203 protein-coding genes and 3 pseudogenes (1 of these 206 cut by a window edge) are annotated in these 230,686 nt (G+C 62.7%); 101 read left to right on the top strand and 105 right to left on the bottom strand.

Annotated features, from left to right (window positions below; genetic code table 11):
- On the bottom strand, window positions 1-246 hold the beginning of the coding sequence (locus E2H86_RS15545; RefSeq protein ID WP_133329334.1) for an Ldh family oxidoreductase. It extends 780 nt beyond the left edge of the window; only the first 246 of its 1,026 coding nucleotides appear in the window; it begins with the start codon at window positions 244-246; its stop codon lies beyond the left edge, outside the window.
- A gap of 140 nt (window positions 247-386) precedes the next feature.
- Here E2H86_RS15545 and E2H86_RS15540 point away from each other — a divergent pair, with 140 nt between their 5' ends.
- From E2H86_RS15540 to E2H86_RS15490, 11 genes are all read left to right on the top strand, one after another.
- Entirely contained in the window at window positions 387-1,259 is an 873-nt protein-coding gene (locus E2H86_RS15540; RefSeq protein WP_133329332.1) for a MurR/RpiR family transcriptional regulator, read from the top strand.
- 24 nt (window positions 1,260-1,283) lie between these two features.
- Window positions 1,284-2,036 (top strand): transporter substrate-binding domain-containing protein, encoded by a 753-nt coding sequence (locus tag E2H86_RS15535; RefSeq protein ID WP_133329330.1) that lies wholly within the window; start codon window positions 1,284-1,286, stop codon window positions 2,034-2,036.
- Between the two features lie 85 nt (window positions 2,037-2,121).
- Window positions 2,122-2,841 carry an ABC transporter permease gene (locus E2H86_RS15530; RefSeq protein WP_133329328.1) on the top strand — a complete coding sequence of 240 codons (720 nt, stop codon included), beginning with the start codon at window positions 2,122-2,124 and terminating at the stop codon, window positions 2,839-2,841.
- On the top strand, window positions 2,838-3,548 hold the full coding sequence (locus E2H86_RS15525; protein WP_133329326.1) for an ABC transporter permease: 711 nt from the start codon (window positions 2,838-2,840) through the stop codon (window positions 3,546-3,548). Before E2H86_RS15530 ends, E2H86_RS15525 begins: the two co-directional genes overlap by 4 nt.
- A gap of 15 nt (window positions 3,549-3,563) precedes the next feature.
- Window positions 3,564-4,805, top strand: a complete 1,242-nt coding sequence (locus tag E2H86_RS15520; protein ID WP_133329324.1) for an NAD(P)/FAD-dependent oxidoreductase — start codon at window positions 3,564-3,566, stop codon at window positions 4,803-4,805.
- An 18-nt stretch (window positions 4,806-4,823) separates the two neighbouring features.
- Window positions 4,824-5,606: an amino acid ABC transporter ATP-binding protein gene (locus E2H86_RS15515; protein WP_133329322.1), complete on the top strand. Its 783-nt coding sequence runs from the start codon at window positions 4,824-4,826 to the stop codon at window positions 5,604-5,606.
- 303 nt (window positions 5,607-5,909) lie between these two features.
- Window positions 5,910-6,719, top strand: coding sequence for a gamma-glutamyl-gamma-aminobutyrate hydrolase family protein (locus tag E2H86_RS15510; protein WP_133329320.1), 810 nt, complete (start codon window positions 5,910-5,912; stop codon window positions 6,717-6,719).
- A 432-nt stretch (window positions 6,720-7,151) separates the two neighbouring features.
- Window positions 7,152-8,063: a 5-dehydro-4-deoxyglucarate dehydratase gene (gene kdgD / locus E2H86_RS15505; protein ID WP_133329318.1), complete on the top strand. Its 912-nt coding sequence runs from the start codon at window positions 7,152-7,154 to the stop codon at window positions 8,061-8,063.
- A gap of 102 nt (window positions 8,064-8,165) precedes the next feature.
- Window positions 8,166-9,527, top strand: coding sequence for an MFS transporter (locus E2H86_RS15500; RefSeq protein ID WP_133329316.1), 1,362 nt, complete (start codon window positions 8,166-8,168; stop codon window positions 9,525-9,527).
- A 76-nt stretch (window positions 9,528-9,603) separates the two neighbouring features.
- On the top strand, window positions 9,604-11,157 hold the full coding sequence (gene garD / locus E2H86_RS15495) for a galactarate dehydratase (protein ID WP_133329314.1): 1,554 nt from the start codon (window positions 9,604-9,606) through the stop codon (window positions 11,155-11,157).
- A 168-nt stretch (window positions 11,158-11,325) separates the two neighbouring features.
- A complete protein-coding gene (locus tag E2H86_RS15490) occupies window positions 11,326-12,906 on the top strand; it encodes an aldehyde dehydrogenase (NADP(+)) (protein WP_133329312.1) in 1,581 nt (526 codons plus the stop codon).
- A 727-nt stretch (window positions 12,907-13,633) separates the two neighbouring features.
- Here the strand turns inward: E2H86_RS15490 and E2H86_RS15485 are convergent.
- On the bottom strand, window positions 13,634-14,383 hold the full coding sequence (locus E2H86_RS15485) for a FadR/GntR family transcriptional regulator (RefSeq protein WP_133329310.1): 750 nt from the start codon (window positions 14,381-14,383) through the stop codon (window positions 13,634-13,636).
- A 184-nt stretch (window positions 14,384-14,567) separates the two neighbouring features.
- Here E2H86_RS15485 and E2H86_RS15480 point away from each other — a divergent pair, with 184 nt between their 5' ends.
- Window positions 14,568-14,897, top strand: coding sequence for a hypothetical protein (locus E2H86_RS15480; RefSeq protein WP_133329308.1), 330 nt, complete (start codon window positions 14,568-14,570; stop codon window positions 14,895-14,897).
- Between the two features lie 70 nt (window positions 14,898-14,967).
- On the opposite strand, the gene E2H86_RS15475 is transcribed toward E2H86_RS15480, so the two are convergent.
- The 4 genes from E2H86_RS15475 to E2H86_RS15460 form a co-directional block, all read right to left on the bottom strand.
- Window positions 14,968-16,182 (bottom strand): YeeE/YedE family protein, encoded by a 1,215-nt coding sequence (locus tag E2H86_RS15475; protein WP_133329306.1) that lies wholly within the window; start codon window positions 16,180-16,182, stop codon window positions 14,968-14,970.
- A gap of 137 nt (window positions 16,183-16,319) precedes the next feature.
- Window positions 16,320-16,898: a hypothetical protein gene (locus E2H86_RS15470; protein ID WP_133329304.1), complete on the bottom strand. Its 579-nt coding sequence runs from the start codon at window positions 16,896-16,898 to the stop codon at window positions 16,320-16,322.
- A gap of 74 nt (window positions 16,899-16,972) precedes the next feature.
- Window positions 16,973-18,265 carry a PQQ-dependent sugar dehydrogenase gene (locus E2H86_RS15465; protein ID WP_133329302.1) on the bottom strand — a complete coding sequence of 431 codons (1,293 nt, stop codon included), beginning with the start codon at window positions 18,263-18,265 and terminating at the stop codon, window positions 16,973-16,975.
- Entirely contained in the window at window positions 18,262-18,690 is a 429-nt protein-coding gene (locus E2H86_RS15460) for a DUF2231 domain-containing protein (protein WP_133329300.1), read from the bottom strand. Before E2H86_RS15460 ends, E2H86_RS15465 begins: the two co-directional genes overlap by 4 nt.
- A 187-nt stretch (window positions 18,691-18,877) precedes the next feature.
- Between E2H86_RS15460 and E2H86_RS15455 the strand changes: the two genes are divergently transcribed.
- Complete coding sequence (locus tag E2H86_RS15455; RefSeq protein WP_133329298.1) at window positions 18,878-19,171, top strand: hypothetical protein; 294 nt, start codon at window positions 18,878-18,880, stop codon at window positions 19,169-19,171.
- Between the two features lie 57 nt (window positions 19,172-19,228).
- On the opposite strand, the gene E2H86_RS15450 is transcribed toward E2H86_RS15455, so the two are convergent.
- Window positions 19,229-21,418: an OsmC domain/YcaO domain-containing protein gene (locus E2H86_RS15450; protein WP_133329296.1), complete on the bottom strand. Its 2,190-nt coding sequence runs from the start codon at window positions 21,416-21,418 to the stop codon at window positions 19,229-19,231.
- A 257-nt stretch (window positions 21,419-21,675) separates the two neighbouring features.
- On the opposite strand from E2H86_RS15450, the gene E2H86_RS15445 reads away from it, so the two are divergent.
- From E2H86_RS15445 to E2H86_RS15430, 4 genes are read left to right on the top strand one after another with little or no spacing between them, the layout of a single operon-like run.
- Entirely contained in the window at window positions 21,676-22,131 is a 456-nt protein-coding gene (locus E2H86_RS15445) for a (2Fe-2S)-binding protein (protein ID WP_133329294.1), read from the top strand.
- Window positions 22,131-24,377 (top strand): xanthine dehydrogenase family protein molybdopterin-binding subunit, encoded by a 2,247-nt coding sequence (locus E2H86_RS15440; protein ID WP_133329292.1) that lies wholly within the window; start codon window positions 22,131-22,133, stop codon window positions 24,375-24,377. Before E2H86_RS15445 ends, E2H86_RS15440 begins: the two co-directional genes overlap by 1 nt.
- Window positions 24,378-24,395: 18 nt before the next feature.
- Entirely contained in the window at window positions 24,396-25,736 is a 1,341-nt protein-coding gene (locus tag E2H86_RS15435) for a c-type cytochrome (protein WP_133329290.1), read from the top strand.
- Window positions 25,737-25,791: 55 nt separating this feature from the next.
- Window positions 25,792-26,814, top strand: coding sequence for an XdhC family protein (locus E2H86_RS15430; RefSeq protein WP_133329288.1), 1,023 nt, complete (start codon window positions 25,792-25,794; stop codon window positions 26,812-26,814).
- On the opposite strand, the gene E2H86_RS15425 is transcribed toward E2H86_RS15430, so the two are convergent.
- The 3 genes from E2H86_RS15425 to E2H86_RS15415 are packed head-to-tail and all read right to left on the bottom strand — an operon-like array spanning window position 26,811 to window position 30,507.
- Window positions 26,811-29,018, bottom strand: coding sequence for a xanthine dehydrogenase family protein molybdopterin-binding subunit (locus E2H86_RS15425; RefSeq protein ID WP_133329286.1), 2,208 nt, complete (start codon window positions 29,016-29,018; stop codon window positions 26,811-26,813). The two genes, E2H86_RS15430 and E2H86_RS15425, sit on opposite strands and share 4 nt — an antisense overlap.
- Window positions 29,015-30,004 carry an FAD binding domain-containing protein gene (locus E2H86_RS15420; protein ID WP_133329284.1) on the bottom strand — a complete coding sequence of 330 codons (990 nt, stop codon included), beginning with the start codon at window positions 30,002-30,004 and terminating at the stop codon, window positions 29,015-29,017. The genes E2H86_RS15425 and E2H86_RS15420 overlap by 4 nt, the downstream gene beginning before the upstream one ends.
- Window positions 30,001-30,507, bottom strand: coding sequence for a (2Fe-2S)-binding protein (locus E2H86_RS15415; RefSeq protein ID WP_133329462.1), 507 nt, complete (start codon window positions 30,505-30,507; stop codon window positions 30,001-30,003). Before E2H86_RS15415 ends, E2H86_RS15420 begins: the two co-directional genes overlap by 4 nt.
- A gap of 83 nt (window positions 30,508-30,590) precedes the next feature.
- On the opposite strand from E2H86_RS15415, the gene E2H86_RS15410 reads away from it, so the two are divergent.
- Window positions 30,591-31,205, top strand: a complete 615-nt coding sequence (locus E2H86_RS15410) for a nucleotidyltransferase family protein (protein ID WP_133329282.1) — start codon at window positions 30,591-30,593, stop codon at window positions 31,203-31,205.
- On the opposite strand, the gene E2H86_RS15405 is transcribed toward E2H86_RS15410, so the two are convergent.
- Both E2H86_RS15405 and E2H86_RS15400 read right to left on the bottom strand, forming a co-directional pair.
- Entirely contained in the window at window positions 31,189-31,788 is a 600-nt protein-coding gene (locus tag E2H86_RS15405; protein WP_165976079.1) for a dimethylsulfonioproprionate lyase family protein, read from the bottom strand. The genes E2H86_RS15410 and E2H86_RS15405 overlap by 17 nt on opposite strands.
- On the bottom strand, window positions 31,785-32,600 hold the full coding sequence (locus tag E2H86_RS15400) for a substrate-binding periplasmic protein (protein ID WP_133329278.1): 816 nt from the start codon (window positions 32,598-32,600) through the stop codon (window positions 31,785-31,787). Before E2H86_RS15400 ends, E2H86_RS15405 begins: the two co-directional genes overlap by 4 nt.
- Before the next feature lie 265 nt (window positions 32,601-32,865).
- Here E2H86_RS15400 and E2H86_RS15395 point away from each other — a divergent pair, with 265 nt between their 5' ends.
- Complete coding sequence (locus E2H86_RS15395; protein WP_133329276.1) at window positions 32,866-33,561, top strand: type 1 glutamine amidotransferase domain-containing protein; 696 nt, start codon at window positions 32,866-32,868, stop codon at window positions 33,559-33,561.
- Between the two features lie 59 nt (window positions 33,562-33,620).
- Here the strand turns inward: E2H86_RS15395 and E2H86_RS15390 are convergent, their stop codons facing one another.
- The 6 genes and pseudogenes from E2H86_RS15390 to E2H86_RS15370 all read right to left on the bottom strand — a co-directional run bounded on the left by E2H86_RS15390 (window position 33,621) and on the right by E2H86_RS15370 (window position 40,212).
- On the bottom strand, window positions 33,621-34,943 hold the full coding sequence (locus tag E2H86_RS15390) for a cytochrome c (RefSeq protein WP_133329274.1): 1,323 nt from the start codon (window positions 34,941-34,943) through the stop codon (window positions 33,621-33,623).
- Window positions 34,944-34,955: 12 nt separating this feature from the next.
- Entirely contained in the window at window positions 34,956-36,731 is a 1,776-nt protein-coding gene (locus E2H86_RS15385) for a GMC family oxidoreductase (protein WP_133329272.1), read from the bottom strand.
- 2 nt (window positions 36,732-36,733) lie between these two features.
- A complete protein-coding gene (locus E2H86_RS15380; protein WP_133329270.1) occupies window positions 36,734-37,483 on the bottom strand; it encodes a gluconate 2-dehydrogenase subunit 3 family protein in 750 nt (249 codons plus the stop codon).
- A gap of 190 nt (window positions 37,484-37,673) precedes the next feature.
- A pseudogene (locus E2H86_RS26825) lies at window positions 37,674-38,168 on the bottom strand (methyl-accepting chemotaxis protein); the annotation flags it as partial.
- Between the two features lie 363 nt (window positions 38,169-38,531).
- Window positions 38,532-39,239: pseudogene (locus E2H86_RS26820) on the bottom strand (cache domain-containing protein); the annotation flags it as partial.
- A gap of 307 nt (window positions 39,240-39,546) precedes the next feature.
- A complete protein-coding gene (locus tag E2H86_RS15370; protein ID WP_133329266.1) occupies window positions 39,547-40,212 on the bottom strand; it encodes a GntR family transcriptional regulator in 666 nt (221 codons plus the stop codon).
- A gap of 252 nt (window positions 40,213-40,464) precedes the next feature.
- On the opposite strand from E2H86_RS15370, the gene E2H86_RS15365 reads away from it, so the two are divergent.
- Genes E2H86_RS15365 through E2H86_RS15345 form a run of 5 tightly spaced genes read left to right on the top strand, consistent with a single transcriptional unit; the run spans window position 40,465 to window position 46,619 of the window.
- Window positions 40,465-41,697, top strand: a complete 1,233-nt coding sequence (locus E2H86_RS15365) for an NRAMP family divalent metal transporter (protein WP_133329264.1) — start codon at window positions 40,465-40,467, stop codon at window positions 41,695-41,697.
- A gap of 22 nt (window positions 41,698-41,719) precedes the next feature.
- Window positions 41,720-42,478, top strand: a complete 759-nt coding sequence (locus tag E2H86_RS15360; protein WP_133329262.1) for a LamB/YcsF family protein — start codon at window positions 41,720-41,722, stop codon at window positions 42,476-42,478.
- Between the two features lie 8 nt (window positions 42,479-42,486).
- Window positions 42,487-43,281, top strand: coding sequence for a putative hydro-lyase (locus E2H86_RS15355; protein WP_133329260.1), 795 nt, complete (start codon window positions 42,487-42,489; stop codon window positions 43,279-43,281).
- 9 nt (window positions 43,282-43,290) lie between these two features.
- Complete coding sequence (locus tag E2H86_RS15350) at window positions 43,291-44,892, top strand: carboxyltransferase domain-containing protein (protein WP_133329258.1); 1,602 nt, start codon at window positions 43,291-43,293, stop codon at window positions 44,890-44,892.
- Window positions 44,889-46,619: an acetyl/propionyl/methylcrotonyl-CoA carboxylase subunit alpha gene (locus E2H86_RS15345; protein WP_133329256.1), complete on the top strand. Its 1,731-nt coding sequence runs from the start codon at window positions 44,889-44,891 to the stop codon at window positions 46,617-46,619. The genes E2H86_RS15350 and E2H86_RS15345 overlap by 4 nt, the downstream gene beginning before the upstream one ends.
- A 77-nt stretch (window positions 46,620-46,696) precedes the next feature.
- Here the strand turns inward: E2H86_RS15345 and E2H86_RS15340 are convergent, their stop codons facing one another.
- Window positions 46,697-47,623, bottom strand: a complete 927-nt coding sequence (locus E2H86_RS15340; protein ID WP_133329254.1) for an alpha/beta fold hydrolase — start codon at window positions 47,621-47,623, stop codon at window positions 46,697-46,699.
- A gap of 199 nt (window positions 47,624-47,822) precedes the next feature.
- Here E2H86_RS15340 and E2H86_RS15335 point away from each other — a divergent pair, with 199 nt between their 5' ends.
- Complete coding sequence (locus E2H86_RS15335; protein WP_133329252.1) at window positions 47,823-52,742, top strand: NEL-type E3 ubiquitin ligase domain-containing protein; 4,920 nt, start codon at window positions 47,823-47,825, stop codon at window positions 52,740-52,742.
- A 5-nt stretch (window positions 52,743-52,747) separates the two neighbouring features.
- Here the strand turns inward: E2H86_RS15335 and E2H86_RS15330 are convergent, their stop codons facing one another.
- Window positions 52,748-55,252, bottom strand: coding sequence for a UvrD-helicase domain-containing protein (locus E2H86_RS15330; protein ID WP_133329250.1), 2,505 nt, complete (start codon window positions 55,250-55,252; stop codon window positions 52,748-52,750).
- Window positions 55,253-55,436: 184 nt separating this feature from the next.
- On the opposite strand from E2H86_RS15330, the gene E2H86_RS15325 reads away from it, so the two are divergent.
- Window positions 55,437-56,135: a pirin family protein gene (locus E2H86_RS15325; protein WP_133329248.1), complete on the top strand. Its 699-nt coding sequence runs from the start codon at window positions 55,437-55,439 to the stop codon at window positions 56,133-56,135.
- A gap of 146 nt (window positions 56,136-56,281) precedes the next feature.
- On the opposite strand, the gene pgm is transcribed toward E2H86_RS15325, so the two are convergent.
- The 6 genes from pgm to E2H86_RS15295 form a co-directional block, all read right to left on the bottom strand.
- A complete protein-coding gene (pgm, locus tag E2H86_RS15320) occupies window positions 56,282-57,919 on the bottom strand; it encodes a phosphoglucomutase (alpha-D-glucose-1,6-bisphosphate-dependent) (protein WP_133329246.1) in 1,638 nt (545 codons plus the stop codon).
- Between the two features lie 109 nt (window positions 57,920-58,028).
- Window positions 58,029-60,290 carry an ATP-dependent DNA helicase gene (locus tag E2H86_RS15315; protein ID WP_133329244.1) on the bottom strand — a complete coding sequence of 754 codons (2,262 nt, stop codon included), beginning with the start codon at window positions 60,288-60,290 and terminating at the stop codon, window positions 58,029-58,031.
- Window positions 60,287-61,936 (bottom strand): VRR-NUC domain-containing protein, encoded by a 1,650-nt coding sequence (locus tag E2H86_RS15310; protein WP_133329242.1) that lies wholly within the window; start codon window positions 61,934-61,936, stop codon window positions 60,287-60,289. The genes E2H86_RS15315 and E2H86_RS15310 overlap by 4 nt, the downstream gene beginning before the upstream one ends.
- An 84-nt stretch (window positions 61,937-62,020) precedes the next feature.
- Window positions 62,021-63,379, bottom strand: a complete 1,359-nt coding sequence (locus tag E2H86_RS15305) for a GntR family transcriptional regulator (protein WP_133329240.1) — start codon at window positions 63,377-63,379, stop codon at window positions 62,021-62,023.
- Window positions 63,379-64,734, bottom strand: coding sequence for a hypothetical protein (locus E2H86_RS15300; RefSeq protein WP_133329238.1), 1,356 nt, complete (start codon window positions 64,732-64,734; stop codon window positions 63,379-63,381). The genes E2H86_RS15305 and E2H86_RS15300 overlap by 1 nt, the downstream gene beginning before the upstream one ends.
- Window positions 64,735-65,185: 451 nt before the next feature.
- Complete coding sequence (locus tag E2H86_RS15295; RefSeq protein WP_133329236.1) at window positions 65,186-66,208, bottom strand: zinc-dependent alcohol dehydrogenase family protein; 1,023 nt, start codon at window positions 66,206-66,208, stop codon at window positions 65,186-65,188.
- A gap of 199 nt (window positions 66,209-66,407) precedes the next feature.
- Between E2H86_RS15295 and E2H86_RS15290 the strand changes: the two genes are divergently transcribed.
- Entirely contained in the window at window positions 66,408-67,322 is a 915-nt protein-coding gene (locus tag E2H86_RS15290; RefSeq protein WP_133329234.1) for a LysR family transcriptional regulator, read from the top strand.
- On the opposite strand, the gene E2H86_RS15285 is transcribed toward E2H86_RS15290, so the two are convergent.
- Complete coding sequence (locus tag E2H86_RS15285; protein ID WP_243744063.1) at window positions 67,319-67,531, bottom strand: hypothetical protein; 213 nt, start codon at window positions 67,529-67,531, stop codon at window positions 67,319-67,321. The two genes, E2H86_RS15290 and E2H86_RS15285, sit on opposite strands and share 4 nt — an antisense overlap.
- Here E2H86_RS15285 and E2H86_RS26450 point away from each other — a divergent pair.
- Window positions 67,499-68,200, top strand: a pseudogene (locus tag E2H86_RS26450) (methyl-accepting chemotaxis protein); the annotation flags it as partial. The gene E2H86_RS15285 and the pseudogene E2H86_RS26450 overlap by 33 nt on opposite strands.
- 51 nt (window positions 68,201-68,251) lie before the next feature.
- On the opposite strand, the gene E2H86_RS15275 reads toward E2H86_RS26450, so the two are convergent.
- The 16 genes from E2H86_RS15275 to E2H86_RS15200 all read right to left on the bottom strand — a co-directional run bounded on the left by E2H86_RS15275 (window position 68,252) and on the right by E2H86_RS15200 (window position 84,920).
- Window positions 68,252-68,950, bottom strand: coding sequence for an anti-sigma factor (locus E2H86_RS15275; protein WP_133329232.1), 699 nt, complete (start codon window positions 68,948-68,950; stop codon window positions 68,252-68,254).
- Window positions 68,947-69,495 (bottom strand): sigma-70 family RNA polymerase sigma factor, encoded by a 549-nt coding sequence (locus E2H86_RS15270; RefSeq protein WP_133329230.1) that lies wholly within the window; start codon window positions 69,493-69,495, stop codon window positions 68,947-68,949. The genes E2H86_RS15275 and E2H86_RS15270 overlap by 4 nt, the downstream gene beginning before the upstream one ends.
- A gap of 102 nt (window positions 69,496-69,597) precedes the next feature.
- Window positions 69,598-70,125, bottom strand: a complete 528-nt coding sequence (locus E2H86_RS15265; protein ID WP_133329228.1) for a DUF3455 domain-containing protein — start codon at window positions 70,123-70,125, stop codon at window positions 69,598-69,600.
- Between the two features lie 173 nt (window positions 70,126-70,298).
- Window positions 70,299-71,096 (bottom strand): cyclase family protein, encoded by a 798-nt coding sequence (locus tag E2H86_RS15260; protein WP_133329226.1) that lies wholly within the window; start codon window positions 71,094-71,096, stop codon window positions 70,299-70,301.
- Complete coding sequence (locus E2H86_RS15255; protein WP_133329224.1) at window positions 71,093-72,079, bottom strand: NAD-dependent epimerase/dehydratase family protein; 987 nt, start codon at window positions 72,077-72,079, stop codon at window positions 71,093-71,095. Before E2H86_RS15255 ends, E2H86_RS15260 begins: the two co-directional genes overlap by 4 nt.
- Window positions 72,070-73,062: a fumarylacetoacetate hydrolase family protein gene (locus tag E2H86_RS15250; RefSeq protein WP_133329222.1), complete on the bottom strand. Its 993-nt coding sequence runs from the start codon at window positions 73,060-73,062 to the stop codon at window positions 72,070-72,072. Before E2H86_RS15250 ends, E2H86_RS15255 begins: the two co-directional genes overlap by 10 nt.
- Window positions 73,059-73,631: a cupin domain-containing protein gene (locus tag E2H86_RS15245; protein WP_133329220.1), complete on the bottom strand. Its 573-nt coding sequence runs from the start codon at window positions 73,629-73,631 to the stop codon at window positions 73,059-73,061. The genes E2H86_RS15250 and E2H86_RS15245 overlap by 4 nt, the downstream gene beginning before the upstream one ends.
- An 11-nt stretch (window positions 73,632-73,642) precedes the next feature.
- Entirely contained in the window at window positions 73,643-74,416 is a 774-nt protein-coding gene (locus E2H86_RS15240) for an SDR family NAD(P)-dependent oxidoreductase (protein ID WP_133329218.1), read from the bottom strand.
- A complete protein-coding gene (locus tag E2H86_RS15235) occupies window positions 74,413-75,603 on the bottom strand; it encodes an MFS transporter (RefSeq protein WP_133329216.1) in 1,191 nt (396 codons plus the stop codon). The genes E2H86_RS15240 and E2H86_RS15235 overlap by 4 nt, the downstream gene beginning before the upstream one ends.
- Entirely contained in the window at window positions 75,593-78,091 is a 2,499-nt protein-coding gene (locus E2H86_RS15230; RefSeq protein ID WP_133329214.1) for an efflux RND transporter permease subunit, read from the bottom strand. Before E2H86_RS15230 ends, E2H86_RS15235 begins: the two co-directional genes overlap by 11 nt.
- Before the next feature lie 3 nt (window positions 78,092-78,094).
- Complete coding sequence (locus E2H86_RS15225; RefSeq protein ID WP_133329212.1) at window positions 78,095-79,156, bottom strand: WD40/YVTN/BNR-like repeat-containing protein; 1,062 nt, start codon at window positions 79,154-79,156, stop codon at window positions 78,095-78,097.
- A gap of 54 nt (window positions 79,157-79,210) precedes the next feature.
- Window positions 79,211-80,578: a DUF1329 domain-containing protein gene (locus tag E2H86_RS15220; protein WP_133329210.1), complete on the bottom strand. Its 1,368-nt coding sequence runs from the start codon at window positions 80,576-80,578 to the stop codon at window positions 79,211-79,213.
- 14 nt (window positions 80,579-80,592) lie between these two features.
- A complete protein-coding gene (locus E2H86_RS15215; RefSeq protein WP_133329208.1) occupies window positions 80,593-82,263 on the bottom strand; it encodes a DUF1302 domain-containing protein in 1,671 nt (556 codons plus the stop codon).
- A 100-nt stretch (window positions 82,264-82,363) separates the two neighbouring features.
- Window positions 82,364-83,488, bottom strand: a complete 1,125-nt coding sequence (locus E2H86_RS15210; protein WP_133329206.1) for an FAD-dependent oxidoreductase — start codon at window positions 83,486-83,488, stop codon at window positions 82,364-82,366.
- Between the two features lie 139 nt (window positions 83,489-83,627).
- On the bottom strand, window positions 83,628-83,975 hold the full coding sequence (locus E2H86_RS15205; RefSeq protein ID WP_133329204.1) for a Rieske (2Fe-2S) protein: 348 nt from the start codon (window positions 83,973-83,975) through the stop codon (window positions 83,628-83,630).
- Window positions 83,976-83,978: 3 nt separating this feature from the next.
- Window positions 83,979-84,920 (bottom strand): VOC family protein, encoded by a 942-nt coding sequence (locus tag E2H86_RS15200; RefSeq protein WP_133329202.1) that lies wholly within the window; start codon window positions 84,918-84,920, stop codon window positions 83,979-83,981.
- 272 nt (window positions 84,921-85,192) lie between these two features.
- Between E2H86_RS15200 and E2H86_RS15195 the strand changes: the two genes are divergently transcribed.
- The 5 genes from E2H86_RS15195 to E2H86_RS15175 all read left to right on the top strand — a co-directional run bounded on the left by E2H86_RS15195 (window position 85,193) and on the right by E2H86_RS15175 (window position 90,279).
- Window positions 85,193-86,131 (top strand): LysR family transcriptional regulator, encoded by a 939-nt coding sequence (locus E2H86_RS15195; protein WP_133329200.1) that lies wholly within the window; start codon window positions 85,193-85,195, stop codon window positions 86,129-86,131.
- A gap of 181 nt (window positions 86,132-86,312) precedes the next feature.
- Window positions 86,313-87,470, top strand: a complete 1,158-nt coding sequence (locus E2H86_RS15190) for an alpha/beta hydrolase family protein (RefSeq protein WP_133329198.1) — start codon at window positions 86,313-86,315, stop codon at window positions 87,468-87,470.
- Between the two features lie 172 nt (window positions 87,471-87,642).
- The gene (locus E2H86_RS15185) at window positions 87,643-88,986 is read left to right on the top strand and encodes a metal-dependent hydrolase family protein (RefSeq protein WP_133329460.1); all 1,344 of its coding nucleotides are present in this window, start codon (window positions 87,643-87,645) and stop codon (window positions 88,984-88,986) included.
- Between the two features lie 2 nt (window positions 88,987-88,988).
- Complete coding sequence (locus E2H86_RS15180) at window positions 88,989-89,432, top strand: GlcG/HbpS family heme-binding protein (RefSeq protein ID WP_133329196.1); 444 nt, start codon at window positions 88,989-88,991, stop codon at window positions 89,430-89,432.
- A 241-nt stretch (window positions 89,433-89,673) separates the two neighbouring features.
- Window positions 89,674-90,279, top strand: a complete 606-nt coding sequence (locus tag E2H86_RS15175; RefSeq protein WP_133329194.1) for a GNAT family N-acetyltransferase — start codon at window positions 89,674-89,676, stop codon at window positions 90,277-90,279.
- Between the two features lie 52 nt (window positions 90,280-90,331).
- Here E2H86_RS15175 and E2H86_RS15170 read toward each other — a convergent pair whose 3' ends face one another.
- Window positions 90,332-91,231, bottom strand: coding sequence for a LysR substrate-binding domain-containing protein (locus E2H86_RS15170; RefSeq protein ID WP_133329192.1), 900 nt, complete (start codon window positions 91,229-91,231; stop codon window positions 90,332-90,334).
- 93 nt (window positions 91,232-91,324) lie between these two features.
- On the opposite strand from E2H86_RS15170, the gene E2H86_RS15165 reads away from it, so the two are divergent.
- From E2H86_RS15165 to E2H86_RS15125, 9 genes are all read left to right on the top strand, one after another.
- A complete protein-coding gene (locus tag E2H86_RS15165) occupies window positions 91,325-92,419 on the top strand; it encodes a tartrate dehydrogenase (protein ID WP_133329190.1) in 1,095 nt (364 codons plus the stop codon).
- A 221-nt stretch (window positions 92,420-92,640) separates the two neighbouring features.
- A complete protein-coding gene (locus E2H86_RS15160) occupies window positions 92,641-93,696 on the top strand; it encodes an ABC transporter substrate-binding protein (RefSeq protein ID WP_243744062.1) in 1,056 nt (351 codons plus the stop codon).
- 12 nt (window positions 93,697-93,708) lie between these two features.
- Entirely contained in the window at window positions 93,709-94,626 is a 918-nt protein-coding gene (locus E2H86_RS15155; protein WP_133329188.1) for an ABC transporter permease, read from the top strand.
- Between the two features lies 1 nt (window position 94,627).
- Window positions 94,628-95,419, top strand: a complete 792-nt coding sequence (locus E2H86_RS15150; protein ID WP_133329186.1) for an ABC transporter permease — start codon at window positions 94,628-94,630, stop codon at window positions 95,417-95,419.
- A 158-nt stretch (window positions 95,420-95,577) separates the two neighbouring features.
- Window positions 95,578-97,038, top strand: coding sequence for an NAD-dependent succinate-semialdehyde dehydrogenase (locus tag E2H86_RS15145; RefSeq protein ID WP_133329184.1), 1,461 nt, complete (start codon window positions 95,578-95,580; stop codon window positions 97,036-97,038).
- Between the two features lie 112 nt (window positions 97,039-97,150).
- Entirely contained in the window at window positions 97,151-98,233 is a 1,083-nt protein-coding gene (locus tag E2H86_RS15140) for an ABC transporter ATP-binding protein (RefSeq protein WP_133329182.1), read from the top strand.
- A gap of 178 nt (window positions 98,234-98,411) precedes the next feature.
- Entirely contained in the window at window positions 98,412-99,704 is a 1,293-nt protein-coding gene (gene gabT, locus E2H86_RS15135; RefSeq protein WP_133329180.1) for a 4-aminobutyrate--2-oxoglutarate transaminase, read from the top strand.
- Window positions 99,705-99,783: 79 nt separating this feature from the next.
- Entirely contained in the window at window positions 99,784-100,464 is a 681-nt protein-coding gene (locus E2H86_RS15130; RefSeq protein WP_133329178.1) for a haloacid dehalogenase, read from the top strand.
- A gap of 39 nt (window positions 100,465-100,503) precedes the next feature.
- Window positions 100,504-100,995, top strand: coding sequence for an Lrp/AsnC family transcriptional regulator (locus E2H86_RS15125; RefSeq protein WP_110744305.1), 492 nt, complete (start codon window positions 100,504-100,506; stop codon window positions 100,993-100,995).
- A gap of 22 nt (window positions 100,996-101,017) precedes the next feature.
- On the opposite strand, the gene E2H86_RS15120 is transcribed toward E2H86_RS15125, so the two are convergent.
- Window positions 101,018-101,944, bottom strand: a complete 927-nt coding sequence (locus E2H86_RS15120; RefSeq protein ID WP_133329176.1) for a 2-hydroxyacid dehydrogenase — start codon at window positions 101,942-101,944, stop codon at window positions 101,018-101,020.
- A 183-nt stretch (window positions 101,945-102,127) separates the two neighbouring features.
- On the opposite strand from E2H86_RS15120, the gene E2H86_RS15115 reads away from it, so the two are divergent.
- The 3 genes from E2H86_RS15115 to E2H86_RS15105 are packed head-to-tail and all read left to right on the top strand — an operon-like array spanning window position 102,128 to window position 104,823.
- On the top strand, window positions 102,128-102,832 hold the full coding sequence (locus E2H86_RS15115) for an HAD-IA family hydrolase (protein ID WP_133329174.1): 705 nt from the start codon (window positions 102,128-102,130) through the stop codon (window positions 102,830-102,832).
- A gap of 56 nt (window positions 102,833-102,888) precedes the next feature.
- Window positions 102,889-104,172, top strand: a complete 1,284-nt coding sequence (locus E2H86_RS15110; protein ID WP_165976077.1) for an NAD(P)/FAD-dependent oxidoreductase — start codon at window positions 102,889-102,891, stop codon at window positions 104,170-104,172.
- A 12-nt stretch (window positions 104,173-104,184) separates the two neighbouring features.
- A complete protein-coding gene (locus E2H86_RS15105) occupies window positions 104,185-104,823 on the top strand; it encodes a cupin domain-containing protein (RefSeq protein WP_133329172.1) in 639 nt (212 codons plus the stop codon).
- A 5-nt stretch (window positions 104,824-104,828) separates the two neighbouring features.
- Here the strand turns inward: E2H86_RS15105 and E2H86_RS15100 are convergent, their stop codons facing one another.
- The gene (locus E2H86_RS15100) at window positions 104,829-105,476 is read right to left on the bottom strand and encodes a TetR/AcrR family transcriptional regulator (protein WP_133329170.1); all 648 of its coding nucleotides are present in this window, start codon (window positions 105,474-105,476) and stop codon (window positions 104,829-104,831) included.
- A gap of 125 nt (window positions 105,477-105,601) precedes the next feature.
- On the opposite strand from E2H86_RS15100, the gene E2H86_RS15095 reads away from it, so the two are divergent.
- Window positions 105,602-107,638, top strand: a complete 2,037-nt coding sequence (locus tag E2H86_RS15095; protein ID WP_133329168.1) for an NADH:flavin oxidoreductase — start codon at window positions 105,602-105,604, stop codon at window positions 107,636-107,638.
- A gap of 401 nt (window positions 107,639-108,039) precedes the next feature.
- Here E2H86_RS15095 and E2H86_RS15090 read toward each other — a convergent pair whose 3' ends face one another.
- The 5 genes from E2H86_RS15090 to gcvA all read right to left on the bottom strand — a co-directional run bounded on the left by E2H86_RS15090 (window position 108,040) and on the right by gcvA (window position 116,440).
- The gene (locus E2H86_RS15090) at window positions 108,040-109,674 is read right to left on the bottom strand and encodes a BCCT family transporter (RefSeq protein ID WP_133329166.1); all 1,635 of its coding nucleotides are present in this window, start codon (window positions 109,672-109,674) and stop codon (window positions 108,040-108,042) included.
- A gap of 311 nt (window positions 109,675-109,985) precedes the next feature.
- Window positions 109,986-111,482: a CoA-acylating methylmalonate-semialdehyde dehydrogenase gene (locus tag E2H86_RS15085; protein ID WP_133329164.1), complete on the bottom strand. Its 1,497-nt coding sequence runs from the start codon at window positions 111,480-111,482 to the stop codon at window positions 109,986-109,988.
- A 44-nt stretch (window positions 111,483-111,526) separates the two neighbouring features.
- A complete protein-coding gene (locus E2H86_RS15080; RefSeq protein WP_133329162.1) occupies window positions 111,527-112,684 on the bottom strand; it encodes an iron-containing alcohol dehydrogenase in 1,158 nt (385 codons plus the stop codon).
- A gap of 121 nt (window positions 112,685-112,805) precedes the next feature.
- A complete protein-coding gene (locus tag E2H86_RS15075) occupies window positions 112,806-115,304 on the bottom strand; it encodes a CoA transferase (protein WP_133329160.1) in 2,499 nt (832 codons plus the stop codon).
- A gap of 227 nt (window positions 115,305-115,531) precedes the next feature.
- On the bottom strand, window positions 115,532-116,440 hold the full coding sequence (gene gcvA, locus E2H86_RS15070) for a transcriptional regulator GcvA (protein WP_133329158.1): 909 nt from the start codon (window positions 116,438-116,440) through the stop codon (window positions 115,532-115,534).
- 80 nt (window positions 116,441-116,520) lie between these two features.
- Between gcvA and acuR the strand changes: the two genes are divergently transcribed.
- Window positions 116,521-117,153, top strand: coding sequence for an acrylate utilization transcriptional regulator AcuR (gene acuR / locus E2H86_RS15065; protein WP_207955637.1), 633 nt, complete (start codon window positions 116,521-116,523; stop codon window positions 117,151-117,153).
- 47 nt (window positions 117,154-117,200) lie between these two features.
- A complete protein-coding gene (gene acuI, locus E2H86_RS15060; RefSeq protein WP_133329156.1) occupies window positions 117,201-118,184 on the top strand; it encodes an acrylyl-CoA reductase (NADPH) in 984 nt (327 codons plus the stop codon).
- Between the two features lie 49 nt (window positions 118,185-118,233).
- Here the strand turns inward: acuI and E2H86_RS15055 are convergent, their stop codons facing one another.
- The 6 genes from E2H86_RS15055 to E2H86_RS15030 form a co-directional block, all read right to left on the bottom strand.
- Window positions 118,234-118,875: a hypothetical protein gene (locus tag E2H86_RS15055; protein WP_133329154.1), complete on the bottom strand. Its 642-nt coding sequence runs from the start codon at window positions 118,873-118,875 to the stop codon at window positions 118,234-118,236.
- Entirely contained in the window at window positions 118,872-119,678 is an 807-nt protein-coding gene (locus tag E2H86_RS15050) for an SDR family oxidoreductase (protein ID WP_133329152.1), read from the bottom strand. The genes E2H86_RS15055 and E2H86_RS15050 overlap by 4 nt, the downstream gene beginning before the upstream one ends.
- Window positions 119,665-120,345, bottom strand: a complete 681-nt coding sequence (locus tag E2H86_RS15045; RefSeq protein ID WP_133329150.1) for a TenA family transcriptional regulator — start codon at window positions 120,343-120,345, stop codon at window positions 119,665-119,667. Before E2H86_RS15045 ends, E2H86_RS15050 begins: the two co-directional genes overlap by 14 nt.
- An 8-nt stretch (window positions 120,346-120,353) precedes the next feature.
- Complete coding sequence (locus E2H86_RS15040; protein ID WP_133329147.1) at window positions 120,354-121,817, bottom strand: AMP-binding protein; 1,464 nt, start codon at window positions 121,815-121,817, stop codon at window positions 120,354-120,356.
- Between the two features lie 206 nt (window positions 121,818-122,023).
- Window positions 122,024-122,446 (bottom strand): DUF6691 family protein, encoded by a 423-nt coding sequence (locus tag E2H86_RS15035; protein ID WP_133329145.1) that lies wholly within the window; start codon window positions 122,444-122,446, stop codon window positions 122,024-122,026.
- A gap of 1 nt (window position 122,447) precedes the next feature.
- The gene (locus tag E2H86_RS15030) at window positions 122,448-122,885 is read right to left on the bottom strand and encodes a YeeE/YedE family protein (RefSeq protein WP_133329143.1); all 438 of its coding nucleotides are present in this window, start codon (window positions 122,883-122,885) and stop codon (window positions 122,448-122,450) included.
- Window positions 122,886-123,203: 318 nt separating this feature from the next.
- Between E2H86_RS15030 and E2H86_RS15025 the strand changes: the two genes are divergently transcribed.
- Both E2H86_RS15025 and E2H86_RS15020 read left to right on the top strand, forming a co-directional pair.
- Window positions 123,204-123,899 carry a 3-oxoacid CoA-transferase subunit A gene (locus tag E2H86_RS15025; protein WP_133329141.1) on the top strand — a complete coding sequence of 232 codons (696 nt, stop codon included), beginning with the start codon at window positions 123,204-123,206 and terminating at the stop codon, window positions 123,897-123,899.
- A gap of 8 nt (window positions 123,900-123,907) precedes the next feature.
- Entirely contained in the window at window positions 123,908-124,549 is a 642-nt protein-coding gene (locus tag E2H86_RS15020) for a 3-oxoacid CoA-transferase subunit B (RefSeq protein WP_133329139.1), read from the top strand.
- 52 nt (window positions 124,550-124,601) lie between these two features.
- Here the strand turns inward: E2H86_RS15020 and E2H86_RS15015 are convergent, their stop codons facing one another.
- Window positions 124,602-125,714 (bottom strand): mechanosensitive ion channel family protein, encoded by a 1,113-nt coding sequence (locus E2H86_RS15015; RefSeq protein WP_133329137.1) that lies wholly within the window; start codon window positions 125,712-125,714, stop codon window positions 124,602-124,604.
- A 184-nt stretch (window positions 125,715-125,898) separates the two neighbouring features.
- On the opposite strand from E2H86_RS15015, the gene E2H86_RS15010 reads away from it, so the two are divergent.
- On the top strand, window positions 125,899-127,353 hold the full coding sequence (locus E2H86_RS15010) for a TrkH family potassium uptake protein (RefSeq protein WP_133329135.1): 1,455 nt from the start codon (window positions 125,899-125,901) through the stop codon (window positions 127,351-127,353).
- Between the two features lie 16 nt (window positions 127,354-127,369).
- On the opposite strand, the gene E2H86_RS15005 is transcribed toward E2H86_RS15010, so the two are convergent.
- The gene (locus E2H86_RS15005) at window positions 127,370-128,107 is read right to left on the bottom strand and encodes a MauE/DoxX family redox-associated membrane protein (RefSeq protein ID WP_133329133.1); all 738 of its coding nucleotides are present in this window, start codon (window positions 128,105-128,107) and stop codon (window positions 127,370-127,372) included.
- Between the two features lie 217 nt (window positions 128,108-128,324).
- Here E2H86_RS15005 and E2H86_RS15000 point away from each other — a divergent pair, with 217 nt between their 5' ends.
- From E2H86_RS15000 to E2H86_RS14975, 6 genes are read left to right on the top strand one after another with little or no spacing between them, the layout of a single operon-like run.
- On the top strand, window positions 128,325-128,747 hold the full coding sequence (locus E2H86_RS15000) for a nuclear transport factor 2 family protein (RefSeq protein WP_133329131.1): 423 nt from the start codon (window positions 128,325-128,327) through the stop codon (window positions 128,745-128,747).
- A complete protein-coding gene (locus E2H86_RS14995; protein WP_133329129.1) occupies window positions 128,744-129,496 on the top strand; it encodes an SDR family NAD(P)-dependent oxidoreductase in 753 nt (250 codons plus the stop codon). Before E2H86_RS15000 ends, E2H86_RS14995 begins: the two co-directional genes overlap by 4 nt.
- A gap of 6 nt (window positions 129,497-129,502) precedes the next feature.
- Window positions 129,503-130,750 carry an NAD(P)/FAD-dependent oxidoreductase gene (locus E2H86_RS14990; protein ID WP_133329127.1) on the top strand — a complete coding sequence of 416 codons (1,248 nt, stop codon included), beginning with the start codon at window positions 129,503-129,505 and terminating at the stop codon, window positions 130,748-130,750.
- The gene (locus tag E2H86_RS14985) at window positions 130,747-131,556 is read left to right on the top strand and encodes a DUF1365 domain-containing protein (RefSeq protein ID WP_133329125.1); all 810 of its coding nucleotides are present in this window, start codon (window positions 130,747-130,749) and stop codon (window positions 131,554-131,556) included. Before E2H86_RS14990 ends, E2H86_RS14985 begins: the two co-directional genes overlap by 4 nt.
- The gene (locus E2H86_RS14980; RefSeq protein WP_133329123.1) at window positions 131,531-132,793 is read left to right on the top strand and encodes an SAM-dependent methyltransferase; all 1,263 of its coding nucleotides are present in this window, start codon (window positions 131,531-131,533) and stop codon (window positions 132,791-132,793) included. Before E2H86_RS14985 ends, E2H86_RS14980 begins: the two co-directional genes overlap by 26 nt.
- On the top strand, window positions 132,790-133,287 hold the full coding sequence (locus tag E2H86_RS14975; RefSeq protein ID WP_133329121.1) for a DUF2878 domain-containing protein: 498 nt from the start codon (window positions 132,790-132,792) through the stop codon (window positions 133,285-133,287). The genes E2H86_RS14980 and E2H86_RS14975 overlap by 4 nt, the downstream gene beginning before the upstream one ends.
- A gap of 17 nt (window positions 133,288-133,304) precedes the next feature.
- Here E2H86_RS14975 and E2H86_RS14970 read toward each other — a convergent pair whose 3' ends face one another.
- From E2H86_RS14970 to E2H86_RS14950, 5 genes are all read right to left on the bottom strand, one after another.
- Window positions 133,305-133,847 (bottom strand): DUF3833 domain-containing protein, encoded by a 543-nt coding sequence (locus tag E2H86_RS14970; protein WP_133329119.1) that lies wholly within the window; start codon window positions 133,845-133,847, stop codon window positions 133,305-133,307.
- An 11-nt stretch (window positions 133,848-133,858) separates the two neighbouring features.
- Complete coding sequence (locus E2H86_RS14965; protein ID WP_133329118.1) at window positions 133,859-134,389, bottom strand: chalcone isomerase family protein; 531 nt, start codon at window positions 134,387-134,389, stop codon at window positions 133,859-133,861.
- A 191-nt stretch (window positions 134,390-134,580) separates the two neighbouring features.
- Window positions 134,581-135,225, bottom strand: coding sequence for a hypothetical protein (locus E2H86_RS14960; protein WP_230385412.1), 645 nt, complete (start codon window positions 135,223-135,225; stop codon window positions 134,581-134,583).
- Between the two features lie 19 nt (window positions 135,226-135,244).
- Entirely contained in the window at window positions 135,245-136,612 is a 1,368-nt protein-coding gene (locus E2H86_RS14955) for an MBL fold metallo-hydrolase RNA specificity domain-containing protein (protein ID WP_133329115.1), read from the bottom strand.
- Window positions 136,613-136,614: 2 nt separating this feature from the next.
- Window positions 136,615-137,529, bottom strand: coding sequence for a universal stress protein (locus E2H86_RS14950; protein WP_133329113.1), 915 nt, complete (start codon window positions 137,527-137,529; stop codon window positions 136,615-136,617).
- Window positions 137,530-137,713: 184 nt separating this feature from the next.
- On the opposite strand from E2H86_RS14950, the gene E2H86_RS14945 reads away from it, so the two are divergent.
- Window positions 137,714-138,286 (top strand): GNAT family N-acetyltransferase, encoded by a 573-nt coding sequence (locus tag E2H86_RS14945; protein WP_133329111.1) that lies wholly within the window; start codon window positions 137,714-137,716, stop codon window positions 138,284-138,286.
- A gap of 2 nt (window positions 138,287-138,288) precedes the next feature.
- On the opposite strand, the gene E2H86_RS14940 is transcribed toward E2H86_RS14945, so the two are convergent.
- A complete protein-coding gene (locus E2H86_RS14940; protein ID WP_133329109.1) occupies window positions 138,289-139,215 on the bottom strand; it encodes a universal stress protein in 927 nt (308 codons plus the stop codon).
- 292 nt (window positions 139,216-139,507) lie between these two features.
- Here E2H86_RS14940 and E2H86_RS14935 point away from each other — a divergent pair, with 292 nt between their 5' ends.
- Together E2H86_RS14935 and E2H86_RS14930 are read left to right on the top strand one after the other, a co-directional pair.
- Window positions 139,508-139,717, top strand: a complete 210-nt coding sequence (locus E2H86_RS14935; protein WP_133329107.1) for a hypothetical protein — start codon at window positions 139,508-139,510, stop codon at window positions 139,715-139,717.
- A 2-nt stretch (window positions 139,718-139,719) separates the two neighbouring features.
- Window positions 139,720-140,541 carry a helix-turn-helix domain-containing protein gene (locus tag E2H86_RS14930; RefSeq protein ID WP_133329105.1) on the top strand — a complete coding sequence of 274 codons (822 nt, stop codon included), beginning with the start codon at window positions 139,720-139,722 and terminating at the stop codon, window positions 140,539-140,541.
- A 115-nt stretch (window positions 140,542-140,656) separates the two neighbouring features.
- Here E2H86_RS14930 and E2H86_RS14925 read toward each other — a convergent pair whose 3' ends face one another.
- Both E2H86_RS14925 and E2H86_RS14920 read right to left on the bottom strand, forming a co-directional pair.
- The gene (locus E2H86_RS14925) at window positions 140,657-141,439 is read right to left on the bottom strand and encodes an SDR family NAD(P)-dependent oxidoreductase (RefSeq protein WP_133329103.1); all 783 of its coding nucleotides are present in this window, start codon (window positions 141,437-141,439) and stop codon (window positions 140,657-140,659) included.
- An 82-nt stretch (window positions 141,440-141,521) separates the two neighbouring features.
- On the bottom strand, window positions 141,522-142,568 hold the full coding sequence (locus E2H86_RS14920) for a sigma-54-dependent Fis family transcriptional regulator (protein WP_133329101.1): 1,047 nt from the start codon (window positions 142,566-142,568) through the stop codon (window positions 141,522-141,524).
- Window positions 142,569-142,727: 159 nt separating this feature from the next.
- Between E2H86_RS14920 and E2H86_RS14915 the strand changes: the two genes are divergently transcribed.
- Entirely contained in the window at window positions 142,728-143,651 is a 924-nt protein-coding gene (locus E2H86_RS14915) for a LysR family transcriptional regulator (RefSeq protein WP_133329099.1), read from the top strand.
- 87 nt (window positions 143,652-143,738) lie between these two features.
- Here E2H86_RS14915 and E2H86_RS14910 read toward each other — a convergent pair whose 3' ends face one another.
- Genes E2H86_RS14910 through E2H86_RS14900 form a run of 3 tightly spaced genes read right to left on the bottom strand, consistent with a single transcriptional unit; the run spans window position 143,739 to window position 147,454 of the window.
- On the bottom strand, window positions 143,739-144,530 hold the full coding sequence (locus E2H86_RS14910; RefSeq protein ID WP_133329097.1) for an SDR family NAD(P)-dependent oxidoreductase: 792 nt from the start codon (window positions 144,528-144,530) through the stop codon (window positions 143,739-143,741).
- Between the two features lie 12 nt (window positions 144,531-144,542).
- On the bottom strand, window positions 144,543-146,426 hold the full coding sequence (locus E2H86_RS14905) for a TRAP transporter large permease (protein ID WP_133329095.1): 1,884 nt from the start codon (window positions 146,424-146,426) through the stop codon (window positions 144,543-144,545).
- Entirely contained in the window at window positions 146,423-147,454 is a 1,032-nt protein-coding gene (locus E2H86_RS14900; RefSeq protein WP_133329093.1) for a TRAP transporter substrate-binding protein, read from the bottom strand. The genes E2H86_RS14905 and E2H86_RS14900 overlap by 4 nt, the downstream gene beginning before the upstream one ends.
- Before the next feature lie 391 nt (window positions 147,455-147,845).
- On the opposite strand from E2H86_RS14900, the gene E2H86_RS14895 reads away from it, so the two are divergent.
- The 7 genes from E2H86_RS14895 to E2H86_RS14865 all read left to right on the top strand — a co-directional run bounded on the left by E2H86_RS14895 (window position 147,846) and on the right by E2H86_RS14865 (window position 156,794).
- Window positions 147,846-149,015, top strand: coding sequence for an acetyl-CoA acetyltransferase (locus E2H86_RS14895; protein ID WP_133329091.1), 1,170 nt, complete (start codon window positions 147,846-147,848; stop codon window positions 149,013-149,015).
- Window positions 149,012-150,592, top strand: a complete 1,581-nt coding sequence (locus E2H86_RS14890; RefSeq protein WP_133329089.1) for an acyl-CoA synthetase — start codon at window positions 149,012-149,014, stop codon at window positions 150,590-150,592. Before E2H86_RS14895 ends, E2H86_RS14890 begins: the two co-directional genes overlap by 4 nt.
- Window positions 150,589-151,140, top strand: a complete 552-nt coding sequence (locus tag E2H86_RS14885; RefSeq protein ID WP_133329087.1) for a hypothetical protein — start codon at window positions 150,589-150,591, stop codon at window positions 151,138-151,140. The genes E2H86_RS14890 and E2H86_RS14885 overlap by 4 nt, the downstream gene beginning before the upstream one ends.
- A complete protein-coding gene (locus E2H86_RS14880; protein ID WP_133329085.1) occupies window positions 151,137-151,535 on the top strand; it encodes a PPC domain-containing DNA-binding protein in 399 nt (132 codons plus the stop codon). The genes E2H86_RS14885 and E2H86_RS14880 overlap by 4 nt, the downstream gene beginning before the upstream one ends.
- A gap of 69 nt (window positions 151,536-151,604) precedes the next feature.
- Entirely contained in the window at window positions 151,605-152,930 is a 1,326-nt protein-coding gene (locus tag E2H86_RS14875) for an OprD family porin (RefSeq protein ID WP_133329083.1), read from the top strand.
- 131 nt (window positions 152,931-153,061) lie between these two features.
- A complete protein-coding gene (locus E2H86_RS14870; RefSeq protein ID WP_133329081.1) occupies window positions 153,062-154,534 on the top strand; it encodes an MFS transporter in 1,473 nt (490 codons plus the stop codon).
- A gap of 175 nt (window positions 154,535-154,709) precedes the next feature.
- Entirely contained in the window at window positions 154,710-156,794 is a 2,085-nt protein-coding gene (locus E2H86_RS14865; RefSeq protein WP_133329450.1) for a TonB-dependent siderophore receptor, read from the top strand.
- Window positions 156,795-156,865: 71 nt separating this feature from the next.
- Here the strand turns inward: E2H86_RS14865 and E2H86_RS14860 are convergent, their stop codons facing one another.
- Window positions 156,866-158,050: a M20 aminoacylase family protein gene (locus E2H86_RS14860; protein WP_133329079.1), complete on the bottom strand. Its 1,185-nt coding sequence runs from the start codon at window positions 158,048-158,050 to the stop codon at window positions 156,866-156,868.
- Between the two features lies 1 nt (window position 158,051).
- Window positions 158,052-159,353: an MFS transporter gene (locus tag E2H86_RS14855; RefSeq protein ID WP_207955636.1), complete on the bottom strand. Its 1,302-nt coding sequence runs from the start codon at window positions 159,351-159,353 to the stop codon at window positions 158,052-158,054.
- Window positions 159,354-159,726: 373 nt separating this feature from the next.
- On the opposite strand from E2H86_RS14855, the gene E2H86_RS14850 reads away from it, so the two are divergent.
- Window positions 159,727-160,857, top strand: a complete 1,131-nt coding sequence (locus E2H86_RS14850; protein WP_133329077.1) for a porin — start codon at window positions 159,727-159,729, stop codon at window positions 160,855-160,857.
- On the opposite strand, the gene E2H86_RS14845 is transcribed toward E2H86_RS14850, so the two are convergent.
- The 14 genes from E2H86_RS14845 to E2H86_RS14785 all read right to left on the bottom strand — a co-directional run bounded on the left by E2H86_RS14845 (window position 160,834) and on the right by E2H86_RS14785 (window position 173,078).
- Entirely contained in the window at window positions 160,834-161,772 is a 939-nt protein-coding gene (locus tag E2H86_RS14845) for a LysR family transcriptional regulator (protein ID WP_133329075.1), read from the bottom strand. The two genes, E2H86_RS14850 and E2H86_RS14845, sit on opposite strands and share 24 nt — an antisense overlap.
- A gap of 96 nt (window positions 161,773-161,868) precedes the next feature.
- Window positions 161,869-162,396 (bottom strand): hypothetical protein, encoded by a 528-nt coding sequence (locus E2H86_RS14840; protein ID WP_243744068.1) that lies wholly within the window; start codon window positions 162,394-162,396, stop codon window positions 161,869-161,871.
- An 86-nt stretch (window positions 162,397-162,482) separates the two neighbouring features.
- Entirely contained in the window at window positions 162,483-163,181 is a 699-nt protein-coding gene (locus E2H86_RS14835; RefSeq protein WP_133329071.1) for a hypothetical protein, read from the bottom strand.
- A gap of 51 nt (window positions 163,182-163,232) precedes the next feature.
- The gene (pstB, locus tag E2H86_RS14830) at window positions 163,233-164,018 is read right to left on the bottom strand and encodes a phosphate ABC transporter ATP-binding protein PstB (protein WP_409977294.1); all 786 of its coding nucleotides are present in this window, start codon (window positions 164,016-164,018) and stop codon (window positions 163,233-163,235) included.
- Between the two features lie 51 nt (window positions 164,019-164,069).
- Window positions 164,070-164,963, bottom strand: coding sequence for a phosphate ABC transporter permease PstA (gene pstA / locus E2H86_RS14825; RefSeq protein ID WP_133329067.1), 894 nt, complete (start codon window positions 164,961-164,963; stop codon window positions 164,070-164,072).
- Window positions 164,963-165,928 carry a phosphate ABC transporter permease subunit PstC gene (gene pstC, locus E2H86_RS14820; protein WP_133329065.1) on the bottom strand — a complete coding sequence of 322 codons (966 nt, stop codon included), beginning with the start codon at window positions 165,926-165,928 and terminating at the stop codon, window positions 164,963-164,965. Before pstC ends, pstA begins: the two co-directional genes overlap by 1 nt.
- 73 nt (window positions 165,929-166,001) lie before the next feature.
- Complete coding sequence (gene pstS, locus E2H86_RS14815) at window positions 166,002-167,030, bottom strand: phosphate ABC transporter substrate-binding protein PstS (protein ID WP_133329063.1); 1,029 nt, start codon at window positions 167,028-167,030, stop codon at window positions 166,002-166,004.
- Window positions 167,031-167,166: 136 nt separating this feature from the next.
- Window positions 167,167-167,295 carry a hypothetical protein gene (locus E2H86_RS26445; protein WP_268868244.1) on the bottom strand — a complete coding sequence of 43 codons (129 nt, stop codon included), beginning with the start codon at window positions 167,293-167,295 and terminating at the stop codon, window positions 167,167-167,169.
- A 12-nt stretch (window positions 167,296-167,307) separates the two neighbouring features.
- Window positions 167,308-169,695 (bottom strand): TonB-dependent receptor, encoded by a 2,388-nt coding sequence (locus E2H86_RS14810; RefSeq protein ID WP_133329061.1) that lies wholly within the window; start codon window positions 169,693-169,695, stop codon window positions 167,308-167,310.
- Between the two features lie 65 nt (window positions 169,696-169,760).
- Window positions 169,761-170,705, bottom strand: coding sequence for a FecR domain-containing protein (locus E2H86_RS14805; RefSeq protein ID WP_133329059.1), 945 nt, complete (start codon window positions 170,703-170,705; stop codon window positions 169,761-169,763).
- Window positions 170,705-171,214, bottom strand: a complete 510-nt coding sequence (locus E2H86_RS14800; RefSeq protein WP_133329057.1) for a sigma-70 family RNA polymerase sigma factor — start codon at window positions 171,212-171,214, stop codon at window positions 170,705-170,707. Before E2H86_RS14800 ends, E2H86_RS14805 begins: the two co-directional genes overlap by 1 nt.
- An 83-nt stretch (window positions 171,215-171,297) precedes the next feature.
- Window positions 171,298-171,699: a DUF6508 domain-containing protein gene (locus E2H86_RS14795; protein WP_133329055.1), complete on the bottom strand. Its 402-nt coding sequence runs from the start codon at window positions 171,697-171,699 to the stop codon at window positions 171,298-171,300.
- 26 nt (window positions 171,700-171,725) lie between these two features.
- On the bottom strand, window positions 171,726-172,217 hold the full coding sequence (locus E2H86_RS14790) for a GNAT family N-acetyltransferase (protein WP_133329053.1): 492 nt from the start codon (window positions 172,215-172,217) through the stop codon (window positions 171,726-171,728).
- A gap of 78 nt (window positions 172,218-172,295) precedes the next feature.
- Window positions 172,296-173,078, bottom strand: a complete 783-nt coding sequence (locus E2H86_RS14785) for a helix-turn-helix domain-containing protein (RefSeq protein ID WP_133329051.1) — start codon at window positions 173,076-173,078, stop codon at window positions 172,296-172,298.
- A gap of 78 nt (window positions 173,079-173,156) precedes the next feature.
- Between E2H86_RS14785 and E2H86_RS14780 the strand changes: the two genes are divergently transcribed.
- From E2H86_RS14780 to E2H86_RS14745, 8 genes are all read left to right on the top strand, one after another.
- Entirely contained in the window at window positions 173,157-173,849 is a 693-nt protein-coding gene (locus E2H86_RS14780; protein ID WP_133329049.1) for an aspartate/glutamate racemase family protein, read from the top strand.
- Window positions 173,850-174,069: 220 nt separating this feature from the next.
- Entirely contained in the window at window positions 174,070-175,611 is a 1,542-nt protein-coding gene (locus tag E2H86_RS14775) for an ABC transporter ATP-binding protein (protein WP_133329047.1), read from the top strand.
- 12 nt (window positions 175,612-175,623) lie between these two features.
- Window positions 175,624-176,724, top strand: a complete 1,101-nt coding sequence (locus E2H86_RS14770) for an ABC transporter permease (protein ID WP_133329045.1) — start codon at window positions 175,624-175,626, stop codon at window positions 176,722-176,724.
- Between the two features lie 57 nt (window positions 176,725-176,781).
- On the top strand, window positions 176,782-177,708 hold the full coding sequence (locus E2H86_RS14765) for an ABC transporter permease (protein ID WP_133329043.1): 927 nt from the start codon (window positions 176,782-176,784) through the stop codon (window positions 177,706-177,708).
- A gap of 200 nt (window positions 177,709-177,908) precedes the next feature.
- Window positions 177,909-178,991: a BMP family ABC transporter substrate-binding protein gene (locus tag E2H86_RS14760; protein ID WP_133329041.1), complete on the top strand. Its 1,083-nt coding sequence runs from the start codon at window positions 177,909-177,911 to the stop codon at window positions 178,989-178,991.
- A 13-nt stretch (window positions 178,992-179,004) separates the two neighbouring features.
- Complete coding sequence (locus tag E2H86_RS14755; RefSeq protein ID WP_133329039.1) at window positions 179,005-179,970, top strand: 2-oxoglutarate and iron-dependent oxygenase domain-containing protein; 966 nt, start codon at window positions 179,005-179,007, stop codon at window positions 179,968-179,970.
- A 123-nt stretch (window positions 179,971-180,093) separates the two neighbouring features.
- The gene (locus E2H86_RS14750; protein ID WP_133329037.1) at window positions 180,094-180,480 is read left to right on the top strand and encodes a YidH family protein; all 387 of its coding nucleotides are present in this window, start codon (window positions 180,094-180,096) and stop codon (window positions 180,478-180,480) included.
- Window positions 180,473-180,790: a DUF202 domain-containing protein gene (locus tag E2H86_RS14745; protein ID WP_207955635.1), complete on the top strand. Its 318-nt coding sequence runs from the start codon at window positions 180,473-180,475 to the stop codon at window positions 180,788-180,790. Before E2H86_RS14750 ends, E2H86_RS14745 begins: the two co-directional genes overlap by 8 nt.
- Before the next feature lie 12 nt (window positions 180,791-180,802).
- Here the strand turns inward: E2H86_RS14745 and E2H86_RS14740 are convergent, their stop codons facing one another.
- Window positions 180,803-181,750 (bottom strand): AraC family transcriptional regulator, encoded by a 948-nt coding sequence (locus E2H86_RS14740; protein ID WP_133329033.1) that lies wholly within the window; start codon window positions 181,748-181,750, stop codon window positions 180,803-180,805.
- Window positions 181,751-181,921: 171 nt separating this feature from the next.
- Here E2H86_RS14740 and E2H86_RS14735 point away from each other — a divergent pair, with 171 nt between their 5' ends.
- Window positions 181,922-182,350, top strand: a complete 429-nt coding sequence (locus tag E2H86_RS14735) for a hypothetical protein (protein ID WP_133329031.1) — start codon at window positions 181,922-181,924, stop codon at window positions 182,348-182,350.
- A gap of 3 nt (window positions 182,351-182,353) precedes the next feature.
- On the top strand, window positions 182,354-183,805 hold the full coding sequence (locus E2H86_RS14730) for a M48 family metallopeptidase (protein WP_133329029.1): 1,452 nt from the start codon (window positions 182,354-182,356) through the stop codon (window positions 183,803-183,805).
- 76 nt (window positions 183,806-183,881) lie between these two features.
- Here the strand turns inward: E2H86_RS14730 and E2H86_RS14725 are convergent, their stop codons facing one another.
- The gene (locus E2H86_RS14725; protein WP_133329027.1) at window positions 183,882-184,826 is read right to left on the bottom strand and encodes a GlxA family transcriptional regulator; all 945 of its coding nucleotides are present in this window, start codon (window positions 184,824-184,826) and stop codon (window positions 183,882-183,884) included.
- Window positions 184,827-184,933: 107 nt separating this feature from the next.
- On the opposite strand from E2H86_RS14725, the gene E2H86_RS14720 reads away from it, so the two are divergent.
- Window positions 184,934-185,728, top strand: coding sequence for an SDR family NAD(P)-dependent oxidoreductase (locus E2H86_RS14720; RefSeq protein WP_133329025.1), 795 nt, complete (start codon window positions 184,934-184,936; stop codon window positions 185,726-185,728).
- A 116-nt stretch (window positions 185,729-185,844) separates the two neighbouring features.
- Window positions 185,845-186,852: a zinc-binding alcohol dehydrogenase family protein gene (locus E2H86_RS14715; RefSeq protein WP_133329023.1), complete on the top strand. Its 1,008-nt coding sequence runs from the start codon at window positions 185,845-185,847 to the stop codon at window positions 186,850-186,852.
- A gap of 33 nt (window positions 186,853-186,885) precedes the next feature.
- Here E2H86_RS14715 and E2H86_RS14710 read toward each other — a convergent pair whose 3' ends face one another.
- A complete protein-coding gene (locus E2H86_RS14710) occupies window positions 186,886-187,257 on the bottom strand; it encodes a hypothetical protein (RefSeq protein WP_133329021.1) in 372 nt (123 codons plus the stop codon).
- Between the two features lie 546 nt (window positions 187,258-187,803).
- Between E2H86_RS14710 and E2H86_RS14705 the strand changes: the two genes are divergently transcribed.
- Window positions 187,804-189,180, top strand: a complete 1,377-nt coding sequence (locus E2H86_RS14705; RefSeq protein ID WP_133329019.1) for an APC family permease — start codon at window positions 187,804-187,806, stop codon at window positions 189,178-189,180.
- A 94-nt stretch (window positions 189,181-189,274) separates the two neighbouring features.
- Here the strand turns inward: E2H86_RS14705 and E2H86_RS14700 are convergent, their stop codons facing one another.
- The 5 genes from E2H86_RS14700 to E2H86_RS14680 form a co-directional block, all read right to left on the bottom strand.
- On the bottom strand, window positions 189,275-190,768 hold the full coding sequence (locus tag E2H86_RS14700; protein WP_133329017.1) for an aldehyde dehydrogenase: 1,494 nt from the start codon (window positions 190,766-190,768) through the stop codon (window positions 189,275-189,277).
- Between the two features lie 382 nt (window positions 190,769-191,150).
- Entirely contained in the window at window positions 191,151-192,530 is a 1,380-nt protein-coding gene (locus E2H86_RS14695; RefSeq protein WP_133329015.1) for an aspartate aminotransferase family protein, read from the bottom strand.
- A gap of 45 nt (window positions 192,531-192,575) precedes the next feature.
- Window positions 192,576-193,397 (bottom strand): helix-turn-helix domain-containing protein, encoded by an 822-nt coding sequence (locus E2H86_RS14690; RefSeq protein ID WP_243744067.1) that lies wholly within the window; start codon window positions 193,395-193,397, stop codon window positions 192,576-192,578.
- A 180-nt stretch (window positions 193,398-193,577) separates the two neighbouring features.
- Window positions 193,578-194,738: an acetylornithine deacetylase gene (argE, locus tag E2H86_RS14685; RefSeq protein ID WP_133329011.1), complete on the bottom strand. Its 1,161-nt coding sequence runs from the start codon at window positions 194,736-194,738 to the stop codon at window positions 193,578-193,580.
- Window positions 194,731-195,408 carry a DUF1028 domain-containing protein gene (locus E2H86_RS14680; protein ID WP_133329009.1) on the bottom strand — a complete coding sequence of 226 codons (678 nt, stop codon included), beginning with the start codon at window positions 195,406-195,408 and terminating at the stop codon, window positions 194,731-194,733. Before E2H86_RS14680 ends, argE begins: the two co-directional genes overlap by 8 nt.
- A gap of 276 nt (window positions 195,409-195,684) precedes the next feature.
- Here E2H86_RS14680 and E2H86_RS14675 point away from each other — a divergent pair, with 276 nt between their 5' ends.
- On the top strand, window positions 195,685-197,001 hold the full coding sequence (locus tag E2H86_RS14675) for a flavin-containing monooxygenase (RefSeq protein WP_133329007.1): 1,317 nt from the start codon (window positions 195,685-195,687) through the stop codon (window positions 196,999-197,001).
- Entirely contained in the window at window positions 197,001-197,417 is a 417-nt protein-coding gene (locus tag E2H86_RS14670) for a RidA family protein (RefSeq protein ID WP_133329005.1), read from the top strand. The genes E2H86_RS14675 and E2H86_RS14670 overlap by 1 nt, the downstream gene beginning before the upstream one ends.
- A 58-nt stretch (window positions 197,418-197,475) precedes the next feature.
- Here E2H86_RS14670 and E2H86_RS14665 read toward each other — a convergent pair whose 3' ends face one another.
- The 5 genes from E2H86_RS14665 to E2H86_RS14645 form a co-directional block, all read right to left on the bottom strand.
- Complete coding sequence (locus E2H86_RS14665; RefSeq protein WP_133329003.1) at window positions 197,476-198,381, bottom strand: LysR family transcriptional regulator; 906 nt, start codon at window positions 198,379-198,381, stop codon at window positions 197,476-197,478.
- Between the two features lie 154 nt (window positions 198,382-198,535).
- Window positions 198,536-199,900, bottom strand: coding sequence for a sensor histidine kinase (locus E2H86_RS14660; RefSeq protein WP_133329001.1), 1,365 nt, complete (start codon window positions 199,898-199,900; stop codon window positions 198,536-198,538).
- The gene (locus E2H86_RS14655) at window positions 199,897-200,559 is read right to left on the bottom strand and encodes a response regulator (RefSeq protein ID WP_133328999.1); all 663 of its coding nucleotides are present in this window, start codon (window positions 200,557-200,559) and stop codon (window positions 199,897-199,899) included. Before E2H86_RS14655 ends, E2H86_RS14660 begins: the two co-directional genes overlap by 4 nt.
- 71 nt (window positions 200,560-200,630) lie before the next feature.
- Window positions 200,631-201,308 carry a thermostable hemolysin gene (locus tag E2H86_RS14650; RefSeq protein ID WP_133328997.1) on the bottom strand — a complete coding sequence of 226 codons (678 nt, stop codon included), beginning with the start codon at window positions 201,306-201,308 and terminating at the stop codon, window positions 200,631-200,633.
- 89 nt (window positions 201,309-201,397) lie between these two features.
- Window positions 201,398-202,228, bottom strand: a complete 831-nt coding sequence (locus E2H86_RS14645; protein WP_133328995.1) for an AraC family transcriptional regulator — start codon at window positions 202,226-202,228, stop codon at window positions 201,398-201,400.
- A 129-nt stretch (window positions 202,229-202,357) separates the two neighbouring features.
- Here E2H86_RS14645 and E2H86_RS14640 point away from each other — a divergent pair, with 129 nt between their 5' ends.
- A complete protein-coding gene (locus tag E2H86_RS14640) occupies window positions 202,358-202,876 on the top strand; it encodes a carboxymuconolactone decarboxylase family protein (protein WP_133328993.1) in 519 nt (172 codons plus the stop codon).
- Between the two features lie 28 nt (window positions 202,877-202,904).
- On the opposite strand, the gene E2H86_RS14635 is transcribed toward E2H86_RS14640, so the two are convergent.
- On the bottom strand, window positions 202,905-207,998 hold the full coding sequence (locus E2H86_RS14635; protein ID WP_133328991.1) for a trifunctional serine/threonine-protein kinase/ATP-binding protein/sensor histidine kinase: 5,094 nt from the start codon (window positions 207,996-207,998) through the stop codon (window positions 202,905-202,907).
- Window positions 207,999-208,040: 42 nt separating this feature from the next.
- A complete protein-coding gene (locus E2H86_RS14630; protein ID WP_133328989.1) occupies window positions 208,041-208,691 on the bottom strand; it encodes a response regulator transcription factor in 651 nt (216 codons plus the stop codon).
- A gap of 202 nt (window positions 208,692-208,893) precedes the next feature.
- On the opposite strand from E2H86_RS14630, the gene E2H86_RS14625 reads away from it, so the two are divergent.
- The 3 genes from E2H86_RS14625 (at window position 208,894) to E2H86_RS14615 (ending at window position 211,597) form a co-directional block, all read left to right on the top strand.
- On the top strand, window positions 208,894-209,268 hold the full coding sequence (locus tag E2H86_RS14625) for a response regulator transcription factor (RefSeq protein WP_133328987.1): 375 nt from the start codon (window positions 208,894-208,896) through the stop codon (window positions 209,266-209,268).
- Window positions 209,269-209,450: 182 nt separating this feature from the next.
- On the top strand, window positions 209,451-210,653 hold the full coding sequence (locus E2H86_RS14620) for an NAD(P)/FAD-dependent oxidoreductase (protein WP_133328985.1): 1,203 nt from the start codon (window positions 209,451-209,453) through the stop codon (window positions 210,651-210,653).
- A 32-nt stretch (window positions 210,654-210,685) separates the two neighbouring features.
- Window positions 210,686-211,597, top strand: a complete 912-nt coding sequence (locus E2H86_RS14615; RefSeq protein ID WP_133328983.1) for an MBL fold metallo-hydrolase — start codon at window positions 210,686-210,688, stop codon at window positions 211,595-211,597.
- A gap of 95 nt (window positions 211,598-211,692) precedes the next feature.
- On the opposite strand, the gene E2H86_RS14610 is transcribed toward E2H86_RS14615, so the two are convergent.
- Complete coding sequence (locus E2H86_RS14610) at window positions 211,693-213,255, bottom strand: winged helix-turn-helix domain-containing tetratricopeptide repeat protein (RefSeq protein ID WP_133328981.1); 1,563 nt, start codon at window positions 213,253-213,255, stop codon at window positions 211,693-211,695.
- Window positions 213,256-213,499: 244 nt separating this feature from the next.
- Here E2H86_RS14610 and E2H86_RS14605 point away from each other — a divergent pair, with 244 nt between their 5' ends.
- From E2H86_RS14605 to E2H86_RS14595, 3 genes are all read left to right on the top strand, one after another.
- Entirely contained in the window at window positions 213,500-214,243 is a 744-nt protein-coding gene (locus E2H86_RS14605) for an SDR family oxidoreductase (RefSeq protein WP_133328979.1), read from the top strand.
- Between the two features lie 40 nt (window positions 214,244-214,283).
- Window positions 214,284-214,697, top strand: a complete 414-nt coding sequence (locus E2H86_RS14600) for a cupin domain-containing protein (protein WP_133328977.1) — start codon at window positions 214,284-214,286, stop codon at window positions 214,695-214,697.
- A gap of 65 nt (window positions 214,698-214,762) precedes the next feature.
- Complete coding sequence (locus tag E2H86_RS14595; RefSeq protein WP_133328975.1) at window positions 214,763-215,212, top strand: carboxymuconolactone decarboxylase family protein; 450 nt, start codon at window positions 214,763-214,765, stop codon at window positions 215,210-215,212.
- 18 nt (window positions 215,213-215,230) lie between these two features.
- Here E2H86_RS14595 and tssM read toward each other — a convergent pair whose 3' ends face one another.
- The 3 genes from tssM to vasI are packed head-to-tail and all read right to left on the bottom strand — an operon-like array spanning window position 215,231 to window position 220,874.
- Window positions 215,231-218,782 (bottom strand): type VI secretion system membrane subunit TssM, encoded by a 3,552-nt coding sequence (gene tssM, locus E2H86_RS14590; RefSeq protein WP_133328973.1) that lies wholly within the window; start codon window positions 218,780-218,782, stop codon window positions 215,231-215,233.
- An 8-nt stretch (window positions 218,783-218,790) separates the two neighbouring features.
- The gene (gene tssA / locus E2H86_RS14585; RefSeq protein ID WP_133328971.1) at window positions 218,791-220,239 is read right to left on the bottom strand and encodes a type VI secretion system protein TssA; all 1,449 of its coding nucleotides are present in this window, start codon (window positions 220,237-220,239) and stop codon (window positions 218,791-218,793) included.
- Window positions 220,227-220,874: a type VI secretion system-associated protein VasI gene (gene vasI, locus E2H86_RS14580; RefSeq protein WP_133328969.1), complete on the bottom strand. Its 648-nt coding sequence runs from the start codon at window positions 220,872-220,874 to the stop codon at window positions 220,227-220,229. The genes tssA and vasI overlap by 13 nt, the downstream gene beginning before the upstream one ends.
- A gap of 324 nt (window positions 220,875-221,198) precedes the next feature.
- Between vasI and tssB the strand changes: the two genes are divergently transcribed.
- The 10 genes from tssB to E2H86_RS14530 all read left to right on the top strand — a co-directional run bounded on the left by tssB (window position 221,199) and on the right by E2H86_RS14530 (window position 230,486).
- Entirely contained in the window at window positions 221,199-221,702 is a 504-nt protein-coding gene (tssB, locus tag E2H86_RS14575; protein WP_133328966.1) for a type VI secretion system contractile sheath small subunit, read from the top strand.
- A 17-nt stretch (window positions 221,703-221,719) separates the two neighbouring features.
- Window positions 221,720-223,210, top strand: coding sequence for a type VI secretion system contractile sheath large subunit (gene tssC, locus E2H86_RS14570; RefSeq protein WP_133328964.1), 1,491 nt, complete (start codon window positions 221,720-221,722; stop codon window positions 223,208-223,210).
- Window positions 223,207-223,617 (top strand): type VI secretion system baseplate subunit TssE, encoded by a 411-nt coding sequence (tssE, locus tag E2H86_RS14565; protein ID WP_133328962.1) that lies wholly within the window; start codon window positions 223,207-223,209, stop codon window positions 223,615-223,617. Before tssC ends, tssE begins: the two co-directional genes overlap by 4 nt.
- A gap of 2 nt (window positions 223,618-223,619) precedes the next feature.
- Window positions 223,620-225,386, top strand: coding sequence for a type VI secretion system baseplate subunit TssF (tssF, locus tag E2H86_RS14560; RefSeq protein WP_133328960.1), 1,767 nt, complete (start codon window positions 223,620-223,622; stop codon window positions 225,384-225,386).
- Entirely contained in the window at window positions 225,350-226,366 is a 1,017-nt protein-coding gene (tssG, locus tag E2H86_RS14555; RefSeq protein ID WP_133328958.1) for a type VI secretion system baseplate subunit TssG, read from the top strand. The genes tssF and tssG overlap by 37 nt, the downstream gene beginning before the upstream one ends.
- Window positions 226,363-226,926, top strand: a complete 564-nt coding sequence (locus tag E2H86_RS14550) for an FHA domain-containing protein (RefSeq protein WP_133328956.1) — start codon at window positions 226,363-226,365, stop codon at window positions 226,924-226,926. The genes tssG and E2H86_RS14550 overlap by 4 nt, the downstream gene beginning before the upstream one ends.
- Entirely contained in the window at window positions 226,923-227,609 is a 687-nt protein-coding gene (tssJ, locus tag E2H86_RS14545) for a type VI secretion system lipoprotein TssJ (protein ID WP_133328954.1), read from the top strand. The genes E2H86_RS14550 and tssJ overlap by 4 nt, the downstream gene beginning before the upstream one ends.
- Before the next feature lie 46 nt (window positions 227,610-227,655).
- Window positions 227,656-228,993, top strand: a complete 1,338-nt coding sequence (gene tssK, locus E2H86_RS14540; protein ID WP_133328952.1) for a type VI secretion system baseplate subunit TssK — start codon at window positions 227,656-227,658, stop codon at window positions 228,991-228,993.
- Window position 228,994: 1 nt separating this feature from the next.
- Window positions 228,995-229,837: a type IVB secretion system protein IcmH/DotU gene (gene icmH / locus E2H86_RS14535; protein WP_207955634.1), complete on the top strand. Its 843-nt coding sequence runs from the start codon at window positions 228,995-228,997 to the stop codon at window positions 229,835-229,837.
- A 133-nt stretch (window positions 229,838-229,970) separates the two neighbouring features.
- Window positions 229,971-230,486, top strand: a complete 516-nt coding sequence (locus E2H86_RS14530; RefSeq protein ID WP_133328950.1) for an Hcp family type VI secretion system effector — start codon at window positions 229,971-229,973, stop codon at window positions 230,484-230,486.
- Window positions 230,487-230,686 lie beyond the last annotated feature (200 nt).

Below are 230,686 nucleotides of genomic sequence, written 5' to 3'. Positions count from 1 at the left end.
CGCCACATCGGTGACCTCGGGCGTTGCCCGGCCATCGACCCAACCACTGGCCAGGGTCGAGACATAACCTGGAATACGGAACACCCCATGGCTGTGGGCGCCGTCCCGCTGGGCACTGGCACAGTTATGCGCGAGTACGCCGGCCACTGCCTCGCTGCAGCCGTGCTGCTTGAAAATCGTCTGCAACAAGCCCTGCAGTTCGGCAAACGGCATGCGCACGAGGGCTGACGGAGTGGGTGCGGACATCTGGAGCTCCTTTGTTGGAATTGGCAAAGCAACAGCGCTGACGAAAGACGACACTCTCGATCAATGACAGCTATCTGTCAAAGATTGACTTCGTGACAGAAAACATTCAATTTCTACTGCACGTCACCCGGAGCAGCAGCATGAGCCAACCGATCAAGCAACGCCTGGAGAACAGCCTGCAAGGGGCCGCCGCCTCTGGCCGCAAGATCGCCAGCTACATGCTCGCCAACTTGCACGAGTTGCCGTTCCAGACCTCGGCCAGCATCGCAGCCAAGCTCGGGGTCAGCGAATCCAGCGTCGGCCGTTTTTGCCGATCGCTCGGCTATGCCCACCTCAAGGCACTCAAGCACGACCTGCAGAGCGACCTGGGCGATGGCCCATGGCTGGTGGGTGACCGCCTCGAAGAATACCGCCAGAACCCCGATGCACGCGACAACGCCGGGAGCCTGGAGCGGGAAATCGCCGCCTTGGTACGGGTCCACGAATACCGCCAGACCGAGTCTTGGTTGACCGTGGCCCGTCGCCTGGCACAAACGCCGCGGGTGTTCATCGCCGGCTTCCAGACCGAGCGTGGCATCGCCATGTGCATGAGCCATCTGCTGCAGTATCTGCGCGATGGCGTGCAACTGGTCGATGGCAGCGCCGGACATTTCGGCGATGTGCTGCTGGGCCGCGCCAGCGAAACCACCCTGGTGGTGTTCGAAGCCCGCCGCTACTCGCGCCACGCCCTGCAGCTGTGCCAGAAGGCACGCGCCGCCGGCATCCCGGTCACCCTGGTGACCGACACCTTCTGCGAATGGGCCGACGCCCATGCCGACGAGGTGTTTCGTGTCCCCACCGAATTCGATCTGTTTTGGGAGTCGACCGCGACCATGCTGTCGTGGGTGCACCTGATGGTCAACGAGGTCTGCAAGAAACTCGGACCCGATGTTGAAAAACGCTTGGAAGCAACTGCCGCTCTACACAACGAGTTCGTCGGCTACACCTCGTGGTCGCCGAGCAAACAACAATAGCAAGAGTGCAAGAGGTGCGACGAGATGAACAAGACCATGGCTATGGCAGGTGCGTGTGCCCTTCTGCTGGCAGGTAATGCCAGTGCCGAAACCCTGCGCTTCGCCACTGAAGGCGCCTACCCCCCCTTCAACTATGTGGACGCCGATAACCAGCTACACGGTTTCGACATCGACATCACCCACGCCCTGTGCGCGCAGATGAAGGTCGAATGCACGCTGGTGGCGCAGGATTGGGAAGGCATCATACCGGCGTTGATGGCGCGCAAGTACGACGCCGTCGTGGCCTCGATGATCGACACCGAGGAACGACGCAAGAAAATCGCCTTCACCGATCATTATTATCGGACCCCATTGACCGTCGCGGTGGCCAAGGACAGCGACATCACCGACGCCCAGACCACATTCAATGGCTACACCGTAGGTGCACAGTCATCCTCGACCCAAGCCATCTACGCCGAGGATGTGTATGCCAAGGCCGGCGCCGAGGTGAAGCTGTACCCGACCATGGACGAGGCCAACGCCGACCTGGCCGCAGGTCGCCTGGATGGGGTCATCGCCGACAAGTTCCCGCTGCAGGAATGGATGACCAAGAACGGTCAGGCGTGCTGCAAGGTGCTGGGCGATGTGAACGGCACCAAGGCCGACGCAGCGATCGCCGTGCGCAAGGATGACGATGCCTTGCGCCAGCGCTTGAACACCGCCCTCGCCGAAATCGTCGCCAACGGCACCTACCAGAAGATCGCCAGCAAGTATTTCGACTTCGACATCTACAACTGATCTGCAAAGGGATTCCCACGCTCCCTGTGGGGTGGTCTCGCGTCACTGCCGGGCCGCCCCCGCACATCCGTCCATGGGGTTTGTCATGCTCGATCAATTGTCCCTGTTGTCCCTTGCCGATGGTGGCTGGGGTCAGGCGCTGCTGGCCGGCGCGCTGGTCACCCTTACCCTGGCCCTAGCTTGCCTGCCCATCGGGCTGCCCCTGGGGCTGCTGGTGGCCCTCGCGGCGCGCTCGCGGGCACGCCTGCCTCGCGCCTGGGCCACCATCTTCTCCACGGTGTTCCGCGGGCTGCCTGAATTGCTGACACTGTTGATCATTTACTACGGTTGCCAAATCGCCGCCCAAAAAGTGCTGGCAACCTTGGGTTACTCTGGCGAGTTCCTGATCAACACCTTCCTCGCTGCGATGGTCGCCTTCAGTCTGGTGTTCGCTGCATTCTCCAGCGAAATCTGGCTGGCAGCCTTCAAGACCCTGCCAAAGGGACAATTGGAGGCCTGCGCGGCACTAGGCCTGAGCAAACGCAGCGGCTTCTTCAAGGTGGTGCTGCCACAGCTGACGCGCATTGCCCTGCCAGGCCTCTCCAACAACTGGCTGTCGTTGCTCAAGGACACTTCGCTGGTGTCGACGATTTCCCTGGTCGACCTGATGCGCCAGACCAACCTGGCCGTCAGTGTGACCAAGGAGCCGATGTTCTTCTATGGTGTCGCTTGCCTAGGCTACCTGCTGTTCTCTGCAGTTTCCGGGCGGATATTCGCTTGGATAGAACGACGTAGCAGCCGCCACTTGCAAGGAGCACGGGCATGACTATCGACCACCTGCTGACCCTGGTACTCGACCCCGATCTGCTGGAGCGCTACGGCCCACGCTTCATCGATGGCCTGTGGGTCACTACCAAGCTGGTCGCCATCTCCTTCAGCCTGGGCGCCGTGCTGGGTCTGTTACTGGCGTTGGCGCGCATGTCACACCACCTGCTGCTGCGCCGCCTGGCAGCTGGCTATATCTATTTCTTCCGTGGTTCGCCCCTGCTCGCGCAGCTGTTCCTGCTGTATTACGGGCTTGGCTCGCTCAGAACCTTCTGGCAGGACATCGGGCTGTGGTGGTTCTTCCGTGAAGCGTGGTTATGCACCTTGCTTGCCTTCACCTTGAACACCGCCGCCTACCAGGCCGAAATCTTCCGCGGCAGCTTGATGGCCGTAGCGCCGGGGCAGTACGAAGCAGCCCAGGCGTTGAACCTGAGGCGTTCCACCACCTTCTTCAAGGTCATCCTGCCGCAATCACTGCTGGTGGCGATCGGCCCACTGGGCAACGAGCTGATCCTGATGATCAAGGCCAGCGCCATCGCCTCGTTGGTGACCCTTTACGACCTGATGGGCGTGACCAAGCTGGCGTTCTCGCGCAGTTTCGATTTCCAGATCTACCTGTGGGCCGCCGTGCTGTACCTCGTGATCGTCGAGCTGGTGCGCCGCCTTTTGAAACGTTTGGAGGCCCGCCTGGGTCGCCATCTGAACTGACCGAAGGATGTTTTCATGCATTGCCAGACCCTCGTACTTGGCGCCGGCATCGTCGGCGTCAGCACCGCGCTGCACCTGCAGGCGCGCGGACATCAGGTGATAATGATCGACCGCGACGAACCGGGCAGCGGCACCAGCCACGGTAACGCCGGACTGATCGAGCGCTCCAGCGTGATCCCCTATGCTTTTCCACGCCAGTTCGGCGCATTGCTGCGTTACGGTCTGAACCGTCAGCCGGACGTGCGTTACAGCCTGAAGTACCTGCCCAAGGCTGCGCCATGGCTGTTGCGCTACTGGCAGCAGTCGGCACCCGCGCGCCTGGCCGGCGCGGCCGCCGACATGCTGCCGCTGGTGCAGCGCTGCGTCGAGGAGCACGATGCCCTGATTGCCGCAGCAGGGCTGCAGGCCCTGGTGCAGTCCAAAGGCTGGATCGAGGTGTACCGCGACCCGGCGTTATTCGAGCAGGCCAAACGCGACGCCCTTTCCCTGGGCCGCTATGGGCTGCGCTACGAATTCCTCGAGCACGCCCAGCTGCAGGCCCGTGAGGGCGCACTCGATGGAGCTGTGGGAGGCATTCACTGGCTGGACCCCAAGACCGTCAACGACCCCGGCGCCCTGACCCGCGGCTACGCCGCCCTGTTCATCAAGCGTGGCGGACAGTTCCTCCAGGGTGACGCGCGCAGCCTACGCCAGGACGGTGAGCGCTGGCAGATAGACAGCCGTCGCGGGCCGCTAAGCGCCAACGAGGTCGTGGTCTGCCTGGGTCCGCAGTCGGCCGACGTCTTTGAGCGTTTGGGCTATCAGATCCCGTTGGGTATCAAGCGGGGGTATCACATGCATTACGACACCCGTGATGGCGTGCAGCTAAAGCACTCGATTTGCGATACCCAGGGCGGCTACGTGCTCGCACCGATGGCCCGAGGCGTACGCCTGACCACCGGCATCGAGTTCGCCGATAGCGCGGCGCCGGGCAACGAAATCCAACTGCAGCGCTGCGAGAACCTCGCCCGCAGGTTGTTCCCCAACCTGGGCAATCGCCTTGATCGGCAGCCCTGGCTGGGTCGCCGCCCCTGCCTGCCGGATATGCGCCCGGTGATCGGCCCGGCGCCTCGGCACAAAGGCCTCTGGTTCAACTTCGGCCACGCCCACCATGGCTTGACCCTGGGTCCCGTCACCGGTCGCCTGATCGCCGAAGTGATCTGCGGCGAACGCCCCTTCACCGACCCTGCGCCTTACAGCGCCGCACGTTTCGACTGATCGATGCCGGAGAATGACATGACCGCCCCCGAGAGCATTGCCAGCCTTGCCCCTGAAAACGACCCACGCCCGGAGCTGATCCGCATTACCGGCCTGAACAAGCACTATGGTGCCTTTCACGTACTGCGCGACATCGATCTAAAGGTGCGCGAAGGTGAACGCATCGTCCTTTGCGGCCCCTCCGGCTCGGGCAAATCCACCCTCATCCGTTGCATCAATCGCCTTGAAGTCGCCGAGCAAGGCAGTATCGAGGTCGCCGGTATCGACCTGGCCAACAAAACCCGCCAAGCCGCGCAGGCTCGCAGCGAAATCGGCATGGTGTTTCAACACTTCAATCTGTTTCCGCACATGACCGTGCTCGACAACTGCCTGCTGGCACCGACCAGCGTGCGCGGTCTGTCGCGCAAGGATGCCGAGGAATGTGCGCGGATGTACCTGGCCAAGGTGGGTATCGAAGGTCAGGCGCTCAAATATCCAAGTCAGCTATCGGGCGGCCAGCAGCAACGGGTGGCGATCGCCCGCGCACTGTGCATGAAGCCGCGGATCATGCTGTTCGACGAGCCGACCTCGGCGTTGGATCCCGAGATGGTCGCCGAGGTCCTGGACGTGCTGGTGCAGTTGGCGGGCACCGGCATGACCATGCTCTGCGTCACCCATGAAATGGGCTTCGCTCGCCAAGTGGCAGAGCGGGTGCTGTTCCTGGAAGGCGGGCAGATCATCGAGGACAGCGCTCCGCAGGTATTCTTCAATCAGCCCCAGACGGCGCGGGCCGAAGCCTTCCTCGCACAGATCCTGCATTGATCCGTACAGGCCTGGTTCATTGCGCCGGTGCAATGAACCAACTGCGTCGTTAAATATTATTGACCACCAATGGCGGCAAACCCTTGCCGCCACGGGCTTGCACGGGATAAAAAGCCCTGTAATCGGCGCCGAAACCGCCGATACGTCCCCTCTGCTCGTTTGACATATTAAACGGCTCTGGCAAGCTATCGATAAGCCCCGACCGGAACCCTCTCCGGCAGTGCTCGGAGCTTCAGGCAGCACAAAGGCCTAAGCCGTGCGCCTGCACGACAACGGCAGGTAGGACCTGCCCCAAGGTGACATATGTCCAACAGCAACATTGGCAACAAGCAACCTTCCCTGCGCAAACCCGTCGTCCTGATGACCATGGGTACCCAAGAGCGCAAAGGCCATGACTACCAGGTCATGACCCACAAATACATTACCCCACTGGTCGACTTCGCCGATTGCATCCCAGTGCTGGTGCCGACCTGCTGTGGCACCGAGGCCCTCGACGCCTACCTGGACATGGCCGATGGCGTGTACCTGACCGGTGCCGGGAGCAACATCGATCCGGCCCTGTACGGCCAGGACAACCAGACGCCGGGCAAGGCCCAGGACAAGGACCGCGACCTGTTCGACATTCCGCTGGTCAAGGCGGCGATCAAGCGCGGCCTGCCGATCTTCGGCATCTGCCGCGGCATGCAGGAAATCAACGTGGCGCTGGGTGGCGACATCTACCAGAAGGTCTACGCCGAGCCTGGTTTCAACGACCACCGGGAAAATCCGGAAGACCCGGTCGATGTGCAATATGCCCAGGTCCATGCGGTGAAGATCGAGCCTGGCAGCTGGCTGCAGCACACCCTTGGCACCGACGAGATCCGCGTCAACTCGCTGCATGGCCAAGGCCTGCACAAGCTGGGCGCCGGCATCGAGCCCATCGCTCGCGCCGAAGACGGCCTGGTCGAGGCGATCCACGCCCCGAGCATTTCGCCATTCCTGTTCGCCGTGCAATGGCACCCGGAATGGCAGGCGGCGAACAATCCTGATTCGATCAAGATCTTCCAGGCCTTTGGCGACGCCTGCCGCGCCCAGGTGCGCAAAGCCCAGATCAAGCGCCAACAGGCCGCCTGAGCCCAAGCTTCGTTAGCTTTGATCGCGGGGCGGCGCAAGGCCGCCCCCGCTTTCCCGGTCGCCCTCTGCTGGTCCCAGAACATCTCCCGTGGAAGCGGGCGGCGGGCTTGTGCCTGTCTCCGCGATCGTTTTTTCTTCCTACTCCATAGATATACGACGACTGATCGTGGTGATTCGATTCACCGGATTTTCCTGTGGCCTGGTTGTCGTCTGTCCCGGCCCTTTCGCGGGCAAGCCCGCTCCTACAGAGGGTGGCGGTGATTCTGTGGGAGCGGGCTTGCCCGCGAAAGGGCCGGCAAAGGCATACACTTCTCTCGTCCTTTCTCTCCCCACAAAAAATCTGCACGAAGGGACTAGTCATCGCCGCAGTTGTACGATAACTTACCTCTCACCTTAGCTCTCACCCCAAAGCGCCACAGGATGCCCATAACAATGAACCCACAAGAACTTAAATCCATCCTCTCCCACGGCCTGCTGTCGTTCCCGGTCACCGACTTCAATGCCCAGGGCGACTTCAACCAGGCTGGCTACATCAAACGCCTGGAATGGCTCGCCCCTTACGGCGCCAGCGCGTTGTTCGCTGCCGGTGGCACCGGTGAGTTCTTCTCCCTCGCTGCCAGCGAGTACAGCCAGGTGATCAAGACCGCCGTCGACACCTGCGCCAAGTCGGTCCCGATTCTTGCCGGCGTCGGTGGCTCCACCCGCCAGGCCATCGAATATGCTCAGGAAGCCGAGCGCCTGGGCGCCAAAGGCCTGCTGCTGCTGCCGCACTACCTGACCGAAGCCAGCCAGGACGGCGTTGCCGCCCACGTCGAGGCCGTGTGCAAATCGGTGAACATCGGCGTCGTGGTCTACAACCGCAATGTCTGCCGGCTCAATGCCGAGCTGCTGGAAAAGCTCGCAGAGCGCTGCCCGAACCTGATCGGCTACAAGGACGGCCTGGGCGACATCGAGCTGATGGTCTCGATCCGTCGTCGCCTGGGTGATCGTTTCAGCTACCTGGGTGGCCTGCCGACCGCCGAAGTGTATGCGGCAGCCTACAAAGCCCTGGGTGTACCGGTGTACTCCTCGGCCGTGTTCAACTTCGTGCCGAAGACCGCGATGGACTTCTACAACGCCATCGCCCGCGACGATCACGCCACCGTGGCCAAGCTGATCGACGATTTCTTCCTGCCTTACCTGGACATCCGCAACCGCAAGGCCGGTTACGCCGTGAGCATCGTCAAGGCTGGCGCCAAGATCGCCGGCTACGACGCAGGCCCGGTCCGTACCCCGCTGACCGACCTGACCGCCGAAGAGTACGAAATGCTCGCAGCGCTGATGGATAAGATGGGTCCGCAATAAGCGCCCCTGCGGCCTGCCATCGCCGCGACCGGAGTGGGCTGCCCCCACTCCGGTTACAATTCGTGAGCCCGCACAAAAATAACTAGTGGGAGTATTATCAGCATGCAAGCGACGAAAAAGACGCATGTGCGCTACCTGATCCTGTTCATGCTGTTCCTGGTGACCACGATCAACTACGCAGACCGAGCCACCATCGCCATCGCCGGCTCCAGCCTGCAGAAAGACCTCGGCATCGATGCGGTGACTCTCGGATACATCTTCTCCGCCTTCGGCTGGGCCTATGTCGCCGGCCAGATCCCTGGCGGCTGGTTACTCGACCGTTTCGGCTCCAAGAAGGTCTATGCCTTCAGCATCTTCACCTGGTCGCTGTTCACCCTGCTGCAGGGCTTCGTCGGCGGCCTTCCGGTGGCCTGGGCAGTTGTGACCCTATTCACCTTGCGCTTTCTGGTCGGCTTCGCCGAAGCCCCATCGTTCCCGGGCAACGCCCGTATCGTCGCGGCCTGGTTCCCAACCCAGGAGCGCGGCACGGCCTCGGCAATCTTCAACTCGGCACAGTACTTCGCCACCGCACTGTTCGCTCCGATCATGGGCTGGATCGTGTTCAGCTTCGGCTGGGAGCATGTATTCGTGGTCATGGGCGCACTGGGCATCGTGTTCTCGATGGTCTGGCTCAGGACCATCTACAACCCGCGCCAACATCCACGCATCAGTCCGTCAGAGCTCGAGCACATCGAGCAGAACGGTGGCCTGGTCGACATGGACCAGAAACGCGGCAACGACGGTCCTAAATGGGGCTATATCAAGCAATTGCTGACCAGCCGCATGCTCCTGGGCGTGTACCTGGGCCAGTACTGCATCAATGCAATCACCTACTTCTTCCTGACCTGGTTTCCGGTGTACCTGGTACAGGAGCGCGGCATGACCATCCTCAAGGCAGGCTTCATCGCCTCGTTGCCGGCGATTTGCGGCTTCATCGGCGGTGTGCTGGGTGGCGTGATCTCGGACTGGCTGTTGCGTCGCGGCAACTCGCTGACCTTCTCGCGCAAACTGCCGATCGTCTGCGGTCTGTTGCTGTCGACCACCATGGTCTTCTGCAACTACGTCGATGCCGAGTGGATGGTGGTTGGATTCATGACCCTGGCCTTCTTCGGCAAAGGCATCGGCGCCCTGGGCTGGGCGGTGGTGGCGGATACCTCGCCCAAGCAGATCGCCGGGCTGTCCGGGGGGCTTTTCAATACCTTCGGCAATATGGCCTCGATCACCACACCCATCGTCATCGGCTACATCATCAGTGCCACCGGCTCGTTCAAGTGGGCCCTGGTGTACGTGGGTGCCAATGCCTTGGTGGCGGTGTTCAGCTACCTGGTGATCGTCGGCCCGATCAAGCGTATCGAGTTGCACGATGACCCAAAGCCTGAGGTCCAGAGCACCGGCAACGGCAAACTGGCCACCTCGCAACACTGAGTGAACACGCCCACCCTCGGCCCAGCCGGGAGTGGGCGGACGTATAAAGCCTGAGCAATCGAAGAAGGGCACGACCATGCAGTTGATCGAACATTCCGACTCGCCCCGCTACGTCCGCCTGCACGACGACGACAATGTCGTGGTCGTGGTCAACGATGGCGGCCTGGGGGAAGGCGCCTGCTTTCCCGACGGCCTGACCCTCGTCGAGGCCGTTCCACAGAGCCACAAGGTGGCCACCGTCGCCATTGCCAAGGGTGAGCCCGTTCGCCGCTACGGGCAGATCATCGGCTATGCCTTGGAGGATCTGCGCCAGGGTAGCTGGGTACAGGAAAGCCAACTGGCCATGCCCTCGGCACCCGAGCTGGACAGCCTGCCCCGCTGCGACGCGGTTCCTGCCCCGCTGCCGCCGCTCGAAGGGTTCACCTTCGAAGGTTACCGCAATGCCGACGGTACCGTCGGCACGCGCAACATCCTCGGCATCACCACCACCGTGCAATGCGTCACCGGCGTGCTGGAACATGCGGTCAAGCGCATCCGTGATGAACTGCTGCCCAAATACCCCAATGTCGACGACGTGGTGGCCATCACTCACAGCTATGGCTGCGGCGTGGCGATCAACGCCCGCGATGCCTATATCCCGATCCGCACCGTACGCAACCTGGCGCGCAACCCCAACCTGGGCGGCGAAGCCCTGGTCATCAGCCTGGGCTGCGAGAAACTCCAGGCTGGCCAAGTGATGCACGACAACGACCCCTCGGTCGACCTGAGCGAGCCTTGGCTGTACCGCCTGCAGGACGCCAGCCTGGGCTTTGGCGAGATGATCGAGCAGATCATGGCGCTGGCCGAGACACGCCTGAAGAAACTCGACCAACGCCGCCGCGAAACCGTCCCGGCCAGCGAGCTGATCCTCGGCATGCAGTGCGGTGGCAGCGATGCGTTTTCCGGCATCACCGCCAACCCGGCGTTGGGCTATGCCGCCGACCTGCTGGTACGTGCCGGCGCCACCGTGCTGTTCTCGGAGGTAACCGAGGTCCGCGATGCCATCTACATGCTCACCTCACGGGCCGAGAACCAGGAGGTCGCAGAGGCCCTGGTGCGCGAGATGGACTGGTATGACCGTTACCTGCAACAAGGGGCGGCGGATCGCAGCGCCAATACCACGCCCGGCAACAAGAAAGGTGGGTTGTCCAATATCGTCGAGAAATCCCTCGGCTCCATCGTCAAGTCAGGCAGTGGCGCCATCCAGGGTGTGGTCGGACCGGGCGAGCGGGTCCAACGCAAGGGCCTGATCTTCTGCGCCACCCCGGCCAGCGATTTCGTCTGCGGCACCCTGCAGCTGGCAGCCGGCATGAACCTCCACGTGTTCACCACCGGCCGCGGCACCCCCTACGGCCTGGCCATGGCCCCCGTGGTCAAGGTCTGCACCCGAACCGAACTGGCGCAGCGCTGGCCGGATCTGATCGACATCGACGCCGGGCGTATCGCCAGTGGCCGCTCGAGTATCGAGGAATTGGGTTGGGAGCTGTTCCACTACTACCTGGACGTGGCCAGTGGCCGCAAGCAGACCTGGGCCGAGCAGCACCGTTTGCACAACGACATCACCTTGTTCAACCCAGCACCGATCACCTGATGCACCGGGCTTGGGCTGTTTGGCTGTACATCTTCCCCCCTGTGGCAGCGGGCTTGGCCCGCGAAGCAGACCACACGGTGCCTGGCACCGGCTGCGCCGGTGTTCGCGGGGCAAGCCCGCTCCCACAGAGCTTCGTCAATTTCTTTCTTAAAGCAATAGGAGCATCCCATGCCTGAGATCCTCGGCCACAACTTCATCGCCGGTCAACGCAGCGCCGTTGGTCCAAAGCGTTTGCAAAGCCTGGACGCCACCACTGGCGAGGCCCTGCCCTACAGCTTCGCCCAGGCCTTGGAAAGCGAAGTGGACCAGGCAGCCAAGGCCGCTGCTGCTGCCTTCGCCGAGTTCCGCCAGCTGTCGCCGGCGCGCCGCGCCGAATTCCTCGAGGCCATTGCCGCCGAACTGGACGAGCTCGATGATGCCTTCGTCGCCGTCGTCTGCCGCGAAACCGCCTTGCCTGCAGCCCGTATCCAGGGCGAACGTGGTCGTACCAGCGGGCAGATGCGCCTGTTCGCCCAAGTGCTGCGCCGCGGCGACTTCCTCGGTGCTCGCATCGACCTGGCACTGCCCGAGCGCCAGCCATTGCCACGGGTCGACCTGCGTCAGATGCGCATCGGTGTCGGCCCGGTCGCCGTGTTCGGCGCCAGCAACTTCCCGCTGGCCTTCTCCACCGCAGGCGGTGACACCGCCGCCGCATTGGCTGCCGGCTGCCCGGTGGTGTTCAAAGCGCACAGTGGTCACATGGCCACCGCCGACATGGTCGGCTGCGCCATTGAGCGCGCCGCCGAGCGCACCGGCATGCCCAAAGGTGTGTTCAACATGGTCTTCGGCGGCGGCGTCGGCGAATGGCTGGTCAAGCATCCGGCCATCCAGGCGGTCGGTTTCACCGGTTCGCTCAAAGGCGGCGACGCCCTCTGCCGCATGGCGGCCGAGCGCCCACAGCCGATCCCGGTGTTCGCCGAGATGTCCAGCATCAACCCAGTGATCATCCTGCCCGGTGCCCTGGCCAAACGTGGCGAAGCCATCGCCCGCGAGCTGGCCGGTTCGGTGTGCATGGGTGCCGGGCAGTTCTGCACCAACCCCGGACTGGTCATTGGACTGAAGTCGCCGCAATACAGTCAACTGCTCGCCGACCTCGGCCAGCATCTCGACCAACAAGCCGGCCAGACCATGCTCAACGCCGGTGGCCTGCGTAGTTATGTCGGCGGCCTGGAGCACCTGCACGCCCACACTGGCATTCAACATCTGGCCGGGCAGGTCCAGGAAGGCAGCCAAGCCCGCGCCCAGCTGTTCAAGGCCGACGCGCGCCTGCTGGTGGAATCCGACCCGCTGCTGCAAGAAGAAGTGTTCGGCCCAACCACCGTGGCGGTCGAGGCCGAGGACAACGCACAACTGCGCGCGGCCCTGCTTGGCCTGCGCGGCCAGTTGACCGCCACGCTGATCGGCGAAGCGGAAGACTTCGAAGCCTTCGCCTGGCTGGTACCGTTGCTGGAGGAGAAAGTCGGCCGCATCCTGGTCAATGGCTACCCCACCGGCGTCGAAGTGTGCGATGCCATGGTCCACGGCGGACCGTACCCAGCCACTTCCGATGCCCGAGGCACCTCGGTGGGCACCCTGGCCATCGATCGCTTCCTGCGCCCAGTGTGCTACCAGAACTACCCACAGGCATTGCTGCCAGAAGCGCTGCGTGACGGCAACCCGCTTGGGCTGCGTCGCCTGGTCAATGGCCAGTGGAGCGAAGGGGCGATCTGATCCCCCTACCACGAAGAAGCCCCGCATCCGCGGGGCTTTCTTTTGATTCTTCACGGATTGTCGGGGAGCTTGGCTTGGCTTGGCTTGGCTTGGCATCTAGATCGTGAGCTGATCCATTGTGTGTAGCGGCGCTACTGGCCCCTTCCGCCTTTACGGCGGGTCCCTTTTGTCTTGGCAAAAGGGAAGCAAAACCGCTTGCTCCTGCATCCGGCCCTCCGCTGCGCTACGGGTCCCCTCGCTACGGCGCCTGCACGGGCGTTATCTTCGAAAGACAGATCGCGAGATCCGCAACAACCCAAAACGAAGGTAAAGGGAAAAGCGAGAGCGCAGCGATTCGCCTGCCGTTGCTCTGGCTTTTGATCTTGCTCTTGCTCTTGATCTTGCTTTTGATCTACCCGCGACCTCAGGAGGCCGAGTGGAGGTGGCTGGAGGGCCAGGTGCGTAGCACCCTCCGGCGTTAGCCGGAGGCGCGAGATGTAGACTTGCGCAGCAAGTCGTAGGCCGCGCGGGCCCGCAAGCCGCCGGAGCGAGGGGACCCCGAAGCGCAGCGTAGGGGCCGTATGTGGGAGCAAGCGGTTTTGTGCAACTTTTTCCAAGAAAAAAGTTGCCCGCCGTAAAGGCGGAAGGGGCCAGGAGCGCCGCTACATAGAATGGACCGTTCCCAGTCTAAATGCCAAGCCAAGCCCCCCCCCCCGACAATCCGTGAAGAACCTTTCTTTTCCTAACGTCAGACGCCCTGCGCCTCGGCTGCTTCATGGGCCTGGCGCAGTCGTTCACGGCTGTTGCTCAGGTGCATGCGCATGGCCATTTTCGCCCCCTCGCTGTCACGTCGGGCAATGGCCTCGTAGATGGCTTCGTGTTCGTGCATCAGACGCCCCATGTAGTGCGCCTGATCGTCATGGGCCAGGCGCGCGGAATTCAGCCGTGTGCGCGGGATGATGCTGGTCCCCAGGTGGTTGATGATGTCGGCGAAGTAATGGTTGCCGCTGGCCTGGGCGATGCGCAGGTGGAACTGGAAGTCTGCAGACACCGCATCGTTGGCATGGGCGGCACCCTCGTTGAGCTCATCCAGCGCGGCGCGCATGCCGACCAGTTGCTCGTCGCTGCGCCGCTGTGCGGCAAGGCCGGCCGACTCGATCTCCAGGGCAATGCGCAGTTCCAGCACAGCCAACACTTCTCGCAGCGTCACCACCGTGGCCGGATCGATACGGAAACCTCCCGTGCTCGGCGCGTCGAGGACGAAGGTGCCGATACCATGGCGAGTCTCCACCTGGCCGGCGGCCTGCAGCCGCGAGATGGCCTCACGCACCACGGTGCGGCTGACGCCCTCCTCGGCCATGATCTGCGACTCGGTCGGCAGCTTGTCGCCGCGTTTGAGCTGGCCACTGCGAATACGCTCGGTCAGCACCGTGACCAGTTCCTGGGCAAGGCTGCGCGGCTTGCGCCGGGCCCGTGCCTGTACCTGCTGCTCTGTCATGCCCTGATGTTCACCTTGAAAGACAACCGACATCATAGCGCAAGCAGTTGTACGATCACATACACCCAGCGCGGTATTTCCTGCCCGCCATCCAACCCGCGCTCGCATAACGGCAAATTGCTGGCCCCCGGCAACGCAAACTGAGGGCAAACTCCCTTCTCCGTCAGCCGCTTAGGACAGCAACATGCGAGTATTTCTAGCAACCATGGCCGGTGCGCTTCTCGCCGCTTCTGCGTGTGCAGTGCAGGCCAAGGCACTCAGCCAGAATGACCGCCAAGTGTGTGGATGGGGCTCGCAGATCGCTGCCGACGCTCAGAAGGCCAAGCTGTCAGGGGTCACGCTGTACGCCACGCGGAAAAAGCTGCAGGTGCGCAGGTTTCCCAAACCCTGGATGCGCATGACAGCTTTCGGCATTACCGAGCAGACCTACAACAGCCGTTCCCGACTCAAGCCTGCGGCCATCAAGCAGACCTACTACGAACAATGCGTCCAACATGCGATTGCCAAGAGATAGTCTTTAAAAACAAGTATTTATGAGCCTTATCTAAAGCATTATCACGGATTAGTGGGGCTTCAGGAGCCGCTCAGCAGCCGCTCAGGGTCGCGGGCCGCCGCTCGCCGGCGAAGAACAGCGGACGCAGACGCACACCGATGACATTGCCGGTATAAGCCGCCAGCAGCCACAGCCATCCGTGCAGGCTGCCAGAGGCGATGCCGCTGAAATAAGCGCCGATATTGCAACCATAGGCCAGACGCGAACCATAACCGAGCAACAGCCCGCCGAGCACTGCAGCGATCAGCGACGGCAGCGGAATCTTCAGGCTCGGCGCAAAGCGCCCGGCCAACCCGGCGGCGAGCAAGGCGCCCAGGACGATGCCCAGGTCCATGACCGTGGTCACGTCCTGCCACAGCGGCGATGCCAGGGCCTTGGCGTTGGCCGGAGCCTGCCAGAACACCCAGCTGCCGACGTCGATACCCAGGCCTTGAAGCGACTTGGCGCCCCACAGTGCGAACGCCGAGGTGATGCCCCAGGGGCGACCTGCAAGCGCCAGGGTCGCGTAGTTCAACAACGCCAGGGCAATTGCCCCCCACAGCAGCGGCCAAGGTCCACGCATGAAGCGCTGCAGGCCCTGGTGATCGCTACCGACCGGAGCCGCCAGGGCGCCGTGACGGCGTTTCTCGAGCACCAGGGTGGCCCAACCGATCAGCCCGAATACCGCCAGACTCACCAGCAACGCTGGCCCGACACCCCAGGACTTGACGATCGACGTCGGCGGCAGCGACGGCAGCGCGAACCACCAGTCGGCATGGTGGGTCGCGGTGACCGAACCGACGATGAAGAACAGCAAGGTGACCAGCATCCTTGCATTACCACCGCCCACGGTGAACAGCGTGCCCGATGCACAGCCGCCCCCCAGCTGCATGCCGATACCGAAGATGAATGCACCGAATACCACCGAAACCCCTGCCGGGGCCACCAGACCGTTGACCGGGTTACCGAACAGGCTGCCAGCCGCCAACGCCGGGAAGAACAGCAGCACGGCCAGGCTCAGCATGACCATCTGCGCCCGTAGGCCAGCGCCTCGGCGCTCGGTGATGAACACCCGCCAGGCCGAGGTGAAGCCAAACGCCGCATGGTAGAGGGTCAGCCCCAGCGCGGCGCCAACGGCCAAAAGCAACACCTGCTTGAAGCCGGCATTGAGGTTGAGGAACCAGGCGCCTGCCAGCAGCAGGGCCAAGGCGATCAGTGGCGCGCCCAGACGGCGCGGTTCAGGTGTGGCGGTTGCACAAAGACCCATCGGAATACTCGGATAACTATCAAACGGAGCGCGAGTATAACGCTACCCTCGGATCCATGCTCGTTCGCGACGGGCATTCGGGCCTCATCGCCGGCAACTTGGCGGCAAGGCCCCTGCCCCACAGTGCGTCGGTCACCTCAGCGGGAAGTCTCGACGCGCAGCACTTCGGTGTAGATCGCATCGACGGTCTGACCGACCTTGAGGTCTTTCATCTTGGCCTGCAGGTCTGGGTTCTCGACCTTGACCACTTGCACCTTGCCTTGCGGCGGCAGCAGGGTCACTTCGTGGGTCGCAAGGTCGACCTTCTCGACCTTGGAGGTCACTCGCACCTGGCGGAAGGCTTCGCCGCCGGGGTTCGGGTTATCGGCGGTAGCGCGGATGGTACCTTGTTCGGCACTGGCCTTTGGCGCTCCCCCGACGTTGCTGTTGAGTACGTAGGCCACTGCACGAGTGACATAGATGTCGACGTTGTCACCGACCTTGAGGTTAGGCAGCGACTTGGCGTTTTCCGAGAGCTGGAAGGTCACGTCCTTGTCGTGCGGCCCTTTGACCGTCACCAGGCGGTTCGGCAGATCGATCGCCGTGACTTGGGTTTGCACATGGCTTTCCAGCGCTTCTGCACCTATCGGGACTTCGTTGGCCTGGACGGTGTAACTGGCAGCGCCGACCAAAGTGGCCAGCGCAACGGCACGAGCGAGTGAGCGAATCGGGTTCATAGGCCTGCTTCCCTGTGATCGAGACCGAAGCGGCGCGTGACCATTCACCCGCCGCTTCTTCACCATAGCCGGACTTACCGATTTCGGGTGACGCGCCAGACCGTGTTCGCCAGGTCGTCGGCGATGATCAGCGCCCCCCGGGGATCGACCGTCACGCCCACCGGGCGACCGCGGGTCTTGCCATCCCCACCGCGAAAGCCTGTGGCGAAGTCCACCGGCTCACCGGCGGGTTTCCCCGCACTGAACGGCACGAAGATCACTTTGTAACCCGCCGGATTGGGGCGGTTCCAGCTGCCGTGTTCGCCGACGAACGCGCCCTCGGCGAACTGCGTGCCCATGGCCGGGATGGAGAAACTCACCCCCAGCGCAGCGACATGCGAGCCGAGGCTATAGTCGGGCTTGATGGCGGCCGCCACCTTGTCCGGGTTTTGCGGCTTGACCCGCTCGTCGACGTTCTGCCCCCAATAGCTGTAGGGCCAGCCATAGAACTCGCCTTCACGCACCGAGGTCAGGTAGTCCGGCACCAGGTCGGGGCCCAGTTCGTCGCGCTCGTTCACCACCGCCCACAACTGCCCGGTGCCCGGCTGTATGGCCAGCGCCGTCGGGTTGCGCAGACCGGTCGCGTAAGGCCGGTGGGCACCGGTCTGAGCATCGATTTGCCAGACCATGGCACGGTCGGCTTCGACTTCCATGCCGCGCTCGGTGATGTTGCTGTTGGAGCCAATGCCCACGTACAGGTAACGACCATCAGGGCTGACCGCCAGTGATTTGGTCCAATGGTGGTTGATTTCTGCGGGCAACTGGGTGAGCACGGTCGGTGGCCCGCCAGCCTTGGTCTGGCCTTCCTGGTAGTCGAAACTCACCAAGGCGTCCTGGTTGGCCACATACAGCTTGCCGTTTGCGAATGCCAGGCCGTAGGGCGCGTTCAGGTTGTCGGCGAACACACCCTGGGTTTCATAGGCGCCGTCGCCATCGGCGTCGCGCAGCAAGGTCAGGCGGTTACCGCCTTTGACCTGGGTATTGCCCTTGGCCTTGATCTGGCTGGCGATCACGTCCTTGGGCTTGAGCTTGGCGGCGTTACCGCCCCGGCCCTCGGCCACGAGGATGTCGCCATTGGGCAGCACCAGTGTCTGGCGTGGGATCTTCAAGTCGGTGGCGATCGCCGTGATGCTGAAGCCTTCCGGCACACGGGGTTTCTCATCTCCCCAAGGGGTTGGTTCGGCGATCTTCATGTTCGGCAGCAAGCCGCGCTCGGGGGCCGGCAGCTTCGGGTCAGGCCCCCGCGCCTGGGTCGCTTCACCCTCGCCGCCACAGGCACTGAGCAATACCGCAAGGCTCAGCAAACTCAGTACAGGTAAGTGCCTCATGCTGCACCTCCGGAACGCAAGTTGCTCATGCCCAGCCAGGCAGCGACGAAGACGAGTGCACTGACGATCACCGACAGCACCAGGCCCGCGGGCATCACCGCCCAAGCGTCCTTGGCGTGCTCGAACGCATTGATCAAACCCAGGATCCAGGCCGCCACCAACAGCAGTAGGTACACCGTCGGACGCCCTCCCTTGCGTGCGGCCCGCAGCAGGTTGGCAAGCGCAAAGAGGATCGCCAGGCCGCAGAACAACAGGCCTCCGGCGATGAGCCAAGAGGCGAAGTTGGCCCACTGGATCTGGTAGCTCTGGTAATAGGCGATGTCGCTCAGCAATGCGCCGAGGAACAGCGGTACCGAGCCGCCCAGCAGGATCGCATGTAGCGGGCTGGGTGTGCATCGGTAGAGGGGTTGGTCTGATACGGTCACGGCGCCTCCTTATCATTCAGTGACCCGGTGCCGATGAGCGAGCGCGATGCCCAGTCCATCAGGCTTGCGCGGGGTGCGCCTAGGAGAAGATAGCCTGTGGTACCGATAGTTCCGATTTATCGAGCTGCCGCGGTGTGCTAACCGCCAAGCCAAGCGTATTATCGGTTGGCCCGGACAGGAGAACCCTATGAATAGACTTGCATCGCAGCCCTGTGCCCGCTGGACGTTGGGCGCCCTGCTCGGCCTGAGCCTGGTGATGACCACAGGCTGTTCGAGCAAGGCCAAGCAGGCCCGCTACGCGACGATGGGTTCGAACTGCTATGCCAAGGCCGTGCCGCAACGCGGCGAAGGCGGCCTGGCCTGGGGCAACACCATGAGCATCGCCCGGCAGAAGTCACTGAACAACTGCATTCGCTACGCCAGCCGATCGGGTGGCACGCCGGACACCTGCCAAGTGGTGCTGGCCAAGTGCAAGAACTGATTTGAAGCGCGCAAGCACCTTGGGGTACGGCACCGGCTTTGCCGGTGCTCGCCAGGTTTATCGCACGGCCTTGGCCCGTGCCGCGTGCAGTTTCTTGTAGCTCTCGATCAGGCGCAGGTGGCGGTCGAGGCCTTCGAGCTTCATGCTGGTCGGGGTCAAGCCGTAGAAACGGACACTGCCGTCCACCGAGCCCAGCGCCGCATCCATGCGCACATCGCCGAACATGCGCCGGAAATTGGTCTCGTAGTCGTCCATCTCCAGCTCGTCGTCCAGCACCACTTCCAGCACCACGTTCAAGGCCTGATAGAACAGCCCGCGCTCGACGGTATTGTCATTGAACTGCAGGAACGCCTCGACCAGTTCCTTGGCTTCCTCCAGGCGCTGCACAGCCAGGCAGATCAGTAGCTTGAGCTCCAGCAGGGTGAGTTGCCCCCACACCGTGTTTTCGTCGAACTCGACCCCGATCAGCGTGGTGATGGTGGTGTAGTCATCCACATCGCAGTTGTCCAGTCGCTTGAGCAGCAGCTTCAGGCTGCGGCTGTCGAGGCTGTGCAGGTTGAGGATGTCCGCTCGGAAATCCAGGGCGCGGTTGGTGTTGTCCCAGATCAGGTCCTCGACCGGGTAGATTTCCGAGTAGCCCGGCACCAGGATACGGCAGGCGTTGGCTCCGAGGTCGTCGTACACCGCCATGTACACTTCCTTGCCCATGTCCTCGAGAATGCCGAACAAGGTTGCCGCTTCCTGGACGTTGGAGTCCTCGCCATGGCCCGAGAAGTCCCACTCGACGAACTCGAAATCGGCCTTGGCACTGAAGAATCGCCACGACACCACGCCGCTGGAATCGATGAAGTGTTCGACGAAGTTGTTTGGCTCGGTCAGCGCGTGACTCTCGAAGGTCGGCTGCGGCAAATCGTTCAAGCCCTCGAAGCTGCGACCCTGGAGCAACTCGGTGAGGCTGCGTTCAAGCGCGACTTCGAAGCTTGGGTGGGCGCCGAACGATGCGAAAACGCCCCCGGTGCGGGGGTTCATCAGGGTCACGCACATCACCGGGAACTCGCCGCCCAGCGATGCGTCCTTGACCAGCACTGGGAAGCCCTGCTCCTCCAGCCCCTGGATGCCAGCCAGAATGCCGGGGTACTTGGCCAGCACCTCCTGGGGTACATCCGGCAAGGCCAGTTCACCTTCGAGGATTTCGCGCTTGACGGCCCGTTCGAAGATTTCCGACAGGCACTGCACCTGCGCCTCAGCCAAGGTATTGCCGGCGCTCATGCCGTTGCTCAGGAACAGGTTCTCGATCAGGTTGGACGGGAAGTACACCACCTCGCCGTCCGACTGGCGCACGAACGGCAACGAACAGATGCCGCGGGCCGTGTTGCCCGAGTTGGTATCGTACAGGTGCGAGCCACGCAACTCGCCGTCCGGGTTGTAGATCTCGAGAGTGTAGGGGTCGAGGATCTCCACCGGCAGCGCGTTCCTGGCACCCGGTTTGAACCAGCGCTCGTTGGGATAGTGGACGAAATCGGCGTTGGCGATGTCCTCGCCCCAGAACTGGTCGTTGTAGAAGAAATTGCAGTTCAGCCGCTCGATGAACTCGCCCAATGCCGAAGCCAGCGCGGCCTCCTTGGTGCTGCCCTTGCCATTGGTGAAGCACATCGGCGACTGCGCATCGCGCACGTGCAATGACCAGACGTTGGGCACGATATTGCGCCACGAGGCGATCTCGATCTTCATCCCAAGCCCCGCAAGCAGGCCCGACATGTTGGCGATGGTCTGCTCCAGCGGCAGGTCCTTGCCCGGAATGTAGGTGGTGCTGTCAGCTACCGGCATCAGCAAGCCCTGGGCGTCGGCATCGAGGTTGTCGACCTGCTCGATGACGAACTCTGGGCCTGTCTGCACGACCTTTTTCACCGTGCAGCGATCGATCGAACGCAGAATGCCCTGGCGATCCTTCTCGGAGATGTCCTCGGGCAACTCGACCTGGATCTTGAAGATCTGGTTGTAGCGGTTTTCCGGGTCGACGATGTTGTTCTGCGAGAGCCGGATGTTCTCGGTGGGGATGCCCCGGGTCTGGCAGTACAGCTTGACGAAGTAGGCCGCGCACAGAGCCGAGGAAGCCAGGAAGTAGTCGAACGGACCCGGGGCCGAGCCGTCGCCCTTGTAGCGAATGGGCTGATCGGCGATCACCGTGAAATCGTCGAACTTGGCTTCGAGCCGGAGGTTGTCGAGAAAATTGACCTTGATTTCCATGCGGGGATTACCGTGAGTTAAGCGTGCAAAACGAAATTGGCCGGCATTATCCGGGTTTTTGCCTGGGAAGTCCTGTTTACCCGCCAAGCCCCCGGTGATGGGCTTGCGCATTCCGCCGGATTGCTTGCCCGATCCTCCGAACCTGTCGCGCTGACCGGACAGCCGGTCGTATCGCTGTGCTAATTTTTCCAGATTGGGGAACGACGTATTCCCCTGCCGATTGCAAACGCCATCAACCGATGATCAGCAGGTGAGCCATGGAACTACGTATCAACCAGAAGACCTATCAGGTCGAGGCCGAGGCCGACACTCCGCTGTTGTGGGTGATCCGTGACGACCTCGGGCTGACCGGCACCAAATACGGCTGCGGACTGGCTCAGTGCGGCGCCTGTTCGGTGCTGGTGGACGGCAATGTGGTACGCGCCTGCGTGACCCCGGTAGCCGGCGTGGTCGGCCGTGAAGTGACCACCATCGAAGCGATCGAGGACGACGCGGTCGGTAAGCGGGTGGTCGCTGCGTGGGTCGAGCATCAGGTGGCGCAATGCGGCTATTGCCAGTCGGGCCAGGTGATGGCAGCCACTGCACTGCTCAAGCACAACGCCAAGCCCAGCGCCGAGCAGATCGATGCGGCGATGGTCAACCTGTGCCGCTGCGGCACCTACAACGCCATTCATGCCGCCATGCATGATTTGGCTGAAGGGGAGAAGGCCTGATGAACTCGCCCCTCGATACTCCCGCAGACCTGCTCAAGCTGCAATTGGGCGAAACCGTCAACCTGTCGCGCCGGCGCTTCCTGGCCGGGACTGCAGTCGGTGCCCTGGTGCTGGGCTTCGGCCTGCCACTGGGCTCGGCCAGGGTCCAGGCGGCAACGGCCAGCGCCGAGCGCGGCACCCAGGTGCCGGCCTTCCTGGAGATTCGCCCGGAAGGCACGGTACGCCTGCTCAGCCCCTTCATGGAAGGCGGTCAGGGGCCGTTTACGGCCATGGCGCAGATCGTCGGCGAGGAACTGGACGTCGACCCGGCCAACTTCGTTGTGGACAGTGCGCCGCCAGGGGAAGCCTACGTGGTGATGGAAAATGGCATGCGCATCACCGGTGGCAGCATGTCCGTGCGCATGAGCTACCCGACCATGCGCCGCCTCGGCGCCTTGGCCCGGGCCATGCTCCTGCAGGCTGCGGCCGAGCAGTGGGGCGTACCGGTCGGCGAGTTGTCCAGCGAACCTGGCAAGGTGCTGCACGTTGCTTCGGGCCGTTCCCTTAGCTATGGCGAACTGGCCGGACGGGCCATGGATCTGCCGGTACCGGACCCTGCAAGCGTAAAGCTGCGCGACCCCAGCCAGTTCCGCTGGATCGGCAAGCCGGTGCGCCGCCTGGACGCCTACGACAAGTCCACCGGCAAGGCCGTGTACTGCATCGACATCACCCTGCCAGACATGCTGCATGCCGCCGTGCAGCATGCTCCGCGCCTGGGCATGACGGTCGGTAAACTGCGCAACGAGGACCAGGTCAAGGCCATGCCGGGAGTGCACTCGGTGCATCGTCTGCCGGGTGCGGTGGCGGTGGTCGCCCCGCGCTGGTGGCACGCCAAACGTGCGGTCGAGGCCTTGCAAGTCGACTGGCAGGAACCGGGTAGCGACAGCCAACTGCGCGCGATGCCCGCGGACTTTTCCAGCGATGGTTGGCTAGAGCACCTGGCCGCCGCCCAAGGACCGGCTCGCGACGACGAGACCGAAGGCGACGTCGCCAAGGCCCTGGCCGGCGCCAAGACCACGCTCGAAGCCACCTATCACAATCAGTACCTCAACCACGCACAGCTTGAGCCACCTTCCGCGCTGGCCCGCTTCAACCCGGACGGCTCGCTGGAGGTGTGGCTGCCCAACCAGGCGCCGGACATGTTCCGTGACGATATCGCCAAGCGCACCGGGCTCGACCCGGCCCGTATCCACTTGCACTCACCCTTGCTCGGCGGCTTCTTCGGGCGCCATTTCCTCTACGATTCAGCCAACCCGTATCCTCAGGCCATCGCCCTGGCCAAGGCCGTCGGGCGCCCGGTGAAACTGATCTGGAGCCGCGAGGAGGAATTCCTGCGCGATGCATTGCGTCCGGTGGCCGTGGTCAAGTTCCGCGCTGCCCTGGATGGCGAAGGTCTGCCCCTGGCCATCGAAGCGGTGAGTGCGACCGAAGGCCCTACCGAGGCCTTGGCCGGCAAGCAGGGCGACAAGATCGACCCGACCGCGATCGAAGGGCTATCGGGCAAGTCCTACGCCATCGCCAACAAACGCATCGCCCAGATCTATGTGAAAGGCCCGGTCATGCTTGGCTACTGGCGTTCGGTGGGCAACTCGTTGAACGACTTCTTCTACGAGTCGTTCCTCGATGAACTGGCGGACAAAGGCGGCAAGGATCCGTTGGAGCTGCGCCGGCATCTGCTGCGCGACAATCAGCGCCTGACCAATCTGCTCAACGCGGTGGTCGAATTGTCCGGTGGCTGGAAGCGCGGCCCCTTCACGGCAGAAGATGGCTCCAAACGCGCCCGCGGCATCGCAATGGCCTCGCCGTTCGGCTCGGAAGCGGCGGTGATCGCCGAAGTGTCGATCGAAAACGGCCAGGTCAAGGTGCACGATATCTGGCAGGCCATCGACCCCGGCAGTATCGTCAACCCGGCGATCATCGAGCACCAGGTCAACGGTGCGGTAGCCCTGGGCCTGTCGCAGACGCTGGTCGAAGAAGCGGTGTATGTCGACGGCAAGCCACGCGCACGCAACTACGACCTGTACCCGATCCTGCCGCCTTCGCGCATGGCACGGGTGCATGTGCGCATCGTCGAGAGCGGCGCGAAGATGGGCGGCATCGGCGAGCCGCCGCTGCCAGCGGTGGCCCCGGCGGTAGCCAATGCCGTGGCGCAGCTGACTGGCCAGCGCGTACGCAGCCTGCCACTGAGCCGCCATACCTTCAGCTGACCGGACAAGGAACGCCCCATGCCCAAGAGTCGATTGGCAACAACCGCTGCCTGGCTGGCCTTGCCCTGCCTGGTCGCTGCCGGCCTGCTGGCCTGGTATGTCACCCGTGAGCCAGCCTCGCCGTTCGCCGGCCAGTCCGCCGCAGGCGCCGACCCGGCGCTGGTCAGCCGTGGCGAGTACGTGGCGCGCCTGAGCGATTGCGTGGCCTGCCACAGCCTGCCCGATGGCAAGCCGTTCGCCGGCGGCCTGGAGATGGCGACGCCTTTGGGCGCCATCCATGCCACCAACATCACGCCGGACAAGGCCACCGGCATCGGTGCCTACAGCCTGGCCGACTTCGACCGGGCCGTGCGCCAAGGCGTGGCACCCGGAGGCCGACGGCTGTACCCGGCCATGCCCTACCCCTCTTATGCCAAGCTCAGCGATGACGATGTGCGGGCGCTATATGCGTTCTTCATGCAAAGCGTGCAACCGGCCGAACAGGCGAACCTTCCCAGCGGCATTCCCTGGCCACTGAACCTGCGTTGGCCGATCGCGCTGTGGAATGGCCTGTTCGCCGCCGACACGCCCTACGCGCAGAAGTCCGACCAGGACCCACAGTGGAACCGTGGCGCCTATATCGTCCAGGGTCCCGGTCACTGCGGCAGTTGCCATACCCCGCGCGGCCTGGCATTCAACGAGAAAGCCCTGGATGAAGGTGGCGATGCCTTCCTGGCCGGCGCCCTGCTCGACGGCTGGTATGCGCCGAGCCTGCGCAACGATCACAACACCGGGCTGGGTCGCTGGAGCGAGGATGAAATCGCCCAGTTCCTCAAAACCGGGCGCAACCGCCACGCGGTGGTGTTCGGTTCGATGACCGAGGCCTTCAACAACTCCACCCAGTTCATGAACGATCAGGACCTGGCCGCCATCGCCCACTACCTCAAGTCGCTGCCTGGCGACCCCGGGCGCGACGGTACACCCTGGCAGTACCAGGCTTCCGCGGCAAGCCTGCAAGCGCCTGGCGCCCACACCTACGCCACCCGCTGCGCCTCATGCCACGGCATGGACGGCAAGGGCCAGGCGCCGTGGATGCCGCCGCTGGCTGGGGCGACCTCGGCCCTGGCCAAGGAAGATGCCTCGGCAATCAACATCACCCTCAATGGTTCGCAACGGGTGGTCGCTGCGGGCAGGCCCGACGCCTACCGCATGCCGGCATTCCGCGAGCAGTTGTCCGATCAGGACATCGCCCAGGTATTGAGCTACGTGCGCAGCGCCTGGGGCAACCATGGCGCTGCGGTCGATGCCCAGGCGGTCGGCAAGCTACGCGGGCATACCGACCCGGCCAGCAGCAGCCCGATCATTCTGCACATGCGATGAATTGAGCCCAGGCCAACCTGCAGATGACCTGATCGACAGAGGTATACACGCGACCATGGAAAGTATCGACCTGCTGGTATTGCGCACCGCCCGTGATTGGCGCCAGGCCGGGGAACGTGTGCTGCTCGCCACCGTCGCCCGCACCTGGGGCTCCTCGCCCCGACCGGTGGGCTCGATGATGGCCCTGCGCGGCGATGGCCGGGTGGTTGGCAGTGTTTCCGGCGGCTGCATCGAGGACGACCTGATTCACCGTTACACCAGCGCCTATGCGGGCCCTGGCATGCAAAGCGGTTTGCCCCAGGTGGTGCGCTACGGCGTCAGCGCCGACGAAGCGCACCGCTTCGGCCTGCCCTGCGGAGGTACCCTGGCCCTGGTGCTGGAATTCGATCCCTGCTGGCAAAGCCTCGACCAACTGCTGCAATGCCTGGACGCCGGGCACCTGGTGCAGCGCCGACTCGATCTGGAGACCGGCGTCGCCAGCCTCGCCAGCAGCGATGCCCCTGCCCAGTTCGACTTCGATGGCCAGCGGATGGTCAACACCCTGGGCCCGGGATATCGCATGTTGCTGATCGGCGCCGGCGCGTTGGCCGAGTACCTGGCGACCATGGCACTGTTCAATGGCTTCAGGGTATCGGTGTGCGACCCCCGCCCCGAATACATGAGCGGCTGGAGCGTGGCTGGGGTGGAAACCATCGTTGGCATGCCGGACGATGTCGTGCGCGACTTCGCCCCGGACCTGCGCACCTGCATCGTCGGCCTCAGTCACGATCCCAAGCTCGATGACCTGGCATTGCTCGAAGCACTGCACAGCCCGGCGTTCTACATCGGCGCCATTGGTTCGCGGCGCAACAGCCAGTTGCGCCGCGAACGGTTGATCGAACATTTCGGCGAAACCGAGGCCTCGCTGGCACGCCTGCATGGCCCCATCGGCATCTACATCGGCAGCAAGACGCCGCCGGAAATCGCCGTCAGCGTCATGGCGCAGATCCTGGCGGCGAAGAACCACATCGCCCTGCCCGGTGAGATCAGTGTGTCAGCGGCCAAACGAGCGCGGGAGGCACAGGTGCCGGCCGCCTAGCCGGCCAGCACCTTGTCCAGGGTGATCGGGAAGTCGCGCAAGCGCTTGCCGGTGGCGTTGAAGACGGCATTGGCCACGGCCGCAGCCACGCCCAGAATGCCGATTTCTCCCACCCCTTTGGAGCCCAGTTCATTGACGATGTCGTCGGGCTCGTCGACGAACAAGACCTCGATGTCGCCGATATCCGCATTCACCGGAATGTGGTACTCGGCCAGGTTGTGATTCATCGGACGTCCCAGCTGATGATCGACCTCGCTCTGCTCCTGCAGGGCCATGCTCAAGCCCCAGACCACCCCGCCAAGGATCTGGCTGCGTGCGGTCTTGGGGTTGATCACCCGGCCTGCGGCGATGGCACTGACCACTCGGCTGACGCGCACCGTGCCCAGCGCTTCATCCACCCGCACTTCGACGAACACTGCCGAATGGGTCGCCGTTGAGAACCCTTGCCGGCGGGCACCAGGTTCGGCCTGCAATTGGACTTCGAGCGCGCCACCGGGCAAGCCCTGCAGCACCTCGCCGAGATCATACCGACGCTCGCCCACCTGCAATTGTCCTGCGCTGACGCGGAACTGCTGCGCAGGCTCGTCGGCCAGCTCAGCGAATCGCGCCTTGGCCGCTTCGATCAATTTGCCACGAAGCGCCTCGCACGCTTGGCGCACCGCAGAACCGACCGAGGACACGGTGAAGGACCCTCCCTGTAGCGGCGCGGTCGGCAACGAACTGTCCCCGAGCAGGAAAGTGACATCGTCGAGCGCCATCAGGGCCGCATCGGCAGCGATTTGGGTCATGACGGTATAGGTGCCGGTGCCGATATCGGTGGTAGCGCTGCTGACCCACAGGTGGCCGTCGGCATCCAGCCGCGCCTTAGCACTGGCTTTCATCTGCATCGCTTCCCAGACCCCGCCGGCCATGCCCCAGCCTACCCGTTCGTGGCCTTCGCGCCTGCTGCCTGGAAGCGCATCGCGACTGGACCAGCCAAAGCGCTCGGCGCCCTGCCGGTAGCAGTCGAGCAGTGCTTTGCTGGAATACGGCTTGCCCTCGTTGCCGTTGCTGTCGGCGAAGTTGGCCTGGCGCAGTGCGACCGGGTCCATGCCCAGCGCCTCGGCCAGCTCATCCATTGCGCATTCCAGGCCGATCAGTCCCAGCGCCGCACCAGGGGCACGCATGTCCAGTGGCGTGTAGACATCCAGCGGCACCAGCTGATAGTCCATCGCCACGTTTTCGCAGCGGTACAGCATACCGCTCCATTGCACCACATTCTCGGTGAAGTCCTCGAAACGCGAGGTCTGCGCGGTGGCCTGATGACGCACGGCTTGCAACCGCCCCTGGGCGTCGGCGGCCAGTTGCAGGCGCTGCACCGTGCGGGGCCGATAGCCGAAGGTGAACATCTGTTGCCGGGTCAAGGTCACCCGCACCGAGCGTTGCAGTTTCAGTGCCGCCATGGTCGCCAGCGCCAACTGATACTGTGGCCTCAGCCCGGAGCCGAAGGCACCGCCGACATAGGCCGCACACACCCGCACCCGATCCTTGGGCAAAGCGAACACCTGATGCAGGTAGTCTTGGCTGTTCTGGGTGCCCTGGGTCTTGTCGTGCACGTGGAGACTACCGTCGGCCTGGTAGATCACCGTCGAGGCATGCGGCTCCATCGGGTTGTGGTATTCGCTGGGGGTGTTGTACGTAGCGTCTACCTTGAACGTGGCAGCATCGAATGCCCGTTGAAAGTCGCCTCGGGGCTTGGGCAGCTCGGTCGGCGCGGGATGAGCGTCGGCCAGGGCCGCCAGCAGATCGGTCTGGAATGGCTCAGGGTCGATTTCCACACGCACCAGTGCAGCGGCATGACGAGCCAGCTCCAGGCTCTGCGCGACGACCAGGGCAACCGGCTGACCGCTGTACAACACCCGATCGTTGAACAGTGGCCGGAACGGTTTGCCTTCGGCGGCATCGGCATCCTGATAGGGCGCATCGTCACCCGCCATCGGTGGGCGATCAAGGTGATGCAGCACGGCGACCACGCCGGGTACGGCCAGGGCAGCGCTGCAATCGATCCGTCGGATCTGGCCGCGAGGAACGCTGCTGCATACCACGCTGCCATGCAACAACCCTTCGGCCGGGTACTCTGCCGCGTAACGGGCCTGCCCGGTGACCTTGGCGGGGCCGTCGATGCGGTTCAGCGGCAGACCGCTGCTGGGTTCGAAATGGGTCATTGATCGTCTCCCTGGGTCTGTGCCTCGGTCAGTGCGCGGATGATCGCCTGGGTCGCCAAGGCGACCTTGAAGGCATTGCCCGGCAGTGTTTCGGCACCTTGGAGCAATGCGCCTGCCAGCTGCGCATAGGTTTGCTCGGTGGCCGGCTGGCCAGCGAAGCGCCGCTCCACGGCAGGATCGCGCCACGGCTTGTGCGCCACACCGCCCAGCGCCAAGCGCACAGTGCCTATGCGTGGTCCCTCGAGCACGAGCGCGGCGGCCACCGAAACCAGGGCGAAGGCATACGAAGCGCGATCACGGATTTTCAGGTAGTGGCTGCCAGCATCGACGAGCGGCGCCGGCAACTCGATGGCCAGGATCAGTTCGTCATCGCTCAGGCAGTTGTCGCGCTCGGGATGCTCTGCGGGCAAGCGATGGAAGTCGCTGAACGGCACGCGCCGCTCGCCACCGAGCCCACGCACATGCACCACGGCCTCCAGCGCCGCCAGGGCTACGCAGAGGTCAGAAGGGTGGACTGCGACGCAGTGGGCACTGGCACCGAGGATCGCATGGTTACGATTGAGCCCGACGCGTGCCGGACAACCGCTGCCGGGCAGGCGCTTGTTGCAGGGGCTGGCCACATCGTAGAAATACTGGCAGCGGGTGCGCTGCAACAGGTTGCCTCCGGTGCTGGCCATGTTGCGCAACTGCGGCGAGGCCCCCGCCAGAATTGCCTGAGCCAGGAGCGGGTAGCGACTTTCGATCAGCGGATGCCAGGCCAGCTCGGCATTGCTGACCAAGGCGCCGATGCGCACGCCGCCCTCAGCAGTCTCGCTCACCTCCCGTAGCGGCAGACCGGTGATGTCGATGAGGGTCTGCGGGTTGGCGATGTTCTCTTTCATCAGGTCGAGCAGGTTGGTGCCACCGGCGATATAGCGCGACTGTGGTCCGGCCTGGCGCACGGCCTGCTCGATGCTGGCGGGTTTGCAGTAGGCGAAGGGGGTCATGGGCGCGACCCTCCGTTGTCACGGTGGATCAGCGGCAGCGCCTGCTCCACGGCAGCCAGGATGTTGCCATAGGCACCACAACGGCACAGGTTGCCGCTCATGGCCTCGCGCAATTGCTCAGGCGAATGTGCCCTGCCCTCGTGGGCCAGCCCCAGAGCCGAGCAGATCTGACCCGGCGTGCAGTATCCGCACTGGAAGGCATCATGATCGATGAACGCCTGCTGCAAGGGATGCAGCCCCTCGTCCGTGGCCAGCCCCTCGATGGTGGTCACCTGGTCGCCGTCGCACATCACGGCCAAGGTCAGGCAGGCGTTGATTCGCGTGCCATTGCGCAACACCGTGCAGGCGCCACACTGGCCATGGTCGCAGCCTTTCTTGGTACCCACCAGGTCCAGTTGCTCGCGGAGCAGGTCGAGCAGGGTCGTCCAGGGCGCCACGGTCAACTGCCTGGGCTGACCGTTGATCGTCAGGCCAATCGGCAGGCCTGCGCGGGAATCTGTCATTTCGCTCATCACGTTTGCCTCACGGTCGGTATGCTGGTGTGCAGCTGATGCTGCTTTTTCAGGTCCGACCCAAAGGCTCCCAGATGCGTTCAAAGCAATTGACCACTCACGCCTGCCTCTGCCAAGCACTGGTGCTGGCCGCAGGCCAAGGCAAGCGTTTCGGCAGCGACAAGCGCCAGGCGCACCTACCTGGCGGCCAGACCGTCCTCAGTGCGACGCTGGCGCTCGCGCTGGAGCATTTCGACGTCGTCACCTTGGTATTGCGCCCCGACGATGACCATCAGGCGATGAACATCGATCCACGCGTGAGAGTGATTCGCGCGCGGCAGGCCAATGTCGGACTTTCCGCCAGTCTGGCTGCGGGGATCGCGGCGTTGCAGGATTCATCGGCCCAGGCGGCAGCCGTGCTGCTGGGCGATATGCCGTGGATCGCCCAAGCGACCTTGCGCTCGCTCTGCGCCAGAGCCCATGCCGAGCGCATTGTGATGCCGGTTTACCAGGGTCAACGCGGGCACCCGGTCATATTTGGCCGGGCATTCTGGGCAGCCCTGGAGCAGGTGAAAGGCGATGAGGGGGGGCGTCAGGTGATTCAGGCCAATGCGCCGGCCTGCATCCGTGTCGAGGTGGACGATCCCGGGGTGCTGCTGGATATCGACACGCCAGCGGACCTGAGCGCCGGTATCAGCTTCCCGGGCTGAAACCGGCTGCGCCCTGCCCCTGTAGCACCCACACCGACAGATGGGATTCGGCACCGGCGCGCATGGCGTGCAGCTGGTTGCCGGCGTTGTACACCAGATTGCCGATACCCGGTGTCCACCAGCCGTCATCCTCACGCCACCACTCTCCGGGAGACAGCACCAGGTAACACTCGTCCGGTGGATGCCGATGCACGGGGTAGCTGACACCCCGTGCCATCAGCGAGACGCCGATCAAAACCTGTCCCATGGACGCCAGCCCTGCATCGCCGACGACGATGGCATTGAAGTGGCCGTCGTCGAAGACAGCGTCCGAGCCATCGCTGGGCCGCTTGTACCAGTCGAGACTGGGCACCAGATCGGCCAGCGCCGCCACCACACCCGCCAATGCCGGCAGGGTAGCCAAAGCGCGTACCGAGGTCTCGGCAAACCACGCCTGGACCGACGCTGGCACCTCGGCGCCAGATGTACCTGGGGCCGCCTCTAGGTGCTCAGCGTCCAATCCGCTGGCGCCTCGCGCCCTCAGCCAGCGGTCGAGTTCAGCGACGAAGTGCGTCACTGCGCAGAACGGGTCTACCAAGCTCACTTTGCCTCTCCTGTCATCTGCTGTTGCCAGCGTTGCAGATTCAGCTCCAACAGTTGCTGTGGCAATGGCCCGGCAACGACCTCTTTCATCTGCTCTGCAAGCTGCTGGCGCAACTGCGCCTGGTTACACGGTGATGCACGGGACAACGCGAGGTAAAGCCCTTCGCTCGACACCGCTGGCTCAAGCACCTTGAGGCGCTGGTCGATGCCAAGCATGCGCGCCAAGGCCATGCCCGGGTACTGCTCGTAGACTACGTACTCACTGCGCCTGAGCAGCAGTTTCTCGAATGCCTGACGGGCGGTGGGCACCGCCTCGAGGGTCAGGTTGGCCTTGGCGTAATCGTCGAATTGCTGGCCATGGCTGTTGTTGACCAGGGTTCCGCCTTTGTGGCCTTTGAGGTCATCCCATCCTTGAAAACGCAAGGACGAATCCTGGCGTACCCATACCACGCTTGGGGTCGACAGAAACGGCGGGCGGATGAAGTTCATCGTCTGCTCACGGGCCTGAGTGATGAAGTAGCCGGCCAACAGATCGATATGGCCAGTGCGCACTTCCTCCTGGGCGCGTGACCAAGGACCTGCGTAGATCACCTTCACTTCCAGGCCGAGTGATGCACCCACCTGCCTGAGCAGATCGGCATTGGCACCGATCAGACGCTGCGGGTCCTCTGGGTCACGCCACAGATAAGGGGGATATTCGGGGTTGCCGGTGGCGGTCAGTTGTCGGCAGGTATCCTGGGCCCACACCGCTGCAGGCGCCAGGCACAGGGCCAGGAGCAGGCCAAACCTGCGAAGATTACCGCGTCCTGACATGTGCAGACTCCGTACTGACAACCGGTTCAGATCAGCGACGGGGCTTGCCTGGTGAGCGTGGAGGCGGCATGGGCGTAGAGAGTGGAACGAATCGAATTCATGTTGTCTCCTTCAACCTGTCCGCGAACCGCTGGTATTAGACTCTAGCAGCTATCTGGCGTATGACCTGCTGGTACGCCACTGAACCTCTCGATCCGTTACACCCTCTCACCCCTTACGCAGTGCGAGCGGCGCGCTGCGTCAACCTTGCTGGAGGATGGCGTACATGAAGAAGATCCTGATGGTCCTGACATCCCACGATCAACTAGGCGACACCGGTAAGACGACCGGTTTCTGGCTGGAAGAATTCGCCGCCCCCTACTACGTGTTTCTCGACGCCCGGGCCGATGTCACCCTCGCCTCGCCCAAGGGCGGCCAGCCACCGCTGGATCCCAAGAGCGACGAGCCGGATGCGCAAACCGATGACACGCGCCGATTTGCCAGCGACACCGAGGGCCAGATGGCACTGGCCGATACCGTGCCGTTGGGTGCAATCGATCCGTACGACTTCGACGCGGTGTTCTATCCAGGCGGTCACGGACCGCTTTGGGACCTGGCCGAGGACAAGGACTCGCGAATCCTCATCGAAGCCTTCTACGCCGCCAACAAACCGGTTGCCACGGTGTGCCACGCCCCCGGGGTGTTGAAGCACGTCAAGGCACCCGACGGCCATCCTGTGGTCAAGGGCAAACGAGTCACCGGCTTCAGCAACACCGAGGAAGACGCGGTCGGGTTGACCCAGGTCGTGCCCTTCTTGGTCGAGGACATGTTGGTGAGCAACGGCGGCGAGTATTCCAAAGCAGCGGACTGGCAGAGCTACGTGGTCGTGGATGAGCACCTGATCACCGGTCAGAACCCGGCATCCTCGAAAGCCGTGGCCGAGGCGCTTCTCAAGCGCCTCGAAGGTAAGCACGGCGCCTGAGCGCCCCGTGCGCCGGCACCTGCATTGCACAGGCGCCGGCCACGGGCTGACCGGGAAAATTACTCGCTTGCCAGGGTCGCACGGACGCCGGCGACGTCGGCCGCAGTCACCTGTGGGGCCTGGTTGCCCCAGCTGCTACGGACGAAGGTGAGCAACTGCGCCACCTCCTCGTCGCTCATGCGCCAGGCGAAGCCGGGCATGCCCAGCTGCGACGGCGCGCTGGCGGTAGCCGGTAGCTTGCTGCCGTGCAGGACCAAGCGGATCATCGACACCGGGTCGGCAGACAGCACCGAGGAATTGCCGGCGATCTTCGGGAACACCCGCGCATAGCCCAGGCCATCGGTACGGTGGCAGGCGGCGCAGTTATCGACGTACAACTGCGCGCCACGCCCGCTTTCCTGACCGGACTGCAAGGCCTTGGCAGTTGCCGGATCGGCCTTGAACGACGACACCGGATTGGCGCTAGCCGGCAGGGTCTTGAGGTAGGCAGCGATGGCCTGCAGGTCATCGTCAGCCAGATGCTGGGTGCTGTGCACCACTACATCGCCCATGGCCCCGCCGAGTACCGCATGGGTGGGGCTGCGTGCGCTGCGCAAGGTCGCGACGATATCCTCGGCGCTCCATGCCCCCAGGCCATCGGCCGGATTGCCACGCAGGTTCACCGCCAGCCAGCCGTCGATCACCGGGCCACCGGCAAGGAACGTCTCACCCGATTCGTCCAAGGCCTTTTCCTGCAGGGTAGCCGCCCTTGGGGTATGGCAACTGCCGCAGTGACCCAGGCCTTGTACCAGATAGGCACCGCGGGCGACCTGGGCATTCGGGTAGCGACCGGCGTCGAAGGCCACGGCTTCTGGTGCCGGGGCGAACAGCTTGCGCCAGATCGCCAACGGCCAGCGCATCGACAGCGGCCAGGCTACGTCGTTGCCACGGTTGTCCGCCTTGACCGGTGCCACTCCTTGCATGAAGTAGGCATACAACGCCCGCACGTCGTCATCGCTGATCCGGGCATAGGCCGGATACGGCATGGCCGGATACAGGCTGTCGCCGTTGGCGGCGATACCGTGGCGCAAGGCCCGGTCGAACGCGTCCAGCGAGTAGTTGCCGATACCGGTGTCCTTGTCCGGTGTGATGTTGGTGCTGTACAGGGTGCCGATCGGCGAGGCGATCGCCAGGCCACCGGCGAACGGCTTGCCGTCCTTGCTGGTATGGCAGGCGGTGCAGTCCCCGGCATCGGCCAAGTAACGGCCCTTGTCGATCAGTGCCTGGTCGACGCTGGCGATCGGCGCGAGCGGCGCGGTCTTGGTCGGCCACAAGGCATAGGCCAGAACAGCGACGAACAGCAGCAGCGCCGGGCCAAGCAAGCGCAGGAGAAACTTCTTCATGGTCATCTCTCCTCAGGCCTGGACCAGCGGGCCAGGGTTTTTCAGGTACTGTTCGCGAATCGCCTTGGCCGACCAGTAGGCCAGCGCACCGACCATGCCGGTCGGGTTGTAGCCATTGTTCTGCGGGAAGGCGTTGGCACCGATGGCGAACACGTTATGCACATCCCAGGACTGCAGGTAACGGTTCAACGCCGAGGTCTTCGGATCGCTGCCCATGATCGCCCCGCCGCAGGTGTGCGTGCTCTGGTACTTGGTGATGTTGTAGTGCTCGCCGGGCTTCTTCGCGTCGCCGGAAAGCGCTGTCGGGTTGAGTATCCTGGACATCTCCTGTGCTTTGCCGACCAGGAACTGCGAGGCTTTGACCTCGTTGTCGTGCCAGTCGAAGGTCATGCGCAGCAGAGGCCGGCCGAAGGCGTCCTTGTAGGTCGGGTCGAGGCTGAGGTAGTGCTGCTTGTACGACATGCAGGCACCCTGTACTTCGAAGTAGAACGAGTGACGGAACGCATCGCTGGCCGCCTGCTTCCAGGCCGTGCCCCAGTTCGGCGTGCCCGGCGGCACGTTGATCCCGCGCACGGGTCCGGCCCCCGGCTGACGGGCCCAGATGATGCCGCCACCGACAAAGCCGGCGCGAGCATTGTCGAGCTGGTTGCCGTTGAGATTGTCCATGGTCGTCCCGGCACCACCGATGCCCATGAACTGGTTGGCCTGGACGTCCTTGTCGAAGAACAGCACCACCCGGTTGAGGTTCTGGTAGGAGTAGTTGCGTCCGACCGTGCCTTCGCCGGTCTGCGGATCGTAGGGCTTACCGATGCCGGACAACAGCATCAGGTGCACGTTGTACAGCGAGAATGCGCACAGCAGCACCAAGTCGGCCTGCTGTTCGACTTCGCGGCCCTGAGCATCGAGGTAGGTCACGCCGGTGGCCTTCTTGCCATCGCTGTCGAGGTTCACCTTGAGCACTTGGGCGTGGGTGCGCAGCTCGAAGTTCTTGCGCTGACGCAGCACCGGCAGGATGCTGATGTTGGGGCTGGCCTTGGAGTAGTTCAGGCAGCCGTAGTCGCTGCAGAAACCGCAGGCATTGCACGGCCCCATCTGGCAGCCATAGGGGTTGACGTAAGGGCCCGACGCATTGGATGCCGGGATCGGGTATGGATCCCAGCCCATCTCGCGGGCGCCCTTGTAGAACATCTCGGCGCCCAGATAATTGGGGTTGGGACCCAGTGGAAACTCGCGTGAACGCGAGCCCTCGAACGGGTTGCCGCCTGGCTGGCGGACGCCCTTGATGATACCGGCCTTGCCGGATGTCCCACAGACGTGCTCGAAGTGATCGAAATGCGGCTCGAGGTCTTCGTAGGTGATCGGGAAGTCCTGGATGCTCATGTCCGAGGGAATGAACTTGGCGCCGTAGCGCTGCTCGACGTTGCTGCGCAGTTTGAAGTCTTCGGGTAGCGCGCGGAAGTGGCAGCCCGACCAGTGACTGCCCGCGCCCCCGACCCCCGTACCCGGTTTGAACGAACCGATCTGCCGGTACGGCACGGCCGTGGCACCGGGGTTGTGGCGTGCGGTGACGGTTTCCTGGGAGAGGCTTTGCAGGTAGCGGCGGTGGACCGACCCTTCCAGCTCATCGACCACCTTGGGATAGGCGAAATCCGGCTGGGTGTCGCGGTCGGCACCGCGCTCGAGCACCACCACGTGCAGTCCAGCGTCGGTCAGTTCCTTGGCCAGGATCGCCCCGGTCCAGCCCATGCCGACGATGACGGCGTCCACTTTCGGTTTTGCATTCGCCATGTTCAGCCCCTCCGTCCGGCCAGGTCCACGGGTGGTAACGGATACGGCTTGTCACGCACCGTGACCCAATCCATGTAGTCGGCACGCATGCCGGGGTAGCCGATCATCTTCCAGGCCCCCATGTTCTTGTTGCCGCCATGGGAAGGGTCGGCGAAGTAACCGTTGCGCACTTCAGCCAGCAAGCTGCCGAAGAACAGCTTCGAGGAGATGTCTTCCAGCGCCAGCTTGCCGCCCTCGGCGGCTTTGAGCAGGTCTTCCTGCTGGGCATGGGACAGTTCGGCGAACACCTTGCCGGCAAATGCCTGACGGCAGTGGCCGTCGAATGCCTTGATGCCGATCCGCAGGATCTCGCGCAGGTTCAACCGGCCCTGGTAACCGAACTCAGGGGCTGCTTCGAGGAAGGGGCCTTGCATGTACCAGATCGCGCCGTTGGCATAGGGGGTTTGCATATGCCGATCGAGGAATTCGGGGACGCCCAGTTCCACGGCACCCGGCCCGACATGATCGGATGGGATCAACCGATCGCACGCGGCGATCAGAAAGGCCCATTCCTCAGCTGTGAAAAAGGTCGGCTGGTAGCCTCCGGCCGCTGCTACGGGAGCCGCTTGCGGCTTGGCCGCAGCGTCGCTGGCCGGGGTCTGGGCGAAGGTGCTGGCAGGAACGCCGGCACTGGCCAGGGTGACCACGGGGATCAGCGTCAACGACTTACGCAGGAAGTCACGCCGTGCGGGCGATGTATCGTCATCAAGCATCTTGCTTTACTCCTTGGGCTGAACACGGGAGTGCGATTTTTCTTATGTTTCTCTTCATGAGTCGGGCAGCGCCCTCCTCGGCACCGCGCGATTTGATCGGCAGCTAATCATTACCTAGCTAAGCAATCAGTCGTCACTAAACCAGCTATCGCTGCCGGCGACCACTGCCGCGGGCCGCTTAAACGTTTCTTCAGATCTTGAACTGCCGCACCAAGGCGCTGAGGTTGCCACCGAGGGTCGAAACATCGCGCATGGTGCTGGCGCTCTGTTCGGTTTCTTCGGCAAGATTTTCCACGGCACCGGCGATCTGGTGCACGCTGCGGTTGATCTCCTCGGCCACCGAGGTCTGTTCTTCGGCGGCGCTGGCGATCTGTGCGTTCATCGCATTGATGGTGGCGATCAGGCCGGAAATCGAATCCAGTGAAGCGCCGACCGCGTTGGTCTGCTCATTGGCCCCCTGCCCGGCTTCGGTGGAGCGGCGCATGGCTTCGACCGAGGCATGGGTGCCGGTTTCCAGGCGAGTGATCATGCCCTGGATTTCCTGAGTGCTCTGCTGGGTTCGGCTGGCCAGGGCGCGCACCTCGTCGGCGACCACGGCGAAACCTCGGCCGGCCTCGCCGGCACGGGCGGCTTCGATGGCAGCGTTGAGGGCCAGCAGGTTGGTCTGCTCGGCAATCGAGCGAATCACGTCCAGTACCGACACGATCGAACGCACGTCCTGCTGCAGGCTATCGAGGCTGGTACCGCTGAGCTGGATGTCCTCGACCAGCGAGCTCATGCCGCTGATGCTCGACCCCACCACCTTGCGTGCTGCCTGACCTTGCTGGTCGGTTTCCGAAGCGGCCTCGGCGGCACGTTGGGCGCTGCGCGCGACCTCCTGGGCGGCGGCGGACATCTCGTGGATAGCCGTGGCGACCTGGTCGGTTTCCTCGCGCTGACGCTGCATGGCTTGTTCGGAACGCATCGTCTGCTGGGTCGCCTGCTCCACCAGGCCGGCAAGGTCGGTGGTCATCTGTGCAATCTGACGCACCATGCCATGGATCTTTTCGACGAAGCGGTTGAACGAGGCGGCCAGGTCACCCAGTTCGTCGCGGCTGGTGATAGCCAGACGGTGGGTCAGGTCGCCGTCGCCGGCCGCGATATCGTCGAGGTTGCTCTTGAGCACGCGCAGGGGGCGCACGATGCTGTTGGCGAGCCAGGCCCCCACTGCGGCGGTGGCCAGCAGCAGCACCAGGGTCACCACGAAAACGCTGATCAGAATGCTGCGGGTGCGCTTGTCGACCGCCGCCTGCTCCAGGGCCATGGCCGCATCGATGTCGTCCATGTTGATCGCACTGCCCAGTACCAGGTCCCATTTCGGCAGGTACACGGTATAACCGAGCTTAGGCACGAGCACCGTCTCATCGCCCGGCTTTGGCGCCTGGTAGTCGATGTAGTGGGTGCCGTTCTTGGCTACCTCGACGAAGGTCTGGTAGTGGTAGGAGCCATCGGGATCGCGCTTGTTCCAGAAGCTCGTGCCGATGCCCGCCGGGCTATCGCCGCGGAAGACCCGCACACCCTTGGTGTCGTAGCCGAAGAAGTAGCCCTCTTCACCGAACTTGACCGGTTTGAGCAGCGCCAGCGCCTTGTCGCGGGCCTGCAGATCGCCTGGGGCGGAAGCCTCGTGCAGCGGCTGGATGGTGGTCAGAGCCACGTCCACGTAGTTCTTCAATACCTGGCGGTTGCGCTCCACCAGTTTTTCGCGTCCTTCCCGCATTTCTGTCGTCGCACTGCGCTGCAACATCCACGAAGCGACGCCGCTTAGAATCAGGGCGAAGAGCAATGCGGGGACGATGGCTAGACAGAGCAACTTGCTCTTGACTGTAAGCTTCATGGACAGATCACCTCCAGGCTGTGTGGATATGTCCTATCGGCCGGAGGTGACACATCTTGAAAGCTTTTGATGGCATTTTGACGTCAATTTTTTGGAAAATCGATTCAGCATGGGTGTGTGAGCGGTTCACCGGAGATGTGCGTTGGGGCGCTCGGTTCCACCGACATCGCACCTCTCCAGGCATGCGCCATCAGCGCAACATCCGCCGCTCATATGCCGCCAGGACGATGCGCTCAGACTGCACCAGATAGTTTTCCAACATGCGCATGGCCTCCTCCGCCCGCCCTTCCTCGACACAGCGCAAGATCGCTGCATTCATGTCCAGATAAGGCAGGTGCAGGAATTCAGGGTCGTTGAGCACCCCGAACGCCAGCCGCAGCTCTGCCGATATCTGGCCATAGAACACCAGCAACCGCGGGCTGTCGGCCAGTTCGACGACCGCCCGATGGAACAGCATGTTGGCTGTGCCCACCCCGACCCAGTCCTTGGCTTCACGCGCTTGCATGCCGGCTTCGACCGCCTCGCGCATGTGCACTGTACCGGGGTGCAGCGGAAACCCCTGGGCGATGGCCTTGCATTCGATGAAACGCCGCACACGGTAGATGTCGATGATCGAGGCCATGTCCGGTTCGGCCACGGTCACGCCTCGGTTGGGTTCGTGCTTGAGCAAGCCCTCCCGAGTCAACACGCGAAACGCCTCGCGCAATGTGTTACGGGAAATCTGCAAGGTTTCGGCCAGCGCCGCTTCGGACAGCCGTTGCCCCGGAGCCAGTTCGCCCTCGACCAGCATGCGGCGGATTTCCTGAGTGATCGACTCCCCCAGCGTACGAGGGAGTGAGGAAGAAGCGTCGTTCATGGGCAGTCCAGAATAAGGAGATCAGACGGATATTCCCCGAGAGCTCGTTACCTGGCAAGGCACAAAGCCTGGACGTGCTTCATCCGGTAGCAGGTCTGAGTCGAAGTGTAACAATCTGGTGCACAATGATCACTCACCTTAACAGGATTGTTGAACAATGTAGCCGATATAGATCAGCAAATTGAGCACTATAAAAGGCATATGGCATGGAGATTGCTCGGCCAGGTTATCCCTCATTATAGGAATGCCGCCGTGACACAGACCGCTCTAGCGTTCAGCAAGGCCCGTCGATCGTCCCTGATAGCCGCGATATTCATGATGGCGACCTCCGCTATCGGCCCGGGTTTCCTCACCCAGACCGCCACCTTCACCGCCACGCTCGGCGCTGCGTTCGCCTTCGGTATCCTGGCCTCGATCTTGATCGACTTCGTTGTGCAGTTGAACGTCTGGCGCATTGTCAGCCTCACCCGCATGCGCGCCTCGGACCTGGCCAACGCCGCCATTCCCGGCAGCGGCTACGTGCTGGCGGTCCTGGTGATTTTCGGTGGCCTGGTGTTCGGTCTGGGCAACATCGCCGGCGCAGGGCTGGGTCTCAACGCCCTGACCGGGCTCGACCCCAGATGGGGAGGCGCGCTGAGTGCCATGGTGGCCATCGCGATCTTCTCGTCGCACCGCGCCGGCATTGCCATGGACCGCATCATGATCGCGCTGGGCACACTGAAGGTCGGCCTGATCGTGTTCGCCGCCTGCTCTACCCACCCGCCGTTGGGCGAGGCACTGCGGCAGGCGGTCTGGCCTGATTTCGTCGACTTCGCTGCTATCACCACCATCGTCGGCGGCACCGTCGGCGGCTACATCACCTATGCCGGCGCGCATCGGCTGCTGGACAAGGGCACCGTGGGCATCGAAAACATCGATGTGGTCTCCAAGGCCGCCCTTACCGGAATCCTGGTGACCGGCGTGGCGCGCTACGTGTTGTTCCTGGCGATCCTCGGCGTGGTCGCCAGCGGTGTGGTGATCGACGTATCCGGCCAGGCCGCCAACCCGGCAGCCCAGGCGTTCGGCGCAGCGGCGGGCAACGCTGGCCTGATCGCCTTCGGCCTAGTGCTCTGGGCAGCGGGAATCAGCAGCGTGATCGGCGCATCCTATACCTCGATGTCGTTCATCACCGTATTCTCCAAGCAGATCAACGAACGCATCCGCCACCGCGCCACGGTCTGTTTCATTCTGGTCGCGCTCGCCGTATACCTGACAGCAGGCAAACCGCCGGCGGCACTGCTGGTGTTCGCCGGGGGCTTCAACGGGCTGATCCTGCCGCTGGGCCTGAGCATCTTCATGTACGTCGGCTGGCGCCGCTCCGACCTGATGGGTGGCTATCACTACCCGCGCTGGTTACTGGTGCTGGGCGCGCTGACTTGCCTGCTGTCGTGGTACATGGCATTCAAGTCGGCCGGTGCCATTTTCGCCTTCATCAACGCAGCCTGAGACTGCTTAGGAGACCCTGTTCATGCCTGCCATCGACCTTAACAGCGACCTCGGCGAAAGCTTCGGCGCCTGGAGCATGGGCGACGATGCCGCGATGCTCGAAATCGTCACCAGCGCCAATGTCGCCTGCGGTTTCCATGCCGGTGATCCCGCCGGAATCCTGCGTACCCTGCAAGCTGCAGCCGCCCGTGGCGTGGCCGTGGGCGCCCATGTGTCGTATCCCGATCTGGTCGGCTTTGGCCGGCGCAACATGAGCGTGCCCGCCGAGCAGCTGAGCGCCGACGTCATCTACCAGATCGGTGCCCTGCAAGGCCTGGCCCGCAGCGTCGGCACCCAGGTCAGCTACGTCAAACCCCACGGTGCGCTGTACAACACCATCGCCGCCGACCCGGTTCAGGCGGCGGCAGTGATCCAGGCGGTGCTGCGCCTGGATCCGCAGCTCAAGCTGGTATGCCTGGCCAACTCGCCGTTGATCGGCTGGGCCACCGAAGCGGGCCTGGCGTGCGTCGCCGAGGCTTTCGCCGACCGCGCCTACACCGCCCAGGGCACCCTGGTTGCGAGGGGGCGCCCCGGCGCCGTGCTGCACGATGCCGAGCTGATCGCCCAGCGCATGTTGCGCCTGGTGCGCGATGGCGAGATCGAGGCCGAGGACGGCCAGGTCATCCGCCTGCAAGCCGACTCGATCTGCGTGCACGGGGACAGCCCTGACGCCGTCGATATCGCCCGCTGCGTCAAGCAATGCCTGCTCAAAGCCGGTACCACCCTCCGCGCGTTTTCCTGAGGCCGTCCATGAATCCATTCGAGCAAGCCCGCAAGGCCGCCGTAGCCGCACGCGCCCGTTACCGTGACGGCCTGGTCTCGCCCACCGCCGGCCATGCGCCCGGCCTGACCCAGTGCAACATGATCTGCCTGCCACGTGAGTGGGCCTACGACTTCCTGCTCTTCGCCCAACGCAACCCGCAAGCCTGCCCGGTGCTCGATGTCACCGAACCCGGCGATCATTCGACCTTCCTCGCCGCTGACGCCGACCTGCGCACCGACCTGCCGTTGTATCGCGTCTGGCGTGACGGCGCACTGGTCGGAGAAGTCAGCGATGCTCGCCAGTTGTGGGCCGAGCATGACGACCTGGTCAGTTTCCTGATCGGTTGCAGCTTCACTTTCGAGCATGACTTGCTCGAAGCCGGCATCGATGTGCGCCACATCAGCGAGGGCTGCAACGTGCCGATGTACCGCACCAACCGCGCCTGCCGCCCGGCCGGCCGCCTGCAAGGCGACATGGTGGTATCGATGCGCCCGATAGCGGCCGACCGGGTAGCCGACGCGGCAAAGATTACCGGTCGCTACCCCGGCGTACACGGCGCGCCGGTGCATGTCGGTGAGCCCGGCCTGCTCGGTATCGCCGACATCGCCCGACCCGACTTCGGCGACGCGGTGACCATCAAACCGGGGGAGATCCCGGTGTTCTGGGCGTGCGGCGTCACTCCCCAGGCGGTGGTCATGGCATCGAAGGTGCCGTTCGCGATCTCTCACGCGCCAGGCCACATGTTCATCACCGACGTCCCCGACAGCCATTACCACGTATAGGAGTGGACCATGCGTTTCTATCCGGTCAGCCTGAATGCGTTGCTGGTCGAGCTGGCGAATCTGGACGAGACCCTCGCCCTGTTCGACGCCTTGCAGCAAGCGCCGATCGCTGGCGTAGAAGAGATCGTGCCCGCCGCCCGGACCTTGCTGGTGTACTTTCGCCCAGGCGCGATCAGCCGCGAGGCACTTGCTGCACAGATCGCCGAGCGTGATCTGAGCAGCAAAACGCGCGGGGCCGGCAAGCTCATCGAGATCCCGGTGCATTACAACGGCGAAGACCTCGACGACGTGGCACGCGAACTGGGCATCAGCCGCGATGAAGTGATCCGCCGTCATACCGGCAGCGACTACAGCGTTGCCTTCTGCGGGTTTGCTCCAGGCTTTGCCTACCTCAGTGGCGGTGCCGGCTTCGTGGTGCCCCGGCGCAGCACCCCGCGCACCCGCATTCCGGCTGGCGCAGTGGCATTGGCCGGCGGTTTCAGCGGCATCTACCCACAGGCCAGCCCTGGCGGCTGGCAGATCATTGGCGTCACCGCCACGCGCATGTGGGACCTGGAGCGCGATGAGCCTGCCCTGCTGCAACCAGGTCATCGTGTTCGCTTCGTCGATGCCGGGCCGCAGGCTGCCCCCCAGGTGCAAGTACCTGAGCCAGTGCAGTCGGTCGAGTCTGCCACCGGACCCCATCTGGAAATCGTCTCGTCGGGCTTGCAGACCCTGTTCCAGGACCTCGGCCGCCCGGGTCGCGCCGGCCAGGGCGTGTCTGCCTCCGGCGCCCTCGACCGAGGAGCACTGCGGGCGGCCAACCGAGCGGTGGGCAACGACCCGGCCAGTGCCTGCCTGGAAGTACTGATGGGCGGCTTGAGCTTCGTATGCCATGGTCAGACCGTGGCGGCGGTGACCGGTGCCAACAGCGTAATCGAAGTCCGGACCCTCAGTGGCCAGCGGCTACGCCCTGCCCTGTATGCGCCATTCATCCTGCAGGCCGGCGACCAGGTCAGTTTGCAGGCGCCGAGTGCCGGCTTGCGCAACTACCTGGCCATCCGTGGTGGCTTCAGCGCGACTCCCGTACTCGGCAGCCTGGCTACCGACACCCTGGCCCAGGTCGGTCCCAAAGCGGTGGCTGCCGGTGATCGCCTGGGGTTCAACACCCGTGTCGGTGGCACTGCGGTCTCACTCGATGAACAACCCGCCTTCGCCATGCCGCGCCCAGGAGAAGTCGTCAGCCTGGATGTAGTGATGGGCCCACGCAGCGACTGGTTCACCTCCCAGGCCCAGGCGTTGCTGGCCGAACAGCAATGGCAGGTGACCCCACAGTCCAATCGCATCGGCATTCGCCTTGCCGGCGAACAGCCGCTACAGCGCGCCATCGACGGTGAATTGCCCAGCGAAGGCACCAGCGTCGGCGCCATCCAGGTACCGCCCAGCGGTCAGCCCGTGCTGTTCCTGGCCGACCATCCGCTGACTGGCGGCTACCCGGTGATCGCCGTGGTCGCCCCGCATCACTTGGACTTGGCCGGGCAGATCCCGGTCAACGCACAAATTCGCTTCAACCCGCTGGGCACTTTCGAGCCCGTGCAGCCTGCCCCTTCCAACGAGATCCAAGCCCGATGAAAAAGGTCCTGATTGCCAACCGTGGCGAAATCGCCGTGCGTATCGCCCGCGCCTGTCGTGACTATGGCGTCGCCAGCGTGGCGGTATACGCCGACGCCGACATCGATGCCCTGCACGTGCGCCAGGCCGACGAAGCCTACGCACTCGATGGCCAACGCCCAGCCGACAGCTACCTGAACATCGACAAACTGCTGGCCGTGGCGGCCCGAGCCGGTGCCGATGCGGTACACCCCGGCTACGGCTTCCTCTCCGAGCGTGCCGACTTCGCCCGCGCGGTGCTCGCCGCCGGGCTGACCTGGATCGGCCCTAACCCCGACACCATCGATGCCCTCGGCGACAAGGTGCAGGCCCGGCGCATCGCCCTCAAGGTCGGCGCACCGCTGGTGGCCGGTACCGAAGACCCGGTCAAGGATGCCGCCGAGGTCCTGGCCTTCGCCGAGCGCCATGGCCTGCCGATCGCCATCAAAGCCGCCTTCGGTGGTGGCGGTCGTGGTCTCAAGGTGGCCTGGAACCTCGACGAAGTCAGCGACCTGTATGCGTCTGCGGTACGAGAGGCGGTCACTGCCTTTGGCCGTGGCGAGTGTTTCGTAGAGCGGTTCCTGGACCGCCCACGCCACATCGAGGCGCAGATCATTGCCGACCGCCATGGCCGGGTCGAAGTGGTCGGCACCCGCGACTGCTCGCTGCAGCGGCGTAACCAGAAACTCATCGAGGAAGCTCCTGCGCCCTATCTGGACGACAGCCTGCGTCAACGTATCCATGACTCGGCCCGCAAAATCTGCGCCGAAGCAGGTTATGTCGGCGCCGGCACAGTCGAATTCCTGCTGAGCAGCGATGGCACCCTGTCGTTCCTGGAGGTCAATACCCGACTGCAGGTCGAGCACCCGGTCACCGAGGAAACCAGCGGCATCGATCTGGTGATCGAACAGTTGCGCATCGCCGATGGCCTACCGCTGTCGTTCCAGGGTACCCCTGCGCCACGTGGTCACAGTTTCGAGTTCCGCATCAATGCCGAGGATGCGGCCAACGGCTTCCTGCCCACACCAGGCGCCATCGAGCGCTTCCTGGCACCGAGCGGACCGGGTGTGCGCCTTGACAGCGGCGTGGTCGAGGGGTCGAGGGTATCGGCCAATTTCGACTCGATGATCGCCAAGCTGATCGTGACCGGCGCCACCCGTGAGCAGGCCATCCGCCGCGCTCGCCGCGCTCTGGCAGAATTCACCATCGAAGGCGTGGCCTCGGTGTTGCCGTTCCACCGGGCCGTGATGGACCACCCGGACTTTACCGACGATGGCACCTTCGCCGTGCACACCCGCTGGATCGAGACCGACTTCGCCGAACGCATCGACATCGCCCCACGTGCCGCCATCAGCGCTGATGACGCGGTGCTGCGCACGTTCGTCGAAATCGATGGCAAGCGCCATGCGCTGGGCCTGCCGGCGGGATTGCTGGCGGGTATCAACCTCGCTGGCGCGGCCCCCTTGGCAGACGCCCCTGCCGCCGCTGGGGCGCTGGACGAGCGCGCCGTGCTCACACCCGTGGCCGGCAACCTGCACGCCTGGGTAGCAGAGCACGGCGCCCGAGTAGAGGCTGGCCAGGTCATCGCGGTCATGGAAGCGATGAAGATGGAAACCTCGATCCTCGCGCCTTGCGCCGGCATCCTGACCATTGCCGCGCAGCCCGGCCACTATTGCGACGCCCGTGCCTGCATCGGCCGAATCGACTGACAGTCGCCTCCCACAGGATCCGCGCAACGGCTCAAGTGGACGCGTGACACGTGGGCGTTGCGGCTCGGCTTGGGGTTCTATTCATTGACCCGACGTAACAACCCGCTCCCTTCATGCCGAGCCAGGATGCGCAGGAGCTGATCGACCAACGTACGGTCCGGCGCTTCGAGGTGAAAGTGATGCCCGCCAGGATGCCAGGAGACCTTGGCCTGGCTCGGCAAGGCATCCTTGCGCTGGGCGAAACCGTTGTCGGCGAATGCCCCCTGGCGGCCGAGCATCAAGTAGAGCGGGCAGCGGATCTGGCGCAGCAGGTCGCAGGCTTCGCGCTCGGTCAGGGGCATGGGCTCAGGCAGCACCAGACGTGGGTCGTGACGCCAGCAGTAGCCATCGCTCAGTTGCAGTAGATCGCGCAGAGCCAGCAAACGCGTCGCATCGTCCGACAGTTCGCCATCCAAGCGCTTGCGCCGTTGTTCAAGGGCAGCTTCGAGGTCGTCGAAACGGCTGCCGTGGGGCTCGCTGAAGCCCTGCGCCTGGCTGCGCTGGACCATGCGCTTGAGCCGGTAGGCTCGCGCCAGATGCTGCACGCGATCATCGTCAGCCACGGTGAACGGCGCGCCCATGCCGTCGAGGAAAATCATACTGGCGATCCCGCTGGTCATGGCCGCCAGCAGCGATGCGACACCGCTGCCCATACCATGGGCGAGCACATGAAATTGCGCCAACCCCAGACTGTCGGTGACTGCCAGCATGTCTTCGGCATGTTCCCACAGGTAGTAGCCGCTGTCGTGGCGACGGTGGTCCGAACGGCCATGCCCGACGAGGTCGGGGGCGACCACGAAACAACCCTCGAGCATCGGCGCCAAGCGCTCGAACGACGCAGCGTTATCCAGCCAACCGTGCAAGGCCAACAGCGGAATGCCGTCTTCCGGGCCCCAGGTGCGTACAGCCACCTCGATGCCATTTAAGTCCAGCAGATGGTCCCTTGGACCGAACCGCGAATGCATACGCTTTCTCCCTGGCTTGCGCCTGGCGCCCGCGCGTCAGGCCGGCACCCTACAGTGCCCCAGGTCGCCCGCGCGCGCTGGCCCCTCGCCGACCGTCGCATGTGCGTGACCGACCCGGGTGCAAGGCACTAGCCCGATACCGCTCAAGGCCAAAGGCGTTGGGTTCTGATGGGCATTCCTCGACTATTGGAATGCCTCCATGACCCCGCCGCTGCACCACGCACAGATCGTGCGCACCCTCCCCGCCTGGAGCAAGACGCTCCATCCTGACCATGTTCAGCCGATCCTGAGCCGCCTGCGCAAGGAATACCTGGACAAGCAGGGGCAACCTTATGCCTGGTTTAGCCAGGCCAGTCCTGTCGCTCAGCAGGCCATTCGTGACGCCATCACCTTGCGCGACCAGCGGCGTCAGGCCTTGCATGCCGCGCTGGCGCCGCTCAAGGGTATCGTCGAATTCTGCGAGCCGTTGCTAAGCGCAGGCCTGGGCGATGAGGTGTCGGTGACCGAAGCATGCTTCGTCCATCAACCCTTCGAGCTGAAAAAGCCCACCACAGGTCCGTCTCCACTGGGCCAGACCCCGCCTCGGGAACGATCCCCCGTGATACCCAAGGGCGCAGCGCAGACACGCACCCTGCTGGAAGCCGCACTGCACAACTTCACCGCTGACACTGAAGTCCAACCGCTGGATCGTCTGCAACGCAGTGCCATGGACATCCAGCCAATACCAGGTCTGACGCTGGCCAGTTTCATCAGACATTGTCGCCAACTCGACCTGGGTCAGTCCTATCAGCGCCATCTGGCCACCGTGCTCGACCACGCCAAGGACTCGCTACCGACCCTATGGCGCCAGGCAAACCAAGCGGAACTGCGCGTCCAGGCGCGCATCGCTCATGTGCGCGGCAGACTCAGCGACGCCGGTCTGACGGCCATCGAGCAGCTGTGTGCAGGTGTCAGGACGCCGCGCTACGGTACACGGGCCGTGCGCTGTTGGCGGATGAACCTGGAAACCGTCGATCTGCACGAACTGCTGCTGATCGGCCCAGACGCCGGCAGCGGGTCGAGCCCGATCATCGTCTATCTGCCCAGCGAAGCCGGCGGCAGCGTACACGAGTACGCCTCGCGCGCGCATGCCACCCGCGTACTGCGCCAAGCGCTGGCCGATAGCGCATGGCGTCGGCGCCTCATCACGCTGGCACCTCTGACGCTGCAGCCTGTACTGGAACGGGCTTTACGCAAAAAGCTGTTCGCCAAGCCAGACGAAGCCAAGAATCCTAGGCCCAAGGTGCACCTGACGATCGACATCAGCCAACTGCCCGAGCAACCTTGGTCGCAGCTGTATACGTTGCATGTACTACGACTCAAGGGCGACGCCAGGACGATTGCCGTGCCGACCGCCGACGTCGATGCCAAACAGCGCTTGGCAAGCTTGACCCACTGGCTGGAGGCCGGCCTGACCGTACTCAACGTTGCGGCGATGTTCGTGCCTGCCTTGAACCCTCTGATGATGGCCCTGGGTGCCGCGCAGATCATGGGCAGTGTTTTCCACGGTATCGAGGCCTGGGAAGAAGGCGACAATGCCCAGGCCCTGGCCCAGGTCGAGTCGATTCTGCTCAATGTGGTGAGCGTTGCTGCCGTAGCTGGCGCGGGCGTCACACTGCAGCGGGCAGGCTTCGTCGACGCTCTGCGCAGCGTCGTGGATGAGGGCCGGGAACGGCTGTGGTCGGCGTCGCTCGAAGGCTATCGCAGCGACACGCCCTTGGCCGAGCACGCGGTTCCCGACTCGCGGGGCGTTTACCTGCAAGATGAACGCCGCTTCATCCGTATCGAAGGTGAGGTGTTCGAGGCGCTGCAAGGCGCCAATGGCCAATTGCGCGTGCGCCATCCGCGCGGCGGCTACGCCCCGCGCCTATGCAGCAATGGCCACGGCGCCTGGCGCTTGACGGCGCAAAGCCCGCTGGACTGGAGCGATGGGCAGTTGCTGCGCCGTTTCGGACCGGTGGCCGATGGCCTGGACGACGATGCCCTGTCCTTCGCCATGCACAGCACCGAAACCACAGCGGACAGCCTGCGCTATACCCACATCGATCAGCAACCTCCACCCGCGCGGCTGGCCGATAGCCTGACGCGCCTCGATTGCGATGGTGAAACCGGTGCGCTCATCGAAGCCGTGCGCCACGGTCGCCCCCTGGCGGCCTACAAGCACTATGCCGTCGCTGAGCTACCCCACTTGCCCGGCTGGCCGCAAGACCATGGGCTCAAGGTCTTCGCTGGTCCAGAGCCCTGGGGACTGGCAAACCACTATTCGCCGCCAGGCCCACGCCCCCGGGTAGAAATAGTCCTCACCCAGGGCGATCTGGAAAGCGGCCAGCTCAGCGCGACGGTACTGGCACAGCTCGACGAATCGGCACGGGCCTCGCTGCGCGGCAATGCCGCAACGCTGGCCGCCAGCGACCTGGACGAACGCCTCGCCCTGCGTCTGCAGAACCGCCGTCACAGCCTGTTCACCAGTCTCTACCAACAACGACAGCCGCAGCTGGACGACACCCATGTCCCCATCGCCCGGCAGTTTCCGAGCTTGCCGGGCCAGGCAGTACTTGAACTCGAAGCCCATGCCACAGTCGCCGAGCGCTCGCGCCTGGCGGCAGGCCGGGTGCCGCTGCGCCTTGCCGAGGAGGCCCGTTTGCTGCAACGCCAGGTGCGCCTGGATCGAGCACTGGCCGGGTTGTTCCGCCCTGGGCTGGCCAACGCCGACAGCCGCATGCTGAACCAATCCCTGCTGGCCGAACACCCTGGTGCCACGCCTGAGCGGATCCTGCAACTGGCACTGGCCGACCGCGAGCATTGCGCCGCGCTGCTCGGTCAGCGCGTGCCACGCCCGGGATTCAGATCACCCATGCGTCTGAGCGATGGTCGGATCGGCTACCCGCTGAGTGGCCGTCCGCGGTTGTTCGAGCGCTTGCGAAACCTGAGTCGCAATATTCCCGACGAGCGCTTGCAGGAGCTGTTTCCTGGCCTGACCGCAGGTGAGCGACGCGAGTTGCTACAGCGCCTGCGCGAACGCGGCGATGTCGGCCAGCAGATCACAGCCCTGCAACGCGAGCAGGAAGCCCTGGATGCAACCTTGCAGGCTTGGGAGAACGCCGCCGAGGCGCCGTATCGACGGGCACACGCCCGGGTACGCCAGCAGTTGAACCGAGCCTGGCGCGCCGATCCTCCGGCAATCTCCCGGCAACACCGAGCAGCCGGCGGCACGGCACTGGAGCTCAGCCTGGAAGGGGTACAGTCGCTGCCGCCGCTGCTGCCTGCACGCTTCGACCACGTCGCTTCGTTGTCGCTGTACGGCCCGATGCAACACCTTCCTGCAGGGATCCTGCAGAGTTTCCCGTACTTGCAGACGCTGCGTATTGCCTTCGCAGGGCCAGGCCTCGACTCAGCGTCCGTATTCCAGGCCCTGCGCAACACGCCTCGACTACGGGTACTGGCGCTTCCCTCCAACGGCCTGACGATGCTCACCGACGAGGCCCGTCGAGCGCTGCAACAACTGACTGAACTGCGCCAGCTCGACCTGAGCAGCAATGCGCTGAACCTGGCGACAGAAGACATCGACCTGCTCAACCGCCTACCGCTGGAACATCTGCGCCTGCGCCACAACCAGATCAGCCTGGACGCGGCGCAGGCCGAGCGTTTTGGGCAGATGACCAGGCTGCAAACCCTGGACCTCTCGGCCAACCCGCAAATCGGCGAAGTGCCGAACCTGGCCAGGCTGTTGCGGCTGCGCTCACTGAACATGAGCCAGTGCGGCCTGACGTCCTGGCCAGCGAGCCTGATGGAGCTGATGGCCAACCCCAACAGTCAGTTGCGCAGCGTGATCCTCGGCGACAATCGGATCACCGACATTCCCAACCTCGATCATCTGCTGGACACGCCTTACTTTCGCACCCTCGGCCCCGGGCAGAGGGCGTTGCTGTGGCGCCTGGACCTGAGCTTCAATGGCCTGCGCCCTCGGGCTGCGCAACGCTTGCGCGCCGCTGGCGCCAGAATCGACGAGGTGGACGGGTTCCTGCCCGCAGACCAGGCAGTGAACTGGCTGGATCACGCCGACATGGCTCAGCAACGCACTTGGCGCGACCTGTTCGACAATGGCGAAAACGCTTCGCTACGTGAAGTGATCGAACGCCTCGGCCGTTCCGCGCAGGCGCGGGGCAATCCCGAAACCTTGAGCGATCAAGTCTGGCGGATGCTCACCCGGGCCAGCGAAAACACCCAACTGCGCAACCGCCTCGAAGAAGTCGCCGCGCAGTTCCCGGCCACCTGCGGCGATGCCGGAGCGGACGGTTTCAGCACGTTGGAAGTGGAACTGCTCGCCTTCGATGAAAGCGCTGACGGTGAGATCCGCGGCCCGCACTTGTTCAACTTTTACCGTCGGCTCTTTCGCCGCGAGCAGGTCAACGTGCTCACCAGCCGCATCTACACCGCTCGTGCGGCTCGCCAGGCAGCGCACCGGGCGTGGTTGGAAATGCAGACCGACCGTCAACCCAACATGCCAGACCTTCCGCCTCTGGATGACCTGGATGATCTGAGCCTGGAGCAACTGGAACAGAGCATGGTCGACGAGATCGAGATCCGCCTGGCGCTTCGCCAGGCGCTGGCCCAGGAGCTGGAGTTCCCGGAGCCCAGCCAGGACATGCTTTACCGGCAAACCGCCCAAATATCGGCGCAAGTCGAAGACAACGTCGGCGAAGCCGTGCGCCTGATCGATGAAGGCGCACGGGCTCGGCGTCGCTGGATTGCCCGTCAGCCCAGCTGGATGCGCTTCCTGGAGCAACGCTTCGCAGACAGCTTCGAAACCGTCAAGGGGGAATGGAGCGACGCCCAGGAATACCTCGACCATTGCGCCGACCCCAGCAGCGAGCCGCCTGCCGGGCTTGCGCCGGCCGTCGTGGGCGAGCTCACGACCGCTCTATCGGCTTCGCCGCTGGACGACCAAGGGCGATTGCGGCGCATTGCACTCAACTCCGAGCGCTACGATCAGGCGTCACGTGCCGTCGCCGGCGCGCGGGAAGCGGCACTCGATGCCCTGTACCTGCGCCTGACCGCCGAGCAGGATCCCAACGGTTGAGCGCCCTACTGGCCGCGCAGGTCCTCGAAGAAGGCCTGCCGGCCATCCACTTGGCTCGACGCGCGTGGCGCTGCCTGCGCCTCGCCGTTGGCCGCTTCCACATGCCAGTAGCAATGCCTGACCGCGCGCGTCACTGCCACGTAGGCCAGGCGCTGCACCTCCTCTTTCTGTGCCGTGTCGAACGGCTGGGCATCGCCGGCGCGCCCCAGCCCAGCCAAGCGGTAGACCTGGTTCTTGTAAGGCGAGCTGGTCAGGTACTGGCAATCGCCGAGCATGAACACGGCATGGGCCTGCAGGCCTTTGGCGCTGTGATAGGTCAGCTGACGCAGGCGTCGCTGCTCGGCTGGCAGCAGCGCTTCGGCGTGCAGCACCTGCTGCAAGTGGTCGCTCATCAAGGCTTTGTCACTGCCCTTGCGGTACAGCATCATCACCGACTCGCCGCGCTGGTAGTGTTCGAGCAGTGTCTCGCCCAAGGCCGCCTCATCACGATCGAACACCCGTACCGGCGCGCCCGGCAATTGCGCGGCAGGCCCGCTGGCCCGGGCTTTTTTCCCGGCGATCGCCGGGGTGCCCTTGACCAGGTGTTCGGCGGCATCGATCACCTGCTGTTGGCAGCGATAGTTGTCGACCAGCATCACCCGGGTATTGGCCGGCGATGGGAAGGCTTTGCTGAACTCCATGAAGTACTTGGGCGAGCTGCCCCGCCAACCGTAGATCGACTGCCAATCGTCTCCGACGCACATCAGCGAGCTGTGCTGGGCATTGCGACCGGTATGCATGGCCGGGCCACGGCGGCGGATCTCGGCAAGGCAGGCGCGCAGCCAACTGACGATCTGCGGCGAGACATCCTGGAACTCATCGATCATCAAGTGCGCCAGCGGCCGCAGCAGAGGATCGGGAAGCAGACGCAGGTTCTCCGGATTGTTCTCGCCGAACAGGGCGAACATGCGGTTGTAGCTCATCACCGGCGGCGACAGATCCAGCAGGTGCGCCTCCAGTGCCTTCCAATACAACGCCAGGGCCTCGAAGAACAGCGCATCGCTATCCCCGCTCGGAAAGCGCATGGCGGCAACGGCGCTGTTGACGTCCAGGCCCAGGTTCTCGATGAAATTGGCCGCGCCGACGAAAGCGTCCAGCAACGGCGCGGGGGCCAACTCCCCCTTGACCTTGTACTCGAAGCCCGGCCCGGCCACCGCGTCGCCGGCCAGGGAAGCCGCCAGGCGGCGGGCCATGGCGTAGTTGTCGAGCCAGATCAGCGGTTTGTCGCAGAATGCCTGCAGCAGCGTGCGCTTGACCGCCCACTCGGCACGTACCGCCAACTTGGCACCGGGACGTTGGTACTGCGCGCTTTCGCCAGGGTCGAAGCCCAACACCACCCAGGCATCGGTGCCAGCCAAACGGCCATGGACGTGAAACCGGCTGCCGCGGATCTCGACGGTTTCCCGGCACGGCTCGATGCCCTTGATCGGCCAGGCGCCGGCAGCGAACCAGAGGTCCTCGATCACGTCGCACAGTTCTTCGTCGCGCTGGGCCGCCAACTGGGTCACCTGCACGCGTTTCTGCACATCGGGGTGATCCGGGTCCAGAGGTTTGAGTTGCAGGGCTTCGCGGCGCAGGGTGGCGATGATCTCGGCAAACCGCGGATTACCCTGCAACAGGTCTCGGTAACAGAGGTTGAGCTGCTGGCGCTGGGCGTCGTTCAGACGCAGATCGAAGGGGTTGCTCTCGCCTTCCGCTTCGCGCCCGGCCGGCAGCTCGTTGCCCAGGGTCTCGAACGCGCGGACCTGGCCGAAGCCGGGCAGGCTGCGCACCAGCGGCAGGATGCGGGAATGGAAAGTCCGCACCAGCTCGCGGGCCTGGGCCGGCTGCAGATCGAGCTGCCAGAGGGCGAAGACCTGGATCAGGCGCTTGATGAAGTCTTTGCGTGACTCGCGGGTGAAGGTCACCACGGTCATGGCGTCGAGTTCGTAGCCCAGATAATGACGCAGCAGCAGGATGCGCAGCACCAGCGACGTCGACTTGCCTGCCCCGGCCCCCGCCACCACGCAGCTGGACGGCGTGTCGCTGAAAATCAGCTTCCATTGCGCCGCGCTGGGCTGGGCTTCGGCTGGCAGGCGCTGGGCCACGTCGGCCTTGAAGCGCTTTTTCAATTCGGCAGAAAGCGGCAGGCGCCAGTCGTCGAACAGGTTGTCATCACAGCCTGGTACGGCGGCGGTCTCCGGGCGCGAGTCGCGGATCACCAGGACCTGGCGTCCGGCTTCGTAACCTTCGACCCGCCCCTGCTCCAGGCCTTCGCGCATGCCGTCAGCATGGCCGCTGCGCTGGCCGATGACATGGCCAAGGAACCACGAATCCCGGTGTTGTGCCTGCAGGCGGGTCAGCCCACGGCCCAGCAGGCGTGCCACCAAGCGGCGCAACCAAGGTAATTGTGCAGGTGGGGTCAGTTCGGCGGGGGGCTGAGGATGCTCGGACGCCACGGTCACTCCGGTGAATTGCAAGACAGCGGGCATGTTCGCCTCATCGGCAGAAAATCGCCAGCTAATGCTTGAATATCAGTGCATTAGGTGACGAACCGAAAGCAAGCGAACAATATAATCTATCTACAAATACGATTATATATAGCCGAAATTTACGCTTATTTTCGATCTTTCTTTGGCGCATCATATCGGCATTCACTGCTTGAGGAGCACGATCATGCTGCAACTGCGACCGTTCGAAAAACTGGGCCATGCCAATCACGGCTGGCTCGATGCCCACCATCACTTCTCGTTTGCCGAGTATTACGACCCGGCCCGCATGCACTGGGGCAACCTGCGCGTGTGGAACGATGACCAGATCGCCGCCGGCAGCGGTTTCCCGCCGCACCCGCACCGCGACATGGAAATCATCACCTATGTGCGCGAAGGAGCGATCACCCACGAGGACAGCCTTGGCAACAAAGGTCGGACCGAGGCCGGGGATGTGCAGGTGATGAGCGCCGGTAGCGGCATCGTGCACAGCGAGTACAACCTGGAGCAGGTCGACACGCGGATCTTCCAGATCTGGATCGTGCCTGAGCGGGTCGGTGAAGCGCCGAGCTGGGGCACCCGGCCATTTCCCAAAGGCGAGCGTGGCGAAGGTTTCGTGACGCTGGCCAGTGGCCGTGCCGGTGACGACCAGAGCCTGCAGATCCGTACCGATGCGCGCTTGGTGGCCGCGACCCTGCGTGCGGGCGAAAGCGCCGAATACCGTTTCGATGCTGGACGTCGCGGTTACCTGGTGCCAGCCAAGGGGCTGGTTGAGGTTAACGGCTTGCAGGCCAAGGCACGCGACGGTGTGGCGATCGAGCAAGAGGAGGTATTGCGGGTGACCGCAGTCGAAGATAGCGAGATCGTGCTGGTCGACGTGGCCTGATGGATTGGCCTAGGACAGCTAAACTCGCGAACAGCGCCGCCCGCGCGGCGCATCGCGGGCGGCGCTCGATCTACGCCGCCCCCTAAAACCCAACCCAAGCCCCTAAAGCTCCTAACGCTCAAGTAACCACTAGCGCGAGACTTGCTTCAGGCGATCGCTGCGTCCACCAATACCTGGGCCTCTTCGACCAAGCGCTGCAAGTGCGCCTCGTCGATGAAGCTCTCGGCGTAGATCTTGTAGATGTCCTCGGTTCCCGAAGGCCGTGCGGCGAACCAGCCGTTGGCGGTCATCACCTTCAACCCGCCAATCGCCTGGCCGTTGCCCGGGGCGTGGCTGAGGATCTGCTCGATCGGCTCGCCGGCCAGTTCCGTCGACTTGACCTGCTCGGGCGACAGCTTGCTCAGCATCGCTTTCTGTCTTGCATCGGCCTTGGCTTCGACGCGGGTGGCGTAGGGTTTGCCCAGTGCCGCGGTGAGATCGGCATACGCCTGGCTCGGGTTGCGTCCGGTGCGCGCGGTCATCTCCGCAGCCAACAGCGCCGGAATCAGGCCGTCCTTGTCGGTGGCCCATACCGAGCCGTCCAGACGCAGGAACGATGCACCTGCACTTTCCTCTCCGCCAAAGCCCAACGTGCCCTCGAACAGCCCCTGGGCGAAGAACTTGAAGCCTACCGGCACTTCGTAGAGTTCACGCCCCAAACGCGCGGTCACGCGATCGATCAGGCCACTGGATACCACAGTCTTGCCCACTGCCGCGTCACTGCGCCATTGCGGACGGTGACGGAACAGGTAGTCGATGGCCACGGCCAGGTAATTGTTCGGTTGCAGCAGGCCTTCGGCGGTGACGATGCCGTGACGGTCATGGTCCGGGTCGCAGGCGAAGGCCACGTCGAAGCGCTCGCGCAGGCCGATCAGACCTTGCATGGCATGCGGCGAGGAAGGGTCCATGCGGATCTGCCCATCCCAGTCGACGGTCATGAAGCGGAACGTTGGATCGACCTCGGTGTTCACCACTTCCAGGTCAAGCCCATAGCGCTCGGCGATCGCCGACCAATAGCGCACACCAGCACCGCCCAGCGGGTCGACGCCCAAGCGCAGATTGGCCGAACGGATCACGTCGAAGTCGATGACATGCTGCAGGTCCTCGACATAGTGGCTGACGTAGTCGTGACGCTCGGTGGTGGGAGCCAGCAACGCCTGGGCATGGTCCATGCGCTTGACCCCCTCGAGGTTGGCGGCCAGCAGCTCGTTGGCCTTGGCCTCGATCCACTTGGTCACGTCACTGTCGGCCGGGCCGCCATTGGGCGGGTTGTACTTGAAACCACCGCTTTGCGGCGGGTTGTGCGAGGGCGTGATGACGATGCCGTCGGCCAGGCCCTGATCACGCCCGCGGTTGTAGCAGAGAATGGCGTGGGACACCGCGGGGGTCGGCGTGTACTCATCGTCCTTGGAGAGCATCACCCGCACACCATTGGCAGCCAGCACTTCCAGCGCGCTGGCGGCAGCCGGCGCCGACAGGGCGTGGGTATCGGCGCCGATGAAGATCGGGCCATCGATGCCCTTCTCCCGGCGGTACAGACAAATGGCCTGGGTGATGGCCAGCACGTGATGTTCGTTGAAGCTCAGCTCCAGCGAGGTGCCTCGGTGCCCCGAGGTGCCGAAGGCCACGCGCTGGGCCGCCACGGCGGCATCTGGGCGGCCGGTGTAGTAAGCGGTGAGCAGGCGGGGAATATCGACCAGCACGCTGGCCGGTGCCGGCTTGCCTGCCAAAGGACTGAGCGTCATGCAAGAACCTCGAGTTCAACGGATGTGGGTGTTGGAACGCGCAGTGTACTGGGAGTTTCAGCGGCGTGCGATGGGGCGCCCATGGCATTTTGCCAATGCCCCGCCCGGTCTATTGCGCCGCGATCTGCCACCAGCTCGGAAACATCTGTTGCACCCGCGCCTCGGCGAAACGTTGATCGATCAGTACCAGTACGCCATGGTCCAGATCCCCGCGGATGACGCGGCCTGCAGCCTGGATCACCTTGCGTACGCCAGGGTACAGGTAAGCGTAGTCGAACCCCGCGCCGAACTGCCGCCCCAGCCGCTGCTTGAACTGCTCGTTGACAGGGTTTACCTGGGGCAGTCCCAAGGTGGCCACGAAGGCGCCGATCAGGCGCGTGCCAGGCAGGTCCACGCCTTCGCCGAACGCTCCGCCGAGTACAGCGAACCCGACGCCCTGCCCTCCTTCCACGAAACGATCGAGAAACGCCTGGCGCGCCGCCTCGTCCATGCCGGGCGCCTGGGTCCAGATCGGCATGCTGGGATGGCGCTCGGCCAACAGCGTGGCCACCTGTTGCAGGTATTCGAAACTGCTGAAGAACGCCAGGTAGTTACCCGGGCGGCGCTGATACTGGGTGGCGATCAATTCGACGATCGGCGCCAGCGACGCCTGGCGCTGGTGATACCGGGTCGAGACCTGGCTGGCAATGCGCACCTCCAGTTGCTCGCTCCGAAACGGCGCGGCCACCTCGAGCCAGGCGGTGTCGGCGGGCATGCCCAGCAAGTCGGCGTAGAAGCGTCGCGGGCTGAGAGTCGCTGAGAACAGTGTCACGCTGCGCGCGGCCTGCATGCGAGGAGCCAACAGACGCGCCGGATTGACGTTGCGCAGGCACAAGGTGGCCAGGCGCCGTTTGCGAGCGCCCTCCCGCTGGCTGATATCGAACAGAAAATGCTCGTCGAAACATTCCGCCACCCGGCTGAACTGCAGTGCCTGATAGAAAAACTGCAGCACTTGCCCATCCACCTCGGCAGGGGTTTCGTTCAGTTTCGCCTGGATCAGGCCAATGCACTGCTGCAGAGCCCGCAGGAACACCTCGGGCAACTGCTCGCTGGCCTGGTACGGGGCGCGTTGCTCCTTGTACAGGGCGTTCCACTGCCGGTTCAAGCGGTCCAGGGCGCTGACCAAGCCCGGGGGCTTGCTCTGGCGCAAGGCAAGCAGTTGGCCCTGATCGAGGCTGGCGCTGTACATGCCACGGCCGCGCTCGACCAGGTTATGCGCCTCGTCCACCAGCACCGCCACCCGCCACTGGTTGCTCTGGGACAGGCCAAACAGCAAGGCGTGGGCGTCGAAATAATAGTTGTAGTCGGCCACCAGCACGTCGACCCAACGGGCCATCTCCTGGCCCAGGTAATACGGACAGACCTGATGCGCCAAGGCCACCTCGCGCAGGCTGGCGCGATCGAGCATGGGCAGGTGCATGGCCGCCTCGCGTGCAGACGGCAGGCGGTCGTAGAAGCCCTGGGCCAGTGGGCAGGACTCGCCATGGCAGGCTTTGTCAGGGTATTCGCACGCCTTGTCCCGGGCGATCAGCTCTAGCGTGCGCAACGCCGGTTGTGGCGTGACATCGGTGATCTGGCGCAGGGCATCCAGGGCCAAGGCCCGGCCCGGCGTCTTGGCGGTCAGGAAATACACCTTGTCCAGCTGCTGGGGAACCATGGCCTTGAGCAATGGAAACAAGGTGCCCAAGGTCTTGCCGATACCGGTGCTGGCCTGTGCCATCAGACACCGGCCGGTACTCACCGCCTTGTACAGGGTCTCAGCCAGTTGCCGCTGGCCCTGACGAAATTGCGCATAGGGGAAGCCCAAGGCCTGCAAGGCGAGGTTGCGTGCAGCCAGACGCTGTTCCTGGGCCTGCGCCCAGCCGAGAAAGCGTTGGCACTGAACGAGGAAGAAGCGCTCCAGTTCGGCTGCCTCGTAGGGTTCGCTGATCAGGGTCTGGGCATCGCTGTCGACATCCAGATACACCAGCGCCACCTCGATGCGCGACAAGCCCCGCGCCTGGCACATCAGCCAGGCATAGACCTTGGCCTGGGCCCAATGCAACTGCCGGTGGTTGTGCGGCTGACGGGCCAGATCGCCGCGGTAGGTCTTGATCTCCTCCAGGCGATTGGCCACCGGATCATAACCATCGGCTCTTCCCCGGACGTGCAGGCCTTGGTGCTCGCCTTCCAGGGTGATTTCCGACTGGTAGTGCGCGTTTCGTTTGGCCACCACCCGGCGGTGCCCCTCCATGCCTTCCTGGGCAGTGGGCGACGGCGTGAAGCGCAGGTCAAGATCGCCGACCTTGGCACTGAACTCACACAACGCGCGCACCGCCACTCGATAGCTCATGCCGCCTCGCTCCAGCGCACGTGGCAGACGGCGACCGCCAGACCCTGCTCGCGGCAGAACTCAAGCCAGCGCAACTGGTTGTCCTGCAGACGATCACCCGGCCCCTTGACCTCGACCATGCGGTAGGTGCCCTGATCGGGCCAGAACTGGATCAGGTCGGGCATGCCGGCGCGGTTGTTGCGGATGTCCTGCAACAGGCGCAGGAAGCATTGCTTCAGCTGTGCGGCCGGCAGACAGGTCAATGCCTGTTCGAGCAGGGCTTCGCTGAGCATGGACCAGAACACGAACGGCGACTGCAGGCCGTGCTTGGCTGCATAGCAATCGCGCATGGCCTGGCGATAGCTGCCATCGTCCAGGCGCGCGAAGCAGGCTTCGAACAACGCAGCACGGCGCAGTTGGAAGTCACTGTCGTGAAGGTCCTGGGGGGCAGCCTGGAACGGGTGGAAGAACGCACCCGGCACCGGGGCGAAGATCGCCTCCCAGCACAGCAGGCCGAACAGGCTGTTGAACAGTGTGTTCTCCACGTAGTGCGCCTGACCACCCGCCTCGGCCAGATGCTGGCGCACCGCTTCCTCCACGCCCAGCGCAGCCTTCTCCCGTGGCAGCTTGAGTTCGATCAAATCCAACGGTGCCTGCCGATGACGGCGTTGCGGTGGCCCGCCAAGCTTGCGCGCCAGGCGTGGCAGCATACGCTCCAGCGCCTGGACTTCCAGAGCGTTGGCTGGCGCGGCGGCCAGGTGCCGGGCCAGGGCGTGAGCCTGCGCCCAGCGCTCGCTGCGCTCGAGCACCCGGACCTGACGGATACGCGCCTGGGCATGGCTGCAGTCGGCATACACCGCCAGCGCCTGGTCCCATTCGCCGAGACGCTCGCACTGCTGACCGAGGGCGAACAGCAAGCGTGCATGACGCCGGGCCAACCAAGGGTTGTCACTGCGCAGGCCCTGCAAGGTAGCGAGAATCTGCTGGGGAGCCTCACCGTGCTCGAGCCGCTCGGCACACTGGTGCAGAGCCATGGCCAAATCGACTTCGTCACGCCGGCGCAAGGCCCGGGAATCGGCACTGAACGTCACTTGCTCATAGCGCAGCAGGCCCAGATCGGCGAGCACGAAGTCCGACCAGTCTTGGTACAGATTGCCGAAGAACAGCAGGCGCATGCGATCGCACAGGCCTTGCTGACGCCATTGCACGATGGTCACAGGCGGTGTCGCGAACCAGGCTTCCAGCGGCCGGGCTTCCAGCGCCAGGGCTTGCAGCTGGGCCAGCAGCTCGCGTTTGCTGGCACGAGGACGAGGCAACCGGTCGGCGAAGCCGCTGACCAATTCGTCCTTGCGCAGCAGGCCGAACAGCTCGGCCAGGCTGAGCTGCTGCGGCTCGGCCACCCACCCCAGCGCCAGCAACGGTTGCAACGCCTGTTCGGTGGCGCCGATCTCGGCATAGGCCAGACGGTCGAGACGAAACAGCTCTCCCTTGCGCATGACCATGCGCACCATCAACGCCTGCGCGGGTTGATCGAGCTGAGCGAAGTGGTGCAGGAACGCCAGCTCTTGCTCATCGAGCAGGTCGGCATAGCGCTGTTCGACCCATGTCAGCACCTGACGAAAATTGTGCAGGTAATACAATGGGTCATCGACGGAATGGGCGATCACGGGCGAAGTCAGTTTGCCAAGTTTGGCACTGGTTATACATACAGACCCAGATCCAGGCAAGCGCGACGGATCAACGGTAAAACGCTAGCACTCGCCTGCCTGACCCAGCACCTCGGTCATCCGCTGCAGGGCCGCTTGCAAGGGGTCGGTCTGTCCATCCAGCCAGATCAGTGCCAGGTACTGCGAATGCTGACCCTGGACGCTGAACCAGTCACCGGGTATGGCCTTGAGCGTCGAGCCCGCCAGGGCGGTGATCACCCGGCGGACAGCCCCGGCGTCATGTAGACGCAGCCAGACGATATCCCCTCCCGCGGGCTGTTCGAACGCCAGTTGCTGGCCGCACTGAGCCATGAGCTGCTGGCACAGATAGCCCATGCACCAGCGCATCGCCTCTCGCCAGCGCCGCAGGTGAGCGTCGACTTCCCCCTTGTCCAATAGACAGGCAAGCGCTTGCTGTCGCACCGGAGAGAGCTCGAAGCAGCGACGCGCGAACGCCCGCAGGACCTCGTTATGGCTGCTCAATACATAGGCATAGGGAGCCTCGGCCCCCGCCGAGGCTGCCAGCGACCCCAGTACCAGCAGCCAGCGTGGGTCGATCAGATCGCGCAGGCGCAGGCTGGACGGGGTGCTGTAACAGCGTTCGCTGTCCAGGTCGTTCTCCACCACCCAGACAGGGTACTGAGCCAACAAACCGGCTATCGACCGCTGCTCGTGCTCACCCAGCAAACGCCCCTGCGGCATGCCCAGGCAGGAGGGCATCACCACGGCTCGCACCGGTTCGGTCTTGAGCAGGTGGTCCATGGCCACCAGATCCAGTTCCCCCGACACCAGGCACGGCACTTCGAGCACCCGCATGTCCACGTCCTGCATCGCGCTGAACAGCCGCCAGCAGCACGGCGACGCCACCAACGCGGTGGCACCACGCAGCCCGAGGGCCGGTAGCAGCGTCTGCAGCACCGCCCTCACGTCCGGCCCCAGATGCACATGCTCGGCACGCCAGGAGTGCGAGGGCGATCGGGTGTAACGCTGGGCCAGGACTAGGCGCAAGCGTTCACCGGCCAGTCCGTGAGCCTGGCTCAGACAACGATCGCTCTGGCGCAGCAGGCGACGTTCATGGCGGTGCAATGCGCGCTCCAACTGCGAACTTGCGGGCATGGCCGCCCCCTGCCCCCACAGCCAGGGCAAGTCGGCGCCTGGCGAGCCTGCAACCTCGTCATCGGCACGGACGAAATAGCCACGCTTGGCAATGGAAACCACTCGCCCCTCGTTCTCCAGCAGCGCATAGGCACTTTGCACCGTGGCCAAGGACACCCGCAGCCGGCGCGCCAGCGCGCGCAGCGAAGGCAGACGCAACTGACCGCTGCGCGGGGCGTTGTCGATCAACCCCTGCAGATAGCGATACACAGCCTGATAGGCAAATTCGCCCGGTGTCGAACGCCCCATCAGCGACTGGCCCCGCCTCGCGGCAGCAGCCGCAGACAGACGTCACGTCGCGCCAGCCGCGCCAGCAACTGCATTGGGGCCTCGGGCAGCTTACCCTCGAAGATGGCCCGCAACTCAGTCAGTGCCAAGCCGCTGGTGTTGACCAGCCAGTCCTTCACCGCATCTGGGCAGTCCTTGCCTTGCAGCGCGCGCAACAAATACGGCAAGGCCACGAGCATGTCGGGATGTCGGCACCTGAGAAAGGTCTCGAGGTTACGCCCGTGATCGGCGAATGGCCTGAACAGCAAGCAACTGCACTGTGCCGGTTCGACACCGTAGGCATTGGGATCTGGCCCCAGGGCGGCCTGCTCATCCCCATTCCGGCCGGCCGAGGCTGGTGGTTGCTGCAGGTCGATCGTTTGGGCACAGCGGGCTTGCAGGTCGGCCAGCCGCTCGAGGCTGGTGGGGTCGAGGAACGCGCCCAGCGACGGGCTGTCCAGGGCCGTCTCGCCTGCGCACTGGAGCATTTCGTCGAGCTGGCTCTCATCATGCAGGTGCAGCAGCAGGTCATCGAGCTTGACGCCGAGCAACGGCATTCGGTCCTCGACAACGACCGCGACCGAGGTGGACGGCGTTTCCAGTGGCGATCCGGCAACGGCGTTCAACTGGCTCAGACCACTCATCAGCGTAGCCAGACATTGCTGCACGGCCTGCGCTGCGCGTGGGTCCGCCTGACGCAGTGTTCGTCGTGCCCAGGCCAGGTAACGCCGACGTTGCCGTTCGGGCAAGGCAGTGACGATCGCATCGGCAGACGCAGCGTTATCGTCGATGGCCCGACACACGGCATCGGCCAGTTCCAAGTGCAGGCGACAGCCCAACAGCGCCTCGCCACCGACATCCTGCAGGTGGCCGAACAACAGCAGTGACCGGCGATGCATCGACCAGTGGTCGCGGTGAAAGGTGGACCGCCCCTCGAAGGGCACCGCCTCGGTACCTTCGATGATCTGCAGGCTCACCCGCGGATCGTCGGCCATGAACAGCGCGTTGAAACAACGCTCGTGCCGCTGCACTACCGCGCTGCCCGGCCCCGGCAGGCAAGCGACGAGCACCCGTAGCTGGAATGTGGCCGGCGCGCGCAGGGCGATGCACAACTGCGCTGCACGCAGCATGGCCAGCAAGCGCGCACTACGTCGGTCGTTGCCATGCACCACCAGCAGGCGGAACGTGCCGATGTAATCAGGGCCGCCCGCCGCCACCAACAGGCGCTGCACGAGCAACTGCATCGAGGCGCGCTGCGCCGCAGACATGTGCCTCATCAAGCGCTCCAGCACCTGCTCGTAGATATAGTTCATGGCTTGATTATGAGTCATTGTCACTGGGTCACCTCGCCAACTTGGTTAGTTCATCCCCGTACTTGCGCGACAAGACCTGCTCAGAGCATTCAAAAAAGAAAACTCCTACAGATACTTCGGAAGTATGTAGGAAATGAAAAATCATCATATCGATAGCCATCATGCCGAGGCGGTCGAACAGGCCAGACCTTGCCTGGCGCTGCTCCGCAGCAAACTATCATTGAGCCATTATCAAGCGTTGCGCTCGGAATAAAAGATACAGATCCCGGTAAAAAAACCATGCAGCAGGCAAGAAAAGCCACCTTGTATTGAAGGCGCAATTAAACCCACGCAGAAAAGCGTACCAATAGATGACAGAGATCAACTATCGATCAAATTTAGTGTAGGATTTTGCGATTACGTAATGTAGGAATCGCATATAAAAAAGCCCAGGACATCCGCCTGGGCTTGTTGAAAAGCGGCCCGCTGTCGTCGACTAGCCCGCGCCGAGATCCAGGATCACCCGTCCGCCGCACGGGCATGCGTCCATGTATCGATGGGCCTCGACCACCTCGCTGAAAGGATAGACCTTGGCGATCTGCGGCTTGAGCAGTTGGTCAGCGGTGAACTGATTGATATCGCGCAGGGCCCGGTGCAACGCCACCTGATCCTGGTGGATACCCAGCTCGGGCTTGCCGGTGAAGTTGCTCACGCAGTGCACGTAAAACTGGATGTTCTTCTGGAATGCCGCGCAGGCCGGGAATGGCGTCTGGTTGCCACCCTGCAGGCCGTATAGCACCAAGCTGCCACGCGGCGCCAGGACATCGCCGAGCAATGACATCTGTGGGCCGCCCAGGCCATCGAGGACCATGTCCACGCCACGTCCGCCGGTGTATTTGCCGATTTGCAGCAACAGGTCCTGCTCTTCGGTGACGATCACCTTGTCGGCGCCCAGGCCCAACAGGTATTCGCGCTGCTCGGTTTCCTTGGTGGCGGCGAACACGGTCAGACCCAGCGCCTTGCCCAGTTGCACGAAGGCCGGCCCGGCACAGTGACTGGCGTCGGTCACCAGCGCAGTCTGCCCGGCCTTGGCCCGGGCCAGGTCGACGTAAGCGAAATAGGCGATCAGCAAGGGCGTGTAATGCACACTGGCCTCGATGGGCGTGAGCAACGCGGGATAGCGGGTGATGGCCGTGCGGGGCAGCACGATGACATCGCCATACACCGGATGCTCGTTGGGGCTGGTGGCCGGGAAGCTGGCCACCCGGTCACCCACGGCGATATCCTCGACGCCCTCGCCAACCGCAGTGACCACGCCGGCCATCTCGTGCCCGATCCCCGCCGGCAGGCGCGCCTGGGAGGGTGCCAGGTTCTGCCGCCAGAGCACGTCGTACCAGCTGATGCCGATGGCCTCGACGCGAATTTGCACCTCGCCGGCAGCAGGCGTCGGCTCGGCCTGCTCTTCCAAGCGGAGCACGTCGGCCGCGCCGAACTTGTGGAATCGGATGATGCGGGACATCGCATACCTCGCCTATGTGAATCTCGTATTACCACGCACTTTATCCGGGCTTACCCCGTTAGACCATCAGCGGCCGTTAATAGTCGACATGCTTCTGATCGATTGGGCACCTGATCGCATCGATGCCCAGAAACCGGTGCAGGGTAGCAGCCTTTGGCCTTAAGATTCACCCCTGCCCCACTTTAGGCGAAGCGCACCGATGAATCGAAACGACCTGCGTCGCGTAGACCTCAACCTGCTGATCGTGTTCGAAACCCTGATGCATGAGCGCAGCGTGACCCGCGCCGCGGAAAAGCTGTTCCTCGGCCAACCGGCGATCAGCGCGGCCTTGTCGCGCCTGCGCAACCTGTTCGACGACCCGCTGTTCGTGCGCACCGGCCGCAGCATGGAGCCGTCGGCCCGGGCTCACGAGATCTTCGCCCTGCTGTCGCCGGCGCTGGACTCGATTTCCACCGCAGTCAGCCGTGCCGCCGAGTTCGACCCGGCTACCAGCAACGCGGTATTTCGCATTGGCCTGTCGGACGACACCGAATTCGCCCTGCTGCCGCAACTGCTCAAGCGCATCCGCGCCGAGGCGCCGGGGATCGTGCTGGTGGTGCGTCGGGTCAACTATCTGCTGATGCCGACCCTGCTGGCCTCGGGCGAGATCTCGGTCGGCGTCAGCTACACCAACGACCTGCCGGCCAATGCCAAGCGCAAGATATTGCGGCGCAGTCGGCCCAAGTTGCTGCGCGCCGACAGCATGCCGGGCAGCATCAGCCTCGACGACTTCTGCGCCCGCCCCCATGCGCTGGTGTCGTTCGCCGGGGACTTGTCCGGGTTCATCGACGAAGCGCTCGAAGAAATCGGCCGCAAGCGCCACGTGGTGCTTGCGGTGCCGCAATTCAACGGGTTGGGGAGCTTGTTGGCGGGGACGGACATCGTCGCCACGGTACCCGACTACACCGCGGACGTCCTGACCGCGGCAGGAGGCTTGCGGGCCGAGGACCTACCGATCGAGGTGCGCAGTTTCGAACTGCACATGGCGTGGCGGGGGGCGCAGGATAATGATCCGGCGGAACGGTGGTTGCGGTCGAGGATTCAGATGTTCTTCGGCGACCCTGAGAGTCTTTAGGCGTCGTCGGGCATTCTGAAAGCGGAGATGATGGTGCTGGAGTAGCGCTGGGAAATCCGCTCACCTTCCAGCAGAGCCACTGAACTGGCCGCCTGGCCAATCATCTGCCGCAGAGGGATAACACCGGGCCGTGCTTCGTCCAGCACCAGCGCGGTGATGTCGCCGATGCGGGGCAGGCGCTGCGAGACATCCATGAGCAGCAGTTGCATATCCAGGAGCTGCAACTGACCGCTGAACGTTTCGACATTTCCCGCGAGATGCTCCACGACGGCCTGTGGGATATCGAGGTGGTGGCCGGCGACCCGGCCAACCCGAGCAACACCATCTGGTGGTCGTCGCAGATGCGCAGGCTGCTTGGTTGCAACACCGTCGAGGAATTCCCCAACACCTTGGAAAGCTGGACCTCACGCCTGCACCCCGACGACAGCGCCGGTGCCATTGCTGCGTTTATCGCCCATGTCGACGATCGCAGCGGCAACACCCCGTTCGATGTGGAGTACCGGCTTCGGCACCAGAGCGGCGCCTATCGCTGGTTCCGCGGCCGTGGGCAAACACGCCGTGGTCAGGATGGCGCGCCGTTGCGGGTAGTAGGGGCTATAACTGACATCCATGCCCGCCATGAAGAAAGCACCATCCGCGAGGCACAGGCGCAACAGCATCAGGTAATGCAGGATACCCTTGGCAAACTCACCCACATCGTCGCCACCATCCAAGGTATCGCCAGCCAGACCAACCTGCTGGCGTTGAACGCCGCCATCGAAGCAGCACGCGCAGGTGAAGCCGGCCGTGGTTTTGCCGTGGTCGCAGACGAAGTGCGCAAGCTAGCCACACGTACCAGCAAGGCGACCCAGCAAGCGGCACAGATGATCGACAGCTAGGGGTGATCGCGTCCGCTTGAAAATACGCGGACACCATCGCCCCTAAAGCAGTCAGATCACTTTTACCGCGCGGCCAATGAACTTCACCGGCCCCGTAGGCAGGCCGGTAGGCGAACCGCCAGATTTCTCCAGTGTCAGTTCGAACAATTGATTGGCCTCTAGCGGTGGCAGGCTCTCTAGCGGAACACGATAGAGCTCCCCAGGTTTGACCAGGCCCAATGAAACCGGTGCTTGCCACTGTTCGCCCTTGGTCCAGAACTGAAGGGCCATGCCTTCGGGGACAGCATCCCGGCCAAGCGGGATCAGCTCAATCATGCGGCTATCGCTGGTCTGCACCACCCAGCCGGCGGTTTGGCTGTTCGGCGCCACCAATACCACCACGAATTGGGTGGGCGGCGGAGGCGCAGTAAGCAATGTGAACGCCAGGACCGCGCTTGCAGCCAGCCCCGCTGCACTCAGCCCTTGCCACAGGCCGAGGCGTCGCCACCATCTAACTCGCTGTTGCGCGGCAGGTGCGGCCAGTTCATTCAGGCTGCGCTGGATGCGGCCCCACAGGCGGGCGCTTGGTGGTTGTGGCGCAGCCAGCGCGGTCAGCTCCAGCAAACGTGCTTCCCAGGCATTCACTGCGGCGCGCAAAGCCGAGTCGCTGACCAGGCGCTCGGTCACTGTGGCGTGTTGCTGTGGCGACAGGGTTCCCAGCACGAACTCGCCGGCGAGGCTGTCCAGTTCCTCGGCAGTATCCGGCTTCATTCCAGGCACTCCCGCAATGCCTTGAGGCTGCGCTTGATCCAAGCTTTGACGGTGCCCAATGGCGCCCCCAGCAGCCCGGCGATTTCGGCGTGGCTGCAGCCGTCCACATAGGCGTGCAGGATGCAACGCTGTGGTGCAGGCTGCAGCTTTTCAAGGCAACGGTAGATCTTCGCCGACCCTGACCAGAGGTCAACGTCATCGAATCCCCCGTGCAATGTGGGCGTCGTATCCATATCGGCTTCGTCCAGTACGGTTTCACGGCGTGAATCGCGGACCGAATTCAGTGCCAGGTGTCGGGTGATGCTGTAGATCCAGCCGCGCGCAGAGCCGCGTGCGGGGTCGAAGCTGGCGGAGCGGGTCCAGATACGGATAAAGGCATCGTGGACGATGTCTTCTGCGCTGGCGTCGTCACGCGCGATGCGCCGGGCAACGCCCAACAGGCGCGCGCCTTCGTGGTCGTAAAGCGCCTGCAGGGCACGCCGGTCACCCTGTGCGCAGGCCTCCAGGCAGCGGTGGAAGTCGAAGGGGGCGACAGGCGAGTTCAACGTGTGCAGCTTCCTTGTGTCATGCAAGGTTCCCCGGCCATCCAGCCGGGGGCTTGCCAACGAGCATAGATGAAGATTGCAAGGTGTCTGCTCAAGTGCGTCTTACTTGGCTGTCCAGAACACATAGTCGGCCTGATACTTGACGAACTGCCTAGCACCTTTGTTCTGCGCCGTACAGTCGCTTGCCGGCGCCACGCCGCCACGGGTGGCCAGGCGCTGGATGTAGCTGACGCCCTGCATGGCGCCCTCGCCTTCGGCCATGTTGGCCTTGACCAGTTGATAAGGTATAGCGCCCTTGTCTGCAGGTGCCACCGCCACCTGGGTACCGGTGACTTTTGATCCATCCTTGGCCTGCCAGGTGGCGGGTGGGCCGAAGTAGTCGCCCACCTGCCTACCGGCACGGTCATTGAGCGCGGCCTTGGGGCCTACGAAGGTCCATTCGGTCTGGCCGGGGGTGTTGGCCTTGTCGCGGCACTCGTAGGTGATCTCGCCGACGCCGACGGTCTCGAGCAAGACGCGATGACCATCGGGGACCTTGACCGCATCTGGCAGTGCGGTTTGGGCGTGAGCGGGTTGCAGCGCCAGGGCGAGGCAACAGGCGAGCAGGCAGACGGTGGGTTTGAGGCTCATGGGTGGTGCTCCTGACAGGTCATTTGGCTGGGCAGTCACAGGCCGCCCATAAGCAATACCCACCAACGGCCGGACTGGATGCACTGAATGGGTAAAAAACTGGTTTCGCCCATCAGGACCGACCGCTAACGACCCAAAGCTGCCCTTCAGACCTAATGCCTGCTGACGCCTGTTCAACTATCGGTCGGCTCCTCCAGGATCGCCACCGCTCGCACAAAACCCGCTGAGGCGCGTCGAATCTTGTAGGGGAAGCAACTGACCAGGAACCCACGATTGGGCAGGAGCTCCAGGTTAGCCAGTTTCTCCATCTGCCCATAACCGATATCCCGCCCAGCCTTGTGCCCTTCCCAGATGATCGAGGCATCCCCTGTTTCCTTGAAACGCTCACGGGTGTACTTGAAAGGCGCATCCCAGCTCCAGGCATCGGTTCCGACCACCCTCACCCCCCGCTCCAGCAGGTAGAGCGTCGCCTCACGGCCCATACCCACCCCGGCTTCCAGATAACCAGGCTGGCCGAACAGTTTGCCCGCACGGGTATTCACCAGGACGATGTCCAGCGGCTGCAGTTCATGCCCAATGCGCGTCAATTCTGCCTCGACCTCTGCCGCCGTGACGACATGGCCATCGGGCAGGTGGCGCAAGTCCAGTTTCACACCCGGCTGCAGACACCACTCCAGTGGTAGTTCGTCGATGCCGAAGGCCGGCTTGCCGCCGTCAGTGGTGGACGCATAATGCCAGGGCGCGTCCATATGCGTACCGCTGTGGGTGGTAATCTGAAGGCGTTCTGCTGCCCAGGACTCATCGCCTGGCAGATCTTCCTTGCGTAGGCCGGGAAACATCGCAGCCATCTCCGGCCAGCCCTGCTGGTGATCCATGTAGTCGATCTTGGGTAGCAAGGGTGGTGGATCCGTATAGGGGTTGTTGTCCAAGGTGACAGACAGATCGAGCAAACGCCGTGAATTCAACTTCATACCAGAACTCCTCTTCGATGGGCTGCACGGATGCTGGATCGCGGCGGCAGGTCAAGGGCATTGCGCAGCAGCGCGGCGACCGATCCGTCGTGGGCGAAGCCAAGCGCGCGGGAATGGGAGGTTCGCAGTGGTGGGTAGCGACCGAACAGTGCTTCCAATTGGGGGTCCGGGTCGAAGGTGATGCGCGCACCGTTGGCTTCGCCAAAACTGGCCGCCAGCCCTGTCAGCACCTGGGCGATGGAAAGATGCAACACAGGCAACTGCCAGATGCGTTGGTTGCCTGGGTCTTCCAGTTCGGCAGCAAGCAGCAGGTTGTCCACACAGCAGCAGGCTGACATCCACCAAGCACGTGCTTCAGGCGACACCGGACAGGTATAGGCGTCCCCTGCCGCATAGGCATGCAAAAGATCACTCATGAACGCCGAACGCAAACCGTTCGGCTCGCGTGGCCGTGCGACGATGCCTGGCAGGCGCAGGGCACGACCGTCCACCTCGCCACGACGGGACAAGTCCTGCAAGGCGATTTCGACCATGCGTTTGTGCGCCGCATAGGAAAGCTGTGGGAACGCCGGTTGGGCTTCATCCATGCGCAACGGCAGCTCACCGCCATAGACCGCTACGCTGCTGGCGTACACGAGCACCGGCGGACAATGAGAATTGCGTAGCTGGTCGAGCAACTCCAGGCTGGCTTGCAGATTCACTTGGTAACCCAGTTCGTACTGCACCTCGGCCGCGCCTCCCGGCACACTGACCAGATGGAACACCACGTCGACACCGTCTGCCAGTATCCGGCGTAGCAAGGCCGCGTCGGTGATACTGCCGGTATGGCGGCGAAGGCGCGTATCCTCAGGCAAGCCATCGAGTGCCTGGTCCAGCACCAGCAATGCCTCGATGCGCTGTCCACGCAGTTGTCCCCTGTCCAACAGGCTCCGCACCAGCTGTTGGCCGACGAAGCCGTTGGCGCCGGTGATCATCACGCGCATCGCCCGCCTCCTTGCACCACCCGCTGGTCGATGGCACCGAACAGCACTCCACCACGGTGATCACGGGCCTCCATGCGGACACGATCACCAAAGCGCATGAAGGCCGTGCGGGGGGCGCCAGAGGCGATGGTCTCAATGGCGCGACGCTCGGCAATACACGCCGAGCCCACACTAGGATCGGCATTGGACACGGTTCCAGAGCCGATCAGCGTACCGGCACTTAAACGCCGCGTCAGTGCCGCATGCGCGATCAACTGGTGAAAGCCGAAATGCATGGCTCCCCCATGGGGGCTGCCAAACCAGTCTCCGTTCCACTCCACCTGCAGCGGCAGGTGTACCCGCCCCTCGCGCCATGCTTCGCCAAGTTCATCCGGGGTAACCGCCACCGGCGCGAAACTGGTCGCCGGCTTGGCCTGGAGAAAACCAAAACCAGTCTTCATTTCCCTTGGGGCCAGGGCACGCAGGCTGACGTCATTGAGTTGCAGCACCAGGCGCACATGCTGCAATGCATGCTCCGCTGGGCAGCCCATGGGGACGTCATCGAGCAACACAGCAAACTCGCCTTCAAAGTCTATGCCGTGCGCTTCGCTGGGTAAGGGGATATCCGCGCATGGTCCGAGAAAATCGTCACTGGCGCCTTGGTAGATCAGCGGCGTGTGCTCGACACCCTCGATGGGGTCGAGGTTGAAGGCTTTTTGCATCAATTCGCCATGGCTGAGAAAGCAGGAGCCATCCAGCCATTGGCTGGCTCGCGGCAGAGGCGCGGCAAGCCGAGTCAGGTCGAGATCGAAGGCGCCCGTAGCGGTGCCGTCGTTGAGCTGCTGATAGCGTAGCTGTAGACGGGCTTCGACTCGGGGCCAGTTTTCCAACGAAGCTTGCAAGTTAGCGGCGATGTCGCTGGCATCGACTGCTCGCCTGAGATCTCGGGCCACCACCAGCAGGCGGCCATCGCGGCTACCGTCATTGAGCGTGGCAAACTTCATGGCAATAGCTCCTTGAGGTCGTCGGCATAACGTCCATCAAGCAGGATGAAGACCATCCGTGCCATCTGCTCGCTGCGGTTGCTCCAGGCATGATTGGTACCGCGCTGGACTACGATGTCACCGCGTTTGAGGTGGACTTCGCCATCGTCCAGCACCAGCCAGACCTCGCCTTCGGTGACGATGCCATAGTCCAGGGTCTGGGTGCGGTGCATCAGCTTGTGTTTCGAATCGGCCTTGCCTGTGCCTGCACTGACCTGACCGATCTCGGCGAACACAGCCGCCGCCTCCTCGGCACTGACATGGTTCTGTACGCTGTCCGGTGGAATGTCCACCACTCGGATCACGCTGCCCATCGCGGCTGGGCTCAATTGCAGCGGCTGCGATGTCGGATCATCGCCGTTGTCCAGCAGGGCGGGGCTCTCGACACTGTTCCAGACCTCATAGAACAGGGTGCCGGGGACCGCCACGAGGGGGAAGTTGTTCGGCGTCGGACCGCAACTGGCGATGACCGCCTGGCCCTCGGCATTGTGGCCGGTCACGACACGTTTGAATGCAGGAAGCGGTTGCATGTTGTCTCCTTTCAGTTGCCGTCGCCGATGGTCGTGCCACCGTCGACAATAAGATTCTGTCCCGTGATGAAGGCACCACCCGGTGCTGCCAGCAGCAAGGCTAGGGCTGCAACTTCTTCGGGGCGACCGACCCGCCGCAGGGGTGTCAGGGCCAAGCGCCGCTCCAGTACCTGCGGGTTGTCGGTCAGAGGGCGAGCGAACTCGGTGTGGATGACGCCTGGACTGATGGCATTGACGCGAATGTTCGCTGGCCCCCACTCCACCGCCAGGTTGCGCGCCAGCTGTGCAAGGCCAGCCTTGGACAGTCCATACAGGCCCAGCCCCTTGTTGCCACGCACACTGGCGATGCTGGCCATCAGCACCACGCTACCGCCGCCACTCTCGGCCATGGTTGGGAGCAGTGCGTTGGTCAGCCACAAGGCGCTGCGCAGGTTGACCGTGAAGGTCAGGTCCCAGTCGGCATCGCTGGCCGTGGCCAATGGCCCCATGTGGGGGGCGACACCGGCATTGCACACCAAGGCATCGAGATGCCCGAAATGATCCAGGCAGCGACTGGCCAGGCCTTGTACCGCCTCGGGGTCGCGCAGATCGGCGACCAGGGCGATGGACTCGATGCCTTCCAGCGCCAGTTGCGCCACGGCCTCCTTGCAGCCGTCGGCACTCTCGCTGCTGATGGCAATGCGCGCACCGGCATGCCCATACTCACGGGCGATGGCCAGGCCAATACCGCGGGTGGCGCCGGTGATGAGTGCAGTCTTGCCCGTCAGTGACAACAGTTCGCTCATTGCGCACCTGCCACCGCGGCAGCCCGCGTGCGACGCATCATCACCAGACACACCGGCGCCATTAACAGTTGCCCGATGGCGATGAGCAACAGCGCGTGAGGCAGCTGCGCAGCCGCACCTGCCGTCAGCGCCAGCACCAGCAGCGGGCTGAAGAACTCTCCAGCGAAGATTGCCGCGGTAAATCCGCCGGTGGCGCGGCCACGCTGCTCGAAGCCGACTTGCCGCATCACCAGGGTGATCAGCGTCGGTAACAACAGGCCGACACCCAAACCATTGATGAGCACTGCCACAACCACCGCTGCATGACCACCGGCCAAAGCCATCAAGCCACCACCGACCCCAGCCGTGGCAAAACCCAAGGCCAACAGGCGGCAGGTCGCCAGTCGCGACAGCAGATGGGAAGCCAATGCGCCAGCCAGCACGCCCAGTTGGTTGGCCCCCATGGTCAAGCCGACTTGTCGCGGCGCGTCAACATGCAGGAGTTGCAGCAGGTAACCTGCTTGTACCGGGACGATGAACAGACTGATGCCGGCCAGTGCGCTGAGCAGGTACAACGGCGCCAGGGCCGCCCACGGAAAACGTGATCGCGCTGTCTGTTCGCTCGCGCTGTGTCCGGCAGCAGGCTCCCACAGCACGGCGGCCATGAGCGGCAGGCACAGTAAACCCACGGCATAGAGCACGAAGGGGAAGCGCCAGCCGCTTTCGCCCAGCGCGCCGCCTACGCCCATGAACAGCGCCGCCGACAACGATGTCACCACCATCTGCAGGGCGAACAATCGCGCTCGACGCTGGCCGTCGAAATAATCGCCCATCAACGTCGTGCAGCAGGTCATGATCCCCGCTTCAGCCAGGCCGATGCCGCCGCGGCTGACGACGATCATGGGCAGCGACTCCAGCCACAGCGGCAGCAGTCCGCACAAGCTGTACAGCAGCAGGCTCGCCAGCAACAGTGGTCGACGCCCGACACGGTCAGCGAGCACCCCGACCAACGGCGCCAACAAGGCAATTACCAGCGCCGGCAGTGTCAGCGCCACCGGCACCAGTACGGCGACGCCCGGCGTATCGGCAAAATGCGTGTGCATGCGTGGAAGTACCGGTGCGATGAGCACCGCACCCAGCACGGGCAGGCAGCTGCCGAACAACAGCAGCGTGCCCTGGAGGCGTCCGGCGATGCGTTCAACGGCCATGGCTCACCTCCTCGAGGCGGCGAAAGCCGGCGCCTGGCTCCATCAGCCCAGCCCCTTCTTCCCGCTGCCCGGGCTTGAATTGATGGGCCGACACATTCGGCTGCGGCTCGGTGCTGGTCTGACGTTGCGGCAAGAGGAAGTAGGCCAGTGACGGCAGCAGGATCAGCGCACCGACCATGTTCCAGACAAACATGAAGGCCAGCAGCACGCCCATGTCGGCCTGGAACTTGATCGGCGAGAAGATCCAGGTACCGACGCCAATGGCCAGCGTGACACCGGTCAGCATCACCACCTTGCCGGTGAACAGCAGGGCGCGGTAATAGGCCTGGGACAGGCTCGCCCCTTGGCGCAGCTGGGCCAACACGATACTCATCACGTACAGCGCGTAGTCCACACCGATGCCGACCCCCAGGGCGATCACCGGCAGGGTCGCGACCTTCACGCCAATGCCGAGCGCGACCATCAGCGCTTCGCAAAGGATTGAGGTCAGCACCAGCGGCAGCACCGCGCAAAGTACCGCGCGCCAGGAACGGAAGGTCACCAGGCAGAGCAGGATCACCGCGCCATACACCCACCAGAGCATGTCGCGATTGGCCTGCTTCACCACTTGGTTGGTGGCGGCCTCGATGCCCGCACTGCCAGCGGCCATCAGGAAACTGGCCTGCTCGCTGTTGTTGGCTTGGGCAAAGCCCTGCACGCTATCCACCACCCGCGCCAGAGTGTCGGCCTTGTGGTCAGTGAGGTAGGCGTAGAGTGTCAACAGGCTGCAATCGTCGTTGTACAATCCTCGCGGGGCATTGGCGGTGACCATATTCAAGGTCGCCTGGTTGTTGACCAGCTCGTACCACTTCGGATTACCTTCGGAGAGCCCGACCAACACCCGGCGATTGAGCAGTGCCAGCGAGTTGGTCGAATCCACCCCCTGCAGGCCACGCAGTTGCCAATCCAGGTCATCCACCTGCTTGAGCGTTTCATAGGCCGAACAACCACCAGGCTCGGTACGCACCATGACTGCGAACACATCGCTACTGGCGCCGTAGTGCTGGGTGACGAAGGCGTTGTCGCGGTTGTAGCGCGAATCGGCACGCAGCTCAGGGGCACCGGCGTCGAGGTCGCCGACCTTCAGCTGCTGGCTTACGACATAGCCACCGACTGCCATCAACGCAGCCAAGGCGATGCATGAGGCAGCCCAGCGACGCTGGGTGAACGCGTCGAGAAACCGCCATAACGCATGTTTGCGCGCACCACTGGCTTCGGCCTCTTCGGCGCGCAGGCTGCGCCGCGCTGCACGGGCACTGACACCGACGTAAGAGAGCAGCACCGGCAGCAGGATCAAATTGGTAAAAATCAGCACCGCCACGCCGAGGCTGGCGATCACCGCCAAGTCCTGGATCACCTGGATCTGGATGATCATCAGCACGGCAAAGCCCACGGCATCGCACAACAGTGCGGTGAGCCCAGCCAGGAACAGGCGACGGAAGGTGACACGCGCCGCCACCAGGCGATGCATGCCACGGCCGATGTCCTGCATGATGCCGTTCATCTTCTGCGCGCCATGGCTCATGCCTATGGCAAACACCAGGAACGGCACCAGCACCGAATAGGGGTCAAGCTCGTAGCCCAGCAGCGGCAGCAGGCCGAGCTGCCAGATCACCGCTACCAGCGAGCACACCACCACCAGCGCGGTACTGCGTACGCAGCGGGTGTACCAGTACAACACCACGGCGGTGATGGCGATGGCGGCAGCGAAGAACAACAGGATCTGCCGCAGCCCGTCGATCAGGTCGCCCACCACCTTGGCAAAGCCGGTGATGTGGATCTGCACGCCCTGGCTCTGGAAGCGCTCGCGCAGGCTTTCCAGTTCATGGGCGAAGGCGGTGTAGTCCAAGGCCTGGCCATCCGGGGTCTTCTCCAGCAGCGGCACATAGATGATGCTGGAGCGCTGGTCGAAGGCCACCAGTTGGCCGATCTCGTTGGACCGCTCGACGTTGCGCTTGAGCGCATCGAGACTCGCGGCAGCACCATCGTAGCCATCGGGAATCACCGGGCCGCCCTCCAGGCCCTCCTCGGTCACTCCGGTCCAGCGGGTGGATGGGGTCCACAGCGACTTCATTGCCGTACGGTCGACGCCTGGCAACAGGTACACCGCATCGTTGAGCTGCTGCAGGCTGTGCAGGTAGCCCTGGTCGTAGATGCTGCCGTTCGGATTGGCCACGACGATGCGCACCGCGTTACCCAGGCCGGCGAGTTCCTGGCGGTGCTCCAGGTAGTTGTGGATGTACGGATGATCGCGCGGGATCGTCTTCTCGAAGCTGGCGTTGAGGGTCAGCCGTGAGGCCTGCCAGCCAAGCAGCAGCGTCACCGCCAGGCATAGCAGCAACACCAGCGCTCGGTGGTTGAATAGTGCACGCTCCAGCAACGAGCCGGACGTGCTGTCGAAGTCATCGAGGCGGCCGCTGGACGGCTCAGGTGAATTCATGGCGTGCATGGCTCAGTCCGTCGTGTTGGTGGGAGAGGAAGCCGCCAGGCGGCGTGCGCCGGCCATGCCGACGGCGACGATGGCGCCGTCGGCCGCAAGGGTGGCGGCAGTCAGCGGTAAACCATCGGAGACCGATATGGGCTGCGCGGCATAGGCGTCCAGGCCACTGCGCAGCAACATTCCCGCCTGGTTGACGAGCAGCAGTTGGCCGCCGGCGACGCGCATGCCGTTGAGCGATGCCGGTAGCGGATTGGCCAGTGCCTGGAAACTCTGGCCATGATCATCGGAGGCGAACAAGGAACCCCGCAATCCGCCGACCAGCAACCGCCCGCTGGGCAACACGGTGGCGGCGAAGTAACTGCCGTCGTAGGGCCCCTGCAGCGCCTCGAAGTGGCCCCCGCCATCGCCCGAGCGCAGCAGAAGGCCCTGTTCGCCGACGACATACAGATTGGCGCCCTGGCGTGCCAACGCGTACAGATGCAGCCCACGCCGATTCGGCAACTGGCCCATGCCGGACTGCCAGGTGCGCCCGCCGTCGGCTGTGCTCATGGCCAGCCCGTAGGCCCCCACGACCAGGCCATGACGCTCATCGGCGAAGCTCAACGCCAGCAGCGGCTTGTCCGCGCCATCGGCCAGCAATCGTTGCGCAGCTGCCACGCGCCGGGCATCGGTGGACACCTCGGCGGCCTGCAACTCCAGGACTGCGGCGCGCTTGCCGTCTAGCTGCAAGGTCCAATGCTCGCCACCGTCCTCGCTGCGCAGCACCACGCCGGCGTGGCCGACCGCCCATCCGTGCAGTTCGTCGACGAACTGCACGGCCGTCAGGCTGACGCTCACCGGCACGGCCTTGGCTTGGCGCCAGGTTGCGCCATTGTCATCGGAGAGCAGCACCACACCACGCTCGCCCACCGAGACCAGGCGCGAACCGGCCCGGGCCACATCCTGCAACACCGCGCGCAGGGCCTGGGGGCCATGCACCGCGGGTTTGGAGAGCACATCCACACTGCTGCCGGCGAAAGCCGGAGGCAGCCCGCAACAGGCGGCCAGCAGCCAGCCGTAGAGCATCTTGTTCATCGCACGCAACCTTTTGTTCTTGTAGTCGGTACAACCGCGCCACGCTGCGCAGGCTCAGCGCACACCCTCACCCGCCATGGCGTCGGCGGTGAACACCGAGTCCTTGTAGGGCGGCACGATGCGGTACTGCTCGTTCTTGCCGGCAAACAAGTCACCGGCGAACCAGGCACCGGAGAGCAGGTCGTAGAAGCCGTTGGTCAGGGTCACCACGCCCGGCAGGTCCGGTAGTACCACCGGTGAGGTCCAGACCACCTTGGCCAGTTGGTCGCGGGCGTCGTAGCGCTCACCCAGCACGGCGGCCCAGGTGTCTTCGTCGAGGTAATAGGTGCTGCGTGGCATCACATGACGCTGGCCGTTCTTCAGCGACGCCTGCACCACCCAGACGCGGTGTAGTTCCCAACGGATGGACGCTGGGTTCAGGTGGTGCGGATCGAGCAACGCCTCTGCGTTTGCGGCGGTGAACACTTTGTTGGCGTTGTAGGGGATGTACATCTCCTTCTTGCCCAGCAGTTTCCAGTCGAAGCGGTCGAGGCGGCCGTTGAACACGTACAGCTCGTCGAAGCTCATGACCCCCGCGGTAGCCGGCGTCGGCGTGTCGCAACAGGCGTTGGGCAGGCGACGTACCCGGCGCTGACCGGGCAGGTAGGTCCAGACCGCGGCCTTATCCGCGTTGAGGTTCTCCAGGCCAGTGATGGCTTCCCCTGCTCGCAGTGGTGGGCCATCGTTGGTCATGCGAATGGACCAGAACACACCTTTATCGCCAACGCCTCCGGGCAGGTACCAGGGCATTTGCAGGTCGGCACGCGAATCGTTGGTGAGTACGTGCTTGCCGTCTGCGGTCGTCAGGTACTGGTTGAAACTGGCGTGCCAGGACGCCCCCCGCCAGCGCAACAGGTGGTTCCACATAGCCTCCACACCGTTGGCCGGGATCGGGAACGGAATGCCCCCGGCCGCCCCTTCAGGCATAGGCCCGGCAGAACCGTCCACCAGCTTGCCACTGGTGGCGTTGGCGAATGTGGCGTCGTACACAGACTGCGGCGCGGCCGCGCTACGGTGGGTCGGGTAGACGTCTAGGCGATAGCTCTCTGGGTACTTCTTCAGCATCGCCTGGATGCCTGGGGTCAACTTGTCAGCGTACTGCGCCATGTTCTGCGCGGTGATGGTCAGCAATGGCTTCTCGCTGGCGAAAGGGTCGCCGCGTTTGCCACCGTCTTTGTAGGTCGGATCGGCCTTGGTGTAGCCACCGGTCCAGGCAGGGATGCTGCCGTCGGCATTGCCGGCGCGCTCGCCGCCAAGCGGGGTCAGGGTGGTCTTGAGGGTGGCAGCCTGCTCGGCGGACACCGCCGCATGGGCGCCATGGGCGAACAACAACGAGGCACTCAAGGCAGTAAGCAAGGAAACGACTTTTTTGTTGTGTTTCATCGGAAGATCCTCGGTCAGAAAGTGCGGCTGACGGTGAAGGCGATGAAGTCGCGGTCTTTGAGCGACTGTTCGAAGGTGTAATGGTTGTCGGCGTCGAGGAAGGTGTTCTCCGGGCCGTAGTAGTGCGTGTAGGTCAGGCCCAGGCTCCAGGTGTTCAGGTAATTGCCCTTGAGCCCGACGTTCAGGTCGCCGCCGTGGTCCGTGCCAAAGCCGGTGCCCAGCGCCATCGAGGCGCCGTTGGTGTAGCTCGCACCGATCGGCACCGACAGGTCGAGACCCGGCAGGATCTGTCGGTACATGGGCTCGAACACCAGGCGCAGGCTGGTGGCATCACGGTCGGCGTTGGGGTCGACGGCATCGGCGTTCTTGCTCACCCTCATCACCCGGTTCCACGCGATCTCGCCGAGGAAGCTCGATTCGGCGGCAATGAAGTTCGGCTCCAGGCTGGCGAGCCACGAGAAGTTGGCGTGCAAGGTGCGTCCCGTGGCGTAGACCGGGTTGTCGTCGTTGTCTATCGCCTCGCCCGCGGCCAACGAATGCTGGTTGGTGGAGGCCAGTGGCTGGTTCCAACGCGTGGACAGCTCGCCCGCAAGATTGAAGTTGCCCAGCGTGGTGGAGAAGCTGGCTCCGAGCGCTTCGATGCCTTCGGGGTAGACCCAGTAGAACTCGCCGGCCTTGCCACTGACCGGGTCGAGGTTGGCGAAATCCGGGCGCACGTTGAGTTGCGGCGACTTGTCATGAAAGCGAATGGCATACACGCCCCAGTCGACAGTTTCGCTACGCCAGCGCAATTGCACACCGCCCTGCCCCGAGTCCTTGGCCTCCTTGTCGTTGCCATGGAAGAACGCCAGCGGCTGGCCGCCGGGAAACACCGGCGCACCGACGAACATGCGCTCGGCACCGTCGCCGAAGAAATCGTCGGTGGAGAAGTAGCTGCCAGCGGCCGGCAGGCGGTTGGCTTCCCATTCGAACTGGTAGTAGGCGCCGATCGACACGTCGGGCGTCAGTTGCAGTTGGCCGGAAATCTGCTGCACTGGCCGAATCAGTTCCTTGAATTGAGTGTTGGGGACCGACAGGCCCTTGACCACATCCACCGGCGCCATGCCACCGGCAATGCCGTTCATGCCGTAGAACAAGCTCTCGCCCCACTGCATGGCATAGCGACCCAGGCGGCCGGATACCGGCATGTCGCCGATCTCGGTCTTGCCGAAGATGAACGCGTCGAGCAGTTCGCCCTTGCGCCCGTGCAGCTTGCGCGTGTCATCAGTGAATTCGTCGTAGTCGACCGAATAGCTGTTGGCGCGGCCGGGATCATTGTTGTCGGAGCCTTGGTTGTAGACATCGTCGTACCAGGCCGCGCCGCTGACGCGGGCACCGATGTTGTCGTAGGTGATGTCCAGCTCGGACAGCAGGTCGAGGCGATTGGAGATCAGCCCCTTGTCGAAGTTGCGGTCACCGTCATCCAGGTTCAGCGCGGCCTGCCCTTCGGTTAGCTTGCTGCTGGCGTCCTGGGTTCGCCAGGCGGCGCTGTATTTCAAGGTATTGTCCCAGCGCACCCGCAGGTCGGGGTTGCCGGTGTCGAATTCGAAGGCCTGGGCCTGGCTTGCAGCCAGCGCCACAAGCGCGAGGCTGATGGGTTTGAGCACAGGCGACGGCCGTGCAATTGCACCTTTGCGAGTCAACATCGGGGTTTCCTCTTTCTTGTTCTTGTGCGTCGGTGTTGGCGGTTGGTGAGGGCGTACTGGCCGGCGCGCCGGCAAGGCAGCGCGCACCGGGTACGGGCAATCAGATCGGGCGGGCGGTAACCTCCAGCATCTGCTTGACTAGGCCGATGCGGTCGAAGGACGGATCGCGCTGGACCTCCTTCTCGCCTGCCAGCAGTGACATCTCGCTGATGAACTTGCAGCGTTCGAAGCGCCGCTCCATGAAGCGCTGCAATTGCGCATCCAGACTGTCACCGCAGGTGAGCTCCTCGGCCAACACCACAGCGTCCTCGATGGCCATGCCGGCGCCCTGCCCTAGATGCGGTGTGGTGGCATGGGCCGCATCACCGATGAGCAGCACGCGACCGCGATACCAGGCCTCGTCGACGAACACCGCCTCCAGCGGCTTGTAGACGACCTCGGCGCTGTCAGTGATGTGTTCGCGCAACTCACCGATCAGCCCACCAAAACCGGCTAGGCGCTGGCGCAGGCCAGCCGCCAGAGTGGCGGGCTCCATCCATGGGTTGCCGGGCTCGTGGGAAGTGGTGAACAGGTACATCAGGTCAGACGCCAGCGGCACCAGGCCGGCATTACCCGACGGGCCCTGATAATTGGCCAGGTGGTCGATGCCGACAGCCCGAGGGAAGTTGTAGCGCCACACCGACTGCCCGGTGAAGCGCGGCTGGTAGCGGTCGCCGAACAGCAAGCCGCGGACCTTGGAGAACAACCCGTCGGCGCCGACCACCAACCCGTAGCGGCCCTGGCTACCGTCGCTGAACAACACGTCCACGCCGCCTGCGTCCTGCTCGAAACGCTCAATCGAGGTCCCCAGGCGCACCTGGGTGCCGAGCTCGATGGCGGTTTCGCTAAGCACCTTGTGCAGGGCGCGACGCGAAATACCGACGTTGGCCGGGTACTGCGGACCAGCCAGGCGCTGGCCGGGGATACGCGCCAACTGCTGCCCTTCGGTGGTGTAGATGGCCACGTCCTCGAAGGCATAGGCTGCGTCGAGGTAGGCTTCGAGCAGGCCCAGGCGGTGCATTTCGCGCACCACGTTGCTCTGCTGGATGATGCCGACGCCGTAGACGGTCCATTCGGTCTTCAGCTCGACCAGGTCGACCGCGATGCCTTTGCGGCGCAGGGCGATAGCGGCGCACAGCCCACCAATCCCGCCGCCTACGATCAGCACGTTGTTCACATTGTTCATGGCATGTCTCACGTCTTGTTCTTGTTGTCCGCCCAGTCCTGCAGGGCGGCCGTTCTTTGTGCCTGGGCACAGCTTCCCGTCTGTGCCGGGCTTTGACCAATCGCGTCGCGGGATGCGACCTATCGCGCGGCGCGATAGGTCAGCCGTCGAGCTGCGCCAACGGCAATAGCAGCCAGCCGTCCGCTTGGTGATGATCCAAGGCCTGCAACACCTCGCCGCGACACGGGCCGTGGACGCAGGTGCCGTCTTCTGGCCTGAAGCGCGCACCGTGGGCATAGCAGACGATCCACTGGCCGTCGGCGCTGAGAAAGCGGTCCTTGCGATACTCCAACGGCACCAGCAGATGTGGACAAAGGTTGCGGTAGACCCGTACCTGGTCGCGGTAGCGAAGAGCGAACAAGCTGTCCGCGCCCCTGCCCTGCGGATCGAAGCCCAGCGCCCGGCCTTCGCTCAACTCATTCAGCCGGCACAGCGCCACCCACCCCATCTTTCAACCCTGCTTCGGCGGCGGGCCGCCTGGTGCCCACTTCTCCCGCGAGGTGAACAGGAACAACTGCGAGTTGTCGGCCGACATCGGCGCTTGACGGGCTGCCCATTCATCGTCGTGCTTGTCCATGTCGGCGTCGTACTCGATGTGGCAGCCCAACGGACTGTTGAAGTACCAGAACCAGTTGGAACCCAGCAGGTGGCGGCCAGGGCCCCAGAAGCTGGTCCAGCCGCTCTGCTGGAAGCGCGTGCCGGCCAGCAGCACCTCGGTGCCGCTACCCATGTGGAAGGTGAAGTGCTCGCAGCCCTGCATGTGCGGGGGCGTCTGGATCATGAACAGGCAGTGATGGTCGTCCATGGCGGCGCTGCGCATGAACGGACCGACACCGATGAAGGTGTCGGTGGTGACGAAGCCCAGGCGGTCGCGGTAGAAGGCTTCGCCTTTAGCCGCGTCGGGAACGAAGTACACCACGTGGGACAAGGTCCGTGGCAGTGCCGGCATGTCCGGGCTGATACCGAGCTGGTTGAGTGGGCGCTGCGGCGCGCTGCCCGGTGCGTTGGTAAGGTCGGCCGGCGCTTCGAAGGTTCGGCGGCAGGTCACTTGGAAGGCGATGGCAAAACCGAGGTCATCGAAGGTGTGCAACGCGCCATCGGCATCGCGACACACTTCGCGATCACGGCCGAGCTCGTCAGCGATGGCATCCAGATCGGCCGCTTCCGCGACACCGTAGACCGTTTCGCGCAGCGATGGAGTCGGGCCAAGGGCAGGCGGCAAGCCAGCGTCGTCGCCACGGCGAATGATGATCGAGGTGCCGTCCAGCGCTTCGAAACGGCCGCCGTCGGCGTCCAGTTGAACCGCCGTGAGACCGTAGTCACGCAGGCAATCGGCACAGGCCTGGATATCGTCGACGCCGAACACCAGCGCGTCGAGACCAAGAATGTTCATGGCTACCACTCCATTGAAATTGTTATTCGGCGAGGCAGGGTCACCGGTAGTGGGTCGAGGCGCAGCGGCCGTTCGACTGGATACAGGTTGCTAGGTGCCAGGGCGAGGTGACCAATCGCGAGTCCGGATGCGAGGCATCGGCAATCGCGATACCTGTGCGCAGGCCCATGGCGCCTGGCGTTGGTTCTCTGGAGCGGAGCGAGGTATTGACGTATCCGCAATGCAGCGGGAAGGTATCGCGAAAATAACTACAAGAGTCGAGAGCTATCGCCATGCGCTTTCATCATCTGGATCTGAACCTGCTGGTTGCCCTGGACATCCTGCTCGAGGAGCAGAACATCACCCGCGCCGCCGAACGCCTGCACATGACCCAATCGGCCACCAGCGGCGTGCTCGGCCGTTTACGCACCTTCTTCGAGGACGAGCTGCTGGTGCAGGTCGGGCGCAAGATGCAGCCCACGCCTTATGCTCTGGAGCTGGCCAAACCAGTGCGCGAGGTGCTGCTGACCATCCGCTCCTCGATCACCGCCAAGCCGGTATTCGAGCCGGCCAGCAGCAAGCGCCACTTCCGCCTGGTGACCTCGGACTACCTGATCAGCGTGCTGTTCGCCCAGGTGATCCAGAAGATCCACCAGCAGGCGCCGCACATCACCTTCGAGATGATCAGCCCCGGCGACGGCAGCGCCGAGCTGCTGATGCGCGGCGAGGTCGACATGATGATCGTGCCCGAGCGCTACGTCATCGACGGCCACCCGGCGCAATTGCTGTTCGAGGAAGACCATGTCTGCGTGGTCTGGCGCGACAACCCCGAACTCGGCGAGCAGTTGACCTTGGAGCAGTACATGCAAATGGGGCATATCTCGGTGGGCTTCGGCCGCAACCGCCATCTCAGCATCGAGGACTGGTTCATGAACCAGTACGGTTTCAACCGCCGCCTGGAAGTGATCACCAACGATTTCAACACCTTGCCCCAGTTGCTGGTAGGCACCGCACGGATCGCCACCATGCACCGCCGCCTGGCCGAGCTGTACGCCGGCTACCTGCCCCTGCGCATCCTGCCGCCGCCGGTGAAGATCCCGGTAATGCGCGAGTTCATGCTCTGGCACCGCAGCATGGATGGCGACCCCATGCACCGTTGGCTGCGCGAGCGTATCAGCGACTTCATCCAGCGTGCCGACCGGCAAACGGAGGCATTGCGCGCCAGCGCCTGAGCCGTCCCATCGCCCCGGCCTGCGCCTTGCCGCTGGGGCATCGCGTTTGGCGATACCTCGCATCCCCGATCACGATTGGCCCCACCCTGCCCTGCCTGCGTACCTTGCCTTCGTACCGCGCCTTGCGTGCCTGCCGCATTTCGAGGGCGTCGGACTCAACGACCGCAGAAGGACAACAAGAATGTTCCGTTACTTCCCCACCAACTACGTTTGGAACCTCTCGGTGGATCTCGCCATCGAAATGGGCGCCCGCATGGGCGAGATCGAGCAAATGTGCGCCCCACTGCAGGAAGCCGCCCAGCAGCCCGACGCTGCCGGTACCCAGGCCTTCCGCGAAACCTGGTCGTCCATGGCCGACAAGCTGTGCGCCCTGGCAGAGGAAGACACTGCCGCCGGCCGGCACCTTTCCGCTGGCGAGAAGTACAACCGCGCCGCCACCTACTACCTCACCTGCGAACGCCTGCAAGCCCACGGCGCGCCAGGTCGCGAGGCGTTGTACCAACGGTTTCTCGAAACCTTCGCCCGTGGCATCGACCTGGCCAAGGAAAACTGCGAGCGGGTGGAGATACCGTACGAGGGCAAGCACCTTTCCGGATTGCTGGTACGCGCCGAAGGTGTGAGCGGCCCGGCACCACTGCTGTTGCAAGTCAATGGCCTGGACTCCACCAAGGAGATGAAATACCGCGTCGGCCTGCCTGCATGGCTGGCCAAGCGCGGCATCTCGTCGCTGATCATTGATCAGCCCGGTACCGGCGAAGCACTGCGCCTGCAAGGTCTGGCTGCACGTTACGACAGTGAGCACTGGGCCAGTCGTGTGGTCGACTGGCTGGAAACCCGCGCCGAGGTCGATCCCAAGCGCATCGGCATGGAGGGCGTATCCTTGGGTGGCTATTACTGCCCACGGGCGGTGGCCTTCGAGCCGCGCTTCGCGTGCGGCGTGGTATGGGGCGCCAACCATGACTGGCGCGACGTGCAGAAACGCCGGCTGGAAAAGGAAGGCAACTTCCCGGTACCGCACTACTGGGCGCACGTACGCTGGGTCTGGGGCGCACAGGATATGGATGACTTCATGCGCATTGCCGAGAACGTACACCTCGATGGCATCCTGGATCGGATCCGCGTGCCGTTCCTGGTCACCCACGGCGAGCAGGATTCGCAGATTCCGCTGAAATGGGCGCACCGCACCTACGAGCAACTGGTCAACAGCCCAAAACGTGAACTGAAGATCTTCACCGACCGCGAGGGTGGCGTGCAGCACTCAAGCTTCGACAACAGCATCAATGCTGGGCACTACATCGCCGACTGGGTCGCCGAGACCCTCGGTGGCCGCACTGCCTGATCCGGTAACAGATCACACATCGGACGGCGCCGACTGGCGCCGTTACTTTTCAGATGCCCCACCGAGACAGGTATCGATGGTATCGATGCCCGGCCATCGACGGTGTCTGTTGGAGCTCGACAGTGCCCAGGACGTAGCCTGGGGCAAACAACGAGACGAGGAGAATCACACCATGGGCGCCCTGCATCTGCATTGTTCAACGCTGTTCGATGGCACCAGCCTGCATCCCCGCCAGCATCAGACCCTGATCATCGAAGGTGGCCTGATCCGCCATGTCGGCCCGACTGCCGAAGCCCCCCGCCCACGGCAAGGCGAGCGCGAGGTCCAGGCCAACTTCGTCATGCCCGGGCTGGTAGACGTGCACACTCACCTGGCGTTCGGTAATGCCCAGAGTGAGGAAGACATCGACATCTGGACCAGCGATGAATTCCGCGCCTTGCGTGGGTTGTTCTTCGCCCAGCACGTGCTCGCCGCCGGGGTGACCTCGATGGTGTGCCCTGGTGATAGCGGCCAACTCAGCATTGCCGTGCGCAATACGGTCAACGCCGGTCTGTTCGAGGGCCCGCGCATCGCCGCCAGCAGCCGCGTGATCACCAACCGGCAAAGCCTCAACGACTGGTTCCCCAGTCGCGTCGGTGCGCCGGAATATTTCACCGCCGCACTGGTCACCAGTCGCACCGAAGCCATCGCGCAAATCCGCAAGCAGGCCAAGGACGGCGTCGACTTGATCAAGATCGCCATGGATGGCACCTACCGTCGCCCAAACGGGGAAATCATCGCCGCCTTCACTGCCGACGAAACCCGCGAGATGGTCGATGAAGCCCACCGCCTAGGCTGCCGTGTGGCGACCCACGCCTATGGTCGGGAAGCGGTGATGTACGCCGCCAAGGCCGGTGTCGACCTGGTGTTCCATGCCTTCTACATGGATGACGCCTGCATCGAGGCGCTGCTCGAGGCCGGTAGCGTGCTGGCCCCAACCATGACTTTCCCGCAGAACACCGTGGACTTCTGTCAGCCCCACGACCCGGCGATCAGCACCGGCTATGCTGGCTACTGCGCCCGTACCTTGGAGCTCGGCACCCCGGTGCTCAAGCGCGCCAAGGCTGCCGGCGTGCCGTTTGCCTGCGGCAGCGACAGCGGCTTTGCCGTCACCCCCTACGGCGAATGGCATGCTCGCGAACTGGAGCTGCTGGTCCAGCGCCTGGACTTCACGCCAGCCGAAGCACTGTTCGCCGCGACCAATGTCGGCGCCCGCCTGATGCCGCGCGGCGAGACGCTCGGCAGCCTGGCGCCGGGCAAACAGGCCGACCTGCTGGTACTCGACGGCTCGCCCTTGGACGATATCCGCATCCTCCAGGACCGCAACCGCCTGCAGGCGGTGTACAAGGCCGGGGAGCCGGTGCGCCTGCAACGTACCGCCTACAACCCCAAGCAGGTATCGGATTTCAACTCGCTGAAATGGACCGATCTGTACACCCGCGATCGTGTAGCGGAACTCGGCAAATGGAGCCTTTGAACATGCCAACCCTGGACTTCGAACTGGCTGCAAATCTGGCCGGCACAACACTGCGCCAAGCCCGAGTACAGGGCCTGAAACCCTTGGCGGTTGCAGTTCTTGACAGCGCCGGTCATCCGCTGGCGGTACTGCGCGACGAACTGGCGAGCTTTCTACGCCCGCAGATTGCCACCGGCAAGGCCCGTGGTTGCCTGGGCATGGGCGTCGGTGGTCGCGAAATGGCGCGCCGGGCACAGGCCATGCCTGCGTTCTTCGGTGCCATCAACAGCCTCACAGATGGCCAGGTGATTCCGGTCGCGGGAGGTATTCTCTTGCGAGATGCAGAAGGCCGTTTGCTGGGCGCCATCGGCGTCAGCGGAGACACCTCGGACAACGACGAGCGCTGCGCCCTGCTGGCCATTGAGGCAGTCGGACTGATCGGCGATACCGGCGATCCTCAGTCCTGAACCAGCAGCTTGGCCTGCTCCGTCAGCGGTTGGCGGAGCCAGGCCAAGGCTGGATCGGTCGCCAGCTGAGTATGTTTCGATGGTCGGTATCTTCTACCGAGATACCTGGTCTGGAACGACCTGCTCTGTTGTCGCACACCGTTCGGATCGTGTCGCGTAGAGCATGCTGCCGCCCCGATAGACCGCCTACCCTGCCTCCCTGTCAAAGGCGTAAACCAGAAAAAAGCTGACAACACCCGCCATGGGAGCACTGCTCGTGCCTATCGATTTCAGACCCGCCCAAGCCTCGGACGCGCAAGACATCGCGCGTTTCTTCCAAGTGACATCGGAAGGCATGGCCGATTACATATGGAGCAAGCTCGCCGCCCCCGGAGAGACATTGCTCAGTGTCGGTACCTCTCGCTATGCCAGGGAACAGGGCGACTTTTCTTACAAAAACTGCCTGATGGCCACTTTCGAAGGGCGCGTCATCGGCATGATGCATAGCTACGCCTTGCGCGCGGTCGAGGACAGACCGGTGGAGACCGACCCGGTCCTCGCGCCTTATGCCGACATGGAAATACCCGATACCTTGTACATATCCAGCTTGGCGCTGGATGAGGCTTGGCGGAACCAGGGGCTGGGCGTCCAGTTTCTGCATCACGCCCAGCAGCGCGCCGATGACGCTGGGCTCGATGGGCTGTGCCTGATCGATTACGCGGAAAACCACGGTGCACGCCGCTTCTACGAACGGCACGGTTTTCAGACTGTTAAAACCTGCCAGATCGTGCCGCACCCGATGCTGGGCGTAACCGGTGAAGCCTATTTGATGTATCGCCCTACTCACAACCTGCTCGAGAACACGTGATTATCGTGCCTGCGAACTAGGCCCAGGGGTGCGCTTGGCGGCAAAGATCCAGCTAACAACGCCCCCGAAAATACTCACCGAGAAACTCCACCGTCACTTTCACCTTCGCCGAATTGAGCAACGGCGAGGTGTGCACGGCCCAGATGTCTGCCGGCTGTCGGTACTCACCGAGCACCTGAACCAGCCGTTGCGACTGCAAGTCTTCTTTGATGTCCCACATCGAACGCAGCAATATCCCACGACCATCCAGGCACCACTGGCGGGCGATCTCGCCATTGTTGGTGGACAGGCTGCCCGCGACCTTCACCGTCTCCGCCCCTCTGGGCCCCGTCAGGTTCCACACGCCAAAGGGATGATCGCGTTCCTTGATCACAAGGCAATCGTGGTACCCGAGATCCGTCAATGATGCGGGTGTGCCATGGGCTCGCAAGTACTCGGGGCTGGCGCACAGCACCCGGTGGTTCTTTGCCAGCGGCTTGGCGATGACATGGGGCGCGAGGTCGTTACCGACCCGGATGTCCAGATCAACGCCCTCTTCCGCCAGGTCGAGCAAGCGGTCCTGCACATCGAGGCGAATGTCCAGGCCGGGGTAACGCACGGCCAACTCCGCCAAGGCCGGAGCCACCATGCGCCGTCCCAGACCGGGGCTGCTCACCACTCTCAGCAGGCCTTTGGGTTCGCCATGCAAGGCATCGATCTCATCACCCAGCTGGCTGACCTGATAGAGCAACTGCTGCGCCCAGCGGCTGACCCGCTCACCGTCATCGGTCAGCGTCACGCTGCGGGTGGAGCGATGCAACAGACGCAGATTCAGGTCTCGCTCCAGGGCACGAATGCGCTTGCTGACGAACGCGGGAGACATGCCCAGTTCGTCTGCAGCGGCCGTGAAGCTGAAGCGACGGGTGACCAGCAGGAATACCTTCAGGTCGTGCAGGCTAGGGAGATTATTCACGGATCAGAAACCAAGTTTCCACGGGAGAGCTGATTTTGTCCGAAATGAATAGGATTAGCCTAGTGCTTCCTTCATCGACCCGAGCACCTGTCCATGACCCGACCTCCCTTCCGCATCGCCGCCATCCCTGGGGACGGTATCGGCCTCGAAGTCCTGCCAGAGGGCATCCGAGTGCTGGAAACCGCAGCGCGCAAACACGATCTGGCACTGCAGTTCGACACCTTTGAATGGGCCAGCTGCGACTACTACCTGCAACACGGCAAGATGATGCCCGACGACTGGGCCGAGCAACTCAAGCCATACGACGCCATCTACTTCGGTGCCGTCGGCTGGCCGGACAAGGTGCCTGACCACATCTCCCTGTGGGGCTCGCTGCTCAAGTTCCGTCGCGAGTTCGACCAGTACGTGAACATCCGCCCGGTGCGCCTGTTCCCGGGTGTACCGTGCGCCCTGGCCAACCGCAAGGTCGGCGACATCGACTTCGTGGTAGTGCGGGAAAACACCGAAGGCGAGTATTCGTCCGTCGGTGGCATCATGTTCGAGAACACTGACAACGAATTCGTCATTCAAGAGTCGATCTTCACCCGTCGTGGCGTCGATCGGATTCTCAAGTACGCCTTCGAACTGGCCGAACAGCGAGAGCGCAAGCACGTGACCTCGGCCACCAAGTCCAACGGCATGGCCATCAGCATGCCCTACTGGGACAAACGCACCGAAGCTATGGCCGCTCAGTACCCTCAGGTCACCTGGGACAAGCAGCACATCGACATCCTCTGCGCACGTTTCGTGTTGCAGCCGGATCGCTTCGATGTGGTAGTGGCCTCCAACCTGTTCGGCGACATCCTGTCGGACCTCGGGCCGGCCTGTGCAGGCACCATCGGCATCGCCCCGTCAGCCAACTTGAACCCCGAGCGCAACTTCCCATCACTGTTCGAGCCGGTGCATGGTTCTGCGCCGGACATCTTTGGCAAGAACATTGCCAACCCGATCGCGATGATCTGGTCCGGCGCGATGATGCTGGAGTTTCTGGGCCAGGGCGATGAGCGCTACCAACGCGCCCACGATGACATGCTCAAGGCCATCGAACGTGTGATTGCCGAGGGTTCGGTCACCCCTGACATGGGCGGCAAACTGTCCACCCAGCAGGTCGGAGCCGCCATCAGCGACACGCTGGCCCGCCTCGACTGAGCGCTATCGAGCTTGAAACCGGCATACCTGAGCCCTCTGCGCAGGATATGCCGTCAACCCCTCGGTTTTTGCAATAAAGCACTTTCCCAGCGCCCATTTGTGCGCCCTTGCGCCTGGGCCCTGCCGGTACATTAGACCGAGGGGTCATCCATCCAGCGGCCCGACAAGACCGCCCCTGCTCGCCTCCTGCACCTGCCCACATCCGAATGGGAGTTTTGCACATGACAATATCCACGCTACGCACCCTGCAGCTTTCCACCCTCGCCGTGCTCATCGGCAGCGCATCGCTTGCCCAGGCGGGAGAGTCGATCACTTTCGTCTCCCAAGGCGGCGCCTACCAGGAAGCGCAAAGCAAGGCGATCCTGGAGCCAGCCGCCAAGAAACTGGGCCTGACCCTGAAACAGGACAGCTCGCCCAAGGCCTATCCCATCATCAAGACCCAGGTGCAGAGTGGCAACGTGAGTTGGGACGTGGTCGACCTTCCCACCGGCGACTGCATCCGCGGTGAACAAGAAGGTCTGTTCGAGAAGCTCGATCTCGCCCTGATTCCCAATGCCGCGCAACTGCCGGCACCGCTCAAGGACGACTACAGCGTCGGCTATATCAGCTATTCCACCGTGCTGGCCTACCGCACCGACGCCTTCGACCAGGCCAGCGCACCGAAATCCTGGGCCGACTTCTGGAACACCGACAAGTATCCGGGTGAACGCTCGCTGCGCAACCTGCCACGCCCGACCCTGGAGATCGCCCTGCTGGCCGATGGGGTGGCGCCCGACCAGCTATACCCGCTGGACGTCGACCGCGCCTTCAAGAAGCTCGAGCAGATCAAACCGCACATCGCCACCTGGTGGACCTCCGGCGGGCAATCGGCACAACTGATCAGCGACGGTGAAGTCGACATGATCCAAGCCTGGAACGGCCGCATCAGCGCCGTGCAAGCCGACGGCGCACCGGTTGCATTCAACTACGACCAGGGCATCCTCGAAACCAATTCGTTGTGCGTACTCAAAGGCAGCAAGCATCGCGATGCCGCGATGAAGTTCGTCAACGAGCTGATCGATGCGCGCTTGCAGGCCGCCTTGCCGATGATCATCGACTACGGCCCACTGAACCCGAAAGCCTTCGAGGCCGGTGTCATCCCAGCCAAGCGAGCCGAGCAATTACCTTCCTCACCTGGCAACATGCAGCGCCAGGCCCTGCTCTCGGCCCAGTGGTGGGCGTCGGACGCCGGAGTCAAGGCCGAAGAGCGTTGGTTGTCATTCGTGCAGAAGCAGTGACCGGAGGCCGATATGACACAGGCTTATCTCGCACGATCGATGCCGGACTCCAGCCCAGCCCCCATGACCACACCCGAGGCCTTGCAGCGTGAAGAGCGCAAGGAGCACGCGAGCATGCTGCTTTTGCTGCTGCCGGCATTGCTGATGGTGGCGGTGTTGTTGATCCTGCCATTGGGCTGGCTGGCCTTGCAGTCGGTACAGGGTGACGACGGCTTCACCCTGGCCAACTATTTGCGGATCTTCGAAGAGCGCATCTACTGGGACACCTTCGCGCTGACCTTCAAGATCAGCCTGATCGTCACTGTGCTGTCGATCCTGCTGGGCTTCCCCATCGCCTATGCCGCGGCGCGCTTGCAGGGGCTGTGGGGCAACTTGATTCTGGTCTGCGTGATCATTCCCTTCTGGACCAGCGTACTGGTGCGCTCCTACGCCTGGCTGGTACTGCTGCAGCGGCGCGGTCTGGTCAACCAGACCTTGCTCGACCTGGGCCTGATCGACAAGCCGCTGAACCTGATGCACAACACCACCGGCACCGTGATCGGCACCTTGCATGTGATGTTGCCGTTCATGGTGCTGCCGTTGTACGCGGTGATGCGCAAGATCCCCCAGGACCTGCTGCAAGCTTCCAGCAGCCTCGGCGCTTCGCCGTTCTATTCGTTCCGCCGCGTGTTCCTGCCCATGGCCGCCCCCGGGGTCATGGCAGGTTCGATCCTGGTGTTCGTGATCTGCCTGGGCTTCTTCATTACCCCCGAGTTGCTCGGTGGCGGGCGCACCATCCTGGTGTCGATGCTGGTGCAACGTAATGTCGAGCTGTACCACGCCTGGGGCGCTGCCAGTGCCGTAGGACTGGTGCTGTTGCTGGTGGTGTTCCTGATTTTCTGGGGCATCAACCGCTTCATCCCGATCGAACGTGTTCTGGGAGCGCGCTGACATGAAAGCCTTGTTCTCCAACCTGCGCATCTCGAACCTTGTGTTCGGGCTGCTGGTGGCGATGATCCTCGCCTACCTGATCGTGCCGGTGCTGATCGTGGTGCCGATGTCGTTCTCCGAAGCCCGCTTCCTGCAATTTCCGCCCAAGGAATGGTCGCTTAACTGGTATGCGGCATTCTTCCAGAGCATCGAGTGGATGAGCGCCGCCAAGGTCAGTCTGATCACAGCCCTGGCCACGACCCTGATCTCGCTACCGGTGGGCATGGCGGCGGCCTATGCGATCAACAACTCGACGCTCAAGATCATCCGCACGCTGCAGATCATTCTGCTGTTGCCGATGATGGTGCCGATCATCCTGATCGCGGCTGGGGTGTTCTTCGTTTACGCCCGGGTCGGGCTGGTCAGCTCGCTGATCGGCCTGGTGCTGGCGCACATCATGTTGGCACTGCCCTACGTGATCATCGCCTTGCTGGCAGGGCTGCGCAATTTCGACATGTCCCAGGAGATGGTGGCGCGCAGCCTCGGCATGAACCGCTTTCGCGCATTCATGGCGGTGACACTGCCACAGATCAAGCCGAGCGTAGTGTCGGCAACGTTGTTCGCCTTCATCACCTCGCTGGATGAAACCGTGGTGGCGCTGTTCATCTCCGGTGGCGACAACCAGACCCTCACCAAACGCATGTTCACGGCACTGCGTGACGAGATCGACCCGACCATCGCGGCCATCAGCTCAATGCTGATCCTCGCCTCGCTGCTGCTGGTGGTCATCGCCGGGCGCAACAAACAGGCCTGAAGCCCCTGCCGCTTCGCTTCGAAGCGCTGCGGCAGGTCCTGCTGTCACCCCGCTCAATTCGGCATCTCTGGCTGCCCGCCCGGGCCAACTTGGCATCGGGCGCTGGCCGCGGCTTCTTACACTTTGCCCATAACGGCAACCACGCTACAGGTAACCCCATGTTGAAAGCCCAATTACGCGACCCGTCCCTGCTGGTGGAGAAATCCTACGCCAATGGTGTATGGATCGACGCCGACGATGGCGCCACCCTGGCCGTCATCAACCCCGCCAATGGCCAGACCCTGGCCCATGTACCGGCCCTTGGCGCCAGCGAAACCCGCCGCGCCATCGCCGCCGCCGAAGCCAGCTTCCAGGCCTGGCGCGAAGTACCACCCGCCGAGCGGGCCCGTGTGCTGGAAGACTGGTACCAGGCAATCCTGGCCAACCAGGACGATTTGGCAGTGATCATGAGTGCCGAACAAGGCAAGCCACTGACCGAGGCCAAAGGCGAAATCGGCTATGGCGCCAGCTTCGTCAAATGGTTTGCCGAGGAAGCCCGGCGCATCTATGGCGATACGATCCCCGCCCCCACCCGCGACCGGCGCATCCTGGTGCTCAAGCAGCCGGTCGGCGTGGTGGCCGCCATCACTCCGTGGAATTTCCCCAACGCCATGATCACGCGCAAATGCGCTCCGGCCTTGGCGGCGGGTTGCAGCATCGTGGTCAAACCGTCGGAGCTGACCCCGCTCTCGGCCCTGGCGCTAGCGGTACTGGCCGAACGCGTGGGCATTCCAGCCGGCGTGTTCAACGTACTGACCGGGCTGCCGGCGGGCGTCGGCAGCGAACTGACCGCCAACCCGAGTGTGCGCAAGCTGTCGTTTACCGGCTCGACCAAGGTCGGCCAACTGCTGATGAGCCAATGCGCGACCACCCTCAAGCGCCTGAGCCTGGAGCTGGGCGGCAATGCGCCCTTCATCGTGTTCGACGATGCGGACCTCGACCTGGCGATCCAGGGGGTGATGCTGAGCAAATTCCGCAATGCCGGGCAAACCTGCGTGTGTGCCAACCGCATTCTGGTGCAGGACGGCATTTATGAGCAGTTCGCCGAGCGCCTCTGCGCCGAGGTGGCCAGACTCAAGGTCGGCGACGCCTTCACCCCAGGTGTCACCCTCGGCCCGCTGATCAACGCTGGCGCCGTGGACAAGGTGCGCCGGCACATCGACGATGCTGTGGCCAAGGGCGCATCGGTGATCGCCGGTGGCCTGCCTGAGGGCGACGGCCAGTTCGTGCAGCCGACCGTGCTGCGTGACGCCAGCCCCGACATGCTGCTGGCCAGCGAAGAAACCTTCGGCCCCGTGGCGCCGCTGTTTCGCTTCACGGAAGAAGCCGAAGCGCTGGAGATCGCCAACGCCACGCCCTATGGCCTGGGCGCTTACTACTTTACCCAGGACATGCGCCGCGCCTGGCGCGTGGGCGAGCGCCTGGAGTTCGGCATGGTCGGCCTCAACACCGGGGTCATCTCCATGGAAGTGGCGCCCTTCGGCGGCATGAAGCAGTCGGGGACCGGCCGCGAGGGCTCCAAGTACGGGCTGGACGAGTTCCTCGAGATCAAAGCCTGGCACATGGGCGGCTTGGGCTGAGCGCAGCACATCTGACTTTTGAACCGGAGCAAAACAGCACGAACCGGGTGGCCGGCTGTGCTCAGATGAACACAGCCCGCTAGCCCCGTTGCCCTGCGCAGGAGAATTTGCGATGCATTTCACTGATGGTTTCGAATCGGTCACCGTACACCAGGTAAGCAAGCACTATGGCAACCTCAAGGCCCTCGATCAGGTCGACCTGAAGGTCGAAGCCGGGGAGTTCATGTCGTTGCTGGGGCCATCGGGCTCGGGCAAGACCACGCTGCTGAGCATCCTCGGCGGTTTCTTGCGCGTGAGTTCGGGCAGCATTCTGTTCGGCGAGCGTGACGTGACCTTGATGCCGCCCAACAAGCGCGACATCGGAGTGGTCTTCCAGAACTACGCGTTGTTCCCGCACATGACCGTGGGCCAGAACGTCGCGTTCCCGCTGCGCGCTCGCGGCATCAGCGCCAGCAACAGCCGCGAGCAGGTCGCCAAGGCCTTGGCCACTGTGGAGCTGACAGGCTACGAAGACCGCGCGATCAGTGCCCTGTCAGGGGGCCAGCGGCAACGCGTAGCCCTGGCCCGGGCAATCGTCTTCGAACCTAAACTGATCCTGATGGACGAGCCGCTGTCTGCACTGGACAAGCAACTGCGCGAAACCATGCAGATCGAGCTGCGCGCCCTGCACAAGCGCTTGGGCGCGACCATGATCTACGTCACCCACGACCAACGCGAAGCGCTGACCATGAGCGACCGTATCGCGATCATGCGCGGCGGCAAGCTGGTGCAGGTGGACACCCCACGCAGGCTTCACGATCACCCGGCCGACGATTTCGTGGCCAGCTTCATCGGGGAAAGCACGCTGGTGCCGCTGCAACGTAGCTCGACGGGCCTGAGCCTTGGCACGACGACCTTGCGCACCAGCCGCGAGGTACCGGCCAGCGGCGCGCTGTTTCTGGCCCTGCAATCGGAGAAACTGCTACTGGACAACGGCACCGCAGGGCCGGAATGGAACCGCCTGCACGGTCGGGTTTCCGACATCGTGTTCCAGGGCGAGAGCCTCAAGGTATTCGTCGACCTCGATGGCGGGCCGACGGTCAGCCTGCGCCAGCCCAGCCACCATGAGGGTAACCTGAGCCTGCCGCAGATCGGCGCGCCACTGTGGATGCGCCTGCACCCACAGGACACCATCGTGGTGCCCCAGGCGGGCTGAGCGGTCATGCCGTGGTCCTTGCCGTCTGGCCAGGACCACGGCCCAGCGTAATATTTCGCAATACCCCCGCAAAACAACCGATCCCGCCACCGGCCCACCGAACTTCAGCGCTTGTCACCCCGGCCAGTCTTTATCCTGAAATCCGACCCCACTCCCCTGACTTGCCCTGGAGATCACGATGAATCCACCCCTGAGCGAAAACCAACGGCTGCTGGCCTGGCGCGATGAGAACGTGCCCCGCGGCATCGCCACCGCCCACCCGCTGGTGGCAGCCCGTGCCGACGGTGCCGAATTGTGGGATGTCGACGGCCGCCGCTACCTGGACTTCGTTGGCGGCATTGGCGTACTCAACACCGGGCACAACCACCCCAAGGTGGTCGAGGCGGTGCAACATCAGGTTCAACAGCTGTCCCACGCCAGCTTCCAGGTCGTCGCCTACGAGCCCTACATCGCCGTCGCTGCGCGCCTCAATGCACTGGTGGGCAACGGTGAGCACTACAAGACGGCGTTGTTCACCTCGGGCGCAGAAGCGGTCGAGAACGCCATCAAGATCGCCCGCGGCTACACCGACCGGCCCGCGGTCATCTCGTTCACCGGCGGCTTCCATGGCCGCACCTTGCTGGGCGTGACCTTGACCGGCATGAGCCAGCCTTACAAGCAGAACTTCGGCCCGTTCCCGGCCGAGATCTACCACGCCACCTACCCCAACCCCTATCGCGGCATCGACAGCGATGAAGCCCTGGCGCGCCTCGATGAACTGTTCGCCACAGACGTTGCGCCAGATCGGGTGGCGGCCATCCTGATAGAGCCCGTGCAAGGTGACGGCGGTTTCATTGCCGCACCCAAAGCCTTTCTGCAAGGGCTGCGCGAACGCTGCGATCGCCACGGCATCGTGTTGATCATTGACGAGATCCAGGCCGGTTTCGGCCGCACAGGCAAGATGTTCGGTTTCCAGCATGCCGGCATCCAGCCTGACCTGGTCACCGTTGCCAAGAGCCTGGCCGGCGGCATGCCGCTGTCGGGTGTGGTGGGCCGTGCAGCGATCATGGACGCCCCTGCACCGGGTGGACTGGGCGGCACCTACGGCGGCAACGGCGTGGCCTGCGCGGCCGCGCTCGCGGTCCTCGACATGTTCGAGAGCCAAGACCTGCTGGCCCAGGGTGAAGCCTTGGCCCAGCAGCTGCACCAAGGGTTACTGGCCTTGCAACAGGCGCACCCACGTATCGGCGAAGTGCGCGGCCTGGGCTTCATGCAAGCGATCGAGATGGTCGCCGGGGATGCCGCCAACAGCCCGGACGCTGCCTTGGCCCAACGTGTGATCGACGAAGCCCGCCACGCCGGCTTGCTGGTCATCAAGTGCGGCGTGCACCGCAACGTGGTGCGTTTCCTGGCGCCACTGGTCACCACCCCGGCGCAGCTGGCCGAGGCCTTGCAGATGCTCAGCCAGGCGCTGGATGCCGCCGGTGCCTGAGTGATCGCCAGGGGCCGCAGATGCGGCCCTTGGCACAGCCCTGGATGGATCCGCTGAATCACCACAGGAGCCACTTTCCATGAAAATCACCCATTACCAGGCACTGGGCTTGTCGTACGCCACCCTGGTTGACCGCGAACGGGGCATACTCGAAGGCCTGCGCCCCCTCGCGGCGCAATCTGCGCGTCCGCTCGACGACCTGCAGTTGCTGGCAGCCTATCGCAACCTGGCGTTGCAACTGGCCGATCAGGTCAGCAGCCCGACGGCCCTGCACGGACAGCTCTATCAACGCCTGGCGCAGCAATTGCTTATCGTTCCAGATTGGGATGCCAGTGTGGCCTTTGGTAGCGCTGCAGCGCAGTGGCCGATCTACGAAGACGCACCGGGCGCCTTGCAGTACCTGAGCAAGTTCTATCGCCTGGTCCTCATCGCTCCACGCCACGGCATCGATATCGACAGCCTGACCCGGCGCCTGCCGGTCACCTTCGATGCTATCGTTGAACCCGCTGACGACGACTGGCGACCAGCTTTGGCACACGCACTGCAAGCGATTGAAGTACCACGGATGGGCATGCTGCCCGTTCGCAGCAGCGAACCGGACGACCCGTGGAACAGCCTGGTCGACTTCCCGATTTGTACTCTGCGGCGCGCACAGACCCAGCCCTGGAACCTCACACATTCGGCACTCGATGCCAAACGTTGTGAATACGCAAGCCTTGCCGACATGGCCCATGCCCATCAGTGGGCACTACGGGCCTGAAGCAGGCAGACCGGACCGGAATCAACTGAGGAGTCAACGATGGACGCGGCAACCAAACTTGATCGCATCGACATCAATATTCTTGTCCAGTTGCAAAAGGACGGGCGCATGACCAACGTCAGCCTCGCCGAGGCTGTAGGCCTGTCCCCCAGCCCCTGCCTGCAGCGTGTCAAACGCCTGGAGGCTGCCGGTTACATCAGTGGCTACGAAGCCCACGTGAACCTGGCCAAGTTCGCCAACTCGGTGACGGTGTTCACGGAAGTGACTCTGCAGGACCACAAGCGTGCGGACTTCGTCAAGTTCGAGTCGAGTATCCGCAACATCGACGAGGTGCTGGAGTGTCATCTGATCAGTGGCGGCTACGACTACCTCGTGCGTTTCCTGTGCAGCAGCATCCAGCATTATCAGGAGCTGATGGAGTCGATACTGGAGAAGGAGATCGGCATCGAAAAGTACTTCAGCTACATCGTCATCAAATCACCCGTGGTCAAGAGCACCGTACCGCTGCGCAGCCTGGTCAGGGCGGTATGAGCAGCGGTAACTGAGCCTGGGCTCAGTACCCACGCTGGCGTGGCACGACCCCCTCCATCGCCTCGCCCCGTTGATGCCTGCGCAAGTTCTCCAGTAACACCCGAAACGCCGACTCAGGATGCGTCATGGCGCCGACATGCGGGGTCACCCAGACATTGGGATGGCCCATCAACGGATGGCCCCGACCCGGCGGTTCACTGGCAAGCACATCGACGATCGCCCGCCTCACCTGGCCGCTGTGCAAAGCAGCCAGCAGGTCGTCGTCCACCAGGTGACCGCCGCGTCCAAGGTTGACCAGGCAAGCGCCAGGCGGCAAGGCTGCCAGCAGACGGGCATCGAGAATGCCTGCGGTATCCGGGGTGAGTGGCAATAGACAGATGAGAATCTCGCAACCAGCCAAAAATGCCTTCAACTGCGCATCGCCGGCAAAACAACGCACACCCTCGATCTGCTTCTGCGAACGTGACCATCCCTGCAGTTCAAATCCAAACCCTTGCAACTGACGCAAGACCGCCTGCCCCAGGTTTCCAAGCCCCATGACCCCGACACGCCGCTGGTGTGCCGGAACAATCGGGTGCTCCTGCCAGACGCCCTGGCGCTGCTGCTCCAGGTAAAGCGGCAGGTCACGGTGCAGGGCCAGCACGGCCATGGTCGCGTACTCGACGATGCCGTGGGCAATTCCAGGGTCGAGCATCCGAACCACCTGCACGCTGTCGGGCAAAGCAGCAGTCTCGAACTGATCGACCCCTGCTGAGGTGGCGAACAACACCTGGAGGTTTGGAAAGCGTTCGGCGATGCCTTCGGGCGGCTGCCACGTCGCCAGATAGCGAACGTCCGAAGCTTCGCCCACATCAGGCCACAGGCGCACCTCGATATCCGGGGCCTGTTCGGCGAACAGTGCCTTCCAGACGCCGCCGCGGGCCGGGTCGACTTTGAACAACAGGGTCATGATGCTGCGCTCCTGGGCTGTTGACGAGTGATCCAGCTTGCCAGAGGTCCACGCAACATTTGCCTGGGAGCGGGGAAAAATACGGCAGGTTATGCCTGCCGCACGCGGTGAAAACGGAACATTGGCGCAGGCCGGGACGCCGATACTTTGTTCACACCGTCACCCACCCTCGCGGAGCGCACCATGTCCTTCAAGCCCTTCAAAGCCTTGACCTTCGATGTCGTCGGTACTCTGATCGATTTCGAGGCAGGTATCCTCAACCATATCCGTGGCGTCGTTGCCGAAGCCGCCAAAGCCTACAGCGATGACGAGATTCTCAAGGCGTATCGCGAAGCCCGCGCCGAGTCGGATGCCGGCTGGTGGCCTGACGACCTGGAACGCTGCTATCACCGTATCGCCGCCAAGCTGAATCTGCCGGACAGTGTCGAGTACGCCCGTGGGCTAGCCTTGTCGGTGGAGAACTTCCCAGCCTTCCCGGACTCGGTAGAAGCCCTGCAGCGCTTGCGCAAACACTTCAAGCTGGTCGCGACCACCAACTCGCGCATCTGGGCGCTCAACCACATGGCCCGCACCTTGGGCGAGCCATTCGATGTACGGGTCACCGTGGACGATGTGCGCTTCGAAAAACCCGATCCACAGTTCTTCGCCTACACCCGCGGTGTGCTGGCCAGCCAGGGCATCGTCTTCGAGCAGATTCTCCACGTTGCGCAAAGCCAGTACCACGACATCGGCGTCGCCAAGCGCCTGGGCTATCAAGTGTGCTGGATCGAGCGCCGCCATGCACAGAAAGGCACCGGCGGCACCCTGGAGTCCGAGCGCACCGAACCGCATTACCACTTCACCTCGCTGGCACAACTGGCCGATGCCGTTGAGAAAGAACTGGGCTGAGGTCGAACGGGGCCGCATTGCGGCCCTAATGCCAAGACATTGCGGATGATTGCCCCATGAATATCCAGTCTCTCTGGGCCGCCACAGCCGAACCCGCCGTGCCACTCCCCTCGCTGCAAGGCGAACGGCAGTGCGATGTGGTGATCATCGGTGGCGGCTACACGGGCCTCAGTGCCGCCCGCCATATCGCCGACAGTGGTCGTGAACCGGTGGTGCTGGAGGCCAACAGCCTGGCCTCCGGTGCCAGCGGACGCAATGGTGGAGTGGTATCGCCCAAGTTCCGCGTCAGCTTCCAGAGCGTGATGCAGCGCTATGACCGCGACACCGCGCTGCATCTCTATCGCACCGGTTACGCGGCAGTGGACAGCGTGATCGAAACGGTCGAATCCCTCGGCCTGGGTGAAGCGCGACTAACGCTCAAGGGTCATCTGGCCGCGGCTCACAACGACAAGGCGCTGGAAGGCCTGCAAGCGACAGCCGCGTGGATTCAACGCGAAACCGGCGGCCGTAGTTCGGTCATGCTGAGCGCCGCGGAAGTTGCACAGATGACCGGGTCGCAACGCTTCACCGGTGGCATGTTGACCGCAAAAGCAGGTGGACTGCACCCCTTGAACTTTGCCCGGGGCATGGCACGACACCTGACCGAGCGGGGCGTGAAGGTGTTCGTCGACAGCCCGGCCCAACGCGTGCAGAGCAGCCCGGCCGGCATTGTCGTCGACACCCCCCAGGGGCGTGTCCACGCCAAGCAGCTGGTGTACGCCACCAACGCGTACTCCGACCTCACCCCCGTCAGCGCTCCGTTGCACCGACGCATCGTGCCATTTTGCAGTGCCATCATCGCCACCGAGCCCCTGCCCCCCGCGGTGCTGGCCAGTCTGCTACCGGGCGGCCAAGTGTGTGGCGACACCAAGCGCATGCTGCGCTGGTTCCGGGTGATTGGCGATCGGCTGGTCTTTGGCGGTCGCGGGGCATTCGGCAAGGACGGCAACGACGCCGCCTACCAGGCGCTGCAGGACAACATGGTGGAGATATTCCCACAGCTGCGCGGCCAGGCCATCGCCTATCGCTGGTCAGGCCTGGTGGACATGACCCTCGATGGCCTGCCCCACGCCGGGCAGTTGGACGAGCGGTGTTTCTATGCCATTGGCTACAACGGCGGCGGCGTGGCCATGTCGACCTACATGGGCGCCCGCCTGGCAGAGCTGACCGCAGGCCGCCCGCTGGACTTGCGGCTGCTCGCGGGTGAGCGCCTCAACCCTATTCCACTGCACGCCTTCCGCGCGCCGGGCGTGCGCCTGGCCGCCGGTTGGCAGCAGTTTCTCGATGCCATTGGCCGTTGACCAGGAGGTTTCATGGCACACGTTCTCCATTACCGGCGGGGTGATGCGTTGGCTGCCTGGGAGGGACCCGGGTATGAAGTCGGCTGCATCACAGGTGACCAAGCACGCCAGTTCGATGCACTCGAGGCGGTCATGCTGGGAGTGCTCGAAGCAGGCGAACTCAGCTTGAGCGCAGACGGTTTCGAGCTGCTACTCATGCCAGGCGACTGCTTCGTGGTGCCCGCCGGGCTGGTCTTGAACTGGCTGCCCACCGGTGCGCTGCGCTGCGTGTTCATCCGATTTCCAGGCCTGGAGGGGGTTCCCAGCCATGAACACCCGGTCAAACTCGACCTGCACGGGCCATTGCAGCCCTGCCCCCCGCCAGCTGCCGAGGTATTGCTCGGTCCCGCGCCGCGCGCCTGGAGCCAGAGTGGCTTCGAGCAGGGCGCACTGCGTATCGGGGTGTGGGCATGCGAGCCCTATGAACGGCGGCAAGTCGAACCGAAGTACAGCGAGTTGATGCACATCATCGCAGGCCAGCTCACGCTGACCGAAAAAAGCGGTGGTGCGCACACGGTCGCTGCTGGCGAAACCCTGGTAGTGCCTGCTGGCGCTACCAATGCCTGGGCCAGTGACGTGCCAGTGCGCAAGGTCTATTGCATCTTGGGCTGAGGCGGTCAGCCGTCCAGATCCGCACTGCTGAAACCGTTGCGTTGACAGAAGCGCTGCAACTCACGGGCTTCGGGCTCCCTGCCCGTGAAGATTCTCAGGTACTCGGGGATGTAGCGCATGCGCTCGCTCAGCGTCTCCTGGGTCTTCATGCTGATATAGCCGATTTGCGTGAGATAGATCGAACGTGCACGGGTAACCGCAGCATCCTGGTCAAAACCGAAACGCTCGAACATCTGCCGCAGCGCCTCGACCCGTTGGGCGTCGGCCTGGCTGATTTCCTGCGCCACTTCAGCGGACTGCAGCGCCCAACTGCGCATGGCGAACTCGAACTGCGAGTCGAACAACTCGCTGTTCAGCCAGCAATCGAAAACGTTGAGTATCGCCTCGGTGATGGACTCGGCATAAGCCTCGGATTGGGCAATGAGGTTGAAGGTGTTCTTGCCTTTCCAGCGTTCGATCAGGGCGCCGAGCAAGGCATCGCGGTCTTCGAAGAACCAGTAGAAGCTGGTGCGCGACACATTCAGTTTTTTCGCCAGCGGCATGACTCGCACGGCCTCTACACCTGACTCCGTCAGGCTTTCGTAGGCCGCATCGAGCCACCCTTCCAACGAGCTTCGGCCGGTCGGCTCCGCCATTTTGGTGGTCGCTTTCATGGGTGATGCTTCCCTGTTCAGATGCGCTGTTGGTGGTCGATTGTACACCAGTGTCAATAATGTTGACACTGGTGTACAGCCAGCCTATTGTCGGCCAAGCCTGATGACCTGTTTGCGAGACCGATATGAAAAACGATCCGCTACTTCAGCCTTATCGCCTCAAGCATCTGACCTTGCGCAACCGCATCATCACCACGTCGCACGAACCGGCTTACCCGGAAGACGGGATGCCGAAGAAGCTCTACCGTGCCTACCACGTCGAGCGGGCAAAAGCCGGGGTAGCCATGACCATGACCGCAGGCTCGGCGGCGATCTCCCGTGACAGCCCACCTGTGTTCAACAACATTCTGGCGTACAAGGACGAAGTGGTCGGATGGCTCAAGGACCTCACCGACGAGTGCCACGAACACGGCGCAGCGGTGATGATCCAGCTCACTCACCTGGGCCGGCGGACACGCTGGGACAAGGGCGACTGGTTACCGGTGGTGTCACCCTCGCACAATCAGGAACCCGCCCACCGCGCCTTTCCCAAGCAACTCGAACCCTGGGACATCGAGCGCATCATCCGCGACTACGCCGATGCCGCCGAACGCATGAAAGCCGCCGGCCTGGACGGCATCGAGCTGCAAGCCTACGGCCATCTGATGGATCAGTTCTGGTCACCCCTGACCAACGAACTGGAAGGGCCATATGGCGGCTCGCTGGATAACCGTCTGCGCTTCACGTTCGATGTGCTCACCGCCATTCGCCAGCGCGTGGGCGCAGAATTCATCGTCGGCATTCGCTACACCGGGGACGAAATCCTGACCGGCGGACTGACCAAAGAGGAAGGCCTGCAGATCTCCCAACGGCTCAAAGACAGCGGCATGATCGACTTCCTGAATGTGATTCGCGGTAATATCGCCACCGACGCCGGGCTGACTGACGTCATTCCGGTCCAGGGCATGCGCAATGCCCCGCACCTGGACTTTGCCGGCGAGATCAAGGCGCTGACCGGCTTCCCGACCTTCCATGCCGCGAAGATCCCCGACGTGGCCACGGCGCGCCATGCCATTGCCTCGGGGTTGGTGGACATGGTCGGGATGACCCGCGCGCACATGACCGACCCCCATATCGTGCGCAAGATCATCGAAGGTCGCGAAGACGATATCCGCCCTTGCGTCGGCGCCAACTATTGCCTGGACCGTATCTACAACGGCGGCGCGGCCTACTGCATCCACAACGCCGCGACCGGGCGCGAAACCACCATGCCTCATGAAATACCCAAGGCTACCCAGAAGCGCAAATTCGTGATTGTCGGTGCAGGCCCCGGAGGCCTGGAAGCGGCACGCGTGGCAGCAGAGCGCGGCCACGAGGTGGTGGTGTACGAGTTGGCAGACAAGCCCGGCGGACAGATTCGCCTGACCGCGCAGTCCGAGCGGCGCAAGGAGATGATCAGCATCATCGATTGGCGCATGGCGCAATGCGAGCGCCTTGGCGTGACCTTTCACTTCAATACCTGGGCCGACACCGCGATCATTCTCGATGAGGGCCCCGACGTGGTGATCGTGGCCACCGGAGGGATGGCGCACACCGAGGTGCTGGAGCAAGGCAATCAGTTCCTGGTATCAAGCTGGGACATCATCTCCGGCGACGTGAAGCCTGGGCGCAATGTGCTGGTTTACGACGATGCGGGCGACCACGCGGGCCTGCAAGCCGCCGAATTCATCGCCCGCAGCGGCGCCAGGACCGAAATCATGACTCCCGACCGCTCGTTCGCGCCTGAAGTCATGGGCATGAACCTGGTTCCGTACATGCGCTCGTTGCAGCAACTCGACACCACCTTTACCGTCACTTACCGGCTCAAGGCGGTGGAACGACAAGGCGACCAATTGCTGGCCACGATCGGCACCGATTACAGCGCACTGACCAGAACACGCCTGGTGGATCAGGTAGTGGTCAACCACGGTACCCGGCCGCTGGACGAGCTGTACTTCGACCTCAAACCCCTGGCCAGCAACGAAGGCGCCGTGGAGTACAGGGACCTGATCGTCGGCACGCCACAAACCATGGCCAGCAACCCCCAAGGGCGCTTCCAGTTGTTCCGCATTGGCGATGCCGTGGCGTCGCGCAACACCCACGCCGCTATTTACGATGCCCTGCGACTGGTCAAGGACCTCTAGGCGCTTAATGACATCGCGAGAAACCCAGGGCCCGGCCGGTACTCGATAGCGTGCCCTGGGTGATCTCGTACAGCACCTGGTCAGCCAGTGGCAGCCCGGGATTTCAACTGCGTGATTGGGACAACTAAAACCTTATGCTTGAATCAATAAAAAACGCCCCATAGGGTAATGCCAGTCAGTTAAGGTCTCATGCTCATCTATTGGGGCCGCGTTGCGGCCCTTCGCGGGTAATCCCGCTCCCACAGGTTCTACGCTCGAATCAAGGCCGGCGCAATTCCTGTGCGGGTTTACCCGCGAAGGGCTGCGAAGCAGCCCCAACTGGCTTAACTGACTGCCATTACCCCACAGGGGGCGTTTTTCTTATGTCACCTGGCAACCCACCAGACACCACCGAAACTTCCTCAATACCTGGATTCCGGATTCGTGGCCAAGGCAACCTGAGCAGCATGTGGTGCCTCGGGCTCCGGTGTAAGGGCCAATGTGACCGCATCCTCTAGAACGATTTCTCTGGCACCTAGTTCATGCTTGAGGTCTGAACGAATCATGCGAAGGAGTGACCACGCCAGCACGCCAAGCACAGGTATCAAAGGCAGAGCGACGACGATGGTCGATGTTTGCACCGCTTTCAGCCCACCGACTTTGAGCAGGCCGATACCGATGACCGCGAGCAACAGCGCCCATACGATCCGCAACCAGCGTTGCGGCTCCTCATAGCCGCTCAGTTCCTTCGACGTGACTGACGCCAGCACATAGGCTGCCGAATCAAGCGTGGTCGCCAGAAACACGAAGCAGAGCAGAACGAATGCGCCGATCACCAGCGTAGAGAACGGCATGGTTTTCAAGATGGCAAGTACCGCAGCCGGAATGCCTTGTGCTGACAAGATAGCATTGACATCCAACGCGCCGGACAACTGAAGGTCAAGCGAGTAGCCACCCCAGACCGCGAAGAACACCCAGCAACCCAGGCTGCCCCAGACCAGCTCAGCCAATATGAGCTCTTTGATCGTCCGTCCGCGGGAAATACGAGCCACGAACAACCCCATCATGGGCGCATAGGCGATCCACCAGGCCCAATAGAAAATCGTCCAGTCCTGGGGAAACGTACCTTTTGCAACGGGGTCGGTCCACAGGCTCATGTGGACGAAATTATTGAGCATCAGCCCCAGGCTGTTTGCCCAGCCATTGATGAGCACCAAGGTCGGACCGACAGCCGCAGCGAACAAAAGCAGCGCAAAGGCCAGATAGACGTTGATATCGCTGAGTATCTTTATCCCTTTGCTCAGCCCGAACCAGACGCTCATGCCGAACATCAATGTCCACAGGGCCAGCACACACATATCGAATACGAAGGACTGCTGTATTCCGAAGATATCGCCGGCCAAGGTGGAGACAAGGGGAACGGCCAGGCCAAGGGACGTGCCTACGCCACCGACAATCCCGAAGACCACCACCGTATCGAGGGTGAGACCGAGCCACCCATTGGACTTCTCTCCCAGGACGCCACGCGCCGCCACCGATAATCTCACCCCAGGCTGTCGGCGCACATACATCGAGTATGCAATGGGCAGAGCCGGCAAGCAGTAGAATGCCCACGGCGTCAGGCCCCAGTGGAACTGCCCATAGGTCAATGCCCACTCTGCCGCTTCACGGCTGTGTGCAGCCACATTCAATGGAGGCCCATTGAAGTAATAGATCGGCTCGACCCAGGCCCAGTTGACAATGGCGATGCCGATACCGCCACAGAAAATCATGGCGACCCAGCTGAAATAGGAAAACTCTGGGGTATCACTCTTGCGCCCCAGGCGGATGTTTCCGTAACGCCCGAACGCCATCCACAACAGGAACACGACGGTCATCAGGCCGGAAAGCAGATAGAGCCAACCAAACTTGCCGGTGGCAAAGGCGAACATCTGATTGATCACTGCATTCCCCGCGTCGGGAAATGCGATCAGCGGAACCGTAACACCGAGTATCACTGCAATCGATGGCCAAAATACCCGACCATCCAGCGCGGCACCTTCTTTCAAGTGACTCATTTGGCATATCTCCTCAGAACCGTCGACTCAACATCGAACATCTGTTGAATACAAATAGGTCAAGCACGAATCCAAGTCCCTGCTCTAACCGATCTAGTCCATTGGAGTAACGAAAGGCCGCCGGCCTTTCTCGAACATATATTGTGCTTATTATTCATATTCGCCTCTAATTTTATTTAATTATTATTTCAGCGACACAGCCAAACCGACCTCACATCGCACGTGACAACCCAGGCAGCACGACTGAGCGTCAGCCGCCAGGCACTGCAATGTGTGCCTGGCGGCAGTCAGGCACACATCCTGTCCCTTCGTTACTTCATCGTCGGCATGGAGAACTCGACGCCTTCGCGAACGCCTGATGACGGCCAGCGCTGGGTGACGGTCTTACGTCGGGTGTAGAAGCGCACGCCATCGGGGCCGTAAGCATGCAGATCACCGAACAGCGAGCGCTTCCACCCACCGAAGCTGTGGTAGGCGACCGGCACTGGCAGGGGAACGTTGATGCCGACCATGCCCACTTTGATGTTGTCGGAGAAATAGCGCGCCGCCTCGCCATCGCGGGTAAAGATGCAGGTGCCGTTGCCATACTCGTGCTTGTCGATCAACGCCATGGCTTCCTGCATGCTGTTGACCCGCACGACTTGCAGAACCGGGCCAAAGATCTCTTCTTTGTAGCTCTGCATGTCCGGGGTGACGTGATCGATCAACGTGCCGCCCACGAAGAAACCTCCCTCGTAGCCTGCGACGCTTGGCTCACGACCATCGACGACCACGGTGGCGCCCTGCTCTTCGGCACTGTTGATGTAGCCAACCACTTTCTGCTGATGCTGGCGGGTGATCACCGGGCCGAAGTCGTTCTTACTGTCGGTGTAGGCCCCGACCTTCAGATTCTTCATGGCTTCTTTCATTTTGCCGATCAACGCATCGGCTGCCGCGTCCCCGACCGCCACGGCCACCGACAACGCCATGCAGCGCTCACCCGACGAACCGAATGCAGCGCCCAGCAGTTGGTTCACCGCATTGTCGATATCGGCGTCTGGCATGACGATCGCGTGGTTCTTCGCCCCACCCAGTGCCTGGCAACGCTTGCCGTGGGCAGTGGCGGTGGCGTAGATGTACTCGGCAACCGGCGTCGAGCCCACGAAACTGACCGCTTGAATACGCGAGTCGCGCAGCAGGATGTCGACCGCTTCCTTGTCCCCGTTCACCACGTTCAGCACGCCCTTGGGCAAGCCCGCTTCCTGCAGCAGTTGAGCGATGAACAAAGTGGAACTCGGGTCGCGCTCGGAGGGCTTGAGAATGAAGCAGTTGCCCGCAGCGATGGCCACGGGAACCATCCACAGCGGTACCATCACAGGGAAGTTGAACGGGGTGATGCCAGCCACTACACCCAGCGGCTGGAACTCGCTCCAGGCATCGATGTTAGGCCCGACATTCTTGCTGTGTTCGCCCTTGAGAAGCTCGGCGATCCCGCAGGCGTACTCGACGTTCTCGATGCCACGTTGCAGTTCGCCTGCAGCGTCATGGGAGATCTTCCCATGCTCTTCTCCAATCAGCTTGCAGATCGCATCGGCGTTCTGCTCCAGGAGCTCTTTGAAACGGAACATGATGCGCGCCCGCTTGATGGGCGGCGTATCACGCCAGGCGGGGAAAGCCGCCTCGGCAGTCGCAATGGCGTGCTCCACGGTCTGGTTCGAGGCCAGGGCGACTTGGCGAGCCACTTGGCCGGTGGCGGGGTTGAAGACATCCTGGGTGCGCTTGGATTCGACAACGACTTCGCCGTTGATCAGATGACCGACAGTATTCATGTGAAACTCCACTTTTTGTTATTCAGGTATGCGTTGGTGTTGAATTACCAAAGGCTTCTGTAAAGCTCGACCATCTCGGCTTCGGTCGGCACTCGAGGGTTGTTGCCTGGAGACCCGGAAGCCAGCGCCTGGGCGGCCATGGTAGGCATCAGCTCGAAGAATTTTTCGCGGTCGATTCCGAACTGGGCTGGGGTGGGGACATTCAGCTCCTCGTTGATCGCAACCAACTCTTCGAGCAGTTTTTCCACCGCGGATTGGTCAGTATCGCTTTGCGTGGCGACACCCATGGCTCGCGCGCAATCTGCGTAGCGGTCACGTGCAGCGGGAATGGAAAAGGCCGTCACTTCGGGCAGCAGCATTGCGTTGGACAGGCCATGCGGCACATGGAATGCGGCACCGATGGGACGGCTCATGCCATGCACCAGGGCAACGGAGGCCGCCGAGAAAGCCAGGCCTGCCAGGGTCGACCCGAGCATGACAGCCTCCCGCGCGGCACGGTCGGCACCATCGTGATAGACCTTGCGAAGGTTTGGCCCGATCAGGCGCATGGCGGCCAGTGCCTGGGCGTCACTGAACAGGTTGGCTTTCTTGCTGACGTACGCCTCGATCGCGTGGGTCAGGGCATCGATACCAGTGTCCGCTGTCACGCGAGGTGGCAACGAGAGCGTCAGTTCATAGTCGACCAGTGCAGCGACAGGCATGAACCCCGCCCCGACGCACAGCATTTTCTCGTCGGTCGACTCATCGGTGATGATGGTGAAACGGGTCACTTCCGAGCCGGTACCCGCAGTCGTCGGGATGGCGATGATCGGCAAGCCCATTTCAGTCACATTGCGCGGGAACTTGTAATCACGCATGACACCGCCGAACTTGGCCAGAATGCCAATCGCTTTGGCGCTGTCGATCGGGCTCCCGCCACCCAGGGCGATGATGCTGTCGTACCCACCTTCCCTGGCGGCAGACACGCCAGCTTGAATCGAGGCGACTGTCGGCTCGGGTACGGTATCGGAGAAAACGTCGACGGTTATGCCCTGCTCTGCCAGTACTGCACTGATCCGCCCTGCATAACCCAATTCGACCATCATTCGGTCGGTGATGATGAGTGGCTTATGGCAGCCGAGGCTGGCCAGTACCTGATGAATTTGCTGGCTAGCGCCGGCACCGGTTTGCAGGATACGTGGGAGGATGCTGTTGTAAGTCATGGCTCTATCTCATTTCCTGGGCATGAACACGCCCGCGAGCAGCCTTGGGCTCGTGTTCGCTTGTTCGGTAAATCGGCAAATCGGGGGCATGGACGGCCGCCCCCTCGACGCCCCTGAGCACTCAGCTCGGCAGGTATTCCTCACTCCAGGACTCGCCGATAGCGCCGGCATCCAGGAGCGACTGAATCTGCATCTCGGTGTAGCCGTATCGCGCCAACACTTTGCGTGTGGAGGCGCCAAACTTCTCGGCGGGTGGCAAGGCCCGGATTCGCGCTACCCGTGGACGAATGGCGTAGGGGTCGAGCTGGATAACCCGATGACCGCTCGGATGGTCGCTGTAGACGCTGAAGGAATAGCTGCCATTCTCCGTTCCTGGCAGACCATCAGCGGTTCGGCTGTATTGGCTGCGCAGGTGGTCAATGTTGTCCGGCACCGCTGCAGCGATGTTGGCGGCTTGCAGACGCTCTTGAAGGAAGGCACTGCTCATGCTGCCAATGACGGATTGCAGATAGGCAGCACGATCGGGTGCAGCCGCCAGCCCGGAGAATTCCGTGAGGGTTGCGAACTTGTGCAACTCAGGCTCGGAGGCATCCAGGTAGAGCCAACCATCCGCCGTCTTGTAGAACCGGGAAAGATCGCTGTAGCCAACGGCATCGCGTCCGGAAGGCTCATTGAATGGCCCTCGGCCTGGGTAGTCGTAGCAGAATGGGATCTGTACCAGATTGCCCAGCGAGGCCAGAGAGGTGCGCGCCCGGTAGACCTCGCCGCAACGGTGCTTGCGATACAGCGCCGTGGCGACACCCAGCGCGGCAGCGAATCCGCACATCACGTCGATGGTGCCGACGTGGGCATGCTCCTCTGGGGTTTCCATGCCGCCACCGAACCGCAGCATGATACCCGTGGTGGCTTGGATCAGATCGTCATACCCCAGATAATCGGTGCGCGGTCCGCGGCGTGGGCCACCGAAGCAATCAAGCTGACAGAAGATCACCCCTGGATTCACCGCCTGCAGGCTTGCCTCATCCAGGCCCAGCGGGGCCAACTGACGATCGGGAGCGTTCATGACGATGACATCGACCTCCCGCACGAGGCGATTGAAAACGTCCCGCCCTTCGGACTTGTTCAGGTCAATCAGAACACTTTCCTTGCCCCGTGCCGAAGACATACCGAAGACCACGGTATTCCAAGGATCATAGTTCGGCACGACAGGATCGAGCTTGATGACATCGGCTCCGAAGCGCCCCAGGAACGACGTCGAGTGAGGCCCTGCGATGACGTTGGTCAGATCCAGAATCTTGACGCCTTCCAGCCAGCCGCCGGGCTTGTCGAGCTGGGCAGGCGGCAAGGCGTGAGCCGGACGTTCGGACAGCGTGGCCAGCGCTTGCTCATAGCTCACCTGGCGACGCGACAGCGGTGTCAGCATCGGCTCTGAGCAGCCTTCGAGCCAGGTAATGGGACCAGGCTGTTTCATGACGCCGTACTCGCGATCGTCCACCTCGACGATCAACCCAGCGGTATTGGAATGCTCGTCATGGAGCCACTCCTGGGTCGACCTGTGAGGGGCGCCGGGGAACCGCCCTTCGCCGAAGATCACTTCCCATTGCGCGGCGGTCTTGGTCAGGAACACTTCCTTCATTCGGGCACTGATGCGTGCGGCCCAATCGGCCGGTAGCGGATAGACGCCCAGCGATGCATTGCCTTCCCACTGGTCAATCGGCAGATACGGGTCGTCAACTTTAGGCAGGCCGGCGGCGACCATCTCTTCGTAGATGCCCATCGCTTGCAGACACCGCTTGGCATGCTCACGATGAGACGGGCAGACGGCGTAGAATTTGCGGCCATCGGCACATTCATAGGTGCGGTAGAACGGGTCGAGAAACTCTTGCAGATCCTGATAACTCAGGTTCATCGGCAGGTTCTCGGCGCGACGGCTCTCGCTCTCCTTCTCACGCAAGGTCTTGTAGCGCAGCGGGTAGCCATCGATCTTGATCGAGTTGTACGACAGGCCTTCCATTACCGCTGATGCCAGGGGAACTTCGATCTGATCGCCTACGCCGCTCTTTTCACGCGCCTGCAATGCGAGCACGACTGACGATACGGCAAGCATGGTGCCATACGCTGACGCCAACGGAAGCGGCGAGAAGCTGGGGTTGATGCCCATCAGTACGCGGTTCTGCCCCATGTCGGTAAATACACCCGAGGCCGAAGCGATCACCGCCTCGGTAGCACGCCACTGCGCCCGCAGTTCGTCATCACTGGCGAACCCTGGGATCGACAAGGTGATGAGTTCAGGACGAACACGGCGCAGCTCTGCGAAATCGAGGCCCAACTTGACCATCACGCCGGGGCGGAAGTTTTCGATCACGATGTCGGCACGGGAAATGAGCTCGCGTGCTTGATGCAGCCCCTCTGGGGCTTTCAGATCCAGGCGCAGGCACAGCTTGTTGCGGTTGAGGGTGGCATTGGCCGGGCTCTGCCAGAGCGGTCCTTCCGGCGGATCGATGTGAACGACGGTCGCTCCCAGATCAGCGAGGATCATCGCTACCGCAGGGCCTGCGATGTATTGTCCAAAATCGATGACGTTGACGCCTTGCAAAGGCAATTGCTTGGTATGCTGCATGACGATAACCCTAGGTAGCCCCGAGCCAACGAGATGTGCCGGCGCGGTTATTGTTGTTATTTAGACCTCGCACTAATCGATCACCTGGATGACTGCAGCATCCAAGGGCTTGCGATGTGATTGCTACTTTCAGAAATTCGAAGGCTTCGCGAAAGCAATAAAAAATGGCCCTAAGGGGCCATTTTTTTTATTGCTGGAACACTTGCTTATCGCTCAGGGAATTCGTTCTATTCCACGCTGGATTCCGCCTTGAATGCCTGGGCTTCTTCACACAGCCATTGGGCAAAGGCCGCCGCATCTGGATTGACCATGCTGTGGGCAGAATAAACCAGGTAAAAGGCTTCCTTGGTCGGCACATGACTTCCCAGGGGCGCGACCAGTCGGCCCTCGTCCAGGAGGTGCTTGACCAGTGACGTCCGCGCCAAGGCGACGCCCTGGCCGAGCTCTGCGATCGTCAATGCCGAGATGAGGGTGTCGAACTGCATCCCCTGAGACGAGTCAACGCTCTCTGCATCGTTCTTCTTGAGCCAGTACCCCCACCCTTCCTCATAGCCCAGCACATGCAGTAACGGGTGCAGGGCAAGATCCTCGGGACGTCGCAATGGACGCTCTTGGGTGATCAACGCCGGCGAACACACAGGCACCAGCGTGTCCCACGTCAGCCGCTCGGCCTTCATGCCAGGCCAGCGCCCTTGTCCGTATCTGATTTCGAGATCGGCATCGAACGCTGAGTCATCCACCCAGATGTTGCTGGCCACGCGCAGGCTCACATCGGGATGCCTAGCCCGAAATCGGGGTAGACGAGGGGCGACCCAATGGGTGAAGAACACCAGACTGCTGCGAATGCTCAGTGCGCTTCGATGGCCTTGCCCGAAGATCTCATCGGTCGATGCGGCAAGGCGCTCGACCGACTCCCTGACCACAGGGAAGTAAGCCTTGCCCGCCTCGGTAAGTTCGAGGCCCCGTGGCAGACGCTTGAAAAGCGCAACCCCTAACTGGGACTCCAGCGCCTTCACCTGCTGACTGATCGCCGCTTGCGTAAGATTGAGCTCTTCGGCGGCATGGGTGAAGTTCAGCATTCGGGCAGAAACTTCGAATGCTCGAAGCCAGTTCAGGGGAGGTAAACGCTTTTTCATACGGCATCCAACGCTAGGCTCATCGGGAGTCGAATCGCTTCGTGGTTGACATTAGAGACGAACAGTCTAAATTACAACGCATGAATAGCTCCCAACCCACACCTCGAAGAGGCCGTCCCCCAAAAGTTGCGCGTGAGCACGGCGAAACGCTCGAACTGCTGTTGCGCTGCGGCATGGAAATCCTCACCGAACAAGGCTTTGCCGCTACCGGCATCGATACCGTGCTCAAACGGGTCCAGGTACCCAAGGGCTCGTTCTATCACTATTTCGACAGTAAAGAAGCGTTCGGCCAAGCGGTACTTCAGCGCTATGCCGACTATTTCGCTCGAAAGCTCGATCGCTGTTTCGGCGACCTGAGCGTGTCGCCGCTGGGAAGGCTGTCCAATTTCGTCGAAGAGGCGAAAGTGGGGATGGCCAGGTACCAGTTCCGAAGAGGTTGCCTGGTCGGCAACCTTGGCCAAGAGGTATTGGTGCTGCCAGACAGCTTCCGCGAACAGCTGGAGCTGACCTTGCAGGACTGGGAGCTGCGTTTGTCGACCTGCCTGGAGGACGCGGTGAAGCACGCAGAAGTGTCTTGCGAGCATGACTGCAAGGCCCTCGCGGCCTATTTCTGGGTGGGTTGGGAGGGTGCCGTGCTGCGCGCAAGACTGGCGCAGAATGTCCGCCCCCTGGACATTTTCTTTCAAGGTTTTCTGTCAGGAATCACGCGCTGATTCCTCTCGGCCAATTTAAAGACAATCGGTCTAAAAAAGGATGAACCATGTTCAAAGCCATACTCATCGAAAAGCTGGACGACCAGTACTCTGCCCGACTCACCGAGTTACAGGACGATCAGCTCCCCTGCACAAGCGTGACGGTGAAGGTGAACTACAGCACCTTGAACTACAAGGATGCGCTCGCAATTACCGGCAAAGGGCCGGTTGTCCGTCAATTTCCGATGGTGCCAGGCATTGATCTCGCGGGCATCGTAGAGGCGAGTGACGATCCTCGATACCAACCTGGCGACCGCGTATTGCTCAATGGCTGGGGGGTGGGCGAAAGCCATTGGGGCGGACTTGCACAAAAAGCGCGGTTGAACGGTGACTGGCTGATCCCTCACCCCAAGCGCCTGAGCGAACGCCAGAGCATGGCTATCGGCACCGCTGGGTACACCGCCATGCTGTGCCTGATGGCGCTGGAGCGCCACGGCTTGAAGCCTTCCGATGGACCGGTGTTGGTCACAGGCGCCACAGGCGGCGTCGGCAGCTTTGCCATCAGCCTTTTGGCCGGTGCCGGGTATGACGTCATTGCAGCCACAGGTAAAGCCAGCGAAGCGGCTTATCTGGAAAGCCTGGGTGCGAGGAGCATCATCGATCGCGCTGAGCTCTCAGCCCCAGGACGCCCATTGGCGAAAGAAAAATGGGCGGCTGTCATCGATTCGGTTGGCAGCCATACGCTGGCCAATGCCTGCGCGAGCACGATGTCCGAAGGCTTGGTCGCCGCCTGTGGACTGGCTCAGGGTATGGATTTTCCGGCAACCGTTGCGCCTTTCATTCTCCGCGGGGTAAGCCTGCTCGGCATCAACAGCGTCACCCAGCCCTTCGAGCGGCGTGTCGAAGCCTGGGACAGGCTGTCGACTCAGTTGAACCTCGACGCATTATCCCTGATGACCCGAGAAATTAGCCTCGGGCAGGCGATTGCAGCTGCTTCTGATTTGATGGATGGCAAGATCCGTGGCCGGCTGGTCGTGGACGTCAACGGCTAGCAAGGCGGCCTGATGCGCTGCATCAGGCCGATGCAGCGCAGCCTCCACCTCAGTCCTGCTTGTCCTTGATGGCCTTGAGCAGCGCATCGATATCGCTGCGCCGCCCCTGGTCCGCCAACTCACGCCCTGGCCTTGCAGGCGCCTGCAAGGCTTTCTGCAAAGCCGCGGTGGCCTCCGGGTAGCGCTTTTGCCGGTACAGGTGATTACCCCAGAAGTAATTGCTGTCGATCCCATTGGGGTTGATCTGCAACGCCTTGCGCAGCAACTCGTCGGCCTTGTCGGCATCACCGAAACCGATCGGCCAGCCCGGCACCTGGTCGTACAACGTGCCCAGGCTGGTATAGGCGGACCCTTGCAGAGCGTTGGGGTCCAGCTTGATCGCCTGTTCCAGGCTGGCTTTCGCCGCCTTGACCTTGCCCAGCGCTCCCAGCCCCCCGACCGCACCTGCCCAACTGCTGTTGATGATGCCTTCCCAGATCAACGGTTCAGGCGTGTCCGGGTAACGTCGAACGAACGTCGCCGCGTCGCCAGCAAGTGCTTCGAACGCATCGGCACGCTGGTCCTTGGGCAATTGGTACTGGATTTTCGCCCAACGTGACTGCAGGTCACTGAGCTGTTGGCTGCCGGCTTGATCCAGTGCCCAGGTGAACGGGGCGAATGCCAGCAGGCTGGCGATGAACAGGCGCTTCATTTGCTCGACTCCTTGGAATGGCTACCGATATACCGCCGGATCACCGGCAATTGCTTGCGCAGCGCACGATCGACGACCCCTGGCAACATGCCGTTGATGCGCACGAACAACTTCTCCGGCCAGCCCAGATAGAGCTCGCTGCGTTCGGACACCATGGCATCGAGCACGGCCCGAGCGACATCGGCGGGATCGTCCATGCCGACTTTCAGTGCCTGGTTGAGCGCCGTCGCGGCACTGCTGTTCATGCTCGTGCGGGTGGCCCGAGGCGCGGCATACACCACGTTCACGGTGGTGTCGGCCAACTCGCGGCGCAAGGCCTCGGAGAAGCCACGCAGCGCGAATTTGCTGGCGCAATAGCTGGTGTAACCCGGATAGCCTATCGAGCCATAGGTGGACCCGACATTGACCACCAACGCCTTGGGCTGGGCCCGCAGCAGCGGCAGACAGGCACGGGTCAACTGCAGCGGCGCCTTGAGGTTGATGTCCAGCAACTCGTCCAATGCGTACTCGTCCAGTTGATCGAGCAAGGCGAAACGATTGACCCCGGCGGCGTTGATCAGAACGTTGAACCCGCCCATTTCGCGGGCCCGACTGATGACTTCGTCACGGCCCTGCTGGCTGCGCAGGTCGGCGCTCTGCCAGCGCAGACGCTCCGGGTAGCGGTTCATCAGGCTTGCCAGTTTGCCAAGGTGCCGGCTCACCGCCAGCACCCGCGCCCCTGCGGCGCACAGTTGCTCGGCCAACTCCAGGCCGATGCCACCGCTGGCTCCGGTGAGCAACACCACCGATTCAGACAAACGCATGGTTCACCTCTGATTGGCCCGCACGCGGCAAGCCTTCGAACATCTCGGTATACAGCCGGTACACCACCTTGGCCGCGTGGATCACCGCCTGGTGGTCATCGACCGCCTCGAGCCGGTCCATCAGCCGCTTGTAGGTGACCATGTGGTCCTGGTCCAGGGCGCCATGGGAGCTGAGATAGCTGAACGCGGTGTCCGGAAGGCCGAGGCTGTTCTGGATCGCGCCGGCGGCATGGGTCGCCAGGGCGATGCTGGTGCCTTCGAGAACGTTGACCATGCCGAACAGCCCCACGGGGTTGCCGCGGGCGATCAGGTCATACAGATAGGCAACCATCAGTTCGATCGGCAAGCCGGGTCGGCCGTCACGCACCGCCTCCCAGTCGCCGCCGCAGGCCTTGATGTCGTTGAGGATCCACTGCTCGTGGCCATACTCTTCCTCGATGTATTCGCAAACGGCGCCGCGCAACCACTCCAGGCGTGTGGGCAGGCGCGCACCGCAGGCCATCATCAACGGTACGGTATGGCGCACATGATGGTAGGCCTGGGTCAGGAACGCGATGTAGCTTTCACGGCTGACCTGACCGGCCAGGGCTTCGCGTATCACCGGCACCTCGAACAGGGTTTGGCGTTCGTGACGGGTTTGCAATTGCAGGGTGTCGAAAAAGGACATGGCAGGCCTCACAACGGAATCTCGGACAACAAGGTATGGAATCGCTGCAGGATCGCCTCGCGTCGCGGGCGACCGTTGGCGGTCAGGGTGTTTTCGCCCGGGGACAGCGGGCCGGGCAGTCGCCGCCAGGCATGAACCCTGGCGTAGTCGGGCAGGCTCGCGTTGCAGCGCTGCACGGCCTGTTCGAGGGTGTCATCGCTTGCATCGGGGTCCAGCGGCCAGAGCAGTGCCAGATTGCGCGGCAGCCCTTCACCGTGGACGAAGGCCTGGGCGATCGCGCCGCTCTGGGTCAGTTCGGCTTCCACCCATTCAGGGTTGACGTTGCGGCCAAAGCTGGTGATGAACTGGTGCTTCTTGCGACCGTTCAGGTACAGGTAGCCATCGTCATCCAGGTAGCCCAGGTCGCCCGTAGCCCACCAGGCCGACGACACCGGTGGCTCCCCCAGGTAGCCAAGCAGCACCGAACCTGCGACCAGGACCTCACCATCCTCGGCGATACGCACCTGCACATGGGGCAATGGCTGGCCGACACTGCCTGGGCGTACCGCCCCCGGGCGATTGAGCGCCACTACCGATGCACATTCCGAGAGCCCGTAACCTTCGAACACGGGTAACCGCAGGACCTCGGCCCGGGCCAGCAAGCTGGGCGATACCCGAGCGCCGCCCACCGCGACGAAGCGCAACGCGCCAACCCGCATCAAACCGTGCTCGATCGCCGTCACCAGCCCCATCAACAGTTGCGGCACCAGAATCAGGCTCTGCGCCCCGCTCAGGGCGATGGCGCCCAACAAACGCTTGAAGTCGACCTGGCTGGCCCCGCCCATGCCCAGTTCTGCCTGGGGATACGACAGCACGCTGGCGCCCGCCATCAAGGCGGCATATACGCCCAGGTTCTCCAGCAGAACGCCCAGCGGCAGGACCGTGAGATGGCGCTGTGGCTGACTTGGCCGACTGGCCAGGTGCAATTCATAGGCGACCCGCAACATGCTGTCCGCGCTCAGGCAAACGCCTTTGGGCGTACCTGTGCTGCCGGAGGTGTAGGTGATCTTGGCGGTGCCTTCAGGCAGTGCCACCGGTGTCTCGAGCGTGCGCTCCCAGAATGCATCCTGCTTCATGAAGCCAAGCTGCTCGAGCATTTCGTCCCACGGAGCGTGGCAGACGATCTGGCATGCGCCACTCTGTTCGATGCAGTGCCGGACCTGGGACAGACTGAAGAACGGCGGCACGATCACGCAGGCCCGTCCCGAGACCAACGCCGCCAGGTCCCAGAACAGCAATTGCGGCCCGTTATCCAGTGCCAGCAGCAACGCACCTGGCCGTCGCTGGCGCAGTGTTTCAGCGCGCAGTTCCACCTCAGCGAGCAGTTGCTTGTAGGTGAACCGCTCGTTCGAGCCCTGGACCGCCAGCGCATCGCCCTGCTCACGGGCATGGGCGAACAGCAGTCGCCTGAAACGCTCAAGCTCATGGGACATGGACGGTCTCCTGGCACACGGTGGTCGCGCGCAGACACCGAAGGGCGCCGGTTCCAAGCTCAAGGCAGCCAGGCAAGGGTATGGATTCAGGCAAGTCGTGGGTCATGAAACTCCCCCCGTTTGGGTTGGTGAGGGGAGTATCCGAGCTGAATCTTAAGGCAATCTGAAGTGCTGACCCGGGCGATGCTTACGCTCGCTCATTGACCTCACGGGGCAGCACGAAACGCTTCGACGGCGTTGAACAGCAACATGCCGACCAGCATCGCGGCCACGAACAGCCAGGCCTGCCAGTGACCTGCAGGCAACAACACCAGGGCCGGCCCGGGACAGACGCCCGCCAGCCCCCAGCCAACGCCGAATACCAGGCTGCCGCCGATCAGGCGGCGGTCCAGATCGCGCCGGGTGGGCAACTGCATCTTGCCACCGAGCAACGCCACGTCGTGCCGACGCGCCCAGGCCATGGGCAACAATGCGGCACCGATGGCACCGACCATGACCAAGGCCAGTGACGGATCCCAGCGCCCGGCAAGGTCGAGAAAGCCCAGCACCTTGGCAGGGTTGGCCATGCCTGACAGCAACAAGCCCAGGCCGAACAGCAGTCCTGCCACGAAGGCCATGATCCGTTTCATGTCACGCTCCTCTAAGCAAATGCCGGATGACGTACACGGTGGCGAAACCCGCAGCCATGAAACACACCGTGGCCAGCGCCGACCGGGGCGACAGCCGGGACAGGCCGCACACTCCGTGACCACTGGTGCAGCCACCGCCATAACGGGTACCCACGCCGACCAGTAGTCCAGCCGCCATCAGCGACCAGGGCGTGGCGCTGAAATCAACGACAGGCATCGCCGAGAACGCTTGCCAGAGCATCGGCGCGGCCAGGATGCCAAGCAAAAAGCACAGCTTCTCGCCCCGCCCCTCCCCTGCGCGCTGCAGCAACGACGCCAGCAAGCCGCTGATGCCAGCGATGCGCCCATTCGCCACCACGAACATTCCCGCCGCCAATCCGATCAGTACGCCACCGGCCAAAGCCGACCAGGGCGTGAATGCGCCCATGTCAACGACCATCTCGCTCTCCTTATCCTACCTGTGGCAAGATTCTGAACCTCTCTACCAGCTGTGTTCAATCGCTGAACACCGACGCGTCACTGCTGTCAGGCGCCGCGACGGGCGCCGGCTGAGCCAGTGCCCGCCGCGATGCCCGCACATCGCACAACCGTTCGATAACCGCACAAATTCCGCGATTCCCTCTCTACTTGTCGCCCTCTCTGCGGCAGGCTATAGCGCAAGTCGACAGACATTTTCCAAGCGCTGACTGGCCCTGTCTTTTCACCGCACGCCGGCCAGTTCGACAATCCATACTCCAGGAAGAACCAGGAGCTCGCTTTGATCAATAAAACATTCGAGTCCATCGCCAGCGCGGTGGAAGGCATTAAAGACGGTTCGACCATCATGGTCGGTGGCTTCGGCACTGCCGGCATGCCGTCCGAGCTCATCGATGCCCTGATCGACACCGGTGCCCGCGATCTGACCATCATCAGCAACAACGCCGGCAACGGTGAAATCGGTCTGGCCGCCCTGCTCAAGGCGGGCAGCGTGCGCAAGGTGGTCTGCTCGTTCCCGCGCCAATCCGACTCCTACGTCTTCGACGAGTTGTACCGGGCCGGCAAGATCGAGCTGGAAGTGGTACCGCAAGGCAATCTGGCCGAGCGTATTCGCGCAGCCGGCTCGGGCATCGGTGCGTTCTTCTCGCCAACCGGTTACGGCACCCTGCTGGCCGAAGGCAAGGAAACCCGTGAGATCGACGGTCGCCAGTACGTCCTGGAAATGCCGCTGCACGCCGACTTCGCCCTGATCAAAGCCTACAAGGGCGACCGCTGGGGCAACCTGGTCTACCGCAAGGCCGCCCGCAATTTCGGCCCGATCATGGCCATGGCAGCCAAGACTGCCATCGCCCAGGTCGACCAGATCGTCGAGCTCGGCGAACTGGACCCGGAACACATCATCACGCCGGGTATTTTCGTTCAGCGCGTGGTCGCCGTTTCCGGGGCTGCCGCATCTTCGATCGCCAACGCTGTCTGAGGCCTGCCATGACCATCACCAAAAAACTGTCCCGCACCGAGATGGCCCAGCGCGTGGCCGCAGACATCCAGGAAGGCGCCTACGTGAACCTGGGCATCGGCGCCCCGACCTTGGTCGCCAACTACCTGGGCGACAAAGAAGTGTTCCTGCACAGCGAGAACGGCCTGTTGGGCATGGGCCCGAGCCCTGCGCCGGGCGAGGAAGACGATGACCTGATCAACGCCGGCAAGCAGCACGTGACCCTGCTAACCGGTGGCGCCTTCTTCCACCACGCCGACTCGTTCTCGATGATGCGTGGCGGCCACCTGGACATCGCCGTCCTGGGCGCCTTCCAGGTATCGGTCAAGGGCGACTTGGCCAACTGGCATACCGGCGCCGAAGGCTCGATCCCTGCCGTGGGCGGTGCGATGGACCTCGCCACCGGTGCCCGTCAGGTGTTCGTGATGATGGACCACCTGACCAAGACCGGCGAGAGCAAGCTGGTGCCTGAGTGCACCTATCCGCTGACCGGCATCGGTTGCGTCAGCCGCATCTACACCGACCTGGCCGTGCTGGAAGTGACGTCCGATGGGCTCAAGGTGATCGAGATCTGCGCTGACATCGACTTCGATGAGCTGCAACGGCTCAGTGGTGTGCCGCTGTACATGTAAACGGCGCAGCGTCGAACAGGTGCCGCTGGCCGACTGGCCAGCGGCACTTGAATTACCCCCTCTTCAAAGCTCCGCCCTCACGCCCCTGCCCCACCACGCTGGTCTGCTCAGGCAGCGCCGTGACCTTGATCGCACGCACCGGCACGGCGAACCTGGCGCCAATACGGGAGAATCGTTCGAGCAAGCCGAAATTGATGCCTTGCTGAATGTCCATGTACAGGTTGTAGCCAGGGTCTTGAACGATGTAGACGCACTCGAACTCCAGCGCCTCCTTGCCAAAGCCACGCAGGTGGGCGCGGTCGAAGCGAACCTGATCCTGCGCCTTGATGACCTCTTCGACGATGGCGGGCGCCTTTTTCACGGCTTCGGTGGGTGTGTCATAGGACAAACCGAATTCGAAGACGATACGCCGCTCCTGCAGGCGTTTGTAATTCTGGATAGTGCTGCTGATCATGCTGGCGTTGGCCATGACGATCTGCTCGCCGCCGAGGCTGCGGATTCGTGTGGTCTTGAGCCCGACGTGCTCCACGGTGCCTGCCAGCGGGCCGATGACGATGAAGTCTCCCACCTCGAAAGGCTTGTCTACTGCAATCGACAGCGAAGCGAACAGGTCGCCGAGAATGTTCTGCACAGCCAGTGCCACCGCGATGCCGCCTACGCCCAGGCTGGCCACGAAGGCCGTGATGTTCACGCCCAGGTTGGACAACATGGCCAAGGCCACCACCGACCAGAGCAGCACGCGAGCGCCCCAGGCCGACAACGTCGCCAGCGCACTGCCCTGGTAGAGCCCGTCGCCGCCGTGGCGGGAAAAATAGCGGGCCAGGCCCAGGGCGATCGCACGGTTCAACCACAAACCGATCTGTAGCGCCGCCACCACGAACCACAGGCTGCCGACACGGCTCAACCACCGTTCGGGCAGGTCGAGCAGTCCCAACCCGACCAACAGCGACGCCAGCAGCAACAGCAGGTTGCTGGTGCCCGCCAGCACCTGGGCCAGCACTTGGTTGAATGCGCCGGTATGCCGTATCCGACGCTTGAGGAAGCCAACGGCCGTGCGCGCCAACAAGAAAGTGGCGGCGGCAGCGCACAGGGCTACCAGTACGTTGAGTACGGAAATACCGAATACCGTGGTGTGGGTAATGGTGTCGATGATGCGATCATTCATGGTGGGCAGGCCTCCTGATGCTCCTCGGATGATTGACGGTACGCTGCATCTGACGCCGCACAGGCCCAGGAGGTCGATCGGATTTGCTCGCCATCGCGATCTATCTTCTCCTTTACGCGTTTTTTACTCGACATTGGCGCAGATCCGTCAATACTGCGCGGCATATCCCGAATGAGCTCGTTCGATGCCACTCCCTGCGTTGCGTTTCATTGGCTTCATCATTGGTGTTTTCCTGATCACGCTGGCCGTCAGCATGGTGATTCCCATGACGACGCTGTTGCTCTATGGTCGCAGCGATGACCTCGGTGCCTTCGCCTGGTCGAGCCTGATCGCCCTGTGCGCCGGCGTCGCCCTGATCGCCCGCGGCATCCCCGAGGCACCGCAGATAAGGGCCAGGGACATGTATTTGCTGACCACCGCTAGTTGGGTCACCGTCTGTGCTTTCGCCGCGTTGCCGATGGTGTTCATTCGCCATATCAGCTACACGGATGCCTTCTTCGAAACCATGTCGGGCATCACCACGACCGGATCCACCGTGCTGACGGGGCTCGACACAGCGTCACCAGGCCTGCTGATCTGGCGCTCGCTGCTGCACTGGCTGGGGGGCATCGGCTTCATCGGCATGGCCGTCGCGATTCTGCCGCTGTTGCGGGTCGGTGGTATGCGCCTGTTCCAGACCGAGTCTTCGGACTGGTCGGACAAAGTGACACCGCGCTCCCACGTTGCGGCCAAGATGATCCTGCTGATCTACCTGGCAATCACCGGATTGGGCTTCGTTGCCCTGTGGCTCGCCGGAATGACGCCGTTCGACGCCATCAATCATTCGATGTCGCTGGTCTCGACCGGCGGCTTCTCGACCTCCGACGCATCGCTCGGGCACTGGACCCAACCGGCAGTGCACTGGGTGGCCGTGGTGATCATGATTCTCGGCAGCCTGCCCTTCACCCTGTATGTGGCGACCCTGCGCGGGCATCGACGGGCTTTGCTCAAAGATCACCAGGTCCGCGGCTTCCTGGGTTTTCTGCTGTTCGTCTGGGTCACGGTCGGCAGCTGGCTGTGCTGGCACAGCGACCTGAGCTGGTGGGACGCATTCCGGGTCGTGGCGGTCAATGTGACCTCGGTGGTCACCACCACCGGCATTGCCGTCGGTGACTACACCCTCTGGGGCGGGTTTGCAGTCATGCTGTTCTTCTACCTGACCTTCATCGGCGGATGCTCAGGGTCGACAGCCGGTGGCTTGAAGATTTTCCGCTTTCAAGTCGCTGCATCGCTGCTGATCGGCAGCTTGAAGCAGTTGATCCATCCTCGGGCGACGATTTCGAAGAAATACAACGGTCATCCGATCGACGAAGAAATCGTGCGGTCGCTGCTGACCTTTTCGTTCTTCTTCTCCATCACCATTGCGGTGATCGCCCTGCTGCTGTCGTTGATCGGGCTTGACTGGACCACCGCCCTGAGTGGCGCAGCCACCGCCGTCTGCAACGTTGGACCTGGCCTGGGCGAACTGATTGGCCCCGCCGGCAACTTTGCCTCGCTGCCCGATTCGGCGAAGTGGCTGCTGACCATCGGCATGCTTCTGGGACGCCTGGAAATCCTCACCGTGCTGGTGCTGGTAGCCCCTGCGTTCTGGAGGTTCTAAGCGACTATGCGTGCCTTCACGCGACGTACCTGAGCAGCATCCATAGGCCCATGCCGAACATGATGAGGTTCTCGGTCAGGGAAATCGCCCCCAGCGGCACATTGCTGCTGCCGCCCACGCAGGCGCACTTGAGCTCGCGTTTTTCGATGTACACGGCGCGAAACACCGAGACCGCGCCCACACCGCCGAGCACCATCGCTAGCGGACCGGATAACCAACTGAGCCAGCCCGCCACCATGAGCAGCCCCGCCAGCGCCTCGCCGTAGGGATAAACGTAGGCATAAGGCACCCAGCGCTGAGCGAGCAGGTCGTAACCCAGAAACATGTTGCTGAACGACTCGACGTCCTGAAGTTTCAGCATCGCCAGCAGCAACATGGTGATAGCGAAGAACCCCTGCACCAGCCAGGCCAGACCGAACTGCCCCACCCCCATCAGCGCCAGTACCCCTGCCAGCAACAAGGCACACAGGAACACCGTCACGACAGGGCGATACCGATTGGCTTGCGCACTGCCTTTGCCTAAATGCTGACGAAGGTCATCGTAGCCACCGATGCGCTGGTGATCTATCCAAATCTGCGGCGTGGACTTCACGCCTTCGCGCTCCTTGAACCTGTCCGTCTCCTCGCGAGTCCTCAGCCAGTTGTCTTCGACTTCGTAGCCAGCCTGGGTCAGTAGATATTTTGATTTGAGCCCGAACGGACACACGTGCTCGGGCATCACCATGCGGTACAACACGGCCTCTTTCTCGGCCATCAGCGGTCTCCTCGTCAACCAGGGCAGTTACGTCAGTGGAGTGACGTCTGCCGGATTGGTTGAGCTTGAGTCAGCGTTGAGCGATGAACGGACCGATTGAGGCCAAGGACGACACAAAAACTTGTACAAGATAATTGTGCGCGTACAAGTTTTATCCTAGTCTTCAGCTATACCTGTACAACCTGGCATGGTTGTACAAGAATGTCTGGAGTCTCGCATGTCCGACTATCTCCAACGGTTCGCCCAGCGCTTCGCCAGTCTCGACGCCAGCACGCTCGATGACCTGGGCAACCTGTACGATGAAAACGTCACCTTTCGTGACCCCCTGCATGAGTTGAAGGGCCTTCAGGCCCTGCGGGGATACTTCGACCAGTTGTACGCCAACACCCACGACATCCGCTACGCCATCCTCGGCGCCGATGAGCTCAGTCCCGGCCAAGGCTACCTGCGCTGGTCCCTGCAGTTTCGCCACCCGCGCCTGGCCAGCGGCCAGCCGATCCAAGTGCAAGGTTGCAGCTACCTGCAATGGCGTGACCGGGTGCACTTCCATCAGGACTATTTCGACGCTGGCGCGTTGCTTTACGAGCATGTCCCGGTCATGGGCAGTGCCATCCGCTGGCTCAAGGGCCGCCTGAAATGAGCCGCTGCTGGTTGACCGGCGCCAGTAGCGGCATCGGCGCTGCACTGGCTCAGAGCCTGCTGGAAAGCGGCCACCAAGTGGCGCTGGGCAGCCGCCGGGCCGACCGTCTCACTGCCCTGGTCGAGCAGTTTCCCGGACAGGCGTTGCTGGCCATCGGCGATCTCGATAGGCCCGAGCAGGTGACCGACATCGCCAGACGCATCGAACAGGCTTGGGGCGCACTGGATCTGGTGATTCTCAACGCAGGCACGTGCGAGTACCTCGAGCCTGGGCATTTCGACCCGGCCCTGGTCGAACGCGTGATACGCACCAATTTCCTGGCCGTCAGCCATTGCCTGGGCGTTGCCCTACCCTTGTTGCGCGCCGGGCATGCACCGCATCTGGTGGTCATAGGCAGTTCGGTGACTTGGCTGGCCTTGCCCCGCGCCGGTGCCTATGGCGCCTCCAAGGCCGCCGTGCGTTACCTGGTGGAGTCCTTGCGTATCGACCTGGCGCATGAAGGCATCGATGTCACCCTGATCAGCCCGGGTTTCGTCGACACCCCGCTGACCCGCCGCAACGACTTTCCCATGCCGCAGATATGGTCGGCGCAACGCGCCGCCCAGCATATCGCCAGGCGATTGCCGCGCCGGCCCCTGGAAATCAACTTCCCCGGCGCTTTCACATTGCTGTTGCGCCTGCTCGGGGCGTTGCCGCCACGGCTGCGCCTGGCCCTGGGCAAGCGTCTGGCACGTGCGGAACAGGAGTGACGAAGCATGCGCATCGCCATCATCGGTAGCGGCATCGCAGGGCTGACCTGCGCCTACCTGCTGTCGCGCAAACATGAGGTCACGGTGTTCGAGGCCGAGCGATGGATCGGCGGGCACACCCATACCCTCGATGTCGACTGGCAGGGCCAACGCTATGCCATCGACACGGGCTTCATCGTTTTCAACGACTGGACATACCCAAATTTCATACGCCTGCTCGATCAGCTCAACGTTGCATCGCAACCGACGCAGATGAGCTTTTCGGTGCATGACCCGCGCACCGGCCTGGAATACAACGGTCATGACCTCAATACACTGTTCGCGCAACGGCGCAACCTGCTGTCACCGGGGTTCTGGGGCATGTTGCGCGATATCCTGCGCTTCAACCGACAGGTGATCACCGACCTGGACAACCAACGTATCGATCCGACCACCACCTTGGGCGCCTACCTGCTCGCCCAAGGCTACGGCCATCGCTTCATCGAGCACTACATCGTACCGATGGGTTCGGCGATCTGGTCGATGTCGCGCGCCGACATGCTCGCCTTCCCGCTGCGCTTCTTCGTGCGTTTCTGCCGCAACCATGGCTTGCTGTCGGTGAACGATAGACCTCAATGGCGGGTCATCCAGGGCGGCTCGCGCAGCTATGTGGAACCGCTGTGCCGAACCTTCGCCGAGCGCATACGTCTCGGCTGCAAGGTCGAGCGAGTCAGCCGCGACGAAGCCGGTGCCACCGTCGTCAGCACCGCCGGCATCGAACGCTTCGACAGCGTGGTCTTCGCCTGCCATAGCGAACAGGCCCTGGCCATGCTGCAAGCGCCGACCGCCCAGGAGCGTGCCGTATTGGGTGGCATCGGCTACGCCGACAATGACGTCGTCCTGCACACCGACACCCGGCTGCTCCCTCAACGCAAACTGGCTTGGGCGAGCTGGAACTACCGCCTGGGTGCAGCCGAGAACGCCCCGGCTGCGGTCACTTACAACATGAACCTGCTGCAGGGGCTGAAAGCGCCGGTGACCTTCTGCGTCAGTCTGAACCAGACCGCCCTGATCGACCCGACGCAAATCATCGCCCGCTTGCGCTACGCCCACCCGCAATACACCCTGCGCGCTTCGGCGGCGCAAGGGCGCAAGGCCCAGTTGCAGGGGCATCTGAACAGCTACTTCTGCGGTGCGTATTGGGGCAATGGCTTTCATGAAGACGGGGTGGTCAGCGCGTTGCAGGTCGCTGGCCATTTTGGCGAGCAGCTGTGAACAGCGCACTTTGCGTAGGCTGGCTCAGCCACCGCCGCCTGGTCCCCAAGGTCCACGCGTTTACCTACCACATGGGAATGTTCTATCTGGACCTGGACGAACACGCCGCTTGGATGAGCCTCTCGCGCGGGCTCAGGCCCTGGCGCCTGGCACCGCTGAGCTGGCGCGAAACCGACTACCTGCCCGCCTTGACCGGTCGCGGCATGCCGCTGGCTCAGGCCGCACGCTCGCTGGTCTGCCAGGCCCTCGGCCAGACGCCCGAGGGGCCGGTGCACCTGCTGACGCAATTACGTTGCTGGGGGCTGTCGTTCAACCCGGTCAGCTTCTACTTCTGCCACGACGCCGACCAGCGACTGGCCGCGATCCTGCTGGAAGTACGCAATACCCCCTGGCGAGAACGCTTCCACTACGTGTTGCCGGTCCAGGGCGAACTGTCCACGTCGTTCACCCTGGCCAAGGCCTTTCATGTGTCACCGTTCATGCCGCTGGACATGGAGTACCGCTTGACCTTGCGCATGGACGCCGACCAGCTGCGCATCCACATGCAGAACTGGCAGGACGGGCAGAAGGTATTCGACGCCACGCTCAACCTGCAACGCCAACCGCTTACCCGACAGGCGTTACGGCACTACATCCTGACGTTTCCCTGGATGAGCCTGCGCACCGTCTCAGGCATCTATTGGCAGGCGCTGCGCCTGTTGCTCAAACGCGTACCCGTCCATGACCATGCCGAACGCCGGGGCGATCTGGTGGTTGGCCAACCCTGCGAGGACCCCGATCATGCCCAACACCACCCTGAGCGCTAGCAAGTCATCCGGTCTGGCACCGCGGCTCGGGACCCTGGCCCGAACCCTCGTCCTGGCCCAACTGGGCAAGCTGCGCCACGGCCATCTGCGCGTGCTCAGCCATGGCAGGCAGTGGAGCTTCGGCGATGCTGCCAGCCCTTTGCAGGCCGAAGTGGAAATCCTCGATGAAGCCGCCTGGAGCCTGTTGGCAGGCAATGGCTCGATCGGCGCCGGCGAGGCCTATATCCAAGGCTACTGGCGCAGCCCCGACCTCGCCTTGGTGACACGTCTGTTCGTAGCCAACCTCGCTGTCCTGGACGCCCTTGAAGGAGGACTGGCACGCCTGGGCCGCCCGGCGTTGCAACTGTTTCATCGGTTGCACCGCAACAGCCGGCACGGCGCGCGGCGCAACATCCTGGCGCACTATGACCTGGGTAATGCCTTGTTCGAACAACTGCTCGACCCGACCATGATGTATTCAGCCGCCCAGTTCGAGTACCCCGAACAGCCACTGGAACAAGCCCAGTTGCACAAACTCGAACGCATCTGCCAAAAGCTCGAACTGCGCCCCAGCGACCACCTGCTGGAGATCGGCTGCGGTTGGGGCAGCCTGGCCATCCATGCCGCCACCCGCCACGGCTGTCGGGTCACCACCACCACGCTGTCGGAAGCGCAGTACGCCTATACCTTGCAGCGCGTGCGGGCCATGGGTCTGGAGGCACAGGTGACGGTGCTGCGCGACGACTACCGTGACCTGAAGGGCAGCTTCGACAAACTGGTCTCCATCGAGATGATCGAGGCCGTGGGCCACCGCTACCTGCCGATCTACTTTCGCCAATGCGCCGCACGGCTCAAGCCCGACGGGCTGATGTTGTTGCAGGCGATCACCATGCGTGACCAACGCTACGCCCAGGCCCGACGCTCGGTGGACTTCATCCAACGCCATATCTTCCCCGGCGGAGCCCTGCCCTCGCTGAGCGTGATGCTGCAGACTGCCAGCCGCGAGACAACGCTCAACCTGGTGCACCTGGAGGACTTCGGCGCGGACTACGCACGGACCCTGCGCCATTGGCGCGACAACCTGCGCCAGGCACGCACCCGCTTGAGCCAGCTGGGATACGACGATGCCTTCCAGCGCCTGTGGGAGTTCTACCTGTGCTACTGCCAGGGAGGATTCGAAGAGCGGGCCATCGGTGTGGCCCAATTGCTCTGGGCAGCGCCCCAGGCCCGGCGGGCGCCCTTGCCTGAGCCGCGATGAGCAGCACTCGGTGGCTACTGGCCAATGCCTTGTGGTTGCAGGCCGGCTGGTGGCTGTGCGTGCTCGGCGCCCAGCGCCCCTGGCTGTTGTCGCTGGTCGCGCTCGGGCTGGGCATTCACTTGTACCTGAGCCCGGCCCGGGGGAGCGAGGTCGCGGCACTGTGGCGGGTCGCATTGGCAGGCTGTGTACTCGATAGCCTGCTGGGCGCGCTGGGCCTTTTCGCTTTCGTCGCCTGGCCGCTGCCACTCTGGCTCGCGTTGTTGTGGCTGGTGCTGGCCAGCGGTCTGCGCCATAGCCTGGCCTGGACAGGCTGGCCATTGTGGCGCGGCGCCCTGGTCGGAGGGATGGGTGGGCCAGGGGCATACGTGGGCGGTGCCGGGCTGGCAGGTGTCGATTTGCCCCTCGGCCCATTGCCGACCGCTCTATGTCTGGTGCCGATCTGGGCACTGGCGCTACCGTTGCTGGCACGCCTGGCGGCACACCAAGGCCGCTGAAAGCTGATCTAGCGTGCTCAGTTACAGCTAGCGGCGCTGGGCGTGCGCCGGAAGAACAAGGTGACCTGGCCGACTTCCACGCCCAATTTGCTCATGCGGGTACGGTTGATCAGGGTGTCTTCGTCCATCAGGAACATCCAGTCATCCATGTCCATCTGCCAGTGCCGCCCGTCGACCGGCAGGTCCAACTGGTAACGCCAGCGCAGGGCATTGCCCGCCACCTCACCGCGTGCTTCGCCGATCACGTCCCCCGCGGTGCCGCGCCAGCGTCCGGGGCCGTCCGGCACCAGTGTCCAGACCCGTTGTTGGCGAGTCCCATCGCTGTACACGAAACGCTCATCGAGAATCAAGCGCTCTCCCTCTCGACGGCTGCCTATGCACACATGAAAGCGCTTGACCACCTCTCCAGAGCGCTTCTGAAACATGCCCCAGGCCTGCACCGGCTGCGAGAAGAACGCAGCCAGGTCGAGCGCCGGTCGCTCGCCTGCATAACGCTCGACGCCGACATTGCCACAGCTTCCCAACAGCAGGCAGGTTACCAACAGCAGTGCTCTGGACATGTTTACACTCCTCAGTCGCCGCCGGCCTGGCCGAGCAGGCGCAGGCGCAGTTGCGTATCCCTGGCCCGGGGATCGAGCCAGATAGCGAAAAACGCCCGGGCGAACAGCGGATCGTCGACCACCTGGGTCAGCCTGCCATCGACATAGAAACGACATCCCTGCCCCGGTCGATACACACCCGTGATGCGCATGCCTGGGGTGACCTCGACGAAAGCGCCAGCGAGCCTTTCGGACCAGGCATCGATCTGCGCTTGTGTCACCCTACCGCGGTTCAAACGGCGGATTTCCTCGACACTGGCCTTGACCAAGGTGTCGCGGGAGAGGGACCGGTGGTAGCGCAGTTCGAGCGCGAACGGCTGCTGCCAGTCGTGTACCGGACCAACGGTCCACAGCCTGGCGCTGTAGACCCGCAGGCCGAACCAGGTGAAGTCGCCACTGCCGAGGAGCTGCGCCGTGGGCATCGCCGATCGCCAATCGGCGGCTGCCGGTTGCGCGAACACCAGAAACAGCAATAGCCAGATGCAGCGAGCAGGTTGCGCCATGCTGACCTCGAACGCCTTGAATATTGTACAAAGATAGTTTTCTGTACAGCTTTATTCAAGCGTTGCACAGACGCTATGGCGATAGCCGGTGCAGCCTTCAGCGCCGGTCCAGATAGCGGTACAACGCGCCCTCCGGGCAGGAATGCGCTTGACCATGGCATAACTGAGAGGGTTCAGATGGGCATGACCGATCAAGGCGTCGTTGCATGCGCCTCCTCCGGGAGCAGGTCGAACTGCTCCAGGCAACGTTGCTCATCGGCCGGTGTCAGTGCCTTCAAACCGCTCACTTCCTGCAGGGGCGTGTCGAACAACGCCAGACGAATCACCCCGTTGCGATCGAGAAAGGTTTGCGCCAGGCAGGTACACACCGGCTTGCCGATCAGTGCCGAGAGCTGCTCGTCCTCCGGGGACTGCACCTGACCCTGCAGGCTCGCCTCGCAGTGGTCGACGATCTGTGCCACGGAGCGCCCAGCCAGCCACACAGTACCCGCTCCCAGCACAGCCAGCAGCAGCAACGTGGCCAGCAATGCGTTGGATTCCCGTGCGACCGCGCGCAGAAACGCCAGCCTGTCCTGCCAAGTGCTCTGTTCACTGGTGAAGATGGCCTTGCCCACCGTGCGTTTGACGCCTCGCTGCACCGCCCAACCCAGTGCCGCGCTCAAGGCCAGCAAGGCCAACAACACCACCGGGTCGCGCATGGGCAGGCGCCAGGTCGGTGTCAGGTGTCTGTAGACGGCGGTCGCTACCAGCAGGGCGACGATGGCCACGATCCAGCCCAGACTGCCCCTGGGTCGATGCATCCAGGCCCGCAACCTGGCCCGAGCTTGTGTATTCATGGATACCTCCCGCGCTGGCTCAGCGCACAGGGTCGATGGCAACCGTTTCCTGATAGTCAGGTACGCACACCTGCCAGCCGAGTTCGAGGCTGATACGCCGGCGCAGGGTATCGGCAGCATGAGGTTCGCCGTGAATGACGTAGGTCTGCCGGGGCGGCCGGCTGAACCCTCGCAACCACTCCATGATCTCGTCGGCGTCAGCATGGGCAGAGAGGTTCTCCATGGCATGCACCTGCGCCCGGATGGGCACGTCCTCGCCTTGCAGGCGCACGCTGTGGGCGCCCGCGACGATGTCGGCACCGCGCGTGCCGCCGGCCTGGAAGCCTGAGAAAAGAATGCTGTTGCGTGGGTTGGGCGCCAGCGCCTTGAGGTGGTGCAGTACCCGCCCACCTGTGGCCATGCCACTGGCAGCGATGATCACCGCCGGCTCGCGCAACTGATCCAGGTGCCGGGATTCGTCGACCGTGCGGACGATCCGCGTGCCCTGGCACATCGAGGCGCACTCTGCCGCGCTCAGACGATGCTCGCTCCGGAAACGCAGGTACAGTTGCGTGGCATCGGTGGCCATCGGGCTGTTGAGATAGACCGGAATATCCGGGATCAACTTGTCGCGCTTGAGTTTGTAGAGGTAGTACATCAGCAATTGCGCCCGGCCAACGGCAAAGGACGGAACCAAGGTGATGCCATGGCGCAGGAGCGTCTGATTGATGACCTGGGCCAGGTATTGCTCGGTGGACTCTGCAGGATGCAAGCGATCGCCGTAGGTGGATTCAACCAACAGTACGTCAGCCGTCCGAACCAACTCCGGCGCGCGCATGATCGGGTCCTGCGGGCGCCCCAAATCGCCCGAGAAAACCACGGTCTGACCTCCCGCGCAGATCTGCACGGTCGCCGCGCCAAGAATGTGTCCGGCACTGCGCAACAGCAATTCGATACCCTCGGCGATAGGCGTGGTCTGGTGCAGCTCCACCGGGCGAAACAGCTCCAACGCACGTTTGGCGTCCTCTTCGGTATAGAGCGGGCGCGCCGGCGAATGCTTGGAGTAGCCGTGGCGGTTGGCATGCTCTGCCTGTTCCTCCTGCAACCGGGCACTGTCGAGCAGCAGGATCTGCGCCAAGGCGCAGGTTGCCGCAGTGGCATAGATGGGCCCGCGGTAGCCTTCACGGACCAGCACCGGCAGATAGCCGCTGTGATCGAGGTGGGCGTGGGTCAGCACCACGGCGTCGAGCGCCCGCAGGGTGGCGGGCAAAGGCTCCCAGTTACGCAGACGTAGCTGCTTGAAGCCCTGGAACAGTCCGCAGTCGACCAGTATCCGCGTCGTATCGTGGGTCAGCAGGAATTTGCTACCGGTCACGGTCCCGGTGCCGCCGAGAAATGTCAGGTGCATGGCTAGGCCTCCCAGATACCGGCCAGATCAGGGTGAACCGCGAAGATGCTGCACGGCGGCCGTCCGACGAGGCGTTCGGTGGTGTCGCCGAGCAGTTTGTCCAACCCTTTGGGCTGCACCACCCCCATCACGACCGCATCGATATCCAGAGCCTGCACCTGTTCACGGATCACCTGCACCGGGCCACCTTCGACGAAATGGCGACGGTCCAGGGCCACCCCTTCGGCGTCTGCCAGCGCGTCGAAAGGCTCCTGTAACGCCTTGCGCATCTCTTCGATCCAGGCCTGAGTCACGTTCATGTCCGAAGCGAACACCCCGGCGAGGTTGTAGGCGCAGAGCAGGTGCAACTGTGCATCACACTGCAAGGCCAGGGCCTGGGCAGCGCGTACCAGCCCCTGGTTGAAGCGCTCCTGGGTTGCAGGCGCCTCGCTGAAGGCGGTGTCCACGGCAACCAGGATGCGCCGAGGCAATGACACGGCAGCCTGCGGCACGAACTGGGTGATGCCCTTGAAGCTTCGCATCAGCGCGCAATCGAGCGGAGTGCCGAACAGCCGCATCAAGGCAGAGGCGGTTTCGCTGTCCTTGATGACCATGTCAGGCTGTAGCTCGCCGATGTAGTCGATGGCCTGGCTGCGGATGTCCTCTGCGCTGAGGCTATCGACCGTCAGCACGATGCCGCTGGCGCGGTGCCGGTCGACCAGCTTCGCCAACTGGATACGGTAGCGCTCGTACTGGCGCTCGATATCGGCCTCGTTCAGCCGCTCCTCGCGCAGCAGATGCTCTTCGCTTGGCTCGAACAGGCCCAGCACGTGGACGCTGGCGCCGCTGACATGCGCCAGGGCCAAGGCCCGGCGCAGCGCGGCCGAGTGGGGATCGACCTCGGTGAGCAACACCAGCAACTGTCGATATTGACCCATGATGGACCTCCGGATACGGGCGACGGGAATGCGCTGGGAACGATATTCCGCGCCAATGTCGGATGCCGCTTGATGCAGATCAGAAATCCACCACCCATCCTCAGTTTGACGTTTGTCAGAACCGAACCGGCGCTTCACGTTACAACAGCAGCACCAGGCATCGATCCGGCAACCGGGAGGCGACATGAACGGGCATCCGACTGACCAGGCAGAAGCGTGCGAGCACTGGGTCGAAAAGCTGGACGACGGCTCGGCAGTACTGATCCGCCCGCTGCGCGAGGAAGACCACGAACGGGACAAGCGCTTTCTGAGCACGATCGCTTACGAGTCGCGCCGCTTTCGCTTCATCGCCGGGCTCAGCGGCGGCTTGCCGAGCCTGGACACGCAATGCATGCCGGTGGACTACCACCAGCGCATGGCCTACGTCGCACTGGCGCATGTCGACGGCAAGCTGCAACAGGTCGGCGTCAGCCGCTATGCCGGCATCCCGGGCAGTCCACGCTGCGAATGCGCGGTGGCGGTGAGGGAAGATTGGCAGCGCAAGGGCCTGGGCAGGCACCTGCTGCAACACCTGATCGCCGCTGCGCGGCGCAACGGCTACCACTACATGATGTCCAGGGACCTGGCGAACAACTACGCCATGCACCGACTGGCCAAGGGGCTGGGCTTCAGCTCGAGCTATGTGGGGGGTGACGTCAGCGAGATCCTGCACGAACTCGACCTGCGCCCCGGAAGACAAGGCCCTTGCGGGCCTTGAACTCAACCCTGGGAACGTTCCGGGGAAATCACCAGCACACTGCTGGACAACCGATGCAGCACCCGCTCGGCGGTGCTGCCGATGAACCAGTCGATGCCGCGGTGGTGATAACTGCCCATGACCAGCACATCGATGTCGTTGTTGTCCATGTACAGGGCCAGCACCTTGGCTGGGTCGCCGATGCGCATGTGTCGATGCTCGACGGCGATGCCATTGCGTTCGGCGAGCGCCTGGAATGCATCGCTTTGGGCCTCATGGAGGGTCTGGGCGAGGTTCGAGTCGAACAGGAACGAGTGCTCGCGGCTACCGCCGGCGTCCAGGTACATGGAGCCGAGGTCGTAGGCATATAACAAGTCGATCTGGGCATTGCACTGCAACGCCAGTTTCAGCGCTTCGCTGATGATCTGGTCGTTGAAACCTTCGAACTGATCCTCCGGTCTGGACAGGTCCACGGCCGCCAGAATCCTGCGCGGCAGCGCATGGCTGGCCTTGTGCACCAGGTGCAGGGGGACGCGGGTTTCGCGCAAAAGCTGGATATCCAGCGAGGTGAACATGGCCCTCACCCACCAAGGCTCATGCTCGAACTCCTTGATCAGCATGGCGAATGGTTGCTCGCGCAGATGCACCAGGATCTCGTTCAAGGGATGCTGCACCCATACCACTTCGGTGGTCACCGTGACGCCATTGCGCCGCATCGACAGCGCCTGGCTTTCCAGCCACTCACGGTGTTGTTGCACATATCCTTCGCGCATCACCGCCAGTGCCTGGTCGTTGACCAAGCCTGCGGTGGCCAGCCCTTCCAGGTAATCGAACGCCACGATGTGCAGTGCCATGCCCTTGGCCTTGGCCAGCGCGGCAGCGCGGTCATAGACAGGGGTTCGGCGCATCAGCGGGGATACGATCAGCAGCAGTCTTTGTGGAGTTTGCATGGCACACCTCAGCGGTTGGGGTACGTACCTTGAGCATCTGCCACCTTTGCCCTGCGTATTTGATGTTTATCAATTGCCGCCCGCAGCGGACCAGCGGCATGGACCTTGGCAAGAGAATTTGACGCGGATCAAAGCGAGGCAAATTAGTCGGCGCACGCTGTCCCCATGTCACCAACGGTTCCATCGCAGGCCAACGGGGTGACCAGGCCCTGAGTCCTACCCGCTGGCGGCAGGGATGCCTTCGTTTTGCCGTGTTGCAGATACCTTGCTCATGCATGCTCTGGAGGCTCCGATGAACGTCTACGTCGAGAACGACACCGAACAAAAGCGCTGGTGGGTCCGCATGGATGACTGGCGGGTGGCTTTCAGCACAGCTGAAGAGGCCGAACTGTTCGTCGAACGTCTGAACAACCGGCTCAATGCCCCTCACTCGCGGGACAGGCTGGCAGATGGGTCGCCCCGCAACGGCGTAGCCGATCACCGATGTGCGAAGGAGGCATGACCATGACTGGCCAACTGAAGGTCACGCTCCTCGAACAGCCCGCCGCATCCCGCGCGGCAAAGCCGATACACCTGAAACCGCTGGCGGCCCTGTGCAGAGACTGCCGCGTCAGCGGCCTGTGCTTGCCTACCGGACTACCGATACACGACAACAGCTGCCTGGGCGCCTTGATCGGACCGCGCGTGCGCGTGCGCAAAGGCGCCGCACTGTTCAATGCCAACGATCCCTTGACCATGCTCTACGCGGTGCACTGCGGCAGTTTCAAAACCAGCCTGAATACCGCCGAAGGGCAAGGTGTGGTAATCAACTTCTGGATGCCTGGCGACGTGCTCGGCCTCGACGCCATTGCCACCGAGCGGCATGTCTGCGATGCGATCGCCTTGGAAGACAGCGAGGTCTGCCCGGTGCCCTACCGCCGCTTGCAATCCCTGGCCCGCGACTTTCCTGTCCTGCAACAGAGCCTGAATCGCCTGATGAGCCGGGAAATCGTGCGCGAACACGAGCGTGTACTGATGCTCTGCAACCTCACCGCCGAACAGCGGCTGGCCAGCTTTCTGGTCGGGCTGTCCAGGCGCTTTGTCAGCCGAGGCTACTCGGCCCACGGCTTCCTGCTGCGCATGTCGCGCGAGGATATGGCGTCGTACCTGGGCCTGCGCCTGGAAACCGTGTGCCGGTCGGTGGCCCGGCTGCGCGCGCTTGGCATCGTCAGCCTGCGCGGCAGGCTGGTGGAGATTCTCGACATGCCTGCGCTGCTTGCCCTCGAACAAGGTAGTGGCGAGTCTGCACACGAGGACTCCCTGAAGGCACCATGCTTGACACCTTGAATGTCAGCCACGGCGCCGTATCCTTGGCGCGATGTGGCTGGGGCTGGTGATGCACTGACTGGCATCGAATACGCCAAACAGGCCGTTTCCATGGACGCGACGACAAGCTTGGTAATCAATCGCGCATGAACCCCCCATCGACGTCCATGATTTCTCCGGTCACGAACCCGGCTTCGGCGGACGCCAGGAAGCATACCGCAGCAGCGATATCCCGAGGCGTCCCGGCCCGCCCCAGCGGCATCTGCGCCAGGACCTGGGCTCTGGCTTGGGGCGCCAACGAACGGGTCATTTCAGTGTCGGTCAGCGCCGGCGACACAGCGTTAACGGTGATGGCGTAAGGCCCAGCTTCGCGCGCCAGGCCCTTGGTCAATGCTATGACCGCACCCTTGGCCGCCGCGTAACAACTGTTGCCCAACAGTCCGCCACCGCGCTTGCCGGCTACCGAGGCAATGTTAATGATGCGTCCGCTACGCCGCGCCATCATGCCCGGCAAAACCGCTTTCGCGCAGAAGAACACGCTGTTCACGTCGATGGCCATCACCCGATTCCACTCCGCCGTGGTCAGCTCCAATAGTGGAGCGGTAGACACTATCCCCGCGTTGTTCACCAGGATATCGACGCCACCCAACTGCGCCTCGACCTGATCGAGCATCGCTTTCACCTGCGCCTCATCGGCCACATCCGCACCTACGCCTACCGCCTCGACCCCGTGCTCACGCAAATGAGCCGCGGCCTGTTCGGCAGCCTCAGGATCCAGATCGCACAGGGCAACGCGAGCGCCGCCAAGGCCCAGAGCCACGGCGATGGCATGGCCAATGCCGCGAGCGGCGCCGGTGACCAGTGCGGTGCGCCCGGACAAAGTGAAGTTCAGTGCAGCTTGCACGCCAGTGTTGCTCATTGTCGTCATCCCTTGGAAAGGTCGTAACCAGGCGCACCCTCTGGATCGCAGAGAGCGTTGCTCGAATGTGCAAAGAGAAAGCTCAGGCGGTGCCGTAGGCACCGAGAGCCAGTTGCTCCTTGAGCGGCGGGATATCCAGCCGGCGCATTATCCGGTACAGCGAAGGCCGGCATATGCCCAGCTCACGAGCGGCGGCCGACATGTTCCAGCGACAAGCCTGCAGGGTGTCGAGCACGTCTGCGCGCTCATCGCCCTGTCGTACCTGGCGGCGAATCGGCGTGATGGTGGCAGGCAATCGCCGGCTAGTCTCACGCTGGAAGGGTTCGCATTGATCGAGAAAGTCGAGTGGTAGATCGCTGAGCTGAATGCGTGAGCCTTCCTTCACCGCGCAGGCATAGCGCACCACCGCCCGCATCTGGCGCAGATTGCCCGGCCATGGATGCGCCATCAGCAATGGCCAGACTTCACTCAACACCTGTCGCGGATCACAGTCCGGCAACTCGAAGGCGACCATGTTGTATAGCAATTCACCGCGGTCCTTGCGCTCACGCAGCGGCGGCAGCTGCACCACACCCGTGGCAATGCGATAGAACAGATCTTCGCGGAAGCTGCCCTCGGCCACCCGTGCCGCCAAGTCTTGGTGAGTGGCGCACACAAGGGCAAAGTTCACCGGCACGCTTCGCTCCGCGCCCAATGGGGTCACTTCGCGCTCGGCGATCACCCGCAACAGGCGGGTCTGTTGCTCGAACGGCATGTCGCCGATTTCATCGAGAAACAGCGTGCCGCCATCAGCCTGCTGCACCTTGCCCTTCTTTCCTCCCGGCAGCGCACCGGAGAAGGCGCCCCGGCTATAGCCAAACAACTCGCTTTCGATCAGCGTCTCGGGGATGGAGGCGCAGTTGAGCGCCACCAGCTCGGCCATCCGGCGCTGGCTATGGGCATGCAGGGCGCGCGCGAGGATCTCCTTGCCTGTGCCGGTTTCGCCGCGGATCAAGACAGCGATACCGCGCTCCATCAGACGCAACGCCCGGCGGAATGCCTGGCGCACCAACGGGTCGCTGTCATGGGCGATATCACATTCGGAGAGGGCAGGTAGGCTCGGATGAGCAGGATGAGTCGAAACGGTCATTAGCGTCACCTTTTTCTTGTTCTATAGCTTGTGACTATGCCGGCGGGCGGCGCTTGTGGCGCAGCCGGGGCCGAAGGGGTGTTGCAGAGTCACATTAAGGAGGCGCAGTTATATTTTCCAATACATAATCAAGCATCGACTGATACCTTTGAGAGCATCATGATCGAACTTCGCCACCTTCAGTACTTCCGGACCCTGGCCGAAACCCTGCACTTCGGACGTGCCGCCGAAAAGCTGCATATCTCTCAGCCGCCGCTTTCACGGCAGATCGCGCTGCTGGAAGAAGAGTTGGGAGTCAAACTGTTCGATCGTTCGCGCCGACGGGTCGAATTGACCGAAGCCGGTCAGCGCTTTTACCTCGACACCGGTACGGTTTTCACTGCGTTCGAGCAGGCCAAGCGCAATGCACTGGCAGCAGCACGAGGTGCTGCCGGCGAGCTGTCGGTGGGATTCATGATGTCGACCGCCTACAGCATCACCCCGGCCATTACCCGGCACTACGCAGCGCTCTACCCTCAAGTGAACCTGAAGCTCACCGAGACACTGCCGCTGGACCTTGCTAACGACATCAGCAGTGGCAACAAGGATGTGGCAATCATGTACCGCCCGCAGGACTGCACAGGCTTGGAGACGGTCACGTTGTATCGGGAGGAAATGACCCTGGCTCTACCGCCCGGTCACCGACTGGCCGGACAGGCGCTGGTGGAGCCTCGCGAACTTGCGGGAGAGACCTTCATCATCGTGCCCAGGCGAATCGCCCCTGCCCTGCACGACATGATCTGCAACTACTGCCTGCAGCACGGCGTGACGCCCAACATCGGCCTTGAGATCAATATGCAGCAGACCATCGTCAACTTGGTCGGCGAGGGGCTGGGGGTGGCCATGGTGCCACGCTCGATGCGCAACATGCGCCTGGCCAGTACCAGCTTCCGGCCCTTGCGCGAGGCACCGGTGATAGAAGTGGTGGCGGTGTGGAAGGCCGACAACCACAACCCATGCATCGCCACCTTTGTCGAGACGGCGCTGCAGGCCGGAGCGCAGGCAACCCGTGAAGACGAAGCGAGGCGGTTGATCGAAGATTGAAACCTCCTCCCTCGTCATTTTCCAGCACGAATGCAGTTCTTGAGAGCAACCCTTTCGCAACAGCGGGCCGCTCTCACAAGGTACGTGTCAGATCTCCAGAATCCCCGAGGCCATGAACCCACCATCCACCGGGATCACGTGTCCACTGATGTACGCTGCATCCTCCGAGGCGAGGAATGCCACTGCCCCAGCCATCTCGGCCGGCGTGCCATACCGGCGCAGCGGCACCGCGCGGGCATACGATTCCCGGGTCGCAGCCGAATGCAGCGTACGCGTCAGGGGCGTATCCACCGGCCCTGGAGCGATACCGTTGACGGTGATGCCATACTCGGCCAGTTCTATGGCCATCTGCCGGGTCAGTCCGATCACCGCCGCCTTCGACGTGCCATAGGCGGTGCGCCCCATACTGGCCCGCATGCCACTGATAGAGGCAACGTTGACGATCCGTCCCCAGCCCTGCTCGCGCATCAACTGCGCCGCTTGCTGGCTACACAGCAAGGTGCCGGTCAGGTTGATGTTCATCAGCCGCTGCCAGCCCTCCAGCTCGGTATCGAGGAAAGGCTCGGTGCGAGCGATACCGGCATTGTTTACCAGCACATCGCAGCGCCCATAGCGTTCTCGCAAGGTGTCGAACAGCGCGCTGATCGATACCGAGTCGCCAATGTCGATGGCCAGGGCCAGAGCGTCGATGCCCTGGGTATGGAGACTGCTCACCATTTCCTGGGCAGCACCGAGGTTGATATCGGCCACCACCACCTTGTAGCCGTCGTGCCCCAGGCGCTCAGCGATAGCCGCACCGATGCCCATCGCGGCTCCCGTCACCAATGCCACACGTCCGTGGGCGGATGCAGGCAGAGTCGTTCTCGCAGCTTGGTTCATGTAAGTGCTCTCTCAGAGAAAACCAATGGAAATCCATGGGAAACAGGCAACGACCACCAACGCCAACAGCAGTGCACCGAGGTAACCCCAGACACGCCGGATCACATGATCGGAAGAGGTCTTGCTGATGGCGCAGGCAGCGTAGAAGCCTACTCCCAGCGGCGGTGCGAACAGACCTACGCCCATGGCCAGGATCACGACCATGGCGTAATGCACCGGGTGAATGCCTAGCATCTCTGCCAGGGGAAACATCAACGGGCCGAACAGCACGATGGCAGGAATGCCTTCGAGCACACTGCCTAGAATCAGGAAGGTGAGGATGGTCACTACCATGAAGCCGATGACGCCGCCGGGAATGTCTTCGATAAGCTCTACCAACGACTGCGAGAAACCCGATTGGGTCAACGCCCAGGCCATGGCCGACGCCATACCGATGATCAGCAGGATCGACCCTGACAGCGCCGCTGCTTCGAGCAGCATCGGATAGAGGCGGCGCCATTCTATATGGCGCATGAACAGGTGCATGACCAGCCCGACCAAGACCACGTAGGCCACACCGATGGTCGAGACCTCGGTGGCGGTAGCGGCCCCTTCCAGCACGGCGACACGAATCAGAAGCGGCAGGGCCAATGCTGGCAATGCGATCAAGAATGTCTTGCCTACCTGGGACAACGGTGCTCGTTCGACCTTAGGCGCCTCCTCCTTGCGCGAGCGCCACCAGCACACCACCGCGATCGCCAGTGTCGCCACCACCGCCGGCATCAATCCGCCGATGAACAGTGCCGTGATCGACACACTGCAAACCGCGCCGATGGTGATCAGCACCAGGCTGGGCGGAATGGTTTCGGTCATCGCCCCGGTAGCCGAGAGCAGCGCCGCCAGCTCTTCGGGTTTGGAGCCACGCCGTTTCATCTCAGGAAACAATGCCGGTGCCACGGCGGCCATGTCGGCGACCTTGGAGCCGGAAATCCCGGAAACCAGGAACATCGCCCCCAGCAACACATACTGCAGACCACCCCGCACATGGCCCAACAAGGAAGCCATGAAGTCGATCAGCGTGCGTGCCATGCCCGACAGTTGCAGCACCACCCCCAACAGCACGAACAGTGGCACAGCCAGTAGTACCATGTGCGACATGCCTTCATCCATGCGCCCGACCACGATCGACAACGGCGCATGAGTGGCCAACGCCAGGTACGCCATGGTCGCGGTGCCGAAGGCGAAAGCAATGGGAATACCGCCGAAGACACAGGCGCCGAGCAACACCAGGAAGAACACCACCAGGTTGTAATTACCCATGGCCGCCAGTAGGGGCTGCGCCAGCCACAATGCTGCCGCCACTGCACCGATCACGACCAACCCGGCCATGAACTGGCGAACCGTGGAGTAGCGCGCCATACGCGCCACCGCCGCCAACAGCATCAGCACCGCTCCCACCGGCAAGGCCGCCGCACGCAGACCATCCGGGATGCCCAGTGCAGGCGTGGTGATCCACATCTGTTCATGGGAGTGCTGCATGGCCGGCGAGATGATCATCGCCACGAACAGGCAGACGATCAGCGCCGAGAGCGTCTCGCTGAAGCCGCGCCAGGCGTCTGGCAGCTTGTTCACCAGCGCTGACATACGCATGTGCTCGCCACGGTCCAGGGCCAACACCGCGCCGAACATCGCCAACCAGATGAACAGCGACGATGCCAGTTCATCGGACCAGATCAGCGGGCTGTGCAACACATAACGGAAAATGACCCCCGCCAGCAGGACGAAGGTTTCGACCACCATCAAGGTGACCGCGAGCCCCCCTACCAAGCGCATGGCCCAGCTGTTGAGGCAGATAAGCACCCGGGCCGGCAGGCGCTGCGAAACGGTCGAGGCCGGTAGCGCTGGCGCGCGCATCATGCCAGCTTCCCGGCGTACTGCTCGAGGATGGCCCAAGCCTGATCGCCGAACTTCTCGTGCCAGTCGGCGTAGTAGTTGGCGCTGCGCAGCTTGTCGCGAAAAGCCTCGGCTGGCGCCTCCACCAGTTCCAGGCCCTGCCCTTTCAAGGTGTCGCGGGTGGTGCTTTCGAGCTTGGCGAGGTCTTCTCGTTGGCCCATCACCGCAGCATCGATATGCTTGCGCAAGATAGCCTGCATGTCCGCCGGCAGGCGGGCAAACGAGGCACTGTTGCCAAGCATCCAGAAACCGTCCCACACATGGTTGGTCAATGAGCAGTACTTCTGCACCTCATACAGCTTGGCCGAGGACACCAGGGTCATAGGATTTTCCTGGCCTTCGACGATGCGCGTCTGCAACGCCGAATAGACCTCGGCGAAGTTGATGCTGGTGGGCGCCGCCTCCAGGGCTCGGAAGATCGACATGATGATCGGGCTGGGCGGCACACGCAGCTTCATGCCACGCAAGTCGTCAGGGCTGGCTACCGGCCGGGTGCTGGTGGTCGTGACGCGGAAGCCGTTGTCCCACATGCGGTCGAAAGCGAACAGCGTGCCAGTCTTGGCAATCTCAGCGCGCACATGCTCACCGAGCGCGCCGTCCATGGCGCTCCACACCTGCTGATAGTCCTTGAAGGCGAAGCCCACGGCACTGATCTGCACCGATGGCACCAGAGTTCCAAGGATCACCGGCGAGAGGGAGAACAGGTCCACCGCGCCAGAACGGACCTGGGCCAGGGTATCGGTGTCGCTCCCGAGTTGACTGCTGGGGAACACCTGCACGGTCAGCGCCCCGTTGGTTTCCTCTTTGATCGCCTTGGCCATGGCCCGAGCACGCACGTTCATCGGGTGGCTGATGGGCAGGTTGTTGGCGTACTTGAGTTTGAAGTCGGCAGCACGGCTGTTGCCGCTGTACAGGCCCAGGCCGGCAGCGGCGACTGCGGCGGAGGCCACGGAGGCCGTCTTGATGAAGGAACGTCGGGTGAAATCGCTCATGAAGCTCTCCTGACCTATTTGTTCTTATTGATCGAGTGGGATAAGGCGATGGTGACAGTGGCGTAGCAATTGGGGTGCCACCCTGGCCGAGCTGGGCCAAGCGATGCTTGCAAAGACCTTGAACAGGCCCTAACCCTTTGAATTCAAAGGCCCCCTCAATTGAGCAGCGATGTATCGATGTGTGAAAGGAAGGACACTGCCAGGGCCTGGTCTGTAACAGGTGTCTCCTGGAACTGTCGCTCAGGGCTTCAGGGCGACACCTGTAGCACCTCGCTGCTACCTGCTGAAACCACCGCCAAGCGCCACGAAAGCACGTCGCAGACGCCTTGTCGACCGGCTGGCACCGTTCTTGCCATCGACCTCGCAAACCCATCGAGCGAGGACTCACCTCATGGAATCACCCCTCATCACCGGCTGGCACCATGCCCCTTTCGGCAAGTTTCCCGACGTCGACCCCGAGCGGATGATGGCCGACGCAGCAATCGGCGCACTGGCGCATGCCCGGCTCGATCCGGAACAAGTCGACTCCGTGCATGTTGGCCATTTCAACGCGGGGTTCCTGTACCAGGATTTCCCTTCCACACTACTTGCCAACCATATCCCCGCCCTGCGTTTTACCCCCGCAGTGCGATTGGAAAACGCTTGCTCAACCGGCTCCGCAGCCATCCACTCGGCTCTTCAGGCAGTGCTCAGCGGCCAATCGCGACATGCGTTGGTGGTCGGCTTCGAAAAAATGAACAGCCTGCCCACCGCCGAAGTCGGCAAGATCCTGCTCAAATGCTGCTACGCCCGTGAGGAAGCGGAGATCCAAAGCGGCTTCGCCGGTGTGTTCGGCACCATCGCCAGCGCCTATTTCGAGCGCTACGGAGATCAGTCCGACGCACTTGCGATGATCGCTGCCAAGAACCACGCCAATGGCGCCCTCAACCCTTACGCGCACATGCGCCGCGATGTGGGGTTCGAGTTCTGCCGCACTCCCTCGGAAAAAAATCCCTTCGTCGCCGGCCCTTTGAAGCGCAGCGACTGCTCGCTGATCAGCGATGGCGCTGCGGCATTGGTGATCAGCAGAGCCGACCAGCGCAACGGCAGGGGCTGCGCGGTGCGTTTTCGCGCGGCGGTACAGGTCAACGACTACCTGCCGCTGTCGCGCCGCGATCCCACGGTGTTCGAAGGCGCGGCCCGCGCATGGCAGCAAGCGCTGCGCGAGGCAGGCTTGACTCTCAATGACCTGTCGTTGGTGGAAACCCACGACTGCTTCACCATCGCCGAACTGCTGGAGTACGAGGCCATGGGCCTGGCTGAACGCGGCCAGGGCGCTCGGGTTATCGCCGAGGGCGTGAGCCACAAAGATGGCCGCCTGCCAATCAACCCATCCGGCGGGCTCAAATCCAAAGGCCATCCGATTGGCGCCACTGGCGTGTCGATGCACGTAATGGCCGCTATGCAGCTCAGCGGTCAGGCCGGCGACATGCAACTGTCGCGTGCCGATCGTGCCGGCGTCTTCAACATGGGCGGCGCAGCCGTCACCAACTACGTGAGCATCCTGGAGGCTGCGCGATGACCGGAATCGACAACGTCATGAATCTGGGCGAGTTGTTGGCCCAAGTGGCCCGCCGTCTGCCCCATCTACCCGGTTTCATCCGGGGTGAGCAGCACGTCTCATGGAGCGATTTGCTGCGCAGAGTCGACAGCGTTGCCGCTGCTTTGCGCACTCGGGGCCTTAACAAGGGCGACCGGTTACTGGTACATGCGCGCAACAACCTGCAGTTGTTCGAGAGCGCCTGGGTGGCCTTCCGTCTTGGCGTGGTCTGGGTGCCGACCAATGTCCGCATCACGGCACCGGAAGCCGCCTATCTGGGTAGCTCCAGTGGCGCGGTGGCGATGCTGTATGACGAGGGGTTCGGCCATTATGCCGACGCAGTGCGCGAGGCTTCGCCCGCCTTGCAGATGGTCATCTCCATCGGCACCGCGCGAAGCGGCGAGTTGGCTTACGATGCGCTGTTGGATGAAGGTGCGCCGCTACAGGCTGCTTTCAGACCTGCCGAAGTGAGCTACCACGATCCTTTATGGTTCTTCTACACCTCGGGCACTACCGGCCACCCCAAGGCCGGTGTGCTGACCCACGGGCAGATGGCCTTCGTGGTCAACAATCACCTGGCCGACCTGATGCCCGGCCTGAGTCCGCAATCCCGCTCGCTGGTACTCGCTCCTCTGTCCCATGGTGCCGGTATCCATGCCCTGGTCAATGTCGCTCGCGGTGCGGCCTGCGTCCTTCCAACCAGCGAGCGGCTTGATTGCGACGAGGCCTGGCGGTTAGTGCAGGAGCATCGTGTCGACAACCTGTTTACCGTGCCGACCATCGTCAAGATGCTCACCGAAAACCCGGCGGTAGACCGTTACGATCACAGCAGTCTGCGCTATGTGATCTATGCCGGCGCGCCCATGTACCGTGCTGACCAGTGCCACGCCCTGCGCACCTTGGGCAAGGTGCTGGTGCAGTACTACGGCTTGGGCGAGGTGACTGGCAACATCACCGTGCTGCCCGCTGACTGTCATGAAGAACACGACGGCCCGCACGCCAAGGTCGGATCCTGTGGCTATCCACGAACGGGCATGCAGGTGGCAATACTCGATGAACACGGCAGCGAACTGCCCCCTGGCAGCGACGGTGAAATATGCGTTCGGGGTCCAGCGGTATTCGCCGGTTACTACGACAACCCCGAAGCGAACGCTGCATGCTTCCGCCACGGTTGGTTCCACACCGGGGACCTCGGCCACGTCGACGAGCAGGGCTACCTTTTCATCACGGGCCGCGCCTCGGACATGTACATCTCTGGTGGTTCCAACGTATACCCGCGGGAAATCGAGGAGGCACTGCTGACCCATCCGGCGGTCAACGAGGTGGCGGTGTTAGGCATGCCCGACGAGAAATGGGGTGAATCCGGCTGCGCAGTGATCGTCACCACCTTCGAGGTCAGCGACGAACAGCTGCTGGCCCATCTCGAGCCGCGCCTGGCTCGCTACAAGTGGCCCAAGCGCTTCGTCCGCTGGCACGACATGCCCAAGTCCGGCTACGGCAAGATCGTCAAGAAGCACATCCGCGCACTGCTCGAAGCGGGCCAGGAGCAGCCCGCATGACGCCCCACTTCGAAACCCGGGATGGCGTTCGCCATTTCATCCACGCAGGGCTGGCGCAGCAGCCGCGCCTGCTCGACTGCGAAGTGGCGCGCAGCCAGGAGTTGCGCATCGAGTTGCCGCTGGCCTGCAACGTCGCCGAAGGCCTGCTCGCGGTACTGCGCGATTGCAACTACCAGAGCGCGGTGGGACGCATCCTCTGTGGCGCAGCGGCGCACCTGAGCTATCACCGCATGGTCACCACCAGCGATCGTCAGCGCCCCTACGATTACGGCCAACCGGTGGTGCTGGACGGCTACATCACTTTCATCAGTGGAGCCCTCACCGTCGGCCGGGATGCCAGCGGCGCCCCCCTGCTGCACTGCCATGCAGGCTTCATCGACCGCGACGGACAGCAGCATGGCGGTCACCTGGTGCTCAACCGACTGATCGTCGGCAATGAGCCGCTGGTGATCCGCCTGTGCCTGTTCGACCGGGTGGCCTTCGAGGCGCAACCCGACGCCGAAACCCAGTTCAACCTGCTGCACCCCGTGCTCAAGGAGGCCTCATGACCCTCGATCCACATACCTCCGACTCCCAGGTGCAGCGTGGCCAGCTGGGCCGCCTGGTGATCGCCCGAATAAAGCCCAACGAAGACATCATCGACAGTGCCGAAGCGCTTTGCGCCAGCCATGGCATCACTTGCGCCGTGGTCCGTGGCGGCCTCGGCAGCCTGATCGATGGCCAATTGCACTACCTGGGCCGCCAAGGCATGCAGGATATCCACGTACCCGGTCCAGGCATCGAGATCCTCAGCCTCAGCGGCGAGGTCATCACTGGACAGAGTCGCCTGCAGGCCGTACTGGCCGACGCCGCTGGCAACATTTTCGCCGGCCGCCTGCAGCGCGGCCGCAACCTCTCGTTCATCACCGTCGAGTTGACCTTGCAGGAATGGCTGCCCGACTGATGCACCGCTAGTACCACACCCTTTGCGCCCTGATGTCTCGGGCGCCCATTCGTACTCAGGACTAAAACAATGACAAGAAAGCCACGTGCATACCTGTACCTGCTCACTGCCAGCGCCTGCATACCTCCTACTGCCCAGGCCGCCTTCGTCGAGGACGGCAAAGCCAACCTCAATCTGCGCAACTACTACTTCAACAACGACTTCCGTGATCGCCCCGGCGCGGCCGGTCAGAGCAAGACGGCAGAGTGGGCCCAAGGTTTCGTGCTCGACTACAAGTCCGGCTTCACCGAAGGCACCTTTGGTTTTGGTGTCGACGCCCTTGGCATGCTGGGCGTGCGCCTGGACGGCGGCGCCGGTAACCACCGCGGCAGCTCGATGATCCCCGACGAAAGCGATGGAAGTGCCGTTGACGAATGGAGCAGGCTGGGCCTGACCGGGAAGCTGCGCTTCTCGAAAACAGAAGCTCGCTACGGCACCTTGCTACCGAAGTTGCCGATACTGGTGGCCAACGATGGTCGCCTGCTACCCCAGACCTTCGAAGGCGGCATGATCACCTCCAAAGAGATCGACGGCCTGACCCTTACCGGCGGACGCTTGGAGCACTCCACCGGTCGCGGCTCGAGCAACCGGTCCGGGCTCGCAGTGGCTGGCGGCAGCCGCGAGAGCAACCAATTCATCTTCGCCGGTGCGGATTACCAAATGACCCGCGACCTCAAACTGCAGTATTACGCGGCCCAGTTGCAGGACTACTACGTGCAACACTTCGCCGGGCTGGTGCACACCTGGGCGCTGGCTGACGACCAATCGCTGACCACCGACCTGCGATATTTCAAGACCGATGCCGACGGGCGCAACGACTCGGCCAGCGGTCGGGCGGCCGGCTACCAGGTGAGTGGCCTTGGCGACACGCCTGGCAAGATCGACAACGATACCTGGAGCGCCATCTTCACCTACGCTATCGGCGGCCATGCATTTCTGCTGGGCCATCAGCGGGTATCCAACAGCGGCAACTTTGTCCAGTTGAACCAGGGCAATACGGGCGAAGGCGCAGCCGGTTCGAGTATCTACCTGTTCACCGATCGACTGGCGACCAGTTTCACCCGCGCGGGCGAGCGCACCACCTTTGGCCAGTACACCTATAACTTCGCCGCGCTGGGCGTGCCGGGCCTGGTAGCATCGTTGACCTACCTGAAAGGGACAAATATACGCATGGCCTCGGGGGGCGACGAGAAGGAATGGGAGCGTGACATCGCCCTGGACTACGTCGTACAGAGCGGGACGTTCAAAGGGCTGGGCTTCAGTTGGCGCAACGCCATGCTGCGCAGCGGGGTGCCGAGCGAATGGAATCAGGATCAGAATCGACTGACGGTGAGTTACTCGATACCTCTGCTGTGATCGCAGGCACTCGAGCACATGCACCGTCATCGATCTCGTAGATGGTACTGCCACTGATCATCGATGACTGAACCTTCCCGCCTGAGGCCCACTCCACATGGCACCGCGCCTACGTCAACCAAGGAGCTGCCATGACGACCCAAGCCTTGCAGTCCTGCAGCGGTGCCTCAGCGCGGGAAGGTTTCTACAGCACCGACATCCCCGCCCGCCTCGACCGTTTGCCGTGGACGCGTTTTCACACGTTGTTGGTGGTGGCGCTCGGTATCACCTGGCTACTCGACGGGCTCGAGGTCACTTTGGCTGGGTCGGTGTCCGGCGCCCTCAAGGACAGCCCGGCCCTGGCCATGAGCAATACCGAGATCGGCCTGGCCGGCGCCAGCTACATCGCCGGCGCGGTGCTCGGTGCACTGCTGTTCGGCTGGCTCACCGACCGCCTCGGGCGGCGCAAGCTGTTCTTCATCACCCTGGCGCTGTACATCGGTGCCACGGCGGCCACGGCGTTTTCCTGGAACCTGTGGAGCTTCCTGGTATTTCGCTTTCTCACCGGCGCCGGTATCGGCGGCGAATACACCGCGATCAACTCGACCATCCAGGAATTCACCCCGGCACGCTACCGGGGCTGGGTCGATCTGACCATCAACGGCACGTTCTGGATCGGCGCGGCACTCGGTGCCGTAGGCGCAGTGGTGCTGCTCGACCCGGACGTGGCGGGTGGAGAACTGGGTTGGCGGCTGTGCTTCGGCATCGGTGCGCTGTTGGGCCTGGTGATCCTGCTGATGCGCCTGTGGATACCAGAGAGCCCGCGCTGGCTGATGATCCACAACCAGCCCGAAGAAGCCGAGCGTATCGTCGCCGACATCGAGCGTCATTACCACGAGCGCGGTATCGAGATACCGTCCCTGCAGGCCCCACCCCTGCGCCTGCGCACCCGCAACCACACGCCGCTGCGCGAGGTGGTGCACAGCCTGTTCGTCGAGCATCGCCAGCGGGCGCTGGTGGGTCTTGCGTTGCTGACCGCCCAGGCGTTTTTCTATAACGCCATCTTTTTCACCTACGCCCTGGTGTTGACCGATTTCTACCAGGTCCCGTCGGCTCAGGTGGGCTGGTACGTCCTGCCCTTCGCCCTGGGGAACTTCTGTGGCCCCCTGATACTTGGCCGCCTGTTCGACGTCATCGGCCGACGGATCATGATCAGCTCGACCTACCTGATCGCAGGTGTGCTGCTGACGATCAGCGGCTACCTGTTCCAGCAAGACATGATCGACGTCACCCAGCAGACCCTGGCCTGGATGGTGATCTTTTTCTTCGCCTCCGCCGCTGCGAGCTCGGCCTATCTCACGGTGGCCGAGACGTTCCCGCTGGAAATCCGCGCGCTCGCCATCGCTGTGTTCTACGCCTTCGGCACCGGTCTGGGTGGTCTGATCGGGCCAACCTTGTTCGGCGCGCTGATCGAGACCGGCGAACGCACCAATGTCTGGTATGGATACCTGATCGGGGCAATGTTGATGATCGTCGCCGCGCTGACCCAGGCGGTCTGGGGTGTGTCGGCTGAGCGCAGATCGCTCGAGGAGGTGGCCCGGCCACTTTCACAAGTCTGCGAATAACTGAGCGCCTCTCGGCCTCGGCGAGCCCACCCTCTCAGCGGATGTAACGAAATGTGAAAAAAATGTCGAATTGCTAGATGCCTTTGATGTAGATTCTCATTCAGATTATCAAATGCATCAAAGTCCATTTCGCCGTAGGATCTTTTCTTTGAAACGTCACTTCCCTGCCAGTCTCCTGCTGGTCGGCGCGTGCAGCGCCTTGCCCAGTGTTCATGCCGCCGACGACCTGACGCTACCCGCCACCGAGATCGTCAGTACCCACGAAAGCATCGACGGTGTCAGTCAGGGATACGAGGGCCAGGCATCCTCCACCACCACCAAGCTGGGCCTGACCGACAAGCAGACGCCCCAGGCGGTCACCACCCTCACCCGCCAGCAGCTGGACGACTTCAAGATCAACGGCATCAAAGAGGCTCTGCGCTCCGCGCCGTCGGTGACCGTCGAACAGACCGAATCGGACCGCACCGAATTCACCTCGCGCGGTTTCGACATCAACACCTTCGAATTCGACGGCATGGGCATGCCCTTCGTCGGCACCGTGCTGGTGGGCGAACTGGACCTGGCCGAATATGAGCAGATCGATATCCTGCACGGCGCCAATGGTTTGATGAGCGGTGCCGCCAACCCGTCCGCCACGGTCAACTTCGTGCGCAAACGCCCTACCGAGACGTTCCAGGCCCAGGTCAATACCAGTGTCGGCTCGTGGGACAACCGCCGCGTCGACGTCGATCTTTCCGGCCCGTTGACCGACAGCGGCAATGTCCGCGGCCGCTTCATCTATGCCCACGACAAAGGCAACTCGTGGATGGACCGCTACAGCCACGAGCGCAACATCGTCGCCGGCCTGTTGGCTTTCGACGTGACCGACACCGACACCGTGACCGTCGGCTTCTCCCAGCACAACAGCGACTCCAACGGCAGCACCTGGGGCAACCTGCCACTGGTCGACAGCGCCGGCAACGCCATCCACTACAGCAGCCGCAGCAGCAACATCGGCCAGCCGTGGACGTACTGGAACCTGCACACCCAGCGAGCCTTCGTCGAGCTCAAGCACGACTTCGGCAACGATTGGAACGCCACCCTCACGGCGACTGGCGTGCAGGAGAAGCAGACTACCAACATGCTCTATGTAGGGTCGGTCGACGGTGACGTTGCCGGCGCCTATGCCAACCATACAAGCAGCGAGGCGCACCAGTTGCTGGGCGAGGCCAAGTTGCAAGGTCCGTTCAGCTTGTTCGGTCGCGAGCATCAACTGACATTGGGGGCTGCGTACGGGCGAACCCATCAGAAACTTAAAGAGTATGACGAGGACCTGGCGCACTTCAGCTACTTCGAGACTTCATGGTCGGACATTCTGGCAGGCAAAACGCCTATGCCATCGTTCACGGCCAACGACGCATCGCTGTCGCAGAATTTCCAAGATACTCAGAAGAGCGTGTTCGCAGCGACCCGCTTCAGCCTCACCGACGACCTGCACTGGATCGCCGGCGCACGTCTGCTCAGTGCCGACGGGAAAGGTGACAGCTATGGCTCCGAACGCTCCACCCGCGAGCACGGCAAGGTCACGCCCTATACCGGACTGGTCTATGACCTGAACGACGCCTGGAGCGTGTATGGCAGCTGGACCAAGATCTACAACCCGCAATTCAACCTGTCGGACGCCTCCGGCAAGCTGCTCGATCCGTTGGAAGGCAAGAGTATGGAAGTCGGCCTCAAGGGCAGCGTCATGGACTCACGCTTGCACGTAACCGCAGCACTGTTCAAGACCGAACAACGCAACGTCGCCGTGGATGCGGGCATGGTAGCCGGTCGCCAGGCCTATACCGCCGACGAGTTCAAGAGCCACGGCGTCGAACTGCAGGCCACGGGCGAAGTGATGCCAGGCCTGGACCTGATGGCCGGCTATACCTATGTCCGCATCGACAATGACGACGGCGATCGTGCGCGCAAATACGTGCCGAGCCACGCCTTGCGCGGCATGCTCACCTACCGCCTGCCGGCCCTGCCGCAGATGAAGGTCGGCGCCCGCCTCAGCTGGCAGACCAAGGTGGAGAACGACGACAACAGCGCCATCCACCAGAATGCCTACGGCCTGGTGGACCTGATGACCAGCTACGACATCGACAGCAACTGGAGCACGTCGCTGAACCTGAACAACGTCACCGATCGCAAGTACCTGCTGTCGCTGTACAACAATGCCACCACCGCCAGCTACGGCGCGCCGCGTAACCTCACGGCCTCGGTGACCTGGAGGTACTGATCCCCGCCTGGGGCTGCTCGGGACGGGCCTGACGAACCCGCCTCCCCCGCCCCGCGCCCTCCTCGCCAGCGTTAGCCCAGGTAGTCCTGCACCCACTTCACCCAGCACTCGGCGCCGATCTTCACCAATGCATCGTTGAAGTCATAGTGAGGGTTGTGCACCGAGCAACCATGGAACTCGCCCGTGCCGTTGCCGAGCATGAAGTAGCAACCCGGTCGTGCTTGCAGCATGTAGGCGAAGTCCTCGGTGCCCATGACCTTCTTCGGCATCTTGTCCAACAATGCGCCGTCGGCGAACAGCGGACGCAGACTCTCGCGCAGCAACGCGCTTTCGTGCTCGCTGTTGCACAGCGCTGGCGCAAGCTGGGTGAACTGGACATCGATGGTCACACCGAAGCTTTCCGCGTGACCTTTGACCAGCGCCTCGATACGACTGTTGATCTTCTGCTGGGTTTCGCTGGTATCGGTACGCACGCTCAGCAGCATGCAGGCCTCATCGGGAATGATGTTGTACACGGTACCGGCCTGGATCATGCCGATGCTGATGACCGCGTACTCCTCCACGCTCAAGTTGCGCGACTTGATGGTCTGGATACCACTGATCAGGCTGTTCAAGGCCATGACCGGATCGACCGACAGTTCTGGCATCGCACCGTGCCCGCCCTTGCCGGTGATACGGATGCTGACGCGCTCGCTCGAAGCCATCGTCGGCCCGGCTTGCACCACGCAGGTCCCCACGGGCAAGCCAGGCATGTTGTGCAGCGCATATACCGAATCGCACGGAAAGCGCTCGAACAGGTCGTCGTCGATCATCGCCTTGGCGCCGGCCAGGCCCTCTTCATCCGGCTGGAAAATAACGTTCAGCGTGCCGTTGAAATTGCGCGTTGCCGCCAGTTGCGCGGCTGCAGCCAAGAGGATCGCGGTATGCCCGTCATGGCCGCAGGCATGCATGCGACCGGGGATCTTGCTGGCATGCTCGAAGCGGTTCTTCTCGCTCATGGGCAATGCGTCCATGTCAGCGCGCAGACCAATGCTGCGCGGACCGTCGCCCACCTTCAAGACGCCTACCACACCATGCCCGCCGACCTCGCGATGGACCTCGTAGCCCCAATCCTGAAGCTTCTCGGCTACCAGTGCCGCGGTCTCAGGGGTATCGCCCCCCAACTCCGGGGCGGCATGAATCTGCCGCCGGATCGCAACGAAAGCGTCCAGTTCTTCTGCTGCAGGCCGCGGTTGATTGCTCTGGAAAGTACCCATGTCACGCGCATCCTTTGTTTTCTGGGAAAGCATTGAGGCAAGCCAGGCTGACGATGCCGCCGGCCACCAGGAAGTAGGCTGGCGCCAAGGGAGTGCCTAGCGCAGAGATCAGCCAGGTGGCGACCAGCGGCGAGAAACCACCGAAGATCGTCACGCCCAGGCTGTAGCTGACCGATGTGCCGAAGGAACGCTGGGCTTTCGGAAAGCCTTCCATGATCAGCGCGAAGAACGCACCGGCACCGATGCAGGTCGGGAGGATCAGCACGGCGACGCACATCATCGCCAAGCCCAGGTGCTGCACCTGCCCGAGCAGATGGAATACCGGCAGGATCAGCACCATCGGCGTAGCCACCGTCCACACCAGCAAGCGCTTCCTGAGTTGGTATTTGTCGGCGAACCGGCCCGCCAACGGGCAGATGATCGCCATGCAGGCGCTGCTGACGCAGGCGATCGCCATGGCGCTGCCCGCTGGATAGTGCAAGGCGGTGGTCAGGTAAGTCGGCATGTAAAAGACGAACAGGTACATGCCGATGGTCGAACTGGCCATCAGACCGATGCCTTGAGCGATGCGTTTGAGCAGTACAGGGTCCAGGCCCTTCTCGGCCTTGTGCGCCGCCCCTGCCTCATGGGTTTCCGGTAAGCGGGTGCGGATGTACCAACCGACCGGTCCGATCAACAGCCCAAAAATGAACGGTATCCGCCATCCCCAGCTTTCCAGGGAAGCAGGCTCGAGGAGCTGGCTCAGGGCAAAGCCGAAACCTGCCCCAACCAAGGCCGCGTAGCCCTGGCTGGCGGCCTGCCAACTGACGCTCTGGCAGCGATTGCGCGTCGAGCTCGACTCCATCAAAAATACCGACGCGGTGCCGATTTCCCCGCCTGCCGACATGCCTTGGATCAGGCGCCCGACCACCAACAGCAGCGTCGCGCAAATCCCGATCTGCGAGTATGTAGGGGCAAAGGCGATCAACGCGGTACCCAGGGTCATCAGCCCGATGGTCAGGCTCAAAGCCGCCTTGCGCCCCCGCCGGTCAGCGTAACGACCGATGACCATCGCACCGACCGGGCGCATGAGGAAGCCGACACCGAAGGTGGCCAGCGACATCAACAACGAAGCCATCGCCGACTCGGAGGGGAAGAAATGCTTGCCGATCAACACCGCGAAAAAGCTGTAGATCGTGAAGTCGTACATTTCCAGCGCATTGCCCAGCGAGCAGGCAATCAGGGTTCTACGGGAAGAAGATGCCTGCGCGGCTGAATCCGAGCATGTCTGCATGATTGGCGGTGCGGGTAGCGGTCTGGTCATTGTTATCTCCGATGGCAAATCACGGCGTGCAACGACTATCGACCAATCGTCCCCCCAACACACTTGCAGTTTCGGCATGCAGTTAACCAGTGGTTAATTGACCGGAGCTGTCGCTGGCCGATCTGCCCTGAGCTGGCGCACAGATTGCCTTGGTCGCAGGCGATGCCCCAGAAGTGCCCACGGCTCCGCATCCGAAGCCTGACCTGGAAGCAGTCGTACAACCGTTCTACAGCAGACGTTGGCGCCAATCAGAACGGCTCGCGGCATCTCGATTAACCAAACGGCATGGCATGGCCGAATAAGCAATCACACTGCAACGTTCTCTTCACCGACGCTACAGCCACCACATCACCGTGCTGGCCTGGAGTCGTGAATGAACACTCGCACTACGTCGTTGCTGTTGATGATCCAAGGGGCTTGCCTTGCCGCGCAGGCACAGGCTGAAGGCTTTCCGACCCTCGGTCGGATCGCACCGGGTTTTGGTTATTACGGGATCGACTCAGGTTTCGACGACAAGCTGAAGATCTATGGGACCGTGGACGCGTTCGCCAGTTATCACGACTCGCAACACCACTCGGGTTATCGACTGGCCGGCGGAGGCGCCTGGACCAACAAGATCGGTTTGTATGCGCGCAAGGGGCTGACCCCGGATACCGTCGTCGAGCTGGATGTGGAGGAAGGTTTCAACCTCAATGGCAAGGCCCTTGACGCAACCTGGGACAGTATCGGCAGCCTGCGCCTGGCGACCGTGGCCCTGCGCTCGCGGACCCTGGGCAAGCTTGAGCTTGGCAAGACCTACGGCATGGGCACTCCCACCTACGCCGACCCGTTCCTGGCGGTCTACGGTTCGCCCTACACCTACCTGGCCCTGCCCGCCGCCGGCAAAGGCGCCTACTACCTGGACATGCGCCCGAAACATACCCTGGCGTATACCAGCCCGAACCTCAACGGCTTCAGCATCGGCACCGCGCTGAGCTTCGGCTTCGACGATGTCGCCAGCCAGGGCCGCACGCTGCGCGGTGGAGGCATGCGCCTGCAATACCGCAACAGCCGGGTGATGCTGTTGGCCTCCTACAACCTGTACTACAGCGACCCATGGGACGACGACGGCGATTCGCGTCAGACCGCCAACCACTACAAGAGCCTGTCGGCGTTCTACGACTTCGGTCCGTTGGCCGCCAGCCTCACCTGGCAACGTCAGGACGTCGACCAGGCGGGAACCCCAAGTACCACGCTGTACACCTTCGGCCTGATGGCGCCAGCGGGCGAACGCGACGTGATGCGCCTGGCCGTGATGCAACGAAAGGTCACGGCGCGCGACAAAGACGCCTTCGGCGTGATGGTCGGCTACGACCATTTCTTCACCTCGCGCTGGGCCGTCTATGGACGCCTTGGCATGATCGCCAATCAGCGGGCCTCGTCGGTCACCTACGCCGGCACGCCTGTGGATCAGGTCGGTGACGACCCCAGCAACATTGCACTAGGTATGTACTACCACTTCTGATGTGACTGGGTGGACTTGCTTGAGCACCTGCCCGCGCAGGCTGTGGAACAACTCCTGGGCGGGCGCGGTGAGGCTGTGACGGTCGATGCAGACGAGGTTGATGGGATAGTCCGGAATCAGCTCCTGCACCGGCATGGCCGCATACTCGCAATCGACGCCGAACGTGAAGCCCCGGTCCACGGCCAGTTCACTGATGGTCATCAACGATTCGGTGTTCTTCAATAACTTGAGCGCCATCATCACCGACGTGCATTCGATGGTGTGCTGGGGCACCCGCAGACCATTGACCTCGAACAGTTGGTGAAACTGTGATGCCTGGTCGGACAATTCGTCCAGGCTGATCCAGTTCGCGTACTGCAACGTGCGCAGCGACTGGGAAAACTTCTGCTGATTGGACGCATGGCAAATCACCCGCCCCTTGATGCTCCCCAACGCCTCCCAGTCCAGGTTCAGACGGCTCAACGGCTGCTGCGAGGTGATGGCGAAATCCAGGCTGCCGTCGCGCAGGCGTTGCAGGATCTGACTGGGACGAAGGTCGGTGATGGTGATCTTCACCCGCGGATATTTGCGCCGAAAGGCCAGAATGCTTTCATCGACACCGTCGAGCATCGCCGTCAACGAAGTGACCCCGATCGACACTGCGCCGAGCGCCGCGTCCTGGATATTCGCCGCCTCTATCTGCAGGCGGCGGATGCTCTCGACCACCAGGTTGGCATGACGGATCACCCGCTTGCCCTCCTCGGTCAGAGCCATGCCCTTGTGCGAGCGCTGCAGCAGGGCGAACCCCACCTCGCGCTCCAGGTCCTTGATCGAACGGCTCAGCGCGGGCTGGGTGATGTGCAACTGTTTGGAGGCCTCAAGGATGCTGCCTGCATGATGAATGGCGACCAGCGCCTTGAGTTGGTGAAGTTTCAACCGTTTGTACCTTGTTGTTTGCGGTTCGGTTCGCTGCTGCGAGCCCATTAAACTGCAAAAACGAGGTTTGGCGGCGAGAAAAAATCGCCAAGCCGATCAGGACGTCAACGCCTGCTGGGGTATTGGCCTGCCATGACGCTGCGGCTGCTGCCAGGCCAAGGTCTGCTGGACACTCATCGCAGCGTCCAACACCTGCTGGGCCCAGCGTTCGTCCTTGGGGCACACGACGACCACGCGAAAACCGTGATCGTGGCCTTCGATGCGCACACCCTCGGAGTCATCGACGTGCAAGTCGATATCGAACGCCGGCGGGTACTTCGACGGCCCCTTCGAGAAGCCTTGCGCGTTCAGCGCGTGCTGATGGCGATCGCTGTTGACCACGCCATCGACACGAATGCCGTAGAGCATCAGCCAACGCCGGATATAGGCCGGGGTGCGCCCGGACGAGGTATAGATCCAGACACTGCAACCCTGGCGGCGCAGGTCGCGTATCAGCGAACGGGTGCCTGCCCGCAGGGGCTCGCCCAACCAACGGTGGACGAAAGCAGGCAATTTGCTGTCCTCGGCGGCGCTGTGTTCCGGCAGGCAGGCGAGCGTGTCGTCGATATCGAACGAAATGCGCATCTTTGGCCGGGTAAAGGCGCGGACCAGCGTTCGCCATCCCTGCTGGATACAAAGTCGCCATTGATTGAGCATCGGATAGCGGGCCATCAGTGGCTCCCCTGATAGATAGCCTGTGGTGTAGCGCCGAGGAAGAACGCCCTGGCGTCAGGCGCCTGCGCTTCCAGAAAGGCCGCGTATTTTTTCTTGATCTTGGGCAACTCGTAAAGGGCCTTGACGCCATGCTTGGCGGAGTTGCGAATCACCGAGGAAGGATTGAAGTAGCCTTCGGCGTTGTCCAGCGACAGCACGAACGGCGGCAGACCGGCACGCATCAGCAAATAGCTGACGATGAGCGAGCCGGTGCGGTTGTTGCCCTCGATGAACAGCTGAGGTTTGCTCAGAATCCGCACATAGACGCCCGCAGCCCGCTTCCATACCGAATCACTCCGATACGAGCAATACCAGTTGTACAAGTCCTTGATGCCGCCCTCGACGTTGTTGAAGAAGTGCGCCTCGGTGGCGGCCAGATGCTGGGCGAACTCCCGCCGGCGTCGCGGATCTCGACCGCACAGTACCGTGGCATTGAGTTCGAGCATCAGGTTGACCTGCTGCAGCTCGAACAGGTCGATGCCCCGCGCTACGTAGTCGTCTATGAGGGCATAGCCTTCGACCACATTCAGCAACACCTCATCGGTGAACGGGTCACGCGGCTCGGTGAAGTGCCGGCTGAGCTCGGCGAAACGGTTCTGCACCTCACGCAGTGCGCGTTCTACCGCAGACAGATCAAGACGACGCGTTGCAGGCATGGGTGATCCCGACACAGACTGGAAAGTAAAGCGATCCGAGTGGCTCCCGGCTCAGCTGAATTTACCGCTGATGTAATCGCTGGTCAGTTGCTCGCGAGGGTTCTCGAAAATCTGCCGGGTCTCGCCCATCTCGACCAGGTAACCGGTACGGGTCCCCTGGGAAATGTCGACCGAGAAGAACGCGGTGGTGTCGGCGACACGGATCGCCTGCTGCATGTTGTGGGTCACCAAGGCGATGGTGTAATCCTTTTTCAGCTCGACCATCAGTTCTTCGACACGGCGGGTAGCGATCGGATCGAGTGCCGAGCATGGCTCGTCGAGCAACAGCACTTCCGGTTCGGTGGCGATGGCGCGGGCGATACACAGCCGCTGCTGCTGGCCACCGGACAGCGACAGGCCGCTGACCTTGAGCTTGTCCTTGACCTCGTCCCACAGCGCAGCACCTTGCAGGGCGTGCTTTACGCGGTCGCCCAGATCACCCTTGTAACGATTCAGACGCAGGCCGAAGGCGACGTTGTCGAAGATGCTCATGGAGAACGGGTTCGGCTGCTGAAACACCATGCCGATGTAGCGGCGCACCACGACCGGATCGACGCCCTTGCCATAGACGTCCTGGCCGAGAAAGTGCACATGGCCCTCGAAACGGAAGCCCTTCACCAGGTCATTCATGCGGTTGAGGCTGCGCAGCACGGTGCTCTTGCCACAGCCCGACGGACCGATGAAGCCGGTGATCTTGTTCTTCTCGATCGGCACATGGCTATCGCGCACGGCCATGAAGTTGCCGTAGAAGATCTTGTCCAGCTTGCAGTCCATGACCACGGGCGATTGGTTGACCATCGGAGCGGCGCGGTGCGCAGTGGATACGTTCAAGTTCAGATGCTCCCTGTCTTAATACTTGGGCTTGCCGAAGATGCGGCTGATGACGTTCACCACCAGCACGATCATCACCAGCACCAGCGAGGCGGCCCAGGCGAGCTCCAGCTGGTTGTCGAACGGCATGCCGGAGAAGTTGTAGATGAGTACGGCAAGCGAGGCCGTAGGGTTCATGACCGCAAGGCTGCCGTCATGGTAGATCCAGTAGTTGCTGAACAGCGCGGTGAACAGCAGCGGCGCGGTTTCGCCGGCGGCACGTGCAACGGCCAGCATGACGCCGGTGAGGATCGCCGGCAGGCCAGTTGGCAAGACGATCTTCCAAACCACCTGGGCGCGGGTGCAGCCCATGCCGTAAGCGGCATCTTTCATGATCTTGGGCACCATCTTCATGGCTTCTTCGGCGGTCAGCACGACGATCGGCAGCATCAGCACGGCCAGGGCGACACCGCCGGCCGGTGCCGAATAAGTCCCCGTGGTCATCACCACCAGCGCATAGGCGAATACACCGGCGAGAATCGAAGGCAGGCCGGTGAGCATCTTGGCGGCGAAGCGTGCGGCATTGGCCAGCTTGCTGTCCGGGCCCAGTTCGGCCAGGAACACCGCCGCCAGGATACCTACCGGCACGGCGATGGCTGCGGCAATGCCAACCATGACGAAGGTACCGGCCATGGCGTTACCGAAACCGCCGCCCATCTCGAAGCCCGTCGGCGGCAGTTCGGTGAACACTTCGAGGTTCAGGCGCGCACCGCCGCGGGTGATCAGCATGTACAGGACCGAGATCAGCGGCACGCTGGCGAGCAAGGCAACCAGCCAGACCAGGGTGGTCAGTACCACGCTGCGCAGGGCACGCCCTTCGAACCTGCGTTGCAGGCTTGGCAAGGCGACGGCTGGGGTGGTCAGGTCGGTCATTATTTGTTACCCCGCTGGGCGTAGAGCATGATCATCGAGCCGAACACGTTCACCAACAGGGTGATGAACATCAGTACCAGCGCGGCGTACATGAGTATCTCGATCTCGTTCGGTCCGGCCTCGGGGAAGTTCAGGGCCAGCAGGGCCGCCAGGGTGTTGGCCGGGGCGAACAAGGACAGCGAGATGTTGTTGGCGTTACCCACCAGCATGGCCAGGGCCATGGTTTCGCCCAGTGCCCGACCGAGTCCCAGGACCAGGGAGCCGAAAATTCCGGTGGCAGCCGAGGGCACCATCACCTTGAGAATCGCTTCCCAATGGGTGGTGCCCATGCCGTAGGCCGCCTGTTTGGTTTTCATCGGTACGCTGGTCAGCGCATCCTGCGAAACGGCGGCGATGGTCGGCAGAATCATGATGGCGAGTACCAGTGCCGCTGGCAGCAGCCCAGGCCCGCTCAAGGAGGTGCTGAAGAATGGAATCCAGCCCAGCTCGCTGTTGAGCCATGCGGTCAGCGGGCGGATCGCCGGGATCACTACGTAGATGCCCCACAGGCCGTAGACCACACTGGGGATGGCCGCGAGCAGCTCGACGATGGTACGGAACACCGCAGCCAGTCTCGCGGGTAGAAAGTCCTGGGTGAGGAAGATGGCCATGCTGATGCCGAAGAAACCGGCAATCAGCAGTGCGATGAAGGCGCTGTACAGGGTGCCCCAGATGGCCGGCAGGATGCCGTACTTGCCCTGGTTGACATCCCAGACGCTGCCGAACAGCACGTCGAAGCCATGCTTCTCCATCCCCGGAAGTGCCTTGCTCCCCACTTCGTAGACCAACGCGAAGACCAGTGCCAGCACCAGCACCACGCCGATCCGCGCAAGCGCACGGAACGTGCGATCGACCAGGAAATCCCTGGCCGAGGGTGGCTGGCACGCTGAGTCGGGATTATCCGGTATGGCAAAGGGTGTGTTCATTGGCTGTTTCCGCGACGAAGGTCAAATGCTCCCGACGCGGTGGTCACACCGGTCAGGAGCGGTCTGGCAGGTATTACTGAATGTTCTGAGCCGCTTTACGCACTTCAGCGACGACCGACGGCGGCAATGGGATGTAGCCCATCGAGTCGGCGATTTTCTGACCTTGGGTCAGGCTGTACTCGACCATTTCACGCATGGCCTTGGCCTTGGCCGGATTGCCGTTGTCCTTGCGGAAGATCATCCAGGTGTAGGTGGTGATCGGGTAGGACTTGGCACCGTCCGGATCAGGCAGCCAGGCCACCAGGTTTTCCGGCATCTTCACCGCCGCCAGGGCTTCTGCACCGCTTTCGGCATTCGGCACGACGTATTGACCGGCCTTGTTCTGCAGTTCGGCGAAGTCGACCTTGGCCAGCTTGGCGAAGCCGTACTCGATGTAGCCAATGGCACCAGGCGTCTGGCGTACGGTCGCGGTCACGCCATCGTTCTTCGGCGACTTGATGAACTTGTCGGAGGCTGGCCAGTTGACGGTGTTGCCCTCGCCCATGGCGGACTTGAAGGCCGGATTGATGGTGGACAGGTGCTTGGTGAAGACTGCGGTGGTACCGCTGGAGTCGGCACGCACCACCACGGTGATCGGAGTGTCAGGCAGCTTCAGATCAGGGTTGGCCGCGACGATCTGCGGATCGTTCCAGTGGGTGATCTTGCCCAGGAAGATATTGGAGTACACATCACGTGGCAGCTTCAGGCCCTTCGGATTGCCTGGCAGGTTGTAGGCCAGGACGATTTCACCAGCGGTCATTGGCAGCAGTTGCACGCCTTCACCCACCTTGGCGATGTCTTCGTCCTTCATGGCCGAGTCGCTAGCGGCAAAATCGACGGTCTTGTTCAGGAAGTCCTGAACGCCCGCACCACTGCCCTTGGACTGGTAATCGACGGTCACGCCATCGGTGTTCTTGCTGAAATCCTTGAACCAGGTGAGGTAGATCGGTGCTGGGAAGCTGGCGCCGGAGCCGGTCAGGCGAACGTTCTCGGAGGCGAAGGCACCCGAGGCACAGAGAGAGACCGAGACGGCGAGTGCAGCAGACTTCATCAGGCGTATCATCGAAAGAGCTCCATGTGTTGGCCGGAGCACTTTGCAATAGCTATGTTACAGCTGTGTGACGATTGGGTGGCAACGCTCGAGACAGACCCACTTTCCGACTAATGCTTAGGCGTTGGAGCCTATCGACTCGAGGCCGTCAGGCCTGAGCCCATGCGATCTGCAGGGCACGCAGGCCGTTCTCCACCGATTCGCGCATGGCTACGTCTTCGATGCTGTCGGCGGCGCGGCGCTCGGTCTTACCGCTACGACAATCCGCTCGCCTCACACCTCCACGCCCTCAAAAACCCAAGGTAGCCGACAACAAATACGTCCGCGGCGTAGACAACGTCAGCCCCGGTTCGCTGTCATCCGATGCCCCCGCCGAGGCCCAGTAACGCTCATCCATGACGTTCTCGACACTGGCGCGCAAAGTCACTTCGGTAGCATCGACCTTGAAGGCATAGCGTGCGCCCAGGTCGAACCTTTCCCAACCATCGATCTGCTTGCTGTTGTTCTGGTCCAGGTATTGCGAGCTCGAATGGATGCCCCGTGCCGTCAGGGTCAGCCCGCTGACGCCAGGTATGTCCCATTCGGCGCCAAGGTTGACGTTGTATTCAGGCGTTGCCGGTGCGCGATTGCCATCGTAGGCACCGCCCACGGTATCGGTCAGTTCGCTGTCGATGTACATCACCCCGCCCAGGACACGTACACCCTCCAGCGGCTCGCCGAACACACTCAACTCGATACCGCGGTTGTCACGCTTGCCATTGGGGCCGAACACCCGGGTGCCGGGGTTGGTCTCGTAGGCAGGTTGGCGAATTCGAAAGGCACTGGCGGTGAATGCCACGCGGCCCAGATCGTACTTGGCCCCGACCTCGACCTGGCGACTGGTGAACGGCGGGAAGATCTGGTCCTCGTTGATCGAGGTCGATGGGGCGATCTTGCCTTGGCTCAAACCTTCCATGTAGTTGGCATAGAGTGAAAGCTGGTCGGTGACCTTGAGCAGCACACCACCCGAGGGCGACAGCTTTTCTTCATCATAGGCCGTGTCGCCCTTGACCCCATCGCTCCAGTCATCGACCTGGACCCGCTGCCAGCGGGCGCCCAAGGTCAGCAGCAAACGGTCGTCGAAAAAGCCCAGGGTGTCGGCCAGGGCGATGCCGGAAAAGCGGTTCTCGGTGTACACCTCGGCATCGGTGCGCGTAGGCGTGGCCGGAGTGGGCGTGGTCACCGGGTCGTAGAGGTTGCTGGGCGCCGAGGCGTAGCGCGCACCGCCGTTGGTGAAGTCCATGTAGAAGTAGCTGGCTGCAAGGTTCAGTTCGTGGCTGACGGGACCTGTGTGAAACCACTTGCGCAAGCCGGCCATGGCAGTCCGTACCGTTTCGTCTCGGGTGAAATCACGCGGTTGCACGGTGAAATCGCCGGCATCGTTGACGATCGATACGTTATGGCGGAGGAAATCATGATTGCTCTTGCGCGCCCCGACCGCGCCATAGGCCAGCAGCGAGTCGCTGATATCGTACTCCGCGTTCAGTGCGCCGAAGGTGTCGTTGGTACGCGCCTTGCTCCAGGCCTGGGCATAGTTGCGATGCACATCGTTGGCGTCAGGCACCTTGGCATTGGCACCCACCAGCACCCGCTCTTGTGGCGCATCGGTATCGCGCTCGGTATGCCCCAGGTCGGCCGAAAAACGCAGGCGCTCGCCACGAAAATCCAGCCCCAGCACCGCCATCTCGCGGTCGACGCTCTGATGGTCCCACTCGGTATCGCCGGACTGCTTGACGCCATTGAAACGCATGCCGAATTGCTCGCCCTCGCCAAAACGACGCCCGATATCCACCGCACCTCCGACCTGGCTCCCCGAAGCATAGCTACCGGTGAACTCGGTGACAGGCTGCTCGCCCGCCCGTTTGGGCACCACATTGATACCGCCACCGACGCTGCCCCGTGGCGAGATGCCATTGATCAGCTGGCTGGGGCCCTTGATGATGTCGACGCGATCGGCCATTTCCATATCGATGGAATAGGTCGGCAAGATTCCGTACAAGCCGTTGTAGGACACATCGCTGTTGAACAAACTGAAGCCGCGGATGGTGAATTGCTCGAAACGCCCGCCTGCAGGGTTGGTGGCACGTACCGACGGGTCACTGGCGATCAGATCGCCCAGCGTGCGCGCCTGCTGGTTCTTCACCAACTCGTGGGTGTAGGTGGTCATGCTGAACGGCGTTTCCATGAAGTCCCGGGCGCCCAGCAGGCCCTGGGAACCCTTGCGGGCGACCTGACCGCCGGCGTATGGCTGACCATCGTTGTCCAGCGACTGACCGCCGACGATGCTGGTCGGGGCGATCTCCAGGGCGTTCGCGCCCTGGGAGGCCGGCACCAGGGTGAATGCACCCTCGCCTACCGCATGCAACTGCAAGCCACTGCCCTGGAGCAGCAGCAGGAAGCCTTCATCGACCCGGTAGCTACCCGACAACCCGCCGCTCTGCCGGCCACTGACCAGCGCCGGATCGAGCGACAGACTGACGCCGGCCTGGTCGGCGAACCTGGTCAGCGCCGCACCCAGGCTGCCGGAGGGCACGTCGTAGCTACGTCGTGCGCTTTCGTCAGCCCAACTGGGCGCATTGAGGAACAGGCTCATGGCAAACCCGATGTGCATCAGGCGGCAGGACTTTACGGCGGACATTGAAAAAGGCTCCTTTGATTTCTCTCTACCGGTAATGACCGACGAGTGAAAAAAAGGGGACAGCCTCAAGCACGATTTTCCCGCGGCACCAGCGTGATCCAATATCGGGTACGCGCATGCACCTCCACGGGCAGGCTGGCAGCGAGCAGCGCGAGGACCTGATCGGTATCGTCGAGGCGGAAGGTGCCAGTGACCCGCAGGGTCTCCAGCGCGGAAGACCAGCGCAGCATCCCAGGGCGATAGCGACGCAGTTCCCGCAGCAGGTCACCCAGGGGCCGATCGTCCAGGCGCAGCACACCCTCGCGCCAACCGAGGAGCCATTCCTCCAGGCCGCGGGCCGGACCTGCGCCCTGTGCGTGGAGACTGGCCTGCTGACCACTGTCCAGCGTCAGGACATCGCCGCGCGATGGCTGCAAGATGGCCGAGCCCTTGATCACCGACACCCGGCACGTCTCATCGAACAGCCGTAGGCAGACTTCCCCGGAAGCCAGCGCTACCCGCCCGAAGGGCACTTCGACCGCGAGCCCCAGGCTGCCGGGCAGGCTCACCGCCACTTCGCCCCGTAGCAGTTTCACCCGGCGCGACGTCAGGTCGATGTCCACTGCACTGTCGGTGTTCAGGGCGAGCAAGGTGCCGTCTGCCAGGGTCAACTGCCTGCGCTCGCCTACCTCGGTGCGCACATCGGCCGTCCAGCTCTCCAGCGGCAACTGCCGCGCCAGCATCCAGCCGGTAGGAAGCAAAGCCGCCACAGCCAGTGCCTGCTTGAGCAGTGCGCGACGGCTGGTCTGCGGGCGATCGAGAGTGGCCAGGGCCAATTCGCTGGGCAACTGGGAAAACCGCTGGCGCAGGTGCATCGCTTGCTGCCAGGCCTGTTCGTGGCGGGTATCACTGGCCCGCCACTGCGCCAGACGCTGCAGCTCGCTGTCACCGGCCTCGCCGGACTCCACCAGTGCCAGCCAGCGTGCGGCGGCGCGTATCACCGCGCGGGCATCAGCGTTAGCGCCCGACATCACAGCTGCGCCAGCAAGCAATGTTCGTAAGCCTGCGCCATGTAGCGTTTGACCGTCCGCTCGGACACCGCCAGGCGCGTGGCGATCTCACAATAGCCCAGGCCTTCCAGCTGGCTCCAGAGAAACGCCTTGCGCACTGGGGCCTTTAGCCCGTTTAGCAATTCATCCAGAGCCTGCAGGGTTTCCAACAGGATCCAGCGTTGTTCTGGCGATGGCTGGTTCTGTTCGGGTAGCTGCGCCAGCGCGTCCAGATAGGCCTGTTCGAGGCTGCGCCGCTGGTGGAAGTTGCTCAGCAGGCGCTTGCCCACGGTGAGCAGGTACGCCCGCGGCTCGCGGATGTCGGCCAGTGGCTGGGTACTGGCCAGCACCCGCAAGAAGGTATCCTGGCTGAGGTCGGCGGCATCCCAGGCATTACCCAGGCGGCGCCGCAGCCAAGTCTCCAGCCAGCCGCGGTGATCGCGATAGAGGGCTGGCAGATTGTGCTCCTGGGACGGCTCGGCTTCGGTCATGGGGGAAGGCTCTGCGGAAACGTAAATGTGACTGATTCTAATTTACGTCAAGAAGCAGATCCAAGGGGTTTGTGCAAAACGTCCTACATCGCCTCACGCAGTTGCGCCAGATGGGCGAACAGACGTCGTACATAGCCCTTGGCGATCATCGCGCCCCAGTGCCCATCGCAAAAACGCTCACCCCTCACGTAGTAGGTGACCAGGCTTTGCAACTGCTCAAGACTGGCTTGCTCGATGGCGTCTGGCTCACTGACCAGGCGATCGGCCGTGGAACGGTAGTCGAGGGCGAGCCAGCAATCCTTGCACGCCTCCTGGTAGAAGTCGTCGACCACCTTGGCGTAGATCGGCCAAGATTGCCCTTCTTTGAAGGTGTAGGCTTCGATGGCCTTTCCACCAGGGTAGAGAAGCGGCAGAAAGCGCAACAGCGCGTCGATATCGGACTGGTTGGGAAGCATCGCGATGTCCTTGTCGTCGATCAGGGTCACAGTCTACACACGCCGTGGGTGGCTGATTACAGGGTCATGACCATTTCATGCCAGGCCATTCCACCGTGGTCCGAGGGCGAGGGCCGCACGTACTGGTAGCCCAGCTTGCGATACAAGTCGACATGGCGTTCCTTGCACATCAGGTGGATGGTCGCCTTGCCCTGGGCGCGCATGAGGGCGATGAATTCATCCATCAGCTGTTTGGCGTAGCCCTTGCCTTGGTGGGCCGGGTCGACGACCACCGACATGATCACCACATTCGTCGCCTGCGGATCGTGGCCGATCAGTTCCTTGAAGTCCTCGTCGGACATCACCACCTCGTGGGCGCAGCCGCTGTTGATGAAGCCCACGATCTCATCCGCTGCTTCCAGCAGCAGGAAGCCTTGGGGATAGTGAGCGATCCGGGTACGGATTTTTTCCAGGGTTGCGGCTTCGTCACCTTCATAAGCACCGATTTCGATGGCATAGCAGCGCTCGGCATCTTGGTCGATGGGGTGGCGAAATGAGGTGTTGCTCATGGATGGGCTCCGGCGAGATGAGAGGGGGGAAATAGGGTAATTGACCGGAGGGTGCTTTCGCTGCATTTTTTAGTTTGGCTATGGCGGCGAACACGACCCCATCCGCAGTCGGTACTGTCCAGGTGTCATGCCCAGATGCTTGCGGAACGCACTGCCCATGTGCGACTGGTGCGCAAAGCCTGCCTCCAGCGCGATGGAGGCCAGAGGCTGGTCGGTCTGTTCGATCAGGCACCGGGCGGTCTGCAGGCGGACCTGCACCAGATAGGCATGGGGCGTGACGCCGATAACCTGGGTGAAATCACGCAGGAACCGAAGCGCGTCGTGCCCGTACGTACTGGCCAGCTGCGCCAGGCTTAGAGGCTGATGATGTTCATCGCCGATTCGGTCCAGCACCTGGCTCAATGCCCCAGCCTCGACCTTCGACGGCAGGATAGGCGCATTCGCCTGGGCGATGAAGCCCATCGCAGCCTCCTCCAGCGCCAGGCGATCGGCTCGTGGGGCGAGCAGCAAGCGTCGAAGCGCCATCGCTTGCTGCAAGGCGCGGCGCTGCCCGCTGGCCTGGACACGCCCAGTGCTCGCCGGGAGCAACTGCTGGGCCAGCGTCGTCTCCAGGCGCAGCACCAGGTACTCGCCTCCCCTGGCGGACTCGGAAAACACATCGACGCCGACCGGCGTCTGGGCCAGCACGCCGGCGTAGGTATCGAAATCCATCCGGCGGTCCGAATCGATCGCATGCACCCCCTGTTGCCGCTCTAGGGTAATGCCCAAGGAGGCCCAGCGCACCGGATCGCGGGCACTGTACGCCGCGCGCGGGAGCAGCTGCAGGCAGAGCCTGTCGTCCAGCAGGCTGTGACTCAACATCTGAAATTTCCTGATAGACCATCCGCTGCTTGCATCGGACACTCCCGGGTGAACGATCGACCATAACGGGAGCACCGCATGCGCACCATCGGCCTTATCGGCGGCATGAGCTGGGAATCCAGCGCCGAATACTATCGCCTCATCAACCAACAGGTGCGCGACTGCCTGGGCCCCCTGCGCTCAGCGCAAGCGCTAATCTACAGCGTCGACTTCGGGCCTGTCGAGCAAGCTCAGCACGCCGGACGCTGGGATGACGCTGCGGCGATCCTGGTGGATGCGGCGCGGCGCCTGGAAGCCGGAGGGGCCGATTGCGTGGTGCTCTGCACCAACACCATGCACAAGGTCGCGGCGCAGATTCAGGCTGCAGTCAGCATCTCGTTCCTGCACATTGCCGATCCAACCGGCCAGGCGGCGCTCGCGACCGGGGCTACGACAGTCGGTCTGCTGGGTACCGCCTTTACCATGGAAGAGGATTTTCTCAAGAGCCGCCTGCGCGACCTGGGGCTGCAGGTCCTGGTGCCGGATGCCGCCGAGCGGCAGACGGTGCATCGGATCATCTACGACGAGTTATGCGTGGGGATCATCGATCCGGCCTCACGCACGGCCTACCAAGCCGTCATCGAATCGCTCGCGGCCCGCGGCGCTCAAGCGATCATCCTCGGCTGTACCGAAATCGGCCTGCTGATCAAACCCGAGCACAGCCGCGTGCCCCTGCTCGATACCACCGAGCTGCACGCCCGGGCCGCGGTGGCGTTCGCCCTGAACCAGTGACTCGCCCGTGGGGGTGTCCGCCGCAAACGCCAAGCGAACACCTCGCACCACTTTGACCGCCATGGCGCCCCAAAACCGCCCATCCATCCCTGGCATTGCCCTGTTGCGACCACGACCCTGCATAGGCAAACCCTTTAACACGGGGCCTTGCACAATAATCTGACCACTTGGCCATGTTTTTGCTTCCAGGCTGCTCAACCCCTTCACTTCGAGCAGCCTCATGTCCGAATCCCCCTCGCCCCTGCGCCTGGAACTGCGCGCCATCACCAAGCGCTATCCAGGCACGCTGGCCAACGACCGCATTGACCTGCGCATCGCCGCCGGCGAAATCCATGCCCTGCTCGGCGAGAACGGCGCAGGCAAGAGCACCCTGATGAAAATCATCTACGGCGTCACCGCGCCGGACGCCGGCCAGGTACTGTGGGAGGGCCGTCCGGTACAGGTACGCGATTCCGCCCAGGCCCGCCAGCTGGGAATCGGCATGGTGTTCCAGCACTTCTCCCTGTTCGAAACCCTGACCGTTGCGCAAAACATCGCCCTGGCCTTGGGCAAAGAAGCCGGTACCCCGCAGCAACTCGCACCGCGCATCCGCGAAGTATCGCAGCGCTACGGCATGGGCCTGGCCCCCGAGCGACTGGTGCATAGCCTGTCGATCGGCGAGCGTCAACGGGTGGAGATCGTTCGCTGCCTGATGCAAGACATCAAGCTGTTGATTCTCGATGAGCCCACTTCGGTACTGACGCCACAGGAGGTCGACGAGCTGTTCGTCACCTTGCGCGCGCTGGCCGCCGAAGGCTGCAGCATCTTGTTCATCAGCCACAAGCTCAACGAGGTCCGCGCTCTTTGCCACAGTGCCACCGTGCTGCGCGGCGGACGGGTTTCCGGGGACTGCGAGCCGGCCCGATGCAGCGACCTGGAACTGGCGCGGCTGATGGTCGGCGACGCCGAGGGGCTGGAGGCCAGCTATGAAAAACGTGCAGGAGGCCTGCCGCGCTTGCGCGTGGACGACCTGTGCTGGCGCAACGAGGACCCATTCGGCACCTCGTTCGAGCACCTGCGCCTGGAGGTACGTAGTGGTGAAATCGTCGGTATCGCCGGGGTCGCCGGCAATGGCCAGGACGAACTGCTGGCGTTGCTCAGCGGTGAAACCCGCCTGCCCACCGGCGAGCGCGAGCGCATCACCTTGGATAACCAGCCGATGGCCCACCTCTACCCCGATGCCCGTCGCGCCTTGGGCCTGGCCTTCGTGCCGGCCGAGCGCCTGGGTCACGGCGCCGTGCCGGACATGACCTTGGCCGACAACGCCCTGCTCAGCGCCTTCCAGCAAGGTCTGCTCAGCCACGGGATGATCCGCTCGAGCAAGGTACAGGCACTGGCCGAGCAGATCATCCAACGCTTCGCGGTAAAGACACCCGACACCCAGGCCACTGCACGTAGCCTGTCCGGCGGCAACCTGCAGAAATTCATCCTGGGTCGCGAAATCCTGCAGAACCCCAAGCTGCTGATCGCCGCCCACCCCACCTGGGGCGTCGACGTCGGTGCCGCCGCCGCCATCCACCGCGCCTTGATCGCCCTGCGTGACGCTGGCGCGGCGATCCTGGTGATCTCCGAGGACCTCGATGAGCTGTTCCAGATCAGCGACCGTATCGGTGCGTTGTGCAGCGGGCGTCTTTCGCCGCTCAAGGCCACCGCCCAGACCCATACCGTGGAGGTCGGCGGCTGGATGGCCGGCCAGTTCGATACCCCGCAAGACGCTGCCTGACGAGAGCCCGCCATGTTGCTATCCCTTGAACCCCGTACCCAGCAATCGCGCGCCATGTTGCTGCTGTCTCCGCTGCTTGCCGGCCTGCTGACCCTGGTCAGCGGCGCCCTGCTGTTCAGCGCCTTGGGGCATGATCCACTGCTGACGTTGCACACCTTGCTGATCGAACCGATCAGCGATTTCTACGGCCTTTGCGAACTGCTGCTCAAGGCTTTGCCGATCCTGCTCTGCGCTTTCGGACTGGCTGTGGCTTACCAGGCGCGCATCTGGAACATCGGCGCCGAAGGCCAATTGCTGATCGGCGCGTTGGCCGGCAGTGCCCTGGCGATCCAGATCATCGACTGGGACAGCCGCTGGGCGTTGTTCTGGGTATTGGCCGCCGGCACCGTCGCGGGGGCACTGTGGGGGGCGCTCGCCGCCTGGCTGCGCACCCACTTCAACGCCAACGAAATCCTCACCACCATCATGCTCAACTACATCGCCTTGAACCTGCTGCTGTACTTCGTGCATGGCCCACTGAAAGATCCGGACGGCTTCAGCTTCCCGCAGTCGGCGATGTTCGGCGATGCCAGCCGCCTGCCTGCACTGTTCGAGGATGGCCGACTGCACGTGGGCCTGTATTTCGTGCTGCTGGCCCTGGTGGCGTCGTGGGCGCTGCTGCACAAAAGCTTCCTGGGCTTCCAGATCAAGGTGCTGGGACTCGACCAGCGCGCCGCCGGCTTCGTCGGCTTTCGCGAAAAGCGCCTGGTCTGGCTGGCGCTGTTGATCAGCGGCGGCCTGGCGGGCTTGGCGGGGGTCTGCGAAGTCAGCGGACCAATCGGCCAACTGGTGCCGCAGGTATCGCCCGGCTACGGCTATGCGGCGATCACCGTGGCCTTTCTCGGGCGCCTGAACCCACTCGGCATTCTGGTTGCCGGCCTGCTGATGGCGCTGCTCTACCTGGGCGGCGAGAACGCGCAGATGACCCTCAACCTGCCGCAGTCGCTGACTGGGCTGTTCCAGGGAATGATGCTGTTCTACCTGCTGGCCTGCGACGTACTGATCCTTTACCGACCGCGCCTGAACTTGCAATGGCGCCGCCGCGCGCCGCTGGCGGAAACCGCCAGCGCCTGACCCCCTTGACCTACTCGTTTGCCTGCCGCCCGGGGCGCGCAGGCTGAGGCTTCGACTATGGATCTCGATCTGCTGGGCAACATCCTCTACGCCATGGTGCGCTGTGGCACCCCACTGCTGCTGGTCGCACTCGGCGAACTGGTCTGCGAAAAGAGCGGCGTACTCAACCTCGGCCAGGAAGGCATGATGCTGTTCGGTGCGGTGGTGGGCTTCATCGCCGCCTTCGCCACTGGCAACCTGTGGCTCGGCGTGTTGATGGCGTGTCTGGCCGGCATGCTGCTGTCGGCACTGTTCGCCCTGGTGGCGCTCGGCTGTCAGGCCAACCAGGTCGCCACTGGCCTGGCTCTGACCATCTTCGGCGTCGGCCTGTCGTCCTTCGTCGGCAGCGCCTGGGTCGGTAAGCCGCTGACCGGATTCGAGCCGGTAGCCCTGCCGCTGCTGGCCGACCTGCCGATAGTCGGTCACATGCTGTTCAACCAGGATGTGCTGGTCTACCTGTCGTTTGCGTTGTTCGCACTGATTGCCTGGGTGCTGCTGAAAAGCCGCATCGGCCTGGTGCTGCAGGCCGTCGGCGAGAATCCCGATGCCGCCAGCGCCATGGGCCTGCCCGTCCTGCGTGTGCGCACTTTGGCGGTGTTGTTCGGCGGTGCATTGGCCGGGCTTGCCGGTGGCTACCTGTCGCTGGCCTACACGCCGATGTGGGCGGAGAACATGACTGCCGGGCGCGGCTGGATCGCCCTGGCGCTGGTGGTGTTCGCCAGCTGGCGGGTGTTTCGGGTGCTGCTCGGTGCCTACCTGTTCGGCCTGGCGAGCATCCTCCACCTGGTCGCCCAGGGCATCGGTGTGAGTTTCCCGGCCAACCTGCTGGCGATGCTGCCCTACGTGGCGACGATCCTGGTGCTGGTGGTGCTGTCGCGCAATGCGCTCAAGACCCGTTTGTATGCACCGGTATCCCTCGGCCAGCCGTGGAAGGCCGGGCGGTGACCAGGCGATAGGACCATCAGCACCTGCGCACCAGCCAGGTGCACCCACGCAAGCATCACGCACCAGACCTGCTCCACCCCGCCCTGGCCAAACCACAGGCACCCCACGAAATGCAGTTTTTTGCCCACCTGGTCAGCTTTTTGCAATACCTGAACAGCCCGACACGGCCACAAGAAAAGACCCACAGGAGCCACTTACAGATGCATCAGAAGAAAACCAAGAACCTGCTGCGCACCCTGGCCGCCGCCATCGGCCTCACCAGCGCGTTGTCTGTCTCCGCCGCCGACCCGTTGAAGGTCGGTTTCGTCTACATCGGCCCGATTGGCGACCACGGCTGGACCTACCAGCATGAACAGGGCCGCCAGGCCTTGATCAAGCAGTTCGGCGACAAGGTCCAGACCAGCTTCGTCGAAAACGTACCGGAAGGCGCCGACGCCGAGCGGGTGCTGCGCAACATGGCCAAGGGCGGCTACGACCTGGTGTTCGCCACCTCGTTCGGCTACATGAATCCCACCGCCAAGGTCGCCAAGCAGTTCCCCAAGGTCACCTTCGAACACGCCACCGGCTACAAGCAGGACAAGAACCTCGGCACTTATCTCGCCACCTCCTACGAAGGCCGCTACGTCGGTGGCTACCTTGCGGCGAAGATGACCAAGACCAAGAAGATCGGCTACGTCGCCTCGTTCCCGATCCCGGAAGTACTGCGCGATATCAACGCCATCCAGCTGGCCCTGGACAAGTACAACCCCGGTACCGAGATCAAGGTGGTGTGGGTCAACTCCTGGTTCGACCCAGGCAAGGAAGCCGACGCTGCCAACGCCCTGATCGACCAAGGTGTCGACGTGCTGTTCCAGCATACCGACAGCCCGGCACCGATCCAGACCGCCGAGCGCCGTGGCATCTATGCGGTCGGCTACGCTTCGGACATGGCCCATTTCGGTCCGAAAGCAGTGCTGACCTCGATCGTCAACAACTGGGGTCCGCACTACATCAAGAGCACCCAGGCAGTCATGGACGGCACCTGGAAGCCCCAGGACTACTGGGGAGGCTTGGCCGAAGGCACCATCGAGCTGCCGATCAGCGACCTGGTTCCGGCCGATGTGAAAAGCGGCGCCGAACAGATCATCGCGAGCATCAAGGACGGCTCGTTCCACCCGTTCACCGGTCCTATCCTCGACCAGAGCGGTACGCTGCGCATCGCCGAGGGCGCCGTGGCCAGCAACGCCGAGCTGGCCGGCATGAACTACTACGTCAAAGGCATCACCGCGCAACTGCCGAAGTGACCCGGAGCCCGTCATGAACAGCCTGCCGATCATCGATATCGCCCCGCTCTACCAGGACGATCCTGCCGCCCGCCGCGCCGTGGCGCAGCAGATCGACGCCGCTTGCCGGCAATGGGGCTTCTACTACATCAAGGGCCACCCGATCCCTGCCACGCGCATCGCCCAGTTGCAAGCGGCGGCGCAGGACTTCTTCGCCCGCCCGGCCGAGGAAAAACTGCGCATCGACATCACCCAAAGCGCGCACCACCGCGGCTACGGCGCCATCGCCACCGAGCAGCTCGACCCCAACCGGCCGAGCGACCTCAAGGAAACCTTCGACATGGGTTTGCACATGAGCGCCGAGCACCCCGACGTGATTGCCGCAAAACCCCTGCGCGGCCCCAACCGCCACCCGGCGATCGCCGGGTGGGAAGCCCTGATGCAACAGCATTACCAGGACATGCATGAGCTGTCGTTGACCTTGCTACGGGCAATGGCCGAGGCATTGGGCATCGAGCAGGACTTTTTCGACCAACGCTTCGCCGAGCCCATCAGTGTGTTCCGCATGATCCATTACCCACCGCGCCAGACGGCCAGCAGCGCCGACCAACAAGGGGCCGGCGCGCACACCGACTATGGTTGCGTGACCCTGTTGTATCAGGACAACGCCGGTGGCTTGCAGGTGCGCAGCCTAGACGGCGAGTGGATCGACGCACCGCCCATCGAGGGTACCTACGTGGTCAACATCGGCGACATGATGGCCCGCTGGAGCAACGACCGCTACATGTCCACGCCGCACCGGGTGATCAGCCCGCTGGGTGTCGATCGCTATTCGATGCCGTTCTTTGCCGAACCGCATCCGGACACCGAGATCAGTTGCCTGCCCAACTGCTCCGACGGCGAGAACCCACCCAAGTATCCCGCTGTGTCATGCAGCGCATACATGCTCTCGCGCTTTGCCGAGACCTATGCATACCGTAGGGAGGAACAGCGCGCCTGAGGACACTGCATTTCGAACCAGCCCGCTCGCCGTCTGCGTCAAAGCATGGACATCCACCGGTTTTCCGATCAACACTGGCAAGTCCACCCCCCGCGGTACGACCTGACAACGAGGAGACTGCTTATGGATTCACCCGACGACCGATCGCGCGGCTGGCTCGCCAGCAAACTCCTGGCCGAAGGCCAGGAGCCGGATCCACGCTTCACCCTGGCCAACGAACGCACCTTCCTCGCCTGGATCCGCACCGCGCTGGCGCTGCTGGCCAGCGGTATCGCCGTGGACATGTTCACCGCCGAGATCTTTTCTTCCGGTACCCGCCGCCTGCTGGCCGTGTCGTTGATCCTGCTGGCCCTGCTGCTGAGCTTGCCGGCATTCGTGCGCTGGCTGAACGTGGAGCGGGCCATGCGCCTGAAACGGCCGCTGCCTTTCCCGTTGATCGCCCCCGCCTTGTCGATCGGCGTGTCACTGGTCATGGTGGTGTTCGCCTATGCGGTGTTCTTCCGTGCTTAGTCCCGCCGACGAAGGCTTGCAGCCTGAACGCACCTTGCTGGCATGGCGTCGGACAATCTTGGCGATGGTCGTCTGCAGCTGCTTTTTCCTGCGTTGGGTGCCGCATCACCATTGGTCTGCGGTATTGCCCGCCGTGGCCTGCATGATCACCGCGCTACTGGCCTGGTTGGGTCTGAAGAAACGCTACCAGCTGGCGGCTTCCGGGCTGAGCGCGCAGGCGCTACCTGCCAGCGTCTGCACCAACCTGCTCCTGGCCCTGTGCGTAACCGGACTGTGTGCTCTGGAGCTGGCGGCGATCCTGATGGCCTAGACAAATGTTCCGCTAGCGCTCCGCGCCCGGCGGATGGCCGAAATACGCCTTGTAGGCATGATTGAAGTTGGCCGGGTTGGCGTAGCCCATACGGTAGGCGATCTGTGCGACCTGCCATTTGCCTTGGCGCAGCAGGGTACGCGCCAGCTCCATACGCTGACTGCGCACGTACTGCAGCATCGACTGCCCGAACACCTGGGCGAAGGCCCGGCGCAGTGTGGTCTCGCCCACCCCCAGTTGCACCGCGAGCGCCTGACTGCCGGGTGGCTCGGCCAGTTGCGCATCGAGCAGGCGGCGCGCTTCGTGGGCCAGGTCGCGTTGGCCACGTAGCGAAGGTGCAGGCTTGCCAGGCTGGTGCTTGAGGTGTTGCGCCAATTCGACCAGTATCGCCAGGCTCAGACTCTCCTGGTTCAGGCGCTCCAGGGCGCCATGGTAAGGCGAGTGGTAGAGGCGTCGGAACAGATTGCCCAAGGCCTGACAGCGGTGCAGTTCAGCAAACTGCACGCCGTCGCGCAGCAAGTCGAGCAACGGTTGCAGCGACGCATCCTCTTCGGCCAGCTCATGCAGGTAGTCGCCGGCAATGCGCAGACCGGCCATGCGCACGTAGCTCCCGGCGGGCAACTGGTCCACGGCCTCCATGCTCTCGCTCAAACCCAGCGTATGGGGGGCACCGGTGGTATAGGCATTGTGCCGGCCGTCGACGCGATGCTGCCACTGGCCGTCGAACACCTGCACGATGCACAAGCTGCCTGGCAGCACCTTGTGCATACGCAGCGGCTCGGGAAACTGCAGGTCACAATCGAAATACTGCAGGTGCGGGCGTACGGTGCGGGCTCGGTAATGCCCCACCGAACTGCCTGTGATTGCCCCGGTGTTGGACTGCAACACACCGGCCTGTTCCAGACTCCCCGGTTGGTCGAATCGGAAATCCGTATCCAGATAAGGGTTCCACCCTTCCATAGGTATTCTCTCGGGTGTGGTTTGCATGGCCCGGAATGTTAACGCGAACACAAACCGAGCGTCAGCGATTGTGACCATTGGACTATTCGTTGTGTTCCGCAGCCAGCATGGTTGGCAGTTCGCCGTGCAGCGACTTCAATGGCGCGTTTTACCCTCCAAGGAGCTCCATCGATGTCATCCCTGCGTAAATGGGCAGCAGTGCTCACCACCTCCCTGGCCCTGCTCGGCGGCGTCTGCCACGCTGCCGAACGTCCGCCGGTAGCCGACAAAGTCGTCGCTTACTCGGGCCAGCAAGGCGCCAAGGTCTGGACCCTGCGTATCGGCGAGCGTAGCGCCAACGAGGCACTGGTTCAGATCGGCGGGATCGATCATGACTGGGACATGCGCATCCAGAAAATGTCCGTGGAGAAAACCGCCAAGGACACCCGCTACTCCACCACCGTCGACGGCAAGAAGTTCGTGGTACTGATTCTGCAGAACGGCTGGGGCACCCTTTACCTGCCCAATGAGACCCAGGAAATCCTCGTTGGCTACGACCCGAACCTGTCCAACCAGGGCGATGCCCAGGCATTTCTCACCGACTACCTGCAGGCCGAGTGAGCCATGGCGCGTGTGAAACGGCTGGCCTGGGTATTTCTGCCGCTGTTGCTGATGGGCTGGAGTAGCCTGCAAAGCTGGCGCGTGGACAGTGCACTGGGCGAGGCGCAGATCATGCGCCAATGGCTGGCCAACCCCAGCGAAGCCTTGCTCGGGCAACTGCCGCGAGACGAACGCAAGCTGGTGATCGACGAGCAACATCGGCGCGAACGCTTCCAGCGCATGGTCGAACAGACCGAGGCCGACCGCGGCGCATTGCACCTGCGACAGGTACTGGCCACGCTGAGCCACTGGCTGGCCATCGCCGCCCTGCTGGCCGGGCCCGCCACCTGGCTGAAACTGCGGGTGGATGCCTGGCGGGCGGTGCGTTCGCGGGACTTCCTGCACGACCGGCTGTCCACCCGCTGGCGTGTGCTGAGCCAATGCCTGATGGTACACACGGCACTGCTGATGGGCTCGCTCGGGCTGGCTCTGCTCTACGAACTGAGCTGGGCCCATAGCACGCCCCAGGCCGGCAAGCTGGCGATGCTGCTGATGTGCTTGCCGGTGGTGCCGGTACTGGGCGTCGGTGCAGCGCTCATCCTGCGTCTGCGCCAGCACTGGCAGGTCCTCGATGCACCTTGCTCGACCTTTCTCGGCCGAGCCTTGGGTCGTACCGACGCCCCCGGTTTGTGGGCGTGGGTCGAATCGCTGGCCCAGTCCACCGGTGCGCCGGTGCCCGATCATATCGTCGTGGGTATCGACCAATCGTTCTTCGTCACCAGCGTCGAGGTCATGCTGCAACCTTCCGGCCAGGTGCTCAAGGGCCGCACTCTGTACCTTCCCCTGACCTACCTCTCGTGCATGAGCCAGGATGAGGTGGCCTCGGTGGTTGGCCACGAATTGGGGCATTTCACCAGCCGCGACACCGAGCGGGGCAGCGAGGCGGTCGCGCGGTTCAACATGATGTGCCTGCATTTCTCGCTCATCACCGGCGAAGGGACCCCGCCTTCCTGGATTGAACGCCCCGCCATCTGGATGGCCGAGCGCTTCCTGTATCACTTCCAGATCGCCGTGCAGCACTGGAGCCGTGCTCAGGAGCTGGTGGCCGATCGCGCCGGCGCCCAGATCGCCGGGCCTCGCCTGTTCTGCCAAGCTCTGTTGCGGGTCATCGCCCTGGACGACGCCATCGCTGCACTGTTGCACCAGCGCCGCCAACCGGACCTCATCCAGGCGTTGGCCGCGCACCTGCGCGAGCATTCCCTGTGCTTGAGCGAACAAGTGCTTGGCCGCGCGGTACCGCACCCGTTCGACAGCCACCCTCCAACCGCAGTACGCCTGCAGCAGCTTGACGTGATGCTGGACGCGCAACTGCTGACCGAAGCGACCCGCCGCCCTTCCGACCACGACCGCCACTGGTTCGGCCAACTGGCCAGCCCCAGCCCAGCGGCGACAGCAAAGCCTGGCTCGCCGGAGTGATCTGCCTGGCAGGCCTGATCCACCGCGCGCAGCGTGCGCGCGGTTATCCATCTGCCGAACTGGGGTGCGAAGGCTGCTAGAGCATCCGCCTGGCATCCCGGCGCACAGCCTGCGGAGGCACGCCAAAACCGCGGATGAACACCTCGCGCAGATGGCGACGGTCGCGAAACCCGGTTTCCTTCGCCACCACATCCAGGCTGTGGCGGCTCTGCTCGATCATCAGGCGGGCAGCCTCCAGGCGCAGGCTTTCCACCGCCTTGGCCGGTGACTGCCCGGTTTCTGCAGAGAACACGCGGGTGAACTGCCTCGGGCTCAAGTGCACGGCCTCGGCAAGCTCCTCGACAGTGAGGGGGCGGGCCAGATGCTTGCGGGCGTATTCCAAGGCGATCTGGATGCGGTCCGACTTCGGCGCCAGGGTGAGCAGTTCGGAATGCTGCGACTGCCCACCCGAGCGCCGCTGGTGCATTACCAGCTTGTGCGCCACGGACCTGGCGAGTTCTACGCCCAGGTCTTTCTCGACCATGCCCAACGCCATGTCCAGCGCTGCGGTCATGCCTGCCGAAGTCCAGATCGGGCCATCGACGATGAAGATCCGATCGTGCTCGACCGCGATGCGCGGATGCTGCTTGTGCAGGGCCTTGGCGTAGGCCCAGTGGGTAGTGGCGCGCCGGTTGTCCAGCACTCCCGCCTGGGCCAGGACGAACGTGCCGGTGCACAGGCCAGCGGTGCGTCGCGCACCGCCCACGAACGCTCGTACGCGTTGCAGTACCTCCTCCCGCGGTGGCGTCAACGGCGTCAAGGTACCGGCGACCATCCAGGTATCAGCCAGCCCTGGTGCACCCAGTGGCAAGGTGTCGATGTGCATGCCGAGCGAAGACCGCACCGTGCCGCCTTCGAGCGAAAAATTCTGGATCCTGTACACCGCTTCGCCGGCAACGATATTGGCGAACTCGAACACGGTCTGCGTTGCCAGGGACATTACCTGGAAGCCTTCGGGAATCAGATAACCGACACGATGCATGGCTGGACACCTGCTAAGAATGTCTCAAAACACTACCATAAACGTCATTTGAGACAAGCCAGTTCCACAGCATCATGAACGCCAGTACCCACCCACGGAGCTGGATCATGAACAACTTGCATCAAGGCACTGCACTGGTCACTGGCGCATCCAGTGGAATTGGCGCGATTTACGCCGAGCGCCTGGCGCGCCGGGGCTACGACCTGATCCTGGTCGCTCGCAACCGAGACCGTCTCAACGCCCTCGCCAGCCGCATAACCTCCGAAACCCGGAGAAGCGTCGAGGTCTTTCCTGCGGACCTTGCCAACCCAGGCGACCTCGCCAAGGTCGAGCACAAGCTGCGCGAGGACGCGAGCATCACCCTGTTGGTGAACAACGCGGGTATCGGCACGCACACTAGCTTGCTCGACAGCGACGTCGAACGGATGGTCGAGATGATCAGCCTCAATGTCACCGCCCTCACCCGCCTGACCTATGCGGCGGTGCCAGGCCTCGTCGCCCGCCAGCAGGGGGCGGTGATCAACATCTCCTCGGTCCTCAGTCTCACTCCCGAGGCGCTCAATGGCGTGTATGGTGCCAGCAAGGCGTATGTCACGGCGTTCACGCAGTCGCTGCACAAGGAGTTGTCCCCCCAAGGCATTCGGATCCAGGCCGTGCTCCCCGGGGCCACCGCCACCGAACTGTGGGAAATCGGCGGCTTGCCCCTGGCCCATCTGGATCCGCGCATCGTGATGACGGCCGGCGACCTGGTCGACGGGGCCCTGAAGGATTTCGACCAAGGCGTCCTGGTGTCGATACCATCTTTGCACGACCTCGTGCCGTACCAGACCTACGAAGCCAGTCGCCAGGCTCTGGCAGGCCTGCTCTCGAACAGCCAGCTCGCCCCGCGCTACAGCCAGTGACGGATCTATCGGTCATTTTCACTGCAGTAGTGAAAGTCCTGCTCGATTGCGCCGCTTTTTATCAGCAATCGAAGCAGTTAGCCTGATACCAACGTTCAATTCCTCGAGGTACCGCCATGAAGGCCGTCGTCTATACCCAACCCGGCTTGCCGATCAACGATCCCCAATCCTTGGTCGACAGCGAACTGCCCACGCCTAGTCCAGGCCCCCGCGACTTGTTGATCGAAGTCAAGGCTATCGCTGTCAACCCGGTCGATACCAAGATCAGAGCGAGCCGAGGGGGCGACCAACCTCAGGTGCTGGGGTGGGATGCGGTGGGCGTCGTCCGCGAAGTCGGTGCGCAGGTGACGTTGTTCCAGCCCGGCGATGAAGTGTTTTACGCTGGGGCGATAGATCGCCCTGGCAGCTACAGCGAATTTCACCTGGTGGATGAACGCATTGTCGGACATAAACCGCGCAGCCTGGATTACGCCAGCGCCGCCGCCTTGCCCCTGACCTCGATTACCGCCTGGGAACTGCTGTTTGACCGCCTGGGTATCGAACAGCACGGTGGCCAGGGCCAGCGCCTGCTGGTGATCGGCGCAAGTGGCGGAGTGGGGTCGATCCTGGTTCAACTGGCCCGCACCCTCACCCAGCTCACCGTCATCGGCACCGCCTCACGCCCGCAGACACAGGCCTGGGTGAAGGGACTGGGCGCCCATCACGTCATCGACCATGCCAGCTCGATCCCACTCCAGCTGCAAGCCCTGGGGCAGAACCCGGTCGACTACGTGATCAGCCTGACCCACACCGACACCTACCTGCCGCAACTGGTGGAGGTGCTTCGTCCGCAAGGCAAGCTGGCATTGATCGATGACCCGGCGCAGCTCGATGTGATGCCACTCAAGCGCAAATCGCTGTCGCTGCATTGGGAGCTGATGTTCACCCGCTCGCTGTACCGAACCGAGGACATGATCAAGCAGCATCAACTGCTGGAACAGGTGTCGACGCTGATCGATCAAGGCGTGCTCAAATCCACTCTGGGCGAGCACTTCGGCGCCATCAACGCCGAGAATCTCAAGCGCGCCCATGCGCTGATCGAGAGCGGAAAAGCCCGGGGCAAGATCGTGTTGGAAGGTTTCTGATCCGGCCTGGCCGATGCTTTTTCCTGTCCCCATTCAGTCCCGGTTCGTGTCCGTCACTGGCACGGCCGGGCTGAACGAGTAGGCAACCACCGCACCATCGGGCCAGGCGACCAGCACCAGCGCGGTCAGCAAGGTCATCAGCGTCCAGCCGAGGATGCTCGCGCGTAGCGAACAGCGATGCAGGATCCACGGCTGCGCCGCTGCCGCCACCAGCGCCCCAAGGCTCAAGACCGCTAACGCGATACCTCGGGTGCCCGCATCGAGGTCGAACACGCTGGCCAGGTACGGTCCGCCCCAGGCGTTGCGAAACGACGTCCCTGCAGCCATCGCCAGGCACATCGGGATCAACGTCCACATCGCCGGCATCGCCAGCAAGCCAAGGCTTGCCCGCAGCATCCCGCCCAAGCTCTCTCCTTGGCGCGGTCGCGCACAGGCCGCCGACCATGCCCATGGCGCGCGCTCAGTCCGCGGGTTGCAGAAGTCGATGCCATGAGCCCCACATTGATGGCGATGCAGTTTTCGTTGTTTTGCTAACGATACCGCTAGCACCGCCTGGACGTCACCCGTGTGTTCACGGTCCTGTGCGAAAAAACCGAGCCATCGTCCTCACCCCAAGGGGTGATTTCCCCTGCCCTGGCAGTGTGGGAGCATTCGTCAAGGCCCGTTGGCTTCAACCGTTGCAACGGCTTCGAGAAGCCAATGAGCGGCCTTATCCTTCGTGCCTTGATAAAAAAGAGAACAATGACATGAACGCATCCCTCGCCCAGCCCGCCCTGTGCGGTCCGCCTTTCCCTGAACATGGCAATACCGGGCGCATCCGCTAGTCCCTTTCGCTCCACCTGGGCAACGTTCGCCCACCTTTCCTGCCCAATCGTCCGCTCCAGACATCCCTAACGGTATCGAGCCTGCTCGCCTACCGCGGCGTCCTGCATCCGACATCAGGAGTTCGCAATGCATACAACAAGCACAACCGCCACGCCCCCCGCGCATTCCCCTTCAGCCTCGAACACCACCGGCCGTTTCCGCAAATCCATGAGCATGACTGCCCTGGTGCTCTTCGGCCTCGCCTACATGGTGCCGCTGGCAGTGTTCTCCGCCTATGGCCTGGTGGCGCAGATGACCAAAGGCCACCTGCCCACCGCCTACCTGCTGACCCTCGGCGCGATGTTGTTCACCGCCTACAGCTACGGCCGGATGGTGCAGGCCCATCCCTACTCCGGCTCCGTCTACACCTATACGCGCAAAGCCTTCGGGGCCTGCGCGGGGTTCATGGCCGGGTGGACGCTACTGCTCGACTACATCTTCCTGCCGTTACTGAGCTATCTGCTGATCGGCATCTATATGTCGGAATACTTCCCGGATATTCACCCTTGGGTGTGGGTGCTCGGTTCGATCGGCCTGGTGACCTTTCTCAACCTGATCGGCATCGAGTCGGTAACCCGGGTCAACTGGATTCTGGTGGTCGCCCAGTTGGTGTTCATCGTGGTCTTCGTGGCCTTGTCGATCCAGACCGTGTCTGGTCAGGCGCACCCGGTATCGCTGACTTCACCGTTCTACCACGAAGGATTCAGCGCTTCGGCGATCATGGCCGGCGCAGCTGTACTGTGCCTGTCATTCGTCGGTTTCGACGCAGTGTCGACCATGGCCGAGGAAACCAGCGACCCGAAGCGCCGCATCCCCCAGGCGATCATGGCGGTATCGTTGAGCGGCGGACTGCTGTTTCTGCTGGTGTCGTACTTCGCACAGCTGGTGCATCCAGACTGGAGCAGCTTCGCCGACCCCGACTCGGCACCGGTGGAAGTGATGCGCAGCACCGGCGGCCAACTGCTGGCCAGTGCCTTCACCGCGACCTACGTCGCCGGCTGCTTCGCCTCGGCGATGGTGTCCCAGGCCAGCGTGTCGCGGGTGCTGTTCGCCATGGGACGCGATAGCGCCCTGCCTCGGGTATTCGGCCAACTGGTGACGAAAAAGCGTGTGCCGGCCTGCGCGATCCTAGTGGTCGGGCTGGTTTCGCTGACCGCCCTGGTCATCAGCCTGGATACGGTCGCCAACATGATCAGTTTTGGCGCGCTGTTCGCTTTCTCGGCGGTCAACCTGGCCGTGGTCAAACATTACCTGATCGACCAGAAGTTGCGTGGCACCCGCGATGCCCTGCGCTACGGCTTGATTCCGGGGCTGGGGTTCCTCAGCACGATATGGCTGTGGACCAGCCTGTCGAGCCTGTCTTTCACCATCGGCTTGTGCTGGATGGGCGCAGGCCTGCTGTTCTTGCTGGGGCTGACGCGGGCATTTCGAGTGAAGCTGCCTGAACTGCAGATGGCCGACTGACCGTATAGGTCGCTTTACTGCGGCAGCCATGAACAAAAACGCCGACGAGTGATCGTCGGCGTTTTCTTGAGTTCATCTGGAGCGCCGTGGCACCTCAGCCACGCAGCTGGAACCACGTGGTCTTGAGCTGTGAGTACTTGTCGAACGAATGCAACGACAGGTCACGCCCGAAACCGGATTGCTTGCCACCACCGAACGGTACGCTCACATCCAGGGCATCGACCGTATTCACCGACACCGTACCCGCTTTCAACCGCCTGGCGACGCGGTGGGCGCGGTTGAGATCGTCGCTCCACACCGAAGCGGCCAGACCGTAGATGCTGTCATTGGCCAGGGCGATGGCCTGTTCCTCGGTGTCGAAGGCACTCACCGCCAGCACAGGGCCGAACACTTCCTCACGCGCCAGACTCATGCCCTGCCCGACCTCGGCGAAGATGGTCGGCTCGATGTAATTGTCACTGCCATCGATGGTCAGTCGCTGACCGCCACAGACCAGGCGCGCACCCTCCTCCTTGGCCCGGCCGATGGCTCGGGCGATGCGTGCGGTCTGTTCGGCATCGACAATGGCGCCGGCGCGACTGGCCGGGTTCAGTGGATTGCCTGGCAGCCATTGATGGGCCTTGGCTTGCAGGCGCTCGATGAACGCGTCATGGATCGAGCGCTGCACGTAGAGGCGCGAGTTGGCCGAGCAGACTTCGCCCTGGTTGAAGAAGATACCGAAGGCGGCCTTTTCCGCAGCCAGATCCAAGTCCTGACAGTCGGCGAATACCAGGTTCGGGCTCTTGCCACCGCACTCCAACCAGACTTGCTTGAGGTTGGACTGCGCCGAGTACTGCATGAAGTACTTACCCACCTGGGTCGAACCGGTGAACACCAGACAATCCACATCCGGATGCAGGCCGAGGGCGCGGCCGGCCTGTTCGCCCAGGCCCGGTACCACGTTCAGCACACCTTCCGGCAGGCCGGCTTCCAGGGCTAGCTCGGCCAAACGCAACGCTGAGAACGGCGACTGCTCGGCCGGCTTGAGCACCACGCTGTTGCCCGCAGCCAAGGCGGGTGCGAGCTTCCAGGCGGCCATGTCCAGGGGGAAATTCCATGGCACCACGGCAGCGACCACGCCGAGCGCTTCGCGGGTGATGGTGGCCAGCGCGTTGGCTGCGGTCGGCGCGACCTGGTCGTACAGTTTGTCGAGTGCCTCGCCGTACCAGGCGAAGACATGGGCGGAGCCTGGCACATCGATGTTGTAGGCATCCATCACGGGTTTACCCATGTTGAGCGAGTCGAGCAAGGCCAGCTCTTCGCGATGGGCCATGATCAGCTCGGCCAGGCGCAGCAATACTTTCTTGCGCTCGCCCGGCGCCATACGCGGCCAGGGGCCATGTTCGAATGCCTGGCGGGCGCTGGCAACGGCGAGGTCGACTTCGGCTTGGGCGCAGGAGGCTACCTGGGCGAGGAGTTGCTGGGTGGCCGGATTGATGGCGGCGAAGGTTGCGCCGTCGCTGGCGCTCAGTTGGCGGCCTTCGATCAGGGCCTTGTTGGGGAGCGTGAGGGTGGAGGCGCGTTGTTGCCAGAATTGCAGGGTTTGCATGGAGGGCTCCGAGGGCGCTTGAGACGGTTTTTTGTCGGTTTTGGGATGGGGTTTGGCTGGGGGGGATTTGAAGAGAAGGTGGGGCTCGGGGTGTTCGCTTGAGGGGTGTGGTGCTGCGCATATCGAGCGCCGCCCGCGCGGCGCATCGCGAGCTGCGCTCGCTCCTACGCTTGTTTCAGGCCAGTAGCGTCAGTTATGGCGGCGCGCGGACGCCTTGTTGGCACGACGCAATATCGTGTCGTGCCAACAAGGCGTCCGCGCGCAAATCGCACAGACCTCACTGGCCGAAAACAAGCGTAGGAGCGAGCGCAGCTCGCGATGCGCCGCGCGGACGGCGCTCGATATGCGCAGCACCACCCCCCTCAAGCGCACAATCGAAAAATCAGCGCCCCACTAACCTGGCAGTCCGATCTACCGCAATGCGGGTCTTCTCCACCAACTCATCCAGCTCGCTATGGCTGGCCACCAGCGCCGGCGCCATGATCATCCGTCCGAGGGTCGAGCGAATGATGACGCCTTCCTCGAAACCAAAGGTGCGGCACTGCCAGGCCAGATCGTTCTCGTTGGCAAAGCGCTTGCGGGTGGTCTTGTCTTCGGCGAACTGCAACGCTGCCACCAGCCCGGCGCCCTGCACCTGGCCGATCAGCGGATGGTTGGCGAACACCTCACGCAGAATTCGCTGCAAATACGGCCCGGTGTCATCCTTCACCTGGCGCACGATCCCTTCGTCACGCAGGGCCTTGAGGTTGGCGATGGCCACCGCCGCCGCCACCGGGTGACCGGAGTAGGTCAGGCCGTGGGCGAACACTCCTCCCTGCTCCACCAGCGCCTCGGCGATGCGCTTGCTCAGCACCAGGCCACCCATGGGCACATAACCCGAGGTCAGACCCTTGGCGATCGACAAGGTGTCGGGCTCGAAACCAAAGTACTCATGGGCGAACCACTCGCCAGTACGGCCAAAGCCCCCGATCACTTCATCGGCGCATAGCAGCACATCGTACTGGCGGCAGATCCGCTGAATCTCCGGCCAGTAGCTCTCTGGCGGGAAGATCATGCCGCCCGCACCCTGGAACGGCTCGGCGATGAAGCCGGCAACGTTCTCGGCGCCCAGTTCGAGGATCTTTTCCTCCAGCTGCAGGGCACAGCGGCGGCCGAACTCAGCCGGCGACAGCTCGCCGCCAGCGGCGTACCAGTAGGGTTCGTCGATGTGTGCCACATCCGGAATCATACCGCCCATCTCGTGCATGAACTTCATGCCGCCCAACGCCGTGGCGGCCAGGGTCGAGCCGTGGTAGCCGTTCCAGCGACCGATCATGATCTTCTTGCTCGGCAGGCCAACCACCTGCCAGTAGCGGCGGACGGTGCGGATCAGCACCTCGTTGGCCTCGGAGCCTGAGTTGGTGTAGATCGCGTGGCTGTAGTGACCCGGTAGCAGGCTGAACAGCAGTTCGGACAGTTCGATCACCGCCGGGTGGGTGGTGTGGAAGAACATGTTGTAGTACGCCAACTGGTCCATCTGCGCGGCAGCGGCGGCGGTCAGGTCCTTGCGCCCGTAACCGAGCTGGGTACACCACAGCCCCGACATGCCGTCCAGGTAGCGCTTGCCCTCGCTGTCCCACAGATGCAGTCGCTCACCACCGACCATCACCCGTGGACCTTCGGCGTTGAGCGCCTTCTGGTCGAGGAAGGCATGGATGTGGTGGGCGGCGTCGCTGGCCTGATAGTCACGGGTCTGGCGTTGCGGTACGAAAGGCGCATTCATGGCGGGTGTTCCTTGTTGGTATGGGGTGGAGCGAGGCAACTGCGCTCAGCGCAGCTTGCCCATGTAGCTTTCCAGCGGATCTCGGCCCAGCACGCCCTGAGCGTTGGCCAGTGCGTCGATGAACAGCGAGAACAGTTCCGACTGCGTGCCGATGTCCAACTTGGCGTAGACATTCTTGCGGTGGGACTTGATGGTGTCTTCCGAGACGCCCAGACGCTCGGCCAACGAGCGGGTCGAGTGGCCGCGCAGGATGAGTTGGGCGATGCGGCACTCACGCTCGGTGAGCAAGGACGAGCCGAAGTTGCTCAGCGCGGCGTGGACCCGTTGTTCCCAACCTGTTTCGATCCGCCCACCGCGGCCCTGATAACCGTCGAAGTGCTTGGCCAGCACAGCCAACACCCAAGGACTGATGCACGTGAAGCGGGCTCGGGTGTCGTCGTCGAGTTCGTCGGTGAAGGCCAGGGAAACCGCCAGGCTCAAGCCGTTGTCGAGCTGCAGGATGTAGTTGATCTCGTCTTCGAGGTACGAATGGCGGTAGAACGCCAGGTAGTACTCGCTGAGCTTGAAGTGATCAGGGGCCACCTGGTCCAAGGCATAACAGCCCGACGGCACGCCCTCGATGCTGGCTTCGTAGAAAGGGTCGAGCAGGTAGAAGCCCGACAGGTAGCGCCGTACGTTGCCTTCCGGCGCCCAGGGCCCGGCCCCGTCGCACTCGAACCAGGCCGACGGCAAGCCTTGATGCGGGTAGAGATACACCGTGGTGGCCTTCACCGGACCGATGCTCGCCAATGCCTCGATCAATGCTGCAGCGAAGCCCGATGCGCCGATGGCCGCGGTCACCTTGGCCATCGTCTCGTACCACTGCATCGAAGTGAGTTGCGCACTGTTCACGTCTGCATCCACCTGAAATGACTGCCTGGCATGAGGCGACATCGTTGCTCTGTTAAGGGGATGTTCCCATGAGTCCGTGTCCTGGAAAATCACCCGATAGGGTGAACCTGTACGTGCCGGCGGCCTTCTCGTTGCGCCTCGTGAAGGCCGCCTCGCTTACGCCTGACGCAGATACACGGCCAGACGCTGCAACATCGCATCGCAGCCGTGCAGTTGCGCGATGCTGACGAACTCGTCCGGCTTGTGCCCCTGGTCCATGCTCCCCGGCCCGCAGACCACCGTGGGAATGCCGGCCTGGTCGAACAACCCGCCCTCGGTACCGAAGGCCACCGTGCCAAACGCATCGGAGCCGCTGAGCAACGCCACCAGCCGCGCCGCCTCGCTGTCTGCGGTAGTCGCCAGCCCCGGATACGCACTCAGCGGTCGCAGGCGGATATCGCTGGCGGCATTGACTGCCCGCATGCGCGGCAGCAGTTCCGTCTCGGCGTATGTCTGCAGTTGATCGGCCACGCGCTGCGCCTCGAAACCGGGCAAGGCACGCACCTCGAAGTCGAACTCGCACTCCTCGGGCACGATGTTCAGTGCCCGACCGCCCTTGATCACTCCGGTCTGCACGGTCGAGAACGGTGGGTCGAAACGCTCGTCGTGATGCGCAGGCAGGGCCAACTCGTCACCGATCTGGCCAAGCTTGCCGATCAACCGGGCGGCATATTCGATCGCATTGACACCATAGGGCGCGTAGGCCGAATGACAGGCCGCGCCGTGCACTTGGCAGCGCATGGCCAGCTTGCCCTTGTGGCCGAGCACCGGCTTGAGCTCGGTCGGCTCGCCGATCAGGCACAGCCGTGGTTTGTGCGGGCGCTGTTGCAAGGCTTCAAGCATCGAGCGCACGCCCAGGCAACCGACTTCCTCGTCATAGGAGAAGGCCAGGTGCACCGGCATGGTCAGCGGCTCGGCCAGAAACGCCGGAACCGCCGCCAATACCGAAGCGATGTAGCCTTTCATGTCGGCGGTTCCACGACCGTACAGACGGCCTTCGCGCTCGGTAAGGCGAAACGGATCGACCGTCCATGCCTGGCCGTCCACCGGCACCACGTCAGTGTGGCCGGAGAGCACCACGCCGCCTCGGTCGCCTGGACCGATGGTGGCGTACAGATTGGCCTTGGTGCCTGCGTCGTTGAGAAACAACTCGCTTTGCACACCCAGCCCGGCCAGGTAGTCACGGATGAACCCGATCAGTTCGAGATTGGAGTCGCGGCTGACCGTGGCAAAGCCCACCAGGCGCTCGAGCAGCGCACGGCTGGACACTTCACTCATCGCCCGGTACCCCGTAGCTTGGCGCTGCGGTGGGGTTCAGGGCGCGGGTCACGTAGTCCTGCATCTGTGGTCGGTAAGCCTGCCAAAGGCGGTCGAGTTCGCCGATCGGGTCGTGCTCGACCCAGTCGACGCGCAGGTCGACCAACGGCCAGGTGTGCTCGCCAGCGACCTTCAGGGCTGCCGAATGCACAGGCCCTGCCTCGCCCCCGGCCGCCATGGCTGCATGCATCGCCGCCAGCAAGCGGTCCGCGAGGTGGCCACCGGCTTGCTCGAAGGCAGCGACCATGGCTTCGATCACCGCCTGCGACGCCAGCAGGTTACCCGCCGCTGCACATTGCTCGCCAGCCACAGCGTTGTGCACGCCGAGCGCTTCTTTGCCGGTGAACAGCGCCACCTGGCCTTGGTTGTCGATCACCGTCACCTGCCGGTATTCGCTCCAGCCGTTGGCGCTGAGCACCTTGTCCAATGCCGCTGCCGGCGGCATCTGGTCACGCTCGAGGGCATCGAGGATCTGCGGGCCGAGCGCCGGCAAGGTGATGTTCTGAGTCGATACGGCCCCCACGCCGGCCCGCACCCATGGGCAGCGTGCCCCCACGGCGATGCTCGACGAACTGATGGCGATGCCGACCTGGCCAGTTTCCTGGCAGCGGCCAATGATGGAGAAAGTCATGGTGCAGCTCCTGTTCGGGTTCAACAGGATTCTCTGCAAGCCCCGTCAGGGACGAAACCAACATTTTCCTCGGCATTGCCAAGGAAAAACCTAAGGGCCCGGCAAAACCCTGCCGATTCTGGCGCCGAGCCTTGTCCCCGGCACCCTTCGGCAATTTATCGGCAAGCCCCAGCTAAATACTATTTTCGCGATCTTGCGCCCCTCCCTAGTCTGGCCCCAGGCAACGGCGGTCCATCGAACCGACCTGACAACAACCGCCTGAACAAGGGCTCGGAAATGACACTGAACAACATCGAAATCGACACCCTCGTAGTCGGCGCCGGCCAGGCCGGCGTGGCCATGAGCGAACACCTGAGCAAGCTTGGCGTACCGCACCTGGTACTGGAGCGCAACCGCATCGCCGAAGCCTGGCGTACCGGCCGCTGGGATTCGCTGGTGGCCAATGGTCCGGTCTGGCATGACCGCTTCCCGGGCCTGGAATTCGACCTCGACGACGACGCCTTCGCCGGCAAAGACCAGGTCGCCGACTACTTCGAACGGTACGTGCGCACCTACAACCTGCCGGTGCGCACCGGCATCGAAGTCAAGAAAGTGGTGCGCAATAGCGACCGCCCTGGCTTCATCATCGAGACCAACGAAGGCGTGATTCGCGCCAACCGTGTGGTGGCGGCCACCGGTCCGTTCCAGAAACCGGTCATTCCTGCCATCGCGCCGAAAGACGCCAACCTGCACCAGATCCACTCCGCCGCCTACTTCAATCCCGAGCAACTGCCCGAAGGCGCAGTGCTGGTAGTCGGCGCCGGCTCCTCCGGCGTACAGATCGCCGAAGAACTGATGCGCGCCGGTCGCCAGGTGTACCTGTCGGTCGGCGCCCACGACCGCCCGCCGCGCAGCTATCGCAACCGTGATTTCTGCTGGTGGCTGGGGGTGCTCGGCGAGTGGGATGCGGAAATCGCCAAGCCCGGCCGCGAGCACGTGACCATCGCCGTCTCCGGCGCCCGTGGTGGCCACACCGTGGACTTCCGCGCTCTCGCCCATCAGGGCATGACCCTGGTCGGCCTGACCGACTCCTTCGACAACGGCGTGGCGCGGTTCCAGAACAACCTGGCCGATAACCTCAACCGCGGCGACGACAACTACCTGGCTCTGCTCGATGCCGCCGATGCCTACATCGAGCGCAACGGCCTGGACCTGCCGGAAGAGCCCGAAGCCCGCAAACGCCTGCCCGACCCGGAGTGCGTCAGCAACCCGCTGCTCGAACTGGACCTGGCCAAGGCGGGTGTCACCAGCATCATCTGGGCCACCGGCTATGGCGTCGACTTCAGTTGGCTGCAGGTCGACACCTTCGACGCCAACGGCAAGCCGCAGCATCAACGCGGCGTGGCCAAAGAGCCCGGCGTGTATTTCCTCGGCCTGCCGTGGCTGTCGCGCCGTGGCTCGTCGTTCATCTGGGGCGTATGGCACGACGCCAAGCACGTCGCCGGCCACATCGCCACCCAACGTACCTACCTGGCCTACCGCGACCGCGACCAGCGCGCCGCAGAGCAACCAGCCACCACGACCCGCAACGTCAGCACCCTCGGAGCCCACTGATGCCTACCCACACTCGCATCCGCATGTTCAATACCAAGGAAACCTACCCCAACCAGACCCTGGACAACGACCTGTGCCAGGCCGTGCGGGCCGGTAACACCATCTATGTACGTGGCCAGGTCGGTACCGACTTCGAAGGCCGGCTGGTCGGCCTGGGTGATCCTCGGGCGCAGGCCGAGCAGGCCATGAAGAACGTCAAACAGTTGCTCGAGGAAGCCGGCTCGGACCTGTCGCACATCGTCAAGACCACCACCTACATCACCGACCCGCGCTTCCGCGAGCCGGTGTACAAGGAAGTCGGCAAGTGGCTCAAGGGGGTGTTCCCGATTTCCACCGGCCTGGTGGTTGCCGGGTTGGCCCAGCCTGAGTGGCTGATGGAGATCGATGTGATCGCGGTAGTGCCGGATCAGGCGTAACGACCGGTGCGCTCGGGGCGCTTGGCGCCCCTGTTCGCAGTAGACCCCGGCGAAGCTGTCACAGCTTCGCCAACTCTTCCCGGCAGAACTCGACGAACAACTGCGCCGGCTTGGTCAGTTGTACTCGCTTCAAATGTGCCGCTGCCAGCCCCGACAATGCCACCGGTTCGGCGATGTCGACCATCGCCAGGCGCTGGCCGTCGTAGGTGAACGGCGAATGGGGCCGAGTCACCAGCAGCGAGAAACCGAACCCCTGCCCGACCATCCCGCGCACCATCTCGATCGACGGCGAACTGAAGACGATGTTCGGCGTCAACCCCAGTTCGTTGAACAGGCTGACGAAGTACGTACGGCTGGGCGCCACGTCCAGCAGGATCATCGGCTCCGGGCACAGGTCGCGCAGCGAGACCTGGGCCTGGCTGGCGAAGCGATGCTTTTCCGGCAGCAGCACATAGGGCTTTTGCGGCGGCATCAGCGGCTCGGTCTCGATGGTGCCGTCAAGGTCGTGGTCATACAGGAACGCCAAGTCGAAGCTGCCCGCCGTCAGGCCCTGGATCAGCTCCTGCTGCTCACCATCGCGCAGACGGATGTCGACGCCCGGATAGCGCTCACGAAAACCGGCGATCAGCCGCGGCAGGTAGAGCGGCGCCACGGTCTCGAAGCAACCGATGTCGATCTGCCCGGCCACGGTGTCGTTGTCGGCCAGGGCGTTCTGCTCGAACTCATGGGCCATCTGCAACAGCGCCCGGGTCTTGGCGTAGAAGCGCTTGCCGCTCGGCGTCAGCGACACGCCCTGGGCGTGATGACGAATGAACAACTGCACGCCGAAGCTTTCTTCCAGGCTCTTGATCGCCGTGGAAATCGACGGCTGGGCGATGTACAGCTGGCGCGAGGCCTCGGCGACGCTACCGGCCTCGACCGTGGTGACGAAATACTTGAGTTGACGCAGGGTATAGGAAGCCATGGGCACCTCTGTGGCGCCGCTAACCGCGCCGTGGGGATCTTTTCGCCACTTTACCTTGCGCAGGATGCTTGTGCAGGGGCGCTGGCGCGAGGATTTACCTGGGACCTGAGCATATTTTTCCTGTGCTTGCGCTGGACGGCGCTACCTGTCTGCCTCAGGCGACGGGAATCGACAACGTAGCCGCCAAACCGCCGCTATCACGGTTGTCCAACTGCACCTGACCGCCGAGACGGTCGATGATGGTGGCCACGATGGAAAGCCCCAGCCCCGCCCCGTTGGGACTATTGCGACTGTAGAAGCGTTCGAAGACCCGCTGCCGGCTCTCTTCGTCCAGGCCTGGGCCTTCGTCCTCGACGACCAGCTCGAAAGCAGTCGCCCGACGCCTGAGCGATACCGTGACGCGCCCGCCCGGGGGCGAATGCTCGACGGCATTGGCGACCAGATTCTGCAAGGCGATACCCAATACCCCGGCATCGACGGCCAGGTGATGATCGGCTTCGTCGATGACCAGCGAAGGCTCGAGGCCTCGGTCCAGAATCCAGGGCGTGAGCTCGGCCAGGATGTCGGTCACCACTTCGCCGAGGTCGACCGCGGTGGTGGCACGTTGGCCCAGACGTGGCTCGACGCGGGCCAATGTCAGCAACTGATTGACCACCCGTGTCAGCCGGTCGACACCGCCGATCAGGAAGCCCAGGGCCTTTTGCCGCTCAGCCTCGTTGTTCGCGGCCTGGGCGTTCTGCGCGTGCAGCCGGAGGATGGCCAGCGGCGTGCGCATTTCGTGGGCCGCATCGGCGATGAAGCGGTGCTCGCGACGCAGCAGATCCTTGATCTGCGCCAGCAAGCGGTTGATGGCCGCCTGCATGGGCTCGAGCTCCGACGGCAGCGGTACCAGTTGCAGCGGCTCGAGCGATTCGGCATGCCGTGCGCGGATCACGTTGGCCATGTTCTGCAAGGGCCGCAGCCCCCAACCGATCGCTGCCCATACCAGCAGGGCCAGGGCCAGGCTGCCGAGCAGAAATGGCATCAAAGTATGGCGTACGATACGGTCGATCAGGTCATAGCGCACATCGTTGCGCTCGCCAACCCAGATGACCCAGTGCTTTTCCGGCACCGGCAGAACGAACCCGCGCCAGCGGTCGCCACCCAGCACAAAATCGGCAAAGCCAGGCGCCGAAGGCGGCGTTCCCAACGCCGGTGCACTAGGGGTGTGGACCAGCAAACCGCCCCGGTCATCCCAGATCTGGAACGCCAGCTTGCTTTCGTACGGATGGCCCACCCGGTGCCGACCGGCCCGGCTCAGCGCCTCGTTGAACGCTTTATACAATTGCTCGCGGTTGCCCTCCTGCACCGGCAGGCTCATCACGCCTTGCAACAGACGCGCATTCTGGGCCAGATGCGCGTCATAGACCTCGTTGATCTCGTGACGGCTGTCGTGGAAGTTGTAGAGCGCCAGCAGACCGGTCCCCAACAACAGCAGCAGCATCACCCGCCACAACGTGCGCTGGCGCAGCGAACTCATGCCTTGCCCTCGACCAGGTAGCCGATACCGCGCACGGTGCGGATCAGGCCGTTGAACAGTTTCTTGCGCAGGTGATAGATATTCACCTCCAGGGTGTTGCTTTCCGGCTCCTCATCCCAGCCGTACAGCAATTGGGTCAGACGGTCGCGGGTGAATACCTTGCCAGGCTGCGCCAGCAGCTCGTGCAACAGCACGTACTCCTTTGGCGTCAACACCACCAGGACGCCGTTGTAATGGACTTGTTGCGTGCTGGGGTCGAGGCTCACGCCGGCATGCTCGATGACCAGCTTGGCCCGGCCGGCACTGCGCCTGAGCAAGGCACGCAGGCGCGCCTTGAGCTCGTCGAGGTCGAATGGCTTGACCAGATAGTCGTCGGCCCCGGCATCCAGACCGGTGATACGGTCTTCGGTGGCATCGCGTGCGGTGAGGATCAGCACCGGCAGGCTGTCGCCCCCGGCGCGCAGGCGGCGCAGCAGCTCGATGCCATCCATGCGCGGCAAACCCAGGTCGAGAATCGCCAGGTCGAATGCCTCATGTTGCAGGGCATGTAGCCCGCTCACTCCGTCGCGCAACCAGTCGAGGGTGTAGCCCTCCTGACGCAACCCATCACAGATCCCCTCGCCCAAGGCGGTATCGTCCTCAACCAGCAGCAGCCGCATGTTCAATCCTGTTATTACCTGATGGCCTTGAGTAAAGCATCGAGATTATCCCACCGCACGACCGCTCGCGCTCATGCGGCATGCCCCGTTTCCTGGTCGACCAATGGCAATCCCAGGCGCTGGAACACCCCTGCCGCACTCAGGCGTTGAAAACCCTGCTGGATGTTGCCGGCAAACACCTGTGGGTGCTGGCTGTAGTACGTGCCCCACTGCGCGCGCTCCCCGTTCAGGCGCTCGGGGTCGGCCTCTGCCAGTACGACGGGCTCCAGGCCCAGGCGCTGGAAGCTGTTGAGCAATGTGGCAGCACCGGTGAATGCCACCCATTGCAAGCCCCGCGAGGCGAGCAGCCAGGTGACCGCGATGATCATGATTCGCGCACTCCCGGCACTGAGCGACGCCAGGTTGCCGACTTCGACCATGCCTTCACGCGCGTGGACACCACCGGTCAGGCGGGAAACCGCGCTTTCCAATGGCTCGTCCAAGTAGTGCTCGAGAAACAAGGCATTGTTGCCGGCCAGACGCATGCCCGCCGCCGCGATCAAGCGCCCATGGCTGTCATGCAGCGACAGCAGCTCCGGCAGGTAGTGGTGCACATCGGCATGGTGCACCGCAGCGAAACAGGCATGGATGAAACCTTCCAGCTCGACACGGCCGGCATCCTGCTCCAGCACCAAAGACAGCTGGGCGTGATGGTCGGCATGGCAGCCGATGGGCAGTGGGAGCAGGCTGCTCCAGGGAAGTTGGGTCATGGGAGTCCCCCCGCTGGGTTCGATGGGGGGAGTATCGAGGGTCAATCTGAAGGGAATCTGAAGAGCGTGGCGAGGATGTCGGGCCCCGCTCATTCCTTCAGGCGGTTGTGCTGCAGCCATTCCCTTGGGCTTGTGCCCACCTTGCGGCGAAAGGTGCGGGCCAATGCAGAGGGGCTTTCATAACCGACCTCATCGGCGATCAGGGCGATCGGTCGGCCTTCGCGCAGGCGTTTCTGAGTCAGACTGATCCGCCAGTTCGCCAGATAGTCCGCCGGTGTCATCCCCACGGTCTGGCGGAAGTGCGCGGCGAAGCTTGCGCGCGACATCCCGGAGCGATCGGCCAACTGCGCTACCGACCAATTGCGCCGAGGTTCGTCGTGGATGCTGACTAGCGCCCGGGAGAGCTGGGCGTTGGCCAGGCCGGCCATCATCCCCGAGGCAATGCTACGGCTGGCAATAAGGTGGCGAAGCAGCTGAATCACCATCAGTTCGAACAGCCGATTGAGCATGACCTCCCTGCCGCATTCGTCGCCCGAGGCTTCTTCGAACAGCCAGTCGAGGGTGCCCATGAGACCGGGCAACTCGCGCAGAGGCTTGATGATGAAGTCCGGCAGGGCCAAGGTCAGCGGGTTATTGGCACCGCCCTCGAACTGCAAGGTTGCACACACCAACTGCGCTTGATCGGCTTCTGCGGCCAGCAACCGATGCTCCTGTGGACGCACCGCCAGAATCACGCTGGGCTCGTTCAGTTCGATGAGCTGACCATGTTTGTCCTTGAAGACCAGGCGGCCAGCGCGGAGCAAATGGGCGTGGCCCACGCTGTGCTGCCCGTAAAGCTCGCTGGTGCCACAGAACCCGCCTGCATGGAACGTGGAGGCGTGCAGATTGAAGTGGTTGAGCAATGTCGATAATCGATCCATAGCGCGCTCAGATTTAGACGATCTGTTGCATAGAATCGACGATCTGGATCCGAAAGAGAAGACCGTCTCCCTAGAATGGGCTCCAAGCTTGAACGACAAGCCGATTGAATCAACCTTTGGAGAACCACCATGACTCGTATCGACGCACTCTCTCTCGACCAAGCCCCTGCTGGCTCGCGCGCTGCCCTCGAAGGCATCCAGAAAGGCCTGGGCTTCATTCCCAACACCTTCAAGACCCTGGCCCACTCCCCGGCTGCACTCAACGCTTACCTGGGCCTCGCCCAGGCCCTGGGCAAGATTTCACTGAGCGCCGCCGAACGCGAGGTCGTCGCACTCGCTACCTCGCAAATCAACGGTTGCGATTATTGCCTGGCTGCCCACACCTTTTTCGGCGCCAAGGCGGGTCTGAGCGATGAGGCCATCGCACAGGCCCGAAACGGCACACTCAGCGCGATCGCAGCGCTGGCCCATCAAATCACCGAAAGCCGCGGCCAGTTGAGCGACGATCAGATCGCTGCAGCGCGCCAAGCCGGCCTTACCGATGGCAAGATCATCGAGGTGGTGGCGCAGACGACACTGCTGACCCTGACCAACTACCTGAACAATATCGCCGCGACCGAGATCGACTTCCCACCCGCGGCGCAGTAGGCAGTCGTGTGCCGCGCTGAACGGGCCTTCACGCACCCGCTTCGCTAAGCACCGGCAAGGTGAACTGCACTTCAGCGCCAGGGCTGTGCCCGGCGCTGGCCCAAAAACGCCCGCCGTGACTGTCGATGATCGAGCGGCAGATCGACAGTCCCATGCCCAGTCCTGCCGCCTTGGTGGTGTAAAACGGCTCGAAAACCTGCTCCACGTTTGCCGCTGCGAATCCAGGCCCGCTGTCCACCACCGTTACCCGTACACCCTCCTGGTCGATGGCCGTGCTTATCTGCAGCGTACGAGCACCTTCCACCTCTGACATTGCTTCCAGCGCATTGAGGATCAGATTCAGCAGCACCTGCTGCAACTCCACGCGGTCAGCGAGGACCTGCGGCATTCCGTCGGCGAGCAGGGTCTGCACCTGAGCCCCGGCCCTGATCGCCTCGCCACGGATGAAGTCGACCATCTCCAGCACCACGGCGTTGACGTCCACTACCTGTTTTTGCGGCGGAGCTTTGCGAATCAGCTCACGAATACGGCCCAGAACCTGAGCCGCGCGGTTGGCATCGTTGATGATTCGTCCCAGGCCCAGGCCCACTTCATCCAGCACCGGTGGCTGCGCGTTCAACCAGCGAATGGCGGCATTGGCATTGGTGACCGTAGCGGCAATTGGCTGATTGATTTCATGGGCGATCGAAGCGGCAAGTTGGCCCATGGTCGCGACACGGTTGGCATGGGCAAGCTCGGCCTGTACCTGTCGGTTCTTCGCCTCCCGTTGCGCCACCTCGTGATACAGCCTGGCGTTTTCGAGCGAGATAGCCGCCTGTGATGCCACCAGACGCAATACGGCAATCCTTCCAGGATCGAACACACCGGCGCTGAGATTGTTCTCCAGATACAGCGCCCCGATCACCCGCGCCTGATGACTGAGCGGCAGGCATAGCAACGACCGGGCGCTGCAGCGGCGGATGTAATCATCGGCCATGAACGCAGCTTCGCCAATGGCGTCGTCCAGACAGAGGCTGTCCCCCGTACGCAGTACCTGGTAGAGCACGGATTCGGCCAACAGCGTGTTGCTCACCGGTTTGCTGCAGAGCACCACCTCGCACTCCCCCACACCTGCCTGCGCGACGATAAGCGCCTCACCCCCTCGGACGCGCACCAGCACGCCTCTTTCGGCTCCGGCTTGCTCGATGGCAGTGAGCAGCACTTGGGTGATCAGCTTCTGCAGGTCGACTTCGCCCGAGACGGCTTGGGACACCTTGAGTACTGTTACCAGGTCCAAGTGCTCGACCGGGGTGGCGATGGTCGCGGTGGGGCCAGGCTCCGGTTCGACACTGCGCAGGTTACGATGGCGACTGTCCAACTGGCGCACCTTGCCATCGGCACCCCAGCGCAGGTAGCCATAGCGTGCGTCACGAAGGTAGACCCGCGCAATCCGGGCCAGTCCGCGGCTGCCGTAGAAGCGCGATGCCAACTCATTGGCCAGTGCCTCGACATGCACGAAGCCGCTATCACGCGCGAGCTGGATAGCCTGCTCATAGAGGTGCTCAGCGTCGACCAGGCGTCCCTGCAGCCGCGCGATCTCTGCCTCCAGCAGGACCTGTCGGCTGGCAAAGGTTTCCGCGCACTGGCCGGCCCAGATCGCCAACATCTCGTGGTGTTCGGCCAATGCCTGCAAGGTGGCTTGATCAACGCCCTCCCCAGCCGCCAGCGTCAGTGCGGCAAAGAAGTGATACTCCGCCTCCTCGAAAAAGGAGGCGATCACCCAGGTCAGTGCCTTGGCCCGGGCAGCGCAAGCTGAGGCAGCGGCATAGTCACCTGCCAGGTAGCGCGCCTGCAACTTGCGAACCCAGTACTTGCCGGCCGCCAGAGCCAAGTCCGGGGCAGCGTCAAGGTGCTGCTCGAAACGCGCCTCGCTGAAGTGTTCATCATCCAGGCAACCGAACGATGGCGTTTGCCCCCGCAACGTCCGGATCAGCGCCAACTGCGTGTTCATGAAATCGATCACCAGCCCGAAATGCACCTTTTCGGCGTAGGCCAGGCCTTGCTCGGCCTCGGTCTGCATGCCGCCCAGTGGCTCGCCAATGAACAGCCGATCAGAGATCAGCCCATTGCCGACATAAGCGGCGTACGGCAGGTCACCGACCCTGTTGGCCGCGACGAAGGCCCGCCGCAGCAACTCGCGGCACTCGCTGACCGGCCGCATCCAGCGCACCACGAACATCGAGAAACACAAGAACGTGTTGGCCTCGAAACGTTGCAACCCCCGCTGTTCGACCAGCTCGCAAGCAAGACGCCCGAAACGATAACCGGTCTGGTAATCGCCATAGCGCCGGGACACGCGTCCGACATTGGCGTAGAGCATGCAAGATGCATCACAATTGCCATGTTCAAGGCTCAAGCTCACGGCTTTGCAGATGGTCAGGCAGGCCAGGTTGGCATTGGTTTGCAGGGCCGGTGCGAACAGTTTGCACAAGACGTCCAGGATGGCCAGGGAGGTCGTGTCCTGCATCAGCGGCAGGTCGATCAACTGCTCGATGCTGCGCCTGCCGACCCGCAACGCGATCTGGTCATATTCGCCCCGTACCTGGTCGTCGCTCGGCTGCGCGATCCAGTGAATACCCACTTGGCGCAACCACGCCAGGCAAACCGCCACCGCACGGTCGCTGCGATCGAGCATCAGGCACACATCCATATGCAGGCACGCCACCGCAACGCCTTCAGCCGTGGTCCTGGCGCGCAACGCCAGGTCAATCAGGCGCTCATCCGCGAGCCTGAGCTGACCGGTGAGAAACTCGCATTCCGCCAGGTTGAGCGCCAGGGCAAAGCTCAACTCGTGCATGGAAGCGGCACACCGCCCTTCCAGCAATCGCTCGCCCACCCTCAGGTAGCTCAAGGCCGATTCGTATGCCGATGCGGCCTTGGCTCGACGCCCGGCCAACAGGTTGAGCTCGGCCAGCCGTTCGCGCTCACTGCGAGCATCGATCAGGGTCGCGCCGCGGTTGAGCTGTCCGACGATCTCGAAAATGGCTTCATCGCGGTGCTGGGCCGACACGTGATCGGCCAGCAAGCGACCGATGCGCAGGTGCATGGCAGCGCGGTCGCGGTCGGCGATCAGCGAATAGGCGGCCTCATGGATGCGGTCATGAACGAACGCGCAGGTGCCGTCCTGGTGTACCACCAGTTCCAGTCGAATCGCCGCCCAGAGAGTCGCCTGGACTCGCTCCATCGGCAGATCGAGAACCAGAGCGAGCGTCTGCGCATCCGCCACGTTGCCCAAACAGGCCAGGTGCTGAAGTGCCTGACGGGTTGCCAACGGCAGACGGGCCAGTTTGCCAACCATCAGATCCACCACATTATCCGTATAACCCTTGGCATGGATACGCTGGGAATCCCACTGCCAGCGCCGCGCCACGTGGTCGTACGCCAGAAGCGACTCCTCGGCCAGGGCGTGAAGAAACTGGATGATGAAGAACGGATTACCAGCGGTCTTGTCCTGGACCAGCTTGGCCAGGCCCATCACGCTGGGCGCCGGGCAATGCAGCGACTCGGCTATCAGTTGTTCGATATGCGGACGGGCCAGGGGCGCAAGGCGAACTTCACGCACGGGCGCGCCAGCCCTGCGAATCGCCTGCAGCCTGGCAGTCAACGGGTGGAGGGCATCTACCTCGTTGTCGCGATAGGCCCCTACCACCATGATGTAGCGCAGCTCCGGATGAGTGAGCAGTTCCTCCAGCAGATCGAGGGTCGCCGCATCGAGCCACTGCAAGTCGTCCAGAAACAGGGCAAGCGGATGCTCGGCGCGGGCGAACACCGAGATAAAGCGCCGCAATACCAGCAAGAACCGCCGCTGCGCCTGTTGCGGATCCAGTTCCGGCACCGGCGCCGGCTCGCCGATGATCAGCCGCAGTTCCGGAATCAGGTCGGTCATCAGTCTTGCGTTGGGCCCGCACGCCGTCTGCAAGGCAGTGCGCCATCCGGCCAGCACCTCACTGCTTTTTCCCAGCAACGTGCGCACCAGCCCCTGAAACGCCTGCACCAACGTGGAGTAAGGAATATCGCGCTTGTACTGATCGAACTTACCGCTGGCGAATAGCCCTCTGGGCGGTACTAGCACCTTGTGCAACTCGTTGACCACGGAGGACTTGCCGATGCCCGAGTAGCCACTGACCAGTACCAGTTCCGGCACGCTGCTGCGCACCATGCGGGTAAAGGCCTCCTCGAGAATCTGCACTTCGTGCTCACGGCCATATAGCTTTTCCGGAATCAACAGGCGGTCGGCGGTGCCTTGTTCATCCAGGCTGAAGGCCGCGATGCTCCGGTTCTGTCGCCATTGGGCGAGGCATCGGCGCAGGTCTTGCTCAAGGCCCGCGGCGCTCTGGTAGCGATCTTCAGCGGTCTTGGCCAGCAGTTTCATCACCAATTGGGACAGCAGCTGCGGCACGGTGGCGACCCGTTCGCAAGGTGGCAGCGGTTTGCGAGCGATGTGGCAGTGCACCCACTCCATCGGATCTGTGGCGTTGAAAGGCAGCGAACCGGTGAGCATCTGGTACAGGCTCACCCCCAGCGCGTAAAGGTCACTGCGAGAGTCTACGGAACGGTTCATCCGCCCTGTCTGTTCAGGCGCCATATAGGCCAAGGTGCCGGCGATGGTCTCCGGCGGCTCGGGCGCTTGCCGCTCGCGGGGTAAGCGCGAAGCCAGGCCAAAGCCGGTCAGCCGGACGTTGCCGTCGTCGCAGTCGACCAGAATATGATGCGGTTTGAGATCCTTGTGTACCAGCCCGGCCAGGTGCAGGTGCCCCACCGCAACGCTGATTGCCACCGCCAGTTCAAGACAGGTTTCGATGCCCAGCGGCGACACCAGCAAAGTCGACAACGGTTGCCCACCCGGATCGCCCAGCACCAGGCGCAGCGTGCCATTGATGCGCTCCAATGCCTGAGGCTGCAATGCCCAGCTACTCTCGAGTTGCTGGCGCAGGCCGTACTCATGCGCCAAGCGGTCGACGGTGGCGGGCGCAGGTTGCTCGTTGGCAGGTCGCATCAGCAACACGTGTTTGCCATCTGGCTGACGTAGCCTGCAAAACAGGCGATCGCCATCGTTCCACAGCACTTGCTGTCTACTTGACATGGGTCCGGCCCCCTTCATCGGGTTGGGAGAAAACAGACTGCGTCAGACCGTTCGACCCAGCGGCTCGACACCCAGCGCCTCGGCCATGCGCACCAGGTCGGCAACAGAGCGGGCGCCGAGTTTCTTCATCATCTGCCCACGATGCACTTTCACGGTGACCTCACTGAGGTTCAGCTCAGCGGCGATCTGCTTGTTCATCAAGCCAGCGATCACGAAGGCCAGTACCTGACGCTCCCTGGGCGTCAGGGTTTCGAAAGCGCCGCGCAAAACCCCGCCGGCCTGCTCATCGGCCAGACGCTCGCGGTCGCGGGCCAGGGCATTGGCCACTGCGTCGAGCATGTCCTGGTCACGGAACGGTTTGGTCAGGAAGTCTATCGCGCCAGCCTTCATGGCCTTGACCGACATGGCGATATCACCGTGCCCGGTCATGAATACCACCGGAATGCGCACTCCGCCCTGTTCCATCTGGGCCTGGAACGACAGGCCGCTTTCGCCGCGCAGACGCACATCCAGGACCAGGCAACCGGGCACGGACTTGCGCGGGAAGTCCACGAACTCCTGGGTGCAAGCGAAGCTCTGTACCTGCAGCCCGACCGAACGGAACAGCCCGTCCAAGGCGACGCGCATGGACGCATCGTCATCGACGATGTAAACCACCGGTTCATTCGGGCCATGGGTACTCTGTACGGCCATTTGCGCTCCTTCAGCCGTGACGCCGCGTGCTGCTGGCAGGTAAGCAATCTAGCCTATTGTTGGGCAAGGTTCACCGCTTTGGCCACTGGAAACTACCAATGCCAGACGCAGGTATGCTCCGGTTATACCTAGGTATACTTCTGCCACTTGCGCGACGGCGTATCTTGGATCAACGGCATCGGCCACCAGGAGCAGATCGCGCATGAAGCAGCCCACCGCAACCCTGATTGCCGTTGTCGACGACGACGAACCCCTGCGAGTTGCGCTCGATGGTCTGCTACGCGCCACGGGCTACCGGGCGCGCACCTTTGGCAGCGGCAGCGATTTCCTCGCCTCCGATAGCCTGGGGCAGGCCGACTGCCTGATCTGCGACATTCAGATGCCAGGCATGTGCGGAGTCGAACTGCTGACGCAACTACAGGCACGGGGGTTCGACATCCCGGTAATCTTCATCAGCGCCCACCCCGGCCAACGCTCGCGCATCACCCCAGGCATGGCCGGGGTGGTTAGTTGTCTGCCCAAACCATTCGAGGCCCAGCATTTGCTGGACTGCATCGAGTCCGTACTGCAGCGCTGAACGGTACTTTCGATACCTTGGTATAGCGCGGCTACGCCCATGTGTACGGCATTGCACACCCATGGAGAAGTGTTTCCGTCCCTGCCCCTGCCTAACATCGACCTACAGCGAACGACTGGCCCGACAGCGTCTCGCCAAGGCTGATGTACAGCACCCTCACCGTTCACGTCAGGAGCACGAACATGAAACAGCAACTTCTGGTTATCGGCGCAGGATTCGCCGGATTGTGGAGCGCCCTGAGCGCCGCGCGCCTGCTCGATATGCATGGCCGGCAGGACGTGCAGATCACCGTGCTTGCGCCCCAGGCCGAACTGCGCATCCGTCCGCGTTTCTATGAAGCCGACGTGCACAGCATGTTCGCGCCACTCCAGGCGCTGTTCGACGCTGTTGACGTGCGCTTCGTCAAGGGTCGCGCCGAAAGCATCGACGAACAGGCTCGCTCCGTCAGCTACCGTGGCGACGCTGGCCAACAAGCGCAACTGGGCTACGACCGCCTGATTCTGGCCAGTGGCAGCCAGCTCGCGCGTCCTCCCGTGCCTGGACTGGACCAATACAGCTTCGACGTGGATCAGATCGAGTCGGCAGCACGTCTTGAACAACACCTGATGACGCTGGGCAAGCGCCCAGAAAGCGCCGCCCGCAATACCGTGGTGGTGTCCGGCGGCGGTTTCACCGGCATCGAAACCGCGACCGAGATGCCTGCCCGACTGCGCGCAGCACTGGGCGCAGAGGCGAAGGTCCGAGTGATCCTCGTTGACCGTGGCGAGCGCATCGGGGCAGCCCTGGGTGAAGGTATCCGACCTTCAATCATCGAAGCCTCGCAGCAACTGGGTATCGAATGGGTCGTCGGTACCAGCGTAACGGCGGTGGATGCCAATGGCGTGACGCTGGCTGATGGCCGACATATCGAGAGCCAAACCGTGGTTTGGACCGCAGGTATGCGCGCCAGCCCCCTGACCGAACAGCTGACCAGCGCACGCGACCACCAGGGCCGCCTGCATGTGGACGGCCATCTCAAGGTGCGCGGCCTGGACCATGTATTTGCCGCAGGAGATGTCGCCTACGCCGCCACCGACGAGATCGGCAACTTCGCGGTGATGTCCTGCCAGCACGCGATCAGCCTCGGACGCCACGCCGGCAACAACGCCGCCGCCGATCTGCTGGGTGTGGCACCGACGACCTACCGTCAGCCCAAGTACGTGACCTGCCTGGACCTGGGCACGTGGGGCGCCGTGTACAGCGAGGGCTGGGACCGCCAGTTGAAGCTGGTCAAAGGCGAAGCCAAAGAGCTCAAGACCCAGATCAACACCGTGTGGATCTACCCACCTGCAGCCGATCGCGCCACCGCCCTGGCCTCTGCCGATCCATCCATTCCCGTGGCGTGAGCCTCGCACGACCTTGCACCAGGAGAACGACCATGACCATGCCAATCGACGATCTCGTCCCGACCCTGTCCGAAGAACTGGTACCCTCGCGCTACGCCTTGAAAGTCGGCGACATAGAAGTGCTGGTGGTGAGTGACGGTGTACTGCCGCTGCCCACCGAAACCATGTCGACCAACGCCGATCCTGCCGCCCGGGCGGCGTGGTTCAAGGACATGTTCCTCGGACCGGACACCTTCGACTGGGCCCTGAATGTGTTGCTGGTGCGCAGCGGCGAACAGGTCATCCTGGTGGATGCCGGGCTGGGTGGTCAGTTCCCTGGTTTCCCACGGGCCGGGCTGTTCCCGAAAAGGCTGGCGGCAGCCGGCATCGCGCTGGAGTCGATCACCGATATCGTCATCACCCACTTGCACATGGATCACATCGGCGGTCTGTTGGTGGACGAGGTGAGGAACCGCTTGGATGCGGACGTGAAGATCCACGTCAGCGCGACCGAAATGGACTTCTGGGCTGCACCGGACTTCTCGCAAACAGACATGCCGCAACCGGTACCGAACGTGCTGCGGTCCACGGCAAATGCGTTCATGCAAACCTACGCCGACAAGATCCGCACCTTTGACCGGCACCGCGAAGTAGCGCCCGGTGTGGTCGCCAGCCTCACCGGCGGCCATACCCCAGGGCATTGTGTGGTGTACATCAACTCAGGCGCAGAGCGGCTGACCTTCGCCGGCGACGCACTATTCCCGGTGGCCTTTGACCACCCGGATTGGCACAACGGTTTCGAACACGACCCAGAGGAGTCGGTGCGGGTGAGGATGGCGCTGCTGCACGCTGCCGCCGCCAGTGGCGAACTGTTCGTCGCCACGCACTTGCCCTTCCCTTCCGTAGGACGGGTGGCAATCGACGGTGAAGGGTTCCGCTGGGTCGCGGGGTTCTGGAACTATTGAGAAAGCCGTGGTATCGACTGCCCCTCACACAGACCGGTGCGATGCACGACATACGCGGTGACGTGTGGGGAGCAGGCCGGCATACAAGATGTCCCTCACTCCGGCAATCCCGCCAACCTCAGCCCCTCGGCAAACTTCGAAAGATCCTCATCACGATAGATAGGCAACCACTGGCTCAACGCCGACACTCGCAATCCAGGGTCCAGTTCCTGCAAGCGCGCGATCGCGACCTGGGCACTTTGCTGGCGTCCACTCAGCGCGTGACTGGCGGCCAGCAATGCCACTGCGGCAAGCAGACTGGGCACATTCCCAAGAGCCTTTTCCGCCCACATCACGGTTTCGTCATACTTCGCAGCGAAGAAGTTCGCCAACGCCATTCCCACTTGCAAACGAAACATCTCAGGGTCCAGCGGGCTCAGGCGTTCAGCGTGTCTGAGGTCTTCGATCGCCGCCTGTGTCTCACCTCGCAATGCACGCAAGATTCCGCCGAGAAACCACGCGGGCGCCAGGTTGGGATTAAGCAGGCGCGCACGTTCGAGCAACGCCATACCGCCGTCCAGATCGCCTGCCAGGTGGCCCAGGGTGTGTCCACCTCGGGTCAACGCCACCGCATCGTCTCGTCCTAATTCGACCGCCATACGTGCCAGTCGAATCCCTTCGGCGATTTCCGAGGCGCGATCATCCATCCAGCCATTGAGCTTGCGCCAGAAATAACACCACGCCGCCATGCCGTAGGCAGAAGCGTACTCAGGGTCACGCTCGATAGCGTTGTAGAAAAGCGGCAATGCCTGTTCGATCGCTTCATGGGTACCAAGATGCAGTTTCGCCATGCCTCGCAGGTAGTAGTCATAAGCGCACAAACTGTCGGTAGGCTTGCGCCTGGCCCTTTCGATTTCGACACGCTCCAACTGGGGTGCGATGGCCCCGACCACACTCTGCGCGACCTGATCCTGAAGCTCGAACAAGTCATCGATTTGCCCCTCGAAACGCTCGGCCCACAGATGCTCGCCCGTGATCGCGTCAATCAGTTGGCCGGTAATGCGCAATCGGCTGCCCGCCTTGCGCACGCTGCCTTCGAGCACATAGCGCACGCCGAGTGCCAACCCCACCTGCTGTGCGTCTACACGCTGGCCCTTGAAGGTGAAACTGGAGTTTCGCGAAATGACGAACAACCAGCGGATGCGTGACAAGGCAGAAATGACGTCCTCGACCACGCCATCGGCGAAGTAGTCCTGCTCTGGGTCACCACTGAGGTTCTGAAAGGGTAGAACGGTAATCGACGGTTTGTCGGGCAGAGCAGGCCCGCTGACGGTGTACCCCGCCTCAGATAACGCTTCGAGGGGGCCAGACGCTGCACGGACCTGTCCCACGAAACGATAGCCCTTGCGGGCCACCGTACGCAGCAGTCGCTGTTGCTCGCCGGAGTCGCCGATGGCTTTGCGCACGGCATTGATATGACTGGTGATGGTCGACTCTGAAACGATCTTGCCATTCCAGACACGCGCCAGCAGTTCGTCGCGACCGATCACCCGCTCGCGGTGGCTGACCAGGTGCACGAGCAGGTCGAACACCTGCGGGCCGATGACAACGGGTGCTCCGTGCCGGGTCAGCTCCCTGCGCTGCTCGTCGAGCATGTAGTCATCAAACTCAAATGGCACGATGGATGCCCCCTGCGTACGCTCAAGCTGTGTAGTCGAGGCGCTTATTGATCGGTTCGGTTCGATGATACGGCAGCCGCTCGTCGCTGGCACGTGCCCAGGCGTTGGCCGAACCGTTTGGACAGAAATTGAAGCTCGCCTGAAGACAAACCCAGTCCGTCGACAAGGACACGACCCTGGCCTGCGGAGCATGCTTGTCCCTGAAGACGGCAACGGTTGCGGTCGAACACGCGAGGAAACCACAATGAAAGTCGTGGTCATCGGAGGCACGGGCCTGATTGGCGCTAAGCTCGTCAACGGCCTGCGAGCGCGCGGCCACCAAGCCATCGCGGCGGCGCCGAGCACCGGGGTGAACAGCATCACCCGCGAAGGCCTGGCGCAGGCTATGGACGGTGCTGACGTGGTAGTGGATGTCGCCAACGCTCCGTCCTGGGAGGACCAGGCGGTGTTCGAGTTCTTTGAAACGGCCACCCGCAATCTACTGGCTGCCGAGCAGGCGGCTGGGGTCCGGCATCACGTGGCGTTGTCGATCGTCGGTTGCGATCGCCTGCCGGACAACGGGTACTTTCGCGCCAAGGTCGCGCAAGAAGCGCTGATCAGACGCGCTGGAGCGCCCTACACCGTTCTGCGCGCCACGCAATTCTTCGAATTCGTTTCTGCAATTGCCCACCTCAGCCAAGTGGGTGATGAGCTCCGCCTGTCGCCAGCGCTGGTGCAGCCCATCGCATCGGACGATGTGGTCGCGGCGCTGATCGATGTCGCGCTCGCGCCAGCGGCCAACGACATCCTTGAAATAGCCGGACCTGAAGCACTGCCGCTCGATGAGCTGGTGCGTCGCTTCTGTCGCCTGAGCGGCGACCCGCGCAAGGTCGTGGCAGATGTGCATGCACGCTATTTCGGCGCCGTGCTCGATGACAGATCGCTGACGCCTGACAGCGGCGCGCGACTTGGCACCACCCGTTTCGAGGATTGGCTGGCACGCCAGTGAAGCAACCCTGCACTTCCCCACCCCGCATAGGAGCAACGCCATGTTCAGCCGCACTCTCATGACCCTAGCGCTCACTGCGCTGGCCATCACTCCCGTGTTCGCCGCCGGAGATCCGGCCAGCAAGGTCACTGTGGTCTTCGACCAACCACTGCCGAACGTGCCAGGCAAGAGCATGCGCGGGGTGATTGTCGACTACGCCCCAGGCGCCGCCTCCCCCGCGCACCGACACCCCAAGTCCGCATTCATATACGCCACGGTACTGGAAGGCGAAGTGCGAAGCAGTGTCGATGGTGAGCCGCCCCACACCTACAAGGCAGGTGAAAACTGGTACGAGGCACCCGGTGCATTCCACGGTGTGAGCGCCAATGCCAGCGACAGTAAGCCTGCAAAACTGATGGCCGTGTTCGTGCTCGATAGCAGCGAGACGGTACTGGTCACTCCAAGCGATCGATAAGACGCGCCGCCACGATATGCCCATCACGGCTCGATCAGAGCGCGCACTCGAGAGGAAAAGACATCATGCAACGCCTGAACTGGTTCGAGGCTTCACCTGGCGCAGCGAAAGCCCTTGGAGCCCTGCATCACTTCGTGACCACCGCGACGAATTTACCGGCGCAACTGATTCACCTGGTATTTCTCAGGGTCTCCCAGGTCAATGGGTGCGCGCACTGCATCGACCTGCATTCGCGGGACCTTCTAAAAGGAGGCATGTCTGTTGAAAAGCTGGTCCTGGTGCCGGTGTGGCATGAGGCGAAGCACCTGTTCTCCGATCAAGAACGCTCGGCGCTGGCGTGGTCGGAAGAGGTCACCCGGGTCAGCGAGACGCATGTATCGGACGAGGCCTACGCAGCGGCATCGGCCACGTTCGACGAGAAGGACCTGGTTGACCTGACCACAGCCATCGCAGCCATGAATGCTTTCAATCGTATGGGTGTCAGCTTCCGCCTCAAGCCTGCTGCGAAGCCATGACGATAGGCGCTTGTGCCTTCAGTCACCTTTAGTCGAGCGCACCTGCAGAAGGCCTCTTGGCAGTATGAAACCCTTGAAAGGTTGTTGGGTGATTGGATTGAAGGCTTTTTCGGCATTCAGGCGATAGCGCATCACCCCGTCACCTACCTTGAAGCTCAGATCGACGCTGGTGGCGGTGCGCCCGTTGAGCGCGCCCCGACTCAGGAGTCGGAACATGGACCAGGGGCCCCGGTAATCCAGGTTATTGCTGTTGCCGTTTCGCCTGAGCAACGTGAGGCTGCTACGCACCTGAGGGCCCAGGGTGTTGGGCCAGATGATGCCGCTTATCTGGCGAGGTCCGTGAGTGTATGAAACCAATTGGCCATCCAGATCCAGCAGGCTGGTGCGCTGGTTGCCACTGAGCCCCATCGGCTCGATGCTGAACTGCACACTCAGATTTCCTCGCTGGTCGAAGAAGGTTTCCCTGATCCGCTCGGCTGCTGCCAATTGCTCCAGGACGTCGCTGCGGATCAGCGAGCCGCCCTGTTGATTGCCCAGCGCCTCTGGATTGTCCTGGAGAAAGACTTCAAGGTAGCGGTCCTGGAACTGCCGCAACCGTCCCTTGGGGCCGAAGAACGCTTCGAAATCCTCCAGGGACGCATCAGGCGCGTGGGCAACGAAGGGATACCGATCCGCCAACCGTTGCTGGAAAAAACTGTAGACCTCGGTATCCCACCGCCGCTCCAGCTCCCGCAGTGCCTCGACATTGAGTACACGAGCGGTCTGCTCGGCAAGTTTTCTGACCTGTTGATCGAGCGGCTCCGGGAGCCCAGAAGCGACCCTTTGCAGGTTGGCGATCGGATCGAAACCGGTCATCGAGAAGCGCTGGAGCACCACATGCAGAGCGGCCTTGCCACGATCGGAGCTGTCTTGCACGGCTTTTGCGTAGTCGTAAACCGCCGTCACTGCATTCAGGGTTTCAGCGTAATAGCTGGGTTGAGTGCCTTTGGGCGCCAACAAAGCGTGCAATCCCGAGAAGGCACGGCGGATATCGAGCCGATACTGTTGCTCCTCTTTACCTTCAGCAATCGGCAAAGGCTGGAGCTCGGTGTTGTCCCTCACGGTTTCGAGCAGACGAAGCAAGGGTGCAGCCGGGCCTGTCAACTGTTGCAAAACCGACACGCCATGGTCCAGGTCCTGAAAATCGGTCACGACGAATGCCGTCAAAGATCGCCGCCAGGTATCGATGTAATCCGAGGTGTACAGATTGCGAATACGCTCGCTCAGTGCTTTGCGGTCAGCGCTCGAGTAGTCCAATTGAGGACGCTCACCCAGTGCCCACTGGTCGATCACGGCCATCTCGGTGAGGCGTTGGCTGCGGGGCTCGAAGAATTCCTTGAAACCTCGGGCCGTCACCAAAGGCGGAAGCACGACGGCCGCCTGGCTCGTCGCGGGCTGATAAACCACGTCGAATGCCGGCCCAATCTGATTGCGCAGATCCAGGCCAGCGGGCAGCTCATCCTGAGCTTCCTGTTTGAGGCTGGCGTACACCCGTTGTGGCAGGGGTATCTTGCGCAAAACCTGCTGGATCTCACTCACGCGGCGGGTGAATTGTGGCAGATCAGTTTCGGCATAGGCCAGGGCGTACTGCAGGTGCCCCATGAGGTCGCGTTGCAATGCCCCCTGTCCTGGAAACACTTTCTGCCAATACAGCGACATCCATTCCTGTATCAATTCCGGTCGGCGGTTGTCACGGTCCTCGATCATCCGATAGACCCTGAGAGCAGCCATCTGCTGATCACTGCCAGGCGGGGCTGCATCCATTGCCTCGACGACGCCGCTGGCAACTGCTGGGAGGAAACGACGAGATAGCAGGTTCAAGTAGGCTTCATCGACCATCGGCCCGATGGCGCGCCCCTGATAGAGGCCCAGATCTGCAACGCCCGGCCAGGCGGAACGATATGCACCGAACACCGAAACTGCTTCCCGAATTTGATTCAGCGGCGCCAGGAGATTACGACCGGTAGGATCCAGCCGCTGATCCAATTCCTGAATGCTGAACGCCTGAGTCTTAGCCAGCACGCCGGCCGCCTTGGCTGCGTTGATGTCGAAGAAACGATGCCAACTGGCAATGGCGATGGCAAACGCAAGCACGCCTACTCCAGATCCCACCCACAACAGCTGACGCTTGCTGCGTGCCACCCTGACATTGTCTCCCGCCAGCCCAGCCTCTTTGTAGATAACGCTCTGAAAAAGGTGCTGGATGAAATAAGTCTGCGGACTCTTCTGCGATTTGCTCACGCGCAGCGGCGGCGTGGTGTTGTAAGGCTGCGCTGCCTGACGTACAAACGCGTTGCTGATTTCGCCGTGCTGCACGACCGAGGAGCAATAGACTCCCCGCACCAAGGCAGGGGTGGTAAAGCGATCACTGGCCAATATCTCCCGCAGCAACCCCACCAGTACAGGACGCAGACCAGCCAGCTGGGCATGCAATGATGCCAGACGCACACGCTGCGTCGGACAGCCAACACTATGGAGAGCCTGCGCCACCTGTTGCTGCACCTGACAGACCAATTCATCGTAGTGCTCGACGAACTCGTCCAGCCAGGCATCGAACCTGCTGACGGCGTCCAGCCTGAAGGTGAATCCAAGCAGCTGTTCACGCTCATTGGCGTTCAGCCGCGAATAGAGTTCGTCGAATCCGTCCAGCAAATCGAACTTGCTGAACACGACGTACAAAGGAAGCCGCGAGCCAAGTTGGCTGCTCACCTCATGCAATCGAGTACGCAGCGTTCGAGCAAGGACTGTTCGCTGTTCGGGCCCGCCACGTAACAGCGATGGTAGATCGATCACCAGCAACAAACCGTTGAGAGCTCTTTGGCTACGGTTGCGCGCCAGCCACTCCAGCAAATGATCCCAGAGCCTTGAAGGAGCACCGACCGGGACACTGACCTGTGGCCTTCCCTCCAGGGCATCAGAGCGTTCGCTTGTCATTGAGATCTGGGAAATCAGTTCTCCAGGAGGGTCGAGAATCACTGCCTCGTCGCTGATCCACCAGCTGATCGGGTACTCGAGTTCTTGCACGTGAAGCCCTTGGGTTTGAATCTTGGCTATGCGGGTCAGGGAAAAACGCTGATTCGAGCCGTCAATCAAACTACTCTTGCCAGCGCCCTGCTCTCCGATCACCAGGTACCAGGGCAAACGATACAATGTGCGTCGACCGCCGGAATGGTCCAGATAGCTTTCCAGAGCTTGGTTCAGCGACTGCTCTTGAGCCTGGACATAGGAAAGGCAAGGGTCGGCCTCGACAGCAGCTTCCTCGCGTCGCTCCGCCTGCAACCGACGAAACCTGACACGAAGCATGAACGCCCAGGACAAGATTGGCAGCAACACCAGGAACAGGCTGACCATCCCACGGCTAGACAAGCTTTCCAGCAGTCGCTGTCCACCCCACGTCCATTGCGGCCCCAGCCACCAGATGGCGATCAGCAACAGGGAGATACCCAACCCGAGCAACATGGGCAAGGCCAACCCAATACGTATCGCGAGCGGCGCGCCCCAGCGCTTGCACAGTGTCCAGAGTCGATTCATGAAGGCTCCTATTGCTTGTTCTTTTCGAGCAGCGCTGAAGGTGCGCCGTAGTGCTGAAGTCTTTGGAAGACGTCAGGTTCCCAATCATCGGCAGTGGTTTGCTGCATCGTCTGGGCGACACTGGCGCACAGATCCTGGGCCAGCCAGGAAATGCCCCTTGCCGCCAGCAAATCGGCCGCTATGGTCGTGCAGTGACATCGCTCGCGAGGGGCCAGGAATTCCGCTTGCATGCTCTGCAGGCGCAACAGCAATGGCTCTACCCCGCCATCCAACTGGCTCGCCAGTTCCTCACGCAGGCTTGCGAATTCCAACCCCGCGCTTGGGCGCTCGGCACCGGCCGGCCCGCCCCTCAGCCACGCCAAGCACTGGCTATCGACGAATGCTGTGCCATCGCTGAAACACAATTGCTGGAGAGCCGGGAGGCGTTGTACGAACCGCGCCGTGGTGCTGCGGATGGCCTCCGCTATTTCATCCATCGCCAGCTGTGCAGCCATGGCTGCGGCAAGAAAACTGCCTCGAATCCAATAGGGGGATGACGTCACGCTCTTCTCGATGCGAAGCAGCAAGCTAGCGGACACCGACGTACTGGCGATCGCTTCCTCATAACCGCGGACGATATCCAGAGGAACTGCCATCAGCTCCGTGCGGTTCTCCTGCCTGGCGCCAGGCGCAGTCTGGATATGAGCCCATAAGCCGAAACGTCGGAGTTGATAGCCAGTGGGGTCGTACAGGTCCTGCTGATTGATGAACTCCGCCATGCTCAACACGGCTCGACGAGTCTCGCGTTCGGTACCGAGAGACAGGCTCGTCTTGGGCGCAGCGAAGGCATCAAGCAGAGGCGGCGGTTCTGCACGTGGCGTGGCGACTTTGGCAGCATGGTCGGCATCGCTCTCAGCGGACTTCAGATGCTCGCGCAACAAGCGCTCAAGCTCCCTCAGGACCTTGGCGTCCAATTGCGCTGCATCAGCGCGCCGCTGCAGCCGTTCCAGGGCCGTCTGCGCATCGATCGCATGCGTACTGCTATAGGTAGATCGGTCTAGCCGGGCAAGCGTGTCGAGCAATCGATAGATGATAAGACCCACCAGTTTGCGCTTGCTCAACAGCCCCTTGGGACCTGGCTTAGGATGGGCGGTCTCCCAGTAGCGTTCGACCATGCCGGCGAGTAACTCCAGGGTCGAAGTCCACTGCTGCCAACGATCGCTACGCAGCCAGACGACACTCAAGTGCCAAACGATCCGCAAGTGCTTGCACTGCTCGGCGAGGTATTGGCGAGATGCCTCCTCGATATAGCACCAATCGATCGACGCTTCTTGAAGCCCTCCCAGCTTCACCATCTCCTGATCGATGGCCTGATAGGTTTCGTCTTCCATGTCGAACAGTCCGGCAGGAACCTGCGGGTCTATGGGGGAAAGCAACCGCGCCATTTCCTCCGCCGATGTCTGCGCTACCAGCGACATGTCTTGCGCGCCTGGTCAATGAGAAGGTCCAGTCCCTCGGCATCGAACGTCAGTCCATCGATCGTGGGGTGGTCGCTGACCACGCGGATACGATGGGCACCTAAAAGCACCTTGATCTGCTCGATCGCCGGCAGACCCCGGCCTGCATCGAGCACCTGACCGTTCTCCATGACTTGCCAGAGGGTAGCGACCGTAGAACGCCTCTCGCCCTGCAACTGCACCTTGACCCGGCTGGTGTCGAACGGTTGCGGGGCAATCAGCTGCAGCCGGGAAATGTTCTGTATGCAACTGATCGCCAGGTAGGGCCGCGGCTCAACCGAAGCGATGGCTGGGGCGGTGATGATCACCCGCGCCTGCGGTTGCCCGTCGGCCTCCTTGCCCATGCGAAAGGTCAGGTCGTCCGGCGTTCGCTCGACTTCGTTGGCAAGCACGTTCAAGACGCTGGGCGCGTCCTGTTCGGGTACCGACCAGCTTTGCTTCGCTACCCGCGCGGGCGTTCGTGCGGCCTCATCAAAACAGGCCAAACGCTCGAGGTTAGACACGATACCGGGACAGTCTCGAACTGTGCCGGCCCACACCGGGCCAAGATAGAAAAGCAACGACAATCCAGCACCATATGCGCAGCGACTAATCATTGGAACAGCACTCTCTTCAGTGGAAACGGCGGCCCAAGTTACGAAGAGAAATTTCCTACACTTGAGCCGAAAAAACGACAACACTGACCTTCAATAAGCGAAAACAAAAACGAGACTAGTACAGAGAGCCTGCCGCACACAAACAAATATCAACTTACAATTTTCACCTCGACTAAAAACCAACTTTGGATGCATGTTCTTCCCAAGCAACAGCACGCACAAGCCGATAGAAATTATAACTATTCAACAGTGTAGGACCCATCTTACAGAAAGATCCCACGCAACTAGCTTTAGCAGGAAACTTCTTACAAGGACTTAGACGCCATGCCCAAAACCATGAGTTCCGTTGCGCCCAAAGAGCGCATCAACATTCGCTACATTCCTGCCACGGGCGGTGAGCAGGCGGAAGTCGAACTGCCTCATAAAATGCTGGTCTTGGGTGACTTTGGACTGCAGGACCAAAGATCGCTCGAAGACCGCCCGGTATTGCGCATAGACAAGCACAGTTTCAACGACGTACTGAAGGAAGCCGACGTCAGGTTGAATATGTCCGTGCCCTCCGCGCTCAGCCCGATACCGGACGCCGAGATCGCAATCAGCCTGCAGTTCGGCTCCTTCAATGACTTCGGGCCAGACCAGATTGCCCGTCAAGTACCCGAACTCAACAAACTGCTAGCGCTTCGTGAGGCGCTGATCGCCCTAAAAGGCCCGCTGGGAAATGTCCCCGCCTTTCGCAAACAGATGCAACTTCTCCTGAGCGATGCGCAAACCCGCAAGCAACTAGCACACGAGCTGGGGCTGGAGCTTGAAACAACCACTGAAGGTTAAGTCAAGGAGCGTGGCCAATGCCAAATCAAACCCATGCGGTACCCGGCACCGATATTGAAATCGAAACACTAGGTCAAACTACATTGCTCGACCAGATCATGGCCGAAACCATGTTGATTCCGACGCAGGACGGCTATCAGGTTGCAAAACAAGGCGTCGCCGCTTTCCTTGCGGAAATCCTCAAGAGCAACGACGTAGAACAGCCGGTCAACAAACACCGTGTAGATCAAATGATCGCTGAAGTCGACCGCGTGCTGAGTAAGCAAATGGATGCGATTCTCCACCAGCCTGAATTTCAACGACTGGAATCCGCCTGGCGTAGTCTCAAACTACTGGTCGATCGGACAGACTTCCGCGAGAACATAAAACTTGAGGTGCTCCATACCAGCAAGGACGATTTGCTCGATGATTTCGAGAACGCCGCGGACATTACCCGAAGTGGGCTTTACAAACATGTCTACACCGCGGGTTTCGGACAGTTTGGTGGCGAGCCCGTGGCGGCCATGCTCGGCAACTACAGCTTCGGCCCCTCCTCTCCCGACATCAAGTTGCTGAACTACATGGCCTCGGTCGGCGCCATGGCGCATGCCCCTTTTCTGGCGGCACCCGCGCCGGAATTCTTCAACCTCAGCAGTTTTGAAGGTTTGCCTGACCTGAAGGAGATCAAAGACATCTTCGCCGGACCTCGCCATGCGAAATGGCGCGCATTCCGCGACAGCGAGGACGCGCGCCATGTCGCCCTGGTCGCGCCTCGCTTCATGCTGCGCTCTGCCTATCATCCCGAAGAGCAACCTATCCAGAGCTTCAACTACGACGAGAACATAGAGGGCCGACACGCCAACTACCTGTGGGGCAATGCCGCTTTCCTGCTAGCAGGTTGCATCAATAACAGCTTTGCGTGCTATCGCTGGTGTCCGAACATCATCGGCCCGCAATCCGGAGGCGCCGTGGAGGACCTGCCAGTACATCTATTCGAGTCGTTGGGGCAACTGCAAGCGAAGATTCCCACCGAGGTACTCATCTCCGACCGCAAGGAATTCGAACTGGCCGAGGAAGGTTTCATCGCCTTGACGATGCGCAAGGACAGCGACAATGCGGCGTTTTTCTCAGCCAACTCAGTGCAAAAGCCCAAGACATTCCCGAAAACGCCCGAGGGCTTGCAAGCACAGACCAACTACAAGCTTGGCACCCAGTTGCCCTACCTGTTCATCGTCAACCGGCTGGCCCATTACATCAAGGTGCTCCAGCGCGAACAGATCGGAAGCTGGAAAGAGCGACGCGACCTGGAGTCAGAGCTCGGTAAGTGGCTCAAGCAGTACGTCGCCGATCAGGAAAACCCATCTGCCGATGTGCGCAGCCGTCGCCCTCTCAGAGCGGCGAAAATAGAAGTCTCCGATGTAGCGGGCGATCCAGGTTGGTACCAGGTGTCCCTCGCCGTGCGCCCGCACTTCAAGTACATGGGGGCAAATTTCGAGATATCCCTCGTCGGTAGGCTCGACACGCAATGACCGGTCTTTTCAGCCGCCTCGCAGCGCAATTGCCACATGCCCCAGCGCCTTCACGACGAGAGCGGGCCGGGCAAAAGATCGAGCTGATCAAGCGCCATCTCGAAACGCTGCTGAACACCCGCCAGGGTTGTTCACAGAGCAGCCCTGGCCTGGGGCTGCGTGATTTCAACGGCCACACCTCGAGCAATGGCAATTTGCTTCAGCAGGTCAGTGAGGACATTCGCCTGACCATCGCCCGCTTCGAGCCGCGGATACACCTCCAGGCGCTTACCGCTATTCCAGATGCAAATACCCCGCTTGAGCTGCACTTTCGCCTGGATTGCCAAGTGCACGTGAACAATCACGCGGAGCAGTTGCAAATCGAATTGTTGGTCAACGGCCACAACCGTTACACACGAGTCAGCTAGCCATGTCGTTAAAGGATCAATTCAGCGAAGAGCTTCGCTACCTGCGCGAACTAGGAACCGATTTCGCCAGGGACAATCCTCAGCTTGCCCGCTTTCTCGGCACGGATAGCAGTGACCCTGATGTCGAGCGCCTGCTGGAGGGCTTTGCCTTCCTGACGGCCAAGCTAAGGCTCAAGCTCGAGGATGATCTACCGGAACTGACCCATCCGATGCTGCAGCTGTTGTGGCCGAACTACCTGCGTCCGTTACCGAGCGCAACCATCATCCAGTTTGCCCCGCTCGACCAGTCGCTCAGCCAAGCCCACCGCATCCCCAAGGGTGCCCGTCTGTTCTCCACGCCGGTGGACGGCGTCGCCTGCGAATTCCGGACCTGCACGGAGGTTACGCTACAGCCTTTCGAGATAGACCAGGTGACTGCCACCCAGACATTGGATAGCTCAGTCGTGAATATCGGCCTGGAAACTCGTCTCGATCGGCCGCTGAATACCCTGGAATGCGACAGGCTCGACTTTCATCTGAGCGGTGACGACCACAGCGCCAGAACGTTGTATCTATGGCTTTCGCAATACCTGCGACACATTGCGGTGACCATCAACGGGCAGGTTCGAAGACTGCCGGCCAGTAGTGTCGGCTTTCCAGGCTTCGCCCCAGAAGAGGCTTTGCTGCCGTATCCGCAGAATGTATTCGATGGCTACCGCATCCTGCAGGAGTACTTCCTGTTTCCCCAGCGGTTTCATTTTTTCAGCTTGAGCGGGCTGAGCACGCTCTGGCCCGACCAGACCAGCCAGAACGTCCATATCGAGTTCAACTTCAGCCGACAATTGCCTCAGTCGGTACGGGTCGGCAAAGACGATTTCCGCTTGTTCTGCACCCCTGCGGTCAACCTTTTCCCGCACGGTGCCGAGCCCATTGACCTGTCCGGCGAACAGGCACATGCCTTGTTGAAGCCAAGCGCGCCCCACGCTCACGCCTGCGAGATATTCAGCGTCGATCGGGTGATCAGCACGCGCACCACGGCAGGCAGCACCATCGGTGAACCTGTACGGGTATTTCGTCCGTTCGAGAGCTTCGCCCATGAGATCGAACATGTGCAGGGCCGTACCGCGTTGTACTACCGCTGCCAAATGGAAGAGTCACTGATACATGATGGGGTGATCCACCGCATAGCCTTCGTCCGCGCCGACGCGAGCCTATACATCGGTGAGCTGGAAACCGCCTCGATCGAGCTGACCTGTACCAATCGAGATCTGCCCCTCGCCCTGAGCGTGGGCGATATCTGCGTGAACTCGGAGGTCACCCCGCCACTGGTGAGCTATCGCAATATCCGCCGCCCGACTCGACCTTGTCGACCCGTGCTCGATGGCCAGTTGCAATGGGCGCTGATCTCCAATCTCTCGCTGAACTACTTATCGCTGTTGTCGGCGGACCCGCTCAAGGCAGTTATTGGCGCCTACGACTTCGTGGCCTTACATGACATCCAACAAGCGCGCTCCACTCGCAAGCGCCTTGAGGCCATCAGCGAAGTCTGCACCCATCCCCTGGACTGGCTGATCAAAGGTCAGCCGATCCGAGGTCTGCGCACCCACCTGCATATCGATCAGAGCGGGTTCCTCTGCGAGGGCGATCTCTACCTATTCAGCTGCGTGCTTTCCCAGTTCTTCGCACTTTACGCCAGCATCAACTCCTTCCATCAATTGGAAGTGACCAACACCGCCAACAATGAGCATTACACATGGCCACTGCTGACCGGCAAGCAACCGCTGATCTAGTCGATCGGCTGCTGGCCGATGCGCATCAGTACAACTTCTATCAACTGTTGGAGCGCCTGCACGGCCTTCATGGAGACGATCTGGAGCCTCGCTGTCTGGAGCGGGCCGCGCGCCGGCGTGTGACGCTGACCAATGACCCGAGTCTGAAATTTCCGGTCTCAGATGTACTGAATGCCGAGCGAGTACCTGGAGGGGATGAGCGTTACACCGTTTGTACAACGTTTTTGGGGCTCCACGGTACTGACTCTCCCTTGCCGACGTACTATTTGGACCAACTGGCTTACGAGCATGCCCAGGGTATCGGTGCACGGCCTGCATTCTTCGACTTCTTCAACCACTACATACTCAGCCTGTTGCACCGAATCTGGCGTAAGTATCGCTATTACATCCGCTTTCAAGCCGGTGCCAGCGACCAGTTCTCTCAATATGTTTTCGCCTTGATCGGGCTCAACAACAAGCAACTGCGGGGCGCCACCGCGCTGCCCTGGAGTCGACTGCTGAGCTTTGCCGGTGTCATCGCCAGCCGCAGCCGCGCTCCCGGCACGGTGGCGGGCATCATTGCTCACTGTTTCGACCTGACTTCTGTGCAAATCCGCGAGTTCGAAACGCGAATAGTCAGCACTGCCGCACAGCAGATCGTGAGTCTGGGACTAGCCAACGGCCAACTCGGAAGCAGTTTCTCGGTGGGCAGCCGCACGCGTACCCGCAGCAGCAAGTTCACCCTGTTGATCAGCGAACTAGACCAGGATCAGCTACGCGACCTGTTACCCCACGGCGTCAACTTCGGACGCCTACGCGCGCTCATCGATTTCCTGCTGCGCGATGGCCTCGCCTACGACCTGGAACTGCGACTCAAGCAGCACGCCCTCTCACCCTTCTGCCTGCATCGCAGCCAGGGCGCCCATCTTGGCTGGACCAGCTTCATCGCCGACAAGCAGGGCAACTATCGACCAGTCGTTAGCATTCGGGGACGCTCATGAATACATTGACCCTTAGTATCGTCAACTTCCAGCAACTGCAACACGGCATGACTCGCCATCATCGGTTCGATCGCAACGGCGGCACCATCGGAACGCAGGCGGCAGACTGGCGGCTGATCGACGACAGCCAGCGTATACGGCCTATCCATTGCGAGATCCGCTGGGCAGAGAACAGTTTTTGCGCTGTCGACCATTGCGGTCGGACTTTTCTCAATAGCAGTTCTCGCAGCCTTGGACAGGCTGGGCCAATGTGTCTGAAGGATGGTGACCGACTGCGCATCGGTGAATATCTGATCCAGGTTCATTACCAGGAACAAGCGATCGCACCTCCATTGCAGGGTCTGCTCCTGCCAGCGCAAGGGGTGCTCGCTGCCCTGCCGCCGGCAAATCCCGAGGCTGAGGACAACGTACACACAGCCCTCCCGCCTTCTCCAGACATATGCCAGGCACTGCAGAACGACATCGGACTTGATCCGTTATTGGCCCTGGACAATCTGCAGCATTCGAAACCCACGCAAGCAGGCATCCTGCATGGCCTTATCGTGGGAGATCAACAATGACTCGCCGCGTGCTATTGCTGATCGCACTGACATCTGCGTTCCTCGCCAGCGTGGGCTGCACCACCCTGAACAAACTGGGTCGGGTCATCATGGATCCCTCAGTGACCGTGGGCTCACCTGAAGATCAGCCCACCGAGGTTGCATTCAGTATCAACGTCAGCCCTACGATCAATCGCAACCCCAACAGCCTCACTGCCACCGTCCAGGGAAGATCACATCAGGTGTTGGAGGAAACCACCGAAGTGTCATCGCCCAGTTGGCCCGATACGGAGGACACCCCCGGTAGCTACGCAGAGCCAACCGTGATCTTGGACTTACCGGACGCCAAGGCTGAAGCCTCGGAGCAGATAGCCACTCCTATCGCCGTAAAAATCCTGCAGTTGAGGGACGACTCAGTGCTACGCAATAGCCTGTATCAGTCGCTCGACAAAGACTCGGCGAAAACGTTGCGCAGTACCTATATCCGCGGCGACGACTACCTGCTCTTCCCCGGCCAGTTCAAGTTCGTGCCCTTCACGAAGGTCCATGCCGAGAGTCGCTACATAGCCGTGATTGCCGATTACGGCTCCGAGCAGGACGCGACCTGGCAGCAGGTGCTGCAGATCGCTCCCCAAGGACGGCACATCGTCCTCTCGGTGCTGGTCCAGGACTCACAACTGGTTCTGAAAGAGGAAAGCCGATGACAGCCCACTCTGCCCGCCAACCTGTCTACTCTGAACTGGAGCGCACATGAGTTCACGTAACCCTGTACTGTGGCCCGAAGGCTTGTTCGTCAAGCCGCAGCACTTCCAGCAGGTGACCCGAGCCAGCGAGGCAGCCTTTCACCAGCGCCTGAGCAGCCTCAATGACGCCTTCTACGGCTTCACCGAGCTGCAACTCAATGATGAATACCTGAGTCTGGGCAAGATCGCCATTACCCGGGCACGTGGCATCATGCCCGATGGCAGTGTGTTCGACATTCCTGGCGACCTCCCGCCTCCTGCACCTCTTCAAGTCACCGGCGAAGTGTCACAGTCCAGCGAGATTTATCTGTGTCTGCCACTGCGCACGGAGGGTGGCCGGGAGGTCAGTTGGCCAGACGACGCCGCTAACTATCGCTATGTCGCCCAACCTTACGAAATCAAGGACACCCATACTGCAGACGGCGACTTGGTGAAGGTAGACCTGGCAGTACTCAACTTCCAGATCTCAGGCGAGGCGCAAGACAGTAGCGCCTATACCCGCCTCGCTTTGGCCAAAGTTCTCGAACACCGACCTGATGGAGGTCTGCGACTGGACGAGAATTTCTATCCCACCAGTCTCTCGGTACAGGCCGTGCCTGGCCTCAAGCGCTTTCTCGACGAAATCACCCACACCTTGCGAGAGCGCGCCCGAAACTTGGCGGCTCGCATCGGCTCGTCGGGCCAGTCCGGTATCGCGGATATCCGTGACTTCAACTTGCTGCAAGCCATGAACCGCTGGTGGCCACACTTCCAGCACTTGGCGCGCCAGCGGCAGACCCACCCGGAACAACTCTATCTCTGCATGAGCCAGGCTTGCGGCGAATTGGTGACGTTCACCGATGAGAGCAGGACGCCCGAGGACTATCCGGCATATCGGCACACGGCCCTGCATAGCTCTTTCAAGCCATTGGAAGACACGCTGCGCCGGACGCTTAGCACCGTGCTTCAGCCACGTGCGATTTCGCTTCCGTTGATATCCCACCAACACGGTGTACTCAACAGTACCTTGGAGGATCGCCGGTTGATCGACACGGCCGTGTTCATTCTCGCCGTACATGCCAACCTGCCAGCCGAAGATCTGCGACAGCAGTTTCTACAACGCACCAAGGTCACATCGCTGGCGGCCACCAGCGAACGAGTGCCGTACCTGTTGGACGGCATCACCCTGCTGCCGTTGCCCGTGGCACCGCGCGATCTGCCCTACCACGCTGGCTTCTGCTACTTCGAACTTGAACAGCGCGGGCCATCCTGGGATTCCATGAAGGACAGCAATGGTTTCGGGATACAGATTTCCGGCGAGATACCCGGCTTGCAGTTGCAGTTCTGGGCGATCAGGAGTGAATGAGATGGAAGTTCATCTGTACAAAGCCGATGACGACAAAAAGGCTGAAAGAACAACAGAATCCGAACGTAAAACCAGCGCATGGACGACAGTCAGCGTGGAGGAACAGCCAAACAAACTGCTCGAAGGCGCCTATCCTGCCGACCCTGAGTTTGCCCTGCGGGGCGGCTATGCCAATCAGATGATAGACGCCGCCATGCCACTGTTCGGCCTAGTGATGCGATTACGGACCCTGGATGATCTGCCTCACATCGCAGAGGTGCACAAACAGGTTCGTTATGAAGTCAGCCACATCATCGAGGAGATGCGCCAGCACGCCTATGAACCTGCCCACTTGCTGGCGTACTCCTACGCGCTGTGCCTGTACCTGGATGAGGCAGTCATGACCCGACCTTGGGGGACGCCCTCCTGCTGGAGCCACGAACCGCTGTTGAGCATCTTCCATCATGAAACTTCGGGCGGCGAAAAGATCTTCACCGTGCTCTCGCGGTTGATGCAGGAACCCAAGCGCTACCTGGACGTGATCGAGTTCATCTACATGTGCCTTTGCCTTGGCCTGAAGGGTAAATACGGTATTGCCCCGAAAGGCGACGAAGCACTGAACAGTCTGATCAGAAAGGTCTATGCCGTCATCCGTGAAGTGCGCGGCCCAGTCCAGGCGCGTTCCCACGATCCGCTCGTCAATGTCGCGCCGCGTCATTTTCGCATGAGCCGGGGATGGCCGTGGTGGAGCCCCTTGGTCATTTCCGCCATGGCCATGACGGTGGCATACGGGCTTTACCACTATCGCTTACACCTGATCACCACCGAAGTGCTGCAGTCACTCAACAGCATTCTTCAGCAATAGCCGCTAGCCGGCCGAGTCGCTCATTTCAACGAATTGGCGGGGCCTTTGCCGCGCCGACAAGCCCATCGTCTTCGATGGCCACGCCACCTTTTGGTGTGCGTGTTTTATCCACATGGATGCAGGAGAAACTGCGATGCCAACACCCGCTTACATCAAGATCGAAGGACAAACCCAAGGCAATATCACGGCCGGTGCATTCACTTCCGATTCGGTCGGCAACGTATTCGTAGAAGGCCATGAGGACGAGATTCTGGTTCAAGAAATCAAGCACCTGATAAGCGTACCCACGGATCCACAAAGCGGACAGCCTTCGGGGCAGCGGGTACACAAGCCGTTCACCTTCACAAGTTCGTTGAATAAGGCCACACCGTTGATGTACCAGGCGCTGGCGAGCGGCGAGATGCTTCCAACCGTCGAGATCAACTGGTACCGCACTTCCGTTGAGGGCAAGCAAGAACACTTCTTCACCACCAAGTTAGAAGACGCGACCATCGTCGAGATCAGCACCGTCTTACCCCACGCCCAGAGGAGCGAGAACGCGGACTTCACCCAATTGATCGAGGTATCGATGGCATACCGCAAGATTGCCTGGAGCCACGTGACCGCAGGTACCGAAGGCGCTGACGACTGGCGCAAGCCGATCGTTTGACCTGCCTCGAATACACCGGACAGGCGTGCCCTGTCCGGTCTTCGCTCCCCCAAACGGCGTACAAGGAATTGCCATGCCTAGCCAATCCGATCTGCGTTTCACCTTCCATCCCCTGGTCGGCACAACGCAATTCGAAGTGGTGTCGTTCTCACTCACGGAGGCGGTGAGCACGCCCTTCAAATTGATTCTCGAGCTGATCA

The organism is Pseudomonas putida (assembly GCF_004357765.1).
Taxonomy (GTDB): domain Bacteria; phylum Pseudomonadota; class Gammaproteobacteria; order Pseudomonadales; family Pseudomonadaceae; genus Aquipseudomonas; species Aquipseudomonas putida_U.
The sequence above is the reverse complement of the archived record's forward strand: the minus strand, read 5'-3'. Positions and strand labels throughout refer to the sequence as shown.

Coding starts and splice junctions, on each gene's coding strand:
- E2H86_RS15540 (WP_133329332.1), top strand. CDS start 387: ATGAGCCAACCGATCAAGCAACGCCTGGAGAACAGCCTGCAAGGGGCC.
- E2H86_RS15535 (WP_133329330.1), top strand. CDS start 1,284: ATGAACAAGACCATGGCTATGGCAGGTGCGTGTGCCCTTCTGCTGGCA.
- E2H86_RS15530 (WP_133329328.1), top strand. CDS start 2,122: ATGCTCGATCAATTGTCCCTGTTGTCCCTTGCCGATGGTGGCTGGGGT.
- E2H86_RS15525 (WP_133329326.1), top strand. CDS start 2,838: ATGACTATCGACCACCTGCTGACCCTGGTACTCGACCCCGATCTGCTG.
- E2H86_RS15520 (WP_133329324.1), top strand. CDS start 3,564: ATGCATTGCCAGACCCTCGTACTTGGCGCCGGCATCGTCGGCGTCAGC.
- E2H86_RS15515 (WP_133329322.1), top strand. CDS start 4,824: ATGACCGCCCCCGAGAGCATTGCCAGCCTTGCCCCTGAAAACGACCCA.
- E2H86_RS15510 (WP_133329320.1), top strand. CDS start 5,910: ATGTCCAACAGCAACATTGGCAACAAGCAACCTTCCCTGCGCAAACCC.
- kdgD (WP_133329318.1), top strand. CDS start 7,152: ATGAACCCACAAGAACTTAAATCCATCCTCTCCCACGGCCTGCTGTCG.
- E2H86_RS15500 (WP_133329316.1), top strand. CDS start 8,166: ATGCAAGCGACGAAAAAGACGCATGTGCGCTACCTGATCCTGTTCATG.
- garD (WP_133329314.1), top strand. CDS start 9,604: ATGCAGTTGATCGAACATTCCGACTCGCCCCGCTACGTCCGCCTGCAC.
- E2H86_RS15490 (WP_133329312.1), top strand. CDS start 11,326: ATGCCTGAGATCCTCGGCCACAACTTCATCGCCGGTCAACGCAGCGCC.
- E2H86_RS15485 (WP_133329310.1), bottom strand. CDS start 14,383: ATGACAGAGCAGCAGGTACAGGCACGGGCCCGGCGCAAGCCGCGCAGC.
- E2H86_RS15480 (WP_133329308.1), top strand. CDS start 14,568: ATGCGAGTATTTCTAGCAACCATGGCCGGTGCGCTTCTCGCCGCTTCT.
- E2H86_RS15475 (WP_133329306.1), bottom strand. CDS start 16,182: ATGGGTCTTTGTGCAACCGCCACACCTGAACCGCGCCGTCTGGGCGCG.
- E2H86_RS15470 (WP_133329304.1), bottom strand. CDS start 16,898: ATGAACCCGATTCGCTCACTCGCTCGTGCCGTTGCGCTGGCCACTTTG.
- E2H86_RS15465 (WP_133329302.1), bottom strand. CDS start 18,265: ATGAGGCACTTACCTGTACTGAGTTTGCTGAGCCTTGCGGTATTGCTC.
- E2H86_RS15455 (WP_133329298.1), top strand. CDS start 18,878: ATGAATAGACTTGCATCGCAGCCCTGTGCCCGCTGGACGTTGGGCGCC.
- E2H86_RS15450 (WP_133329296.1), bottom strand. CDS start 21,418: ATGGAAATCAAGGTCAATTTTCTCGACAACCTCCGGCTCGAAGCCAAG.
- E2H86_RS15445 (WP_133329294.1), top strand. CDS start 21,676: ATGGAACTACGTATCAACCAGAAGACCTATCAGGTCGAGGCCGAGGCC.
- E2H86_RS15440 (WP_133329292.1), top strand. CDS start 22,131: ATGAACTCGCCCCTCGATACTCCCGCAGACCTGCTCAAGCTGCAATTG.
- E2H86_RS15435 (WP_133329290.1), top strand. CDS start 24,396: ATGCCCAAGAGTCGATTGGCAACAACCGCTGCCTGGCTGGCCTTGCCC.
- E2H86_RS15430 (WP_133329288.1), top strand. CDS start 25,792: ATGGAAAGTATCGACCTGCTGGTATTGCGCACCGCCCGTGATTGGCGC.
- E2H86_RS15425 (WP_133329286.1), bottom strand. CDS start 29,018: ATGACCCATTTCGAACCCAGCAGCGGTCTGCCGCTGAACCGCATCGAC.
- E2H86_RS15420 (WP_133329284.1), bottom strand. CDS start 30,004: ATGACCCCCTTCGCCTACTGCAAACCCGCCAGCATCGAGCAGGCCGTG.
- E2H86_RS15415 (WP_133329462.1), bottom strand. CDS start 30,507: ATGACAGATTCCCGCGCAGGCCTGCCGATTGGCCTGACGATCAACGGT.
- E2H86_RS15410 (WP_133329282.1), top strand. CDS start 30,591: ATGCGTTCAAAGCAATTGACCACTCACGCCTGCCTCTGCCAAGCACTG.
- E2H86_RS15400 (WP_133329278.1), bottom strand. CDS start 32,600: ATGTCAGGACGCGGTAATCTTCGCAGGTTTGGCCTGCTCCTGGCCCTG.
- E2H86_RS15395 (WP_133329276.1), top strand. CDS start 32,866: ATGAAGAAGATCCTGATGGTCCTGACATCCCACGATCAACTAGGCGAC.
- E2H86_RS15390 (WP_133329274.1), bottom strand. CDS start 34,943: ATGAAGAAGTTTCTCCTGCGCTTGCTTGGCCCGGCGCTGCTGCTGTTC.
- E2H86_RS15385 (WP_133329272.1), bottom strand. CDS start 36,731: ATGGCGAATGCAAAACCGAAAGTGGACGCCGTCATCGTCGGCATGGGC.
- E2H86_RS15380 (WP_133329270.1), bottom strand. CDS start 37,483: ATGCTTGATGACGATACATCGCCCGCACGGCGTGACTTCCTGCGTAAG.
- E2H86_RS15370 (WP_133329266.1), bottom strand. CDS start 40,212: ATGAACGACGCTTCTTCCTCACTCCCTCGTACGCTGGGGGAGTCGATC.
- E2H86_RS15360 (WP_133329262.1), top strand. CDS start 41,720: ATGCCTGCCATCGACCTTAACAGCGACCTCGGCGAAAGCTTCGGCGCC.
- E2H86_RS15355 (WP_133329260.1), top strand. CDS start 42,487: ATGAATCCATTCGAGCAAGCCCGCAAGGCCGCCGTAGCCGCACGCGCC.
- E2H86_RS15350 (WP_133329258.1), top strand. CDS start 43,291: ATGCGTTTCTATCCGGTCAGCCTGAATGCGTTGCTGGTCGAGCTGGCG.
- E2H86_RS15345 (WP_133329256.1), top strand. CDS start 44,889: ATGAAAAAGGTCCTGATTGCCAACCGTGGCGAAATCGCCGTGCGTATC.
- E2H86_RS15340 (WP_133329254.1), bottom strand. CDS start 47,623: ATGCATTCGCGGTTCGGTCCAAGGGACCATCTGCTGGACTTAAATGGC.
- E2H86_RS15335 (WP_133329252.1), top strand. CDS start 47,823: ATGACCCCGCCGCTGCACCACGCACAGATCGTGCGCACCCTCCCCGCC.
- E2H86_RS15330 (WP_133329250.1), bottom strand. CDS start 55,252: ATGCCCGCTGTCTTGCAATTCACCGGAGTGACCGTGGCGTCCGAGCAT.
- E2H86_RS15325 (WP_133329248.1), top strand. CDS start 55,437: ATGCTGCAACTGCGACCGTTCGAAAAACTGGGCCATGCCAATCACGGC.
- pgm (WP_133329246.1), bottom strand. CDS start 57,919: ATGACGCTCAGTCCTTTGGCAGGCAAGCCGGCACCGGCCAGCGTGCTG.
- E2H86_RS15315 (WP_133329244.1), bottom strand. CDS start 60,290: ATGAGCTATCGAGTGGCGGTGCGCGCGTTGTGTGAGTTCAGTGCCAAG.
- E2H86_RS15305 (WP_133329240.1), bottom strand. CDS start 63,379: ATGGGGCGTTCGACACCGGGCGAATTTGCCTATCAGGCTGTGTATCGC.
- E2H86_RS15295 (WP_133329236.1), bottom strand. CDS start 66,208: ATGTCCCGCATCATCCGATTCCACAAGTTCGGCGCGGCCGACGTGCTC.
- E2H86_RS15290 (WP_133329234.1), top strand. CDS start 66,408: ATGAATCGAAACGACCTGCGTCGCGTAGACCTCAACCTGCTGATCGTG.
- E2H86_RS15285 (WP_243744063.1), bottom strand. CDS start 67,531: ATGCAACTGCTGCTCATGGATGTCTCGCAGCGCCTGCCCCGCATCGGC.
- E2H86_RS15275 (WP_133329232.1), bottom strand. CDS start 68,950: ATGAAGCCGGATACTGCCGAGGAACTGGACAGCCTCGCCGGCGAGTTC.
- E2H86_RS15265 (WP_133329228.1), bottom strand. CDS start 70,125: ATGAGCCTCAAACCCACCGTCTGCCTGCTCGCCTGTTGCCTCGCCCTG.
- E2H86_RS15260 (WP_133329226.1), bottom strand. CDS start 71,096: ATGAAGTTGAATTCACGGCGTTTGCTCGATCTGTCTGTCACCTTGGAC.
- E2H86_RS15255 (WP_133329224.1), bottom strand. CDS start 72,079: ATGCGCGTGATGATCACCGGCGCCAACGGCTTCGTCGGCCAACAGCTG.
- E2H86_RS15250 (WP_133329222.1), bottom strand. CDS start 73,062: ATGAAGTTTGCCACGCTCAATGACGGTAGCCGCGATGGCCGCCTGCTG.
- E2H86_RS15245 (WP_133329220.1), bottom strand. CDS start 73,631: ATGCAACCGCTTCCTGCATTCAAACGTGTCGTGACCGGCCACAATGCC.
- E2H86_RS15240 (WP_133329218.1), bottom strand. CDS start 74,416: ATGAGCGAACTGTTGTCACTGACGGGCAAGACTGCACTCATCACCGGC.
- E2H86_RS15235 (WP_133329216.1), bottom strand. CDS start 75,603: ATGGCCGTTGAACGCATCGCCGGACGCCTCCAGGGCACGCTGCTGTTG.
- E2H86_RS15230 (WP_133329214.1), bottom strand. CDS start 78,091: ATGCACGCCATGAATTCACCTGAGCCGTCCAGCGGCCGCCTCGATGAC.
- E2H86_RS15225 (WP_133329212.1), bottom strand. CDS start 79,156: ATGAACAAGATGCTCTACGGCTGGCTGCTGGCCGCCTGTTGCGGGCTG.
- E2H86_RS15220 (WP_133329210.1), bottom strand. CDS start 80,578: ATGAAACACAACAAAAAAGTCGTTTCCTTGCTTACTGCCTTGAGTGCC.
- E2H86_RS15215 (WP_133329208.1), bottom strand. CDS start 82,263: ATGTTGACTCGCAAAGGTGCAATTGCACGGCCGTCGCCTGTGCTCAAA.
- E2H86_RS15210 (WP_133329206.1), bottom strand. CDS start 83,488: ATGAACAATGTGAACAACGTGCTGATCGTAGGCGGCGGGATTGGTGGG.
- E2H86_RS15205 (WP_133329204.1), bottom strand. CDS start 83,975: ATGGGGTGGGTGGCGCTGTGCCGGCTGAATGAGTTGAGCGAAGGCCGG.
- E2H86_RS15200 (WP_133329202.1), bottom strand. CDS start 84,920: ATGAACATTCTTGGTCTCGACGCGCTGGTGTTCGGCGTCGACGATATC.
- E2H86_RS15195 (WP_133329200.1), top strand. CDS start 85,193: ATGCGCTTTCATCATCTGGATCTGAACCTGCTGGTTGCCCTGGACATC.
- E2H86_RS15190 (WP_133329198.1), top strand. CDS start 86,313: ATGTTCCGTTACTTCCCCACCAACTACGTTTGGAACCTCTCGGTGGAT.
- E2H86_RS15185 (WP_133329460.1), top strand. CDS start 87,643: ATGGGCGCCCTGCATCTGCATTGTTCAACGCTGTTCGATGGCACCAGC.
- E2H86_RS15180 (WP_133329196.1), top strand. CDS start 88,989: ATGCCAACCCTGGACTTCGAACTGGCTGCAAATCTGGCCGGCACAACA.
- E2H86_RS15175 (WP_133329194.1), top strand. CDS start 89,674: ATGGGAGCACTGCTCGTGCCTATCGATTTCAGACCCGCCCAAGCCTCG.
- E2H86_RS15165 (WP_133329190.1), top strand. CDS start 91,325: ATGACCCGACCTCCCTTCCGCATCGCCGCCATCCCTGGGGACGGTATC.
- E2H86_RS15160 (WP_243744062.1), top strand. CDS start 92,641: ATGACAATATCCACGCTACGCACCCTGCAGCTTTCCACCCTCGCCGTG.
- E2H86_RS15155 (WP_133329188.1), top strand. CDS start 93,709: ATGACACAGGCTTATCTCGCACGATCGATGCCGGACTCCAGCCCAGCC.
- E2H86_RS15150 (WP_133329186.1), top strand. CDS start 94,628: ATGAAAGCCTTGTTCTCCAACCTGCGCATCTCGAACCTTGTGTTCGGG.
- E2H86_RS15145 (WP_133329184.1), top strand. CDS start 95,578: ATGTTGAAAGCCCAATTACGCGACCCGTCCCTGCTGGTGGAGAAATCC.
- E2H86_RS15140 (WP_133329182.1), top strand. CDS start 97,151: ATGCATTTCACTGATGGTTTCGAATCGGTCACCGTACACCAGGTAAGC.
- gabT (WP_133329180.1), top strand. CDS start 98,412: ATGAATCCACCCCTGAGCGAAAACCAACGGCTGCTGGCCTGGCGCGAT.
- E2H86_RS15130 (WP_133329178.1), top strand. CDS start 99,784: ATGAAAATCACCCATTACCAGGCACTGGGCTTGTCGTACGCCACCCTG.
- E2H86_RS15125 (WP_110744305.1), top strand. CDS start 100,504: ATGGACGCGGCAACCAAACTTGATCGCATCGACATCAATATTCTTGTC.
- E2H86_RS15120 (WP_133329176.1), bottom strand. CDS start 101,944: ATGACCCTGTTGTTCAAAGTCGACCCGGCCCGCGGCGGCGTCTGGAAG.
- E2H86_RS15115 (WP_133329174.1), top strand. CDS start 102,128: ATGTCCTTCAAGCCCTTCAAAGCCTTGACCTTCGATGTCGTCGGTACT.
- E2H86_RS15110 (WP_165976077.1), top strand. CDS start 102,889: ATGAATATCCAGTCTCTCTGGGCCGCCACAGCCGAACCCGCCGTGCCA.
- E2H86_RS15105 (WP_133329172.1), top strand. CDS start 104,185: ATGGCACACGTTCTCCATTACCGGCGGGGTGATGCGTTGGCTGCCTGG.
- E2H86_RS15100 (WP_133329170.1), bottom strand. CDS start 105,476: ATGAAAGCGACCACCAAAATGGCGGAGCCGACCGGCCGAAGCTCGTTG.
- E2H86_RS15095 (WP_133329168.1), top strand. CDS start 105,602: ATGAAAAACGATCCGCTACTTCAGCCTTATCGCCTCAAGCATCTGACC.
- E2H86_RS15090 (WP_133329166.1), bottom strand. CDS start 109,674: ATGAGTCACTTGAAAGAAGGTGCCGCGCTGGATGGTCGGGTATTTTGG.
- E2H86_RS15085 (WP_133329164.1), bottom strand. CDS start 111,482: ATGAATACTGTCGGTCATCTGATCAACGGCGAAGTCGTTGTCGAATCC.
- E2H86_RS15080 (WP_133329162.1), bottom strand. CDS start 112,684: ATGACTTACAACAGCATCCTCCCACGTATCCTGCAAACCGGTGCCGGC.
- E2H86_RS15075 (WP_133329160.1), bottom strand. CDS start 115,304: ATGCAGCATACCAAGCAATTGCCTTTGCAAGGCGTCAACGTCATCGAT.
- gcvA (WP_133329158.1), bottom strand. CDS start 116,440: ATGAAAAAGCGTTTACCTCCCCTGAACTGGCTTCGAGCATTCGAAGTT.
- acuR (WP_207955637.1), top strand. CDS start 116,521: ATGAATAGCTCCCAACCCACACCTCGAAGAGGCCGTCCCCCAAAAGTT.
- acuI (WP_133329156.1), top strand. CDS start 117,201: ATGTTCAAAGCCATACTCATCGAAAAGCTGGACGACCAGTACTCTGCC.
- E2H86_RS15055 (WP_133329154.1), bottom strand. CDS start 118,875: ATGAAGCGCCTGTTCATCGCCAGCCTGCTGGCATTCGCCCCGTTCACC.
- E2H86_RS15050 (WP_133329152.1), bottom strand. CDS start 119,678: ATGCGTTTGTCTGAATCGGTGGTGTTGCTCACCGGAGCCAGCGGTGGC.
- E2H86_RS15045 (WP_133329150.1), bottom strand. CDS start 120,345: ATGTCCTTTTTCGACACCCTGCAATTGCAAACCCGTCACGAACGCCAA.
- E2H86_RS15040 (WP_133329147.1), bottom strand. CDS start 121,817: ATGTCCCATGAGCTTGAGCGTTTCAGGCGACTGCTGTTCGCCCATGCC.
- E2H86_RS15035 (WP_133329145.1), bottom strand. CDS start 122,446: ATGAAACGGATCATGGCCTTCGTGGCAGGACTGCTGTTCGGCCTGGGC.
- E2H86_RS15030 (WP_133329143.1), bottom strand. CDS start 122,885: ATGGTCGTTGACATGGGCGCATTCACGCCCTGGTCGGCTTTGGCCGGT.
- E2H86_RS15020 (WP_133329139.1), top strand. CDS start 123,908: ATGACCATCACCAAAAAACTGTCCCGCACCGAGATGGCCCAGCGCGTG.
- E2H86_RS15015 (WP_133329137.1), bottom strand. CDS start 125,714: ATGAATGATCGCATCATCGACACCATTACCCACACCACGGTATTCGGT.
- E2H86_RS15010 (WP_133329135.1), top strand. CDS start 125,899: ATGCCACTCCCTGCGTTGCGTTTCATTGGCTTCATCATTGGTGTTTTC.
- E2H86_RS15005 (WP_133329133.1), bottom strand. CDS start 128,107: ATGGCCGAGAAAGAGGCCGTGTTGTACCGCATGGTGATGCCCGAGCAC.
- E2H86_RS15000 (WP_133329131.1), top strand. CDS start 128,325: ATGTCCGACTATCTCCAACGGTTCGCCCAGCGCTTCGCCAGTCTCGAC.
- E2H86_RS14995 (WP_133329129.1), top strand. CDS start 128,744: ATGAGCCGCTGCTGGTTGACCGGCGCCAGTAGCGGCATCGGCGCTGCA.
- E2H86_RS14990 (WP_133329127.1), top strand. CDS start 129,503: ATGCGCATCGCCATCATCGGTAGCGGCATCGCAGGGCTGACCTGCGCC.
- E2H86_RS14980 (WP_133329123.1), top strand. CDS start 131,531: ATGCCCAACACCACCCTGAGCGCTAGCAAGTCATCCGGTCTGGCACCG.
- E2H86_RS14975 (WP_133329121.1), top strand. CDS start 132,790: ATGAGCAGCACTCGGTGGCTACTGGCCAATGCCTTGTGGTTGCAGGCC.
- E2H86_RS14970 (WP_133329119.1), bottom strand. CDS start 133,847: ATGTCCAGAGCACTGCTGTTGGTAACCTGCCTGCTGTTGGGAAGCTGT.
- E2H86_RS14965 (WP_133329118.1), bottom strand. CDS start 134,389: ATGGCGCAACCTGCTCGCTGCATCTGGCTATTGCTGTTTCTGGTGTTC.
- E2H86_RS14960 (WP_230385412.1), bottom strand. CDS start 135,225: ATGAATACACAAGCTCGGGCCAGGTTGCGGGCCTGGATGCATCGACCC.
- E2H86_RS14955 (WP_133329115.1), bottom strand. CDS start 136,612: ATGCACCTGACATTTCTCGGCGGCACCGGGACCGTGACCGGTAGCAAA.
- E2H86_RS14950 (WP_133329113.1), bottom strand. CDS start 137,529: ATGGGTCAATATCGACAGTTGCTGGTGTTGCTCACCGAGGTCGATCCC.
- E2H86_RS14945 (WP_133329111.1), top strand. CDS start 137,714: ATGAACGGGCATCCGACTGACCAGGCAGAAGCGTGCGAGCACTGGGTC.
- E2H86_RS14940 (WP_133329109.1), bottom strand. CDS start 139,215: ATGCAAACTCCACAAAGACTGCTGCTGATCGTATCCCCGCTGATGCGC.
- E2H86_RS14935 (WP_133329107.1), top strand. CDS start 139,508: ATGAACGTCTACGTCGAGAACGACACCGAACAAAAGCGCTGGTGGGTC.
- E2H86_RS14930 (WP_133329105.1), top strand. CDS start 139,720: ATGACTGGCCAACTGAAGGTCACGCTCCTCGAACAGCCCGCCGCATCC.
- E2H86_RS14925 (WP_133329103.1), bottom strand. CDS start 141,439: ATGAGCAACACTGGCGTGCAAGCTGCACTGAACTTCACTTTGTCCGGG.
- E2H86_RS14920 (WP_133329101.1), bottom strand. CDS start 142,568: ATGACCGTTTCGACTCATCCTGCTCATCCGAGCCTACCTGCCCTCTCC.
- E2H86_RS14915 (WP_133329099.1), top strand. CDS start 142,728: ATGATCGAACTTCGCCACCTTCAGTACTTCCGGACCCTGGCCGAAACC.
- E2H86_RS14910 (WP_133329097.1), bottom strand. CDS start 144,530: ATGAACCAAGCTGCGAGAACGACTCTGCCTGCATCCGCCCACGGACGT.
- E2H86_RS14905 (WP_133329095.1), bottom strand. CDS start 146,426: ATGATGCGCGCGCCAGCGCTACCGGCCTCGACCGTTTCGCAGCGCCTG.
- E2H86_RS14900 (WP_133329093.1), bottom strand. CDS start 147,454: ATGAGCGATTTCACCCGACGTTCCTTCATCAAGACGGCCTCCGTGGCC.
- E2H86_RS14895 (WP_133329091.1), top strand. CDS start 147,846: ATGGAATCACCCCTCATCACCGGCTGGCACCATGCCCCTTTCGGCAAG.
- E2H86_RS14890 (WP_133329089.1), top strand. CDS start 149,012: ATGACCGGAATCGACAACGTCATGAATCTGGGCGAGTTGTTGGCCCAA.
- E2H86_RS14885 (WP_133329087.1), top strand. CDS start 150,589: ATGACGCCCCACTTCGAAACCCGGGATGGCGTTCGCCATTTCATCCAC.
- E2H86_RS14880 (WP_133329085.1), top strand. CDS start 151,137: ATGACCCTCGATCCACATACCTCCGACTCCCAGGTGCAGCGTGGCCAG.
- E2H86_RS14875 (WP_133329083.1), top strand. CDS start 151,605: ATGACAAGAAAGCCACGTGCATACCTGTACCTGCTCACTGCCAGCGCC.
- E2H86_RS14870 (WP_133329081.1), top strand. CDS start 153,062: ATGACGACCCAAGCCTTGCAGTCCTGCAGCGGTGCCTCAGCGCGGGAA.
- E2H86_RS14860 (WP_133329079.1), bottom strand. CDS start 158,050: ATGGGTACTTTCCAGAGCAATCAACCGCGGCCTGCAGCAGAAGAACTG.
- E2H86_RS14855 (WP_207955636.1), bottom strand. CDS start 159,353: ATGACCAGACCGCTACCCGCACCGCCAATCATGCAGACATGCTCGGAT.
- E2H86_RS14850 (WP_133329077.1), top strand. CDS start 159,727: ATGAACACTCGCACTACGTCGTTGCTGTTGATGATCCAAGGGGCTTGC.
- E2H86_RS14840 (WP_243744068.1), bottom strand. CDS start 162,396: ATGCGCATTTCGTTCGATATCGACGACACGCTCGCCTGCCTGCCGGAA.
- E2H86_RS14835 (WP_133329071.1), bottom strand. CDS start 163,181: ATGCCTGCAACGCGTCGTCTTGATCTGTCTGCGGTAGAACGCGCACTG.
- pstB (WP_409977294.1), bottom strand. CDS start 164,018: ATGGTCAACCAATCGCCCGTGGTCATGGACTGCAAGCTGGACAAGATC.
- pstA (WP_133329067.1), bottom strand. CDS start 164,963: ATGACCGACCTGACCACCCCAGCCGTCGCCTTGCCAAGCCTGCAACGC.
- pstC (WP_133329065.1), bottom strand. CDS start 165,928: ATGAACACACCCTTTGCCATACCGGATAATCCCGACTCAGCGTGCCAG.
- pstS (WP_133329063.1), bottom strand. CDS start 167,030: ATGATACGCCTGATGAAGTCTGCTGCACTCGCCGTCTCGGTCTCTCTC.
- E2H86_RS14810 (WP_133329061.1), bottom strand. CDS start 169,695: ATGTCCGCCGTAAAGTCCTGCCGCCTGATGCACATCGGGTTTGCCATG.
- E2H86_RS14805 (WP_133329059.1), bottom strand. CDS start 170,705: ATGTCGGGCGCTAACGCTGATGCCCGCGCGGTGATACGCGCCGCCGCA.
- E2H86_RS14800 (WP_133329057.1), bottom strand. CDS start 171,214: ATGACCGAAGCCGAGCCGTCCCAGGAGCACAATCTGCCAGCCCTCTAT.
- E2H86_RS14790 (WP_133329053.1), bottom strand. CDS start 172,217: ATGAGCAACACCTCATTTCGCCACCCCATCGACCAAGATGCCGAGCGC.
- E2H86_RS14785 (WP_133329051.1), bottom strand. CDS start 173,078: ATGTTGAGTCACAGCCTGCTGGACGACAGGCTCTGCCTGCAGCTGCTC.
- E2H86_RS14780 (WP_133329049.1), top strand. CDS start 173,157: ATGCGCACCATCGGCCTTATCGGCGGCATGAGCTGGGAATCCAGCGCC.
- E2H86_RS14775 (WP_133329047.1), top strand. CDS start 174,070: ATGTCCGAATCCCCCTCGCCCCTGCGCCTGGAACTGCGCGCCATCACC.
- E2H86_RS14770 (WP_133329045.1), top strand. CDS start 175,624: ATGTTGCTATCCCTTGAACCCCGTACCCAGCAATCGCGCGCCATGTTG.
- E2H86_RS14765 (WP_133329043.1), top strand. CDS start 176,782: ATGGATCTCGATCTGCTGGGCAACATCCTCTACGCCATGGTGCGCTGT.
- E2H86_RS14760 (WP_133329041.1), top strand. CDS start 177,909: ATGCATCAGAAGAAAACCAAGAACCTGCTGCGCACCCTGGCCGCCGCC.
- E2H86_RS14755 (WP_133329039.1), top strand. CDS start 179,005: ATGAACAGCCTGCCGATCATCGATATCGCCCCGCTCTACCAGGACGAT.
- E2H86_RS14750 (WP_133329037.1), top strand. CDS start 180,094: ATGGATTCACCCGACGACCGATCGCGCGGCTGGCTCGCCAGCAAACTC.
- E2H86_RS14740 (WP_133329033.1), bottom strand. CDS start 181,750: ATGGAAGGGTGGAACCCTTATCTGGATACGGATTTCCGATTCGACCAA.
- E2H86_RS14735 (WP_133329031.1), top strand. CDS start 181,922: ATGTCATCCCTGCGTAAATGGGCAGCAGTGCTCACCACCTCCCTGGCC.
- E2H86_RS14730 (WP_133329029.1), top strand. CDS start 182,354: ATGGCGCGTGTGAAACGGCTGGCCTGGGTATTTCTGCCGCTGTTGCTG.
- E2H86_RS14725 (WP_133329027.1), bottom strand. CDS start 184,826: ATGCATCGTGTCGGTTATCTGATTCCCGAAGGCTTCCAGGTAATGTCC.
- E2H86_RS14720 (WP_133329025.1), top strand. CDS start 184,934: ATGAACAACTTGCATCAAGGCACTGCACTGGTCACTGGCGCATCCAGT.
- E2H86_RS14715 (WP_133329023.1), top strand. CDS start 185,845: ATGAAGGCCGTCGTCTATACCCAACCCGGCTTGCCGATCAACGATCCC.
- E2H86_RS14705 (WP_133329019.1), top strand. CDS start 187,804: ATGCATACAACAAGCACAACCGCCACGCCCCCCGCGCATTCCCCTTCA.
- E2H86_RS14700 (WP_133329017.1), bottom strand. CDS start 190,768: ATGCAAACCCTGCAATTCTGGCAACAACGCGCCTCCACCCTCACGCTC.
- E2H86_RS14695 (WP_133329015.1), bottom strand. CDS start 192,530: ATGAATGCGCCTTTCGTACCGCAACGCCAGACCCGTGACTATCAGGCC.
- E2H86_RS14690 (WP_243744067.1), bottom strand. CDS start 193,397: ATGCAGTGGTACGAGACGATGGCCAAGGTGACCGCGGCCATCGGCGCA.
- argE (WP_133329011.1), bottom strand. CDS start 194,738: ATGAGTGAAGTGTCCAGCCGTGCGCTGCTCGAGCGCCTGGTGGGCTTT.
- E2H86_RS14680 (WP_133329009.1), bottom strand. CDS start 195,408: ATGACTTTCTCCATCATTGGCCGCTGCCAGGAAACTGGCCAGGTCGGC.
- E2H86_RS14675 (WP_133329007.1), top strand. CDS start 195,685: ATGACACTGAACAACATCGAAATCGACACCCTCGTAGTCGGCGCCGGC.
- E2H86_RS14670 (WP_133329005.1), top strand. CDS start 197,001: ATGCCTACCCACACTCGCATCCGCATGTTCAATACCAAGGAAACCTAC.
- E2H86_RS14665 (WP_133329003.1), bottom strand. CDS start 198,381: ATGGCTTCCTATACCCTGCGTCAACTCAAGTATTTCGTCACCACGGTC.
- E2H86_RS14660 (WP_133329001.1), bottom strand. CDS start 199,900: ATGAGTTCGCTGCGCCAGCGCACGTTGTGGCGGGTGATGCTGCTGCTG.
- E2H86_RS14655 (WP_133328999.1), bottom strand. CDS start 200,559: ATGCGGCTGCTGCTGGTTGAGGACGATACCGCCTTGGGCGAGGGGATC.
- E2H86_RS14650 (WP_133328997.1), bottom strand. CDS start 201,308: ATGACCCAACTTCCCTGGAGCAGCCTGCTCCCACTGCCCATCGGCTGC.
- E2H86_RS14645 (WP_133328995.1), bottom strand. CDS start 202,228: ATGGATCGATTATCGACATTGCTCAACCACTTCAATCTGCACGCCTCC.
- E2H86_RS14640 (WP_133328993.1), top strand. CDS start 202,358: ATGACTCGTATCGACGCACTCTCTCTCGACCAAGCCCCTGCTGGCTCG.
- E2H86_RS14635 (WP_133328991.1), bottom strand. CDS start 207,998: ATGTCAAGTAGACAGCAAGTGCTGTGGAACGATGGCGATCGCCTGTTT.
- E2H86_RS14630 (WP_133328989.1), bottom strand. CDS start 208,691: ATGGCCGTACAGAGTACCCATGGCCCGAATGAACCGGTGGTTTACATC.
- E2H86_RS14625 (WP_133328987.1), top strand. CDS start 208,894: ATGAAGCAGCCCACCGCAACCCTGATTGCCGTTGTCGACGACGACGAA.
- E2H86_RS14620 (WP_133328985.1), top strand. CDS start 209,451: ATGAAACAGCAACTTCTGGTTATCGGCGCAGGATTCGCCGGATTGTGG.
- E2H86_RS14615 (WP_133328983.1), top strand. CDS start 210,686: ATGACCATGCCAATCGACGATCTCGTCCCGACCCTGTCCGAAGAACTG.
- E2H86_RS14605 (WP_133328979.1), top strand. CDS start 213,500: ATGAAAGTCGTGGTCATCGGAGGCACGGGCCTGATTGGCGCTAAGCTC.
- E2H86_RS14600 (WP_133328977.1), top strand. CDS start 214,284: ATGTTCAGCCGCACTCTCATGACCCTAGCGCTCACTGCGCTGGCCATC.
- E2H86_RS14595 (WP_133328975.1), top strand. CDS start 214,763: ATGCAACGCCTGAACTGGTTCGAGGCTTCACCTGGCGCAGCGAAAGCC.
- tssM (WP_133328973.1), bottom strand. CDS start 218,782: ATGAATCGACTCTGGACACTGTGCAAGCGCTGGGGCGCGCCGCTCGCG.
- tssA (WP_133328971.1), bottom strand. CDS start 220,239: ATGTCGCTGGTAGCGCAGACATCGGCGGAGGAAATGGCGCGGTTGCTT.
- vasI (WP_133328969.1), bottom strand. CDS start 220,874: ATGATTAGTCGCTGCGCATATGGTGCTGGATTGTCGTTGCTTTTCTAT.
- tssB (WP_133328966.1), top strand. CDS start 221,199: ATGCCCAAAACCATGAGTTCCGTTGCGCCCAAAGAGCGCATCAACATT.
- tssC (WP_133328964.1), top strand. CDS start 221,720: ATGCCAAATCAAACCCATGCGGTACCCGGCACCGATATTGAAATCGAA.
- tssE (WP_133328962.1), top strand. CDS start 223,207: ATGACCGGTCTTTTCAGCCGCCTCGCAGCGCAATTGCCACATGCCCCA.
- tssF (WP_133328960.1), top strand. CDS start 223,620: ATGTCGTTAAAGGATCAATTCAGCGAAGAGCTTCGCTACCTGCGCGAA.
- tssG (WP_133328958.1), top strand. CDS start 225,350: ATGGCCACTGCTGACCGGCAAGCAACCGCTGATCTAGTCGATCGGCTG.
- E2H86_RS14550 (WP_133328956.1), top strand. CDS start 226,363: ATGAATACATTGACCCTTAGTATCGTCAACTTCCAGCAACTGCAACAC.
- tssJ (WP_133328954.1), top strand. CDS start 226,923: ATGACTCGCCGCGTGCTATTGCTGATCGCACTGACATCTGCGTTCCTC.
- tssK (WP_133328952.1), top strand. CDS start 227,656: ATGAGTTCACGTAACCCTGTACTGTGGCCCGAAGGCTTGTTCGTCAAG.
- icmH (WP_207955634.1), top strand. CDS start 228,995: ATGGAAGTTCATCTGTACAAAGCCGATGACGACAAAAAGGCTGAAAGA.
- E2H86_RS14530 (WP_133328950.1), top strand. CDS start 229,971: ATGCCAACACCCGCTTACATCAAGATCGAAGGACAAACCCAAGGCAAT.